This is a genomic window from Kocuria sp. CPCC 205263, from assembly GCF_040981075.1.
Lineage (GTDB): Bacteria > Actinomycetota > Actinomycetes > Actinomycetales > Micrococcaceae > Kocuria > Kocuria rosea.
Genome location: NZ_JAVKPV010000006.1, coordinates 1 through 224254 on the forward strand (window position 1 = coordinate 1; position 224254 = coordinate 224254).

Sequence of the window (224254 nt, forward strand, 5' to 3'; positions counted from 1 at the left end):
GAAGCGGTTCCTAGACAGCTCCACTTCACAACCGGAGGTCCTCACCTGTCAGCCCGACTCACCGCCGCGAGACGGCACAACCTCCCTGGACATCACAGCTAGCGGACGTGCTCCCGCAGGAAGGCGACCGCGCGCTCCCAGGCCGCGGCCGCGGCGTCGGGGCGGTGGTTCGCCCGGTTCCGGTCGTTGTGGAAGGCGTGCGGGGCGTCGTAGTAGTGGAACTCGACCACGGGCGCGGAGGACTCGCGGCGGAGCTGCTCCTCGAGCGCCTGCGCCTTCTCGACCGGGTAGGACGAGTCCTCCCGGCCGTAGTGGCCCTGCACCGCCGCGCGCACCCCGTGGCAGGTGTCCGGCACGCCCTGGCCGACGCCGTAGAACGGCACCGCGGCGCCGATCCTCTCGCCCTGGTCGGCGGTGAGGGCCAGGACGAACCCGCCGCCCATGCAGAAGCCGATCGCCCCCGCCGTGGAGCTGGTGACGGCCTCGTGGCCGAGCAGGAAGTCGACGGAGCCGGCGAGCAGCCGCACGCTCTCATCCTCGGGCAGCCGGGACATCATCTCGGCGGCCTCCGCGCCGTCGTGGGTGATGGACCCGCCGTAGAGGTCGGGGGCCAGGGCCACGAAGCCCTCGGCGGCGAGCCGGTCCGCCACGTCCCGGATGTGGTCGGTGAGCCCCCACCACTCCTGGATCACGAGCACGCCGGGACCGCGGCCGGCGGCCGGCAGCGCCAGGTAGCCGTGGGCCCGGCCCCCGGCCGAGGGGAAGGTGACGTTCTGGTGCGGGGTGGTCTCCACTGCGGTGCTCCTTCGGGTCGGGGCTGCGTCGGGCCAGTGTAGGCAGGAGTGTGGACAGGCGATTCCTCAGCACAGGGCAGGTGCGGGATCCCCCGAGGCGTTTGCTTTCGTACACTTCAGTGTGGGCCGCGTGACGGCCTGATCCAGCACAGAAGCCAGGAACCATGCACCAGCCCGGTGGCACCACGCCGCAGCGGGGAGCGTCGCCCCGGACCCGCGACGAGCACGCCGCCGCCGCGCGCCTCCCGCGGTCCCCGAGCGGACGGACGCCGCAGTGGGTGCTCGAGGAGGCGCTGGAGCAGCAGCGCGAGGCCCTGCTGGGCCCGGGCGCGCGCCGGCGCCGGGACCGGCGCGCCGCCCGGGCGGCCAGGGCATCCGCCCGCCGTTGGGCGAGGGCGCCGCGGAGGCGCAGCCCAGCGTGGCGGGCGACCCCGGCCGTGGGCGTCGTGGTGCTGCTGATGCTCTGGTTCACGCCCGGGCTCTTCCAGGACTACGCGCTGCCGGTCATCCGCCCCTACCTGCCGAACGCGTCGGCACCCCCGCCCGGGGTCGGGGCCGCACCGGCGCCGCTGGGGGCGCCCCCGGCGGTCGAGGACGTCGGCGGCCACCGCTTCATGGACTCCCCGGACCCCGCCCAGCCGATGGTCGCCTACGACCCGTGCCGTCCGGTGCACTACGTCGTGCGCCCGGACGGCGCCCCGCCGGGCGGCCGGCAGCTCGTCGAGGAGGCGGTCGCCGAGATCTCCGCGGCCACCGGTCTGCGGTTCGTCCCGGCGGGGACGACGACGGAGGCGCCCGCCGAGCAGCGCGCGCCCTATCAGCCGGACCGGTACGGCCGGCAGTGGGCGCCCGTGCTCATCGCGTGGTCCGACGAGACCGAGGTGCCGGGGCTGGTCGGCAACGTGGTGGGCCTCGGCGGCAGCACGGCCCGGCAGGCGCCCGGGGGGCCGTTCGCCTACGTCACCGGTCAGGTCGCCCTCGACGCCCCCGGTCTGGCGCCGGTGCTGGAGCACCCGGACGGAGCGGCCCACGTCCGCGCGACCATCATCCACGAGCTGGCGCACGTGGTGGGGCTCGCCCACGTCGACGACCCCACCCAGATGATGCACCCGGCGGGCGGGGCCACGGTGCTCTCGGCCGGGGACCGGGCCGGCCTGGCGAAGCTGGGCGCCGGGCCGTGCGTGCCGCGGCTCTGACCCGGACCGCGCCGGCGTGCCGTCCGCCGCGCCCGGATCCGGGCCGGCGCCGCAGGTCGGAGCGCGGTGGGCGGACGCCCGGTGGGTGAACGAGCGGCGCGGCGTCGTTCGCCGACATGTTCCCCGGACGCCACCGGCCGGCCACGCCCCGGTCCTACGCTCGGCGCATGCGCAGAGTCCCAGCAGCAGCCGCCGCACTGGCCGCGGCCGTCCTCCTCACCTCCACGCCGGGGGCGCTCGCCCACGACGGCGATCCGGGCCGCGGGCCCGCCGGCGCGCCCGTGCTCGAGCAGCGCGCCACCCTCTCCGCCGACCACCTCGCCGAGGGCCCGCCCTCCGGGGCGGCAGCCACGCCGGCGAACGGCCGCACCGGCCCCTTCGACGGCCAGGTCATCCCCGGCTTCTCCGCCATGGTCGACAACGGCGACGGCACGTTCTGGGCCATGCCGGACAACGGCTTCGGCAACCAGGAGAACTCCGCCGACTTCCTGCTGCGGCTCTACCGCATCGCCCCGCAGTGGGAGACCGCCGAGGGCGGGAGCGGCGAGATCGAGGTCCAGGGCCACGTGTCGCTGCGGGACCCGCACCACCGCATCCCCTTCCCCGTGGTGCACGAGGACACCGAGGAGCGGCTGCTGACCGGCAACGACTTCGACGTCGAGTCCGTGGTCCGCCAGCCGGACGGCACCTTCTGGATCGGCGAGGAGTTCGGGCCCTTCCTGCTGCACGTGGACGCCGAGGGCGTGGTGCTCGAGGAGCCCGTCCCGCTGGCCGACGTCCGCGACGGCGGGACGGGCACGCTCAAGTCGCCGCAGAGCCCCTACCTCGAGGACGGGGAGCAGCCCACCGTCGGCGCCAGCAAGGGCTTCGAGGCCATGGCGGGCTCGCGGAACGGCCGCTACCTCTACCCGATCCTGGAGGGCGCCCTCGCCGACGACGACGATCCGCGCCGCCGGCTGGTCCTGGAGTTCGACACCAGGACGCGGGAGTACACCGGCCGCACGTGGGACTACGAGACGGACACCGACGCCAACCTCGTGGGCGACGCGTTCCTGACCGGTCAGAACCGGCTCCTGGTCCTCGAGCGCGACGACCTCGACGGCCCCGCGGCGGTCACCAAGCGCGTCTACGCCGTCGACCTCCGCCGCACGGACGACTCCGGCCACCTCGAGAAGGAGCTGGTCGCCGACCTGCTCGCCATCGACAACCCGGCCGGCATCGGCACCGGGACCTCCCCCGGCGCCTACGGCGTGGGCGAGCAGTTCTCCTTCCCCCAGCAGTCGGTCGAGGTGGTCCTGCAGCTGCGGGACGGCCGCCTGCTGGTCGGCAACGACAACAACTACCCGGGCAACGACGCCCGCGTCCCGGGCACCCCGGACGACACCGAGCTCATCGTGCTGGACCGCGAGCGCCTCGAGCCCGCGGCCGGGACGGGCCCCGAGGTGATCGGTCACCGCGGCGCCTCCGGCTACCGCCCCGAGCACACGCTGGCCTCCTACCAGCTGGCCATCACCCAGTGCGCCGACGTCATCGAACCCGACCTCGTCCCCACCAAGGACGGCGAGCTCGTGGCACGGCACGAGAACGAGATCGGCGGCACCACGGACGTCGAGGACCGCCCGGAGTTCGCCGAGCGGCGCACCACCAAGGTGGTCGACGGCGCCGAGGTCACCGGCTGGTTCACCGAGGACTTCACGCTGGCCGAGCTGCGCACCCTGCGCGCGGAGGAGCGCATCCCGGAGCTGCGCCCGGGCGGCACCGCCTTCGACGGCCTGTACCCGATCCCGACCTTCGAGGAGGTCGTGGACCTCGCCCGCCGCTCGCGCACCTGCGACGGCGAGCCGGTGGGGATCGCGCCCGAGCTCAAGCACCCCACGTACTTCGACTCGATCGGCCTGTCCCTGGAGGAGAGGACGGTCGAGGTGCTCGAGGCCAACGGCTACGGCGACGAGGCGGACCCGGTCGTCCTCCAGAGCTTCGAGACGGCCAACCTGCGCGAGCTCGACGGGATGACCGACGTGCGCCTCGCCCAGCTGGTCGACTGCTCGGGCGCGCCGTTCGACCTCGCCGCCGCCGGCGACCCGCGCGGCTACGCGGACCTCACGACGGCGGAGGGCCTGGCGGAGATCGCGTCCTACGCCGACATCCTCGGTGCCTGCAAGGACGTCATGATCCCGCGGGAGGCCGACGACACCCTCGGCGAGCCGACGGCCGTGATCGCCGAGGCCCACGCCGCGGGTCTCGAGGTCCACGGCTGGACCTTCCGGGCGGAGAACTCCTTCCTCCCCGCCGAGCACCGCGCCGGCGCCGATCCTCGGGCGCACGGCGACCTGGCGGGGGAGATCAGGGCCTTCGTGGAGGCCGGCATGGACGGACTCTTCTCCGACCACCCGGACCTCGCGGTGGCGGCCCTCGAGGACCTGTCCTGACGACCCGTTCCGGCGCCCTGTCCTGACGACGGCGTGCCAGGGGCCGCCCGGGCCGGACCGGGCGGCCCCTGCGCGGCCCGGTCGGTCACCGGCGGCGCTCGGCCCCGTCGTCGTCGGCGGGAGCCCTGGTGCGAAGCCGGGAGAACCCGACGAGGACCGAGGCCGTCGCCGTGATCGCCACCGCGAGCACCGCGATCCAGACCGCCACGGACCCGTAGCCGCCGGCCGCCTCGTGCGGGTCCAGGAACGGATAGGGGTACCACCACGGGTTGCCGGTGCCCTCGTCCAGCACGAACGGCGCCCGCACCAGCGTGTAGACGGCCCACAGCACCGGATAGACCACGATCCCGCCGACCGTCCGCCACCGGATCCGGCTCCGACCCGGGGCGAGCAGCCAGTCCAGCAGCGCGTAGACCGGGACGATCGTGTGCAGCAGTTCGTTGGCCCACGGCTGCTCCAGGGCCGCCTCCTGCGGCAGACCGCGCAGCAGCGCGTTGTAGACCACCCCGGTGGTGACGGTGTACGTCGTGGCCGCGGCGCGCAGGGCCCCGAACCACGGCGGGTCGGCGCCCCGCCGGGCGAGCAGCGACCACGCGCCGAACCCGAACACCACGGCGTGGAACAGCGACGTCTGGATGGTGAAGTAGCTGAAGAAGTTGGCGACGTCGACCGCGATGGCCCGGTCCCCGCGCTCGATCCAGAACCCCAGGTACGCCTGCAGCCGCCCGGCCACGGCCACGACCAGGGCCAGGCCCATCAGCACGCGGGTCGCGGCGAAGCACCGTCTCATGTCTGCCTTCCTCCGGTGCCGCAATCTACCCCGAACGGCTGACATGCGAGAATAGGGGTCCCGACACCACCGGCCGGATCGGAGGGAACATCGTGCGCAGGTTCGAGCCACCGCAGACCCGTGCCCGGCGCACGCGGCTGGTCCCGCTCGCGGTCGCCCTGGGCGTCCTGACCGGCTGCACGCCTCAGGCCGTGGAGGCCACCTCCCCCGCCGCACGGGCGCTCGCGGCCCTGCCCGTCGAGAACGCCGGCGGCGGGGAGGACTACGACCGGCTCGCCCAGTTCGGGGACTGGGCCGATCCCGACGGCAACGGCTGCGACGAGCGCAACGACATCCTGGCCCGGGACCTGACCGGTGACGTCCTCCACGACGACGGGTGCAGGGTCCTCTCCGGGACCCTCGAGGACCCCTACACCGGGCGGACGATCGAGTTCGTCCGCGGACCGCTGACCTCCGCCGACGTGCAGATCGACCACGTGGTGGCGCTGAAGAACGCGTGGATCTCCGGGGCCGACCGGCTCACCCGGGACGAGCGCACGGCCCTCGCCAACGACCCGCTCAACCTGCGGGCCGTTGACGGGCCGACCAACGGGGAGAAGTCCGCCTCCGACGCCGCCCAGTGGCTGCCGCCGAACGAGTCCTTCCGGTGCGAGTACGTGGCCACCCAGATCGCGGTCAAGACCCGCTACGAGCTGTTCGTGACGGCTCCCGAGCGGGACGCCATGGCGGACGTGCTGGCCGGGTGCCCGGACCAGGACGTGCCCACCGACGTCCTACCGGCCGGGAACACCGCCGCGGGACCGTCACCGGCGGAGGAGGTCCACTACGCCGACTGCGCCGCGGTCCGCGCCGCCGGCGCGGCGCCCCTGCGCTCGGACCAGCCCGGCTACCGGCCGGAGCTGGACCGGGGCGGGGCCGAGGGCCTGGCCTGCGAGTGACGGCGGACGCCGCAGCGCTGGGGGCACCACCGGACTCACCGGCCTGTCGCTGAGCAGCAGGCACGGCACGGGAGGGACACCCCGTGCTGCCGGCATCTCCTGGCAGCACCCCGCCCACCGCGTCCGGCCCGCCACTGGGCGCCGCAGTTCGGATCGACGCCGTCGTGGCCATCCCCTCGCACGGCAGGACGGAGAAGAATCTGGTGATGGACCTTCCCCGCATCTTCACCATCCGTGAGAGCACCCACCGGATCCACAACCCGCTGACCGCGGACAAGCTCGCGGCCCTGGGCGAGGCGCTCCACCTCGCCCCCGGGACACGGATGCTCGACCTGGCCAGCGGCTCGGGCGAGATGCTGTGCACCTGGGCGCGTGACCTGGGCTTCACGGGCACCGGGGTGGACATCAGCACGGTCTTCACCGAGCAGGCCCGGGCCCGCGCCGCCGAACTCGGCGTCGCGGACCGGGTCGAGTTCGTCCACGGTGACGCCGCCGGCCATGTCGCGGACCAGCCGGTCGACCTCGCCGCCTGTACCGGCGCCACGTGGATCGGCAACGGCGTCGCCGGAACCGCCGAGCTGCTCGACCGCAACCTCCGCCCCGGAGGACTGCTGCTGATCGGCGAACCCTACTGGCGGCGGCTTCCTCCGGACGAGGAGACCGCCCAGGCGTGCCACGCGACCGGCCTCGCCGACTTCCTGCCCCTGGCGGAACTGATCGAGCAGTTCCGGCAGCTCGGATACGACGTTGTGGAGATGATGCTGGCCGACCAGGACAGCTGGGACCGCTACGCCGCGGCCCAGTGGCTCAGCCTGCGCCGCTGGCTCGACCAGAACCCGGACGACGATCTGGCCACCGAGGTACGCGAAGAACTCACCACGGAGCCCGCCCGCTACGCGCGCTCCACGCGCGAGCACCTCGGCTGGGGAGTCTTCGCCCTCATGGCACGCTGATCTTCCGGAGCAGATTCCCGGGTCAACGGGCGTACGGCCCGGCGGGACCGAGGAGGTCGAGGGCGGGGCGCGGTACGAAACAACCGGTTCAGGAGTACCAGGAGCGCCTGGAGGAACGTGCGGGAGGCGGCTAGAGACCGATCTCGTCCAGGTCGGCCCCGACGATCAGCCGACCGCTGTACCCCTGCTGCGCCGCCTGCCACTTCTCGAGCGGCCAGCTGCCGGGCACGAAGTGGTTGAGCACGAGCGTCGGGACGCCGGCCTTCTCCGCGATGGCGCCCACCTCTTCGACAGGGGTGTGGGACTTGATGAGGTGCTGGAAAGCCGCCTCGTCCTCGGGGCTACGAGGTTCCGGATAGCGCTGGGCCGCCCATTCGGTGGCGATCACCTCGTGCACTAGCACATCGGCGCCCCGTGCCATCCGGACGAGGTTCTCGCTGGGTCCGGTGTCGCCGGAGAAGACGACGCTGCCGTCCTCGGTGTCGAAGCGGAAGGCGAAGGAGGGGAAGACCGGAGCATGCTGGACCAGGGTCGCGGAAACCTTCACCCGGTCGTCCTCGTAGAAGACCACCGGCTTCATCCGCGGGTGCGGATCGCCGTTCGGGTCGTCGACGAGACGCTCCGGCAGCGGGATGTCGTGACCGGCGAACATGTCCTGCGGGGCGGGCATGCCGCCGTCGATGGCGCGATCGTTGAAGTCCGTGGCGAAGGCACGCACGAGCAGCCCGACCATCTCCGCGGTGCCCGGGGTGGGGTTCTCGGGGGCGGTGATGGGCGGCATCAGATGGGTGCCGGTCTTCGGCGGCAGGATTCCGCGGTTGCCGGGGCCCCACACCGGGACAGGGCGGTCCGCCGCCACCAGACCGTTGTAGGCGCCCAGGCTGAGGATGTTCGACAGGTCGTTGATGTGGTCCGAGTGCAGGTGGGTCAGGAAGATCGCGCGCAGATCGCTCAGCGCGGCCCTGGCCTGCCAGTTCCCGAGCTCGGCGTCCATGAGCCGGAATCCGACGCCCTCGCCGGTGTCCACGAGGTAGTAGCGGTCACCGACGACCAGCGCGCTGGCGATGCCCGTGCGCGGCGGCTCGGTGGCACCCCAGCCCGGACCACCGCTGGTGCCCAGGAGGACGATCTTGGTCCGTGCATCGGAACGCAACGGCGTGCCGGCCGCCGCCGCAGCCACGGGGGCCGGGGCGAGCAGAGGAACAGCACTGGCAGCGGCGAGACCGCCGAGCACCGTACGACGCGACACGGGAATTTCTCGAGAGGACATCAGGACTCCTGGGCAGGCTGCAACGAGACGCACTTCACACTAGTCCGCGGACCGTGTGCTCAACAGGCAGTCGAGCACCGACCCCTTCCCCGCACCACGAGCGCACTGACCGACTGGGGCCCCTACGCCGGCGGGCCGGCCCCAGGCCCGTCCTGCGCCGTAGCACGCAAGTGCTCCCGGCCCACCCGGCGGACGCACGCGGTGATGCGGTGCAGCCGTTCGGAGTCCAGGGCCCAGCTCTGCCAGTAGAGCGCGACGTCGTGGTGCGCGTGGTCCTCGAGCAGGTCTAGGGACCCGTCGGAGAGGTCCGTGCCCAGCTGCAGCTCCGGGAGCATGCCCCAGCCCAGACCAGCCCGGACGGCGGCGAGGAAGCCCTCGGCGGACGGGACGGTGTGGGTGGGCGGGGACCGGTCGACGCCGCGGGCGCGCAGGGCGCGCAGCTGCAGGTCGTCCTTGGCGTTGAACCGGAGCACCGGCATGTCCGCCCAGTCGACGCCGGCCTCGGTGGTGAACCGCCGGCGCAGGGCGGGGGTGGCGACCGGGACGTAGCGCATGAAGCCCAGCCGCTCGAGCCGGCACCCGCTCACGGGGGCGGGGTCGCCGGTGACGGCGCCGATGACGTCCCCCTGGCGCAGGAGCCGGCTGCTGTGGTCCTGGTCCTCCACGTGCAGGTCCAGGGTGGTGTCCGACCAGCCGGCGGCCTCCTGCAGGACGGGCACGAACCAGGTGGCCAGGGAGTCGGCGTTGACCGCCACCGGGGTCACCGTCCGGGAGGAGATCCCGTGGCCGAGGGAGTGCAGGGCCTCCGCCTCGAGGACCTGCACCTGGCGGGCTATGCGCAGCAGCACGGCCCCGGCCTCGGTGGGGGTGCAGGGCGCGCCGCGGCGCACCACGACCTGGCCCACGGACGCCTCCAGGGCCTTGATCCGCTGGCTGACGGCCGACGGGGTGATCCCCAGGGCGTCCGCGGCGGCCTCGAAGGTGCCCTCGTCGACGATCGCGGTCAGGGCGCGCAGATGCTCGAAGTTCATGAAGCAAAACTAACGCACCCGTCAATTCTTTCGTTTGTCTGTATCTCAGGAGCTGGCTACCGTCGAGGCCATGTGGAGCATCTGGGGTACCGGGCTGATGAGCGGACTGGCGCTGATCGTCGCCCTCGGCGCGCAGAACGCGTTCGTGCTGCGGCAGGGCATCCGCCGCGAGCACGTGGGCGTGGTGGTGGCGCTGTGCGCGGTCAGCGACGCGGTGCTGATCCTCGGCGGCACGGCAGGCATCGGGGCGCTGGTCTCCCGGTTCCCCGAGGCCCTGGACGTGCTGCGGTGGGGCGGGGCCGCCTACCTGACGTGGTGGGCCGTGCGGTCCTTCGCCTCGGCCCTGAAGCCGTCCTCCGTGACCGCCGAGGCCCCGCGCTCCCGCGGATCGGTCATCGCCACCACCCTGGCCCTGACCTACCTGAACCCCCACGTCTACCTCGACACAGTGGTGCTGCTGGGCAGCCTCGCCAACCAGCACGGACCCGACGCCCGGTGGATCTTCGCCGGAGGTGCCGTGGTGGGCAGCGTGGTGTGGTTCTCCGCCCTGGGCTACGGCGCCCGGGCGCTGTCCGGGGTGCTCAGCAGCCCGCGCACCTGGCGGGTGATGGACCTGGTGATTGGCGTGGTGATGCTCGCCCTGGCCGTCAACCTGGTGCGGGGCTGATCCCGCGGTCTCAGCCGGCGGCCGGCTCCTCTGTGACGGGCTCCCCGGCGGCCGGCTCCTCTGTGACGGGCTCCCCGGTGGCCGGCTCCTCGGTCACCGGCTCCGCCGACGTGGCCTCGGTCCAGGAGGCGCCGGGCTCCCGGGGCGTCCCGGCGGCGAAGGCCTGCCGGACGGCCTCGGCCTGCTCCTCGGGACCGGCGTGCTCGGCGGCGGCGATCACCGTGGCGAACGCCTTCGTGTCGTGGACGAGCTCGGTGATCGTCTCGGGCGAGTCGACGCACCAGGCGTAGGCCGTCGCGTAGTCCACGGGGCGCCCATTGGCGGTCACGGTCCCGCGCTCGTCGATCTCCACGCTCATGCGTCCTCCTCGGTCGGGGCTCCGGCCCCCGGGGCGGGCCGGCCGTACGGCGAGAGTACCCCCGGTCGGGAGGGCAGGACCGGAGGGGACCCCCTGCCGGCCGGATCCGCGCCACCCGGGCGGGCGCACCCCGTCGCGGAGTGACAACCTGTCGTCAGCGGTTGTCAGGCCCGCTCCCTAGACTGGACGGGTGCAGGCCTGGCTGGAGTCCCTCCCCCTCTGGGCCGCGATCCTGTTCTTCTGGGCCGGGGCCGTCGTGCGGACCACCACCATCTTCGCCCTGGGCCGCGCCGCCGCCACCCGCGGGAGCCGGCGCTCCGACCGCGTCCGCGAGCTCATGGACACCGCCGTCTACCGGCGGGCCCAGCGCCTCGTGCACCGCTGGGGCGTCCTGGCCGTCCCGGCCTGCTTCCTCACCGTGGGTCTGCAGACCGCCGTCATCCTCACCACGGCCGTCACGGGCATGCCGCTGCGCCGCTGGATGCCCGCGATGCTCGTGGGCACCCTCATCTGGGGCGTCATCTACGGCACCGTGGGCATGGCGGTCGTCTGGGCGTGGCTGGAGCAGCCGTGGGTGGTCGCGCCGGTCGTCGTCGTCGGGCTCCTCCTGCTGCTCGGCCACAGGATCCGCGCGCGACGCCGGGCCCGCCGCGAGCGCCGCGACGAGGACCTGCCGATCTCCCGGTGACCCCCCGGACCGCCGTCCGGTCTCAGAGAATTCTTATGAACCGGGGGTAGTGTTCCAGCAGTGATGTCACCGATGCAGTCCCCCGTTCCCCACATGTTCGCCGCGCCCGTCTACGCCGCCGAGCGGCTGCTCGTCGAGGCCATCCACGACGAGCACGTCAGCGTCGACGCCGTCGTCGTCCTCGACGCCGTGGCCGAGCACGTCACGGCCGCTGAGACCCCCGCCCTCGAGGTCGTCGCCGAGGACGCCCAGCTCACCTGCGCGGAGCTCACGGCCGCCCTGGGTGACCTGGACGACCTGGGCTACCTCCAGGAGCTGGCCGAGCACGCCCCGCCCCTGTCCGCTCTTCGCGCCTCGCTCTTCGGAACGGCCGCCTAACCGCAGCGGTCACCGCGCTCCACCGCCGCGGGACGACACGTCCCGTCACGAAACGTCGTTGCAATGCGTGTTTCATACCTTTGCCGTCATCGACGGGGTGCCATGCATCCCACGGACACGGCGCGGGGCACCGCCCCGCGCCACGGCAGACGTGCCGGCTCACCGGCGCGGGAGAGCGACGGCCATGACCGCCCAGCAGCACGATCTCGGGGACGCCGACCTGACCGTCCGCAACGCCGATCCGTCCCTGCACAACGAGGACCTCGCGCCCCTGCCGGCGTCACGACGCACGTGGGGATGGTTCGCCGTCTTCAACGTGTGGTCCAACGACATCCAGAGCCTCGCCGGCTACACCCTCGCGGCGAGCCTGTTCATCACGGCGGGCATCAACGGCTGGTTCGTGTTCGCCGCCATCCTGCTGGCCGGGTTCATCATCAAGGTGCTCGTGGACCTCAGCGGCCGGCCGAGCGTGAAGTACGGCTTCCCCTACCCGGTGCTGGCCCGGGCCTCCATGGGTGTGCGTGGGGCACAGTTCCCCGCGATCGTCCGCGCCGTCGTCGCCGTCTTCTGGTACGGGGCGCAGACCTACTTCGCCTCGACCGCCATCGCGCTCGCCCTCAACGCCCTGCTCGACTCCCCCGGCGGCCCGCTGCTCCTCGGGATGGACGGGGTCGCGTGGTTCTCCTACGTGCTGGCCTCCGTACTGCAGGTGGCACTGTTCCTCGGCGGCATCGAGCGGATCGCCACCTTCCTCAACGTGGTGGGCCCCGCGGTCTATCTCGTGATGATCGCGCTCCTGGTGGCAATCTGGGTGCAACTGGGCTCCGCGCTGCCACGGGCGGTCGGGACGGTGTTCTCCTCCTCGGAGGTCACGGGCTGGGCCGCGGTCTCTGCCTTCGCGGGGGTGACCGGCACGATGATCGCCTACTTCGCCGCCGTGGTGATCAACTTCGGGGACTTCGCCCGCAACGTCCGCACCGAGCGGGCCATGCGCCTCGGCAATCTCACCGGCCTGCCGCTGAGCCTCGCCCTGTTCACGTTCCTGTCGGTGTTCATCACGGCCGGGGCGTACCTGCTCTACCAGGACGGCGAGGGCGAGCCGCTGACCAACCCCGCGGAGATCGTCGGGCTCGTGGACAACACCGCGCTCACGGTCCTCGCCGCGGTGACGTTCCTGCTGGCGACGCTGGGCATCAACGTCGTCGCGAACTTCATCCCGCCGTCCTACTCGCTGTCCAACATCAGCCCGGCGAGAATCTCGTTCCGCACCGCGGGCACGATAACGGCGGCGGCGGGCTTCGTCATCGGGGCGCTGTGGGTCGCGGTGATCTCGACCATCGGGCTGCCGGCGTTCGTGGACACCCTGGGCGCGGTGCTGGCGCCGCTGTACGGGATCATCGTGGCCGACTACTACGTGGTGCGGAAGCAGCGGCTGAACCTGCACGACCTGTACTCGGCCGACCCGCAGGGCGCCTACTGGTTCACCCGCGGCTGGAACCGGCGCGCAGTGGTCGCGTTCGCCGCAGCCGCGGTGTTCTCGGTCCTGGCCGTGTGGTTGCCGCAGCTGGCGCAGCTCAGCGGCTTCGCCTGGGTGATCGGTGCCGCCCTCGGCGGGCTGTTTCACTGGCTGGCCATGCGGAGGATCGTGGTGCGGACCTCGGCCGACGACCGCTGAGCCCCGGAGGGTCGGGGGACGGACTCAGTCCTTCTGCTCGGACTCCTCGTTCTTGGCGTCCCCGTGCTCGTGCGGGATCGGGGTCATCTCGGTGGTCATGTCGGCGTCGTCGTTGGAGGCGGCGTCCTCGATGGGGTCCGGGCTGGAGGTGGGCTGCTCGCTCACGGGGTGCTCCTTCGTCGGGATGGCGTGCGCCGCATCGGCGCGGTGTCCCCAGACTACGACGGCGCCCTGCTCAGCCGGCGCCCTCCGCCGGGGCGCGCAGCGGCGCGAGGGCGGTGGACCAGGCCACGACCTGGTCCAGCATCGTGGCCAGCGAGCGCCGGTGGTGCTCGGCCGGGGCGAAGGTGCGGTAGTGCTCGAAGTCCGTGCGCAGGGACAGCGACACCTGCTGGCGCACGTCGGCCAGCTGCAGCTCCCCGGCCACCTGCCGCAGCTGCTCCACGGCGCGCACGCCACCGGCGGTGCCGTAGGAGACGAAGCCCACGGCCTTGTTGTTCCACTCGGCGTAGAGGTAGTCGAAGGCGTTCTTCAGCACCCCGGGCGCGCCGTGGTTGTACTCGGGGGTGACCACCACGAAGCCGTCGAAGCGATCGATCGTGGCCGCCCACCGCCTGGTGTGCTCGTTCTGGTACTTCCCGGCCGAGGGCGGCATCGGCTCGTCGAAGTGCGGCAGGGGGTGCTCGCGCAGGTCGAGGAGCTCGAACTGGGCGTCGCCGCGCCCGGAGGCGTGGGCGAGGACCCAGCGGGCCACGTCCCCGCCGTTGCGGTTCGGCCGGGTGCTACCGAGGATGATGCCGATGCGGACCATGGCGGTCCCTCCTGAGGGTCTCGGATCAGGTGCTGACAGTGCCAACACGTGCTGCGGGCCGCTGTTTCCCGGCCGGAACCGCGGACAGCAGCCGCACGGCCTCGCGGGCGGCCGCCCGCCCCGCGCGGGTGGCGCCGAGGGTCGAGGCCGAGGCGCCGTAGCCGACCAGCAGCACCCGCGGATCCCGGAGCACGCGCACCCCGTCCATCCGGATGCCGCCGCCAGGTTCGCGCAGTCCCAGGGGTGCCAGGTGGTCCAGGGCGGGCCGGAAGCCGGTGGCCCACAGGATCGCGTCCGCTCGCACCTCCCGGCCGTCGGCGAGCCGGACGCCCTCGGGCGTCACCGCCCCCAGCGGCCCGGCCGAGACGAGGATGCCGGCCTCGATCCCGGCCCGGTACTGCGCGGTCAGGGGCAGTCCGGTGGCCGAGACCACGCTGGCTGTCGGCAGCCCCGCGCGGGTCCGTCCGTCGACCCGGCGCTCGACGTCCCGCCCCCAGTCCGGGTCGAACTCCCGGTCCGTGAAGCGCGGGGGCCGGCGGGTGACCCACGTGGTGGTGGCGCCCGCCGCGGCGAGCTGGAGCAGGAACTGCACGGCCGAGGTGCCGCCGCCCACGACCACCACGTGCCGGCCGTGGAACTCCTCCGCGGAGCGGAAGTCGTGGGTGTGCAGCTGCCGCCCGCGGAAGGACTCCCGCCCGGGGTAGTACGGCCAGTGGGGACGGTCCCAGGTCCCGGTGCCGTTGATCACCAGCTCCGTCCGCCAGGTGCCGGTGTCCGTGACCACCTCGAGCGGCCCGTCGTCGGACGCCGCCTCGACCCGCCGCACCGCGACGGGACGGTGGACCGGCAGCGCGAAGCGGCGCTCGTACTCGCCGTAGTAGCGGGCGACGACGGCGGAGGCCGGCTCGGCCGGGTCCGGCGCCCCGAGGGGCAGCCCGGGCAGGTCGTGGATCCCGTGGGCGCCGCCGAAGGTGAGCGAGGGCCAGCGGTGCCGCCACGCTCCCCCGGGGCCGGGATTGGCGTCGAGGACCACGAAGTCCTCCTCGGGGACCAGTCCCCGGCGCCGCAGGTGGTGGGCCGCCGACAGCCCGGCCTGTCCCGCCCCGATGATCACGACCTTCATGCCCGCTCCCCTTTTTGGTTGATGTATCACCAATTAGGAAACGGCCGGGGGTGCCGGGCTATTCCTGGACCCGCCCCGCCGCCGGGGCGTGCTCCCCGAGCAGGGAGCGCACGTGCCGGACCGCCCGCCGGGCCTCCGGCGTCCACCAGGCGCCCACGTAGACGTGGAAGGCGCCGGGCTCGTAGATCAGCTTCCCCGGGTTGCCCGCCCGCGCCAGGTCCCGCGCGAAGGCCAGGACGTCGGCGGCCAGGATGTCCTTGCCGCCCTGGACCACGTGCACCGGCGGCAGCCCGGCCACGTCCCCGTAGAGCGGACTGACCAGCGGGTCGGTGAGCTCGCGGTCCCGCGCCCAGGCCGCGGCCATGGGCACCACCCGGTCGGTGCTCAGCATCGGGTCGTGCGGGTCGATCTCCCGCACGGCCGGGTGCGTGGCGGAGACGTCCACCGCCGGGGAGAAGCCCACCACGTGGTCGGGCATCCGTTGCCCGGCGTCCCGCAGGCGCATGGCCAGCCCGATCGCCAGGCACCCGCCGGCCGAGTCCCCGGCGACCACGATCCGGTCCGCGGCGGGCCGGGTCACGAGGTCCGCCCAGGCCGCGGCGAGGAAGTCGTAGCCCTCGTCCACGTGGCCCTCCGGGGCCAGCCGGTACAGCGGGACCGTGACCGTGGTCCCGGTGTCCTTCACGAGCTCGCGGACGATCCACCAGTGCGCCGGCAGCAGCGGATTCACGAACGCCCCGCCGTGCAGGTAGATCAAGTGGGACCCGTCCGCCCCGGCGCGCGGGGTCAGGCGCAGCAGCGGGCGCCCGGCCACCTCGGTGCGCTCCACGGCGTGCGAGCGTCGCAGGTCGGCGGGGACCCTGGCCGGCTCCGGGTACCGGCGCCCGTGCAGCTGCTCCACCGGGGTCCACGGCTGCAGGCGCGCCCGCAGCCGGACCGCCTGGGCCGTCAGGGCCATGCTGATGCTCATCCGGTCACCCTTCCTTCGCGCCGGGCTCAGGCCAGCTGGAGGGTGGTGAGGCAGGTCGGGCTGTCCGGGGAGGTCCCGAACTCCTGGACCGCCCGGCCCCGCTCCGAGCTGATCTCGAGCGTGCCGGTGATGTCCTTGGGCAGCCAGAAGCCCACGAACCCGTTCTCGTAGCTGGTCACGCTCTCGTCCACGAGCACGGACCCGGAGCCGTCGGTGATCCGCACGTCGAAGTCCTCGCCCACGAACTCGCCCTGGCACCCGGAGAGGCTGTGGAAGAAGCACTCGTGGGTCGTGGTGGCATACGGGGCGACCGCCAGGTAGAAGCGGTCCTCCGGCATGGGCAGGGTCGTCTCGGCGGTGCCGTCGTCGAGGACCACCTCGTCGTAGGTCACGGAGCCGGCGAGCCCGGCGTCGCGGTCCTCGTGCGTGCGGTCCAGCTGCTCGACGACCTCCTGCGTGCTCGCGCCCTCGAGGCCGTGCGCCCGGAGCAGGTCGTCCTGCTCGGGGCCCCCGCCGGCGCAGCCGGAGACGAGGAGGAGGACGGCGGCGGACACGGACAGCACGGCGGATCGCATGGGTCCAGGGTATCGGGGCGGCCCCTGCCACCGGCTCCCCCGCAACCACCCCGGGATGCCGGGAGTTTCCTGTGGGACCGGTCACAGATCCGGCGCCGGCGGCTAGAGTGGATGTCCAGTGGTGTGAGGGGTTCGGGAGGATCCGCCATGCAGAGCACCGAGAACAACGACGTCTCCGGGATCGTGCTTCTGATCGCCGGGGCGGTGGTCCTGTCGGTGGTCTCGTTCGTCCCCGTCAACCTGGGCACGATCCTTCTCCTCCTGCTGGCCGGAGCCGCCCTGTGCCTGCTCGGCGTGCTCCTGCGGACGCTCGTCCGCTCCCTGGTGGATCGCTCGCGGGAGCGGCTGCACGGCACGCCGCGGAGCAGCTCCGGGACCGGCGCAAGGTCCGGTGCACGGACGGACGGAAGGGCCACCGCGAGGAACCTGGGGAAGAGCCCCCGGAAGAACAGCGGGAAGTCGATCGCCAGGACCGCTGAGCAGGCCCGGCTGGCCGCCGCGGAGGACATGCGCACCGCGTGGATCCGGTGGCAGCTCGGCGTCCTGCCGCCGCAGCAGCGGCACGGGGACGCGAGCTTCATCGCCGTCCGGCTGGCCGAGGTCCCGCACGCGGACTGGGACGCCACCCAGCTCCGGCGGCATGGCCAGGCCCTGTGGTCCGTCCGGGACGCCGCCGCCAGGACGCCCCTGCACGGAGAGGTCGAGGCCCGCCTGGACCGGGTGGCCGCCATGCTCTCGGAGCTGATCGACGAGGAGTTCGACACCCACCGCGGCCAGACCGACGACCGCTACCTGTACCACCCGGACCGGGAGGTCCGGGCCGCCTACCTGGCGGGCGGCTCGCAGGGCGTCGAGGCCATCATGGGCACCATCACCGCCGTCCGCGCCCAGGTCCGCGAGGACGCCGCCGCCCGGGCCGCCGCGGACTCCCTGGCGCGCGAGCGCAACGCCGCTCTCCGCGCCCTCCGGGAGACCCGCCGGCCGGCCCGGCCCCGGGACGCCCACGCCGCGTGGGAGGCGCAGGCCGAGCAGATCGGCCGGTGAGCCGCCGGGACCGGGGCGGGCCCTACGCCAGGTGCTCCTCCGGCTCGCCCTGGAACTCGCGCACCTCCACCGGGAGCGTGGTCGCCTGCGCCAGCTTGCGGCCCCACTCGATGGCGGCGTCGTAGTCCGGGGCGGCCACGATGCAGATGCCCCCGGCGTGCTCGTCCTCGCGCTCGTACGGACCGTCGGTGGTCACCACGTCCTCGCCGTGGAAGCGCACGACGACGGACGCTTCCGCCCGGTCCAGGCCCCCGGCGAAGACCCACGCCCCGGCCGCCCTGAGCTCCTCGTTGAACGCGGCGACGTCCCGCATCACCGGCTCGAGGATCTCCGGGGCCGCCGGTCCGCCGTCGGGCTGTTCAATGCTGAGCAGGTAGTGCTTCATGGCGAGCCTCCTGGGCGTCGGATGGTCCTCGGAGTCTACGGTCGCGGCGGCCCGCCGAAATAGACCTGGGCGTCCACCACCTGCCCGTCGCGCACGGTGATCGCCTCCATGTTCCGGAAGGTCCCCCCGGTCCGGAGCTCGTACTCGTACCGGACGAGCACCAGGCCGGGCTCCGCCTCGACCACCTGGAGCAGGTCCTGCCGGGAGACCCGCTGCGCCGTGGGGAAGCACCGCTCGAAGTACGCGGCCCGGTCGATGTGGTCGTCCTGAGGGGACGTGAACCGGAATCCGTCCCCGACGAGCCCGCGGGCCGCCGCCTCGTCCTGCGCGAGGTAGGCGGCGAAGAGCCGCCGGACGACGTCCGTGCTGCTGCTGGTCATGCCCGCAAGCTACTCCCGGGCGGGGTGCGGGACAAGCGGCGGAGCCGGTCCGCCCGCCGGGGCTCAGCCGTTCTGCGGGACCTGGGCCACCAGCTCGTCGTCGCCGGGCTCCGCCACGGGCGGCAGGGCCCGGGCCTGCTCCGCGACGGGGCGCACCGCACGGTCCGCGGGCTCCAGGCGCACGGTCCGGCCCGTCTCGAGGGAGGCGAGCACCGCTTCGTGCACCCGGATGTCCATCAGCCCCTCCTCCCCGCCGGCCTCGGGATCGGTCCCGGCGAGGATGCAGTCCGAGAAGTACTCGGTCTGGCCCGCGAACTGCTCCACCGGGTCGTGGGCGCGGGTCTCGCTGCGCCCGTCGCGGGTCACCGTCCAGCTGATGCCCACCTCGGGGCCGAAGCCGAAGCACGGCTGCGCCGCGACCACGCCCCCGGTGCCCACCACCGTGAACTGCTCGGTGGCCTCGCCCGCGTAGCTGATGGTGAACTGTGCCACCCGCTGCCCGGGGAAGCGCAGCGTCACCGCCACGGTGTCGTCGAAGTCGAAGCCGCGCCCCGGGGTCCGCACCCCCATCGCGTGGACCTCGAGGGGCTCGGCCGCGAACAGGTGGCGCACCGCGTTGAGGGGGTAGCTGCCCATGTCCGGGATGGGCCCGCCCCAGTACCCGGAGTGCCCGCGGTGGTTGGCCTCGTCGATGTCCTGGGTGAAGACGGCGGTGAACAGCCGGGCGTCGCCCACCAGCCCCTCGTCCCGGACCCGGGTGATCAGCTCGAGCGTGCCGGGCTCGTGGTGCAACCGGTACGCGACCATCAGCCGGGCCCCGCCGCGCGCGGCGGCGTCGATCATCGCCCGGCAGTCCTCCACGGACGTCTCCATCGGCTTCTCCACCAGCACGTGGACGCCCGCCTCGAGCGCCGGCTCGGCGAACTCGCGGTGCCGGAACACGGGCGTGGCCACGTAGACCGCGTCCACGTCCCCGGAGGCCAGCAGCGCCGGATAGTCCTCGTAGGAGTACGCCGGCACGCCGTACTCGGCCGCGAGCTCCCGGGCCTTGTCCGGGGTGCCGGTGACCAGCGCCGCCAGCACGGAGCTGCCGGCCCGGGCCATGGCGGGCAGGAACGCCTGCTGGGAGATCTGGCCGAGCCCGACCACCGCGTAGCGCACGGGGCCGTTCGTCGAGGGGGCGGTCCGGGGAGAGGTCATGGGGCATCCTTCGCGGTCGGGACGGGCGGACGGTCCCGACCAGACTAGCCGCGCGGGGTCCCGGCCGGGCGGAGCGGGCCCGGCGTCCCCGGATCCCGCCGGATGCGCGATCATGGGAGGTCCGAGGGACCGCGCACGCGTCCGTCCCCGCCCGTCAGGAGGATCCGTGCCCAAGAGCAAGCCCCGCAAGAAGGCCGCCGCCAAGAAGAAGCAGCAGCGGCGGGAGTTCCACGCCGCGGCCGGCGCCCGCACCGTCGACATCGAGGGCGCCGCGCAGGGCACCTGGGACGACGACGCCCACGAGCTGCTCGTCGCCCGCGGCTGGGTGGCCTACCGGGACCTGGAGATGGACCAGCTCGGCGACGGCTGGGAGTGGCTGCCGTCCCAGCTGCCCCTCGACGCCGGCGTGGGCGGAGAGCCCGGGCCCACCACCGTGTTCGCCGCGGCCGAGGGCGGCTACGACGTCGAGCTGGCCAACCCGAACGGCTCCGTGGACCCGGACCGCGCGGGCCACTACGACACCCTCGAGGACCTCGCGGCGGACCTGGACAGCCTCGAGGCCTGGCGCGTGCCGGCCGACGAGTACGTCCTGCCGGACGTCCCCGCCTTCTCCGCGGACACCCCGTGGGCGATCTGCCAGCTCTGGGCCGGCGGGATGATCGACCACTGGGAGCTCGCGGCGGACCTCATCCACTTCCCGTACGAGGAGACCGAGGAGGGCTTCGCCGCGGTCGAGCGCGCCCACCGGACCGGGCTGATCCCCGCCCAGCTCTACGCCGCGATCCGCGCCGGCCGGGCCGCGTAGCGGGATCCTCTTGTCGGGGCTCCGGGCCCGGCGTAGCGTGAGCCGGGACCATCACCCTGTTGAGCGCACGAGGAGCGGCATGAGCGAGACGACCCCGGACCCGGCCCAGAACAAGCCCTCCCAGGCCGAGGGGGACGTGCCGGAGGACCAGAGCGTGCAGTCGGCCGTCGACCCGGACGACAACAAGCCCTCCCAGGCCGAGGGGGACGCCCCCGAGGACGCGCCGGGCGACGACTGAGCCCCGGCACGAACGGTCCCGGGCGCCCCGCCGAGGGCGGCACGCGCCCGGGATCAGTGGCGGGTCAGCCCCCGGTCGTCCCGGGCGGAGGCGTTCTTCGGCGCCCACGCGGACAGGTCGAGGAGGTCGGCCACCTCGCGGTAGTGGCTGGTGGAGAGGATCCCGAAGCCGGCCTCGACCGCGCGGCGGTAGTAGTGCACGTCCAGGGCGTCGGCGGACAGGTTCTCGTCGTAGCGGTGCAGCTCGAGGCGCATGGGCACGTTCCAGCTCCGCATCCGCAGGCTCTCCTCCATGTCCGGGACGTAGTGGCCGGCGAAGCCGATCACCCGGCGGAGGTCGGGCACCTCCCGCCGGACGTCGTCGACCGTGGGCAGGCCGTCCGGGTGGGCCGGGACGAAGTAGACGAGGTCGGGGGCGATCCTGCGGTAGACGGCCAGCTCCGTCAGCCCGTGCACGCTCACCACCACCTGGCCCTCGGCCCGGTGCGTGCGGACGAGCTCGACGACGGCCTCCGGGGTCACGTTCTTGACGTCGAGCCACAGCACCGCCCCGGCCAGCACCGCCCAGGTGAGGAACTCGCCGGCCTCCCGGATGGGGAACCGGGTGACCTCGCCGTAGTTGTCCACCAGGTGCTGGCTGAGCACGTAGTCGGCCGACTGCTCGCTCACCGGGCCGGCGCCGGTGCTCCCGTGCCCCATGACGGCCTCGTGCAGGACCACGCACCGACCGTCGACCGTGGTGCGCAGCTCGATCTCGATCATGGTGCGCGCCCGGGTGGCCAGGACGTTCTGGGCGGACTCGAGCGCCGAGCAGGGCCAGGACCCGTCGGGGTGGAACCCGGCGCGGCGGGCGAGCAGGAGGGGCCCGTCGGCGGACAGGCGGTCGTGGCGGGTGTAGGCGGCCAGTTCGGCCGGCGAGTCGAAGACGATCGAGTGCCCTGCTGCGCGCGCCGGCACGTCGGTTGCGACGTGGTCCGGCGAGTCCGGGCGGCGGTAGTTCTTCGGCATGGGAACTCCTGGGGGGATGGGAGCGCGGACAGCGGCCGCGGGGGGACGGCCGGCGGACGGGAAGCGGGGGAACTGCCCGTCCACGTGCTCAGGGGCCCTCGGCCACCCGTGCACGCTCCAACTCTTCCACGTCCGAGGCCGAATACGTGGCTGCGATCTGCATGTCGTTGCCTCCGCGCAGGACATTGCCGGTGCTGAGGCCCCGGAAGAGCGTCCTGGGGATGGGCCGGTAGGCGGTGCGGCCGTCTCCGACGGGCCGGACGCCGGTCCCGTGGCGCAGGGCGACGGCGTGCAGCCACACGTCGTCGGCCATCGGCGCGCACGCGGTGAACGCGGTGCCGAGCTCGCGCAGGGCGTCGAGCAGGTGCGGCGGGTAGAGCACGCCGGAGGTGCCCGTGGCGAAGGTGCGGACGGACGCTCCCGCCGGGGCGCCGGGGCTCCATGTCGCGTAGGGCAGGATCCGTCCTCCGCCGAGGCGGATCCGGTGGGTGCGGTGGGCGACCACGTCGTACGGGTGCTGCGCGTGGACCGCGAGCAGCTCCTCAAGCCACGTCGGGCCGTAGAGCACGTCGTCGTCCGCGATGACCAGCGGCAGTTCGTGCCGCGCCCGGGACCGGACGTAGGGGTAGTACTTCTGGTGGGGTCCCCAGTCCTCGGTGCACCTCAGCTCGAGGCCCCGGCGCACCAGCCGCGCCAGCGGCGCGGGCGGGTCCGCCACGACGTCGGCCTCGCGCAGCCACAGGATCAGCCGTTGCGGGCGCACGGTGCCGTGCGCCATCGACTCGACGGCCAGGTGCACCGCCCGGATCCGGCTCCCGTAGGACGTGAGGCTCACGACCACGGGCGCGTCCCCCCGCACGGGCGCGTCCGAGAAGCGGTTCCGGAGCCGGAAGTACAGGGCGCTGCGGCTGGTGCGGAACGAGCGCAGCCAGTCGAGGACCAGCTCCCGGGACAGCACCCACCGCAGGGGGTGCTGGCGCCTCCCGCCCGGCCGGGGTCTCACGACGGGCGGGCCAGGGCTGCCCGGGCCGCCTCCCCGCCGAGCTGGAGGACGCCGGTGTCGGTCGTGACGGCGATCCAGGAGAATTTCTGCGCCCGCAGCGCGGCGGCACGCTCGGGCGTGCCGGCGTAGGCGCCCGCCAGGACACCGGCCTCGCGGCACGCGCGCACGATCGTGGGCAGGGGCGCGTCCTGCGAGGTGTCCGCGAGCAGCTCGTCGACGTCCCGGCCCAGGGCGAGCGCGAGGTCGAAGGGCCCCACGAAAACCATGTCCAGGTCCGGGACCGCCGCGATCGCCCGGACCGCGGCGACCGCGGGCTCGGTCTCCACCATCACGGCGCACAGCGGTCGGGGCACGGACGCCACCCCGGCGGCGGGGTCCCGCGTGCCGGGCAGCGGTCCCCAGCTCCGGGCACCCCGCGGCGGGTAGTGGGCCGCGGCGACCGCGGCCTCGGCCTGTGCCTCGTCCTGGACGAGCGGCACGACGACGCCGTCGGCGCCGGCGTCCAGCGCCCGGCCGATGAGCGTGGGGTCGTTCGCGGCGACCCGGACCAGCACCCGGGCGGCCGGCTCGCGCCGCAGGGCGAAGAGACCACGGACGGCGGCGTCGTCGAAGTGGCCGTGCTGGGCGTCGACGCCCACCCAGGCGAAGCCCGCACGTTCGAGAGCGAGCACGGTCCGGGCGTCGCCGAGCGTGGCCCACACCCCCGCACGCACCCCGTCGTCGCCGCCGTTGCCGTTGCCGGAAGGTTCTGCCTCGGTCATGGCCTCATTCTGGCAGGAGCCGGGCTCAGATCTCCGCGGTGGCCAGCACCGGCAGGGTGGGCGTCTCGGAGCCGCCGGCGGGCTCCACGGTCATGGCCACCGCCCCGGCCCGGTCGATGTCGCCGTCCAGCCAGACCTGCACCTGTCCGCCGCCGAAGCGCACGTCCGGCACCGGGGTCTCGTCCTGCACGAGCCACAGCTGGTACTCCCGGTCCTCCCCCGGTCCGGCGAGGTCGGAGGCGACGAACAGCGCCGCGTCCGCCTGCGCCGAGACCACCAGGGTGGCCGGCCGGCCGTCCACGTCGAGCTGGCGGGTGGTGACGTCCGGGGCGCTCAGCAGCCGGTTCTGCCGGTCCTGCTCCTGGGCCACCAGCTGCTGCTCCCGCTGCTCGGCCTGCGTGCCGACGGCCCAGCCGCCCAGGGCCGCACCCGGCAGGAGCACGGCGGCCGCGGCGGCGGCCAGCCAGCGGCTCCGGAGACGGCGCCGCTGCGCCAGGGACACGAGCGCGTCCCCGGCCCGGTCCTCCGGCCGCCGCTCCTGGGGCGTCCCGCGCACGGCCGCCAGGACGTCCCCGCGCAGCGCCGCCGGCGGCGGCTCGGCCACGGCGGCGGCCAGGTGCGCCCCGACCTCCGCGAACGCGGCCACCTCCTCCCGGCAGGCGGCGCAGCCGCGCAGATGGAGCTCGAACGCGGCGCGCTCGCCGGGCTCGAGGGCGTCCACGGCGTAGAGCGCCGCGTCGGCGTGGACGTCGCCGGCCCGGTCGTCCCCCTGGATGTCCTTCACTGCCGCACCCCCAGTGCCGATCTCAGATTGGTGAGTCCGTCGCGGATCCTGGCCTTCGCCGTGCCCAGCGGGACGTCCAGGTGCTCCGCGACCTGCCGGTGACTGTACCCCCGGTAGTAGACCAGGCAGACGGCCTCCCGCTGGAGCGGGCTGAGCCCGCCGAGCTCGGCCCGCACCTGCTCGGAGTCCAGGGCCTGCTCCACCTCGCTCCAGGTGGAGTCGGAGGGGGTCTCGGCCCGCCGGACCTCGTACTGCTGGTCCCGGTCCCGCTCCCGCTGGCTCTGCCGGATCCGGTCCACTGCGCGGCGGTGAGCCATGGTGCACAACCACGCCAGGACCGTGCCGCGGCCGGCGTCGAAGCGCTCCGCCTGCTGCCATGCCATCAGGTAGACCTCCTGGACCACCTCGGCGGCGAGCTCCGGGGAGCGGAGCAGCCGCAGCACGAGTCCGTGGACCGTGGACGACGTCGCGTCGTACAGCTGGGCGAAGGCGTCCTCGTCACCACCCGCCACGCGGCGCAGCAGCTCGACCTGTTGTTCGGTCCGCCCGGGCGCGGGGACCGGGGCCCCGGCTCTCCCGCTCCGGCCGGTCGGTCCTGGGCTCACGCGGTCTCGCTGTTCACTCGGAGAGCGGCACTCCGCCCGGGGTCCGGGCGGGAGCAGTGTCGCACTGCACCTTGCCACACTGGGTCGATGTGATGCTACCGACACACTTGTCGTCTCCATGACCGCTGTTCGTCGCGGGGCCGGCACCGGACGGGTCGGCGGTCCGTTCCGGCGCGCCGAAAACTTTTCTGCCCCCGCACCCGTCCGGGCCCGTTCCGGCGCCGAACTCACCGTGCGCACACCGAAAGTGCGCACACGGCACGACCCCCCGGTACGACACAGGAGAGAATCTGATGCGCAAGTCCATGCTCCTCACAGTCCCCACCCTGGCCCTCGGCGCGCTCACCATGGCCGCCGCGCCCGCCGCCGCCCACGACTCCGACATGTGGTCCGCCCAGGCGGCGCTGAGCACCCTGAACAACTCCGGCACCACCGGCGAGGTCATGGTCGACGTCCACGGCACCGAGGCCACCGTCACGATGAACCTGAGCGGCGCGGCCGAGACGTTCATGGACGGCCCGTTCCCGCACGCCCAGCACATCCACATCCACGGCCAGGGCACCTGCCCGGGCCCGGAGGCGGACGCGGACGGCGACGGCGTGGTCAACACCACCGAGGGCCACCCCTTCTACGGAATGATCGGCACCTCGCTGACCACAGAGGGCGACACCAGCCCCGACTCCGGTCTGGCCGTGGAGCGCTTCCCGGGCGGGTCCGCGTACACCTACGAGCGGACCCTGCAGCTGGACGAGGCCACCGCCGAGTCCCTGCAGAACGGCACCGCGGTCGTCGTGGTCCACGGCGTGGACCCGGCGAAGATGCCCGCCGCGGCCGCCGAGAAGATGAGCGACCTCGACCCGGCGCTGCCCGCGGCCGCGACCCTCCCGGCCGCGTGCGGCACGCTGACCGCCTCGCAGATGGGCGCGATGCCGGAGGGCGGCGCCGACACCGGAGTGGCCCAGGAGACGGGGTCCACCACCCAGGCCACGGCCCTCGGCGGCGGCGTCCTGGCCGCCGCGGCCGGCGCCGCGTGGGCCCTGCGCCGTCGCGCCGCGCGCGCCTGATCCGACGGGACGGTTCCTGCTGTGACGGGATCGACCACCGGTCGTCGCGGAGGCCTGCTGGCCTCCGCGGCGACCGCCGTCCTGCTCGCCACCGGCTGCGCCGCGTCCGACGACGGCGCCGCGCCGGCGGCCGGCAGCACCCCGCCGGCGGCCTCGAGCACCGCCTCGCCGTCGAGCACCTCGGCGCCCTCGGGCGCGGGGTCGGCCCCGTCCGCGACGGGGAGGCCGACCGCCGGCGCAACTGACAGTCCAGCGGACGGCCCGGCGGTCCTCGGCGCGTCGGAGCCGGTCTCCCTGTCCGTCCCGGCCACCGGCACGGAGTCCGAGCTGCTGCACCTGGGCCTGCGCGAGGACGGCTCGCTCGAGGTCCCGCCCGAGGGTCCCGGCTCCCCGGCGAGCTGGTACACCGGGTCCCCCGCCCCCGGCGAGCGCGGCCCGGCCGTGCTGCTGGGCCACGTCAACGCCACCGGCGGCGGCCCCGGGGTCTTCGCCGGGCTGCGCACCCTGGAACCCGGCGACACGATCGAGGTGGCCCGGGAGGACGGGTCCACGGCGGTCTTCGCCGTCGACCGCGGGGAGCAGTACGGCAAGGACGACTTCCCCACCCTCGAGGTCTACGGCAACACGGAGGGGTCCGAGCTGCGGCTGATCACCTGCGACGGCTTCGACCCGGCCACCGGGGAGTTCGACGACAACTACGTGGTCTACGCGTCCCTGGTGCCCTGAGCGGCGCCGCCGGGCGGCATCGCGGCCTCGGCGAGGGCGGCGGCGCAGCCCTGGGAACGAGCGCTGGTGCGCACCGCCCCGGCCTCGCGCGGAGAACGACCGTTCCCTAGGCTTCTGCGCAGAGAACGACCGTTCTCTGCATCTGTCGCACCAGCGAGAGGAAAAGCCTCCATGGGTCACATCACCGTCGGCACCGAGAACAGCACCGACATCGAGCTGTACTACGAGGACCACGGCAGCGGTCAGCCCGTCGTCCTCATCCACGGGTACCCCCTGGACGGCTCGTCCTGGGAGAAGCAAACCGCCGCCCTGCTCGGGGCCGGCTATCGCGTGATCACCTACGACCGCCGCGGCTTCGGCCGCTCGAGCCGGCCGACGACCGGTTACGACTACGACACCTTCGCCACCGACCTCGACACCGTCCTGAGCACCCTCGACCTGAACGACGTGGTCCTGGTGGGCTTCTCCATGGGGACCGGGGAGGTGGGGCGCTACCTCGGGACCTACGGATCCTCGCGGGTGGCCAAGGCGGCCTTCCTGGGCTCGCTCGAGCCGTACCTGCTGCAGACCGAGGACAACCCCACGGGCGTGCCCCAGGACGTCTTCGACGGCCTGGCCGCGGCCGTGACCGCCGACCGCTACGCGTTCTTCACCGAGTTCTTCGGCAACTTCTTCAACACGGACACGTTCCTGGGCACGGACCGGCTGAGCCAGGAGGTCGTGGACGCGTGCCGGAACATCGCCGCCCGCTCCGGGGCCGTGGCGTCGGTGGCCGCCCAGCCCACCTGGCTGACCGACTTCCGGGCCGACATCCCCAAGATCGACGTGCCAGCCCTGATCGTGCACGGCACCGCGGACAACATCCTGCCCATCGACGCCACCGGCCGGCAGTTCCACCAGGCCCTCCCGCAGGCGGAGTACGTCGAGATCGAGGGCGCCCCGCACGGGCTGCTCTGGACCCACGGCGCGGAGGTCAACGAGGCGCTGCTGGACTTCCTCGCCCGGTAGCCGCACCCGTCCCCGGCGGGACGGCCATCCGCCGGACGACGACGGACCCCGCCTGCCGTGCGCTCGAGGCGCGGCGAGCGGGGTCCGCTCCGTTCCCGGGACCCGGGAACCGTCAGTGGCGGGGGCCCTCGTGTCCGGGCACGTCACCGGGGCGGTCGGTCGCGGCCGGTCCCCCCGGCTGCCCGTCCGGGCGCTCACCGGCGGCCGGGCCGCCCGTGGTCGGGCCGCCGGTCGCCGGGCCGCCCATGCTGGGGCCGCCGGAGGTCCGGTCGCCGGGGGCGCGGCCCCCGCCGAGGAACTGGCGGGCCTTCTGCTGGACCGTGTCCACGTGGCGCTCGTACTTGCGCCCGGTGCGCTTGTCCACGAAGCTGCCGGCCTGGTCGAGGACCTTGTCGACCTTGTCCGGGTTGCGCTGGGCGAGCTGCTTGGCCTTGGCCGTGAGCCCCTTGAAGTTCACCATCACGTCTCCTTCCGAGAGTGGTCACCGCGCGCGGGAGCGCCGCGGTGCTGCCGCCAGTCCATCACGCGGAGCTGTCCGCCGGCTGGCCGAGGCCGGGAGGCCGGCGCTCCTGGCCGACCACGTGCTGGAAGCGCAGCAGGTTGTCCGGGTCGTAGAGCGCCTTGGCCCGGACCAGACGGGCGTACACCTCCTCGGACCACGCCCGGGCGTGCTCGCTCTCCCCGCCCGGGACCCCGTGCATGTTCACGAACGCCCGCCCCGTGGACCACGGGGCCATGGCCTGCAGGATCTCGGCCAGCGCCCGGGGCGTCGCCGCGGCCACGTGGGGCGCGAGCCAGCCGATGAGCTCCAGGAAGAACGCCGCGTCCCGCCCCGAGACCGCGTCCTCGACGCCGTCGGTCCGGGCGAAGGCTCCGCCCATCAGCCGGATCCCCACCTCCGGCAGCGGGCACCGGCTGCCGGGCCCGGCACTCTGCAGCAGCGTCATGACCGCGGCGGCGTCGAACTCCCGCAGGAACTCCCCGGTGAGCACGTAGAGACCCGGCTCGGTGGCATCCATGTGCACCTGGTCGATGTCGCGGTAGTCCATGGGCCCCACCAGGTCCAGGACCGGCCGGGAGACCGCCCGCATCGGCGCGAGGACCCGGGCGCCCTCCTCCTCCGGGCCGACCCAGCAGAAGCGCAGGTGCACGAGCATCCGCTTGTGCAGCTGCTCGGGGACGGTCGGGTCGTGCGGCATCCAGCGCAGGGCCACGGACGTCGAGGCACGCTCCGGCAGGGTGGGCGCCCACCGGCTGAACGCGCTCAGCACCTCCTGGGCGTCGGTGCCGGGGTAGAAGATCCCGCCGCCGTAGAGCTCCTCCAGGGGGACGAGGCCCATGGTCATCGCGGTGACGAGGCCCAGGTTGCCCTTGCCCCCGCGCAGCAGGGCGAACAGCTCCGGCTCGTGCCGGGCGTCCACGTGGCGCAGCCGCCCGTCGGGGGTCACCACCTCGAGGCCCAGCAGGTGGTCGGCGGCGAAGCCGAAGATCCGCCCGAGCACCGGCAGCCCGCCCCCCAGGGTGTAGCCGACCGCCCCGGCGTCGCTGGCCGAACCGGTGAGGACCGCGAGGCCGTGGGGCGCGACCGCGTCGATCACGCGGCGCCACCGCACGCCGGCGCCGATCCGCGCGGTCCGGCGGCGGGGGTCGACCTCGATCTCCTGCATCCGGTGGGTCGTGACGAGCACTCCGCCCTCCATGGGCTGGTCCGCGCCGTGGCCCGTGGACTGGACCCCCACGGGCTCGTGGTGGGCGGCGGCCCACCGCATCACGGCCACCACGTCGGCGGCGTCGGTCACGCCCGCCACCGCGTCCGGGTGGTGGACGGCGGCCAGGTTGAAGCCGGCGACCTCCTGCGCGAAGCCGGCCTCGTCCGGCAGCAGGACCGGGCCGCGGACCTGCTGGTGGAGTTCTTCCACGTCCGTTCTCGAGATCATCGCGGGCCCCCTCGGCACCGGCGATCCGCGGTGCGGGGCCGCTCGGGCCCGCAGGCGCCGCAGAACAGCTCCATTCTCCCACGCGGGCCCGCCGATGCGCCCTCCGGGCCGTGCACGGAATCGTCACGGGGCGCCGGCGGGCACGGCCCGGTCAGCACGGCCCGGTCGGCACGGCCGGAGCGGGGCGGGAGGGTCAGTCGCGCTCGAGCGGCAGGGCGGGCGCCAGCCGGCGCAGGGACGTGAACGTGGGCACGAGGGCCTCGTAGAGCTGCTCGAACACCGGTTGCAGGGACGCGTGGACCGCGGCGTCGGCGGGGTCCGGGCGCACCACGGACTCGACCTCCACCAGGTCCGCGGCCACGTCGACGGACTCGATCAGCCCGAGCGCCTGCATCCCGAGCAGCGCGGCGCCGAACCCGGAGCCCTCGTGGCCAGAGGCGAAGGAGATGTCCGTGCCGAGGACGTCGGCGAGCAGCTGCCGCCACAGCGGGCTGCGGGCGAAGCCGCCGGTGGCGCGGATCTGCTCCACGGCCAGACCGGCCGAGCGCATCGACTGCAGGACCAGGCCGAGCTGCTGGCACACCCCCTCCAGGGCCGCGCGCACCAGGTGCGCGCGGCGGTGGGCGCGGGTCAGCCCCACGTAGGCGCCCTTGGGCAGGGAGCTCCAGTGCGGGGCGCGCTCGCTCAGCAGGTAGGGCAGCATGAGCAGCCCCCCGGACCCGGCCGGGACGCTCCCCGCGAGCGCGAGCAGCTCCTCCTCCGGCTCCTCCCCCAGGTCGGGGGCGAGGGCGTCCCCGGCCCAGCCCAGGACCACGCCGCCGTTGTTGATCGCCCCGCCGACCACCCAGCGCCCCGGGGTCAGGGCGTAGCAGAAGACCCGTCCCAGCGGGTCCACCACGGGACGGTCGACGACGACGCGCAGCGCGCCGCTCGTGCCGATCGAGCAGGCCGCCACCCCGGGCCGGACCGCGCCCAGGCCGAGGTTGGCCAGCGGGCCGTCGCTGGCCCCCACCACCACGGGCACGGTGGCGGGCAGCCCGGTGGCCCGGGCGCCCTCGTCCGTGAGCCCGGGCAGGACGTGGGTGGTGGGCACGAGCTCGGGCAGCTGCTCGGGCAGGATCCCGGCGAGGGCGAGGGCCTCGCCGTCCCAGGCCAGCTCGTGGATGTTCATCAGACCGGTGGCCGAGGCCACCGAGTGGTCCACCACGAGCGCGTCGCACAGCCGCAGCAGCACGAACTCCTTGATGCCGGCCCAGAAGGCGACGCGCTCGCACAGCTTGGGCTCCTGGTCGTGGAACCACACGAGCTTGGGCAGCGGCGACATGGGGTGCACCGGGGTGCCCGTGCGCCGGTGCAGGGCGAGGCCGCCCGCGCTCGCGCGCAGCCGTTCCGCCTGGACGCTGGCCCGGGTGTCCGCCCAGGTGACGAGCGGGGTGCGGGGCTCGCCCTCGGGCGAGAGCCCGAGCAGGCTGTGCATCGCGGCGCTGAAGGACAGCCCGGCCACGCGCTCCGCCCCGACCTCCCCGACCACCGCGCGGACGGTGTCCAGCACCGCCTGCAGGATCAGCTCGGGGTCCTGCACGGCGTGGCCGGGGTGCGGCTCCTCCAGGGGGTAGCCGGCCGAGGCGGCGGCGAGCTGCTCACCGCCCACCGCGAAGGCCACGGCCTTGGTGCTCGTGGTGCCGATGTCGACGCCCACCACCACGGGATCCGGGTGCCCGGTGCCGGCCGGCCCCGGCATCAGCGCGGCTCCCCGGCGGCCAGGGACACGAGGACCTTGCCGGAGACCGCGGAGTCGCGGGCCGTGGCGAAGGCCTCCACGGCCCGGTCGGCGGGGAACTCGTGCGTGACCACGTCCTCGATCCCGGGACGGTCGGCGAGCAGCCCGATCGCCTCGTCGATCTCGTCGTCGAACCGGAAGGACCCGCGCAGCTGGAGCTCCTTGGAGACCAGCGGGGCCAGGTTCACGGGCCGCGCCTCGTCCGGCACCATCCCCACCTGGACGACGACGCCGCCGCGGCGGGCGCCCACCAGCGCCGGGCTCACGGCCGCGGGCACGCCGGAGCACTCGAGCACCACGTCGAACGCCCCGGAGGGGATCTGCTCGGCCCCCACTCGGACGGTGCCGTGCACGCCGAGCGCACGGGCCCGCTCGAGCGGGCCCTCGAGGACGTCGGTGGCCACGACCTCGGCCGCGCCCCGGGCCAGGGCCGCCGCGGCGGTGAGCAGGCCGATCGGACCGGACCCGGAGACGAGCACGCGCCGGCCGGTCACGTCCCCGGCCACGGTGAGCCCGTGCAGGGCCACGGCCAGCGGCTCGGCGAGCGCGGCCCGGCGCAGCGGCAGGCCGGCCGGGAGCACCCGGACCATGTCCCGGCGGACCAGCAGGTACTCGCTCATCCCGCCCTGGGTGTGCGGCCGGGTGGAGGCGCTGCCCAGGTAGGCCCCGCCGGGCCACAGGTGGCGCCGGTCCTCGATCCCGGGCTGGGGCGTGCCGAACGTGGCCGGGTGGACCGTCACCGGGGTGCCGGGGGCGAGCTCGCCGGCCGGGTCCAGGTCCACCGTCCCGGAGACCTCGTGCCCGGGCACGAGGGGCTCCCGGACCACGTACTCGCCGTTGGCGCCCTCGGCCCAGTAGTGCAGGTCCGACCCGCACACCCCGCCGTAGGCGATCCGGAGCCGGATCTGCCCCTCGGCGGGCTCCGGGGTGGGCACCTCCTCGACGCGCAGGTCGTCCTTGCCGTGGATCACGATGGCCTTCATGAGTTCTCTTCCTGGTGCGTCCCCGGGGCGCCGCGGTGCGGCGCGTGCCGGGTGGGACGGCGGGTGGTGCGGCGGACCCGGGTCAGAGGACGGAGGTCATGCCGCCGTCGACCAGGACGTTGTGCCCCGAGACGAAGCTGGAGGCGTCCGAGCACAGGTAGACCAGCGTGCCCACGAGCTCCTCGACCTGCCCCCAGCGCCGGGCCGGGGTGCGCTCGACCACCCAGTGGTTGAACGCCTCGTCCTCGATCAGCGCCTGGTTCATCTCGGTGGCGAAGTACCCGGGCGAGATCGCGTTGACCTGGATGTTGTGCCGGGCGAGGTCCGCGGCCATGCCCTTGGTGAGCATGACCACCCCGCCCTTGGTGGCCGAGTACGGGGCGATGGTCTGCCGGGCGAGCACCGACTGCACGGAGCCGATGTTGACGATCTTGCCCGAGCCGCGCTCCTGCATGCCGGGGACCACGGCCCGGGACACGTGGAACACGCTCGAGAGGTTCGCCGCGACGATGTCCTCCCAGTCCTGGGCCGCGAACTCAGCGAAGGGGGCGCGCCGCTGGATCCCGGCGTTGTTCACCAGGATGTCCGGGACGCCGTGCTCGGCGAGGACCGCGTCGATCCCCGTCCGGACGGCCTCGGCGTCGGTGAGGTCGAAGGCCGCCGTGACCGGGGCGGTGCCCGTGCCGGCGGCGATCTCGTCGCGCACCCGGGCGAGGGCGTCGGCGTCGCGCCCGTGCAGGACCACGCGGGCGCCCGCCTCGGCGAGGCCCGTGGCCAGGGCCCGTCCCAGCCCCCGGGAGGAGCCGGTGACGAAGGCGAGCCGGCCGGTGATGTCGAAGACGTTGCGCATCCGGGGCCTCAGGCGATGTAGAAGATGACGAGGACGATGGCGAAGCCGAGGACGGACTCGAGGGCCTGCTGGACCGTCCAGGTCTTCAGCGTGGTCTTGACGTCCATGCCCATGAGCCGGCCCACGAGCCAGAAGCCGGAGTCGTTGACGTGCCCGGCGAAGACCGAACCGGCGGCGGTGGCCAGGACCACGGCCGCGACCTCCACGGAGTTGAAGTTGCCCGCGGCCACGGCCGGTGCCATGAGCCCGGCCGCGGTGACGAGGGCCACGGTGGCCGAGCCCTGAGCCAGGCGCAGGACCACGGCGATGATGTAGGCCGCGAAGATGACGGGCAGCCCGATGCCGTCCAGCGAGGACGCCAGCGCGTCGCCGATGCCGGAGGCGCGCAGGATGCCGCCGAACATGCCGCCGGCGCCGGTGATGAGGATGACGGAGGCGACCGGGCCCAGGGAGGAGTCGATGACCTTCTCCAGGGCGGTGCCGTGCTCGCCGCGGCGGGTGCCGAGGACGAACAGGGCCACGAGGACCGAGATCAGCAGGGCGACCGGGGACTCGCCGAGGGCGGAGAGCACCTGGAACCACTCGGCGTCCTCGGAGACGGCGCCGGCGGCGCGCAGGAAGTCCAGCCCGGTGTTCATGAAGATGAGCAGCAGGGGCAGCAGCAGCAGGGCGATGATGGTGCCGACCCGCGGCGGGTTGGCGGGCTGGTCGTCGTCGACGTCGCCGAAGAAGCCCGGGACGGGGAGGACGTACTTGGTGCCCACGCGCTTGCCCCAGAGGTACGCGGAGACGTACCAGAGCGGGAATGCCAGCAGCAGGCCGATGAGCAGGACCATGCCGAGGTCGGCGCCGTAGAGCTCCGTGGCGGCCACGGGACCGGGGTGCGGGGGCACGAAGACGTGCATGACCGAGAACGCGCCGGCGGCGGGGATGCCGTAGAGGAGCACGTTGTTGCCGCTCACCCGGCGGGCGACCGCGAAGATGATCGGCAGCATGACCACGAGGCCGGCGTCGAAGAAGATCGGGAAGCCCATGATCAGGGAGGCGATGCCGAGCCCGAAGGGCGCGCGCTTCTCGCCGAAGATGTCCACGAGCTTGTCCGCGAGCACCCGGGCGCCGCCGCTGTGCTCCACGAGCTTGCCGAGCATGGCGCCGAGGCCGATGAGCAGGGCCACCGAGCCGAGCGTGCCGCCGAAGGCGGTGACCGCGGTGTCCACGATCATCCCCGTGGGGATGCCGGTGGCGAACGCCGTCAGCAGCGCCACCAGGATCAGGGTGAGGAAGGCGTGCAGCTTGAACTTGATCACCAGGACCAGGATCAGTGCGATGGCGGCTGCTGCGATCGTCAGCAGCGGCGCGGTGCCGAGGGTCTGTGTCCAGTCTTCCACTGAGTTTCTCCGTTGATCTCGTGCCTGCGCGCAGGCCCTGGGGTCTCGTCGTGAGCCACGACACACGCTAGGCTGACAGAAAGATCATACTTTTGGCAACAGGGCGGGCGCGACCGCGCCGCACATGACGGACGGAGCGTCCATGCACGGGGTGGAGCAGCACAGCGGGGTGCTGGACCGGCTCGGCGAGAGCATCGCCTCCGGGGCGCGGGCGCCCGGAACGGTCCTGACGCTCGCGGCCCTCGAGGAGGAGTTCGGGGTCTCCCGCACGCTCGTGCGGGAGGTGGTGCGCGTGCTCGAGTCCATGGGGATGGTGGAGTCCCGGCGGCGGGTGGGCGTCACCGTCCGCCCGCCGCGGGACTGGAACCCGTTCGACCCCCGGCTGATCCGGTGGCGGCTCGGCGGCCCGGGACGCGACGAGCAGCTGCGGAGCCTGACCGAGCTGCGGACCGCCATCGAACCCGTGGCCGCCCGGCTGGCCGCGCTCCGGGCCGACGGGCCCACCCGGCGGCGCCTGGTGGAGCTCGCCGCCCGGCTGCGGGAGCTCGGCGAGGCACGCCGCGGCACCGACCCCGAGTACCTGGAGGCAGACACCGCCTACCACGCGCTGCTGCTGGAGGCGAGCGGCAACCCGATGCTCGCCGCCCTGCAAGACGTGGTGGCCGAGGTCCTCTCCGGCCGCACGGCGCTCGGGCTCATGCCCCGCTCCCCGGACCCCGGCGCGCTCGAGGACCACGAGGCCACGGCCGCCGCAGTCGCCTCCGGAAACGCGGCCGAGGCCGAGGCGCGGGCGCGCGCCGTGGTGGTGGAGGTGCTCGAGGGGGTCGTCGACGTGACGGAGAACACCGCCTGATCTGGCCGATGGTCTGCTGGGCCCGGGCCGCGCCGTTCCTAGGCTGAGCGCATGGCCACACCCGTCACCGGCTACCTGTCCCGGGTCTCGGGGCCCCGCCGGAGCCCCCGCTACGACCTCCACCTGGCCTGCCTGCTGATCCTCGTGGCCGGCATGCTCAACTCGGCGGGCTTCGTGGCCGTGGCGCTCTACACCTCCCACATGACCGGTCTGACCGCGACCATGGCCGACCACCTCGTGGACGGGGACGTGGAGCTGCTGTCCCTCGGCGTGGTGGGGCTGGGCGCGTTCGTGCTCGGCGGCATCTGGTGCTCGCTGCTCTTCACCTGGGGCCGGCGGCGCGGGCTCGGGTGCCGGTTCGCGAACGTGCTCGCCTTCGAGGGCGCGCTGATCCTGGTGTTCAGCCTGACCGCCGAGGCCGTCGAGGACGACCACCGCGGCCTCGTGCCCGTCGCCGTCCTGTGCTTCACCATGGGGATGCAGAACGCGCTCCTCAGCAAGGTCGCCGACATCCCCGTGCGCACCACCCACGTCACCGGGATGGTCACCGACATCGCGATCGAGCTCGGCAGGATGCTCTACCCCCACCGCACACCGGGCCCGGAACCGGTCCGGGCGGACCGCAGGAAGCTGCGGGTCCTGACCACCCTCGTGGGCCTGTTCTTCCTGGGCGGCGTGGCCGGGACGGTCGGCTACCTGGCCGCGGGGTTCTCCTTCCTGGTGCCGGTCGCCCTGCTGCTGCTGGTCCTGGCCTACCGTCCAGTGGCCCGGGACCTCTCCCGCAGGCGCCCGCCCGCCCGCGCGTTCCTGTGAGCCGGCGCCCCCGCCCGTAGGCTGGGCCCATGGGCATCTCGGAGACCGACCGCGGACACCTGCGACGCTGCGTGGAGCTGGCCCGCGAGGCCCTCGACGCCGGGGACGAGCCGTTCGGCTCGGTGCTGGTCTCGGCCCGGGGGGAGGTCCTGTTCGAGGACCGCAACCGGGTGGCCGGCGGTGACGCGACCCGCCACCCAGAGTTCGAGATCGCCCGCTGGGCGGCCGCCCACCTGACCCCGGAGCAGCGCTCCGCGGCCACGGTCTACACCTCGGGCGAGCACTGCCCCATGTGCTCGGCGGCCCACGCCTGGGTGGGGCTGGGCCGCATCGTCCACGCCTCCTCCTCGGCGCAGCTCGGCCGGTGGCTGGACGAGCTCGGCGCCCCGCCCGCCCCCGTCGCGGCGCTGCCGATCACCCAGGTGGCCCCGGGGGTGCCCGTGGACGGCCCCTGCCCCGAACTGGCGCCGGCGGTGCGTGACCTGCACCGCCGACTGCACCTGATCCGGACCGGGACCGAGCCGCGAGGCCGCAGCTGACGGCCACCGCGACCGGCTGCGTCGCCGTCAGCCGCAACCTCGGCGCGGGATGGCCAGGGGCCCGTCCGGGGACCAGGATGGAGGGGTACCTCCGGCGGGCGGCGCCCGCCGGAACCGTTCGACGAGAGGAACGATCATGGTGGACATGGGAGGATTCGCGGACAAGGCGAAGAACCTTGCGGACCAGCACCCGGACAAGGTGCAGCAGGGCATCGACCGGGGCGGCGACGCCGTCGACGAGCGCACCGGCAACAAGTACGAGGGCCAGGTGGACCAGGCCCAGGAGAAGGCCGGCGGCTTCCTCGGCGCCGATGAGAAGGACCAGCAGCAGAACTGATCCGCGGCCGCGGCCCGTCAGGCCAGCGCTGCGGCCAGGTAGGGCGCCGTGCGGCTGGCCGGGCACGCGGCGACCTCGGCCGGAGTGCCGGCGCACACGATCCGCCCGCCGGCCTCGCCGCCGGACGGGCCCATGTCGATCACCCAGTCCGACGACGCCACCACGTCCATGGCGTGCTCCACCACCACCACGGTGTTGCCGGCGTCCACCAGGCGGTTGAGCTGGCGCAGCAGCAGCTGCACGTCCTGCGGGTGCAGGCCGGTGGTGGGCTCGTCCAGGAGGTACAGGGTGTGGCCGCGGCGGGCCCGCTGCAGCTCGGTGGCCAGCTTGATCCGCTGCGCCTCGCCCCCGGAGAGCTCGGTGGCCGGCTGGCCGAGCCGCAGGTAGCCGAGCCCCACGTCGAGCAGGGTGCGCAGGCTGCGCGCGGCGGCCGGGACGTCCGCGAGGAACTCCGCGGCGGTCTCCACGCGCATGCCCAGGACGTCGGCGATGCTCTGACCCCGGTGGGTCACCTCCAGGGTCTCGGGGTTGTAGCGGGCGCCCTGGCAGTCGGGGCAGGGCCCGTAGGTGCCGGGCAGGAACAGCAGCTCGACGGCCAGGAAGCCCTCGCCCTGGCACGTCTCGCACCGGCCGCCGGTCACGTTGAAGGAGAACCGTCCGGCCCCGTAGCCGCGGGCCCGCGCCTCGTCGGTGGCGGCGTAGAGCTTGCGGACCGCGTCGAACAGTCCCGTGTAGGTCGCCAGGTTGGAGCGCGGGGTGCGGCCGATGGGCCGCTGGTCCACCCGGATCAGCCGGTCCAGGTGCTCCAGGCCCTCGACGGCACCCACCCGTGCCCCGGCGGCGGGCGCGGCGTCGTCCTCGGCGTCGGCGGGCGCCGCCCCGCCGTGCACGTGCCGGCCGACCGTCTCGGCCAGGACCTGGCTGACCAGCGTGGACTTGCCCGAGCCGGAGACCCCGGTGACGGCGGTCAGCACGCCCAGGGGGATCTCCGCGTCGAGGTCCACCAGGTTGTGGCGCGTGACCCCGCGCAGCCGCAGCCGCCGCTCGACCGGGCGCGGCGTGCGCTCCGCCGTCGTGCCGCCCGGAGGATCGTCAGGAGAGCCGTTCGGGAAACCTCCAGGGGAACCGTCCGGGAACAGGAAGGGGCGCGTGGCGGACTCCGTCACGTCGGCCAGGCCGGGCACGGGGCCGCTGTACAGCACCGCGCCGCCGCGGTCCCCGGCCTGGGGCCCCACGTCCACGACCCAGTCGGAGCGCCGCACCACGGCCATGTCGTGCTCCACCACGAACACCGAGTTCCCGGAGGCCTTCAGCTCCTCGAGCACGGCCAGCAGCGGTTCGGCGTCGGCCGGGTGCAGGCCCGCCGAGGGCTCGTCGAGCACGTAGACCACGCCGAAGAGCCCGGAGCGCAGCTGGGTGGCGATCCGCAGCCGCTGCATCTCTCCCGGGGAGAGCGTGGGCGTGGACCGGTCCAGGCTCAGGTAGCCCAGGCCCAGGTCCAGGAGCACCTGCAGCCGGGCGAGCAGGTCCTTGGCGATGGTCACCGCGGCCTCGCTGCGCTCCCCCGAGGACACCGCCCGGGAGGCGGTCCCGGCGTGCTCCAGGGCGGCGGTGGGCCGGACCACCTCGGCCAGCTCGCCGAGGGACGCCCCGTTGAGCTCGGCGATGCTCCGGCCCGCGAAGGTCACGGCGAGCGCCTCGGGGCGCAGGCCGCTGCCGGCGCACGCGGGGCAGGGTCCGGTGACCACGTACTGCAGGACGCGCTCGCGCATCTGCTGGCTCGCGGAGTCCGCCAGGGTGTGCAGGACGTAGCTCTTCGCGCTCCAGAACCGGCCCTTGTACGGCTTCGCCACCCGGTCCCGCTGCGGGGTGATCTCCACGACGGGCTGCTCCTCGGTGAACAGGATCCAGTCGCGCTCCTCCCGCGGCAGCTCGCGCCAGGGGACGTCGACGTCGTGGCCCAGGTGGCTCAGGATGTCGCGCAGGTTCTTGCCCTGCCACGCGCCGGGCCACGCCGCGACGGCCCCGTCCCGGATGCTGAGCCCCGGGTCCGGGACCAGGGAGGGCTCGGTGACGTCGTGCACGGTGCCCAGGCCCGAGCACCGGGGGCACGCGCCGGCGGCGGTGTTGGGCGAGAAGGCGTCCGAGTCCAGGCTGCCCGCGGCGGAGTCCGGGTAGGTGCCCGCCCGGGAGAAGAGCATGCGCATCGAGTTGGACAGCGTGGTGAGGGTGCCCACGGTGGAGCGCGAGCTGGGCGCGCCGCGCCGCTGCTGCAGGGCGACGGCGGGCGGCAGCCCGGTGATCCCCTCGACCGCGGGGTTGTGCCCCTGCTGGATCAGGCGCCGCGCGTAGGGGGCCACGGACTCGAGGTAGCGCCGCTGCGCCTCGGCGTAGATGGTGCCGAAGGCCAGGGAGGACTTCCCGGACCCGGAGACGCCGGTGAAGGCGACGATCGCGTCGCGGGGGACGTCCACGTCCACGTGGCGCAGGTTGTTCTCGGAGGCTCCCCGGACCCGGACCATGCCGGTGCGGGTGGTGTCGGAGGCGGCGGTCGGGGCGGTGTCGGGGTGGGTGCTCACCGCCTCCACCCTAGCCACCGGCGGGACCGCGCGGGACCTCAGCGGGTGAGGTGCCGCTCCCGGCCGACCGACCAGGCCGTGTCCGCGGGGGCGGGGTCCACGCCCCAGGCGGACCACTCGTCCAGGCCGGCGAACCAGCGGGCCCCGTCCCGGCCGGCGACCACGAGGGCCGTGGCCAGCACTCCGGCGAGCCGTGCGTCCGGGCCGACGACCGTCGCGGACCGGGCGCCCGAGGCGGGCCGTCCCGTGCGCGGGTCCACGACGTGCGCCGGGCGCTCGGCGGTGCTCGAGGTCGACACCGCGCCGTTGCCGGGCAGCACGGTCCAGGTCACGGCGCCGGCGTCGTCGGGGTGGCGGATGCCCACGGTCCAGGGCCTCCCGGGTCCGGCGGACCCGCGGGTCACGACGTCCCCACCCGCCTCGACGCAGACGTTCGCGCACCCGGAGCGGACGAGGTCGTCGGCGATCCGTTCCGCGGCCCACGCCGTGACGTAGCCGGAGGGGTCGAAGCCGCCGCGCACGGCCCACGGGTCGAAGCAGCCGTCGGTCAGCTCCCGGGCCTCCCGGCAGCGCTGGAGCACGTCCAGGAGGGCGCCCTGGGCGGCGTCCCACCGGCTGAGCCGGCGCTCGTCGAGCAGGCCGGAGCGGAGCGCCGTCACGAGCGAGTCGGGGCGGCAGGTGGAGAAGACGGCGTCGACCCAGCGCATGTTGGCCACGGCCGTGTCCAGGGCGTGCTGCACGGCGGGCTCGGGGGGCAGCCCCTCCTCGCCGGCGCGGACGTCGACGGTCACGGTGGTGCCCCAGACGGGCTCCCGGTGGCGGTGCCACCGGCCCTCGGGGCGGCGCAGCTCGACGGCGGGGGCGCTCACAGCCCGGCCCGCTCGAGGAGCTCCCGGCAGACCGTGCGGTAGCCCTTCACGGCAGGGGCGGCGCCGCTCACGACGTCGACGCGCGCCGGCCGCCTCGTGAGGATCTCCTCCTGGAGGACGGGTACGGCGGGGTCGTCGAGCCGTTGCGGGGGGCGTGGGGGGAGAGATGTGCGGTCGATGACTTCGACTATAGGACCGGGGGTGGTGCCGGTCACTGGACTTTCGGACAGAGTTCCGCAGCCGGGGACGCGGGACGGGCCCGTTCCTGCGCCGGCGCAGGAACGGGCCCGTCCACCGGTCCCGCTAGTCGGCGATCTCGATGACCTGCAGCGGCAGGTTCGTGCCGGTCCCGCAGAACTCCGCCTGGCACTCCTGGATGAACCCGGAGAGCACGGCCGGTCCCTCGTCGAAGGCCATGTTGAAGGCCACGGCCTGGTAGTCCAGCTCGACCTCGCCGCCCTCGCAGACCCACTGCTGGAAGTAGCTGCCGTTGGCGATCCGCCCCTCGGAGACCCGCTGGGTCACGCTGAGGGAGACGAAGATGTTGCTCCCCGCCGTGCACGAGACCTTGTAGGTGCCCTCGACGGCCGCCCCCTCGGCGATCCGCGTGGCGTCGCTGATCTCGTAGATCTCCATCGCCTGCGCCGGTGCGGCTGCGACGAGACCGATTCCTGCCGCGAAGGCGGCGGCCGTGACTGCCCTGGTGGTTCTTCTCATGGTTCTGTCCCATCCGGTGGAGAAGCGAGAAGCGCTTCGCGACTGGTGCCGGCCCGCGGCGCATTCCCCCGAACGCCCCCGGGCCCGTGTCTGGTACGACGTCACCAACGTAGGCGCAGGTCAGGGTGCATCGGCCACCGTGCGTGAAGATGACGGACACGATTCGGACACGGTGCCGGTGCCACCGCGGCCGCCGGGCACCGGCTCGGACCGGGAGGCGCCGGACGGGGCGCCGCTCAGAACGCGTCGTCGATGGGCACCGGCCGGCCGTGCCGGTCGTAGTAGTAGACCCCCTGCGTCTCCGGTGTCCCGTCGGCGGGGTCCTCCGGCGGCTCCGCCGGGAGGGCGCCGCCGCCCCGGGCGCCGAGCGCGAGCGCACCGACGGACACGAGCAGCAGGAGCACCACCGTGAGCAGCGGCCCCAGGGGCACGGCGCGGACGAGGACGGCCAGGACCACGGTCAGCGCGAGGAGCAGGAGCAGGGCGCCCGTGGCCGCGGACTCGAACGCGCGACCGGGGCGGGCGGCCCCCGGCTCGGGCGAGGACCGGCCGGAGAAGTCGGGCAGCTGGGGCAGCTCGGGAATGAGCGGAGTGGTCACGGCGGGCCTTTCGCGTGCGGCTCCCCCGGTGGAACGGTCCCGGCGGTGAGCGGCTCCGGGAGCGACCTCGACCGGAGTCCCCCCGGTCGCTCCTGCGGGAGTTGGTTCCATCCTGGACCTCCCGCGCGCTCCGGGCCTGCCCACTCTTGTGGGGCTGTCGGGCGCCGGGCGGGGCGATCCGGGGGACGGAGGGCCCGGACGGCCGCGGACGGTGCGCGGGCAGGCGCGGCCCGGCGGACGGTGCCGGGCCGGCGGATCAGGGGCCGCGCACCGTCCGGGGCCGCCCGATCCGGGTCCGGACGCCCGGTGAGAACAGCACGGACTCGGGCGGGCCGTCGACGTCGAGACCGGCCGCGGCCAGCAGGCCGTCCTCGAGGTGCGCGACCGCCGCGGGGTGCAGCGGCCACGGCTCGTGCGAGACGGGGACGTGCACCGTGCGGCCGGCGAACCGGCTGTGCAGACCGAACCGCGCCGTGAGCTCCAGCGACAGCTCGTCGTCGGCGCGGGTAGCACGGTCCGGGTGCACGGCGAAGAAGGACGTCGTCCGTCCGCGGCGCCGGACGACGTCGTACCCGTAAGCGGGATCCGCCCCGTCGGGGGCGACGGCCCGGCACTGCGACCACACGTAGGGCAGGCCAGCGGCGCGGGCGCCGAGGACCACCGCGAGCCGTGGGGCGTCGAGGGACAGGAAAACCACTGCGCGCGTGCCGTCCGGCTCGCGGGAGTAGAGGCGCACGTTGATCTCGGGGAAGCTTCCCCAGTAGGGCAGGGGCACCACGGCGCCGAGCCGGATCCGCTGCATCCGGAAGCCGACGAGGCCCGCCCAGGCGGAGCCGTCGACCACGTCCGCCCGGACGCCCGGCGGCATCCGCGCCGCCGCGGCGGACACGGGGATCCGCCAGTGCAGGAAGACGGCGTCCTCCCAGCGCTGGTCCATCAGGTGGGGGCGCGGCAGCCCCGGCGCCGCGGGCCAGGGAGCCGCCGGATCAGCCGTCGTCCTGCTCGTCATCCTGTTCCATGGGCCCCTCGCCCTCCGTGGGGCTGATGGGCCCGGTCGTGTTCTCCTCCTCGGTGGCGTCCGTGGCCTCGTCCTCGGCGGTCTCCTCGCCTCCGGCGGGGGCCTCCTGCTCCGTGCCCTCCTCGCCGCCGGACCCGGGGTCGTCGCACCCCGCGAGTCCCAGGGCGGCGAAGGACAGGAACCCGATCGCCAGCGTCCTGCGCCACCAACTCTCGCCCGCAACTGCTGTCATGACCCCTCCTCCGTGGTTCTGCATGAGGATCAAAGGTAAGCACGCTTCACAAACCGGTGCAACAGAGGGGACAGGATTGACGGAAGATGTTCAGCGGAAATCCAGGACGGCGCCGGTACGGTCGGGAACGGGACCGGCGCCTGCCGCCGGGGCGAACCGCCCGCGTCCCCGTCCGTCCGGGAACGAAAGGCGCACCGTGCGCACGAGCTGTCGAGGGGCCCGATCCGGCCGCGCCGCGGCGCTGGGCCTCGCCCTCACCCTCCTCCTCGGCGCCTGCGGCGGGGACGGCGCCGTGCCGGCCGCCGCCCCGACGGCCGGGGCCGCCGCCCCGGGCCTGGCGGCGGACCTGGAGGAGCTCGCCGCCGAGGTGCCCGGGGAGCTCGGGATCGTGCTGCTCGGCCCCGAGGGCGGGGAGGTCGTGGCCCGCAACGCGGACCGTCCGTTCACGAGCGCGAGCCTCTACAAGCTCTTCCTGGCCCATGCGGTCCTCGACCGGGCCGACCGGGGCGCCCTCGGTCTCTCGGACGTCGTGCCGGGACTGGGCCTCACGGTCGAGCAGGCCCTCGACGTGATGATCAGCTGGTCGGACAACGCCTCCGGTGCGGCACTGGGCCAGTGGCTCGGGTGGGAGCAGGTCGAGGCCTTCGCGCACGGGCAGGGCTTCACGGCCACGACCTTCGACCCCGACACCGGCTCGCAGGACGTCGTCGCGATGACCACCACTCCCGCGGACGTCGCCGCCCTCCTGGAGCGCCTGCGCCGCGGTGAGCTGCTCTCCGGCCCCTCCACCGCCCTGCTCCTCGGGTTCCTGGAGGAGCAGCACCTCGACTACGCCCTCTCCTCGGGCTTCTCCCCGGACGTCGGCTTCGCGCACAAGACCGGCCTGCTGGTGGACGTCTCGCACGACGCCGGGATCGTCGAGCTCGGCGGGCACGACTACGTCGTCGCCGTCCTGACCGACGGGTGGTCCGACTACGAGGAGTCGGCGCCCTGGTTCGGGGACGCCGGGCGGGAGATCGAGGCGTACGTGCGGGAGGACACCGGCACCTCCCCCCGCCCGGCCGCGGCACCGTAGGCGGGGGCTGCGGGCGGTCAGTCCGTCCCGGACCGCACCCGGAGCACCCGGCCCCGCCAGCGCCGCCGGACCCACCGGTCGTGCGTGGCCAGCACCACCGTGCCCGGGAAGTCCTCCAGGGCCCGCTCGAGCTCCTCGGCGAGGGCCAGCGAGAGGTGGTTGGTGGGCTCGTCCAGGAGCAGCAGCGGGGCGGGCTCCGCGACCAGGGCCGCGAGCGCCACCCTCCGGCGCTGCCCGGGGGAGAGCTCCCCGAGGGGGCGGCAGGCGTCGCCGGCGCGCAGGAGGCCGAGCTCCTCCAGCGTCGGGGCGCCGCTGCCGTCCCGCAGCCGGGAGCGGAAGGCCGCCTCGGCCGGGCACGTCAGGTCCGGCCAGGAGTCGTCCTGGGCCAGGCGGCCGACGACGACGGGGCCCTGCCGCTCCACGGTCCCGCCGTCGGCGCGCAGCTCCCCCGCCAGCACGGCGAGCAGCGTCGACTTCCCGGTGCCGTTGGGGCCCTCGACCAGCAGCCGGTCCCCGGCGCGCAGCTCGAGGTCGGTCGGGGCCAGTCGTCCGTCCACCCGTGCCCCGGTGAGCCGGACCAGCGGGACGTCGGCGTCGGCCCCGGTGTCCGCGCCCCGGTCGAAGCCCGCGAAGCGCAGGGGTGCCGGCGGGGCGCCGACCGCGGTGCGCTCGAGCTCGGCCAGCCGGTGGCGGGCCGAGCGCACCCGGCCGCCGATGGTCTTGGCGGCGCGGTCGCTGTAGAACTTCCGGGTGATCCGGCCCTCGGACTTCGGGGCCGTGGTGTGGAAGATCTCCCGGCCGGAGACCTCGGCAATCTCCCGCAGCCGCTCCCGCTCCTGCCCCTGGGCGGCGAAGCGCTCGGCCCAGCGGCGGCGGGCGAGCGCCCGCTGCCGGAGGTAGGAGCTGTAGCCGCCCGTGGACGCCGTGCCCTGCCGGGGCGGGCCGCCGGCGGACTCGTCGGGGCCCAGGGCGGGGTCGAGGTCGACCACCCCGGTGGCCACCTCGTCCAGGAACCACCGGTCGTGGCTGGCCAGGAGCACCGGGCCCCGCCAGCCGGCCAGCTCGGCCGCGAGGAAGTCGACGGCGTCGTCGTCGAGGTGGTTCGTCGGCTCGTCGAGCAGCAGCGCCGTGGGCCGGGCCAGCAGCAGCGCCGCGAGCGCGAGACGGCGCCGCTGCCCGCCGGACAGCTCCCCGACCGCCCGGCTCCTCGGCAACCGGGCCAGCCCGAGCCCGCTCAGGACCGTCTCGATGCGGGCGTCGAGGGCCCACAGCCCGTGGCGCTCGGCGTCCCGGAGCACGGTGTCGTAGGCATCCGCCGTCGCGGGGTCGTCGGGCGCCGCGGCGATGCCGGCGGCGAGCGCGGCCAGCCGGTGCTCCAGGGCGCGGACCTCTCCGACGGCCTGCTCGACGACCTGCTCCAGGGTGGTGGCGGCGGGGAGGTCGAGCTCCTGGTGGAGCAGGCCGGTGCGCTCGGGCCGGTGCACGGTGCCGGTGCCCGGCACCAGGAGCCCGGCCGCCACGTGCAGCAGGGTGGTCTTGCCGGCGCCGTTCTCCCCGATCAGGCCGGTGCGCTCACCGGCGGCGACGGTCAGGGACACGTCGGTGAGGACCCGGCGGCCGGGGTGGCTGACACCGATGCCGTCCAGGCGCAGGTGGGCGGGGCGGTGCGGGGCGGCGGTCGCCGCCGAGGGGGCGGTGGAGGTCACGGTGCGGTCCTGTCGATGCTGGGGGTCGGGCCCGCCGGGCGAGTGCGGCACCGGATGCGCGGAGCCCCCTGGGCTCGGATCGACGGTGCCGGCCGCGGACGCGGGCCGGGGCATCAGGACAGGAACATGGCCACCAAGGTACGCCCGCGCGGGCGTGGCGGGCAAGGGTCCCGGCGGACCGCCGGCCGGCCGGCGGTCCGCTGTCGACTCCCTCGGCGGTCGGGCGTAGCCTGCGGACCATGGACTCCCAGGTGCAGCGGGCCGTGTTCAGCACCCGCGACCCGGCCGAGGGCGTCGCGGTGCTCGACGAGGTCTTCGCCATCCGGGGCGTGCGCCGGTCCCCGGACGGCGGCTTCGACATGACCCTGGCCTCGACCGGGATCGACTTCGTCGCCTACGAGCGCGTCCGGCTGAAGGGCTCCTCGTGCACCGGCCGCACGGACGGCGCCGGCGTGCTGCGGGTGTGCCACGTGACGGCGGGCGTGCTGAGCGCCACCAGCGCCGGCGACCGCTTCCCCCGCACCGGGCCCTTCCTGTTCCCGCAGCGCACCTTCACCAGCTGGTGGGACGAGCTCGAGGCGACCACCGTGTCCCTGGACCCCGCCGCGGTGGAAGACCACGCCCGGCGGCTGCTGGGGAACGAGGGCTTCCGGCTGCAGTTCACGGGGACCCGCCCGGTGTCGCCGGCCATGACCCAGTACTGGCGCGGGACGGTCTCCCACTTCGCCCGCGACCTCCTGCCCGACTCCCGGGCGATGAGCAGCCCCCTGATCCGCTCCGAGGCCGCCCGTTCCCTCGCCACCGTCCTGCTGCACACCTTTCCCGGGAGCTTCCTGGACCGCGGCGGGACGGCCACCGGGCAGACCCGCCCGGCTCCGGCCGGAGTGCGGCGGGCGGTGGCCTTCATCGAGGAGCACGTGGCCGCGGACGTCGGATCGGCCGACATTGCCGCCGCCGCCAGGATGAGCGTGCGCGGTCTCCAGGTGGCCTTCCGCCGGGAGCTGGACACCACCCCGATGGCCTACCTGCGCGCCGCCCGGCTCGACGCCGTCCACCGGGAGCTGCTGGCCGCCGACCCCACGACCGGCTCGACCGTGGAGGCGGTGGCCGCGCGCTGGGGCTTCGGCCACCGCGGCCGCTTCGCCGCCGCCTACCGGGACCGGCACGGCCAGGCCCCCGCCACCACCCTGCGGAGCTGACCGGGATGCCCCAGGAGACGGAGCGGGCGCCGTGGACGCCGATCCGCCTGCACATGGCGACCACCGACCCGGAGGTGGCCAACGAGGCGCTGCAGCAGATCTACACCAGTGCGCGCATGGGCACGGTCGCCGACGAGTCGTCCTTCCTGTACCGCCAGGACGTGCTGGGCGACGCCGACCTCCAACTGGGCCGGCTCACCTTCCGCGGCAGCATCGCCGGCCGGATGGTGCTCGACGACATGTTCTCGGTCGTCGTGCCCCGCGCCGGGGGCGTCGACTGGAGCATCGACGGCCGGACGGGCAGCGGTCTCGGGGTGTTCCTGCTGCAGCCGGGCCAGGAGTACTGCGGCGAGGTGGACCAGCTGCTGGTCGACTCGGTCACCATCGACCGGTCCACGCTGCGGGAGACCGCCCGGACGGTCCACGGGGACGAGACCCGCGAGGTCGCCTTCCACGGCCCGCGCCCGCGCTCCCCCGCCCGGGAGAGGCACTGGAGGAGCACCTTCGCGTTCGTGCAGCAGGTCCTGGCCGACCCCGAGGTCGCCTCCCTCCCCCTGCTGCGCGCGGATCTGCGGCGGCGGATGTCGGTGGCGACCCTGGAGGCGTTCGCCGTCGCCGGGGAGCCCGTGGCCCGGCGCGCGTCGGCCGCCGGGCAGCAGGCGGCCTACCGGGACGCGGTCGAGTTCCTGCACGCCGCCGCGTCCTCGCCGATCACAGTCGAGGACGTCGCCCGCCACGCGGGGGTGAGCATCGTGGAGCTCGTCCGGGCCTTCCGCTCCCACGCCGGGACCACGCCGGGGGCCTATCTGCGCGAGCTGCGCCTGGTGGCCGCCCACGACGACCTGGTGCAGGGCGATCCGGCCCGCGGCGACACCGTGCGCGGCATCGCCCGGCGCTGGGGCATGACCCACCCCGGAGACTTCGCGCGCCGCCACCGGCAGGCCTACGGCGAGAACCCGGCCACCACCCTGCGCCGTTAGAGCAGCGGCCAGGGGATCCGGCGGCCGGTGACGTCGACCGGCAGGACCGCCTCGTCGAGGAGCCGGCGCACCCGCCGCCGCAGCGCCGCCACCTCCGTGGCGTCGAGGAGCTCGGCGAGCTCGGCGGGGACGTCGTCGGCCAGCGGGGCGATGTCCTGGAGCAGGTCCTCGGGCACGGGCTCGCCGGAGAAGTCCCAGACGACGGTCCGCAGCTTGAACGCCGCCGCGAAGCACAGACCGTGGTCGATCCCCCAGATCCGGCCGTCGGCGCCCCGCAGCACGTGTCCGCCCTTGCGGTCGGCGTTGTTGGCCACGAGGTCGAACAGCGCGATCCGGCGCAGGGCGTCGTGGGTGTCGGGGGCGGCGTCGTAGAGGGTGAAGTAGTGCTGCCGCGGGTCGTGCTCCACGAACCGCTGCAGGGACCCCGTGCCGAACGGCCCGTCCTGGCGCAGGACGGTGGGCGGGACGATGCCCCAGCCCAGGAACTCGCTCAGCACGTACGCGGCGCGCTCCCGCCGGTGCAGGCCGGGGCGGAAGTCGAGCAGCGGCCGCTCGCCCTCGAGGGGCTTGTAGATCCCCCAGACCGTCTCCTCCTCGAGCGTGACCTCGACGAGCAGCGCCGAGTTGCTGCTCTCCCGGATCAGTCCGAGGAGCTCCATCCGGCCCTCCGCCAGGAGCACGAGCTCGCCCATCAGCGTCCGCTCACGACACCCTCAGGCCGGCCAGCGGCTCGTCCGTGGAGTTCACCGTGAGCACGGCCGGCGCCTGCCCCGGCGGGTACGAGATCGCCGAGACGGAGCACGGGCTGACCACGATGCGCTGGAAGAGGTCCAGGTGCGTGCCCAGGGCGTGGGCGAGGGCCGCCTTGATGGGGTCGGCGTGCGAGAAGCAGACCACCACCCCGCCCTCGTGGGCGGCGCGCACCCGGTCCACGGCGCCCACGGTGCGCGCCTGCATCTCGGGGAAGCTCTCGCCGCCGGGGAAGCGGAAGGTCGAGGGCGCCCGCTGGACGGTCGACCACGCCTTGAGCCGGGAGAGGCGGGAGAGCTCCTCGCCCGTCCACTCCCCGAAGTCGCACTCGAGCAGCCCCGGCTCCACGACGGCCTCCCGGCCGGTCCGGGCCGCGGTCGGCGCCGCGGTCTCGCGCGTGCGCTCGAGCGGTGAGGTGTACACGGCGTCGACGCGCACGCCCGCGAGCCGCTCCGCCACCCGGTCCGCCTGGGCCCGGCCGCGCTCGGACAGGTGCAGGCCGGGGGCCCTCCCCGGCAGGACCTTGCCCGTGGTGGGGGTCTCCCCGTGCCGCACGAGCAGGACGAGGGTGCTCCGTGGTGCCTTGCGAGTGACCATGATGCACCAGCGTACTGGCGGGGGCCCCGGGTCCACAGGGGCCCCGCGCCCGTCGTCGTCGGGCGCCGCCTGCGACGACGCCGGACCCGGCCCGCGGGCCCCCCCTTGACGCCGGGGTTAGGTTGGCGCTGTGACTGATCGCACCGATCACCCTGACATCCGCACGCTCGGCGAGCTCCGCGCCGCCGGCGTGACCCACCGGACGCTGCGCGAGGAGATCCGCGAGAACCTCCTGCGCACGCTGGCCGAGGGCGGTGACCCCTGGCCGGGCCTGCACGGGCTCGGGCGCACGGTCCTGCCGCAGCTCGAGCGGGCCCTGCTCGCCGGCCACGACGTGGTGCTGCTGGGCGAGCGCGGCCAGGGCAAGACCCGCCTGCTGCGCACCCTCGCCGGCCTGCTCGACGAGTGGTCCCCCGCCATCGAGGGGTCGGAGCTCAACGAGCACCCCCTGGAGCCGCTGACCGAGGCGTCGCGGCGCCGGATCCTGCTCGAGGGCGACGAGCTGCCCGTGGTCTGGCGGCACCGGTCGGAGCGCTACGTCGAGAAGCTCGCCACCCCGGACACGTCCGTGGCGGACCTCATCGGGGACGTGGACCCGATGCGCGTGGCCGAGGGCCGGCGGCTCGGGGACCCGGAGACCATCCACTACGGGCTCGTGCCCCGCTCGCACCGCGGGATCGTGGCGATCAACGAGCTGCCCGACCTGGCCGAGCGCATCCAGGTGGCCATGCTCAACGTGATGGAGGAGCGGGACATCCAGATCCGCGGCTACGTCCTGCGGTTGCCGCTGGACGTGCTCGTGGTGGCCACGGCCAACCCCGAGGACTACACGAACCGCGGCCGGATCATCACGCCGCTCAAGGACCGGTTCGGCGCCGAGATCCGCACCCACTACCCGCTCGAGCTGGAGGACGAGATCGCCGTGATCCGCCAGGAGGCCGAGCTGATCGCCGAGGTCCCGGACACGATCCTGGAGACCCTGGCCCGGTTCACCCGCCTGCTGCGGGAGTCCTCCGCGGTGGACCAGCGCTCGGGGGTGTCGGCGCGCTTCGCCATCGCGGGCGCGGAGACGGTCGCGGCCGCCGCGCTGCGCCGCGCCACGATCCGCGGCGAGGCGGAGGCGGTCGCGCGGATGGTGGACATGGAGACGGCCACCGACGTCCTGGCCGGCAAGATCGAGTTCGAGTCCGGCGAGGAGGGCCGCGAGCGCGCGATCCTCGACCACCTGCTCCGCCGGGCCACCGCCGAGACCGTCCGCGGCCGCTTCCGCGGACTCGACCTCGGGCCGGTCGTGGAGGCCTTCGACGGCGGCACGACCGTGTCCACCGGCGACGACGTCTCCGCCCAGGACTTCCTCGCCGGGCTCCCCGAGCTGACGGCCTCCGACGACGACGGGGCCGCGACCGCCTACGACGAGATCGCCGCACGCCTCGGCGCGAGCACGCCGGGCCAGCGCGCCAGCGCGATCGAGCTGGCGCTGGAGGGGCTCTACCTCGCCCAGAAGATCTCCAAGGACGCCGACGAGGCCGGCACCGTCTACGGCTGACCGCACGGCCGGCACCAGGACCCGCACCGGGTTCCGCACCGGGACACAGAGAAGACACAGAGGGGGCGTCATGCCCGCACACCACCGGTCCTCGAGGTACGGCCGGTACACCGGAGGACCCGATCCGCTGGCCCCGCCGGTGGACCTCTCCGAGGCGCTCGAGGCCGTCTCCGAGGACGTCATGGCCGGGTACTCGCCGGAGCACGCGCTGCGCGAGTTCCTCCGGCGGGGCGGCCGCGGCCGCGACGGCCTGGACGACCTGTCCCGGCGCGTGCAGCAGCGCCGGCGCGAGCTGCTGAAGCGCCACGGCCTGGGCGGCACGCTCGAGGAGGCGAAGAAGCTCCTGGACAAGGCGCTGCGCCTGGAGCGCGAGCAGTTCCTGCGGGACGCCCGGATGGACCCGATGGACCGCTCCTTCCGGGAGATGCAGCTCGACGGCCTGCCGAGCTCCACGGCCGCCGCCGCCAGCGAGCTCGCGTCCTACGACTGGCAGTCCGAGTCCGCCCGGGAGGCCTACGAGCAGATCAAGGACCTCCTCGGCCGCGAGCTGCTCGACCAGCGCTTCGCCGGGATGAAGCAGGCCCTGGAGAACGCCACGGACGCCGACCGGGAGGCCGTGGCCGAGATGCTCCGGGACCTCAACGAGCTGCTCGAGAAGCACGGGCGGGGCGAGGACACCGAGGAGGACTTCCAGGACTTCATGGCGAAGCACGGGGACCACTTCCCCGAGAACCCGCAGTCGGTCGACGAGCTGATCGACGCCCTGGCCCAGCGCGCGGCGGCGGCCCAGCGGATGCTCAACTCCATGTCCCCCGAGCAGCGCCAGGAGCTGATGCAGCTCTCCGCCCAGGCGTTCGGCTCCCCCGAGCTGATGGACCAGCTCGGCCGGCTCGACGCGAACCTGCAGGGGCTGCGCCCCGGCGAGGACTGGGGCGGGTCGGAGGGCTTCGAGGGTCAGGACGGCCTGGGCCTCGGCGACGGGACGGGCGTGCTCCAGGACATCGCCGAGCTCGACTCCCTCGCCGAGCAGCTGGCGCAGCACCACCGGGGCGCCAACCTGGACGACATGGACCTCGACGCGCTCGCACGGCAGCTGGGCGAGGACGCCGCGGTCTCGGCCCGGACCCTCACCGAGCTGGAGCGGGCGATGCGGGACAGCGGCTACCTGCAGCGCGGCGCCGACGGGGACCTGCGGCTCTCGCCCCGCGCCGTGCGCCGGATCGGGAAGGCGCTGATGCGGGACGCCGCGCAGAACCTGTCCTCCCGGACCGGTCAGCGCGACACCCGCCTCGCCGGTGCGGCCGGCGAGCCCTCCGGCGCCACCCGGGAGTGGCAGTTCGGGGACGCCGAGCCGTGGGACACCACCCGCACCATCACCAACGCGATCCGGCGCACGGCCGCCGAGGGCGGCGACGTCCGGCGCGGGCTGCGCCTCGACGTCCGCGACATCGAGGTCGCCGAGACCGAGGCGCGCACGCAGGCCGCCGTCGTCCTCCTCGTGGACACCTCGTTCTCCATGGCCGCCGAGGGGCGCTGGGTGCCCATGAAGCGCACGGCGCTCGCGCTCCACCACCTCGTCTCCACCCGGTTCCGGGGGGACCAGCTGCAGATCGTCGCGTTCGGCCGCTACGCCCGCGCCCTGCCGGTCGACGAGCTCACGGGGCTGCCGCCCGTGCGGGAGCAGGGCACCAACCTGCACCACGCGCTGCTGCTCGCCACGCGCTTCTTCCGCAAGCACCCCTCGATGCAGCCCGTCCTGCTCGTGGTCACCGACGGGGAGCCCACGGCGCACCTGCTGCCCGACGGCGAGAGCTGGTTCTCCTGGCCCACGGAGCCGGAGACCCTGCGCGCCACGGTCGAGGAGCTCGACCGGCTGGGACGCATGGGGGCCCAGGCGACGTTCTTCCGGCTCGGCGACGACCCGGGGCTGGAGCGGTTCCTGCGGCGGATGGCCGAGCGGATCGACGGGCGCGTGGTGGCGCCGGACCCGGGGGACCTGGGCTCCGCCGTCCTGGACGAGTACCTCAACGCCCGCGCCGGGGACCCCGACGACCTCTGAGCGGACTCCCGGCGCGCCCGGTCAGCGGGCCGCGGTGGAGCCCCCGTCGGCCGGCGGGGTGGGGTCAGACGGGCCGGACGGTCCCGCGCCCTCCTCGCCCGAGGACGACGCCGCGGAGGACGCCGCCGAGGAGTGCTTCCCTTGGTGCTCGTCCTGCGCCTCGTGGGCGCCGTGAGCGGCGTGCTCGGCCTCGTGCTCGCCCTTTCCGAAGGGCAGCAGCTCCCAGACCAGCACCAGGACGGCGCCCCAGGCCAGGCCCAGGACGGCGGAGAAAAAGGTGTTCGTGAGCCAGGCGAGCGCCGCGCCGAGACCGCCGGGGACGGCGTCGTGCACGAGCACCTCCACGTGGTGGACGGCCGCGTACGGGGCGTGCCAGCCCAGGTCGTCGAGGCCGACGAGGACGATGTGCCCGCCCACCCAGATCATGGCGGCGGTGCCCACGACCGAGATGACCGTGAGCAGCCCGGGCATGCCCTTCACCAGGCCGTGGCCGATCTTCTGCGTGGTCGGGGAGGACCGTCCAGCCAGGTGCAGGCCGAAGTCGTCCATCCGGATGATCAGCGCCACCACCCCGTAGACCAGGACGGTGATGCCGATGGCCACGACCACCAGGATGGCGGCCCGCGAGAGCAGGGGCTCGCCGGCCACCTCGTTGAGGGAGATGACCATGATCTCGGCCGAGAGGATCAGGTCGGTGCGCACCGCGCCCCCGACCATCGTGTCCTCCGCGTCCTTGCCCTTCTCGACCACGGGGGTCCTGGTCTTGGCCCCGTGGCCCGAGATCTTCGACCAGATCTTCTCGGCCCCCTCGAAGCACAGGTAGCTGCCGCCGAGCATGAGGATCGGGGTGAGCAGCCACGGCGCGAACTGGCTCAGCAGCAGGATGACCGGGAGGATGAAGATCAGCTTGTTGCGCAGCGAGCCCTTGGTGATGCGCCAGATGATGGGCAGCTCGCGGGCCGGGGAGACGTCCTGGACGTACTGCGGGGTCACGGCGGTGTCGTCGACGACGACGCCGGCGGCCTTCATGCTCGCCCGGCCCGCCGCCGCGCCGATGTCGTCCACGGAGGCGGCGGTGACGCGGGCCAGGGCGGCGACGTCGTCCAGCAGGGCCATCAGACCGCCGCTCATCGGAGGACCTCCGGCGCGGTCTCAACAGGGGCGGGCGGAGCCGCGGTGGTGATCAGCATGATGACAGAGTAGGGCCTCCGACGCCCGGATGCTCCCGCCCGGGACGAACGGGCACCGATGTCCTGCCGTTCCGCGGAGTCGGTGCTGTTGCGCCCGGCGCCGGGGCCGCTCCGGCGCCGGACCGTCCACCACCGCTCAGGAAGCACCCGGCCAGGAAACACTGACCCGGAAGCACCGACCAGGAGGCACCCCGCATGGACCCCGTTCACCCTGCCGCCGGACCGGCGGGGGCGCGACCGCCCGCGCCGTCGCCCGCTCCGCACGTGGTCGTCCTCCCCGGCGGCGGGTATGCGCGGCACGCGGACCACGAGGGCGAGCCGGTGGCCGAGTGGCTTCGCGGCCTCGGCCTCTCCGCCGGCGTCCTCCGCTATCCCGTGCACGCCAGGCACCCCGTCCCCGTGGACGCGGTGCGCGCCGAGGTGCGCCGGGTCAGGGCGGCCGGGGCCGGGCGGGTCGTCCTGCTGGGCTTCTCCGCCGGCGGGCACCTGGCCGGGCACGCCGCGCTCACCGCACCGGCCTCGGGGCCCGAGCGGGTCGACGCCGTGATCCTCGGCTACCCGGTGGTGTCCATGCAGCTCGACACGCACCGGGGGTCGCAGGAGGAGCTCCTGGGCCCGGGGCCCTCCGCCGAGGTGCGGGCGGCCACATCCCTCGACCGGCTGGTGACCCGGGCCGCGCCGCCCTTCTTCGTGTGGCACACCGCCGACGACGCGTCCGTGCCGGTGCAGCACTCCTACCTGCTGGCCCAGGCGCTGGCGTGCCGGGGCGTGCCCCACGCCCTCCACGTCTTTCCCCGCGGACCGCACGGTCTCGGGCTGGCCGGCGGCACCGGTGCGCCCGCGGCCTGGCCGGCGCTGTGCGCCGCGTGGCTGGCCGGCCTGGCGGAGGACGTCACGCCGCCCGCCGTCCGGTGAGGACCGCCGGTCGACGACGCACCCTCGAGCAGGCCCACCCGCCCGGGGTCCGGCCGCCGCCCCTCCGGTCCGCGCCGCGGCGTGGTGCTCCGCGGCGCGGACCGGTGACGGACCGGCTCACGCGGCCAGCACTCGCGACCTGGGGATGCGGCGCCCGGACCCGGCCTGCTCCACGAACGCGGAGAACAGCCGCCCCCGGTCCGCGGCCGAGCCGTGGGAGTCCTCCGGGTGCCACTGCACCCCGACGGCCCAGGTGCGGTCCAGGTGCTCCGTCGCCTCGACCACGCCGTCCTCGGCCACGGCGGTGACGCGCAGCTCGGGGGCCACGACCCCCAGGGCCTGGTGGTGGTCCGACCGGACGGTGAGCCGCCGGGCGCCGAAGACGGCGGCCAGCCTGCTCCCGGGCTCCAGGACGACCTCCTCCTCCGGGCACACCGGGTCCCCCGGCGCACCGCGGTGTCCGTGGCCGATGCCGAGATCGGGGACGAGAGTTCCCCCGCAGGCCAGGTTGAGCAGCTGGGCCCCCCGTCCGATCGCCAGCAGCGGGGCGTCGCGGTCGAGGCTCTGCTCGAGGAGGTCCGCGGTGTAGAGGTCGGCGCGCCGGTCGACCCCGTACCCGTTGGGCACGGGTCCGCCCGCCCCGTAGAGGGCAGGGTCGACGTCCCCTCCTCCGAGCACCAGCACCGCGTCCGCGGAGGCGGTGACGGCGGGGTCGGGCAGCTCCCGGGCACTGGAGTCGACCAGGATCGGCCGGGCTCCGGTGTTGACCAGGCACTGCAGCGCGGTGCGGGTGCGGCGGCGCATCAGGTCCCGGGTCTGCGGGGTGCGGCCCGGGAAGTTCAGTGACACCACGGTCGCCACGGTGGGCGCTTTGGCACGGAGGCTCCACAGTCCTACGGGAGTCACCTCGTGCGCATTCAGATGAACGGCCTGTCGGTTCATGCTGTCATCTCCTGTTCGATCATGAGGTCCTCGCTCCGTGCCGGGTGGCGGGCGCACGCGGCGCCGGCGGGCCGGCCGGGGGAGGAGTTCAGGCCCGAAGCGTTTTCGGGGGCACCTGGTGAGTTGTTGCGGAGCTGGACGGTGGCGGTGGAGCCGACCGGGATGGGAGCGGCGGACACCGGGGTGAACGGCGGTCGCCCTTCACGCGATGCACCGGGGAAGTTCGCGTCCCCCGAGTGGTGCAGATCACTCTGCCCGAGGCGGAAGGGGGTGCGCCCCTCTTTTCCGGAAGAACATTGCCGATTCTTCACGATCGACGAAAATCGGCTGTCAGGATGCGGGGACGGGGCCCGGGCAGCGGCGGGTGGTCCCCGGCGCCGGGGTCGGTCCGCTCGCCGCCTCCGAGCGGGTCTACAGCGCGGGATCGATCATCGTCATGCCGGCGACCGTCGCGGTGTCGAACACCGGCAGCAGCTCCGCCGCCTCGTCGAGTCCGATGGTGCGCTCGATGAGCTTCTGCGGCTGCAGTGCGCCCTGTTCGATGAGCGCCATCATGGCCGGATAGTCGGCCGCGGCCATGCCGTGGCTGCCGAGCAGGTCCAGCTCCCAGCCGATGACCCGCGCCATCGGCACGCGCGGGTGGCCCTCGACCGGCGGCAGCAGGCCTATCTGGACGTGCCGCCCCCGCCGGCGCAGGCTGAGGACCGCATCGGCGCAGGTCTGCTCGCTGCCCACGGCGTCGACGGCGACGTGTCCGCCCCCGCCGGTGAGGGCGGCGACCGCCGCGGGGACGTCGCTCCCGTCCGCGCGCAGCGTGTGCTCCGCGCCGAGCTCGCGGGCGAGGGCGAGCGCCTCCGGGTTGCGGTCGACCGCGATCACGCGTCCGCCCAGTGCCCGGGCGATCATCACCGCGCTGAGCCCCACCCCGCCGGCTCCGACCACGGTGACCCACTCCCCCTCGGCGAGGCGCGCCCGGTCGGCTAGGGCCCGGTACGCCGTGGCGAACCGGCACCCCAGCGCGGCCGCGGTGGCGAGGTCGACGTGCTCGGGGACGGCCACGAGGTTCGTGTCGGCCCCGTGCAGGGCGACGTACTCGGCGAAGGACCCCCAGTGGGTGAACCCCGGTTGCTGCTGATCGGGGCAGACCTGCGCGTTGCCGGAGCGGCACCACTCGCAGCGGCCGCAGCCGCAGACGAAGGGGACGGTCACCCGGTCCCCGGTGCTCCACCGGCGCACGCCCGCACCCACCGCGACGACCACCCCGGCCAGCTCGTGCCCGGGGACGTGGGGCAGCGCGATCTCGTCGTGCCCGACCCAGGCGTGCCAGTCGCTGCGGCACAGGCCCGTGGCCTCGACCCGGACGACCACCCCGTCGGGCGGTGCCGTGGGCTCGGCGACGTCACGGACCTCCGGCCGGCCCCGGACAGCATCGATCACCACTGCGCGCATGCCCCCACTCTCCCACGCCCGTGCGGCACGGCAGGGGTGTGAGCAAGGAGACAGCGCTCCTCGATGCGTCACTCGGCGCCGTGGTGGTAGACCGGTCGTTGGAGACACCGTGTGCTGTCGGTGCGGCGCGGCCTGCTGGGGCATCCTGTCTCCTGCCGGGCCCGGGTGCCGTGCCCACGCGGCGCACGCGCGCCCGTGACAGCGATCCCGGCTCCGCCCGGGGAGCTCGCCGACGCTCTCCCCGCTGTTCGCCTTCCCCATCAGCCCGTGCCCGGAGGAGCCCCGTTGAGTGTGAAGCAGTTCTTGGACGAGTACGGCCGGAGCCGGGTCGTCTCCCCCTCGGTACGGGTCTTCGCCGACGTGGCGGGTACCCCGCGCACCCCGGCCCCGGCGTGGTGGAACCATCCGGTGACGATCATGTTCGTCGCGGTGATCGGCGCGGCCCTCTCCTTCACCACCCCCGGCCTGCCGGCGCTGTCGGGACTCCTGGTCGCGATCTCCGGCGTGGCCCTGGCGTCCCTGGCCGAGCTCGACCGTGGACGGTGGTCCGCCAGTCGCGCGCGCGCCGTCGAGGAGTTGGTGTGGATCGCCGATCAGTGCGGGTACCGCGTGGACACCGCCGATGGAGCCCTGCGGTGGAGGAACGACGACCGGAGCATGGTCGCCCGGCTCGGTCACCGCGGTGGCGGGTGGGACCTGCTCCTGCTCGACGTCGAGGCCCCGGCTCTCGGGAGCGACCGCTGACGAAGGTCTTCTCCCGCCCCGTCCTCTGATCGTCGCCTCGCGCCGGGCGGCATCGGTGCCCGTCCGCGGCCCGGCCGCCCGTTGCACGCAGCACGGGCACGATGTCGGTCACCGAGGCCCCCGGGGCGGAGCAGTGGGCGCTCCAGGCGCTACAGGGAGTTCCACAGCACGAGAGCCGCGCCCAGCGTGGAGACCGACAGCGCCACGCGGCGCACTCGTTGCCGGTCCAGGCGCTTGTTGACCAGCCCGGACAGGGCGAATCCCAGGATCATCGCCGGGGTGAGGATCGCGGCGAACTGCAGGATGTGCTGATCCAGGGCTCCGACCGCGGCGAGGCCGACCAGGGACATGAGGGCTCCCACGAGGAAGAAGGCGCTCATGGTGCCGCGCAGCTGTGCGGTGGAGGAGCCCTGCCACACCAGCGCCATGGGCGGGCCCCCGATGGCCGTGGCGGTCCCGAGCGCCCCGGAGGCCGCCCCGGCGACGGCGACGGTGACGGGACGGGGCGCGGGGCGCCAACCGCAGATGCTCAGCAGGACACCCAGCAGCACCGTGCCGGCCAGCGTCAACGCCAGCCCGCGGGCGGGTAGGAAGGCCACCAGGGCAGCACCGATCACCGTGCCGGGGACCCGTCCGAGCAGGGCCCACCCTGTCCCGGACAGGTCGATGGCCGTGCGGTCCCGGAGCACCCCGAGCACGGTGACGCCGGCTGCAAGCAGCACGATGGACCCCGGCAGCAGCGAGGGATCGACCAGAGCGATCGCCGGGGCCGCCAGCATCCCCAGTCCGAATCCGATCGCCCCCTGCAGGCAGGCCGCCAGGACGATCACCACGGCGATGATGACGAGCTCCACACCACTCATGTCTGCACCTTCCTACGGTTCGGGGCTGGTCGGTCGGATCTTCCCGGGTGGAACAAGGCCATCACGGCCAACCATGCATCCACCGGGGCCTTGCACGGCGATCATCCCCAGCCGGGTAGAACCGATGGCACAGGGCGGGAACCACTGGTGTGGTTCCCGCCCTGTGCGTTCCGTGTGGGCTGGAGGTGCGGCTCAGCCGATCAGCGTGGTGAGGAGCCGGTAGCAGGTGGCCAGGATCGCGGCCAGGCCGAGCAGGCCCAGGGCGGTCTGCCACCAGCGGTTGGCGTAGCGGCCCATCACGTCGCGGCGGGTGGCCATGATCAGCAGCAGGACGCCCAGCAGCGGGGCGACGATCACGGTCAGCGCCTGGGCGGTGATGATCAGCTGGATCGGGGAGCCCTGGGCGAGCAGGGTCACGGCCAGGCCGAAGGCCAGGACCACGCAGATCATGGCCTTCACCCGGTGGCGGTCCAGTTTGTTGCCCCAGCCCAGCGTGTCCGAGATGAGGGTGCCTCCGGCGGTGGCGTTGGCGATCATCGAGGAGAACGCCGCCCCGGTGAACCCGAGGCCGAAGACGGTCGTGCCGATCGGCCCGGCCAACGGCTCCAGGACCTTGGACAGGTCCCCCAGGGTGGCGGCGGTGCCGCCGGTGGCCTGCAGGGCGGTGGCCGCGACCACGATGACCAGGATGGTCATGATGCCCGGGGCGACGATGCCGGGGATGGTGTCGGCCAGAGTGGTGGCCTTGTACTGCTCGGGGCGCAGGCCCCGTTCCCTCGAGGCGTAGCCGGTGTAGAAGGCGGCGTTGATCGAGAAGTTGGTGCCGACCAGGGCCACCAGCAGCATCCCGGCTCCGGGGGGCAGGGACGGGATGAATCCGTCGGACACCTCGACCCAGTCGGGCTGGGTGAGCAGCGCCGAGGCGAGGAACCCGGCGGCCATCAGGGCGATGATCGCGAGCAGTCCCCGTTCGAAGAGCTTGTAGTAGTTCGGTGCCCAGGCCACCACGCCCACGAGCACGGTGCAGGCCAGGGTCCACAGGGTCGGGGAGCCGCCGAAGACCATGGACATCCCCAGCCCGGAGCCCACCGCGTTGCCCACGGAGAACATGAGGGTGATCAAGAAGACCCCGGTGCCGGCGGCCACCCCGGTGATCTTGCCGAGGTGCATCTTGATCATCTGGATCAGGGAGCGGTCGGAGGCCAGGGCGATCCGCACGCTCATGTCGGTGAAGCCGAGCATCAGGAGGGTGGAGACGGCGATGACCCAGATCAGGTCGTAGCCGTGGAGGCTGCCGGCCTGGACTGCCGAGGTCAGGTTGCCCGGGCCGAACTGCCAGGCCCCGACGATGAACCCCGGGCCCATCAGGGCCAGCGCGCCCAGCAGCCGGGATCGGCGGTTGGGTCGGGCGGGGGGTTCAGTGCCGAGTGCGGGGGTCTCGGAGTCGGTCACCTCGTGAGTGGCCGAGTGCGCGGACTTCTTGGATCGAGCAGTCATGCTGGTCATCGTCGTTCTCCACCGTCCTGGTTGGGAAGTCACACCACGCTGGTGGCCTGGAAACCGCGGGTCGTCGTGTACTGGGCTTTGTCACCGATGAGCCCGGCGGAGGTCAGGGCGGCGGAGATCTCCTCGCGCGCGCCCTCGGCCAGGGGCAGCAGCGGCGGGCGGACCACGGCGTTGGGCAGCACTCCGCGCTCGACCAGGCCCATCTTCAGCGCCACGGTGCCCTCCATGTGGGAACCGCGGTGGTAGACGGCCTTGGTGACCGGCAGCAGCTTGTCGTGCAGCGCCCGGGCGGCGGCGTAGTCCTTGGCCTTGCCCGCGGCGATCAGCTCGATCAGCGGCTCGGGGGCGAGTCCGCCGTAGCCGACCAGGGCGCCGTCGACGTCGAACATGGTGTGCAGCAGGTACTCGTCGTGGCAGGTGAGGATCTGCAGCTCCGGGTTCTCCTTGCGCAGCACGGGGATCTCGGTGTCCCAGCGGCGCATGTTGCGCACCCCGTTCTTGGTGGCGAAGACCCCGGGCTGTGCGGCGATCTCGAGCTGGGTCCTGAGGTTGTAGGTGGCCTTGGTGGCGTCGGGGTACTGGAAGAGGATCAGCGGCAGGTCGGACTCCTCGTGGACGATCCGGTAGCGCTGCTGCGGGGCGCCGTCCTGGTAGCCGAAGCGCAGCCAGCCGTGGGAGGGGTAGACCAGTCCGGCCTTGGCTCCGGCCTCGGCGGCCCGGGCGGCCTCGAGACCGGCGACCTTGTCGCCCTCGCCGGTGATGCCGGCGATGATCGGCACCTCGCCGGCGGCGTCGACCATGGTGCGGATGACGTCGACCTGCTCCTCGGCGGTGAGGTAGGTGCCCTCACCGGCGTGACCGAGGCAGACCAGGCCCTTCACGCCCGGCACGGAGGCGAGCCAGCGGGTCAGGTTCGCCACGGCGTCGTGGTCGACCTCCATGTCGGCGGTGAACGGGGTGACGGGGGCGGGAACGAGACCGCGGAGATCGAGAGACATTCGAAGTTCCTCCTGGGTTGAGAACGTTTGCGGGAACGTTTTCAACTATGATGTGACTCATGACACCTGTCAACACCTCCGCCGAAACTTTCTGTGACCCAGCTCATGGGACCCCACCGCTCGGACCCGCCTCAGGGCCTGTCCCGGCAAGGGCTTTGGTATCGTCCGAGCCATGGACCAGGACGGGCATGGCTGAGCAGGCGGGCTCACGCACCGTGACGATCCGTGACGTCGCCCGGGTCGCCGGGGTGAGCATCTCCACGGTCTCGAGAGTGCTCGACGACCGCCACCCGCCCTCGAAGTCCCCTTCGGCCGAACGCGTCCGGGCTGCCGCGGCCGAGCTGGGCTACCGCCCCGATGCCTACGCCTCCGGGTTGCGCCGCCAGCACACCGGCACCGTCGGGGTCCTGGTGCCGCGGCTGTCGGACACGGTGATGGCGGTGTTCTTCGAGGAGGTCGCCCGGGCGTGCGCGCGTCAGGCCGGTTTCGCCATGGTGGCCACCACCGAGGACCGGCCCGAGGCCGAGAAGGCCACCGTGGAGACCCTGCTGCGCCAGCGCGTGGACGGGCTGATCCTGACCACCGCCCGCCTGGAGGACCCCGTCGCCGCCCAGCTGCGGGCGCAGGGGGTGCCGCACGTCCTGGCGCTGCGCACCGATCACATCAGTCCCTCGGCCACCGGTGACGACGAGCTCGGCGGGTACCTGGCCACCCGTCATCTGCTGGATCTGGGCCACCGGGACATCGCCCTGGTCGCCGGGCCCTCCTACGCCTCCACCGCCGTGGCCCGGCAGGCCGGCTACCGCCGCGCCATGTCCGAGGCCGGCCTGACCGAGGTCGACCACCTCGTCCACGAGTCGACCTTCGGCATGGACTCCGGGGAGACCGTCGCCCGGGCCGTCCTGGCCGGCGCGCACCGGCCCACCGCGATCTTCGCCGTCAACGACAACACCGCCATCGGCGTGCTGGCAGCCGCCCAGGCCGCCGGACTGTCCGTGCCCGGCGATCTGTCGGTGGTCGGCTACAACGACATCCCCGTCTCGGCCCGCCTGCCCGTGGCCCTGACCACCGTGCGGGTGCCCTTCGACCAGATCGCCGCCAACGCCGTGGAGCTGCTCACCCAGCAGCGCACCGGCGCCCTCGGCGAGCCGCGCCGAGTGGTCACCCCCACTCTCATTCCGCGCCAGTCCACCGCTCGGCCCCCTGCCGCACGCACTGCCTGAGGCCGCACCGGCCGGCAGCACGACCTACCACCGCCGGCTCTCGGGAGCCTGCAGAACGGAGACAGCATGCCCATCGTCACCATCAACATGGTTGCGGGTCGAGACCGCGCCGTGGTCCAGGACTGCCTGCGCGAGGTCGCCAGGACGGTCTCGCGCACCCTCGACGCCCCGCTGTCCTCCGTCCGGGTGCTGGTCAACGAGGTCGACCCGGAACTGTGGACGGTCGGGACCACCCTCAAGAGCGACGAGCGCCCCTCCGCCCCTGCGTCCTGAGCCGCAGCTGACGTCCCTCGTGCAGTGCTCGCACTGGCGAATCATCTCGCCGATGGTGGCCGGGCATGATCCCACGGCACCGCCCGTGGACGTCAGCTTCGGTCACGAGCCCGCCCGCGTTCTCGTGACCTCGCGGCACGGCGCCTCTAAGCCGGGACGCCGGGCGCGGACCCATCGTTCCGACGGCGGCCCTCAGCGGTCCAGGGTGCGGCTCGGTGTCGTCCCGTAGACCTGCCGGTAGTACTGCGCGAAGCGTCCCGCATGGGTGAAGCCCCATCGGGCCGCGATCCCCTTCACGGTGTCCCCGCGAGCCGGGTCGCCGTCCTGCAGGTCCCGGTGGGCGGCGTCCATCCGCGTCCGGCGCAGGTACTGGGCCGGGGTCAGTCCCAGGGGATGGTTGGCCCGGAACGCTCGCACCAGGACCTTCGTGGTGGTCCGGGCGGCGCGGGCGGCGTCCTCCACGGTGATCGGGTCCGAGGCGTGGTCGTCGAAGAACTGCGCCGCGATCCGGTAGCGGCGGGACTGGGCCTCCATGGACAGGTACCGCTCCTCCCGGTCCCCGAGCAGCGGGAAGCACTCCAGCAGGCCCACGGCCAGGTGGCGGGTCAGGTCGGCGCGCACCATGGGCTCCTCGAAGACCGTCGACCCCAGCATGTCGGCACCACGGCGCACCAGGCCCGACCAGTACTCGCCGAGCCGGTCGCTGATCGGGGCGGACGAGCTGAATTCCACCGGGGTCTCGTGGCCGTAGACGGTGTCGGCCGTGGCCTGCACCAGGTCCACCGGCAGGTGCGCCATGGTCACGGCGACGTCCTGCGCCACCACCAGGGACGGGTGCTCGGGGCGGAACAGCACCGATGAGCCCGCAGCCGCAGCGCCGATCTCCGCACGGATCTGCCAGTCGTACCGGACCCCTCGCACGTGGGCCACCGTGAAGACCTCGGTGTCCCCCCACAGGGACATCGTTCCGCCCACGTGCACCGCCGACATGGCGACCTGGCCGTCCCCGGCCCTCGACAGCCGGTAGGAAAACCCCGGATCGGTGGAGCTGTAGCCGAATCGCATGCCGGTCCGCTCGCCGAGCGCGGGCAGCACCTCGGGATCCAGGATCGTGAGCTCGTGGCGGAACACCTCACCCATGAGTCAGCACCGCCTCCCGCCCAGGGCCCACCCCACGGGGACTCTGCTCCGAAGGACCATTCTCCAGATCTGCCGGAGGGCCCGCACCATTGTGACCCGACACTTCGACGACCCGCTTCGGAAGGGGTGCCCCGCGCAGGGCGCCCAGCGAGATCCGGACCTCGTCGGCGAGGCGTTCGTGCCGGAGGATCTGCGCTTTATGCAGAGCGCGCGGCAGCGGGTCCGGCGGTTCGTTGACCGTCAAGGACCGGACCATCCCGGGGCGCTGAGCCGCCGGGAAGCTCTCTTCCCAGCCTGCGTGCGGGTCAGAGTCCCTCGTGCGCCATGTTCGCGAACCGGGAGTAGTGGCCCTGGAACGCCACCACGATCGTCTTGGTGGGACCGTTGCGGTGCTTCGCCACGATCACATCGGCCTCACCGGCACGCGGCGACTCCTTGTCGTAGACGTCGTCGCGGTGCAGCAGGATCACCATGTCCGCGTCCTGCTCGATGGATCCACTTTCACGGAGGTCGGACACCATCGGCTTCTTGTCCTGGCGCTGCTCGGAGCCACGGTTCAGCTGCGACAGCGCGATGACCGGGACCTCGAGCTCCTTGGCCAGCAGCTTCAGGGCACGGGAGAACTCCGAGACCTCCTGCTGGCGGGACTCGACCTTCTTGCCGGAGCTCATGAGCTGGAGATAGTCGAGCACCACGAGCTTGAGGTCGTGCTTCTGCTTGAGCCGGCGGCACTTCGCCCGGATCTCCATGAGGGACATGTTCGGGGAGTCGTCGATGAACAGCGGAGCGGAGTCCATCTTGCCCATCGTGGTGGCGATCTTGGCCCACTGCTCATCCTGCAACCGGCCCTTGCGCAGGTCCTGCATGTTCAGCGTGGCCTCGGCGGAGAGCAGGCGCATGGCGATCTCGTTGCGGCTCATCTCGAGGGAGAAGATCACTGTGGTCTGGTTGTGCTTGATCGCCGCGGACCGCGCGACGTCGAGGGCCAGGGTGGATTTGCCCATGGCCGGCCTGGCCGCGATGACGATCATCTGGCCGCCCTGGAAGCCCTGGGTCAGCTCGTCGAGCTCGATGAAGCCGGTGGGCACGCCGCGCATGCCCTCGCCGCGGGAGCCGGCGGCCTCGATCTCGTCGACCGTGGACTCGATGACCTCCTTGAGCACCGTGTAGTCCTCGGAGGAGCGGCGCTCGGCCACCTGGTAGATCTCGGCCTGGGCGGCGTTGACGATGTCGTCGACCTCGCCGTCGGAGCTGTAGCCGAGCTGCACGATCTTGGTGCCGGCCTCCACGAGCCGGCGCAGCACGCCGCGCTCGCGCACGATCTCGGCGTAGAAGCCCGCGTTGGCCGCGGTGGGCACGGAGGAGATGAGGGTGTGCAGGTACGCGGGACCGCCGACGCGCTCGATCTCGCCGCGCTTGGTCAGCTCGTCCGCCACGGTGATGGCGTCCGCGGGCTCGCCGCGCCCGTACAGGGAGATCACGGCCTCGTAGATGGACTCGTGTGCGGGCTTGTAGAAGTCGACGCCGCGCAGGACCTCCACCACGTCCGCGATCGCGTCCTTGGACAGCATCATCCCGCCGAGCACGGACTGCTCCGCGACGTTGTCCTGCGGCGGGGTCCGGCCGTACTCCCGGTCGCTCCCGGACGAGCGCTCCGACACCATCGACACCTGGTCCACCTCTCCCCGCGCACCCCACGGACAGCGGGGCGCGCACACGACGACGCCGCCCCGATCTTCCGGGCAGCCCCTCCATTCTCGCACCGACCGCGGACACCGCTTGCCGCCCGGACCCCGGAGCGGCTGTCATCTTCGGCACCCCACAAGCACAGACATCGGCGCTCCGCAGCCGATATTTGGCGTGTCTGCCGCACATGAGATTACCTATTGCAAATACGTCTCGGGGGGCGAGTACTGGCATGAGCATCATGTATCGGACAATCTGGGAGAGCGACTGCGGAGACCCACAGGTCTTCCTCGAACTGAGCCGCGAATGCTTCAGTCGCTGGGCTGTGAACGATCCCGCGGGAGAAAGTCTCGTGGATGGACAGCACCAGGTGGGCAATCGTCGGATCACACTGAGATCCATTGCGGACGATGCTGTGTCCGGGGTCGAAGGATGCACGGTCGACGAGGTGGAAGGGGCGGGCTCAACACGCTGGTGCACGACCGTGCGAGTCGCAGCAGGAGGCGGAACCGCACACGTCTGGGTGGAGAACTCCATGGAGACGAACGACCCGACCCAGAGGATCAAGGTGGGACGTCCCCGTGTTGTTGCCGATCTCCTGTCTCTCAGCGAAAATCCTCGGCTCGAGCGTGACGCATTGTGCGGGACGCCCCGGGTGATCGACGCGGACGACGTCAACGACTTCGTGTCCATGCTGTCGCACGAAGAACGCAGGCTGCCGGTCATCGTCTTCACGGAACCGTTCCAGACCTCCAGTGGCCGCTGGAGGCAGCTCGCTCGTCAGACGGCTCGACGGTCCATGGGCGTGGCGACCGTCGCGGTCCTGGACCAGGCGGCAGTCTCCTGCTTCCGAGCCGAGTTCGATGATCTGGCCGTGTGGGGCGGAGGCATCCGCACCTATGCACCCCGGCTCGTGAACAGCCCGGCGGACGCTCGGCGGCATCGGTTCATCCCTGCGGCGGAAATGCGGGAGAACAACAACTGGGTCGTGGATCGGCTCGTCGACACGGTGGCGCAGTTGTCGACGCGTCGCCGTGTGCCCGGGGTCTTCTCCGTCTTCCTCTCCGACCAGCAGGCGATCAGCGAGAACGAGCTGGCGGAACTTCGCTATCAGTGGGAGTTCGACCTGGAGCTCGAGAAGGACGATCACTCCACCACGCAGTTCGAACTGGGCCGGGTGTCCGGGCATTTGGACCGCATTGTGCAGAAGTTGCGGGAGTCGAACCTCGAGCACCTGATCTGGGACGCCCAGACTGCGCCGGAGGACGGGCTTCCCGACCAGGTCCAGGGCGTCACTGAAGCGGTCCTCGCGGCGAAAGAGCACTTGGGCGACTGGTTGACCATCGCGGACTCCGCGTCTCGTGAGCTGCACGGCATCGACACGGCGCCCGAGGCGGTTTCATGGGGAAACAACGCCTATCGAGGTCTCCGTGCGCTGGCTGAGTACTCCCGGTCCTGCAAGGAAGAAGGATTCGCCGGTGGATTCTGGGTCTGGTGCCAACGAGGTGGAGCGATGTCGGTCAGCTGGCCCGCCACGGACAAAAAGCTGGCCATGAGCGAGTCCGAGTCGGTCATGAACCGTGACAAGTACCGAAAGAGCCGCATCTTCGATGTGCACCATGACGTCGCCCGGTCCGGGAGGCTCCTGATGCAGGCACATCTCAAGATCAGCGAAGGAGGCGGAGACCTGGCCCCGCGCATCTACTTCCACGACGACACCGCCGGGGCCACTGGGAAGGTTCACGTGGGCTTCGTGGGTCCCCACTATCTCGTTCCCAATACCAAGTCGTGAGTGCGAGAGCGAGGCACGGGCCCGGACACCGCTTGCCGCCCGGGCCCGTCCGTGGACACCATGGATCATGACGCTCACCACAGACCTCAGCGGCCCCTGTTCGTGGGACATCAGGACCACCCGGGCGGAGCTGGCCGCGGGCCGGATCAGCCACGTGGAGCACCTCGACGCCCTGCTGGAGCGCCTGCCCACGGCGCGGCGGCTGGGCGCGGTGATCAGCGCGGACCCGGAGCTGGCCCGGGCCTTCGCCCACGCGCTGGACCGCCGGGAGACGCGGGGCCCGCTGACGGGGATCCCGCTGGCGGTCAAGGACATCGTGGACGTCGCGGGGTTCCCCACCACCGGCGGGACCCAGTCGCTGGAGCACGACGTGGTGGCGCGGGACGCCCCCGCGGTGGCCCGCCTGCGCGAGGCCGGGGCCCTGTTCGCCCTGAAGACCAACCTGCACGAGCTGTCCTTCGGCATCACTTCCAACAACGGCTCGTACGGGTCGGTGCGCCACCCCGCCGACCCGGCGCTGAGCCCCGGCGGCAGCAGCGGGGGCTCGGCGGTGGCCGTGGCGGTGGGCCTGGTCCCGGCCGCGGTCGCCGCGGACACCGGGGGCTCGGCCCGCATCCCCGCCGCCCTGTGCGGGATCGTGGGCTTCCGGCCCACGCTGGGCCGCTACCCGTCGTCGGGCGTCCTCCCGATCGCCCACTCGCGGGACACGATCGGCCCCATGGCCCGGACCGTGGACGACATCGTGCTGCTGGACGCCCTGCTCGCGGGCGAGCACCCGTTGGGCGCGCCCGGCGCGCGGCACCTGGAGTTCGACGACGAGGGCCCCGGCCCGCTCCACGGCGTCCGGCTCGGCGTGCCCGAGCTGTTCCTCGAGGACCTGGAGCCGGGCGTGGACACGGTCTTCGGCGCGGGCCTGCGAGCGCTGGAGGCGGCCGGCGCGGAGCTCGTGCCGGTCGACCTCCGCCCCGCCCGGGAGCTGGCCGCCGCGGCCGGCATGACGATCGCCCTCCACGAGTTCTTGCCCGATCTCCAGGCCTATCTGGAGGCGCGCGGCACGGGGCGCTCCCTCGACGAGGTGCGGGACGGGATCGGCAGCCCGGACGTGCGGCGGATCTGGGAGCTGGCGCAGGTGTTTCGCGCCGCCGACGACGACTACCGCGCGGCCCAGGAGGAGCGCCGGCTCGCCCTGCGGCTGTACACCGGGGCGATGCAGGCCCAGGGGGTGACGGCCCTGGTGCAGCCGACGTGTCCGCTGACGGCCCGGCCGATCGGCGACGACGAGACCGTCGAGCTCAACGGCCGGCGCGTGCCCACCTTCGACACCTTCACCCGCCACTCCGACCTTGCCGGCATCATCGGCACCCCCGGGATTAGCCTCCCCGCCGGGCGCACCGCGGAGGGCCTGCCGGTGGGCCTGGAGCTCGCGGCGGGGCCGGGGGCGGACGCCGTGCTGCTGGACCTCGCCCGCACCGTGGAGGCGCTGCTGCGCGACCAGTGAGCCGCCGTGGTGCTTTTCGGGGGACAGCGCAACGATTCAGAGCTACAACCGTTGACGAAGCCAACGGTCGCCCTCTACGGTGAGGTCACCGATGTGCGTGATGCATCTCACAGCGGATTCGCCGGTGCCGGGCGCCGGCAGGACCGACCCGAGGAAGAGGACCCCCATGAAGCACCCGTTCGCCAGAGCAGCCGCCGTCGGAACCGTCCTGACGTTCGCCCTGACCGCCTGCGGCGGCGGGGGGACCACCGGGACCACCGGGGGCGGCGGGGGCGGCGAGGAGCTGCAGCCGCTCACCATCGGCGTCATCCCCATCGCACCCTCCGCGCCCGTGCAGCTCGCCCTCGACGAGGGCATCTTCGAGAAGCACGGCCTGGACGTCACGATCGAGACCGCTCAGGGCGGCGCCGCCATGCTCCCGGCAGTCTCGGGCGGCTCCATGGACATCGGCGTGGGCAACCCGCTCTCGGTCGTCCTCGCCAAGGACCAGGGCCTCGACATGAAGATCCTCAGCGGCTACAGCAGCTCCATGGCCGAGGGCGAGGACATCACCGGCGTGGCCGCCAACCAGGACGCCGGCATCGCGTCCTGGGCCGACCTGGCCGGCAAGCGGGTCGCGGTGAACACGATCAACGGCCAGGGCGACCTCACCATCAAGGAGGCCGTGAGCAAGGCCGGCGGCGATCCCGACGCCGTGAACTTCGTGGAGATGCCCTTCCAGGACATGCCGGCCCAGCTGGAGCGCGGGGAGATCGACGCCGCCTGGGTCCCGGAGCCGTTCCTGACCCAGCTGATCAACGGCGAGCAGACCGCACTGGTCGGCTACAACTACCAGGACACCGTCCCGGGCCTCGACACCATGGTCACCTTCAGCAGCACGGCATTCACCGAGGAGAACCCGGAGGTCCTCGAGAGCTACAACGCCGCGATCGACGAGGCGCTCCAGTTCGCCCAGGAGAACCCCGACCGGGTGCGCGAGACCATCGTGAGCTTCCTCAACATGCCGGAGGAGGTCGCCACCGACCTGCGGCTGGAGGAGTTCGACGCGGAGGTGGACCGCGACGAGCTCGAGACGCTCGCCGAGCTGATGCTCAAGTACGACGTGATCGACACCGAGGCGAACCTGGACGAGATCGTCCAGGCCGACTAGGACCGCGGCCGCGCCGGCGGGAACTCGTCGGCGCGGTCGATGGCCTCCTCGGTCATCCGCCGGCCGAGCTCGATGAGCTCCCCGGCGCGATGGAAGTCCAGCAGCCGCCCGGCGCTCTTCGGCACGGTGATGAGCAGGTCGGGCGGATAGCCGGCCAGCCGGTAGCGCAGCACCATGGACTGCAGCACCTCGAGGGAGAGCTGCATGACGTCGAGCGTGCGCAGCCCCGCCGGCAGGGCGCCGAAGCCGTCCTGGGCGAGCTCCTCCGCGGCCTCCGCGGCGGCGTCCACCAGCGCGTCCTGGCCGGCGTCCTGGCCGGCGTCCTGGACGAGGGCCTCGGCGGCGTCCACCGGGGCCGACCCTGCGGGGCGCAGGAACCGGGACGGGGTGCTGCGGCCGCGCGTCTCCGCGAAGCGCTCCAGGACGCTGCGCGTCAGCTCGCGGTCCAGGACGTGGGAGGCGCTGCGCCGGAACCGCTCCGCCCACTCCTCGGACGGCCGCACGGCGGACGTCTCGTGGGCCGGGACCCTGCCCTCCCCGGACTGCTGCCCCCCGGACAGGGAGACCGCCACCGTCACGTCCGCGCGGGTGGCGACGGTCGCGGCGATGGGCACGGGGTTCATGATCCCCCCGTCGGCGAGCAGCCGGCCGTTGAGCATGACGGGGGTGATGATGCTCGGCAGGGCGATCGACGCGCGGACGGCCACGTCCACCGGGCCCTCCTGGAACCAGACCTCCTTGCGGGCGAGCAGGTCCGTGGCCACCGCCGTGAAGGGGATGGGCAGGTCCTCGATGAGCCGGCCGGCGAGCAGCTCGCGCACCTTCGCCATGATCTTCTCCGCGCGGATCACCCCGGGCGCCGAGGGGGAAGGGTCCAGCAGCCGCAGCACGTCCCGCTGGCTGAGACCCCGCACCCACTGCGCGTACGCCTCCATCTGCCCGGCGGCGTGGAGGCCGCCCACGAGCGCCCCCATCGAGCTCCCCGCCACGGTCACGATGTCATAGCCGCGCTCCTCGAGCACCTCGATCACGCCGATGTGGGCGTAGCCGCGGGCGCCGCCGCTGCCCAGCGCCAGGGCCACGCGCGTGCGTGGGGACATCCGCCGCTCCTCTCCCGCAGGGAACCGGTCACTGGACCGGCCGGGTGCCCCGAGCCTAGCCCGCCGGCCGCGGAGGGCGGCTCCCGGACCGGGTGCCGGACCAGTGACCGGACCAGCTCGGGAAGGACGGAAAATCCTATCAGCAGGCGGGGTTTTCCACCCTGTGGACAACCGGTGGAAAACGCCGTGGACGGCTGTGCACAGGTTGGGGAGAACCTTGTGGAAAGTTATGCACAGGGTTCCACAAATCCCCGTCTAACCAGGAGCGATGGTGATGCACACCCTGTGCAGGGCGGAGCCGGACACCACCGGTGCCGTCCACAGCACGTGTTCTCCGACTGGTGTTCCGGCCCACGTCGGAGGCCGGTCCGTCAGGAGGACCGCACACCCCGGACCGCCCCGCGCACCACGTGTGCGCGACGGACCGGCACGCCCTGTTCGTGGAGCTGGAGGAGGTCTCCGCCCGCCCTCAGGACACCGAGGCGAGCAGCGCCAGCCACAGCAGCGGGTGGCAGAGCACCGACAGCCCCAGCAGCACCAGGAACCGGATCCGGTCGGACGCGAACCCGATGGCCCCCGCGAGGGCCACCACCGCCGTCACGGTGGCCCCCACCGCCGCCGCGACGAAGCCGATCACGAAGAACGCCATGGAGGTCTCGGGCCCTGCGGAGTTCCCGCCCAGGAACGCCACGACAAAAGCCAGTACGGTGAAGAGCAGGCACCCCACGCCGAACCAGTACAGGGCGGACGGCGAGACACGGGAGATCAGGGACGGCATGCACCCATTGTCCCCCGGGGAACCCGACGGCACCGCCGCACCGGCCCGCGGTGCCCGAGCGCCCGACCGACGAACCCGACCCCTCCAGGAGATCCCCGTGGACGACAACCAGCGCATGTGGGAGGACCGGTACGCCTCCGGGGGGTCCTCCCCCGACGGCGCCCAGCCGCACCCCGAGGTGGCCGCCCTCCTGGACCGGACGGCCCGGGAGCGCACGGGCGGCCCGCCGACCGCCCTCGACCTCGGCGCGGGCACCGGCCGCCACACCCTGGCCCTGGCGGCGGCCGGCTACGACCCCACCGCCGTGGACTTCTCCCCCAGCGCCGTGCGGACCATCACCGGGGCGCTGGCGGAGCGTGGCCTGCCGGGGCGCGCCCTGGTCGCCGACCTGCGGACCTGGACGCCCGAGCAGGAGCAGCGCTCCGGGCCCGACGCCGTGCCCCCGCAGTTCAACCTGATCGTCGCCGCGTACTTCCAGCACGACCTGGCGCTGCTGCGCCGCGCCGCCGAGTGGCTCGTCCCCGGCGGCCGGCTGCTGTGGATCACGCACGCCCCCGGCAGCGTCGAGGGCCCGCCCCCGACCGTGCCCCGGCCGACCCTCCAGGAGACCGTCGCCGTGCTCGAGGGCAAGGGACTGGACCTGCTGCGCGCCGAGCAGGTTCGCACCACCGACACCGCGCTCGACGTCGTCGTCGAGGCCCTCCGGCCCCACTGAGCGATCCCGCCGGCCGATCCCGCTGGAGACGTCGGACATGCGGAAAGGGCCCCCGCGGCGCACCGCGGGGGCCCTTTCCGTGCTTGCACGGACCGGAGGAACCGATCAGGCGGGGACGACCTCGAACTCGACGTTCGCGTTGACGTCCTCGTGCAGACGCACGGAGGCCTGGTACACACCGGTGGTCTTGATGTGCTGGTTGAGCTCGACCTTGCGCTTGTCCACGGAGCCGAGGCCGGCGGCCTCGACGGCCTTGGCCACGTCCTCGGCCTTGACGGTGCCGAAGAGGCGACCCTCGGAGCCGGCCTTGACCGGGATGGTCACGGTGGCCGAGGTCAGCTTCTGCGCCAGGACCTGGGCGTCCTCGAGCGAGGCGACCTCGCGCGCGGCGCGGGCGGCCTTGATGCTCTCGATCTGCTTCTGTCCGCCGCGCGACCACGGGGTCGCAAAGCCGCGCGGGAAGAGGTAGTTGCGGGCGTACCCGTTCTTGACCTCGACCACGTCACCGGCAGCGCCGAGACCCGTGACCTCGGTCGTCAGGATGATCTTTGCCATGAGTGTCTGTCCTCTCTGATCAGCGGCCGGCGCCGGAGTAGGGCAGCAGCGCGACCTCGCGGGCGTTCTTGATCGCCAGGGCGATCTTGCGCTGCTCCTGCACGGTCACACCGGTGACGCGGCGGGCGCGGATCTTGCCGCGATCGGAGATGAACTTGCGCAGCAGCGCAACGTCCTTGTAGTCGATCTCAGTGACTTTGGCAGCCTTGAGCGGGTTCTGCTTTGGTTTGGGCTTACGAAGTTCAGCCTTGGCCATCGTGGTGCTCCTTGTTCTTCGAGTGGAGCCCGCGGCTTGTCACCGCGGGATGGGGTGGATGGGAAAAGTGCGGAAGGTCTAGAACGGCGGTTCGTCGTCCTGGCCGCTGCCCCAGTCGTAGTTCCCGCCGGAGGACTGGCTCCAGGGGTCGCTCTGGGGTGCGGCCTGCGGAGCGGGCTGGCGTCCGCCGCCGGAGCGGCCGCCCTGGCCGAAGCCGGAACCGCCGCCCTGCTGGCCGCCGCCACCGCCGCCGAACCCGGAGTCGCCCCCGAATCCGCCGCCGGCCGGGGCGCCGGCGCCGAAGCCGCCGCCCTGCTGGCCGCCGCCCTGCTGGCCGCCGAAGCCGCCGCCCTGCCCGCCGGAGCGGGCGTTGCGGTTGACCTTCGCGGACGCGTAGCGCAGGGAAGGACCGACCTCGTCGACGTCGAGCTCGGTGACGGTGCGCCGCTCGCCTTCCTTGGTGTCGTAGGACCGCGACTTGAGCCGACCCTGGACGATGACGCGCATGCCCTTCTGCAGCGACTCCGCCACGTTCTCGGCCGCCTCGCGCCACACGGAGCAGCGGAGGAACAGGGTCTCCCCGTCCTTCCACTCGTTGGACTGGCGGTCGAAGGTGCGGGGCGTGGACGCAACGGTGAAGTTGGCCACCGCCGCACCCGACGGGGTGAAGCGCAGCTCGGGGTCAGCGGTCAGGTTGCCGATTACGGTGATGACGGTGTCACCAGCCATGTGGACCTCCCGGGTCGAGGATGTTCGCGGTCGTGCGGGACGTGCTGGGATCTCTCAAGCATCTCACCGGGGGCCCGGTCGGGGCGCCCTCGGTGATCAGTTGTGAAGTCCTTACTCGGCGGAGATCTTCTGCTCTTCCGGGCGGATGATCTTGGTGCGCATGATGGCCTCGTTGAGGTTCAGGACGCGGTCGAGCTCCTGGGTGGTCTGCGGGGTCGCGGTGAAGCGGACGACCGCGTAGATGCCCTCGGTCTTCTTCTGGATCTCGTAGGCGAGGCGACGACGGCCCCAGATGTCGACGTTGTCGACGGTCCCGTTGTCCTTGGTGACGACCTCGAGGAACTTCTTGAGAGTCGGCTCCACGGCACGATCCTCGACCTCGGGGTTGATGATCACCATCAGTTCGTACTCACGCATGTTCGAACCCACCTCCTTCGGGCTGAGCGGCTGCGGTCCTTCCGCAGCAGGAGGTTCTGTAGCGTCGTCCGCGCGCCGGCACCGCACGTCGGGCGGCGGGCACACAGACCTCACAACACTACTACACTCGCAACCCCGCCCCCAACGGGGCGGGCGCGGGCACCGCGGTGGTCAGGGAACGCGGGCTCAGTACCGGTAGGCACTGCGGGCGATCGAGGCGTTCACGAGGGCCGTGCGGAACGGCATGGTGAAGACGTCAACGAACATCAGCAGCATCCACGGGATCAGGAACAGGATCCCGACGCCGACCCCCGCGAGGGTCCAGCCCAGGCCACCGAGGAACAGGTAGATCAGGCCCCAGATCGGCTGGCGCAGATAAAACTTGTGGATGCCCAGCCAGCCCAGGAAGAGCCACAGGACGTAGGCGAGGACCACGGACTTCCCGCCCACCACGTTGGCCACGGGCGGCCCGGGGTACGGGGCGCCGCGCCCACCCCCGCCGAAGGGCTGCCCGCCGAACGGCTGCCCGTGGGGCGCCCGGGAGTAGCCGGCGCGGCCGGGGTCGTTGTTCAGCGGGACGGGGCGGTAGTACTCGGGCTCGGGAGCCACGCGGATCCTTTCGGGGCGGAGGGGTCTCGACGGGTGCCGTCCACGGTCAACGGCCTGACCAGTGCAACGGCCCGTTCGGGACGGCTATTCCGGTGCGGGCGGCCACGGGCGGGGAGTTGTACAGGGTGCCGCGGTGGCGGTGCCCCGCCCACCGGGAGCGACCCGAGGGGTCCGATTAGGATACGCTTTCGTTGCCAAATGATCGTCGCGCGGTCCCCGAGCGCCGCGCCCTCCGGAAGAGGCCCCGATGCGTCGTCGTTCCCTGTACGTCACCACCGGCATCCTGACCGCGCTGACGACCCTGGTCACGGGGTGCGGCACGCTCGGTCTGGGTGAGCAGCCCGCCGACCTGCAGATCTACTCGGCACGCCACTACGACCTCGAGGGCGCCTTCGGCGATTTCACCGACGAAACCGGCATCAGCGTCGAGTTCATCACCGGTGACGACGCCGAGCTCCTCGAACGACTCAAGGCCGAGGGGGACGACAGCCCCGCGGACGTGTTCATGACCGTGGACGCGGGCAACCTCTGGAACGCCGCCCGGCAGGACGAGCTGGCCGCACTGGACTCCGCGACCCTCGACGAGGCGGTCCCGGAGGACCTGCGCGATCCCCAGGGCAGGTGGTACGGCCTGGCGATGCGCGCGCGCACCGTGACCTACAACCCGGACAACGTCGACACCGCGGAGTTCGACCCCGAAGAGACCTACGCGGGACTGGCCGACCCGAAGTGGCAGGACCGGCTGTGCATGCGGGACGCCACCTCGGCCTACACCCAGTCCCTCGTGGCGAGTCTGATCGACCTGCACGGCCGGGAGCGGGCGCTCGAGATCGTCGAGGGCTGGGTCGACAACGACGTGCAGATCATGAGCAACGACATCCTCCTGCTCGAGGCGATCGACGCCGGGACCTGCGACGTGGGCATCAACAACCACTACTACCTGGCGCGCACCCTCGAGGAGAACCCGGACCTGAAGGTCGACCTCTTCTGGGCCAGCCAGGAGGGTGCCGGGACGCACGTGAACATCTCCGGGGCAGGCGTGGTCGAGGGCTCCGACAACGCCGAGGACGCTCAGCGGCTGATCGAGTGGCTCGCGACCGACGGCCAGAACGCGTTCGTGGACGCGAACCACGAGTTCCCGGTCAACCCCTCCGTGGAGCCCGCGCCCAGCATCGCGGCCTTCGGCGAGTTCGAGCGGATGCCCCTGAACGCCGAGGCCTACGGGGACCTCAACGCCGAGGCCGTCGACCTGCTGGCCGAAGCCGGGTATCAGTGACCGAACCCGCCGTCCTCGCACCGACGAGGACATCGGCCCGCCGACCACGCCGGGCGCCCGGTTCGGGGCGCCCGGCGTGGTCGGCGCTCGTGGTCCTCGTCGCCGTGGTGGTGGCCACCCCGGTCCTGGCGGTGGTCGTGGACGGCCTGGGAAGCCTGGGCTCCGCCGCCCCGCCCCGCGACCTGGGCCGGATGGTGCTCACCACGCTCCTGCTGATGCTGGGCGTGGGCGCGGGCACCCTCGTGGTGGGCGGCGGGCTCGCCTGGCTCGTGACGGCCTTCCGCTTCCCCCTGCGGGACGTCCTGGTCTGGCTGCTGGTCCTGCCCCTGGCCATGCCGGCCTACATCCTCGGCTTCGTGTTCCTCTCCGTCTTCGACGTGGCCGGACCGGTGCAGGGGGCCCTGCGCTCCGTCCTGGGGCCGGACGTGTGGGTGCCCGAGGTCCGCTCGCTGCCCGCAGCCGTGCTCGTGATGTCCCTGACCCTCTACCCGTACGTCTACCTCCTGGCGCGCTCCGCACTGGTCGAGCAGACGACCGGGACCTACGACGCCGCACGGACCCTGGGTGCGGGCCGGGGGCGCGCGCTCCGGCGGGTCCTGATCCCCCTGGCCCGGCCCTCGCTCGCGGCAGGACTGGCGCTCGTGATGATGGAGACGCTCACCGACTTCGCCACGGTGCAGTACTTCAACGTGCAGACGGTCTCCGTGGGGGTCTACCTGGTCTGGAAGGGCACCTTCGACTTCCACTCCGCCACCCAGCTCGCCGTGCTCGTGCTGCTGTTCGCCGTGGCCGTGCTGACCGGCGAACGGCTGCTCCGGGGAAGGGCCCGGTTCCACCAGCGGGGCGGCCGCGGCCAGGGCCTGCAGCCGCAGCGGCTCACCGGGTGGCGCGCGTGGGGCGCCACCCTGCTCGCCCTCGCAGCGCTCTCCGCCGGATTTCTCGTCCCCGTGCTGCAGCTGCTGGTGTGGGCCGTCGGGGAGGCCGTCGGCAACCCCGCCTCCCTCTCGGACCCGCGCTTCGCGCAGTACCTCGGCAACAGCCTCGTGGTCGCCGGGATCGCCGCCGTGGCCTGCGTGGCGCTCTCGCTCGCCGTCGCCCACGGGGTGCGGATGGGCGGCGGCCGGGCGGTGGCCTTCGCGGCGCAGCTCACGACCTTCGGCTACGCCGTTCCCGGGGCCGTGGTGGGCATCGGCGTCCTCATCGCCTTCGCCGGGCTGGACACGGCGCTGGAACGGGCGGGCGTGCCCGGGGGCACGGGTCTGCTGGTGACGGGTTCGGTGCTCGGCATCCTCTACGCCTACGTGATCCGCTTCCTCGCCCCGGCCTACCAGGCCGTGGACGCGAGCCTCGCCAAGATCTCCCCCACCGTCACCTTCTCCGCGCAGAGCCTCGGCGCGTCCCCGCTCCGCGTCCTCACCCGCGTGCACCTGCCCATCGCCCGCCCGGGGGTCGCCACTGCCCTCGTCCTCGTGATGATCGACGCCGTCAAGGAGCTGCCCATCGTACTGCTGCTGCGCCCGTTCGGCTTCACGACGGCCTCCGTGTGGGTCTACGAGCTGGCACGCGAGAACTTCTGGGAGAAGGCCGCCCTGCCGGCGCTCGTGATCGTGGCGGCGGCGGTGGTGCCCGTGTTCTTCCTCGTCCGGCAGGCCCACCGGGCGGACCGCCACGGAAAGGTGTCCTCATGACCGTGCAGACCACGAGCCCTCGGACCGCGTCCGGCAGCGACGGCGCCGTGCCCGCCCTGGTCCTGGAGGCGCTGAGCAAGCACTACGGGTCCTCCGTGGGCGTCAGCGGACTGGAGCTGACGGTCCCGCCCGGCGAGCTGGTGACGCTCATCGGCCCCTCCGGCTGCGGCAAGTCCACCACGCTGCGCCTCGTGGCGGGCCTGGAACGGCCGGACGAGGGCACGATCCGGATCGCCGGGGACGTGGTGGCGGGCCGGCACCGTTTCCAGGAGCCCGAGCGGCGGAGGGTGGGTCTCGTCTTCCAGGACCACGCCCTGTTCCCGCACCTGACGGTCGCCAAGAACGTGGCCTTCGGCCTGGACCGGCTCCCGCGCGCCGGGCGGCAGGCCCGTGTGGGTGAGGTCCTCGAGCTCGTACGGCTGGGACACCTCGCCCACCGCTATCCCCACGAGCTCTCCGGGGGCGAGCAGCAGCGCGTGGCCCTGGCACGGGCGCTGGCCCCCCGCCCCGCCGTCGTGCTCCTCGACGAGCCGTTCTCCAGCCTGGACGAGTCGCTGCGTGCGCAGGTGCGCCGGGACACCGTGGCCACGCTGCGCGAGACCGGGACCACCGCCGTGCTGGTCACCCACGACCAGACGGAGGCCCTGTCGATCGGTCACCGCGTGGTGGTCATGCACGACGGGGTGATCGAGCAGTCCGACACCCCGGAGCAGGTCTTCGAGCAGCCCGCCACCCGGTTCGTGGCGTCCTTCATGGGGGACGCCGACTTCCTGCCCGCCCGCGTCCACCGTGCGCTGCTCACGTGCGAGATCGGCATCGTCTCCACCGTGCCGGGATGGGCCAACAGTGACGTCGACGTCGACGTCGTGCTGCGGCCTCACGAGGTGGCGCTGGAGCCGGACCCCGGCTCCAGCGCCCGGGTCAGCGCGATCGAGTACCACGGCGCATTCGTGCTGCACCACGTCCGGCTGGCCTCCGGCCGCTCGCTGCGCTCCTGGCAGCCGCACAACGTCCGCCATTCCGTGGGGACCCCCGTCGCCGTGACGGTCACGCCCGGGACCACCCCCACGCTGCTCGTCGACGACCGGGCCGTCACCGCCCCGCCCCCGCGGTCCGCCGACGGGACGTCGAACCGGCGATCCCGCATGTCGGACGAATTAGGCAATACTTTCCTTCGCTAAAGATCTTCTCTACCGTAGTGCGGGTGAGCCTTCATCCTGACCTTGCCCGGGTCGCCTTCGCCGCCGATCTCGCCCGCCACGGGGACCGCCCCGCCGTCCTCACGGGCGAGCACGTCCTGAGCTACCGGGAACTGGCGGCCCGGGTCGAGGACCTGGCCGCGCGTCTCGGCACGGAGCGTCGGCTGGCCGTGCTCGCCGCGTCCAACGACGTCGATTCCCTCGTGGCCTACCTCGCGGCCCTCACGGCCGGTCACCCGCTCCTGCTGGTCCCGGCGGACAAGCCGGCCGCTGTCGAGTCGCTGATAGCGGCGTACGACCCCGACGTCCTGCTGCGGAGCGCCGGGAACGGGACCCCGGTCGTCGAGGAACGGCGCCCGGGCACCCGGCACGAGCTGCACCCCGACCTCGCCCTGCTGCTGAGCACCTCCGGCTCGACCGGTTCCCCGAAGCTCGTGCGGCTCTCGCACGAGAACCTGGCGGCCAACGCCGAGGCGATCGCCGAGTACCTCGGCATCGGCCCCGACGACCGCGCCGCGACCACGCTGCCGATGTCCTACTGCTACGGGCTGTCGGTGCTCAACAGCCACCTCTGCCGTGGCGCCGCGGTGCTGCTGACGGACCTCTCCGTGGTCGATCCCTGCTTCTGGGATCTCGTCCGCGCCCACCGGGCCACGTCCTTCGCGGCCGTGCCCTACACCTTCGAGCTGCTGGAGCGCGTCGGCTTCGCGGAGATGGACCTGCCGCACCTGCGCTACGTCACGCAGGCGGGTGGACGGCTCGCCCCGGAGAAGGTCCGTCACTGGGCCGGAGCCGGCGAGCGCGCCGGCTGGGACCTGGTCGTGATGTACGGGGCTACGGAGGCCACCGCCCGGATGGCCTACCTGCCCCCCGGGCTGGCGGCCGAGCGGGCCGGGACGATCGGGGTGCCGATCCCGGGCGGGGAGTTCCGCATCGAGCCCGTGGACGGACTGCCGGACGGCGAGCTCGTGTACAGCGGGCCCAACGTCATGCTCGGCTACGCGGAGCGCCCGGAGGATCTCGCCGCCGGGCGCACCGTCGAGGACCTGCGCACCGGGGACCTCGCCCGCCGCCACCCCGACGGGCTCTACGAGGTGGTGGGGCGGCGCAGCCGGTTCGTCAAGATCGTGGGCCTGCGCGTGGACCTCGGGCAGGTCGAACGGATCCTCGCCGAGCTCGGCGTGAGCGCGGCCGCCGCGGGCTCCGACGAGCGCGTGGTCGTGGCCGCCGAGGGCGAGCAGGACACGGCCCTGCTCGCCAAGGTCGTGGCCGAGAGCATCGGCCTGCCGCGCCCTGCCGTCGAGGTGCACCCCGTGGAGGAGCTGCCCCGGCTGGGCACGGGCAAGGTGGACTACCCGGCGGTCCTGGCGCTCGGCACACCACCCCCCGTCGCCGAGGCGGTGCCGCGCCGGGCGGAGGGACCCGAGGACGTCCGGCGGATCTTCGCCGACGTGCTCGACCGCCCCGACGTCGGCGACGACGACACGTTCGTCTCCCTCGACGGGGACTCGCTGTCCTACGTGGCGGCCTCCGTCCGTCTCGAGCAGGCCCTGGGGCACCTCCCCACGGACTGGCACCTCACCTCCGTCCGCGATCTGGCAGCCCGGGCCGCCCCCCGGCGGCGGCGGCTCGTGTCGTTCCTGGAGACCGGCATCGTGCTGCGGGCCGGGGCCATCGTGCTGATCGTGATGACGCACGTGGAGCTCTTCACGATCCAGACCGCCCATGTGCTCTTCGCCGTGGCCGGCTACAACTTCGCCCGGTTCCAGCTCCACGGCGAACGGCTCCCGCGCCTGCGGCGCCAGCTGCGCAGCCTCGGACGGATCGTGCTGCCCTCCGCGGCGTTCATCGCCCTGGCGCACCTGCTCACCGACGACTACACCTGGGCCAACGTCTTCCTGCTCAACGGCATCGTGGGGCCGCAGCACCTGACGACGCAGTGGCACTTCTGGTTCGTGGAGATGCTCGTCTACGTGCTCGTGGCCGTCACGGCGCTCATGGCGCTGCCGTGGGCGGACCGCGCCGAACGGCGCTTCCCGCTGGCGTTCCCGCTCGCGCTGCTCGCGATCGGGCTGATCAGCCGGTACGACATCGTGGACCCGGGGCTGCCGAAGCCCGCCCCGGTCTTCTGGCTCTTCGCGCTCGGCTGGGCCGCCGCCCGGACACGGACGGTCCTGGAACGGTCCCTCGTCACTCTCCTGACCCTCCTGACGGTGCCGGGGTACTTCGACAGCACCGTCCGGGAGGTCACGGTGATCACCGGTGTCCTCCTGCTGCTGTGGGTGACCGCGCTGCCCGTTCCGGCCGGCCTGCGGCGCGTCACGGGATGGCTGGCCGCGGCCTCCCTGTACGTCTACCTCACCCACTGGCTGGTCTATCCCGCCCTGCTGCCGGTCTCGCCCGTCCTGGCCGTGGTCGTCTCCCTCGTCGCAGGGGTGGCCTACTGGGTGCTGGCCGACCGGGTGCTGGGGGGTCTCCGGCGCGCGCCCGCGCGCACGGCGGCGCCCGTCGAGGCGGGGCCGCCCGCGACTACTCCAGGCCCACGCTGATCTCGGCGCTCTGGCCCGTGGAGCGCACGGCGGCGCGGACGGGGAACTCGATCCGCTCCGTGACGGTCTCCCCGTCCTCCTCGTAGCTCAGCCGCGCCTCCGCGGGCCGGTGCGCGTCCGCCGTCCAGCGCAGCGGGTCCGCCGGGTCCGGGACCAGGACCAGGGCGGGCCGGGAGACCAGCCGCCACCGGACGCCGGTGATCTCCGGGTCCGGCGCCCCGGTCGCCGCCGCGGACGGCTCGAGCGGCTCCTGCGGGGCCGCCCAGCGCCGGGACGAGGGGCAGTCCTCTGGGGACAGCTCGTCCGAGGCGGTGCAGCTCTCCAGCCACTCCTCGATCCGGTCGTCGACCTCCTGCCACATCCTCGGCGAGGGCTCGATCCGCAGCGCCACCGAGGCCGGTGCCGGATCCCGGAACGCCACGGTGTGCGGCTCCAGGGGCGGGTCCGCCGTGTAGTAGGAGTTCCCGGGCAGCCCGATCGCGTAGTCCCCGGGCAGGGCCTCGAAGCGCCAGGTGCCGCCGGGGCCCTCGGGGTCGGGCACCCGCTCGTCCGGGTCCGGGCGGACGGTCTCCCCGTTGACGGAGAGCTCGTCGAGGGGAGCGGGCAGGTGGATCGAGAAGGGGGCCGCGTCCGGGGAGTCGAGCTGCCACTGGTCGTTGAAGGGACCGCTGCGCCGCACCTGGTGCACCCCGTAGACGTGGACCTCCTCCCGGTCCCGGGCGCCGTCGGGCCCGTCCCACCACACGCGCGCCCGGATCTCGGCGCGGCTCCCGCGGCGGTCCACGCCCAGGATCTCGTAGCCGCCGATCCGCCCCGCGGCGTTGCGGTACACGCGGTTCGAGAAGATGTTCAGGGTGGGGTCCGCCACGACGGCCTCGGTGCGGGACAGCAGCTGCCGCGAGCGCCCGTTCTCGAGCCCGCCGAGCCACGTGGCCACCGGGTCCTGCGGCTCCCGGTCCACGAAGACCCAGTTGACCACGGAGCTGAACACGGTCACGAGGACCACCACGACCGTCAGCCAGTGCAGCAGGGTCCGCCGCAGGCCCCGGGCGTCGACCGCAGAGAGGGCCTCCCCGGCCTCCCGCTCCCGTGACACCGACACCGCAGCTCCCGTTCCCCAGGGGTCCGCCCGGCGCTGGCGCCGGGTAGCGCGGGCCGCGTCCCGGCCCACCAGCTCACATCGTAGGGCCGGCGCCGCGGCCGGGGCGGGAGGACCGCTAGAGCGCGCGTCTTTTGGTGACCAGGATCCCGGCCGCCACGAGCACCAGGCCCCAGGCGCCGTAGACGAGACCGGACTCCACGTGGTTCAGCGCGGCGTCCGAGGGCTGGTACATCGACGTCAGCTGCGCGCCCGCCGCCGCCGGGGAGTACGGCTTGACGTCGTCGAGCCACTCGAAGGACAGGGCGAAGAGCACGATCTCCAGGACCATCAGCAGCACCACGAGCACCACGATGCCCCAGGTCGTGGATTTCAGCAGGGAGCCCAGGCCGAAGCCCAGCCACGAGGTGATCATGTAGAAGACGCCCACCGCCAGGATGTTGAGCAGCACGGCCTCCTGCAGCAGGTCGTAGCCCAGGTCCCCGCCGGCCAGGATCGGCTGGACGAGCAGGTGGGACAGCAGGGCGCTCAGCACCCCGAACCCGAACGTGACCGCCGAGAGCACCACCACCTTGGCGAGCATCACCGGGGTGCGCCGGGGCACCGCGGTCATCGTGGTCTGGATGGAGCGGGTGGAGTACTCCGAGCCGATGGCCAGCACAGCAAGGGCGCCCAGGAGCAGCATGACCAGCTGCAGGCCGCCGTTGGCGCTGGACATGGCCATGTACTCGCCGAAGCCCATCCCCTCGGGCAGGGACAGCCCGGAGCCCTCCGTCATCTGTTGCTCGGACTGGGCGATGATCTCGTCCTTCTGCTGCTGGACGTCCTCCTCGGTGAGCCCGAGCTCCTCGGGGCTCCGGCCGTCCAGCATCGTGTCCACCTGCTCCTGGGCGGCCTGCTCGTTGAAGTCGATGAAGGTCAGCGCGCTCGAGGACGAGAGGGCGGCGAAGCCGAGGGAGAGCAGCAGGGCGACGCCGAGCAGGATCCAGTGCGAGCGCAGGGAGCGGAACTTGATCCACTCCGAGCGCAGGACCCGGCCGAAGCCCAGCCGCACCCGGGACGCGGGGTCGGACGGGCCGGTGCGCTCCGCTGCGCCGGTCTGCGGGCTGGGGGCGGTCGAGGTGCTGGTGCTGGTGCTCATGCTCGGTCTCCGGTTCGTGCGTCGGCGCCCGCCCAGGGCGCCGGGTCGGTCGGTGCGGGAGCGCCGCCGGAGCGGTACTCGACCTCGTTCTGGGTCATGGCCATGTACACGTCCTCGAGGGTCTCCGTGAGGGGGGTGAGCTCGTGGACCAGCACCCCGTGGGAGAGGGCGGCCTCGGCGATGCGCCGTGGCTCCGGCCCCGTGACCAGGAGCCCGTCGTCGTCGAACTCCGTGATGCCGGCGTCCGTGCCCTGCAGGGCGCGGCGCATCGACTCCCGGTCGGTGGCGCGCAGCCGGGTGCGCGTGCGGCCTCCGGCGAGGATCTGCTGGATCGGCGCGTCCGCGAGGATCCGGCCCCGGCCGATCACCACGAGGTGGTCGGCGGTCTGCGCCATCTCGGACATGAGGTGGGAGGACAGGAAGACCGTGCGACCCTCCGAGGCGAGGTACTTGGCGAGGTGGCGCACCCACACCACGCCCTCGGGGTCCAGTCCGTTGACGGGCTCGTCGAGGATCACGGTGTGCGGGTCGCCGATCAGCGCCGCGGCGATCCCGAGGCGCTGGCCCATGCCGAGGGAGAAGCCTCCCACCCGCTTGTCGACCGCGGCCCCGAGCCCCGTGAGGTCCACGACCTCCTGGACGCGGGACTTCGCGATGCCGTGGGTCGCGGCGAGCGCCGAGAGGTGCGCGCGCGCGGTGCGCCGGGGGTGGACGGCCTTCGCGTCCAGCAGCACCCCGACCTCCGCGAGCGGCGCCCGGTGCTGGGCGTACGGTCTGCCGTTGACGCGGGTGTGGCCCCGGGTCGCGGACTCCAGCCCGACGACGAGGCGCATCGTGGTCGACTTGCCGGCCCCGTTGGGCCCCAGGAACCCGGTCACCCTGCCGGGGCGGACGGTGAAGCTGACGTCGTCCACCGCCGTCTTGCCGCCGTAGGTCTTCGTCAGGTTCTCGATCTCGATCACCGGCGCTCCTCCCGAGCACTCGTCAGTTTTTCTCCGCCACCAACCTACGGGAGAGCCGGCGCGGGACGGCACCGCCGTCAGGATGAACCCGTGCCGGCGTGGCGGCCGCCGGCCTCCCCCTCCCGGCGGAGCCGGGACGCTCAGCCGGCCTCGGAAATCCCGATCCGCCGCGCCTGACCGCCCCGCAGGACGTCGACCGCGACCGCGACCACCAGGAGGACGAGGAGCAGCACGCGCACCGCCGCGAGCAGGTCCTGCGCGTCCCAGCCGATCAGGCCGAGGCCGGGCAGCACCGGCCAGGTCGGCTCGGGCAGGACCAGGGTGGTCCACCACAGGACCTCGACGAGCTGCCAGGCGGCGAACTCGATCCAGTTGCGCCGGCTGAGCACCACGAGGGGCGCCAGCCAGAGCACGTGGACGAGGGAGTAGGCGGGGCCGGAGAGCACGAGCACGGCCAGCAGGAGGAACGCGATCTGGACGACGCTGGGTTCCTGCCGGGTGAGCAGGGTCAGCACGAGCACCGCCACGAGGCCCAGCACGAGGGCCAGGAGGACCCACTGCCCCGCCCCCGCCGGGTCCGGGACCGCACCCGTGCGCGCCTGCTCCACCCGGGCCCAGACGCCCCAGGAGGAGGAGCCCTCCACGGGCCCGTCCCAGGGCAGGCGGAGCTGCCGGACCCACCGGTCCGGGGCGGAGAGCAGGAACGGTCCGTTGACCAGCGCCCAGGTGAGCAGCGTCCCGGCCAGGACCACCGCGAAGTCCCGGAACTGCCGGTACCGCACGGCCAGGAGCAGCACGGCCAGGAGGACCACCAGGGGGAACAGCGCCACGGACGCCGCGAGCCCCAGCAGGATCCCCGCCGGCACGGGACTGCCCCGGACGTGGAAGAGCAGCGCCAGCATCATGAGCAGGACGGCCCACAGGTCCCACGTGCCGAAGCCCACCAGGACCGCCACCGGAGCGAGCGCCAGCACGAACGCGTCCGCGCCGCGCCTGCCGGAGAGCGCGGAGACCGCGGCCACCGTGGCGATCCACACCAGGGCCAGCAGCAGCACGGAGAGGTCGGCGAACACGCCCCGGTCCACGTCCGTCCCGAACAGCGCGGAGAGGCGGGCCGCGAACCAGCCGACCACCGTGGTGATCATCCCGACCAGTGCGGGCTGGTCCCCCGCGGGCCCGCCCGTGAAGAACCCGCCCGCCCCGGACGCCTCGCCGGGCGCGATCTCTGTGGCGCACAGCGCGGGCAGGCTCTCCGCGGCGCCCCAGCCGGGCACCCGGCAGGGCAGCCGCAGCAGCCAGGCCGTCATGACCGCGTAGAGGCTCAGGCCGACGAGCAACGCCCAGTGGCCGCCCCGGGACCCGCCCAGGGGGCTCACGGCCCCTCCCGCCGTCCGCGCAGCACGCCCGCCCCGACCCTGACCAGGAGGACGGCGGTGAGGTCGGAAGATATGCCTCGACCGATATATGCACTCCAGGGGCAGCAGAGGGTGTTCCCGGCGGCGCCGGCGCCGGACCGGGGGCTCACAGGGTGTCCGCGGCCCAGGCCCGCAGCCGCCGCTCGGCCTCCTCCGGCCCCAGCTCCCCCTCGTCCAGGCGCAGGTCCAGCAGGAACTTGTAGGCCCGGCCCACCGCCGGGCCCGGCGGGATGCCGAGCACCGCCATGATCCGCTCGCCGTCCAGCTCCGGCCGCACGGCGTCGAGCTCCTCGCGCGCGGAGAGCTCCTCGATCCGCGCCTCGAGGTCGTCGTAGGCGGCGGCGAGCCGTGCCACCTTCCGCCGGTTCCGGGAGGTCACGTCCGCCCGCGTGAGCCGGTGCAGCCGCTCCAGGCACTCCCCGGCGTCCCGGACGTAGCGGCGCACGGCGGAGTCGGTCCACTCGTCGTCCCCGTAGCCGTAGAAGCGCATGTGCAGCTCGACCAGCCGGCCCACCGTCCTGATCGTGTCGTTGTCGAAGCGCAGGGCTCGCATCCGCTTGGCCGTGAGCTTCGCGCCCACCACCTCGTGGTGGCGGAAGCTCACGGCACCGGACTCCTCGAAGCGCCGGGTCGCGGGCTTGCCGACGTCGTGCATGAGCGCGGCGAAGCGCAGCGCGAAGTCGGGCCCGGGCACGGGGCCGTCTCGACCGGACTCCAGGGCCGCGGCCTGCTCCATGACGGTCAGGGAGTGCTGGTAGACGTCCTTGTGCCGGTGGTGCTCGTCCGTCTCGAGCTGGAGCGCGGGCACCTCGGGCAGCACGACCTCGGCGAGCCCCGTGCTCACCAGGAGGTCGATGCCGCGGCGGGGCCGGCGCCCGCAGACCAGCTTGACGAGCTCCTCCCGCACGCGCTCGGCCGAGACGATCGCGATGCGCTCCGCCATGCCGGTCATGGCCGCGCGCACCTCGGGCGCCACCTCGACGTCGAGCTGGGACGCGAAGCGGGCGGCGCGCATCATGCGCAGGGGGTCGTCCGAGAAGGAGTCCTCCGGGGCGCCCGGGGTGCGCAGCGCCCGGGCGTGCAGGTCCTTGATCCCGCCGTGCGGGTCCACGAGCTCCAGGCCGGGCAGCCGCAGCGCCATGGCGTTGATGGTGAAGTCGCGGCGGAACAGGTCGTCCTCGAGGGAGTCGCCGAAGGCCACCTGCGGCTTGCGGGAGTCCGCATCGTAGGCCTCGGCCCGGTAGGTGGTCACCTCCAGCTGGACGTCGCCCCGGCGCATCCCGATGGTCCCGAAGGCGCGGCCGATCTCCCACACCGCGTCCGCCCACCCCGTGACCACGGCGAGCGTCTCCTCGGGCGTCGCGTCGGTGGTGAAGTCCAGGTCCAGGGCGGGCCGGCCGAGGAAGAGGTCCCGCACGGGCCCGCCCACGAGGGAGAGCTCGTGGCCGGCGGCGGAGAACCGCCGCCCCAGGTCGAGGGCGGCGGGGTGGATCGCGTGGGCATCGGGGAGCTGCGTCATGGTGCCGCCCATTGTTCCAGACCCCGGGGCGCGGACCCGGCCGCCGCGGCCCCGCCGGAACCGGCCGCCGGAGCCCCTCCCCCGCTCCGGCGGGAGCCGGGGCGATTGTGGCAAGGTAGGAGACATGGCTTTCCCCGTACCCAGCGCACCGAAGAAGCGGCCGACCGCGCCGGCCGCTGCGCTGCCCACGGTCGAGGAAGTCTCCGCCGGGGGGATCGTCGTCGACCTCGGCGCGCCCTCCCACCCCGTGGCCATCATCGCCCGGATCAACCGCGGCGGGCGCCTCGAGTGGTGCCTGCCCAAGGGTCACCCGGAGGGCGAGGAGTCCAACGAGGAAGCCGCGATCCGCGAGATCGAGGAGGAGACCGGCATCGCCGGTGAGGTGCTGAGCCCGTTGGGCAGCATCGACTACTGGTTCACGGTCTCCGGGCACCGCGTGCACAAGACGGTGCACCACTTCCTGCTGCGCGCCACGGGCGGTCACCTCACCACGGACAACGACCCCGACCACGAGGCCGTGGACGTCGCCTGGGTGAACATCGACGACCTCGGCCGGAAGCTGTCCTTCCCCAACGAACGGCGCATCGCCGACATCGCCCGTGAATACATCATCCACCAGCTCTGAGACCGCGGAGCCCTCCGGGCCGGCCGGGAAGGGCACCCCGGCGGCCCCGGCCCGCCGCTCGGGCGCGGCCTCCAGCGCCATCATGGCCTCGGGCACGCTCGTCTCCCGCGCGCTGGGGTTCGTCAAGACGGTCCTCATCACGGTGGCGATCGGCTCCATCACGACCGTCTCCGACGTCTTCGAGCTCGCGAACACGCTGCCGAACCTGATCTACGTCCTCGTGGCGGGCGGCATCTTCAACGCCGTCCTGGTGCCGCAGATCATCAAGGCCTCCAGGACCGCCGACGACGGCGGGGCCGACTACATCGCCCGCCTGCTCACCCTCGCCGTGCTCGCCCTGCTGGGGGTGACGGCGGTCGTGGTGCTGCTGGCGGGACCCATCATCCGGACCATGGGCACCGACTGGACCGAGGAGCAGCTCTCGCTCGGACTGACGTTCGCGCTGTTCACGTTCCCACAGATCTTCTTCTACGGCCTCTACACCGTGGTAGGGCAGGTCCTGAACGCCCGCGGCGCCTTCGGCTGGTACATGTGGGCGCCGGTGGTCAACAACGTGGTGGCCATCGCCGCGCTGCTCGTGTTCGTCCAGCAGTTCGGGGCCTACGCCGAGACGGTGCACACCCTCGAGAACTGGTCCCCGGCCAAGACCTTCTGGCTGGCGGCCATGGCCACGGTGGGCGTCGCCGCCCAGGCCCTCGTGCTGTTCTGGCCGCTGCGCCGGCTCGGGCTGGGGCTGCGGCCGAAGTTCGGCTGGCGCGGCATCGGTCTCTCCACCGCGGCGCGGCTCGCGGGCTGGACCCTCGCCACCGGGGTCCTCGCCAACCTGGCGTTCCTGACCCTGACCAAGGTCGCGGCGATCCCCACCGGCTACCGCCCGGAGTACCTCGCGATGGACCCGCCGCAGCAGATCGCGGGCGTGGCGGCCCTCAACCAGGCCTCGATGCTGTACTCCCTGCCGCACGGGGTGATCGGGCTGTCCATCGCCACGGTGCTGTTCAACCGGATGGCCGCCGCCTCGACGGACGGGGACCGGGCCGGGATGGTCGCGTCCCTGTCCTCGAGCCTGCGCATCACCGGTGTGGCGACGGTCTTCGCCACCGTCGCCCTCGTGGTCTTCGCCGGCCCCCTCGGCATGCTCTTCAGCGGCGGCGTCCCCTCCGCGGGAGCCGTGGTCGGCCAGGTGATCACGGTGATCGCGATCGGCGCGCCCTTCATGTCGGTGTCCTTCATGCTCGGCCGGGCGTTCTACGCGCAGGAGGACGCCCGCACCCCGTTCCTCGTGCAGGTCGGCGTCGCCCTCTTCACCGTGGTCTCGGCGCTGCTGATCTGGTCGTTCGTCCCGCCAGACCTCATCGTCTTCGCGGTCGCCGCGTGCTACGCGGCCCAGAACGTCCTGAGCGCGCTGATCTACCACGTGGTCCTGGTCCGCCGGATCGGGGACTACGACGTGGCCCGGATCGTGGACTCCCACGCCCGGACCCTCGTGGCGTCCCTGCTCGCCGGCGCGGTGGGCGCCGTGGCCCTGTTCCTGCTCGGCGGATACGACCCCGCCGGCTTCCCCTGGACCGACCAGCTGACGGCGATCGCGACCGTCGCCGCGGGCGGGACCGTCATGGGGATCGCCTACCTGGGCGCCCTCAAGCTCTGCCGCGTCCGGGAGCTCGACAGCCTCGTGCGCCCGCTCCTCGCCCGCCTCGGCCGCTGACCGCCCCGACCGGGCGGACCGGGCGCTCGGACCGAGCTCGCGGACCGGCCGTGTGACGAGGCTCTCGGCCGCCGGAGGCCGGGACCGGTAAAGTGCTGAGTGGTCGGTGACGTGGGTCAGGAACACCCCTTCTGCCCCGCCGGCCACCCCCGCCCGCGAATTCCGGCCCCCCGCCGCGGATTCCCGACCCCCAGGGAGCCAACGTGCCCGCACCGATGAAGCTCGGTTCCGTCCTCGGCGGCCGCTACAAGGTCGTCACCGACGTGCTGGCCACTGCCGAGGGCGACCACGTGCTCGAGGGACAGGACCAGATCCTCGGCCGCCGCGTGTCGATCCTGCTGCCCGCGGAGCGGCACACGTCCCTGCTCGTGGAGAACGCCCGCTCGATGGCCAACGGCAGCATCGGCGCCCCCTTCCAGATCCTGGACCTGGGCCAGGCGGAGGCGCACACCTACCTCGTGACCTCGCACACCCCGGCCGCGGACATGCTGGACTCCCTGCTCGTGGAGCCGGACGACGTCGAGGACGAGTCCCTCAGCGACGACATCTTCGGCGCCCCGCGCGGCAGCGGCTCCGGGTCCTACGTGTACGACGAGCCGGACCCCACCAGCCCGACCCCCGTGGTCGCGACCGAGGCCTCCGACGACCTCGGCGGCGCGGCCCCCCAGCCCAAGGTCACCCGGTGGCGGGACGACGACTCGTACGACGACGCCGCGCCCGCCCCCTCGGTGCGAACCCGTCTCGGCCGGCCGGTGCGGGTCAGCGCCACCTCGACCCGCTCGACCCTCTTCGACCGCGCGGCGGCGAGTGGCACGGCGGCCTCGGCCGTCCGGACGGCCGGGACGGACATCGACCCAGGCTACGACGGCGACAACCGCTACGACAGCTACGACGACCACGACGACGGGCACCCGGGCACGCCCCACGGGCCGGAGGAGGCAGCCGCGGCCGCGCCGCCGCGCCGGGAGGCGACCGCGGACCGGCCGCAGAAGGGCGGCCGGGGCCTGCTGCTGCTCCTGCTCCTGCTGCTGGCCCTGCTGATCGGTGCCGTGGTGTTCAGCTTCGACCGGCTGGGCGGACTCTTCGCCGGGTCGGAGAGCCCGGAGCCCGCCGTGAGCGCGCCGGCCGAGGAGCAGGCCGGGGCGGAGCAGGTGCAGCCCAGCCCCGAGCCGGAGGCCCCGGCCGCCGAGCCGGAGCCCCGCGCCGTCACCCGGGTGGTGCCCACCGACCCGGGCTTCATGGCCGACCAGGACGCGCAGCTGGGCCAGATCGTCGACGGCAACCCGTCCACCTACTGGATCAGCTACGGGTTCTCCGACCCGAACTTCGGCAACCGGACGCCGAGCGTCGGCCTCGCCGTGCAGCTCGAGGAGCCCGCGCCCGTGGAGACGCTCAGGCTCAGCCAGTCGGCCGGCTCGGGCGGGATGTTCGACGTGTACGTCAACGACGCCCCGAGCCTGGACGGCGCCGACCAGGTGGCCTCCGGCTCCTTCACGGGCCCGGAGATCACCGTTCCGCTCTCCGCGGCCGCCCAGGACGAGGACCAGCAGTACGTAATCGTGAACTGGACGCAGCTGCCGCAGCTGACCAACCCCATCGCCGGGTTCAATCACGGCCTGCGGATCGGCGAGATCCAGCTCGACTGAGGCCCCCGCTCCCCCCGCCGGGCCCGCCGGGGCGGGTCCGGCACCGGAATATCCGCCGCGCGCGCCCCGTTGTGCCAGTGGTCCCTGCGGTCGGCGTGCCCGGCCGCTCCCTGTACGGAAGGTCTGCAGAACAGTGAGCCCCGACTTCGGTCCCGTGATCAACGCCCTCAACCTCGTCCCCTCGATCGGCGAGCCGAAGGCCGGCGCGGACGACGAGACCGTCCACGAGGTGATCATCGTGGGATCCGGCCCCGCCGGGTACACCGCGGCCGTCTACGCGGCGCGCGCCAACCTCCACCCCATCGTCTTCGCCGGGTCCGTGACCGCGGGCGGTGAGCTGATGAACACGACCGAGGTGGAGAACTACCCCGGGTTCATCGACGGGATCCAGGGCCCGGAGCTGATGTCCAACATGCAGCAGCAGGCGGAGCGCTTCGGCGCCGACATCCGCTACGAGGACGTCGTCGCCCTCGAGCTCGAGGGCGAGGTGAAGACCGTGACCCTCGAGGACGGCTCCGTGCACCGCGCCCACGCCGTGATCCTCGCGACCGGCTCCGCGTACCGGGAGCTCGGCCTGCCGGACGAGAAGCGGCTCTCCGGCCACGGGGTGAGCTGGTGCGCCACCTGCGACGGCTTCTTCTTCAAGGAACAGCACATCGCGGTGGTCGGCGGCGGCGACTCCGCCCTCGAGGAGGCCACGTTCCTCTCCCGCTTCGCCTCCAAGGTCACGATCATCCACCGGCGGGACAGCTTCCGCGCCTCCGAGATCATGCAGCAGCGCGCCTTCGACGACCCCAAGATCGAGGTCCTGTGGAACGCCGAGGTCGTGGGCATCAACGGCGAGGACAAGGTCCGCTCCGTCACCGTCCGTGACACCGAGTCCCACCAGACGTCGGAGCTGCCCGTGACGGGACTGTTCGTCGCCATCGGCTCCGATCCCCGCACCGCCCTGGTGAAGGACCAGCTCGAGCTCACCGTGGACGGCACCATCGCCGTGGACGGCCGCAGCTCCACCACGAGCCTCGCCGGGGTCTTCGCGGCGGGCGACGTCGTGGACGCCACCTACCGCCAGGCCATCACGGCGGCGGGCTCCGGATGCGTCGCCGCCGTCGACACCGAGCACTACCTCGCCGCCCTGCACGACCGCTCGGTCCTGCACAGCTGAGCCGTCCCGGTCCGGGCGCCGCCGGCGCCCGGACCGGGATGGTCCATAATCGAACCAGATCCGCCTTCCGCACCACGTCACCCAGAGCGATCCGGGCACGCCGACCGCGTGCCCGGCGCCCGGACAAGGAGAAACATGAGCGCCGCCAAGAACGTCACCGACGCCGACTTCCGCACGGAGGTTCTCGAATCGGACAAGCCCGTCATCGTGGACTTCTGGGCCGAGTGGTGCGGCCCCTGCCGCATGGTCGGCCCGGTCCTCGACGCGATCGCCGCCGAGCACGCCGACACCGTCGAGGTCGTGAAGCTGAACGTGGACGAGAACCCCGCCGTGGCGTCCCAGTACGGCATCACGTCCATCCCGGCCATCTACCTCTTCTCCGGCGGCGAGGTGGTCAAGAAGGCCATCGGTGCGAAGCCGAAGAGCGCTCTCGAGAAGGAGTTCGCCGACTACCTCGTCGCCGGGAACTGAGCGGTCCCCCCGACATCCGCGACACCCCGGGCTCGTCCGCCCCTCCCCGGCCGGGGAGGGGCGGACGAGCCGCTGTCCTGGCACCACGCCGACCTCTCCGACCCGTGGGACACCCGTGAACAACGACGACACCGAACCGATGCTGCGCCGGACCATGACGAGCCGGCGGGTGGTCAGCCTGCGGGAGCGGTTGCTCCGGGCCGGCGTCACCGTGGCCTACCTCGCGCCGCAGGACGTCAACAACCCCTCCTACTTCGACGACCACGTCGACGCCGCCGTGCGCGCCTTCCAGCAGGAGCGCGGGCTCATCGTGGACGGCCTGGTGGGCCCGGAGACGGACCGGTGCCTCAACGAGGCGCAGTACGCCCTCGGTGACCGCCCGCTCTACGCCGACGACGACCGCCCGCTCCGGGGCGACGACGTCAGCATGCTGCAGCACAACCTCTCCCGGTTGGGTTTCTACTACGGACACCTGAACGGGGTGTTCGGCAGCAGCACGCACCACGCCGTCATGGAGCTCCAGCAGAGTCTGGGCCTCGGGGCCACCGGACTGGTGGACCGCGAGACCATCGCCGCGCTCGCCCGGATCAACAAGAACATCACGTCCTCAAAGGCCTTCTCGCTGCGCGAGTACCACCGCCTGGAGCGGGCCACCTCCGCCCTGCGCGGTCGCTCCGTGGTGCTGGTCCCATCGGGGGCAGCGGGTCAGCAGCCGCCGGCCTCGGCGGCGCCGGACTTCCGCGACCGCGCCGACGAGCTGACCCGGGACGTCGCCGTCCGCGCCTTCGAGCTGCTGCACGAGATCGGCGCCGACCCCTCGGTGGTCTCGCCCGGACGGGAGCTCCACGACCGCCGCGGCGCGCCCCTGCGGACCGCCGACTCCACCCGGGAGGCCGTCACCGGGAGCCGGACGGACTCCGTGGTGGTCACCCTGCACTGCGACTGGAACGCCTCCCCCGCCGCCGGCGGGGTCGCCTCCTATTACTGGGGCGAGCAGGACCGCTCGGAGATCTACTCCCCCATCGGCGAGCGGGCCGCGGTGCTCGTGCTCAAGGAGATGGTCGCCCGGACCGGGGCGCTCGATCTCGGCACCCACGCCCGGCAGTGGGACCTGCTGCGCTCCCAGGACGCCCCGACCATCTGGCTCGACCTCGGCTATCTCTCCAGCCCGGCCGACCGGGCCGCCCTCGCCGATTCCGAGCACCGGAACCACCTGGCTGAGGCCGTCGTCTTCGGTCTGCAGCGCATGTTCCTGCTCGCGGAGGACGACGTGCCCACGGGCACCATGAGCGTCGACGACGTCGCCGAGTACAACGGACGCTGAACCGCCCCGCCGGGCAGACCCGGCGTACGGACGAGCCCCGGTGTTTCACGTGAAACACCGGGGCTCTTGCGTACGATAGCCGGCCTAGCTGCGGTTGATCCCCGGGTCCAGCACCTCGATGATGCGATTGAGGTCGTCCACCGAAGCGAACTCGATGGTCATCTTGCCCTTGCGGGCCCCCAGGGCGATCCGCACGCTGGTGTCCAGGCGGTCGGAGAACGCCTCCGCGATGTAGTCGAGCCGCTCCTTGTTGCGCCCGGCCGGGGCGGCCGCCCGCTGCGGCTTGCGCTCCCCCGTCTCTGTCAGCTGTACGGCCTCCTCCGTGGCCCGGACCGAGAGCCCCTCCGCCACGATCCGCTGCGCGAGTCGTTCCATCTGCGCGGGGTCGGCCAGGGACAGCAGGGCGCGGGCGTGTCCCGAGGACAGCACGCCGGCGGCCACGCGGCGCTGGACGAGCGGCGGCAGGCGGAGCAGACGAATCGTGTTGCTGATCTGCGGGCGGGATCGGCCGATGCGCCGGGACAGCTCCTCCTGGGTGGCGCCGAACTCCTCCAGTAGCTGCTGGTAGGCCGCGGCCTCCTCGAGCGGGTTCAGCTGGCTGCGGTGCAGGTTCTCGAGCAGGGCGTCCCGAAGCAGGTCGTCGTCCGCGGTCTCGCGGACGATCGCCGGGATGGTCGACAGCCCGGCGCGCTGGGTCGCGCGCCACCGCCGCTCGCCCATGACCAGTTCGTACGCCTGCTCGCCGTCCTCGCGGGTGGGTCGCACCACGATCGGCTGCAGCACACCGAGCTCGCCGATCGAGTACGCGAGCTCCACGAGCTCGTCCTCGTCGAACACCTGACGGGGCTGCTTTCGGTTGGGGTGGATGGCGGCAACCGGGATCTCTGCAAAGGTGGCGCCCGGCACCGCCGCCAGCTCCTCGACATCCGCGTCCGTTCCACGTGAAACTTTGTCCGCGGAAGCATCGGGCGCGGGGAGGTCCGTCACGGCGGGCGCCTCGGCCGCCTCCACCGCGCCGGAATTACCTGTCGCCTCGGGCGATCCGTCCACGGCGGCTGGACCGACCGGGGGAACTTCGAGACGCTGCTGCTCCGGTTCGGCCACCCCTTGCCTGCGCCCACCGGATGGGTCCTCGACGACCTCCGCTGCCGCGACGGTCTCTTCCGGGCTGAATGTTTCACGTGAAACGCTGGTCCGGTTCTCCGGACCGGGTTCCGTCGTCTTCGACGACGTCTCCCCGGAGTCAGCCGCCGGCTCGGCGTCGGGGGCACCGGCCGAGGGCAGGAAGAACATATCGGAGGGCCGGCTGACGAGTGTGGTGTTGCGCAGGGCCTCGCCCATGTCCATCCGCGCTTTCATGGCCTTCTGCCGTGCCGCGGGGCTGATGGTTCTGCCACGCCCCCCGGCAGCAGACCGCTTCGCCGGATCGGTGGACCTGGGCTGTTCGGGGACGTCGTCTGCGTCAGCGGTCTCGCCGACTGCACGCGAGGCGGCCTTTGACGTGGCCAGGGGCGGCGTGGTGCCCCGTCTGCCGGTCGAGGCGCGCTGCGTCGAGCTTCCGGCTGCCGCGTCCTGCTGGCCGGTGGAGCTTTCCCCACGTGCGGGTGCGGCCTCTGCGAACGTCGTTTCACGTGAAACATCCGTGCGGGCCACATCCTTCCGGGACGTGTCCTCTGCGCTCGTCGACGGCACCGGAGCCGGGCCGACGTCCGCGCCCTGTTCCTCCTCCACCGGAGCCTCGGGGGCGGGTGCACTCGGAATGAGTGCTCCCAGTCCACGGCCCAGTCCACGTCGTCGTTCGCTCACGGTGTTCCTCTCCCTCGCCCGGCAATCCGGACAATTCTAGCCGAGCCGCGCGTTCCGACGTGCCGTTTCACGTGGAACGGTGGGTCCCGTGCGCGCGGCGCGGGTCGGGGACAGCAGGACGCCCGCCTCCAAAAGGAGACGGGCGTCGGGCGGGGGAGTGGCCGGGGCCGCTCCGTCAGCGCTGGGCGCGCTGGGCGATCTCGGCCGCCGCCTCCAGATAGGACAAAGCCCCCGTGGAGCTGGGGTCGTAGCTGATGACGCTCTGCTGGTAGCTCGGCGCCTCCGAGATGCGCACCGAGCGGGGGATCATGGTCTCCAGGACCTCGGCGGGGAAGTGGTTGCGCACCTCTTCTGCCACTTGCGAAGCGAGGTTGGTGCGACCGTCGTACATGGTGAGCAGGATCGTCGACACCGAGAGCTCGGGGTTCAGGTGCTTCTGGATCATTTCGATGTTCTTGAGCAGCTGGCTGAGCCCCTCGAGCGCGTAGTACTCGCACTGGATGGGGATCAGCACCTCGGTGGCGGCGACGAACGCGTTGAGGGTCAGCAGCCCGAGACTCGGCGGGCAGTCGATGAAGACGTAGTCCAGCCGCTCCAGCCCGTCGGTCTCGCGCTGCTTCGCGTACGCCTCGAGCGCCCGGCGGAGCCGATGCTCCCGCGCCACCATGGACACGAGCTCGATCTCCGCGCCGGCCAGGTCGATGGTGGCCGGGACGACCCAGAGGTTGTCCGCCTCGGCGGACGGCTTCACCGCGTCGGCGATGGGCATCTCGTCGATGAGCACGTCATAGGTGCTGTCGACCTCGGAGTGGTGCTCCACGCCGAGGGCCGTCGACGCGTTGCCCTGGGGATCGTTGTCGATCACAAGGACATTCTGCCCCTGCCGGGCGAGGGCCACCGCGATGTTCACCGATGTGCTCGTCTTGCCCACGCCGCCTTTCTGGTTGCTGATCGTGAAGATCCGCGTTGCGGCGGGCTTCTCCAGCTGGACCTTCTTCAGCCTGGCGCGTCGCCTGGTCTCCTCCACGAGCTTCCTCCCCAGCGGCGTATCCTCCGCCATCGTTGTGGTCATCTTGGGCAGCTGTCCGTCCGTTTCACGTGAAACACGAGTACCCCGATCAGGAACAACCTTGATCGATTGATCAAGCGGGTCGGGGGGGAACTCGGCGTCGAAGCCTCGCGGACTTCCCGCGCCGTCGTCGATCGGCATCTGACTGCGCACCTTCCCGGTTCGTCTCGAACTCGTTCCGTCGGAGCACGCCTCCCGCGGGGGAGGAGTGCCTGGGACCGCGCCGCAGGTCAGGTCGCCGTCGGCCCGTGGCCGAGCTCGGCGCACCGACCGTGGCACACTCCTCCCAGCCTACCGCCGACACCGCGCGGAGCAGGCGGCGGTGCTCAGAGCCGGACCCGCACCACCGTGGTGGGCTCCTCGAGAAGGCTCGCCCCGGCCGGGACGATCTCGGTGGACCGGGCGCCGAGCCGGTCCAGCTTCTTCTGCGCCTTGCGCACCTCGTCCGCCGCGGAACGGCCCTTGAGGGCGATCAGCTCTCCGGTGCCGCGCAGCAGCGGCAGGGTGATGTCCACGAGGCCCACCAGGGCCGAGACCGCGCGGGCAGTGACCACGTCCACCTCTCCGACCTCGTCCCGGGCCTGCTCCGCCCGGGCCCGCAGCACGCGCACGTTCGTGAGCCCGAGGTCGGCCACGACCTCGTCCAGCCACTGCACGCGCCGCTCCAGCGGCTCGATGAGCGTGATCCGCAGGTCGGGGCGGGCCAGGGCGAGGCACAGCCCGGGCAGCCCTGCGCCCGATCCGACGTCGGCCACGCGGGCGCCGGTCGCGATGAGCTCCTCGACCACGGCGCAGTTGAGCACGTGCCGGCTCCACAGCCGGGGCACCTCCCGCGGACCGATGAGCCCCCGGACGATGCCGGATGACGCCAGGTGCGCCACGTAGCGCTCCGCCAGCGGCAGCCGCTCGCCGAACAGCCGCTCGGCGGCGCGCCGCTCCTGCTCGTCCGGGACCGGCGGGTCCTGCGGCGTGGGGGAGGGGCGCGGCTCCTCGGCCATCAGCCCTGCGGAACGGACACGACGATGTGCCGTGCCGCCCCTTCGCCCTCGGACTCGCTGACGAGACCCTGCTCGGCGACCACGTCGTGCACGATCTTGCGCTCGTAGGCGGACAGGGGGTCGAGGTGCACGCGCTTCCCGGTCTCCTGGGCCTCTCGCACGGCCGCCAGCGCCAGGTCCTTGAGCTCACCGGCCCGGCGGAGCCGGTAGCCCCCGATGTCGAGCACCAGGCGGGAGCGCCGGTCGGTGGCGGCCAGCACGGAGAGGCGCAGGAGCTCCTGGAGGGCCTCCAGGACCTCGCCGTCCTCGCCGACCAGCGCCGACAGCCCCTCGACGTCGTCCCCGTCGGCGACGACCGACAGGTAGGTGCGACCGTCGCGGACCTCGATGTCGATGTCGCCGTCGAGGTCCGCCGTGTCCAGCAGCTCCTCGAGGTAGTCGGCCGCGATCTCGCCCTCCTCCTCGAGCGGATCGACGGCGGCGCCGTCCTCGCCGGCGCGGTCCCCGGCAGGTACCTGCCCGGCCGCCTGCCGGTCGGCGTCCGGGGTCTCGTCCGCCGCCGGAGCGGCGGTGGCCGGGGCGGCGGTCTCCGACGCGATGCTCTCCGCGGCGGTGGTCTCCGGGGCCGGGGTCTCCGCGGCCAGGGTCTCCGCGGCGGGGACTCCCGCCCCGGCGCCGCGGTCGGCGTCGTCGCGCGGCGCGGGGGGCTGCACGTCGTCGGCGTCCTGGGTGGTCTGCCGGATGTCGGTCATGTCGTCTCCTGGGGCCGTGGAAGCACGGGGCCGGGCGCGCCGGCCCCGTGCGGGGAGGGGGTCGAGCCGGGTCGGCCGGCCGCGGTCATCGCGCCTGTTTCCGCTTCGCCTGCTGCCTCTGGCGCTTCTTGCCGACCGGCTGCTGGCGCTGCCCGGCGGCGGCGCGGGCACGCTGCTCCTCGATGTCGGCCTCGTGCTCCTCCACGGTCTTGCCGACCGGGGGGAGCCCCTTGGCGGCGCGGCGCTCGTTGAGCTCCTGCTCGGCCTGCGAGCCCGGGGTCGGGTTGTTGCGGATGACCCACCACTGCTGGCCCATGGACCAGACGTTGGAGACGGTCCAGTAGATGAGGACGCCGATGGGGAAGTTGATGCCGCCGATCGCGAAGACCAGGGGGAACAGGTACAGCATCATCTGCTGCTGGCGGTACATGGGGGAGGCCTTCGCGGCCTCGCTCATGTTCTTGGCCGTCAGCTGCTTCTGGGTGAAGAACTGCGAGGCGGACATCGCGACGATCATCACGATCGCCAGGAGGATCGTGGCCACGTGGTTGCCGTCGCCGGGGTTGAGCAGCGTGGAGAACAACGGGGCGCCGAAGAACGTGGCCTCGTTGAAGGACTGCACGGTGGCCGCGTTCAGGACGTGCACGCCCTCGCCGGCGGCCGCGGACCCGGGCACTCCGTTGAGGACCTGGAACAGCCCGAAGAAGATGGGCATCTGCACCAGGATGGGCAGGCAGGCGGAGAACGGGTTGGAGCCGTGGCTCTTGTACAGCTCCATCTGCTCCTGGGCCATGGCCTGCCGGGACAGCTGGTCCTTCTTGCCCTTGTACTTGGCCTGGAGCTTGGCCATCTCCGGCTGCAGCTCCTGCATGCCGCGCATGGACTTGATCTGCTTGAGGAACAGCGGGATGGTCAGCGTGCGCATGACCAGGGTCAGGCCCACGATGCACAGCACCCAGGTGATGCCCGCGGCGGGGTCCATCCCGAGGGCCGTCAGCATCTCGTGGAACACCCACAGCACGGCGGAGACGACCCACCTGAAGGGGAAGAGGATCATTTCGAACAGGTTCATGGGGAAGGCTCTCCTTGGGCCGCGGGACCGGTGGCCCTGGCGGGGTGGTGCTGGTGGCGCTCAGCAAGGGTGGGATGGTTCAGCAGGACGATCCGGGGAAGGGACGCGAAGTCGGGGAAGACCCGGCCCCCGTCCGGGACCCTGTCGATCCCACCCGCCGCCCAGGGGTGGCAGCGGAGGAGCCTGCGGACGCTGAGGCCCAGGCCGCGCACGGCGCCGTGCACCGTGACGGACTCGAGGGCGTAGGCCGAGCAGGAGGGGAAGTACCGGCAGACGTCCCCGTACAGGGGGGAGACGATGGTCCGGTAGAGCTTGAGACCCGCGATGAGCGCGTTCTGGGGCAGGAACCACAGGACCTGCCACGCGGACGCCGGGCGGACGAACTCGTGGGGAGCCGCCGCGTGGAGGTCCTCGGGCGCGTGAGCGTGCTCGCTCATGACTCCGGCTCCTCCCGTGCGGGTCGTCGGTCTGCTGCGGTGGTCGTCGTCCCGGCGGTCCCGGGGGCCCCGGCCCGCGCGGACGCCGTCCGCCACGCCTTCGCGTAGTCGGCGGCCAGCTCCGCCCAGTCCGCTCGGGAGGCGGGCGGCAGCGCGCGCACCACGACGTCGTAACCGTACGGGGCCTGCCTGACCGTGGTCTGGGCGAGCTCCCGGAGGCGTCGCTTCACCTTGTTGCGGCGCACGGCGTTGCCCACGGCCTTCGAGACGACGAAACCGAACCGGGCCGGGTGCTCCTCGCCGGTGGGACGCACATAGACGACGACGTTCCGGCGCCCGTTGCGGGCGCCGGAACGCGTGGTGGCCGAGAACTGGGCCGAGGTCCGGATCCGGTGCTGTTCAGGCAGCACGGTCCCGCTCCTGCACGGTCGGCAGCTCCGGCACGACGACGAGCGCCCGTCGCGGGGCGGTCGTCGGAAGCGCCGGCGCCGACACGGACCGGCTCAGGCGGAGAGCTCGGTGCGGCCCTTGCTGCGGCGGGCGGCGAGGATGGCGCGGCCGGCGCGGGTGCGCATCCGGGCACGGAAGCCGTGCTTCTTGGCGCGACGGCGGTTATTCGGCTGAAAAGTCCGCTTGCTCACTGGTTACTCCAAAGGCGTCAGGGTGTGCGCCCGTCCTCGGGCTCACCGCACCGGGTTCGGCGCGGAGGAGAGGGACGGTCACAGCGGTGCTGGTGGATGCGTCCGAGCATGCGGATGGGCATGACAGTGGACACAAAAGACTACTTCACCCTAGACAACGGGCAGGGGGCGGTCAAATCAGCGACGCGTGGCCGCGGGCCCCGGTGCCGCCGGCGCAGGAGCCGGGCGGCCGGGGCGGAACCGGGTCGAACGGTGGTCGAGTGCTGGACCGGGCACCGGGAGACCCGGTGCCGCTGTGCAGTTCACATCCTACCCACAGCTGTGCACGGATCTTCATCACATCCTGTGGAAAACCGGCCCGGCCCGAGCCGCGGAACCACGCGGATCGGGGGTCGAACTACACCTCTGTAGTTCCCGGAGCCCCCGGAAAACGGCTATGAACAGGTTCGGCGCATGTTCTAGGCTGGCACTCGCGGCTGGCCCCCGACAGCTTTTCCACCGTTGTGAACAACGCTGTGGACAAGATCCCCGGCGAGGGGCCGGGACGACCCGTCCACCGCCTCGTCATCCCGACGACAGCTCGATGACATCTCGACGACAGCAGGAGTACGCGTGGGCACGCAGGACAATCAGGCGCTCAGCGCTCAGTGGGCCGAATGCGTGCAGTACATGTACGAGGACCCCATGACCACGGGGCGCTACCGGGGGTTCATCTCCCTGGCCCAGCCCCAGGGCCTCATCGGCACCACGCTGCTCGTCGCGGTCCCGAACGAGCTCACCCGCGAGTTCTTCCAGAACCAGATGGCGTCCGTGCTCCGGTCCTCCGTGGGCCGGGCCTTCAGCCCCGAGACGCTCGTGGCGTTCGTGGTGGACGCCGACCTCGAGACCGCTCCCGCACCGGAGGCCGGGGCCTCGACGCCCACCGCGGCCCTGCCCCCGATCAGCGAACTCGAGGCGGAGCGCAACCGCACCGACCTGCCCGCGCGGGTCGACCACGCCGACACCGCCGATGCGGTGGAGGTCGACCGTCGGACGACCGGTCTGGACCGGCAGACCGCCGGGCTCATGGCGCCGCCCCCGGAGCCGGCACACCGCTCCGAGATGGGCGGGGCCGACCGGACGCTGCCGCCGCCGCGGGACCCGCAGGCCGCGCCGCCCCGCCGCCCCGTCCAGGACACCGGCACCGCTCCCGCCGTGGTGGGGGAGTGGGACAGCTCCGCGCGGCTGAACCCCAAGTACGTCTTCGACTCCTTCGTGATCGGCCAGTCCAACCGGTTCGCCCACGCCGCGGCCTTCGCAGTGGCCGAGACCCCGGCCAAGGCCTACAACCCCCTGTTCATCTACGGGGAGTCCGGGCTGGGCAAGACGCACCTGCTGCACGCGATCGGCCACTACGCCAAGCGTCTCTACCCCCAGGTGCGGGTGCGCTACGTGAACTCGGAGGAGTTCACCAACGACTTCATCAACTCGATCCGCGACGACGAGGGCTCCTCCTTCAAGGAGATCTACCGCAACGTGGACATGCTGCTGATCGACGACATCCAGTTCCTGGCGGGCAAGGAGCACACGCAGGAGGAGTTCTTCCACACCTTCAACGCGCTGCACAACCACGAGAAGCAGATCGTGATCACCTCCGACATGCCGCCCAAGCAGCTCACCGGTTTCGCCGAGCGGATGCGGTCCCGCTTCGAGTGGGGCCTGATCACCGACGTGCAGCCGCCGGAGCTGGAGACGCGCATCGCGATCCTGCGCAAGAAGGCCACGAGCGAGGGGATGGACGCCCCCGACGACGTGCTGGAGTACATCGCCTCCCACATCTCCACCAACATCCGCGAGCTCGAGGGCGCCCTGATCCGGGTCACCGCGTTCGCCTCCCTGAACAAGCAGTCGGTGGACCTGCCCCTGGCCGAGCTGGTGCTCAAGGACCTCATCACCGACGACGGCGCGCAGGAGATCACCGCGGCCTCGATCCTGGCCCAGACCGCGGTGTACTTCGACATCAGCCTCGAGGAGCTCAAGAGCAAGTCCCGCACCCGCACCCTGGTCACCGCCCGGCAGATCGCGATGTACCTGCTGCGCGAGCTCACCGACATGTCCCTGCCGAAGATCGGCCAGGAGCTCGGCGGCCGCGACCACACCACGGTGATGCACGCCGACCGCAAGATCCGGACGCTGATGGCCGAGCGCCGGCAGATCTTCAACCAGGTCACGGAGCTCACCAACCGGATCAAGCAGCAGCAGCGCGAGGGCTGAACCCGGCCCCACCCCTCCTCGAAGGCCCCGGCGGAGCACCGCCGGGGCCTTTTCGTGTAGTTCGTCCACAGGCTCCGCCCGCGGGATCCCGGGCCCGGAGGCACCCTCCTGCACAGGATGTCGGCGCTTGTGGAACGCCTGTGCACAGGACAGAACCCACACCTGTGGATAAAATTGTGGAATTCTCCGTCCGACCGGTGGAGAACCTCGGTACAACTCGGTGGAGGGCTGTGGAACCCGCGGAACCACGCGGATCTCATCCACCGGCAGCACGCGTTCCGGTGGACCCCGAACCACAGGAACTCAACAGGCCGCCACCGCCCGGGGCCTGGCCGAGGGGCAGTTATCCACAGATTCCACAGCGGTTATTAACACTCCCATCCTTAAAGAGACATCTGGCCAAACAACAAGAATCCTGGAGCGCCGACCCCGTCCGGGACCTTCCGGGCCCCGGATCACCCGGACGCCGCCACGGAGCGGCCGAATGGCCGTCCTGTGAAACGGACCGATACGATGCAGAGGGCGAAGACCCTGTTCGCACCGCTGCACCCCGCGGCGCGGCCCGCACCGGACCCTGTCCGGGACCGTGGCTCCGCCGTCCTTGCTCAGACTGAAAGGCAGCAACCTCTCGTGAAGTTCTCCGTCGAACGCGATGTTCTCGCCGAGGCCGTCACCTGGACCGCTCGGTCCCTCTCTCCTCGGCCCCCGGTCCCCGTGCTGTCCGGTCTGCTCATCCGTGCGGAGGGCGGTCAGCTGTCCATCGCGAGCTTCGACTACGAGATCTCCGCGCGGCTGTCGATCAGCGCCGAGGTCCAGGAGGAGGGAACGACCCTCGTCTCCGGCCGTCTGCTCGCGGACATCTGCCGCTCCCTGCCCTCCGCCCCGGTCGAGGTGCACACCGACGAGGGGAAGGTCACCCTGACCTGCCGCTCCTCGCGCTTCAACCTCGCGGCCATGCCGGTCGGCGACTACCCGGAGCTCCCGGCGCTGCCGGACGTCTCCGGCGTGGTGGCCGGCGACGAGTTCGCCCACGCCGTGGCGCAGGTGAACATCGCCGCGAGCAAGGACGACACCCTGCCCATCCTCACCGGCGTCCGCGTGGAGATCGAGGGCGAGAAGATGACGCTGCTCGCCACGGACCGCTACCGGCTCGCGATGCGCGAGCTCACCTGGCGGCCCAGCACCCAGGACATCTCCACGGCCGCGCTGATCAAGGCGCGCACCCTCAACGACATCGCCAAGACCCTCGGCCCGGCCGGTGACATCAACATCGCACTGTCCGACTCCGCGGAGCTCGTCGGCTTCGAGTCCGGCGGCCGCCGCACCACGAGCCTGCTCATCGACGGCGAGTACCCCAAGATCCGGTCGCTGTTCCCGGAGCACACGCCGATCACCGCGGCGGTGCGGACCACCGAGCTCGTCGAGGCCGTTCGGCGCGTCTCGCTCGTGGCCGAGCGCAACACTCCCGTGCGCCTGGCCTTCACCCAGGGGCAGGTGGCCCTGGACGCCGGGACCGGCGAGGACGCCCAGGCCTCCGAGGTCCTCGACGCGCACCTCACCGGCGACGACATCACGGTGGCCTTCAACCCGACGTACCTCTCCGAGGGCCTGCACGCCTTCGCCTCCGACTACGTCCGGTTCTCCTTCACCGCCCCGCCCAAGCCGGCCGTGCTCTCCGCCCAGGCCGAGCCCGAGGGCGAGGACAAGGACGACTACAAGTACCTGCTGATGCCGGTGCGGCTCCCCAGCCAGTGACCGGCCGGCCCGGAACCGGAAGCTGCTGATCCCGGCGTGTTCGTCGACCACCTCTCCCTGCTCGACTACCGGACGTATGCCCATCTGGACATACGTCTCGCTCCCGGGACCACCGTGTTCCTCGGGCCGAACGGCGTGGGCAAGACGAACATCGTCGAGGCCCTGGACTACACGGCGGGCCTGTCCTCGCACCGGGTGTCCTCCGACGGCCCGCTGATCCGCTTCGGCGCCGACCGCGCGATCGTCCGCGTCCGGGTGCGGCGGGGCGGGCAGCAGACCGTCCTGGAGCTCGAGCTCAACGACGGCCGCGCCAACCGGGTGCGCATCAACCGGGCCTCCCCGGTGCGGGCCCGGGACGCGCTCGGCATCGTGCGGACCGTCCTGTTCTCGCCGGAGGACCTGGCGCTGGTGAAGGGGGACCCCTCCCACCGCCGGCGCTTCCTCGACGACCTCGCGAAGTCCATGCGCCCCGTCCTCGCGGGCACCCTGGCCGACTACGAGAAGGTGCTCCGGCAGCGCAACGCGCTGCTGAAGTCGGCCCGCCGGAGCGGCCGGTTCACGGACACCCACCGGTCGACCCTGGCGGCGTGGAACGACCAGTTCGCCCGCGCCGGGGCCGGCATCCTGCACGCGCGCCTGCAGCTCATCGACGCCCTGGCGCCCCAGGTGGCGACCGCATACGGCCAGCTCACGGACGGGACCAAGGAGACGACCCTGCGCTACGTGTCCTCGGTGCTGCCCGAGAGCGCGGCCGGGGACGCCGAGCGGCTGCGCGGGTTCACGCCCGCGGACCTGCACCAGCTGATCCTCGACGCGTGCGAGGCCTCGGAGCAGCGGGAGCTCGAGCGGGGACTGACCCTCGTGGGCCCGCACCGCGACGAGCTCGAGCTGCTGCTCGGGACGGCGCCGGCCCGGGGCTACGCCTCCCACGGCGAGACCTGGTCCTACGCCCTCGCGCTCCGCCTCGGCTCCTGGTACGTCCACCTGGCGGACGACCCCACGGAGGGCGCCGCGCCGATCCTCGTCCTGGACGACGTGTTCGCGGAGCTCGACGCCCGCCGCCGCAGCCGTCTTGCCGCCATCGTGGCCTCCGCGGAGCAGGTGCTCGTGACCGCCGCGGTCGAGGAGGACCTCCCGGCCGAGCTCGTGGCCGGTCCGCACGACGTGGTGCGGGTGGGTCCCGGCACCGCCGTCCGGGACGACGAACAGGTGCCCGCCGGGACCGGTCCGGAGCCGGAGGAGGCGTCGTCGTCATGAGCGGGCCGCGGCGCGAGGACGGCCCGCTCCCCGCCGGGGAGCCCCAGGATCCCCCTGTCCCCGAGGCGAACATCGTGCGGATCGAGGACGAGATCGACGCGCCGTCGGCGCTGCTCACCCGGATGCGCCACGCGGCGGAGGCGCGCGGGGACGGGCGGCTCTACGGCGCGGCCGCCCGGCGCAACCTCAAGGGCTTCGGCGCCGCCATGGAGGCGGCCACCGCGTCGGCCGCCGAGCGCCTGGGCCGCCGGGGCAACGACGTGGACCCGCGGGCGCTCGGCGGGTACTCCGGGGCGGGCCGCTCCGCCCGCGACCCCCGGGGGGTGGGCACGGTGCTGGACGGGCTCGTGTCCGGGCGCGGCTGGAAGGCGCCGGTCGCCGTGGGCTCGGTGCTGGCCCGCTGGGACGACCTCGTGGGCCCGGGCATCGCTGGGCACTGCCGGCCGGAGAGCTTCGACGAGACCGTGGTGCGGGTCCGGTGCGACTCCACCGCCTACGCCGCGAACCTGCGCCTCATGGTCCCGCAGCTGCTGCGCATGTTCGACGAGCACCTGGGGGAGGGCATCGTCACCCGGATCGAGATCCTCGGTCCCACGGCCCCGAGCTGGAAGCGCGGCCGCCGCTCCGTGCAGGGCCGGGGGCCCCGCGACACCTACGGCTGAGGCCGGCGGTCCGGACCGCTGAGCGGCCTCGTGGCGCGCTGCGGCCCCCCTGTGGCGTCCCGGGGGTGGCGGAGCGGAGGAAAAGTGGTCCTGAGGCCCTTTCCCGGCCGCTCAGAGGGGCCTGTGAGGACCCCGAGCCGACGGTTTTCCGATAGAATCGGTTCCAGACAGCAATCGACGGACCGGGCCCCCACGGCCGATCGCGACCACCCCGCCCGCGGCGCGGGCACCCGGAGTCGTCGACCCGTTCCGACCCCGCACGAGCCGATGAGCCGCCCGAACGTCTCATCGGCGTTCTCTTGTGCCGTCCGGAGCGGGACCGGTGTGCCCAACAGGAGGAGCCAGGAACCCGTGGCAACAGAGGATCCGCAGAAGCGCGAGTACGGTGCCGGTGACATCACCGTCCTGGAAGGTCTCGAGGCCGTCCGGAAGCGACCCGGCATGTACATCGGCTCGACCGGCCCGCGGGGGCTGCACCACCTCGTGTACGAGGTGGTCGACAACTCGGTCGACGAGGCCCTGGCGGGCTACTGCGACCACATCGAGATCACCCTCCAGGCCGACGGCGGCGTCAAGGTCGTGGACAACGGCCGCGGCATCCCCGTGGACATCCACCCGACCGAGGGCCGGCCCACCGTCGAGGTCGTCATGACGATCCTGCACGCGGGCGGCAAGTTCGGCGGCGGCGGCTACGCCGTCTCGGGCGGGCTGCACGGCGTGGGCATCTCCGTGGTCAACGCGCTGTCCCGGCGCGTCGAGACCGAGGTGCGGCGCCAGGGCCACGTCTGGCGGATGGTCTTCGCCGACGGTGGCATGCCCCAGGGCGAGCTGGTCCGGGGGGAGGAGACCTCGGAGACCGGCACCACCCAGGTCTTCTACCCGGACCCCGGCATCTTCGAGACCGTCGACTTCGACTTCGAGACGCTGCGGGCCCGCTTCCAGCAGATGGCGTTCCTCAACAAGGGCCTGCGGATCACCCTCACGGACGAGCGGGCGCCGGAGGAGTCCGGCGAGGAGATCGCCGGCTCCGCCTCGGACCGCACCGCCGTCCACGCGGACGCCGAGCCGGTCGAGGGCCGCGACGGCGGCACCGACGTCGCCCGGCTCAACCACGAGGACGAGGACGGCGCCGGCCACCGCCGGGTCGTCTACAAGTACGACCACGGCCTGCTGGACTACGTGACGTTCCTGAACACGTCCAAGAAGGCCGACCTCGTCCACGACGACGTCATCGCGCTCGAGTCCGAGGACACGGAGCGCAAGATGTCCCTCGAGCTCGCCATGCAGTGGACCACGGCCTACACCGAGTCCGTGCACACGTACGCGAACACGATCAACACCCACGAGGGCGGCACCCACGAGGAGGGCTTCCGCTCGGCGATGACGTCCCTCGTGAACCGCTACGCCCGGGAGAACAGGCTGCTCCGGGACAAGGACGAGAACCTCACCGGAGACGACGTCCGCGAGGGCCTCACGGCTGTCATCTCGATCAAGCTCGCCGAGCCCCAGTTCGAGGGCCAGACCAAGACGAAGCTCGGCAACTCCGAGGCGAAGACCTTCGTCCAGCGCGAGGTGAACAACCGGTTCGGCGACTGGCTCGAGCGCAACCCGGCCGCCGCGCGGGAGATCATCCGCAAAGCGATCAACGCCTCGCAGGCGCGGCTCGCGGCCCGCAAGGCGCGCGAGACCACCCGACGCAAGGGCCTGCTCGAGTCGGGCGGGATGCCCGGCAAGCTCAAGGACTGCTCCTCCAAGGACCCCTCCCTGTCCGAGATCTACATCGTGGAGGGCGACTCCGCGGGCGGCTCGGCGGTGCAGGGCAGGGACCCCGCGCACCAGGCGATCCTGCCGCTGCGCGGCAAGATCCTCAACGTGGAGCGCGCGCGGCTGGACCGGGCGCTGTCCAACACCGAGGTCCAGTCGATGATCACCGCGTTCGGCGCCGGCATCGGCGACGACTTCGACATCGAGAAGGCGCGGTACCACAAGATCGTGCTGATGGCCGACGCCGACGTGGACGGCCAGCACATCACCACGCTGCTGCTGACGCTGCTGTTCCGGTTCATGCGCCCGCTGATCGAGCACGGCTTCGTCTACCTGGCCCAGCCGCCGCTGTACCGGATCAAGTGGTCCAACGCCCCGCACGACTACGTCTACACGGACGCCGAGCGGGACGAGGCCCTGGCGCGCGGGCTCGCCAACAACCAGCGCATCCCCAAGGACAACGGCATCCAGCGCTACAAGGGCCTCGGCGAGATGGACTACACCGAGCTGTGGGACACCACGATGGACCCCGACCACCGCACCCTGCTGCAGGTGACCATGGAGGACGCGGCCGCCGCCGACCAGATCTTCTCCGTGCTCATGGGCGAGGACGTCGAGTCCCGCCGCGAGTTCATCCAGCAGAACGCCAAGGACATCCGGTTCCTCGACATCTGATCCGCGACATATGTTCCGCTCGGCATGCAATGACCGGGGGCGGGACCTGCGCAGGACCACGAGGACGAGCAGACAGAACGGAAAGACCGCATGAGTGACGAGACCCAGGACGGACCGACCCCGGAGGACGCCGGCCTCGCCGGCGACCTCGAGCACACCCCCGTGCTGACCGACCGCGTGGAGCAGGTGGACCTGCAGACCGAGATGCAGCGGTCCTACCTCGACTACGCGATGGCCGTCATCGTGGGCCGCGCCCTGCCGGACGTCCGGGACGGGCTCAAGCCGGTGCACCGGCGCGTGCTGTACGCGATGTACGACGGCGGCTACCGCCCCGACCGCTCCTTCAACAAGTGCGCCCGCGTGGTGGGCGAGGTCATGGGCCAGTACCACCCGCACGGCGACTCCGCGATCTACGACGCCCTCGTGCGGCTGATCCAGGGCTGGGTGATGCGCTATCCGCTCGCCCTGGGGCAGGGCAACTTCGGCTCCCCGGGCAACGACGGCGCGGCCGCCCCGCGGTACACCGAGACCAAGATGGCGCCCATCGCCATGGAGATGGTCAGGGACATCCACGAGGAGACCGTCGACTTCCAGGACAACTACGACGGCAAGAACCAGGAGCCGTCGGTGCTGCCGTCCCGGTTCCCCAACCTGCTGGTCAACGGCTCGTCCGGCATCGCCGTGGGCATGGCCACCAACATCCCGCCGCACAACCTGCGCGAGGTCGCGGACGGCGTGCAGTGGTACCTCCAGCACCCGGACGTCTCCAACGAGACGCTGCTCGAGGAGCTGCTGCAGCGGATCAAGGGCCCGGACTTCCCGACCGGCGCGCAGATCCTCGGCCACAAGGGCATCGAGGACGCCTACCGCACCGGCCGCGGCTCCATCTCCATGCGCGCCGTGGTCAGCGTCGAGGAGATCCACAACCGCACCTGCCTGGTGGTCACCGAGCTGCCCTACCAGGCGAACCCGGACAACCTCGCGATGAAGATCGCGGACCTCGTCAAGGACGGCCGCATCACCGGCATCGCCGACATCCGGGACGAGACCTCCGGGCGCACCGGCCAGCGGCTGGTGATCGTGCTCAAGCGCGACGCCGTGGCCAAGGTGGTGCTCAACAACCTCTACAAGCACACGCAGCTGCAGGACAACTTCTCCGCCAACATGCTCGCGCTCGTGGACGGGGTGCCCCGCACGCTGAGCCTCGACGCGTTCATCCGGCACTGGGTCACCCACCAGATGGACGTCATCGTCCGCCGCACCGAGTACCGCCTGCGGCAGGCCGAGGCGGAGGCCCACATCCTGCGGGGCCTGCTCAAGGCACTCGACGCCCTCGACGAGGTCATCGCGCTCATCCGCCGCTCCCCGACGGCCGACGACGCCCGCAGCGGGCTCATGGAGCTGCTGCAGATCGACGAGGACCAGGCGCAGGCCATCCTCAACATGCAGCTGCGCCGGCTCGCGGCCCTCGAGCGGCAGAAGATCCAGGACCGGCACGCGGAGCTCGAGCGGCTCATCGCCGAGTACACCGAGATCATCGCCTCGGAGGAGCGCCAGCGCGGCATCATCTCCTCGGAGCTCGACGAGATCGTGGGCCGCTACGGCGACGACCGCCGCTCCGAGATCATGTACGGCTACGACGGCGACATGTCGATGGAGGACCTGATCCCCGAGGAGGAGATGGTCGTGACCATCACCCGCGGCGGATACGTCAAGCGCACGCGCTCCGACCAGTACCGCTCCCAGCGGCGCGGCGGCAAGGGCGTGAAGGGCGCGCAGCTGCGCGGGGACGACGTCGTGGAGCACTTCTTCGTCACCACCACCCACAACTGGATCCTGTTCTTCACGAACCTGGGCCGGGTCTACCGCACCAAGGCGTACGAGCTGCTGGAGGCGGGCCGAGACGCCAAGGGCCAGCACGTGGCGAACCTGATGGCCTTCCAGCCGGGGGAGCGGATCGCCCAGGTCATGGAGCTGCGCTCGTACAGCGACGCCCCGTACCTGGTGCTCGCCACCCGCAGGGGCCTGATCAAGAAGTCCCGGCTGATGGACTACGACACCAACCGCACGGCCGGGGTGATCGCGATCAACCTGCGCGACGACGACGAGCTCGTCTCGGCCCAGCTGGCGTCCGCGCAGGACGACCTGCTCCTGGTCTCCCGCAACGGGATGTCCCTGCGCTTCACCGCGAGCGACGAGGTGCTGCGTCCCATGGGGCGGGCGACCTCCGGGGTCACCGGCATGAAGTTCCGCGACGGCGACGAGCTGCTCTCCGCCAACGTGGTCACCGACGACGCCTACGTCTTCGTGGTCACCGAGGGCGGCTACGCCAAGCGCACCAAGGTGGAGGAGTACCGGGTGCAGGGCCGCGGCGGCATCGGCATCAAGGTGGCGAAGCTCGCGGAGCAGCGCGGCCGGCTGGTCGGCGGGATCATCGTGGGCGAGGAGGACGAGGTCCTCGTGGTCATGGAGTCCGGCAAGGTCGTGCGCACCGGCGCCTCCGAGGTCCCGGCCAAGGGCCGCGACACGATGGGCGTGATCTTCGCGAAGCCCGCCCAGGGCGACACGATCACCGGGGTGGCCCGCAACGCCGACCGGGAGATCGCCGAGGAGGTCGACGCCGAGGCCGTGGCCGAGGTCGACGTCCAGCTCGAGGAGACGATGGAGACGGCCGACGTCCTGGACGCAGGCGAGGCCGACGCAGAGGCCGACGAGCTCGGTCCGGTCCCCGGTTCCGGGGACACGACGGACGATGAAGTAGCGTTGGACCCGAACAACAACGGAGGTAACGCATGAGCTCGAGTTCCGGCTCCAACACCGCCGGCAGGTCCGGACGCTCCCCCCTGGCGTCCGCACCCCGCCCCGGGAACGGGTCGCCGTCCGGGACGGCGAGGCCCTCGACGAGCGCCCGGACCGCGCCGAAGCCGGCGAAGTCAGGCTCGGGTCCCGCGAAGTCGAGCACCGCCCGGTCCGGCTCCGGCCCGGCGAAGAGCGCCCGGCCCGCGAGCTCGACGAAGGGCCTGGTCCGCCCGGCCCCGCGGCCGCGGGTGCGCCGGGCGCGGCTCGTCGTCTCGAAGGTGGACACCTGGTCGGTGCTCAAGCTCGCGTTCCTGCTGTCGGTCGCGCTGGGGATCATCACCGTGGTCGCCGCGGTCGTGCTGTGGATCGTCCTGGACCTCACGGGCCTGTTCGACGGGATCAACGAGCTGCTCGGGATGCTGGGCGGCGCGGGCGGAGCCCTGAACATCAAGGACTTCCTGTCCCTGGGGCAGATCGCGATCTTCGCGACCATCGTCTCCGTGGTCAACGTCATCCTGCTGACCGCCCTGTCGGTGCTCGCCGCCCTGCTGTACAACATCGCGGCGGCCCTCGTGGGCGGGATCGGGCTCACCCTCACGGACGACTGATCCGGCGCGGTTCCGGGGACTCCGGCCCGGCCGGGGCGATTTGGCACGGGTCGGCAACTCCGGTATCGTTTCTTCTCGGTCCGCAAGGGCCGTGAGAGGGCGTATAGCTCAGACGGTTAGAGCGCTTCGCTGATAACGAAGAGGTCCCAGGTTCAATTCCTGGTACGCCCACGGTTTCCCTTTTCCGCAGGTCAGGAGGCAGGCGTGAACAGGAAAATGGCTGCGGCTCTCGCCCTGGTCGGCGCATCGGTCGCCGTGCTCACCAAGCTGCGGGAGGCCGACGCCGACAGGAACGCCTGGGCGGACGCCACCGACGAGGTGGAGTAGCCCGGACACCACGGGGGCGTGGCGCAACTGGTAGCGCATCTGCTTTGCAAGCAGAGGGTTAGGGGTTCGAGTCCCCTCGCCTCCACCACACCGGATCCCGATCGAGCAGATGCTCGGTCGGGATCTTCTCGTTGTCGGGCGCATCACCGCGCGCCGCCGCAACGGCAGAGGCCCCCGCTCCCGACAGGGAGCGGGGGCCTCTGCCCGAACGGGCGGGGATCAGGCCTCGTTCTCGTTCTTCTTGCCCTGGATCTGCTCCTTGACCTCGTGGATCGTGGTCTTGGCGTCCTCACCGACGGTCTTGGCGCTGTCCTTGACCTCGGCGGCGGCGTCCGAGACACCACCGGACTGACCGGCCGGGGTGGTCGCGTCCTTGACGTCGTCGACCTGCACACCGGTGCCGGCAGCCACGGTGGACTGCTGGGCCACCGGGGAGGCGGTCACGCGCGGGGACGTGGCCGCCGGGGTCTTCCAGGGGTCCTCGACCGGGCGCGACGCCTTCCAGGCGGCCACGCCGGCCGCACCGCCGGCCACGAGCAGGCCCAGCAGCAGGAGGCCCTTGTGGGACTTCTCGGCCTTCTTCTGCTGCTTGGCGTAGTCCTTGGCGACCTTCGAGGCGGCCTTCTTCGCGTTGGCCACGGCCTTCTTGTCACCGGTCAGCTTCGCGACGATCGCCTCGAGCTGCTCGGGGGTGTCCGCGTCGGCGAACTTGCCCGCGAGCAGGGCGGCGGCACCGGCGTACTTCGCCTGCATCGCGGCGCGGCTCTCGGAGGCCCGGTCCGCGGCCTTCGCGGCCACGGGGCCGGCGGTCTTCGCGGCCTTCGCCGCGACCGGGGCGGTCACCGCGGCAGCCTTCAGCTTGGCCGAGCCGGAGAGATCGTGGGCGCGGCCCAGACCCTCCTGGACCTTGGGGCCGGCGGTCGCGACGCCCCCGGCGAGGGCCGCGGCGCCCGCCTCGACGCTGTGCTGCAGCCGGGGCGCGAGGTCACCGATCTCCTTGGACGCCCACTTGCCGGCGTCCAGGACCCTGTTCTCCGCGTCCTTCTGCGCCGCGACGGCCTTCTTCTCGCTCTTGGACTTCTTGAAGCTCATGAATCCATCCCTCCTCGGGTCGTGACAATCCACTGTCAGCATACGGGCAGAGCCGTCGGGGCAGGAGGGTGCGCCGCGCAATCCCGGGCCTTTTCACTGTGCGCTGAACCCCGCGACCCCACCGGCAAGGGCCTCCGGGGGCCGTGCAAGAATGGGCGCATGACTTCTGCCATCCCCACTGCCAAGGCGACCATCCACACGAACCACGGCGACATCGTCGTGAACCTGTTCGGCAACCACGCCCCGAAGACCGTCAAGAACTTCATCGGCCTCTCGGACGGCACCCAGGAGTGGAGCGACCCGCGCACCGGTGAGAAGCAGACCGGTCCCCTCTACAAGGACGTGGTCTTCCACCGCATCATCAAGGACTTCATGATCCAGGGCGGGGACCCCCTGGGCCAGGGCATCGGCGGCCCGGGCTACGAGTTCGACGACGAGATCCACCCCGAGCTCGACTTCAACGCGCCCTACATCCTGGCGATGGCCAACGCCGGCAAGCGCAACGGCAAGGGCACCAACGGGTCCCAGTTCTTCATCACCACCGCTCCCACCACCTGGCTGCAGGGCAAGCACACCATCTTCGGCGAGGTGGCCGACGACGCGTCGCGGAAGGTCGTGGACGAGCTGAACAGCGTCCGCACCGGCGGCATGGACCGCCCGGTCGAGGACTGCGTGGTCACCTCGATCGACATCGAGCAGCTCTAGATCCGAGCAGTCTCCCCGTCCCGGCACCGCCGGGACGGGGACCAACGGCGCAGGCCCGTCCGGAGCGATCCGGACGGGCCTGCGCCGTTGCCGTTCCGTCCCACCCCGTCCATCCCGTCCAGCGAACCGGGCCCGCAGCGAACCGGCCCAGGAGGAGTCCCAGTGAGCGGCGAGCGACCGCAGTACGGCGCGTCCACCGGGGGAGACATCCCGGTGTGCCCGCGCCACCCCGACCGGCCGGCGTACGTGCGGTGCCAGCGGTGCGGCCGGCCGACGTGCCCGGAGTGCCAGCGCACGGCCGCGGTGGGCGTCCACTGCGTCGACTGCGTGCAGGAGGCGACGCGCTCGCGCCCCGCCGTCCGCACGAGCCTCGGCGGCCGCGCGGCCCAGGGCTCCCCGATGCTCGTCACCTGGTGGCTCGTCGGCGTCAACGCGGTGGTCTACGCGCTGCAGTGGCTCGTGCAGGCGGCGGGCGTGAGCCTGCTGCAGATGTTCGCCTACGCCCCCGTGACCACGACGTCCGAGCCGTGGCGGATGCTCACGAGCGGCTTCCTGCACTCGATGTCCAGTCCGCTGCACCTGATCCTGAACATGTACATGCTCTACCTGTTCGGGCGGATGCTCGAGCCTGCGCTGGGCCGCAGCCGGTTCCTGCTGCTGTTCCTGCTCTCCGTCCTGGGCGGATCCGTGGGCGTCCTGCTCCTGTCGCACCCGCTCAGCCTCGTGGTCGGCGCGTCCGGGGGCGTCTTCGGCCTGTTCGGCGCCCTGTTCGTGCTGCAGCGCCACCTGGGGCAGTCCATCACGCCCATCGCGGTGCTGATCGGCGTGAACGTCGTCTTCGGCTTCCTCTTCCCCGGCATCGCCTGGCAGGCGCACCTCGGCGGACTCGTCACGGGAGCCCTCGTCGCCTTCGGCTACACGGCCGTCACCCGTCGGCGCCGGGGTGCCGGCGGCCGCCGGTGACACCGGCCGGCACCCACCCCCGAGCACTCGCGCGCCGGCGGACGACCGTGTTCTCCACAGGGGTTGTCCCCACCTGTCAACAAGTTACACCGGTGGAATTCCACACCTGTGAGCAACGGTGTGGACAGGGCCAGGGCGGCTTCCACAGCTGTTAATAACGCTGTGGAGAGCGAGCTGTGCACACAGTTCTCCACACCTGTGGACAACGTTGTGCACCGGTTGGGGAGAAGGGGCACGACCGTGCGGGCCGGGACGCCGTCCTCATCGGATCCTCAGGCGGCGTGCGGAAGACTGGAGGGGTGCGGATCCCGCCGCGCCCACGGAGGAGAACGGGAGGACGCGTGCGCGTGCTGCTGGTGGAGGACGAGGTGGACCTCGCGGAGTCGCTGCGCCGCGGGCTCACGAACGAGGGCTTCGTCGTCGACGTCGCCCACGACGGCATCACCGGGGGGTGGCTGGCCGGCGAGAACCCCTACGACGTCGTGGTCCTGGACCTGATGCTGCCCGGCAGGAACGGCTACGCGGTGCTCGAGGAGCTGCGCGCCGCGGAGAACTGGGTCCCCGTCCTGATGCTCACCGCCAAGGACGGCGAGTACGACCAGACCGACGCCTTCGACCTCGGCGCCGACGACTACCTCACCAAGCCCTTCAGCTTCCTCGTGCTCGTGGCGCGGCTGCGCGCCCTCATCCGCCGGGGGGCGCCCGAGCGGCCCGTGGTGCTCACGGTCGGGTCCCTGCAGCTCGACCCCGTCCGCCGGACGGTGACCCGCCGGGGGACGGCGCTCGAGCTCACCGCGAAGGAGTACGTCATCCTCCAGTACCTGATGCAGAACGCGGAGAAGGTCGTCTCGAAGCTGGAGATCATGGACAACGCCTGGGACGCCGGCTTCGAGGGCTCCGAGAACATCGTCGAGGTCTACGTGGGCTATCTCCGGAAGAAGATCGACGCGCCCTTCGGCCTCTCCACCCTGCAGACGGTCCGCGGCATGGGCTACCGGCTGGCCCCGGACGAGCCCGGGACGCCGGCGTCGTGACCTCCGCCAGGAGGGGGCTCCTCGACCGGTGGGGGGTGCGGGAGCGCAGCACGGCCGCCGCGGCGCTGCTCATCCTCCTGGTGATGGCCGTGGCCGGCGCCGTGCTGCTCGAGGTCCTCAGCCGCGCGGCCGTGGGGGCCGCCCACGACCAGGCCGTGGCCCGGCAGACGGAGATCCTCCAGGACCTGGGGCTCCCATGGGGCCCGCGCAGCGCCGAGGGCTCGGCGGGGGAGACGGCCGTGTTCACGCAGGCCGGGCTCGGCGAGCTGATGCTGCGGCTCGGCCGCCCGGGGGTCATCGTGCAGCTCCAGGACGCCGACGGGCAGGTGGTGGCCGCGTCCCCCGCCAGCGCGCTGGGCACGGACCTGTCCGTGCCGGTCCTGGAGCCGGGGCGGTCCTTCGACTCCGCGGCGAACGGGGACGGGCCCGAGCTCAGGACCGACAACCACGTGTATGTCGCTCACGGCATGTACATCAACGGCGTGCCCCTGACCCTCACCGTGGCCGTGCCCATGGCGCTGCAGCAGGGCACCCTCCAGACCGTGTCCCTGTTCCTGCTGGTCGGCGGGCCGGTGCTGGCGCTGCTCGGGGCCGCGCTCATGTGGTTCCTGGTCGGCCGCTCCCTGGCCCCGGTGCGCCGCATCACCGGACAGGTCCGGCGCATCGGCACGGCCCGCCTGGGGGAGCGGGTCGACGTGCCCCCCACCCGGGACGAGATCGCGGCGCTCGCCGAGACCATGAACGGGATGCTGGACCGGCTGCAGGCCTCCGACCGGGCGCAGCGGCGGTTCGTGGCGGACGCCTCCCACGAGCTCCGCAGCCCGCTCGCCACCCTCACCACCACGATCGAGGTGGCCGCCTCCGATCCGTCCGGGGCGACGTGGTCCGAGCTTGCCCCCGTCCTCAGGTCCCAGTCCCGCCGCATGGGCCAGCTCGTGGAGGACCTCCTGACCCTCGCCAAGGTCGACGACGCCGGGCTGCGGCTGCGCACCGCGGACACCGACCTCGACGAGGTGGTCCGGGAGGAGATCGCCCGGATGCGGCCGGCCTCGCGGCACGAGGTGCGCGTGCACGTGGAGCCCGTGCGGGTCCGGGGGGACGCCAGCCGGCTCCAGCAGGTGGTCCGCAACCTGCTCTCCAACGCGGAGCGGCACGCGGATGCCTGGATCGCCGTCTCCCTGGTGGCCGAGGGGGACGAGGCGGTCGTGACCGTGGTCAACGACGGCGACCGCATCGCGCCGGAGGACCGGGAACGGGTCTTCGAGCGGTTCGTGCGGCTCGACGATTCCCGGACCCGGGACACGGGCGGATCCGGGCTGGGCCTGGCCATCAGCCGGGAGATCGTCGCGGCCCACGGGGGGACGATCGGCGCGGGCGAGGACCCGGAGGGCCGGTGCCGCTTCCAGGTGCGTCTCCCGCGGGAGGGCGGGGACGACGATGGCTGAGCACCTCGCGTTCACCTTCCGTTGGCGGCACCGTCACGCAGGCCGCCTAGCGTCTCCCTGGTCGGCGGGAGCCCCCCGACCCCGCTCCGACCAGTACGGATGCACCCCCGGGCAGCCGTGCGGAATGCCCCGGTCCGTCGGCGGACCGGGGCATTCGACTGCTCCGCGCCCGGGGGTCCCGGGCCGCCGGCCCGGGTCCCCCGGCCTCCGGCGGCTCACCCGCCGGGCTCTCAGTACCCGGCGGCGGCGGCGGCCCAGACCTGCGCGGTGAGCTCCTCGAGGCGCTCCTCGGGCGTGCGCTGGGCGCGCAGCGCCTGGGCGACGAGCCGCTGTGCGGTGGAGGAGAGGTGCTCGCGCATGGCGCGTGCCGCCACCGCCTCGTCCCGGGCGAGCACGGCCCGGACCAGCGCGTCGTGCTCGCGCGCGAGCTCCCCGACGGGCCGCCGCGACGTGGCGGCGACGACGCCCAGGAAGGACGTGGTGGTGCGCAGCCGCTCCACGAGCTGGACGGCCTGGGCGTTGCCGGCGACGAGCAGCAGCGCCCGGTGCAGTCCCTCGTCCGCCTCGGCGGTGGCCTCGACGTCCCCGCTCCGGGCCGCCTCGTGCAGCGCCTCCCACTGGGCCCGGATCCGGTCCAGCTCCTCGGGCGCCGCGAGACGGGCGGCCCGGCGGGCGGCCGGGACCTCCAGGGCGGTGCGCACCGCGAAGATCTCGGCGACGTCGTCGGGACTGACCTCGACGATCTCGAAGCCGCGGTTGCGGTGGAACCGGATCAGCCCGGCCTCGCCCAGCCGCAGCAGGCCCTCCCGCACGGGGCTGCGGGAGACGTCCATGGCGGAGGCCAGCTGCTGCACCGAGTAGAGGCGCCCGGGCTCCATCTCGCCCGCCGTGATCGCCCGGCGCACCGCGGCCATCACCTGCACGGCGAGCGAGCTCCCGGTCGTGGCGGTGACGGACGGCAGCGCGGGGGCCGCCGCCCCGGGACGGTCGCCGGCCGGGGACCCGGCGACGGAGCGGGGTGGGGTGGTCACGGGGTGATCGTCAGCTTGATGTCCCCGGGCCGGTGCTCCTCGGCCCGCTGCATGGCCTCCGCGATCCGCTCGAGGGGGAACTCGGGCCCGAGACAGTGCTCCACATCGATCTCGCCCTCGGAGATCCGCCGCAGGGCCTCGCGGAAGGACGTCAGTCCCGGCTCGGCCTGCGCCGCCACGGAGCACTGCAACCGCAGGTTCTTGCGGAATGCCGTCCACAGCGGGACCTCGGTGTGCCCGTGCCGCTCCGGCAGGCCGAAGAAGCCGACGATGCCCCGGTCGGCGGCGAGCTCGACGGCCTGGTCGCGCAGCACGTCGTGCCCCACGGCCTCGATGACGAGGTCGGCGCCGCGGCCCCCGGTGACCTCGGCCACGGCCGCGGCGAGGTCCTCCTCCGGCACCCGCACGGGGACGGCGCCCAGCCGGCGGGCGACGTCGAGCCTGCCTGCGTCCAGGTCGGAGGCGACGACGTGCGCGAAGCCCAGTCGGCGGGCCTCCTCCACGAAGAACAGCCCGGCGGACCCCGCGCCCATCACCACGCACGTGTGCGCCCGGCGGGCAGGCGTCTCCACGGGCCAGAACTGGCGCATGGCGTAGAGGCACGTGCCGTACTGCTGGGCCATCATGAGCCGCCGCAGCTGCAGGGAGTCGTCCGGGTCCGTGCCGGCGGGCAGCTCCACGACGTGCAGGTCGTCCAGCAGCTGGAGCTCCGCGAAGCACCCGCCCATCTCGCCCTGGGGGACCGTCAGCACCAGGGTGCCCTCCGGGACGCGCTCCGAGCGGGACTCGACCACCACGCCGACCCCTTCGTGGCCGGGGTAGCCGGGACGGCGCGGGCCCTCCGCGTGGAGCAGCCCGTGGAAGGCCGCGTGCAGGTCGGATCCGCAGATCGAGGCGTGCAGCATGCGCACCACCAGCTGACCGGGTTCCCGGGCGTGCGGATCGGGCCAGTCGGTGACCGTGACGGTGCCCGTGGTGGGGACGTGGGATGCTCGCATGCGCGCCTCCTGGGGTCGGGCGCGCCGGGCGCCGGTGGGTGACATGCTACCCACGGTTTGGTGCACGGGGCGGGCGTGACGCCGGATTAAACCCGCGGGACGCCCGGATCCGCGCCGACGGCCTCGGCGGGGACCGCGAAGACGGGGCGGGGAGACTGCAGCCGGGCGGGTGCGGGCAGGTCGCGGCGCAGCACCCGGTCCCCGCGCTCGAGCTCGAGGGAGAACCCGCCGACGGCGTGGTGCACGTTCTCGCCCAGCACCGTCCGCTCCACGACCTGCTCCGGGCCGGGCGGCCCGTGCAGCAGCAGCACCGGCTCACCCTCCCGCAGCTCCTCCTCGATGCGGGCCACCGCCTGCACCCAGTGGCTCTCCCGCACGCCGTCCGGGACGCGGAAGGGCACGACGACGGCGCCGCCCGCCGCCTCGTGCGCGCCCGGCGCCAGGACCCACGCCCGCCGGCCGGGCGGCGGCTCGGCGGGTGGCGTGCGGCCCTCCGCGGGCACGGGCCACACGTAGTCCAGGCCGGCGGGGTCGCCGGGGAAGACCGCGCGGTAGAGCTCCTCGTCCTTGCGCAGCAGGTTCGACCGGTGCGAGCGGTGGAACGCCTCGTCGCCCAGCCAGGGCGGCGGCGGCGCCACGTCGTCGTCGGGAGCGCGGTCCCAGGCCTCGGGGGCGAACTCGCGGATCTGCCACCCCGTGCTGTCGGCCCCGCCGCGGGCCGTCCACTCGTCGACCATCGCGCGGCCGTAGGCCACCAGGGCGGGCACGTGCCCGGCCCACATCGCCGTGGCCGGGTGGCGGTACCACCCGTAGCCCGGTACGGTGGCCGCGCGCAGCACCTGCAGGGTCTCCACCCGCTGCTTGCCGAGCCGCTTGCGGTCGAGGACGCGGGCCGAGCGGGCGAAGTCCGGGTACGGGAGGAAGGTCTGCACCGCTCCAGTGTCCTACGGATCCGCGGCCTCCACCACCGCACCGGCCCGTGCGCCGGGGCCCGCGCGGGGGGACACTGGGGGCATGCCCCTGCCCCGCGCGCTGGAGCCGTTCCGGCTCGGCCGGTACCGTGTGCTCGCCTTCGCGATGTTCAGCAGCGTCTTCGGCGCCGGGATGTGGGCGGTGGCCCTCGTGCACCAGGTCCTGCAGCTGGACGGCACGGCCGTGGACCTCTCGGCCGTGACGGCGGTGGGCGCGCTCGGCATGCTCGTCTTCGTGCTCGTGGGCGGGATCGCGGCCGACCGCTTCCCCCTGGCCCGGGTGCTGCGCCTCGTCGAGACCGCCAACCTCCTGACGGCGGGGGCGGTCGCCGTCCTCGCCCTCGCGGACGGGCTGCGCATGGGGCACCTCGCCGCGGCGGCGTTCGTGTTCGGCGCGGGTCTCGGCTTCTTCTATCCGGCCTACTCGGCCTCGCTGCCCCGGATCCTGCCCGCCCGGCAGCTGCTCGCGGCCAACGGGGTGGAGGGCACGGCGCGCCCGCTGCTGCAGCAGGCGGCGGGACCGGCCGTGGCGGGTCTGCTCATCGGGCTGGTCGCCCCCGGCGGCGCGCTCGCCCTGATCGCGCTCTGCCACGCCGCCGCGCTCGTGCTGCTGCTGCGCCTGCACGTGCCCGGCCACGACCCCGGCGCGGACACGGAACCGGTCGCGGGGCCGACCGGGGACCCCACCGCGATGCCGGTCCCGGCGGCGGCAGCCGTGGTGCCCGCCCCGGTGCCGGGCGCGGGGGATCCGTCCCCGCCGCGGGAGGCGGTGGGCGCCCTCCGGTCCGTGCGGCAGGACCTCATGGAGGGCGTGAGCTACACGGTGCGGACCCCGTGGCTGCTGTGGACCCTGCTGTGGGCGGTGCTCGCGGTCTTCCTGCTGCTGGGCCCCCTGGAGGTCCTCGTCCCGTTCCTGGTCCGGGACCGGCTGGGCGGGGACGCCTCCACGTTCGGCTACCTGCTGGCGTGCTACGGCGGGGCCAGCGCGGTGGCCTCCCTGGTGGTCGCGTCGCTGCCCCTGCCGCGGCGCTACCTGACCTGGATGATCGTGCTGTGGGGGTTCGGGACGCTGCCCTTCGGTCTCGTCGCGACCACCGACTCGTTCTGGGTCATGGCGCTGTGCCTGGCCTTCGTGGGCGCCGGGGACGGCGCGGGCATGGTGCTGTGGGGCACGCTCCTGCAGCGCCGGGTCCCGCGCCACATGCTGGGGCGGGTCTCGAGCCTCGACTTCTTCGTCTCGATCGCCCTCATGCCGGTGTCGATGGCGGTCGCGGGACCCGTGGCCCAGGTGGTGCCCCTGCCGGTGATCTTCTGGACCGTGGCCCTGCTGACCCCGGCGCTGGGGCTGGTGGCCCTGTGGGCCGGGCGGATGCGCGAGGACGAGCTGGCGCACCCGCTGGCCGGCTGAGCGCCGCCGCGGCACCTCTCAGGGCGCAGGGACGGGGCGCGGAGGACGGGGCTTCCGAGGACCGGGGCGCCGAGGACCCGGGCGCAGTGGACCGGGACGTGCAGGACGGGGTGCGGACCGGGGGCGGGGCCGCGTCCCGACCGGACGCGGCCCCGCCCCGCTCACCGCACGGGCGGTGGACGGCCCGCGGATCAGTAGGCCTTGACGCGCTGCTCGACGATCAGGTGGATCAGGGCGAACTGCCCTTCCTCGTCGATCGCCCTCAGGGCGGCCTCGAGCGCGCCGGGGATCTCGGCGTCGGTCTCCACGCGCACCCCGAACCCGCCGAAGGCCTGGGCCATGAGGGCGAAGTCGGGGTTCTTGAGCTGGGTGCCCGAGACGCGGTCCGGGTAGTCCCGCTCCTGGTGGGTGCGGATCGTGCCGTACTCCTGGTTGTCCATCACGATGACCAAAGGGGTGGCCCCGTACTGGGCGGCGGTGGCCAGCTCCTGGCCGTTCATCAGGAACTCGCCGTCACCGGCGATGGTCACCACCCGCCGGCCGGGGTAGCGCAAAGAGGCCGCGACGGCGGAGGGCACCGAGTAGCCCATGGAGCCGTTGCGGGCGGAGATCATCGCCGCGTATCCCTTGGCGGGGAAGTAGCGGTGGGCCCAGTTGGTGTGCTCGCCGGCGCCGAAGGTGCACATGGCGTCGTCGGGCAGACCCGCCACGAGGTGGGCCATCATGGTGTCCATCCGGGCCCGGCCCCCGGACGGATCCGTGGACACGGGGGTGGAGAACTCGACCTGCTGGGCGCGCAGCCGGGCGGTCCACTCCTTCCACGCCGGCTTGGCCGGCAGGTCGATGCGCACGAGGTCGCGCACGAACACGTCGGGCTTGGCCACGATCTGGTAGGACACCGGCCCGGAGCGCCCGCGCAGGGACGGGTCGATGGTGACCAGGAAGTTCTTCTTGTCCCAGTCCTGGCGGACCAGGAACCCGTTGGTGATCACGTCCCCGGGCACCGTGCCCACGAAGACCAGCAGGTCGGTCTCCTCGAGCATCTCGAAGGTCGCCTTCGGGCGGCCGTAGCCGATCGGGCCCACGTAGGAGTCCGAGTCGAACGGGACGGTGCCCTCGGTGCGCCACTCGGCCGCGGCCGGGAGGTGGTGCTCCTCGAGCCAGTCCGTGAGGCCGGCCGCACCCTCGACGGTCCAGTCGTTGCCGCCGGTGACGAACAGGGGCTTCTCCGCGGTCGAGAGCGCGTCGCGCAGCGCCTTCCAGTCGTTGACCGTCATCCCGCCGTGGGCCACGGGAATCGGCGGGTGCAGGGTCGCGTCGATCTCGGCCCTGATGATGTCCTCGGGCAGACCCACGACCACGGGGCCGGGGCGGCCGGAGTTGGCGGCGAACATCGCCTCGGCCACGATCTCGGAGGCCCGCTCTGCGTGGTCGAGGACCATCACGCGCTTGGCCCCGGAGTCGAACCACGCGTGCGGGTCGAACTCCTGGAACGCCTCCTTGTCGCGGTGCTCGAACGGGATCAGGCCCACGAACAGCACCATCGGGGTGGAGTCCTGCCACGAGGTGTGCAGGCCCACGTGGGCGTTGGCCGCGCCGGGCCCGCGGGTCACCATCGCCACCCCGGGCACGGGTCCCATCTTGCCGTCGGCCTCGGCCATGTAGGCCGCACCGCCCTCGTGGCGGCAGACGACCGTCTCGATCGGCGAGTGGTGCAGACCGTCGAGCACGTCCAGGTAGGACTCGCCGGGCACCACGTAGGTGCGCTCGACGCCGTGCGCCATGAGCGTGTCCACGATGACGTGGCCCGCCGACTTGCGGGCAGTGGTCTGTGCGGGGGATGCGGGGTCCGCAGTGGTCTGGGTCAACGTGGGTCCTTTTCGCCGTTGAAAATGGAGCGGTGGGGCTGGGCAGGCCGGAACCGGCTCGGGGGTCCGGGCCTGGCGCAGTTCATCCGAAAATACCCGATGCGGGCGGCGATCCGTGTCCTGGCGGTCACGGAGGAGTAAAGAAGGACGCACAGCGCCCGCGGTGCCCTGTGCGCTCCCGGGCCGGGACGGGGCCCCGGGCGCCCGGGCCCGGACACGACGGCGGCGGTGGTCTCCCCCGGAGGGGGCGACCACCGCCGCCGTCGTGGCTCCTGCGCGGTGCTCAGTCCTGCATGTCCTCGAGCTCGATGCCGGTGGTCTCGCGGACCATCTTGATCGTGAAGATCAGGGAGACGAGTCCGAAGAACGCGTAGAGCCCGTACGCGACGCCCAGGGAGAAGGCCGCCAGCGCCGGGAAGGTCACGGTGACGAGCCAGTTGGCGATCCACTGCACGAACCCGGCCACGGCCAGGGCGGCGCCGCGGATCTGGTTCGGGAACATCTCGCCGAGCAGGACCCACATCATGGGGCCCCACGAGACGCCGAAGAAGACCACGAACAGGTTGGCGGCCACGAGGGCCACGGGGCCCGCGGTGGGCCCGAGCACCGGGGCGCCGTCGACCACGTTGGCCGTGGCGAACAGGACGGCCAGCGTGCCCAGGGACAGGGTCATGCCCGCCGAGCCGATGAGCAGCAGCCGGCGGCGGCCGACCTTCTCGACGAGGGCGATCGCCACGATGGTGACCACCACGTTGGTGATGGAGGTGATCACCGTGATGGTGAACGAGTCGGCCTCGGTGAAGCCCACGGACTGCCAGAGCACGTTCGAGTAGTAGAAGATCACGTTGATGCCGACGAACTGCTGCAGCGCGGCCAGGCCGATGCCGACCCAGACGATGGGCTTGAGCCCGGCGGTCCGGCCCTTGAGGTCCGACATCCGCGGCTTGTGCTCGGTGATGAGGGATTCCTTGATCAGGCGCACGCGCTCCCGCGCGGAGGCGTCCCCCTGCAGGTTCGCCAGCACCGCGTGGGCCTCGTCCGAGCGGCCCTCCACCACGAGGTACCGGGGGGACTCGGGGATCGTGAAGGCGCCGATCAGGTAGGCGAGGGCCGGGATGGCCTCGGCCATGAACATCCAGCGCCAGGCCTCGAGGCCCCACCACAGCTCCTGGGTGGAGCCGCCGGCCATGGCGGCCAGCCAGGCGTCCACGGCCAGGGAGATGAAGATGCCGAGCACGATGCCCATCTGCTGCAGCGAGCCGAGCCGCCCGCGCACGGCGGCGGGGGCGATCTCGGCGATGTAGGCCGGTGCGATGATGGACGCCACGCCCACCCCGACGCCTCCGACGACGCGCCAGAAGATCAGCCAGCCGAAGCTGTCGACCACGCCACAGCCGATGGCGCTGACGAGGAACAGCACCGCGGCGATCTTCATGACGGGGACGCGGCCCAGCCGGTCGGCGATCCGTCCGCCGAAGAAGGCGCCGGCGGCGGCACCGAGCAGCGCGGAGGCCACGGCGAAGCCCAGGGGACCCGGGCTGACGCCGAACTCCTCCTGGATGGCGGAGACCGCGCCGTTGATGACGGCGGAGTCGTAGCCGAAGAGGAAGCCGCCGAAGGCGGCGATGATGCTGATCCGGAGGACCGCCGAGGTGTTCGGGTGCTCCGCGACCGTTGGGGTCGTGGCGTCTTGGCTCATCGGACAGCTCCCTTGCTGGTGGAGAGATCGGCTGCTGGTGGAGGAAGCGGCGTGGGCTCGGGACGTGCCGTCCGCCGCACCCCGGGGCGGACGCACCCGCCGACGCCGTGGGGTTCGTGTGACGCGGTCCACACTAAAACTCAGTGCGCTGAATGTCCATTAGTCGAAGACAGGTGTCGTCCGGCGCGTCATCCTGACGGAAGGGCCCCGACGGGCAGCTCCGCGTGCTGCAGGGCGAGGATCACCGCGCCCGCCACGTGCGCCTCGATCCCCAGCCGGGCGGTCTCGATCCGCAGCTCCCGGACGCTGCCGCGGACCCCCTGGCGGGAGACGACCTCCCGCAGCGGGCCGAGCAGCAGCTCGCCGGCCCGGGCGATCTCGCCGCCGACGACCACGAGCTCCGGGTTGATGGTGTTGCACAGGTTGGCCACCGCCGTGCCGAGCAGGCGGCCGGTGTCGCCGATGACCCGCCCGCAGCCGACGTCGCCGGCGATCGCCGCGGCCACGAGGTCGGGCACGGTCAGGTCGGGCCCGTGCGTGGCGCTCAGCAGGCCGGTGATGTCCCCGGAGGACACGTAGGTCTCGAGGCACCCGCGGTTGCCGCACCGGCACACCCGGCCGTGCTCGTCCACGGTCGTGTGGCCGAGCTCCCCGGCGGACCCGGTGGCGCCGCGGAAGAGGGACCCGTTGAGGATCAGACCGGCGCCCACGCCGTGGCCGATCTTGAGGTAGGCCATGTGCTGTGCTCCGCGCCCGGCGCCCCAGGCGTGCTCGCCCAGGGCGCCCGCGTTGGCGTCGTTCTCGACGACGACGGGCAGCCCGAGCCGGCGGCCGGCCTCCTCGCGCACGTCGATCCCGCTCCACGCCGAGAGGATCGCGCTCGCACTGACCAGCCGGCCCTCGAGGTCCACGGGGGCCGGGAGGGTGAGACCCGCGGCGAGCAGACCGGACCGTGCCGTGCCGTGCTCCCGGAGGAGGGCGTCGAGGGTCCGGCCGACCAGCTCGAGGTCCTCGGCGAAGCGGTGCTCGGCGGGCAGCTCGTGACGCCGCTGGGCGAGGATCCTCTGGTTCAGGTCCGCGACGGCCACCGTGACGTGGCGGTGTCCCACGTCGATGCCGACCACGTGGCCGGCGGAGCCCGGGAAGCCGATGCGCTGACCCCGGCGGCCGGCGCCGTCCGTCTCCATGACGAGCAGGCCCGCGCCGATCAGCTGGTGCACGATGCTGGACACCGTCGAGGGCGCCAGCGCGGTGCGCCGGGAGATCTGGGCCTGGGTGAGGTGCCCGTCACGGCGCACCGTGTCGAGCACCCGGCGCTGGTTGGCGTTGCGCAGGGACGTCTGCGAACCGGGTGGAACGGGGGACCCCGCGGACTCGGACATCATCGTCCTCTTTCACCGGTGAACGTGAACAGGACTGTCATCCTAATCAGCGTTCACTTGTCGAAGACAGGGGTGGAGCGGGCCGGCGGTTCCGCCCGCCTGCTCTCAGAGGACCTTGCCGGCCTCGGCGATCAGCCCTCTGGCGGCGGCGACCTGGGCGGGGGAGGCCGCGACGAAGTGCTCGTCGCGGGTCACCACCGTGGGCACCGTGGCGTTGCCGTCGTTGAGGGACTCCACGAAGGCCAGGGCGTCCCGGTCCTCCCAGATGTTGGTCCAGGCGGCGCGCTCGGCGTCCGCTCCGAGTCCGCGCTCGAGCATGCCGCAGAACGGGCACCCGGGCCGCCAGTAGATGGCGACCCCGCCCTCCGCCACGTGCTGCACGGCCTCGGCGTGGGAGGCGGCCGGGCGGCGGCTGCGGGACTTGTCCTTCTTGAACACGGGGGCTCCTCGCGGGTCGGGCGGCAGGGTGGGAGTGGCGGCCCAGTCTATCCGGGCCGTTCCACGTCAACAGCTGTCCCTCGATGAGGGGACAGGGGCTGAAAGTGGCAAGAGGGTGGCACGAGGGCGGCGGAGGCCCGTCGTGGCGGTGTCCGTCATTGAAAACACCCGATGTGGATTGATTATCCTGCAGACGTCCGGCGTTCCACGTGAAACTCCACGGCTCCGCTCCAAAATCAGCCTTTTTCGGTTGCTGGTGCTGCCGATGTCGCGCGGGGGACGCGGAGCGTCACACAGCGGCCCCGACGGCACCGTTCCCACTAGTAAGCTTCATGATTTGTCATTCTCTGTACCGATTCGGGGAATTTTTTCCGAACTCTCTTGCGGGCCGGGCGTTCGGGGACTCCCGGAACGTGGCGTGTGTCATGGTGGTGGGCATGGCAATTCCGGCGCAGCACTCTTCCCCCCGGCCGGCCCGCTCCACCTGGTCCCTCCCCCAGCTGCACCAGTGGGTGGTCGTCCCCTTCATCGTCGTGCTCGTCACGGCGACCGTGGGGCGGCTGCTGGTGTACTCCCCGGGAGTCGCGGCACAGGAGATCGAGGTCCTGCACCAGCTCGACGCGGCGCGCCTCGGCGTCCTGGACGCGCTGGCGCTCGTCCTGCACCACGCGTTCTCCACCCCGGGGGCGTTCGCGATCATCGCCGCTCTCACCGCCTGGCTCGCCCTGGCGCGCCGGCGGCCCTGGGACGCCGCCGGCTTCGCCGTCACGGCCCTCTCCGGCTGGGCCGCGGTCGGGATGGTGAAGGTCGCCGTCGGCCGCCCCCGGCCGGACAGCACGGCGTTCCCGGAACCCCTGGTCCTCGTGGACGGCCTCACGTCCTTCCCCTCCGGGCACGCGGGTGCCGCCCTGGCCATCGCGGCGGCGTTCTGCCTCGCGATGCGCCGGTCGAGGTCCGCCTCCACCGTCCTCGTCGCGGGACTGGGCGCGGCCGTGCTCGTCGGGCTGTCCCGTCTCTACCTAGGCGTGCACTACCCCCTCGACGTCCTCGCCTCGTTCCCCATCGCGTGGGCGGGCCTGGCCGTGGGGTGCGGTCTCGCCAACCACCTGGTGCCCGCGCTCGCCTACGGTTTCGGCTGGCAGCAGGAGGACGCGGCGTGGCACGACGTCGAGCAGGTGCCCGCCGCCGAGGAGAGCCCCGCGGAGGACGCTCGTCCGGACACGGCACGGGTGCCGGTCGTGGCCCGGCGGACGGACCACCACGCCGCCTGACGCGCCGCCTGACACACCGCCCGCACCGTTCGGGACCAGCGTGGGCCGTGCGGGCCCGGCGCCGGCGCGCCCGCGGTCCCGGGAGACCCGGATCCCGCGCGGCCGTCGAGAGCCCGGGTCCGGGGGGTCACCGGGACACCGCCGGACGCGGCCCGCCCGCGGCCGTGGCTCCGGGCGCCCCGCCGGGTCTCAGGGCTCGATCCGCCGGTGGAAGGGCCACCAGATGGCCCGGCCGATGTCGTAGGTCAGGGCCGGCACCAGCAGCGACCGGACGATCAGCGCGTCCAGGAGCACGCCGAATGCCACGATGAACGCCAGCTGCACCAGGAACATGATCGGGATGACGGCCAGCGCCGCGAACGTGGCCGCGAGCACGATGCCGGCCGAGGTGATCACCCCGCCGGTGAGGGTGAGCCCCCGGAGGATGCCCGCCCGGGTGCCGTGGACCAGCGACTCCTCCCGCACCCGGGACATCAGGAAGATGTTGTAGTCGATGCCCAGCGCCACGAGGAAGACGAAGCCGAAAAGCGGGACCGAGGGGTCCGCACCGGGCAGGTCCAGGATGTTGTTGAACACGAGGGCGGAGACGCCCAGGGCCGTGAAGAACGAGACCACGGTGGTGAGGATCAGCAGCACCGGGGCCAGGACGGAGCGCAGCAGCAGCATGAGGATCAGGGTGATGACCATGAGAATCACCGGGATGATCAGCGTGCGGTCGGCGATCGAGGTCTCGTTGGTGTCGATGTTCGTCGCCGTGGTGCCGCCCACGAGGATCTCCGCGTCCGCCGCGCGCAGGTTCTCGCGCAGCTCCCGGACGGTCTGCTCGGCCTCGGGGGAGTCGGCGGCGTCGGACAGCGTGGCCTGGATCTGGTAGAGGCCCTGGGCCTCCGTCGGCTCGGCCCCGGCGAAGGGCCCGGCCGGGGGCGGGGCGTCCTTCCCGAGGGGCAGGGTGCCGGTCGGGGAGTCGTTGGCGACGGCGACGACGCCGGCCACCCCCTCCGTGCCCTCGACCGCCTCGACCGCGGCGTCCAGGGAGCCGGTCGGGACCAGCAGGACCGCGGGGCTGCCGGAGCCGCCGGGGAAGTGCTGGGCCAGGGCCTCCTGGCCGTCCCGCGCCTGGGACTCGCCGAGCACGAGCTCGCTCTGCTCCACGCCCGAGGCCTCGAACTGAGTGCTGAACCCGGCGAGGGCGAGGAGCACCACAGTGGTCAGCACCCAGATCGCCCGCGGGGCGCGGGCCACGAACCGGGCCACCGAGGCCCACACGCCCCGGCCCTCGACGGTCGGGCGGGTGCCCGCCCCGTGCTCGACCACGCGCACCCGCTCTGCGCCCGAGGCGTCGTAGCGGGGCCGGAACGGCCAGAAGGCCCCCCGTCCCGTGGCGTAGAGGACCGCGGGCAGGAAGGTCAGGGCCGCCAGGACGGACATCACGATGCCGACGGAGGCCACCGGGCCCAGGGCCTTGTTCGAGGCGAGGTCCGAGAGCAGCAGGCACAGCAGGCCCGCGATGACGGTGGCGCCGGAGGCGACGATCGGCTCGACCGAGCCCTTGAGGGCCGCCCGGGTGGCCTCCGCCCGTCCCCGGTGGTGCAGGAGGGCGTCCCGGTACCGCGCCGTGTACAGCAACGAGTAGTCGGTGGCGGCGCCGACCACGAGGATGAACAGGATGCCCTGCACCTGGCCGCTGATGGTCACGAGCTCGTTGGCCGCCAGCCAGTACACGACCAGGATGGCGGCGCTGAGGGCGAAGACCGAGGTCAGCAGCACCAGGACGGGCAGCACGGGGGAGCGGTAGACCACGAGGAGGATCACGAACACCACGGCCAGCGCCACTCCCAGCAGGATCCCGTCGATGCCCTCGAAGCCGGCCACGAGATCGGCCGTGAACCCGGCGGGGCCCGTCACGTAGCTCTGCAGGCCCTCCGGCCGGTCCGCCTCGAACCGGTCCGCGAGCGCCTCGACGTCGTCGACGACCTCGCCGTCGGGCAGGGGGACGACGAGCTGGAAGGCCTCCCCGTCCTCGGACGGGATCAGCGGCGAGGTCTGTCCCTCGGCCAGACCGCTCTCCTGCACCGCCGCGGCGGCGTCCTCGGCCCACGCCCGGTCGGCGGCGCTCAGCCCGCCCTCCCGGGCGAGGAGGACGATCGCGGGGATCGCCTCGGAGTCCCGGAACTCGCCCAGCAGCCGGGTGACCTGCGTGGACTCGGTGGACTCGGGTAGGAAGCTGGACTGGTCGTTGGTGGAGACCTCGGAGATCTTCCCGAAGTACGGCCCGCCCACGCCGGCCACCGCGAGCCACCCGACGATCAGCAGCGCCGGCAGCAGGATCCGCAACAGCGTGGTCCAGCGGGAGCGTCGCGGGGGTGCGGGGGACCCGGGGGCCTCGGCCCACGGGGCGGGACGGGACGCGGTGGGGGCCGGGGTGGTCATGGCGTGCCTTTCACGAGCGGCAGGATCAGGTCGGAGCCGCGGCGACCGACGGACCCCACCGCGGGACCGGAGGCGCCGGGGTCTGGGACCAGACTAATATTTCGAAAACAGAAATAAAATCCCGGGCTCAGTCGTAGACGGCCTTGACGCACAGCACCGGGCAGGGGCTCTCGAGCAGGACGCGCTGGGCGGTGCTCGCCATGATGATCTTGCCCACGGGGGAGCGGCGCCGGATGCCCAGCACGATGAGCTCGGCCCCGTGGTCGCGGGCGGTGTCGAGGATGACGTCGGCGGGGTCGCTGTCGTGGTCGGGCTCCCGCAGCTCGTAGCGCACTCCGGCACGGGCGAGCTTCTCCCGCTCCACGTCGATGTCGGCCTCGACCTCCGGCGGCTGGTGGCGCCTCGGCCGCGGCTGCACCACCACCAGGTCGGTGCCGCGGCGCTCTGCCTCGAGGATGGCGGCGTCCAGCGCCGCGTGTCCGGGGGCGGTGGGCATGTATCCGACGACGACGGTCACGGGTTCTCCTGGGGTAGCGGCACGGTGGTTCGGAACGGGTCAGGGACCGCGGTGGGGGTCCTGGTCCGCGGGCTCGTCCTCCATGCGGGCGAGGGCCTCCGGGTGCTCGAACCGCACCTTGCGGCCGAGGAACAGGCGGTCGTAGACGAAGTTGACGATCCACAGGCCGAGCCCGATCAGCAGCAGGACCACGGCGATCTGGTACTCGATGAGGTCCTGTGCCCAGGGCCCCACGAGATAGGCGCAGGTAATCGCGCCCAGGTAGGGCAGGACCCGGGGGGCGTGGAAGTAGTCGTGGGTGGGGCTGTGGTCCTTGCGCAGGATGATCGCCGCGACGTTGACGATGGTGAACACGCCCAGGAGGAGGAGGGCCGTGGTGCCGCCGAGGGCGCTCGCCGTGCCGCTGCCGAGGATGTTGTTGATGACGACGATCAGCGCCATGGCGAGGAGGCTCGTGAACACGATGGCCGACCACGGGGTGCGCCGGCCCTGCAGGACGTGGCCCAGGAAGTCCGGCAGCACGCCCTGGCGGGCCATGCCGTAGAGCAGCCGGGAGGCCATGAGCATGTTGATCAGGGCGGTGTTGGCCACGGCGAAGATCGTCAGGAACGGGTAGATCGTGTCGATGGGGATGTTGGGGGCGCCGATCCGGACCATGTCCAGCAGCGGCGTGGTCGACTCCCCGAGCACGCCGATGGGGACGACCGCCACGGTGAAGATCGAGACCAGGATGTAGACCACGCCCGTCAGGCCGAGGCCGAAGAGCATCACGCGCGGGAAGTCGCGGCTGGGGTTCTTGGTCTCCTCGACCATGTTGACGGAGTCCTCGAAGCCCACGAAGGAGAAGAACGCGAGCGAGGTCACCGCGGTGAGGGCCAGGAAGATGCCCTTGTCCTCGGAGGTCTCGAAGATCATGGTCTGGCTGAAGTCGGCCCGGCCCTGGAAGGACGCCCAGAACCCCACGAGGATGACGATGAGCAGGCCGGTGAGCTCGATCGACGTCAGCACCACGTTGAAGACCAGGCCCTCGGTGACCCCGCGGATGTTGATGGCGGCGAGGATCGCGATGAAGCTGACCGCGATCACGGTGATCCCGGTGGTGCCCACCTCCAGCCCGAAGCCGCGGGCGAAGTTCGAGGCCACGGCCGAGGCCGCCGTCGAGGCGGAGGTCAGGCCCGAGCTGAGCACCGCGAACGTCACGAGGAAGGTGATGAAGTGGATGCCGAAGGCCTTGTGCGTGTACAGCGCGGCGCCCGAGGCGCCGGGGTACTTGGTCACGAGCTCGAGGTAGGAGAAGGCCGTGATGGTCGCCACGAGGAACGCCACGAGGATCGGGGCCCACGCGGCGCCGCCGATCTCTCCGGCGATGTTCCCGGTGAGGGCGTACACCCCGGTGCCGAGGATGTCGCCCACGATGAACAGCAGCAGCAGGCCGGGGCCCATGACGCGCTTGAGCTCCGGCTGAGGGCGGGACCGGGTCCCGGATTCGGCTGACTGGGCCATCGGATGCCTCGAATCGGTGGTGACGGGCTGGCGGGCCCCGGCAGGCGGTGACCGTGGCCACAGCCTATGCCACGCCCCGCGCCCGGCCCAGGTGGTGACGGGGAGCCGCCGTGTTCCTAACCTGGGACCATGACGAGCACAGCACCCCGCATCCGGCTGACCGATCTCCGCCTCCCCTTCCTGGGCGCCCCGATGGCCGGCGGGCCCTCGACCCCGGCGCTGGCCGCGGCCGTCACGGCCGCCGGCGGACTGGGCTTCCTGGCCGCCGGCAACCGTCCCGCGGCGGGTGTCCGCGCGGACGTCGAGGAGGTCCGGGCGCGCACGGACGGCCCGTTCGGGGTGAACCTGTTCGTCCCGCAGGCGGCGAACACCGCGGCCCCCGGGACGGCGGTCGACCCCGCCGTGCACCGGTCGGTCGCGGCCTACCGGGAGGCGCTGGGAGACACGGCCCGCCGGTACGGGGTGGAGCTGCCGGACACGGACCCCGCCGACGACGACGGGTGGGCCGCCAAGCTCGAGCTCGTCGAGGCGCTGCGGGTCCCGGTCGTCTCGTTCACCTTCGGGCTCCCCGCGGCCTCCGTGCTGGAGCGGCTCGCGGCGGTGGGCACCACGACGTCCGTCACGGTGACCTCGGTCCCGGAGGCCCAGGCCGCCGTGCGGGCCGGCGCCCACCTGCTGACGGTCCAGGGCCCGGCGGCCGGCGGGCACCGGGGCACCCACCGCGCGGAGGACGTCCCGGGCGAGGAGCCCCTGGTGGAGCTCGTCGCCGCGGTCCGCGCCGCCGTGGACGTCCCGCTCGTGGCCGCGGGCGGCATCGCCTCCGCGGCGGACGCGGACGCGGTCCTGGCCGCCGGGGCGGACGCCGTGCAGGTCGGCACGCTGCTGCTGCGCACGCACGAGGCGGGGACGTCCGCCGCGTACCGGGAGGCCCTCGGCTCGGGCCGCTACACGGAGACAGCCGTGACCCGCGCGTTCTCGGGACGGCTGGCGCGCGGGGTGCGCAACGGTTTCCTCGACCGCTTCACGAATATGGCCCCAGCGGCATATCCTCAGGTCAACCAGATGACCAAGCCCATCCGGGCGGCCGCGGCGCAGGCCGGGGACCCCGAGGCCATCGCCCTGTGGGCCGGTCCGCAGTTCGCGGCCGCACAGGAGGTCCCCGCCGCCGAGGTGGTGCGCGGCATCGTCCGCGCACCGACCGGTCCCTGACGGCGGGTGCCCGGCACGGCCGTCAGCGCACGCCGCGCATCATCCGCCGGATCCAGGGGGACAGCACGAGCAGGGCGCCGCCGACGACGATGGTCACGGCGCCCAGGGTCCCGAAGTAGGCTGCCTCGGCCTGCTCGCTGTAGTAGCCGGCCAGCGCGCCGGACAGGGCCGTGCCCAGGGCCACCGACAGGTAGAAGAGGGCGACCATCAGCACGGGATAGGCGCGCGGAGCCAGCCGGGTGGACAGGGACAGGCCCACCGGGGAGACCATCAGCTCGCCCAGGGTGGCGACCAGCAGGATCAGCGCGGCCCAGAGGACGGGCACCGAGCCCACCCCGACCATCGGCAGGAAGACCAGGAACGCCGACCCCATCAGCACGATGCCCAGGCCGAACTTGGTGGGCGTGGCGGGCTGGCGGTCGCCGAGCTTCGTCCACAGCACCGCGAACACCGGGGCGAGCAGGATGATGAAGAGCGGGTTGAAGGACTGGACCCACGAGATCGGCATGGTCCAGTCGCCCAGCGTCCGGTCCAGGCGGGTGTCCGAGTAGATCGTGATGACCGTGAACTGCTGCTGGAAGAGCGCCCAGAACGCGGCCGAGCCGATGAACAGCGGGATGAACGCCCGCACGCGGGAGCGCTCGTCGTCGTCGACCTTCTTGCTGGTGAGCAGGAGGACGAACAGCGCCACGGCGGCCACGACGATCACCCCCACCACGACGTCGGCGAGGTTGGCCGCGTTCAGCACCTCCGTGAGGGTGGCGGCCACGACGACGGCGATCGCCGCCGCGGCGATCCCGATCCACTTCCCGTACTGCTCGCGCGGCAGGGGGTTGGGCACGTGGTGGACCTCGGCGGGAAGCCTCCTGCGCCCGAGCGCGTACTGGGTCAGGCCGAAGGCCATGCCCACCGCGGCCAGGCCGAAGCCGAGGTGGAAGCCCCAGCTCTTCTGCGCGAAGCCGGTCAGGAGCGGCCCGAGGAGTCCGCCGATGTTCACGCCCATGTAGAAGATCGAGAAGCCGGCGTCACGGCGGGGGTCCTGGCGGTCGTAGAGGGCGCCGACCAGGTTGGTGATCGTGGCCTTGAGCCCCCCGGACCCGATCGCGATGAGGACGAGGCCGATCGTGAGGCCGGCGACCGCGGGGATCAGCGCCAGCGAGACGTGGCCGGCCATGATGAGGACGCCGCTGAGGAACATCGTCCGCTCGGAGCCGAGGAGCCGGTCGGCGACCCACCCGCCCAGGATGGCGAACAGGTAGACGGCGCCGCCGTAGGCGCCCACGATGCCCGCGGCCGTGGCGCGGTCGATGCCGAGCCCGCCCTCGGTGGTGGCGAAGTACATGTACAGCAGGACGATGCCCTGCATGCCGTAGAAGGAGAAGCGCTCCCACAGCTCGACGCTGAACAGGTTCGCCAGCATGCGCGGCTGGCCGAAGAAGGACCGGGCGTCGGGGCGAGGGAGCTCCGTGCCGGTGTGGTCGTCGTGGTGGTCGCGCGGGTCGGGGGCGCTGGTGGCGCCCTCCGCCGCGCGGGGGGTCCGGAAGGTCATGCGCACCATGATCGGCCTGCCGGGCGGTCGAGCACCAATCGGTGCGCGCCCGCGGCCGGCGGCCCCGTCGCGCTCACCCCCCGGTGGGCGGTGCCGGCGGCGGCACGGGCGACGCCCGGGACCGCGGTGCACCCACCGTGGTCCCGGGCGTCGCCGGGAAGGAGCCAGGACTCAGTTGAAGTCCTTCGGGTCGGAGCCGATCCGCCCGCCGTTGTCGAGGCCGCTGATCGCCCGGACGTCCTCGTCGTCGAGCCGGACGTCGAGGGCCGCGTAGTTCTCGCGGATCCGCTCCGGCGTGACGGTCTTGGGGAAGACCACGTTGCCGATCGCCAGGTGCCACGCGATGATGACCTGTCCCGGGGTGGCGCCGTGCTTGCGGGCGATCGAGTCGATCACCGGGTCCTTGAGCAGGTCGCCGCCCTGGCCCAGGGGGGACCAGGCCTCGGTCAGGATGCCGTGCGAGGCGTTGAAGTCCCGCAGCGCGGACTGGTTGAAGTAGGGGTGCAGCTCCACCTGGTTCACCACGGGGACCACGCCCGTCGCGTCGATGATCTCCTGGAGCTCCTCCTGCGGGAAGTTGGAGACGCCGATGGACCGGGCCTTGCCGCTCTCGCGGATCTCCTGGAATGCCTTCCAGGTCTCCAGGTACTTCCCGCGCTTCGGGGTGGGCCAGTGGATGAGGTACAGGTCGACGTACTCCAGGCCGAGACGCTCCAGGGAGGCGTCGATGGCCTTCAGCGCGGAGTCGTGGCCGTGGTCGTCGTTCCACAGCTTGGTGGTCACGAAGATCTCGTCGCGCGGGATGCCGCTGTTCGCGATCGCCCGGCCGACGCCCTCCTCGTTGCCGTAGATCATGGCGGTGTCGATGTGGCGGTAGCCGGCCTCGAGGGCCTGGCCCACCACGTCCTCCGCGATGTCGGCGTCGACCTGCCACACGCCGTAGCCGAGCTGGGGGATGGACCTGCCGTCGTGCAGGGTGAGGGTCGGGGACTGCGTCGTGGACTGCGTCATGGACCGTGCCTTTCGTGGGGAGACAGCCAGGGGCTGACAGGGAGGGCCGGGAGGAGCTCGTCCGGGCCCGGTGTCCGTCGAACAGTCTCCTGCTGTCGCCGCGCGCTGACAAGAAGGACAGCGTGCTTTCTGCTCTCAGCAATCGGCCTCCGGTGCCCGGCCGCAGAGGGAGGCCCCCGGAGGGCGGGGAACGGTGGCCGCAGCCGCAGCCGCAGCCGCGGTCGTGGCCGGCAGCGGGCGCTCAGCCGTCGGCGCGTGGCCGCCGGTCGGCCGGGCGCCGGTCGTCCCGCGGGGGCAGGAGGCGGGGCAGCGCCTCGGCGGCGTCGGCCCGGACGGTCCGGTCGACGTGCGGGGTGAGCGCGGTGTCCTCGGGGTTGATCTCGACCACGGGCGTCCCGCGGCCGGCCGCGATCAGCGGCAGGGAGGCAGCGGGCTGCACGAGCCCGGACGTGCCCACCACGAGCACGAGCTCCGCCTCGGCCACGGCCGCGGCGGCGCGCTCCACGGCGCCCTCGGGAAGCTGCTCCCCGAACCACACGACCGCGGGCCGCACCGCTCCGCCGCAGGAGGGGCACACCGGGGGGCGCTCGCGGCCCGGCTCCTCGCGGTCGGGCTCCTGGGGAGCGGGCGGCGCCTCCGGAAGGGCCTCCGCCGCCAGGCCCGGGAGGAGACGCTCCGGGAACGGGGCGCCGCAGCCCGAGCAACGGAACGCGAACAGGCTGCCGTGCAGGTGGGCGAGAACCGCGGAGCCCGCCCGCTCGTGGAGGTCGTCGACGTTCTGGGTGACCACGTGGACGCGGGCGCGGTCCGCCCACCGGGCGATCGCCCGGTGTCCGGCGTTGGGGCGGAGCCGGCGCACCTGGCGGGCCCGCCAGAGGTACCAGGACCAGACGAGCCCGGGGTCGGCGTCCCACGCCTCGGGGGTGGCCAGCTCCTCGGGGGACCAGCGGGCCCACAGTCCGGTGCCGGCGTCCCGGAAGGTGGGCACCCCGCTCTCGGCCGACATCCCGGCGCCGGAGAGCACGGTCACGGTGAGCGCGGAGCGCGCCAGCTCGAGCAGCTCGGGGTCGAGGTCGTCCATGCCGCCGACGGTATACGCACGGAGGCTCCCGGACCAGGGTGCCCGTGCCGGTGCGGGGAAACGCTCGGGCCCGTTGGTCGATCAGCACGCGCGCGTGGTGGAATGGAAACCATGAAGTTCAACGTCCAGCGCGTGCTGACCCCCGCCTACCTGACCTCCGTCGCCCTCGTCGTGGTCGGAGTGGTCCTCGGTCTGGCGTGGTACCCCGTCGCGGCGTGGCTGTTCGTGCTCGCCGGTCTCGCGCTCAACGCGATGGCCGTGTCCGTCACCGAGATCAACGACGCCCCGCGCCGTCGTCCGGCCCTCGCCCCCCACGACGGCGACCGCGGTGTCGACGGGGAGCTCGTCGAGGACCGGGACGAGGACCTCGGGGACGCGCTCCCGCCGGAGTCGGCGGCACGCCGCGCAGGCGTCGAGCCGGACGCCGAGACCGCCGCCACCCCGACCGTCCCGCACTCCGGTTCGAGTCCCCTGCGGGAGCGGCGCTGACCCCGTCACCGGCCGGAAGGGCGGCCGGACCACGCGCAGAGCCGTCACGGGCACCGCAGCACCTCGCCGGGGACCGTGGTGGCCGTCATGGTAAATTCGGGGCGATGACCAGCCGCAGGAACCACGCCCACGGCCGCGGCCCCGCCGTGCCGCCGGGCCGTGTGCTGTCCTCGGCGGTCCGGTGCGTGTCCAACGGGACGAACGGCTACCTGAACTCCTGGGGGCCGCTGCTCTCCGGATGCCCCCGGGACGCCTGATCACTCCGGCCGGGACACCGGCCGGAGCGGCCGGTGCGTCGACGGCCGAGTCCACCTCGTTCCCATCCCACCGACCGGACGGTTGCCAGGCGTGTCCCTCCTGATCATTCTTGCTCTCACCACCCTGCTGTGCCCTGTGGCGGCCGTCCTGGGCCGCCGGGCGGGCCGCGACGCCGGCTGGCCGCTCGCCGCGGGCCTCCTCGTGCTCGCCGGTGCGCTGGTCGCGGTGTGGAACGGCCGGGGGGACGCCGACGCGGTCTCCCAGCAGATCCCGTGGATGCCGACCCTGGGCGTGACCTTCCACCTGCGGCTCGACGGGCTCGGGCTGTTCTTCGGCCTCATCGTGCTGGTCATCGGCGCGGTGGTCATCGGCTACTCGGCCCGCTACCTCGCCAAGGGCTCGCACAGCGCCTTCTACACCCTCATGACGTTCTTCGCCGCGGCGATGCTCGGGCTGGTCCTGGCCGACGACGTGGTCCTGCTGTTCGTGATGTGGGAGTTCACCACGCTGTGCTCCTTCCTGCTCATCGCCCGCTCCGGCCCGCACGCCAAGGACCCGGCGATCCGGACCTTCCTGGTGACCATGGCGGGTGGGCTGTGCCTGCTCGCCGCGGTGGTCGCGATGTGGGTGGCCACCGGCACCACGCGCCTCAGCGACATCCTCGTCGACGACGTGTGGTCCACGTCCCCCGGGTTCGCCGCGTTCGTCGCGGTGCTGATCGCCCTCGCGGCCTTCACCAAGTCCGCGCAGTTCCCCTTCCACGCTTGGCTGCCCGACGCCATGGTCGCGATCACCCCCGTGAGCGCCTACCTGCACGCGGCGGCCATGGTGAAGGCCGGCATCTACCTCATGCTGCGCTTCTCCACGGCCCTCAGCGAGGTGCCGGTGTGGAACGTCCTGCTGATCTCCGTGGGCCTGTTCACCGCCCTGATGGGGGCGGTGTTCGCGCTGCAGCGCAACGACCTCAAGGAGCTGCTCGCCTACTCCACCGTGAGCCAGCTGGGCTTCCTGACGGCGACCATCGGCATCGGCACCTCCTACGCGGTGGTGGGGGCCGTGGTGCACGTGGCGGCCCACGCGCTGTTCAAGTCGGCGCTGTTCATGTCCCTGGGGGTCGTCGACCACCAGGCCGGCAGCCGTGACATCCGCAAGCTCTCCGGGCTGGCGCGGACGATGCCCGTCACGGCCGTCGTGATGACGCTCGCGGCGGTCTCCATGGCCGGCGTCGTCCCGCTGTTCGGGTTCGTCTCCAAGGAGGCCATGTTCAAGGCCATGGCGGAGAGTCCGGCGCCTCCGGCCGCGGTGTGGCTCGTGGGCGCCGTGGCGGTCCTGGCCGCGTCCTTCACCTTCGCCTACTCGGCCCGGATGATCATCACGATCTTCCCCGGCCGCCCCGCCCAGGACCCGCCGAAGGAGGCCTCCGCGGCCTTCCTGGCGCCCGTGGCCCTGGTCTCCGTGGCCGGTCTGGTGCTGGGACTGGGGGGCGTGCTGGCCGAGCCGCTGCTCGGTGCCGCCTCCGCCGCCGTGGCCGGGCCCGACGCCGAGCCCCATCTGGGGCTGTGGCACGGCCTCGCCCCCGAGCTGTACATGTCCGTGGCGGTCTTCACCCTGGGCACGATCCTGGTGCTCGCCCGGAGGAGCGTGGACCGGCTCCTGGACCGGGAGCTGTCGCCCATCACCGGGGTGGGCACGGTCGAGGCGCTGCGCAGCGGCTCCGTCGCCCTGGGCGCGTGGGTCGGCGGCCTCACCCGCGCCGACGCGCCCTACCGGCACCTGGTCCCGCCCGTGGTCGTGCTGGTGGTGCTGACGGCCGTGGGCCTGTTCACGGTCAATGTCCCGCCCCGGTTCGGGGACGTGACGAACCCGCTGGACTGGGTCCTGCTCGGCGTGGTCCTGATCGGCGTGCTCCTGGCGCTGGGGGTGCGCAGCCGGATCGCCCTCGTGACCATCATCGGCGTGGTGGGCTTCGCCGTCGCGCTGTGGTTCTACGAGCTCGGTGCGGCCGACGTGGCGCTGACCCAGCTGCTCGTCGAGATCCTCACCGTGGTGGTGATCGTCCTGCTGCTCAACCGGCTGCCCTCCACGTTCCACCGCACCGGCAAGCGGCGGACGACCACGGCGGCCGTCGTCGCCGTCCTCGCGGGCGCCTCCGCCGCCGCGGCCGCCTGGGCGCTGACCGGCCGCCGCGGACTCTCCGACGCGGGCCAGTACTTCCTCGCGGAGGCCAAGGCGGAGACCGGCGGGACGAACGTGGTGAACACGATCCTCGTCGACTTCCGTGCCCTGGACACCCTCGGCGAGCTCACCGTGCTGGGCGTGGCCGGCATCGCGATCGTCGTGGCCCTGGAGTCGCGGGGTCTGCTGCCCAAGCTGCACAGCCCCATCACGGAGCCGCCGGGGTCGCCGATCGTCGACGCCCGGGACAACACTATGGTGCTGCGCGTCACCGAGCGCCTGCTCGGGCCGGTCATCGTGGTCCTGTCCCTCTTCTTCCTGCTCCGCGGGCACTACCACCCCGGCGGCGGGTTCATCGCCGCCCTCATCGGTGCCGCCGGCATCTCCCTGGTCTATCTCTCGGCCCAGGACGACCGGGTCAGCCGGCTCGGCGTGCCCTACGTGAAGCTCATCGGCGCGGGGGTGGCCGTGGCGGTGGTCGTGGGCCTCCTCGGCCTGGCCGAGGGCTCGTTCCTGCGCGCGCTGCACTTCGACGTGTTCGGGGTCTCGCTCACCACGGCGCTGTTCTTCGACGTCGGCGTGTACCTCGCGGTGGTCGGCGTGATCCTGGCGGCGGTCAGCCGTCTCGGCGTGGAGGAGAAGGAGCCACCGCCCCTCCGGCGGGTGGGCTCCACCGCGGTGGAGGGTCCCGCCTTCCACCCGACCCCCACCACGGACGAGCCGCACCACCCCAGCACGGCGCCCATGGACCTCAGCAGCATCCGGGTCCTCGACCGGAGTTCCGGGCGTACTTCCGGGACGTCCGCCGAGCGCACCGACCGACCCCGAGGAGACGATTCCTGATGGCACTCGCACTGACCGTGGGCGTGCTCATCGGAGGCGGCGTGTTCATGATGCTGCGGCGCGGCATGGTCCGCCTGATCATCGGCTTCGCCCTCCTCAGCCACGGGGTGAACCTGCTGATCATGGCGACCGGCGGCATCGACCGCCGGGGCGAGCCCCTCGGCGCCTCCGCGGACCCCGCAACCACGGCGGACCCGCTGCCCCAGGCGTTCGTGCTGACGGCGATCGTCATCGCGTTCGCGATCACCATGTACATGCTCGTGCTCGCCGTGACCGGCGACGAGGACGACGACACCGATCTCGAGCTCACCGGCCGGGAGATGGAGACCCCTGACCTGATGGACGACCCCGCAGACAGCCCCGGCACGCACGGCGCCGCCCCCGAGGACCCGGATCCGGTGGGCACCCGCCCGGAGCGGGGCCCCGGGCGGGGTGGTCGCGCATGAGCGCGGACCTGATCCCGTTCTTCGTCATCGTCCCGCTGCTGGCCGCCGGTCTGCTGGTGCTCGCCGGGGGCGCCGGACGGATCGCCAAGGCGGGGCTGCTCGCCGTCCTCGGGGCGGACGTGGTGTGGGCCGTGTGGCTCGTGAGCACCCTCCTGGACGGCGACACCGTGCTGGCCCACCGCATCGGCGGCTGGCCCGCCGGCATCGCCATCCCGTTCGCGGCCGACCTCTTCACCGCGCTGATGCTCACGGTGACCGGCTTCGTGACGCTGATCAGCTCCTGGTTCGGGGTGGTGTCGGGGCAGGCGGAGAAGCGCTACTTCGGTCCCCTCGTGCTCGTGCTCACCGCGGGCTTCAACGGGGCCCTGCTCACGGCGGACCTGTTCAACCTGTTCGTGTTCATCGAGGTCATGCTCGTGCCGTCCTACGCGCTGATCATCTTGTCCCACCGCGGCCGGGGACGGCTGATGCAGGTCACGTCCTCGCGGATCTACGTGAGCGTCAACCTGCTGGCCTCCACGATCTTCCTGGCGGGGGTGGGGCTCGTCTACGGCACGGCCGGCACCGTGAACGTGGCCGAGCTGGCGGGCCGGGCGGCGGAGTCCACCGCCGTGGCCGTGTCGGTCGCCGTGGTCCTGACCGCCCTCGCCGTCAAGGCGGCCGTGGTCCCGGTGCACGGGTGGCTGGCGCGCACGTACCCGTTCATGTCCCCCACCGTCACCGCGCTGTTCTCGGGGCTGCACACGAAGGTGGCGGTCTACGCGATCTACCGGATCTACGCCGTGATCTTCGACGGCATGGAGGAGTACCTGTGGATCGGGCTCGTGGTGTTCTCCGCGTCCATGGTGATCGGTGTCCTCGGCGCCGTGGGGGAGCGGGACGCGCGCGCGATCCTCGCCTACTCCACGGTGAGCCAGATCGGCTACATCCTGCTGGGCGTCGCCCTGTTCGGGGTCGCCGGACTCACCGCGGGCATCTTCTTCCTGCTGCACCACACGGTGGTGAAGGTGTCCCTGTTCCTGTCCACCGGCGCGGTGGAGATCGCCTACGGACGGCACCCGCTGGGCGAGGTCACGGGCCTGCTCCGGCGGGAACCGCTCACCGCCGTGGTGTTCTTCGCCGCCGCCATGTCCCTGACCGGCATCCCGCCGTTCTCGGGGTTCGTGGCCAAGCTGGCGCTGATCCTGGCCGCGTTCGAGGAGCAGCAGATCGTGGTGGCCCTCGTGGCGGTCGGCGTCAGCCTGTTCACGCTCCTGTACCTGCTCAAGATCTGGGGGAAGATGTTCCTGGGGAAACCGGAGGACTCGTCGAGCGAGGTCGTCGCCGCGGTGGGCACGACGGAGCGCCGCATCGCGCCGGCCCTCATCGCGCCGGCCCTCGTCCTGGCGGTCGTCACCCTCGCCTTCGGTGTGGGCGGTGAGCTGCTGCTGGGCGTCTCGGCCACGGCCGCGGAGGGGCTCGTGGACACGAGCGCGTTCGTGGAGGCGGTGGTGAACTCGTGACGTGGTTGACCTGGCCGCTGCGCCTGATCGGCTTCCTGCTCTGGTACGCCTGGGAGCTGGTCCTCTCCAACGTCGCGGTGACCCGCGACGTGCTCACCCCGGGCCAGGGGTCCTCGCCCATCGTGATCCGCTACCGGACCCGGTGCCGCAGCGAGTTCGAGACGGTCCTGCTCAGCGTGCTCATCTCCCTGACCCCGGGGACGCTGACCCTGGCCACCGTGGCCCGGCCCCCGGAGGGCTCGCACAGCGCCGCGTCCGACGGGGGCGCTGGGGGCGACGGGGCCGCCGGCACGGAGGAGTACGACATCTTCGTGCACACCATGTACTCGGACGGACCGCAGGACGCCCGGTCGAGCCTGCAGGAGATGGAGACCCACATGCTGAACGGCATCCGACCGGGAGGGGCACCCCGATGATCGGCATCCTCTTCGGCGTGCTCGTGCTCGCCGCCTCCGTCCTCGTCGCCGGGGTGCGGATGTTCCGCGGCCCCAACGACGCCAACCGGGCCATCGCCGCGGACCTGCTGTTCTTCGCCGTGGTGGGGCTCATCGCCCTGTTCGGCGTGCTGGCGATGAGCCCCCCGGTCTTCGACCTGGTCCTCATCGCCACCCTCGTGGGCTTCCTGGCGACCCTGTCCCTGGCCCGCGCACTGACCAAGGGGAGGCGATGAGTGTGGACTTCAACCCGATCATGCACGACACCCTGTGGATGAGCGTGGTGGGGCAGGCGTTCATCGTCCTGGGCTCGCTGATCTTCCTCACCGCCACGGTGGGGATCATCCGGTTCCCCGACCTCTACACCCGGTCCTCAGCGATCGCCACGGCCGCGGGCCTCGGCGTCTCGTTCGTCCTCACCGGGGCGTTCTTCTTCCTGCCCGGCGTGGAGAACGCGGTGAAGCTGCTCGCCGCGGTGGTCCTGCAGCTCGTGACCTCGGCCGTGGGCAGCATGGCGCTGGCCCGGTCCGGGTACCTCATCGGCTCGGCGGTGTACTCACCGACCCACCACAACGAGCTGGAGGAGCGCGCCGGGGACGAGGCCGGACGCCCCGGCGAGGACGTCCGGCCGTGACCGGACGCGTGCACAGCGTCAACGTGGGACGGTCCGAGGTCAATCCCGCCCGGCCGAACCGCGCCACCGGCATCCGCAAGCACCCCGTGCACGGACCGGTGGAGGTCCGCGACCCGGGCCCCCGCAGGGGCGGTCTCGGCTCGGGCCTGACCGGGGACTTCATCGGGGACGGCAAGTACCACGGCGGCACGGACCAGGCCGTGTACGCTTTCGCGCGCGAGGAGCTGGACTTCTGGGCGCAGGAGCTGGGGCGGGAGATCCCCGACGGCTCCTTCGGGGAGAACCTCACGCTCTCGGGCGTCGACGTCGACGGCGCGCGGCTGGGCGACGTCTGGCGCATCGGCGGGGTGCTGCTGCAGGTCACGGACGCCCGCATCCCCTGCGGCACGTTCCGCGCGAGCATGGAGGTGCGCGGCTGGCTGCGCCGCTTCACGGAGCGGGGCCGCTCCGGGGCCTACCTCAAGGTCCTGGAGCCGGGCACGCTGCGGGCCGGTCTGCCGGTCGAGCTCACCCTCCGCGCCGGGCACGGGGTGGGCGTGGCGGACGCCTTTCGCGCCCAGACCACGGAGCGGCACCGGATGCCGGAGCTGCTCCGGGCGGGGGAGGACCTGTGCGAGCAGCTCCGGCTGCGGGTCGAGAAGGAGCAGCGGGCGGCCGACCGGCGCGACGGCCGAGCCGCCACCGCCCTCAGTTGAGGGCTGCGCCCCGGTAGACCTGCGCGACCTGCTCCTCGGAGAGCCGGGTGTCGATCACGGTGGTGCCCTCCGGGTCGTCGCGCAGGAAACGGACGGGCCCGTGCGAGCCGGTCTCCAGGAGGAGCGCGGCGTCGGCGTCGTAGAGGGCCTCCACGGAGGTGCTGAAGCGGTCCCCCCGCACCGGGGTCACGGACAGCTCGAGCCGGGCGCGGACGCGGCCGCCGCCCGTCCCCGCGTCCGCCGCCGTGCTCCCGTCCGCGCGCCCGGCGGCGGACGCGTCCTGGGCGACCGGCTCGAGGGCGATCTCCCGGACGACGCCCACGCCGTGCTCCACGACGTTCGCCAGGCGGGCGCCCAGCCGGCCCTGCGCGGTGCTGAAGGCGCGCTTGAGCCGGGCCGTCCACCACAGGGCCGTGGCCACCAGCACCACGGCGATGAGGGCGAGGTAGAGCGCCGAACCGGACCGGGACCACTGCTGCCACAGCAGGACCACGGCGAGCGCGGTCAGCACCGGGACCACCAGCAGCAGCGACGTGCCCAGGCGTTCGCCCAGGGAGGGGCGGTCGGGCGCCCCGTCGTCGCCGGGAGCGGTGCGCAGCCGCCGCATGACCTGGACGTCGAAGTCGCGGTCGTCCGCGGGTACGGGCCGGGGCCAGGTGCCGAGGGAGTCCATGGGTTCCATTATGGGGCGCGCTCGGCGGACGCGTTCCCATGAAGCGTCAAGGACCGGCTCGTAGAATCGGGCCATGATCGAGACCCGATGGCTGTCCCCCGAGGAGCGCGAGGCCTGGCTGGCGCTCGTCTCCATCATGTTCACGCTGCCCGGCAGCATCGAGTCCCAGCTGCAGGCGGAGGCGGACCTCAGCCTGGCCGAGTACCTGGTGCTCGCGATGCTCTCGGAGGCCCCCGACCGGCGCCGGCGCATGTCGGACCTCGCGGCGGCCACCAACACCTCCCAGTCCCGGTTGTCCCGGATCGTCGCGCGTCTCGAGCGGGACGGCCTGGTGGTGCGCGCCGGTGGGGAGCAGGACAAGCGGGTGGTGCTCGCGGAGATCACCGACCGCGGCCTGGAGCGGGTCCAGCAGGTGGCCCCGGGGCACGTGGAGCACGTCCGGCGGACGGTGATCGACCGGTTGACGCCGGTGCAGGTCCAGCAGCTCGCGCTGATCGGCCGCATGGTCGACGACGCCGCGGCCGGCCCCACGGCCCGGGGACTGGCCTCGGACCAGCCGTGACACCGGGCGCCCTCCGCTCGGAAGCTTGACACGGAAAGTATCTGCACCCTACTGTGGTGACATGTCCACAACACAGGCGCCGCAGCGCACGTCCTCCGCCCCCACCGTCCCCGCCGCCGACACCTCCACGACCCTCGGACTGACCGTCCTGCGCGTCGTCCTCGGCACCACGTTCCTCCTGCACGGCTGGCAGAAGGTCACCGAGTGGACCGTCGCCGGCACTCAGGCCTCCTTCGCCCAGATGGGCATCCCGGCGGCCGAGCTCGCCGCGCCCGTCGCCGCCGTCCTCGAGCTCGTGGGCGGGCTGATGCTCCTCCTGGGTCTCGGCACCCGCGTGGTCGCCGCCCTGCTCGCCCTGACCATGCTGAGCGCCCTCGTGCTCGTCCACCTTCCCGCGGGCTTCTTCGCCGCCGACGGCGGGGTCGAGCTCGTCCTGCTCCTCGCCGCCGCGTCCGTCCTCTTCGTCCTGGCCGGTGCCGGCCGCTGGTCGCTGGACCACCTGGTCGCGGCGAGGCGCCGCGCGTCCGCCCGGGCCTGACCCCTCCCGCGCCGGGCTCCTGCCGCGCCCGGCTTGTCCGGCGCCTGACCCCTTCCGCGCCTGCGTCCCGGCTGCTCCGCGGCGCCGGAGCGACCCGCCCCCGCCCGCAGCACCCTGCGGCGCGGGGGCCGTCGTCGTCCGTCGTGCGGGGCTCCGTCGGCGGGCCGCGACGGGCGGGCGCGGACGTGTCGGCGCGGCCGCGTAAAATCGGTTGCGGCGCGGCGCGCACGACCACCACGGTGCCGCGCCTGGTGCAGCGCGGGCGATCCCCGCAGATCGGGGTTGGCCGCATGAGCATGCAGAACTCGCCGTACATGGTGCTGTGGCGCACCGTCCAGGGTCAGGACGTCAAGGACCGGAAGATCGACCGGGGCACGCTCCGGCGCATCGTCGTCTTCGCGCGCCCGCACAAGACCAGGCTCACGGTGTTCCTGGTGATCTCGGTGCTCACGGCGCTGCTGGGCGTGGTCACCCCGATCCTGGCCGGCGACGTGGTCCGTGCGATCAACGCCGGGGACGCGGTCTCCGTGGTGGTCTGGCTCGCGGTGGCCATCGCCGCCGTGGCGGTCGTGGACGCGGGGCTGAGCATCCTCAACCGGTGGCTCTCCTCCCTGATCGGCGAGGGGCTCATCCTGGACCTGCGCACCGCCGTCTACGACCACGTGCAGCGGATGCCGATCGCCTTCTTCACCCGCACGCGCACCGGGGCCCTGGTCTCCCGGCTCAACAACGACGTCATCGGAGCCCAGCGGGCGTTCTCCAACACGCTCTCCGGCGTGGTGAGCAACATCGTCTCCCTGATCCTGACCGTCGTCGTCATGGTCTCGATCTCGTGGCAGGTCACCGCGCTGTCCGTGCTGCTGCTGCCGATCTTCCTGGTCCCGGCCCGGGCCATGGGCGGGCGCCTGGCGAGCCTCCAGCGGGAGGCGGCCCAGCACAACGCGTCCATGTCCACGCAGATGACCGAACGGTTCTCCGCGGGCGGCGCCACCCTGGTCAAGCTCTTCGGCCGGCCCGACGCCGAGGCCGCCGAGTTCGCTCGCCGTGCCGGCCGCGTCCGGGACATCGGTGTGCGGGTGGCGATGCTGCAGACCGTGTTCGTCACGGCCCTGACGCTGGTCTCGGCGCTCGCCCTGGCGCTCGTCTACGGGCTCGGCGGCGCGCAGGCCATCCTCGGCAACCTGGACGCCGGCGCGGTCGTGACCCTCGCCCTGCTCCTCACCCGGCTGTACACCCCGCTGACCATGCTCGCGAACGCCCGGATGGACGTCATGAGCGCCGTGGTGAGCTTCGAGCGGGTCTTCGAGATCCTCGACCTCGTCCCCCTGATCCAGGAGCGGCCCGGGGCCCGGTCGCTGCCCGCCGGGCCCGCGTCGGTGGAGTTCGACGACGTCCGGTTCGCCTACCCCTCCGCCGAGGAGGTCTCGCTCGCCTCGCTTGAGGACGTCGCGGTGCTCGACACCCGGGGCGGTGAGGAGGTGCTGCACGGCGTGGGCTTCACCGTCCTGCCGGGGCAGACGGTGGCCCTCGTGGGGTCCTCCGGCGCGGGCAAGTCGACGATCGCCCAGCTCGTGGCGCGGCTCTACGACGTCACCTCGGGGGCCGTCCGGATCGGGGGCACGGACGTGCGGGACGCCACCTTCGCCTCGCTGCGGGAGACCATCGGCATGGTGACCCAGGACGGGCACCTGTTCCACGAGTCGATCCGGGACAACCTCGCCCTGGTGAAGCCGGAGGCCACGGACGAGCAGCTGTGGGACGCCCTGGCCCGGGCCCGCATGGAGCACGTGATCCGCTCCCTCCCGGACGGGCTGGACACCGTGGTGGGCGAGCGCGGCTACCGGCTCTCCGGCGGCGAGCGGCAGCGGCTGACCATCGCCCGCCTGCTGCTCGCGGCCCCGCGCGTGGTGATCCTCGACGAGGCCACGTCGGCGCTGGACTCCACCAACGAGGCCTACGTCCAGGCGGCACTGGGCGAGGCGATGGAGGGGCGCACCGCCCTGGTCATCGCCCACCGGCTCTCCACCATCCGCTCCGCCGACCAGATCCTGGTGGTCGAGGACGGCCGGATCGTGGAGCGGGGCCGGCACGCCGAGCTCCTCGCCGTGAGCGGGCGCTACGCGGAGCTCTACGAGACGCAGTTCGCGGACCAGGAGGTCTGACCGGTGCTCGACGACGCCGTGGCGCGCCTCGGCGTGGACGCCCCGGGAGCACTGGCGGTGGTGGCCTCGGCCGTGGGGATCTACCTGGCGTTCCTGCTCATGGTGCGGGTCCTCGGGCAACGCGTGCTGTCCCGGCTGTCGACCTTCGACGCGGTCGTGGTGGTCATGCTCGGTGCCGTGGCCGGGCGCGCGGTCCTGGGGGACACCCCCACGCTCGCCGCGGGCGTGCTGGGGCTCGGCACGCTGTTCGCGCTCGAGGCGGGCTTCGGCCGGCTCCGCGCGGGGATCCGCGTGTCGGCGCTGATGAACAACCGGGCGGTGCTGCTGATGGCCGGCGAGCGGGTCCTGGAGGCCAACCTCCGCCGGGTCCACGTGGTGGAGTCCGAGCTCTTCGGCGCGCTGCGGGGCGCTGGTGTGCGCACCCCCGACGAGGTCGCGTGCGTGGTCTTCGAGGCCGCCGGCACGATCAGCGTCCTCCGGCGCGGCACGCCGGTCGACCCCCGGCTGCTCGAGGGCGTCCGGGACGCCCACCTGGTCCCGGCGGACCTCCTGCGGGAGCCGGGCCGGGGCTGAGGACCGCCCGCGTCCCGTCCCCTGCATCTCACCGCGGCGGGGCGGGGCGGCGCACGGCGTCACGGGGCGGCCGGACCGAGCTCGGTCACCACCTCGCCGGTCGCGGTCGAGTCGTCGCGCAGCATCCAGCCCATGCGCTTGTGGGTCCGCACCCCCACGTCGGACTCGACCACCTGCACCCCCGGCGCGGCGGCCTGCAGCTCCGCCTCCACGTCGAAGATGTCCCCGGGGGTGCGCAGCCAGAGCAGGAAGGTGAGGTTGGTGTCGCCCGTGGTCGAGGCGCACAGGCGCAACGTCCGGTGGGAGCGCAGGCAGCGCACGGCCGCCTCGAGCTGTGCCGGCGGCACCCGGACGTACCACTGGCAGGACACCGGGTAGCCGGAGTGCTGCTGGGCCAGTTCGCAGCGGAGAGCCACGAGGCCGGTCTCGAGCGCCTGGCGCAGGTGCCGGGCCGCCGTCGTCGGGTGGGTGCCGGTCGCGGCGGCGATCTGCGCGGCGGTGGCCCGCCCGTCGGCCTGGAGCACGGCCGTCATCTCCTCCAGGTGGGCGGGGGTGGCGCCGTGCGGGCGGTGCGCCTCCGACCGCAGGGCGCTCACGCGGCGCTGCTGCTCCGGGGACAGCACGTCCAGGCGCCAGTTGCTGCCGATGGCGTGGAGCCGGGTGGCCACCGTGAGCTGGGCCCGCAGGATCGCCGGATCGGCGCGCACCAGCGGCAGCACGTCCCGGGTCATCTGCTCCCAGCTGCGGGTGAGGACGGTGAGCCGGACGTCCCAGGCGCGCGCGGACTCCTCCACGGTGCCGATCTCCGGGACGGCGCACAGCCGCTCCAGCACCTCCGCCCGGCGGCCCGGGCGGCACTCGAGGCCGATGAAGGTGGCGCAGCCCTGCGTGCCGGAGGTGCCCAGGTGGGCGGTGACCCAGCTGCGGCCGTCGGCCCGGAGCCGGTCCCAGCGGGCGGCCAGCGTGGTGGGGTGGCGGCCGAGCGCGGCCCCCAGCTGGGTCCAGGACGCCCGCGGCGCGATCTGCAAGGCGTGCACGAGTTCGAGGTCCTCTGGGGGTAGCTCCATGCTCGTTCCTTCGGTCAAGAGTGCATTCGGTGCAGTTTATCGAAGATGTCCGGCGACAGTGATCGGCATCACGTCACGCTCGGAGCAGAGGTCCGCCGGCGACGGACTCCTCGTGGCCCCGCCTCTCCTTCCCCGCCGATCCGACCACCTCCGGGAGATCCCATGAACCTGCGCACCGCTGTCGACGGCGCCTCCACCGACATCCTGTCCGTGGCCAACCTGCCCGTGCTGTGGATCTGCGCCCTCGGCGTCTTCGCCGTCATCGTCGTGCAGACCCTCATCTACGTCCGGGCCGCCCGTGTGGCGGCTCCTGCCGCCGGGGTGAGCCCGGCGGAGCTGAGGACCTCCTTCCGCGCCGGGGCGGTCTCGGCGATCGGGCCGTCCCTGGCCGTGGCCCTGGTGGCCGTCGCGCTGCTGACCGTCTTCGGCGCTCCGGCCGTGCTGGTGCGGATCGGGCTGATCGGGTCGGTGTCCTTCGAGACCGGTGCGGCCAGCATCGCCGCGGGCACCATGGGGGCCGACCTGGGCGGTGCGACCTACACGCAGGGCGTCTTCGCCGTGGCGTTCATGGCGATGAGCCTGGGCGGGGCGATGTGGATGCTCGCCACGCTGGTCCTCACCCCGCTGCTCAAGCGCGGCGACGTCAGCCTGCGCAAGGTCAACCCCGCTGTGATGACCGTGGTCCCCGGTGCGGCCCTGCTCGGGGCGTTCTTCGCCCTCGGGCTCGGGGAGCTGCCGAAGTCGGGCAACCACGTGGTGGCCTTCCTCGCCTCCGCGGCCGTGATGGCGGTGTGCCTGGGCATCGCCAAGGCCCTCCGGGCGCAGTGGATCCGCGAGTGGGCGCTGGGCATCGCCATCCTGACCGCGCTGGTCGTCACCTACGCCACCGTCGGCGCCGGTGTCTTCCCGACCGCCTGAGACCGTCCCCGAGCCCGTGCCCGAAACCGTGCGTCAGACCCACCGAAGGACTTCTGCCATGACCACCGTGAACCCCGCTGCCGTCCCCGCCCTGGAGCAGTTCGACGCGACCACCGCCCGCTGGGGCCGGCTGACGATGATCGCCGGGCTGCTCTTCGCCCTGGCTGGCCCCGCCTACCTCGTGCTCTTCTCCGGCCTGGACGTGGACCAGGCCCGGATCTGGACCGCCCTGCTGGCCATCGCCGGCACCTTCGGGGTGCTCTGGATCGTGGAGCCGCTGACCTACTACCCGATCCTGGGCCAGGCCTCGATGTACCAGGCCTTCATGATCGGCAACATCTCCAACAAGCTGCTGCCCTCGGCGCTGATCGCCCAGTCCGCCATCGGCGCGAAGCCCGGCACCCGCCGCGGGGAGCTGGCGGCGGTGATGGCGATCAGCGGAGCGGCCATGGTGCACCTGGTCTCGCTGCTCGTCCTGGTCGGTCTCCTGGGCTCCTGGCTGGTGAGCGTCGTGCCCGCCGACGTCGTCGCCGTGGTCCAGACCTACATCCTTCCGTCGGTGCTGGGCGCGGTGCTCGTGCAGGCCGTCGTCTCGACCCGCAACCTGCGGATGACGGTGATCGCCGGCGTCGTCGCCGCGGCCGTCGTGTTCCTGCTGGTGCCGACCGTGCCCACCCTGGCGTTCTTCGGCACCGCCATCGCGGTGATCGCCACCGCTGTGCTGGCATGGTTCCTGCGCGACAGGTCGGCCGAGGCCGATCCCGTCGCGCCCCAGCCGGAGGCGTCCACCGACGACCTCCGCATCGGCTAGCACCGTTCTCCCGAAAGGACCCCGCACCATGAGCACCACCACGGATCTCCAGCTGACCGACGACCTGCGCCGGCGGATGCACCTGCTGTACCGCGAGCTGCACGCCCACCCGGAGCTGTCCATGCAGGAGCACGCCACCGCGGCCCTGCTCGAGCAGCGGCTCGCCGCCCTGGGCATCGAGAACTTCCGCTGCGGCGGCACCGGGGTGGTCGGGGTGCTGCGCAACGGCGACGGGCCCACCGTGGCCTTCCGCGCCGACACCGACGGCCTGCCCCTGGCCGAGGACACCGATCTGGACTACGCCAGCACCGCCACCGGGCGGCTGGAGGACGGCACCGAGGTCCCCGTGATGCACGGGTGCGGCCACGACACGCACATGGCCGCCCTGCTGACGGCCGTCGAACTGCTGGCCGGCGCGCGGGAGGCCTGGGCCGGGACCGTGGTGCTGATCTTCCAGCCCGGGGAGGAGACCGCCGCCGGAGCCCGGGCGATGCTCGAGGACGGGTTGTGGGAGCGGGCACCGCTGCCGGAGGTGGTCCTCGGCCAGCACGTGATGCCCTCCCGGGCCGGCACGGTCAGCTGGTCGGCGGGCGACGCCATGGCGATGGCCGACTCCTGGCGGGTCACCGTCCACGGCAAGGGGGCCCACGCGTCCCAGCCGCAGGACGCCACCGACCCGATCGTGCTCGGGGCGCACATGATCACCCGGATCCAGACCATCGTCTCCCGCGAGATCGACGCGCGCCGGGCCGCGGTGGTCACCGTGGCGACCTTCCACGGCGGGCTCAAGGAGAACATCATCCCGGCCTCGGCCGAGTTCACGCTCAACGTGCGCACCTTCGACCCCGCCGTCCGCGACCACGTCCTGAGGGCGCTGCGGCGCATCATCGCCGCGGAGGCGGCGGCCTCAGGGGCCCCGGAGCCCACCATCGAGGAGCTCTCCACCTTCCCCCGCAACTACAACGACCCCGAGGCCACCGCTGCACTCGTCGAGCGCTTCCGCGAGGTGCTCGGTGCGGACAGCGTGGTGGAGGTCGAACCGATGATGGGCTCGGAGGACTTCGGGGCCCTCGGCGCGGCGATCGGGGTGCCCTCGGTGTTCTGGATGTTCGGCGGCCACGACGCAGCCGTCCTCGAGGGGGAGGGGCCCGTGCCGGTGAACCACTCGCCGTTCTTCGCCCCGGCGATCGAGCCGACGCTCTCCACCGGGGTGCGGACCGCCCTCACCGCGATCCTCTCCCGCGTGGGCGGCTGACCCCCCGGGTCCCGCCGGGGGGTCAGGGGATGATGTGCTCGGCCCGGTAGCGGTCGAAGAGGCCGGTGAAGCAGTCCTGGGTGCGGCGGTAGCCGGTGAACCCGGCCAGCCGGCTCTTGCTCATGTCAGCGACCACCTCGATGGGCCTGCCGAGGTCCGCGTCGGTGTGCCACCAGGAGGCCACGCGGGCGAGGTCGGGCTCCACGAGCCCGTGCTCGGCGACGATCCGGGCCCAGACGTCCTCGGCGCCGCGCATCTGCTCCTGAAGCGGCCGCGGTGCGTCCTGGTAGCCCTCCCACTCGAGCCCGAACCAGGCGGCCAGCGCCGGCCACATCCGGCGCCACCGGAAGACGTCGCCGTTGACCACGTTGTAGGCCTCGTTCCCGGCGGCCTCCTCGGTGGCGGCCCAGACCATGTGCTCGGCCAGCAGGGACCCGTCGGTCATGTCGGTCAGGCTGTTCCACTGGACCTCGGAGCCGGGGAACACGAACGGGCGGCCCGTCTCCCGGCAGATCGCCGCCTGCGCGGCCAGGGTCAGCCCCATGTTCATGGCGTTGCCCACCGCGTGGCCGATGACCGTGTGCGCCCGGTGCACGGACCAGCGGAAGCCCTGGCGGCCGGCGGCCGCCCACAGCTCGTCCTCCTGGGCGTAGTAGAAGTTCTCCACCGGCAGGCGCGGCTCCTCCTCGAGGAAGGGGGTGTCGGGCATGTCCCCCTTGCCGTAGGCCTCGAAGGGCCCCAGGTAGTGCTTGAGCCCGGTCATCAGCGCCACGTGCTCCACCGGGGCGTGGGCCAGGGCGGCCAGGAGGTTTCGGACCATCCCGGCGTTGACCTCGATGTTCTCCTTCTCGGTGTCCTGGCGGGACCAGGCGGTGAAGAACACGTGCGTGGGCCGCTCCCCGGCCAGGGCCGCGGCCAGGCTCTGCGGGGACCGGAGGTCGGCGCCGAGGTGCCGGGCCGAGCTGCCGGGGACGGGGTTGCGGGAGAGGGCGAGCACGTCCCAGTCCTCGGTGCGGGTCAGCTGCTCGACGATCGCCGAACCGGCGATACCGCTGGCCCCCACCACCAGGGCGGTGGGGCGCTGCGGGGAACGGGTGTCCTGGGCGGGAGCTGTCACGGTGCGGTCTCGTCTCCTCGGTGGGTGCCAACGCTGCTCGCCGGTCCGCACGGACAGGACCGTCCGGGCCGACGGGCTCAGCGTCTCACAGTCAGCACTCCACGACGTTCACGGCGAGTCCGCCCAGGGCGGTCTCCTTGTACTTGTGACTCATGTCCCTGCCGGTCTCGCGCATGGTCACGATGACCTCGTCGAGGCTGACCCGGTGGGTGCCGTCGCCCCACATCGCCATCTTGGCGGCGTTGATCGCCTTGGCCGCGGCGATCGCGTTGCGCTCGATGCAGGGGATCTGCACCAGTCCGCCGATGGGGTCGCAGGTCAGCCCGAGGTTGTGCTCCATGGCGATCTCCGCGGCGTTCTCCACCTGGGCCGGTGTCCCGTCCAGGACCTCGGCGAGGCCGGCGGCGGCCATCGAGGACGCGGAGCCGACCTCGCCCTGGCACCCCACCTCGGCCCCGGAGATCGAGGCCTGCTCCTTGTAGAGCACCCCGACCGCCCCGGCCGTGAGCAGGAAGCGGACCACGATGTCCCGCCGGGCCGCCGCGAGCGCCTCGGGGCCTTCCGCGGCGGCGGCGCGGGCGGCGGGGGAGTAGTGGGTGGCGTAGAACAGCACCGCCGGGATGATGCCGGCCGCCCCGTTGGTGGGGGCGGTGACCACGCGTCCGCCGGAGGCGTTCTCCTCGTTGACCGCCAGGGCCACGAGGTTCACCCACTCCGGCCAGAAGCCCGGGTCCCGGTCCGGGTCCTCGGTGCGCAGGCGCCGGTGCCACTCGGGGGCGCGGCGGGCCACGTTCAGCCCGCCCGGCAGCGGGCCGGTGCGCCGGAGGCTGGAGTCCTTGCACTCCTCCATCACGGTCCAGATGTGCAGCAGCTGCTGCCGGATCTCGTCCTCGTCGCGCCAGGTCCGCTCGTTGGCCAGCATCAACCCGCTGATCGGCAGGCCGGTGCGCTCGCAGTGGGCCAGCAGCTGTGCGGCGGTGCGGAAGGGGTGGGGCACCTGGGCGCTGGCGGCGTCCAGCTCGGCCGCGGCGGCGTCCTCCTGGCCCTCGCGGACGATGAAGCCGCCGCCCACGGAGAACCAGGTCTCGTCGGACAGCACGGCGCCGGAGGCGTCCAGAGCCTGGAAGCGCATGCCGTTGGTGTGCCGCTCCAGGACGGTCAGCGGGTGCTGCACCATGTCCTCGACCCGGTACGGGAGGTCCTTGCGCTGCCCGAGGGCCGCGCACAGCCGCAGCGTCCCGGTCTCGGCGAGGTCGGCGAGCCGCTCGTCCACCTCGGCGGGCAGCACGGTCTCGGGGTCGTAGCCCTCCAGGCCGAGCAGGATCGCGGTGAAGGTGCCGTGGCCCCGGCCGGTCGCGGCCAGCGACCCGTAGACGTCCACGCGCAGGTCCGCGGTGCGCTCCAGCAGCCCGCCCCCGGTCAGGGTCTCGGCGAAACGCCGTGCGGCGCGCATGGGGCCGACGGTGTGGGAGCTCGAGGGGCCGATGCCCACGGTGAACAGTTCGAAGACGCTGATGGACATGACGGTGATGCTCCAAAGGAGGTGGTGCCCCGGTGCGGGGCGGCGGTGGGTGGAACGGTCGTGGTCGGGCCAGGGCCCGGCCCGCACCACGGTCCTCGACGGTACCCGGGCGCGGCCGGTGCTCAGGCCTGGTCCTCCTGGGCCTGCGCGTACTGCTCGGCGGTGAGCAGCTCGCCCTCGTCGGTGACCTCGACGGTGAACAGCCAGCCGTCCCCGTACGGGTCGGAGTTCACCAGGCCGGGCTCGTCGACGACGGCCGCGTTGACCTCCACCACGGTGCCGGAGACCGGGGCGAAGAGCTCGGAGACGGACTTGGTGGACTCCACCTCGCCGCAGACCTCGCCGGCGGTCACGGTGGAGCCGGCCTCGGGCAGGTCGAGGTAGACGACGTCGCCGAGGGCATCGACGGCGACCGCGGACAGGCCGACCTTCACGGGGGCGGACTCGTCCACCCACTCGTGCTCGGCGGAGTAGCGCAGGTGGGACGGGATGTTGCTCATGATCGAGAACCTTTCAGCAGGAGGGGACGACGACGGGTCGTGGAACGGGCTGCCGGAGCCGGACGGGTCACTGCCCGCGCTTGTAGAACGGCAGGGACACGACCTCGAACGGGACCGGCTTGCCGCGCAGGTCGACCTGCACCTCGGTGCCGGGCTCGGCGTGCGCGTTGTCGACGTAGGCCATGGCGATGGGGTAGCCCAGGGTCGGACTGAGCGCCCCCGAGGTGACCTCGCCGACGACCTCGCCGTCCACGCTGATCGGGTAGTGGCCGCGGGCCGCGCGCCGGCCCTCGCCCCGCAGGCCGACCAGCTTGCGGTCCGTCCCGGCGCCCTTGCGGGCCTCCAGGGCCGTGCGGCCCACGAAGTCCTCCTCCTTCTTGAAGGAGACGACCGGGCCGAGACCGGCCTCGTAGGGCGTGAGGGCCAGGGTGAGCTCCTGGCCGTAGAGCGGCATCCCGGCCTCCAGGCGCAGGGAGTCGCGGCAGGCGAGGCCGCAAGGGACGATCCCGTGGCCCTGCCCGGCCTCGAGGAGCTTCCGCCACAGGGACACCGCCTGGGCGTCGGGCACGTAGAGCTCGAACCCGTCCTCCCCGGTGTAGCCGGTGCGGGCGAGCAGCACGTCGGTCCCGGCGACGGTGACCGGCGCGGCCGAGTAGTACTTCAGCTCGGCGACCAGCTCCTGCTGCTCAGCGGGGACGAGCTCCTGCAGGATCGCCTGCGCGGAGGGGCCCTGGACGGCGACCAGCGAGGTGTCGGCGGACTCGTCGGCCACGGTGACGTCGAAGCCGGCGGCCCGCTCCTGGAGGGCGGCGAGCACGGTCGGCGCGTTGCCGGCGTTGGGCACCACCAGGTACTCCTGCTCGGCCAGCCGGTAGCTGATCAGGTCGTCGATGATCCCGCCCTCGGGGGTGCAGATGAGGGAGTACTTGGCCCGGCCCACGGCGATGGCGGCGAGGTTGCCCACCAGGGCCGTGTTCAGGAAGGCCGCCGCGTCCGGGCCGGTCACCCGGATCTCCCCCATGTGGGAGAGGTCGAACAGACCGGCGGCGGTGCGCACGGCGCGGTGCTCGGCCAGCTCGGAGCCGTACTTCAGGGGCATGTCCCAGCCGCCGAAGTCGGTGAAGGACGCCCCCAGCGCGGCGTGCTCGTCGTGCAGGGCCGTGTGGCGGGAGGTGGTGCTGACGCTCATGTCGTGCCTTTCGTGGCGGTGCGGTGCCAAATCAGTTCTCGAAGGCCTCGGGGGCCGGGCAGGAGCAGATCAGGTTGCGGTCCCCGGCGGCGCCGTCGATGCGGCCCACCGGCGGGAAGTACTTGTCCTGGCGCAGCTCCTGGACGGGGAAGGCGCCCTGCTCGCGCGGATAGCGGCGGTCCCAGTCGTTCGCGGCCACGACCTCGGCGGTGTGCGGGGCGTGGCGCAGGGGGCTGTCCTCGGCGCTGAGCTCACCGCGGGCGACCTGCTCGATCTCCTCGCGGATGGTCGTCATCGCGGTGATGAACCGGTCGATCTCGGCGAGGTCCTCGGACTCGGTCGGCTCGACCATCAGCGTCCCGGCCACCGGGAAGGAGAGGGTCGGGGCGTGGAACCCGAAGTCGATCAGCCGCTTGGCCACGTCCTCGGCGGTCACCTTGGTACGGGCCGTGAGCGGTCGCAGGTCCAGGATGCACTCGTGGGCGACCAGCCCGTTGTTGCCGGTGTAGAGCACCGGGTAGTGCTCGTCGAGCGCGGTGGCGACGTAGTTCGCCGTCAGGAGCGCGGTCTGCGTGGCCCGGGTGAGGCCGTCGCCGCCCATCATCGCGATGTAGGCCCAGGAGATCGGCAGCACGCCGGCCGAGCCGAACATCGTGGCGGAGATCGGCGCGCCGGCCGCTCCGTCCGCCTCGGCGCGGGTGGCGTCGCCGGGCAGGAAGGGGGCCAGGTGCGCGGCCACCGCCACGGGGCCCACGCCGGGCCCGCCGCCGCCGTGCGGGATGCAGAAGGTCTTGTGCAGGTTCAGGTGGGAGACGTCCCCGCCGAACTTCCCCGGCTGGGCCAGCCCGACCAGGGCGTTGAGGTTGGCCCCGTCGATGTACACCTGTCCGCCGGCGGCGTGGACGGCGTCGCAGACCAGGCGCACGTCGGCGTCGTAGACGCCGTGGGTGGAGGGGTACGTGATCATGATGGCGGCCAGCTGGTCGCGGTGGGACTCGATCTTCGCGTCGAGGTCGGCGTGGTCGATCGTGCCGTCGGTGGCCGTCTTCACCACGACGACCTTCATGCCGGCCAGGACCGCGGAGGCGGCGTTGGTGCCGTGGGCCGAGGCGGGGATGAGGCACACGGTGCGCTGCTCCTCGCCGCGGGACCGGTGGTAGCCGCGGATGGCCAGCAGGCCCGCCAGCTCGCCCTGGGAACCGGCGTTGGGCTGGAGGGACACGGCCGCGTAGCCGGTGATCTCCTCCAGGCGGCCCTCCAGGTCGGCGATCAGCTCGCGCCAGCCGGTGGTCTGGTGGGCCGGGGCCAGCGGGTGGATCGAGGCGAACTCGGGCCAGCTCATGGCCGCCATCTCGGCGGTGGCGTTGAGCTTCATGGTGCAGGAGCCCAGCGGGATCATCGTCCGGTCCAGGGCCAGGTCCCGGTTCTCCAGGCGCCGCAGGTAGCGCAGCATCTGCGTCTCGGAGCGGTGGGTGGAGAACACCGGGTGGGTGAGGAACTCCGTGGTGCGCCGCAGCCCGGCGTCCAGCTCCGGGCCGCGCGGCCCGGCGGCGACCGCCGCGGCGACGTCCGCCACGCCGAAGGCCTCGGCGACGAGCACGAGGTGCTGCTCCGTGGTCGCCTCGTCGCAGGAGATCCCCACGTGGTCGGCGTCGACGAGCCGCAGGTTCACGCCGCGGCCCTCGGCCGCGCGGACCACCTGCTCCGCCCGGCCGGGGACCCGCACGGTGAGGGTGTCGAAGAACTGCTCCGCGACGAGCTCGTGGCCGGCGCCCTGCAGCACGGTGGCCAGGGTGCGGGCGCGGTCGTGCACGCGCCGGGCGATGGCCCTCAGCCCCTCCGGGCCGTGGTAGACGGCGTACATGCCGGCCACGACGGCCAGCAGCGCCTGGGCGGTGCAGATGTTGGAGGTGGCCTTCTCCCGGCGGATGTGCTGCTCGCGCGTCTGCAGCGCCAGGCGGTAGGCGGCCCGTCCCGTGGCGTCCTTGGAGACCCCCACCAGGCGGCCGGGCAGGTTCCGCTCCAGGCCGGAGCGCACCGCCATGTAGGCGGCGTGCGGACCGCCGAAGAACAGGGGGACCCCGAAGCGCTGGGAGGAGCCCACCGCGATGTCCGCGCCCTGCTCGCCGGGCGGGGTGATCAGCGTCAGGGCCAGCAGGTCGGCCGCGACCGTGACCATCGCCCCGCGCTCCTTGGCCTCGGCGATCACCGCGGCGTGGTCGACGACCCGCCCGGAGACCCCGGGCTGCTGCAGGACCACGCCGGTGATCTCGCCCTCGGGCAGACCCGCCGTCAGATCGGCGACCTGCACGGCGAAGCCCAGCGCCTCGGCGCGGGCCAGCACCACGGCCAGGGTCTGCGGCAGGGTGTCGGCGTCGACCACGATCGCGCCGTTGCCGCGGGCCTTGTTCGCCCGGCGCATCAGGAGCACGGCCTCGACCACCGCCGTGGCCTCGTCCAGCAGCGAGGCGTTGGCCACCGGCAGCCCCGTGAGGTCGGAGACCATGGTCTGGAAGTTCAGCAGCGCCTCGAGGCGGCCCTGGGAGATCTCGGGCTGGTAGGGGGTGTAGGCGGTGTACCAGCCCGGGGACTCCAGCACGTTGCGCAGGATCACCGGGGGCGTGTGGGTGTCGTAGTAGCCCTGCCCGATCATCTGCACGGCCGTCGTGTTGCGGTCCGCGAAGGCGCGCAGCTGCTCGAGCACCTCCTGCTCGCTGAGCGCCGCGGGCAGGTCCAGAGGGGTGCTCTGCCGGATGTCGGCGGGCACGGCGGCGTCCGCCAGGTCATCGAGGCTGGTGCGGCCCACGCGGGCGAGCATGGTCCGGACGGCGTCGGAGCCGGCACCGATGTGCCGGTCGGCGAAGACGGTGGTCGGGGACGTGGTGGCGAGCTGGATCGTCATGAGGAACTCCCGGGTGCTGCACGCCAGGGCGGCGTGGATCGGTTCGAGTTCCTCCCCGCTCTGTCTGGGACCTGAGAGATTCCGCGGCCGTGGGGCCGCTTGCACCGTCGGTGAGTCCGGCGACGCGCGCCGGACTGCTTTCCAGAGTTGCCGATCCGTGGTGGTACGGGGGCCTGAGAGTTTCCTGGGGAGGAATTGCTCCTACGGCGCCCGCCGGTCGGAGTGCACCGGCGGGACTCTCCCACCACAGTTCATGGGCGTCTTCTGCTCCCAGGATAGCCGGAGCCGGAAAGAGGTGTCCACCGTCACGCGGGGACCCCGGCCGTGCCGGGGGAGCCGCCCGGCGGATCAGCCCGGCGGCTCAGCTCTTGAGGGACCAGAAGCGGCGGTCGCGGTCCCACTGCACCGTGCCGCCGTGGGCCTTGCGGAACTCCGCGAGGACCTCCTTGCTGATCCCGGTGTGCCCGTTCTCCAGGGTCCGGACCCACTCGGGGCCGAAGGTCCCGGGGATGTCCTGGACGGCCTGGTCCTGGGACAGCCGTCCCTCGGTCCGGATGCGGTCGATCATCCAGGTGGCGATGTCCTGTGCGCTCGTCATGATCCGAGCCTACGCGGCTCCGCGCCCGTCGCCGGCACGGGGCCGGCGCTCAGGCCAGCTGCACCACGGTGCGGGCGTCCGCGTCCCAGCGGCGCAGTGCCACGGCGCGCAGCGGCTCGGGGTGCGGGGCCAGGACGTCGAGCGCGGCGGCCACCTGCTCCGGGCGCATCCGGCGCGCCAGGGTGATGTGCGGCGTCCAGGCCCCGGGGAAGGAGGTGCGCGCCTGCCCGGGGACCGAGCCCACGGCGTCGCAGACCCGCCGGTGCAGCTCGAGCAGCTCGGGGGTGGTCACGACCTGGCGGACCACCACGTAGCCGCCCCGGCCCGGACCGAACAGCAGCACGCCCGCGCTGGTCAGCGGCAGGTCCACGAACCCGGCGGCCGCGGCGACCCGCTCGTCGACCCCCGGCACGGTCTCCGGGGCCAGGGACGGGGCGGCCACCAGGGTGATGTGGGGACGGTTGGACTCGGAGCGGTGCCGGCCGGAGCTGGGCAGTCCCGCCTCGGCCAGCCGGTCCCAGTCCGCGCGCACGGCCGCCTCGGCGTCCTCGCCGAGCAGCAGCTCCAGGCTGTGCACCGTCCACCTCCTCGCGCGTCGGCCGGCGGTCCCGCGGGATCCGCCTCCGGTGGACGCGAGTCTAGCGGGGCGTCCGCCGTGCTTGCCTATACTGGCCGGACGGCAACGGGAGGATCTCCATGACCGACATCGCGATCCGTTTCGAGGGCGCCGGCAAGACGTACCCGGACGGGACCACGGCCGTCGAGGCCCTCGACCTCGAGATCCCCCGCGGGTCCCTCACCGTGTTCGTGGGACCCTCCGGCTGCGGCAAGACCACCTCCCTGCGGATGATCAACCGCATGGTGGAGCCCACCTCCGGCACCGTCACGGTCGAGGGCCGCGACGTCACGTCCGTGCCCGCCCACGAGCTGCGCCGCTCCATGGGCTACGTCATGCAGCAGTCGGGTCTCCTGCCGCACCGGACCGTGGTGGACAACATCGCGACCGTCCCGCGGCTCAACGGCGTGCCGAGGAAGCAGGCGCGGGAGCGGGCCCGCGAGCTGCTGAGCACCGTGGGGCTCGCCGAGGCCCTGGGCTCCCGCTACCCCTCCCAGCTCTCGGGCGGCCAGCAGCAGCGCGTGGGCGTGGCCCGGGCGCTCGCCGCCGACCCGCCGGTCCTGCTCATGGACGAGCCGTTCTCCGCCGTGGACCCCGTGGTGCGCCAGGACCTGCAGCGCGAGCTGCTGGACCTCCAGCGCCGGCTGCACCGCACCATCGTGTTCGTCACCCACGACATCGACGAGGCGATCCTGCTCGGCAACCGGGTGGCCGTCTTCGCCACGGGCGGGCGGCTGGCGCAGTACGCCACCCCGGAGGAGCTGCTGCGCGCGCCCGCCGACGACTTCGTGGCGGACTTCGTGGGCCGGGACCGCGGCTTCCGCTCCCTGACCTTCGACTCGGCCCACGACATCCCCGTGCACCCGGTGGCCACCGTGCGCCCGGACGGCACCCAGGGCGTGGCCGGCACCGGGGACGGGCCCGTCCCCGACGGGTGGACGCTGCGGGTCGACGACGACGGCGCCCCCCGCGGCTGGGTGCGGCCCGGCGCGGAGGACGACCCCGTGGTCGGCGGCACCCTGCACCGGCCCGGCAGCTCCCTGCGCAGCGCCCTGGACGCGGCCCTGTCCTCGCCGTCGGGCCTCGCCGTGGTCGTCGACGACGACGGCCGGGCGGTCGGGATCATGCAGCCGGGGGAGATCATCGCGGCCATCGAGGACGCGCGGCTCGGCGGGCGGACGCCCCGATGAGCTGGACGAGCCGGAACTGGCCCTACGTCCTGGAGCTCACGGGCACGCACCTCGTCCAGTCGGTGCTGCCCCTGCTGATCGGCGCCCTCGTCACCGTCCCGGTGGCCCGGCTCGCCGCCCGCAACCGCACGCTGCGCCCGGTGCTCGTCACGGGCTCCTCCCTGCTCTACACCATCCCCTCCCTGACCCTGTTCGTGGTGCTGCCCCTGCTCCTCGGCACGCAGATCACCTCGGTGGTGAACGTGGTCGTGGCGCTGACCGTCTATGTCGTGGCCATCCTGGTGCGCTCCTCCGTGGACGCCTTCGAGTCCGTGGACCGCGACATCCTGCAGGCCTCCACCGCGATGGGCTACCGCCCGCTGCGGCGCTTCTTCGCGGTCGAGCTGCCGCTCGCGGTGCCCGTGCTGGTCGCCGGGTTGCGGGTCGCCTCCGTCAGCAACATCTCCATGGTCAGCGTGGGAGCCGTGATCGGCGTGCAGTCCCTCGGCACCCTGTTCACCGACGGGCTGCGCCGGTCCATCCTCGAGGAGATCGCGGTGGGCATCGTCCTGACCGTGGTCCTGGCGGTGCTCATGGACCTCGTGCTCCGGGGGGCCGGCCGCGCCCTGACGCGCTGGCAGCGGGCGGGCACGGCCCCGGTCCCGCGCGTGCGCAGAGGAGCGGTCGCGTGAGCCTCGCCGGCGGCGCCCTGGAGTGGCTGACCGATCCCGAGAACTGGTCCGGGGTCGGCGGCATCCCTGCCCGGCTGCTGGAGCACCTGACGTACAGCGGAATGACGATGGCCGTGGCCCTGGCCGTTGCGGTCCCCCTGGGCCTGTGGGTGGGGCACACGGGGCGCGGCTCCGGCGTCGTCGTCGGCCTGGCCGGGGCGCTGCGCGCCCTGCCCACGCTGGGCCTGCTCACCCTCTTCACCCTGCTGCTCGGGCTCGGACTGGTGCCGCCGATCATCGCGCTCGTTTTGCTCGCGATCCCCCCGATCCTGTCGGGGGCCTACGCCGGGGTCGCGAACGTGTCCCCGGCCCTCAAGGACGCCGGGGCGGCGATGGGGATGACCGGGAGTCAGGTGCTGACCCGCGTGGAGGTGCCCAATGCCCTGCCCGTGATCCTGGGCGGGGTCCGCAACGCCGCCCTGCAGGTCGTGGCGACCGTGACCGTGGTCGCCTACATCAACCTCGGGGGCCTCGGCCGCTACCTCATCGACGGCCTCGCGGTGCGCGACTACGACCGGATGCTCGGCTCCGTGGTGCTCGTGGCGGTCCTCGCGCTCGTCGTGGACGCCGTCCTGGCCCTGGCCCAGCGGCTGTCCACCTCGCCGGGGCTGCGCCTCGCCGCTCCCTGACCCACCGCTGCCCCTGACCCCCGTCCTCCCGAGCCCCCACCGTCCTCCGTGCCACCGACCGACAGGAGAACCACCATGACCACCGCTCCCGCGCTCCGCCGCCGCGCCGCCGCACCCGCCCTGGGGGCCGCCCTGCTGCTGGGCCTGACCGCCTGCGGCGGCGGCGACCCCCTCGCCGAGGAGGACGGGTCCGCGACCACGTCCTCGGAGACCGTGACCGTGGGCTCCGCCGACTTCCCGGAGAGCCAGATCGTGGCCGAGCTCTACGCCGGGGCGCTCGAATCCGCCGGGGTCGAGACGGAGACGTCCCTGGGCATCGGTGCCCGCGAGGCCTACGTGGGGGCCGTGCAGGACGGGTCCGTGGACGTGGTCCCCGACTACTCCGGCAACCTGCTGCTCTTCGCGGACCCCGAGGCCACGGCGAGCTCGGCCGACGAGATCATGGCGGCCCTGCCGGACGCGCTGCCCGAGGGCTTGACCGTGCTCGAGGCTTCCGAGGCGGAGAACAAGGACGCCATGGTGGTCACCTCAGGGACCGCGGAGCAGTACGGGCTCACGAGCATCGCGGACCTGGCGGAGGTGTGCGGGGAGCTGGTGATCGCGGGGCCGCCCGAGTTCGCCGAGCGCGCCTACGGCCTCGACGGCCTGGAGCAGAAGTACGGCTGCGTGCCGGAGTCCTTCGAGCCGATCAACGACGGCGGCGGCCCGCTCACCGTCCAGGCCCTCCTCGACGGGGACGTGGACGTCGCCGACATCTTCACGACCACCCCGGCGATCGCCGACAACGACCTCGTGGTGCTGGAGGACCCGGAGAACAACTTCATCGCCCAGCAGGTCCTGCCGCTGGCCGCGGCGGACCGGCTGCCCCAGGAGGCGGTGGACGCGCTGAACGAGCTCTCCGGCAAGCTCACCACCGAGGCCCTCATCGACCTGAACCGCCAGGTCAGCGGCGAGGACCAGGTCAGCCCGGCCGACGCCGCGCAGGAGTGGCTGTCCGCCAACGGGTACTGAGCCCGCGCACGGCACCGGCACGGGCGCCGCGTCCCGGGGTCCGAGATCCCGGGGCACGGCGCCCGCCCTGCACAGGGTTCTCCACACGCACGGCGTCGTCTCCGGGGGTGCTCCGGGCCCGCCGGGGCGCTCCTGGAGGGCGCCGGCGAGCCTTTCCCCACGGTGTCCCCAGGACTCGTCCACACCTGTGGACAACTCTGTGCACAGGCATGTGGAGGAAGCCCCGGGTCATCCGCTGAAAAGCTCGGAGCGCATCAGTATGCTGAGGGGCGGACCGCTCCCGCCGGCCGGTGGCAGCTGGTCCTCGACCATCCGAGGGCTCGTCGTCAAGGAGGATCTCGAGTTCGGAGACTGCCCGCCCCGGGGCGGACGACCGAAGGAGCAGTGTGCCGAACACCAGTACGCCCGGTATCCCGGGCCTGTCGCCGGAGAACCAGGCGCGCGTGATCACCGCGTGCGTCCGCCAGCGGGTGCAGGAGGGCCGCCCGGTGGACCTGCCGGGCACGGGGTGGACGGACTTCGACCGCAGGTTCGACGAGCACTTCCCCCGGCTGACGCTGCTCTTCGCCGAGATCTACGGCCACCGCGAGGACTTCCTCGAACAGCTCAGCGAGCTCGGGCTGCAGCTGGCGCGCTCCTGGGCCGAGCGACCCGACGACCTCAAGGACCTGGACGCCCGGCGCGAGCAGGACCCCGCGTGGTTCGGCGCGCGGCAGATGCTCGGCGGGGTCTGCTACGTGGACCGGTACGCGGGGAACCTGCGGGGCATCCGGGAGCAGATCCCCTACTTCCGGGAACTGGGCCTGACCTACCTCCACCTCATGCCCCTGTTCGAGGCGCCGGAGGGCAACTCGGACGGCGGCTACGCGGTGTCCTCGTACCGCCGCGTGGAGCCCAGGCTGGGGACCATGGAGGAGCTCGCCGAGCTGAGCCGCGAGCTGCGCCGGAACGGGATCAGCCTGGTCCTCGACTTCGTCTTCAACCACACCTCCAACGAGCACGAGTGGGCGCGCCGGGCCGCCGCGGGGGAGCGGGAGTACGAGGACTACTACTGGATCTTCCCGGACCGCACGGTCCCGGAGCAGTTCGAGCGCACCACGCGGGAGATCTTCCCGGACGACCACCCCGGCTCCTTCACGCGGATCGGCGCCGGCGAGGAGGACCCCCGGTGGGTGTGGAGCACCTTCTACTCCTTCCAGTGGGACCTCAACTACATCAATCCCGCCGTCTTCCGAGCGATGGCCGCGGAGCTGCTGTTCCTCGCCGCCCAGGGCGTCGAGGTGCTGCGCATGGACGCCGTCGCGTTCATCTGGAAACAGCTGGGCACCGCGTGCGAGTCGCTGCCCCAGGCCCACGTGCTGCTGCGCGCGTACAACGCGCTGTGCCGGATCGCCGCGCCGGCCGTGCTGTTCAAGTCCGAGGCGATCGTCCACCCGGACGAGGTCGCCCGGTACATCGAGCCCGGACAGTGCCAGCTGTCCTACAACCCGCTCCAGATGGCCCTGACCTGGGAGGCGATGGCCACCCGTGAGCCGAAGCTGCTCGCCCAGGCCCTTGAGGAGCGCCACGCCCTCCCGCCCGGCACCGCGTGGGTGGACTACGTGCGCGGCCACGACGACATCGGCTGGACGTTCTCGGACGAGGACGCCGCCCGGCTGGGCGTGCACGGCCACGACCACCGCCGCTTCCTCAACGCCTTCTACACCGGGCGCCACCCCGGCAGCTTCGCGGACGGCGTCCCGTTCCAGGAGAACCCCCGTACGGGGGACTGCCGCGTGTGCGGGACCACGGCGTCCCTGCTGGGCCTCGCCGAGGACCCGGCGTCCGCAGTGGACCGGGTCCTGCTCGCGCACTCCGTGGCGATGAGCACCGGCGGCATCCCCCTGCTGTACCTGGGCGACGAGGTCGGCCAGCTCAACGACCCCGCCTGGAACGAGGACCCGGCCCATGCCGGTGACGCCCGGTGGGTGCACCGGCCGCCACGGCCCGTCCAGGACTACGAGCGCCGCCACGAGCTGTTCTCCGTGCAGGGCCGGATCTTCGGGGGCATCCGCCGGATGGTCGAGCTGCGCCGGAACTCCCCGGAGTTCGACGGCAACACGCTCCTCCCGTTCGACGCGCGCAACCCCCACGTGCTGGGCTACCAGCGCCCCGGCGGCAACACGGTGGTGCTGTGCCTGGCGAACTTCTCCGACTGGTCCCAGTTCGTCACGGGGGAGACCCTCTCGGGGTTCCTGCCCCAGGCCGTCGAGCTGCACGGCAACACCGAGCTCGACCTGCGCCACGGTCTGCTGCTCGACGCCCACGGGTTCCTCTGGATCCGCGCGCTCCCGAAGCGCTGACCCGTGGGTGCGTGGACGGTGCTGGTGCTCTCGGGCGTCCTCGAGGCGGTGTGGGCGTCCGCGCTCGCGGCCTCGGACGGGCTCCGCCGTCCCGTGCCGGCCGTGGTGTTCGCGGTGACGGCCGCCGTGAGCCTGGCCGGCCTGGCCTACGCCATGGCCACCCTCCCCACGGGCACGGCCTACGCCGTCTGGGTGGGCATCGGCGCGGCCCTGACCGTGGCCTGGTCCATGCTGACGGGCCGCGAGTCCGCCACGCCCCTCAGGATCCTGCTGGTGCTCGGCCTCGTCGGCTGCGTGATCGGGCTCAAGGTTGTCGGCTGAGGCCGGAGCGGCGCGGGCCGAGCGGGACCGGCGCGCCCGTGCCTGGGCGCTGCTGGTGCTCAGCGGGATCCTGGAGGCGGTCTGGGCCACCGCCCTGGGCGCGTCCGAGGGCTTCTCGCGGCCGGGCCCCGGCCTGCTCTTCGCCGTGACCCTGGTGCTGAGCATGCTCACCCTGGCACGCGCCGCCCGGGTGGTGCCGATGGGCACCGCCTACGCCGTGTGGACGGGCATCGGCGCCGTGCTCACGGTCGCGTGGGCGGCCGGCACGGGGCAGGAGCAGATCTCGTGGGCGAAGGCCCTCTTCCTGGCGGGGATCGTGGCGTGCGTCGTGGGCCTGCACGCCGCCGACCGGCCAACCCCGGGGAAGGACCGGTGACCCGGGACCGCAGGTCGGGCGCGCACCTCATGCTCGTGCTCACCGCCACGATGGCCGTGGGCCCGCTGCTGACCCACAGCCTCTCGGCGATGAGCCCCCTGGTGATCGCGGATCTGGAGCTCACGGAGGCGCAGTTCGGGCTGCTCGCCACGACCACCTTCTTCGTCGCGGCCGTCACCGCGGTGCGCACGGGCCGCTGGGCGGACCGGCTGGCCGCCCGCACCCTGCTGGTCGTGATGTTCGGCGGGGCCGCGCTCGCGATGCTCCTAACCGCCGCCGCGCCGGGCTACGCGGTCCTGCTCGCGGCCATGGTGCTCTCGGGGCTCGGGCAGGTCATGGCGAACCCCGCGACCAACCGGCTCATCCGGCTGCACGTGCCCGCCGGGCGGCGCGCGAGCTGGCTCGGGATCAAGCAGGCCGGCGTGCAGGCCTCCCAGCTCGTGGCGGGCCTGACCTTCCCCGCGCTCGGCCTGCTGCTCGGCTGGCGCACCGCGGTCCTGGTGGCCGTGGGCGCGGTGCTGCTCCTGCTCGTGCACGGCTGGTGGACGGTCCCGGACAACCACCCCGGCACCCCGGCGGCACGCCCGTCCCGGACGACGACGCCGTTCCGGTCCCGGACGGCGGGCGCCGCCGCACGGCCGCCGATGCCCGGTGCCGTCAGGGCGTACGCCGCGGCCGCGGCACTGACCGGGCTGGGGGCGCAGGCCGCCAACGTCTACCTGCCGCTCTACGCCCACCGGGAGCTGGGCCTCGACGTCGTCGCCGCCGGGGCCACCGTGTCCGTCTCCGCGCTCGTGGGCATCGCCTCCCGGGTGCTGTGGGCGCGCGTGATGGACCGGCCGGGCGCGGACGGCTTCGTGCTGCTGGCCGGCATGGCCCTGGGGGCGGCCGCGAGTGCCGTGCTGCTGGTCCTGGCGCCCCTGCACCCCGGCCTCGCGTGGGCGGTGTGGCCGGCGGCCGTCCTGCACGGGGGCGCGGCACTCGCGGTGAGCGTGGTGGTGATGTCCGCGGCGATGCGCGCCGTGCCCGCCGACCGGGTGGGGGCGTCCACCGGCGTGGTGACCATGGGCCTGTACGCGGGGTTCTGCGCCGGTCCGCTCGTCCTCGGCGGCCTGCTCCAGCTCACGGGGTCCTTCGCGGTGGGCTGGGGCGTGGTGCTCGTCTGCTATCTGGCCTGCGCGGCGCTCGCCGTCCTCGTGCGCTCCCGTGCACGTCGCTAGGACGCCACCGTCCGGAGTGCTCCCGGCCGTTGCTGCCCCCCGTTCGCCGGGGCCCCGGCCGCCCGCGACCGGTGCTGTCCCCCGTTCAGGGGGACCGGCCGGCCTCTGTGCGACGCTCCGTGACGTCCTGGCACGCTCTTCTCAACAGCTTCTCCACAGGCGTTGTCCACAGCGTGGATAACTTCCACCGGTGGAATTACGGGACTCCCTGTCCTATCGACTCCGCGCTGACCTGCAACGGCGTCGCCGGCCGGGGATCGGGTGCGCCGGTTCTCGCTCTGTGCACGCGTTCCTCCACACCTGTGGACAACTTTCTCCACCCCCTGTGCACCTGGACGGGCGGGCGCCGCGGCGGCCGGTCACTAGAGTAGTTGTGTGCACATGCGAATTGCTCCTGTCCGTGCGCTGCGCGTGCCTGCCCGGGGCGCGGATCCGACCGGGGAGCGGAGGACACGATGCTGAAGGGCGCCACGACGTTCCGGCTGGTGGACACGGCCGTGGTCGCGGCCGACCCGGCCCTGGTGGAGCGCTTCCTGCTCGACCCCGGCTGCCTGCGCCGCTGGAACCCCATCCCGGAGCGGAACTACCAGGTCAGCACGGCCGTGCTGCAGCTCGGCACGTCGATCGAGTCCACGGTCCGCGTGGGCCCCCTCCGCTTCTCTTTCGTGAACATCGTCTCGGACCACGTCCCGGGCCGGCGCCTGGGGATGCGCACCACCAAGGGCGTGGTGGATCTGCTGGTGACCATCACCTGGGAACAGGTGGAGGGGGGCACCCGGATCGAGAAGGTCGTGGACGGGCGGTTCACGGAGTCCAAGGCCTGGCTGTGGCGCCTGCTCGAACCGGCCGCCCGCCGGAGCGCCCGGAACGCCCTCGAGACGCTCGGGCGGATGGTCGAGACGGGAGACTACGAGTTCACGGTCCCGTCCCAGCTGACCCCCCACCCGCCCCGCTGCCCGCTCGAGAGCCCGCCCGACTTCTTCTGAGTCCCCGGCGGGGCCTGCCCGGGGGTGCGCCGTACGCTGGTGGCGGAACCTCCTTGACCCCTGCTCGCGCGCGGGACGAGGGTGGAACCACACGACAGCACTCGAAAGGATTCTCCTATGGCCGAGAAGTACACCCTTCCCGATCTCCCCTACGACTACGCGGCGCTCGAGCCCCACATCTCCGCGAAGATCATGGAGCTGCACCACGACAAGCACCACGCCACCTACGTGGCCGGTGCCAACACCGCCCTGGAGAAGATGGCGGAGGCCCGCGCGAACGGTGACGGCGCCGCCGCGGCCAAGCTGTCCAAGGACCTGCAGTTCAACCTCGGTGGCCACGTGAACCACTCGGTGTTCTGGCAGAACCTCTCCCCCGAGGGCGGCGACAAGCCGACCGGTGAGCTCGCCGCGGCGATCGACGACCACTTCGGGTCCTTCGACGCCTTCCGCGACCACTTCACCGCCGCGGCCACCACGATCCAGGGCTCCGGCTGGGCGATCCTCGCCCTCGAGCCCGTCGGCGGCAACCTGGTCATCGAGCAGATGTACGACCAGCAGAACGGCGTGCCCGTCGCCACGATCCCGCTGCTCCAGCTGGACATGTGGGAGCACGCGTTCTACCTCGACTACCAGAACGTCAAGGCGGACTACGTCAAGGCCTTCTGGAACATCGTGAACTGGGCGGACGTCCAGGAGCGCTTCGAGAAGGCGCGCACCGGGGGCCGGTCCATCATCTGATCCCCGGTCCGCACCGTCGGGCGCCGCGCGCGCCCGACCCCGCGAGCAGAGCCCCCGGACCACGCGGTCCGGGGGCTCTGTGCCGCCCGGACTGGGAGCACCGCGGAGGTCCCGGAGCGTTACCCGGGCGGGGGAGGGGTTCCGGCGGTGGGGCACAATGGCGGGGACCCTGTTCGCACTCGACGACGAGAGCACGAGGACCCCGCATGAGCGACGAGAACCAGCAGTCCGGCCCCATCACGCACGAGGAGATCTTCCGCTCCCACGAGGGCGGGAAGCTTTCCGTGGTCTCGAGGTCCCCGCTGACCACCCGCCGGGACCTGTCCATCGCCTACACCCCCGGGGTCGCCGAGGTCTCCCGGGCGGTGGCCGCGGACCCCGCGATGGCGGCCACCCACACCTGGGCCGGCCGGCTGGTGGCGGTGGTCTCCGACGGCTCGGCGGTGCTGGGCCTGGGCGACATCGGCCCGGCCGCGTCCCTGCCGGTGATGGAGGGCAAGGCCGCCCTGTTCAAGACCTTCGCGGACCTCGACGCGATCCCGATCGTGCTCGACACCCAGGACGTCGAGGAGATCGTGCGCACGGTCAAGCTCCTGCGCCCGTCCTTCGGCGCGGTGAACCTCGAGGACATCTCCGCCCCGCGCTGCTTCGAGATCGAGGCGAGGCTGGTCGAGGAGCTCGACGTCCCGGTGATGCACGACGACCAGCACGGCACCGCCGTGGTCGTCCTGGCCGCCCTGCTCAACGCCGCGACGGTGGTGGGCAAGGACCTGGCCGGGCTCAAGGTGGTGATCGCCGGGGCCGGGGCGGCCGGGATCGCGATCACCGAAATCCTGCTGGCCCAGGGCATCGCCGACGTGGTGCTGATGGACTCCCGCGGCATCGTCTCCCGCGAGCGGGACGACCTCAACGCGATCAAGGCCGGTTACGCGGCGCGCACCAACCCGCGCGGGCTGATCGGCGGGCCCAAGGACGCCCTCGAGGGCGCCGACGTGTTCGTCGGCGTCTCGGGCGGCACGGTCCCCGAGGAGCACCTCACCGAGCTGGCGCCCGAGGCGATCGTGTTCGCCCTGGCCAACCCGGACCCGGAAATCATGCCCGACGTCGCCGCGAAGTACGCCTCCGTGGTGGCCACGGGCCGGTCGGACTTCCCGAACCAGATCAACAACGTCCTGGCCTTCCCGGGCATCTTCCGCGGCGCCCTGGACGCCGGGGCGCGGCGGATCACCCCGGTCATGAAGCTGGAGGCCGCCCGGGCGATCGCGGCGATCGCCGCCGCGGACGGTCTGACCGCGGACCACATCGTGCCCTCCGCCCTGGATCCCCGGGTCGCCCCGGCCGTGGCCGAGGCCGTGGCGGCCTGCGCGCGGGCCGAGGCGACCGTCTGACCCGCTCCGCACCCGCTGACCCGCTCCGCACCCGCTGACCCGCGACGGCCCGGGTGACCACGGCATGCCGTGGTCACCCGGGCCGTCGCGGGTCAGGAGGTGGCGCGCTCAGGCGTAGAAGCGGTTGAGGAAGGTGGCGACCACGGCGGGCCGCTCCTCGCCCTCGATCTCGATCGTGCCGTCGGCCACCAGGTGCAGGCCGTTGCCCTTGACCTCCTGCACGTCGGTGATGGTCACGGTCATGCGGATCCGCGAGCCCACCTTGACGGGAGAGGTGAAGCGGACCTTGTCGAGGCCGTAGTTGACCTTGGTCCGCACGCCGGTGACGTCGAAGAGCTCGGACCACATCGGGATGAGCAGGGACAGCGTCAGGAAGCCGTGGGCGATCGGGGCGCCGAAGGGTCCCTCCTGGGCGCGCTCGGGGTCCACGTGGATCCACTGGTGGTCGTCGGTGGCGTCGGCGAACGTGTTCACCTGTTCCTGGGTGATCTCCCGCCAGGCGGAGTGCCCGAGGCTCTTGCCGACGAGGTTCTTCACCTCGTCGAAGGCGACGACGGTCTGGGGCTGGGTCTGTGCTTCGGTCATGGCGTGTCCTCCGTGGTGGCGTCTGTGGTGTCGGTGGTGGATCGGGTGGTGTCGGGCGGGCGGCTCAGACGAACGCGCTCCGGCCGGTGATCGACCGGCCGACCACGAGCGCGTTGATCTCGTGGGTGCCCTCGTAGGAGTAGACGGCCTCGGCGTCGGCGTGGAAGCGGGCGACGTCGTGGGCCAGGGTGATGCCGTTGCCGCCGACCAGTTCGCGGGCCAGCGCCACGGTCTCGCGCATGTGCAGGCTGATCCACATCTTCGCCAGGGCGGAGTCCTCGTCCCGGTAGACGCCGCCCTCCTGCCGCTCGGCGAGGCCGGCGACCATGGTCAGGGACGCGGTGACGTTGCCGAGCATTCGCGCCAGCTTCTCCTGGACGAGCTGGAAGCCGCCGATCGGGCGGCCGAACTGCTCGCGCTCCCGCACGTAGCGCAGCGCGGCCTCGTAGGCGCCGGCCTGGATGCCGGTGGCGATCCAGGCGACGTCGGAGCGCATGGCGCGCAGCATCGCGGCGACGTCCTTGAACGAGTTCACGTTCCCCAGCCGTTGTGCCTCCGGCACCCGGGCCCCGTCGAGGTGGATGTCGGCGTTCTGCATCATCCGCAGGGACGTCTTGCCGTGGATCTTCTCCAGCCGCACGCCCGGGGCCTGCCGGTCCACGAGGAAGCCCTTGACCTGCCCGTCGGCCTCGTCGCGGGCGAAGACGGCGAGGAGGTCGGCGGTGAAGGCGCCGCCGATCCAGCGCTTGGTGCCCGTCAGCACCCATTCGTCGCCCTCGCGCCGGGCCGAGGTGGCCAGCCCGCCGGCGATGTCGGAACCGTGCTCGGGCTCGGTCAGGCAGAACACCCCGGTCATCTCGAAGGACGTGATCTTCGGGTCCCACGCGGCGAACTGCTCCGGCGTGCCGCCCACGCGGCAGGCCGTGCGGAACAGTCCGGCCTGGGCGGTGTAGAACGTCGCGATCGAGGCGTCGGTGCGGGCCAGCTCGAAGATCCGGAACCCGTGGTACAGGGACCGGGGCTGCCCGCCGTCGGCCGTGAGCTCGGGCGGGGTCATGAGGTCGAGGGCGTGCAGGGAGGGGGCGACCTGATAGGGGAACTCCCCGGCCTCCCAGTACTCGGCCAGCAGCGGTCGCACCTCGTCCTCGAGCACCCGGCGCAGCCGGCGCAGGGGCGCCTTCTCGGCCTCGGTCAGTCTCTCCGCGATCCCGTACGGGTCGCAGTCGGGGTAGAGGCGCCCGGCGTCCGTGCTCATGCCCGTGCCCCGTCGAGGCCGAGCAGGCGCACGGCGTTGTCCTTGAGGATCTTGGGGCGGACCTCCTCGGTGAAGGACTGCTGCTCGAAGGCCCCGAGCCACTTCTGCGGAGTGATCAGGGGGTAGTCGGTGCCGAAGAGCACCTTGTCCTGGAGCATCCGGTTGGAGGCCTTCACCAGGGACTCCGGGAAGTACTTGGGCGACCAGCCGGAGAGGTCGATCCACACGTTGGCCTTGTGGGTGGCGATGGAGTTGGCCTCCTCCTGCCAGGGCACCGAGGGGTGGGCCATGATGACCTGGAGCTCGGGGAAGTCCGCGGCCACCGCGTCCAGCAGCAGCGGGTTGGAGTAGGCCAGTTTGATCCCGCCCCCGCCGGGCAGCCCGGCGCCCATGCCGTTCTGCCCGGTGTGGAACAGGGCGGGGACGCGCAGGTCCTGGATCGCCGCGTAGAGCGGGTAGAACCGCTCGTGGGAGGGGTCGAAGCCCTGCAGGGAGGGGTGGAACTTGAAGCCCTTGACGCCGTGCTCCTCGACGAGCATGCGCGCCCGCTCCACCGCGGCGGGACCCTGGAGCGGGTCCACGGAGCCGAAGGGGATCAGCACGTCGTTGTTGCGGGCCGCGCCGGCGGCGATCTCCTCGATGGAGTTCGGCTCGTGGCCCAGGGCCGTGGTCGCGTCGACGGTGAAGACGACGGCGGCCATCCGCCACTGGCGGTAGCGCTCGGCGATGGTGTCCAGGGACGGGGACCGGTCCTCGGCCTTGAAGTACTTGGCGGACGCCTCGGTGAGCGCGGCGGGCAGGGACGGGTGTCCGTGGTCGGAGCACTCGATGTGCACGTGCATGTCGATCGCGTCGAGGGACGCGAGGTCGAGACCGTACTCGTAGCGCATGGTGGTCCCCCTAGGACTGCTGGGTCGCGGACTCGGGCGCAAGCTCCTCCGGCAGCGGGGGCAGGGTCTCGCCGACCGGCTGCAGGCTGCCCTCGAGGATCGCGGGGAGCTGCTCGCGCAGCGCCTCGAAGGTCCAGCCGCCGTCGCGGTACTCGGTGGCCACGGGGCGGGGGTGGCTGAAGACCTGCAGGCGGTCCCCGCCGGCGCCGATGGCCTGGCCGGTGACGCCCGCGGCGTCGTCGGAGGCGAGCCAGGCGATCAGCCCGGCGACGTCGGCGGCGTTGCCGAAGCCGAGGTCCTTGCGGAAGAAGTCCGGCATCGGCTCGCCGGCCCGGTCGGCCTCGACGGCGGAGCGGAAGAAGGGGATGGTCTCGGTCATGGCGGTGGCGGCCACGGGTATGACGGCGTTGGCGGTGACGCCGGCCTTCTTCATCTCCAGGGCCCAGGTGCGGACCATGCCCACGATTCCGGCCTTCGCCGCCGCGTAGTTGGTCTGGCCGAAGTTGCCGTACTGGCCGGTGGGGGAGCCGATGGTGATGATCCGCCCGGGGACCCCGTTCTCCTTGAAGTACCGGTAGGCCTCGCGGGCGCAGGTGAAGGTGCCGCGCAGGTGCACCTGGATGACGAGGTCGAAGTCCTCGTCGGTCATCTTCAGCAGGGACTTGTCGCGCAGCACCCCGGCGTTGGTGACGAGGACGTCGAGGCGGCCGAAGGCCTCCACCGCACCGTTCACGAGGGCGGTGGCGGTCTCGGTGGAACCCACCGGCGCGACGACGGCGACGGCCCGCCCGCCGGTCTCGGTGATGGAGGCGACGGCGTTCTCGGCGATGGCCTGGTCGACGTCGTTGATCACCACGGCCGCGCCCTGGCGGGCGAGCTCCTGGGCGTAGGCCAGGCCCAGGCCCTGACCGGAGCCGGTGACGACGGCGACCTTGCCGGCGAGGGGGGTGGTGCTCGGGGATGCGGTGCTGTCCTGTGCCATGGGGTGGCTCCTTCGCTGACGGATCGGCGCTCGTGGATCGGCGGACGGGGTGACGCCCGTCACTGCTGCGGGTTCGTCCCCATTCCACCGCTATTCGTTGAAAATGTCAATGGTTAAGAACCTCCATCTATGCTGGGGGCACGGATTCCGTAGACTGGGGTCCCCGGCCCCAGGAGAGACGCTATGACCACGCCCACCGACCCGTCCGCCGGTCTCGAGCGCCTCCTCGAGGCGGAGCTGACGGCGGAGCCGGTCTTCCTGATGGCCCGCGCCGCCTCGACGGGCTCCTCGGCGGCCAACCGGAAGCTGGCGGAGCTGGAGCTGAAGGTGCGCCACTACTCGGTCTTGGCGCTGGCCTGCGGCGAGGAGCAGCTGACGCAGCGCGAGCTCAGCCAGTTCCTGGTGCTGGACCCCAGTCAGATCGTGGCCATCCTCGACGACCTCGAGCGGCGCGGCGCGGTGGAGCGCCGGACCGACCCCCGGGACCGCCGCTCGAAGATCATCGCCCCCACCGCCGCCGGCCGGGAGCTGTACGCCCGGGCCAGGGTCCTGGTGGAGAACTCCACCGCGGAGTCGCTCTCCCCGCTCTCCTCGGCGGAGCGGGAGGAGCTGTCCCGGCTGCTGAAGAAGGTGGCCTTCTGACGGACGGGTCCCCCGGCCCTCGACGACGCCGAGCCCCCGCCCCGCCCCCTCTCCCCGGTCGATCGGGGAGGGCGGTGACGAGGCGGGGGCTCGGTGCCGCAGATGCTCCGCAGCGGGCGGTGCGGGCGGCGTCAGTGCTCGTGGGTCTCCAGGTCGAAGTCCTTGGACTCACGGGTGAGCAGGATGAACACCGCGCTGACCACCGCCATCCCGGCCAGGTACCAGACCACGGGGGCGATGGCCTGCCCGGAGGACGCGTAGATCGAGGCGAGGATCGTGGGGGTGAAGCCCGCCCCGATCAGGGTGGCGAACTGGTAGCCCAGTGACGCGCCGGTGTAGCGCGACGACGTGCCGAACTGCTCCGAGATGAAGGCCGCCAGCGGTCCGTAGATCGCGGCGTGGCAGGCCAGCCCGATGGTGAAGGTCGCGAAGATCAGCAGCACGTTGCCGGTGGCCAGCCACGAGAACATGGGGAGGATGAGGGCGATGAACAGCACCAGCCCCACGACCATGACGGGGCGCCGGCCCAGCTGGTCGGACAGGCGGCCCATGCCGACCACGAAGAACACGCTGAGCACGGAGGCGAGGGCGAAGGCGTAGAGGACCGGCTGCCGGTCGGCGCCGCGCTCGACCGCGTAGGCGACCGCGAAGGTGGCCAGGAAGACCTGGAGGGCGAACCCGGAGGCCCCCGCCAGCATCGTGTAGACCAGGGCGCGGGGGCGGCGCAGCACCTCGACGATGGGCACCTTGCGCTTGGCGGTGGGGCCCTCCGCGGCCTCCTTGGCCAGCGCTGCCTGGAAGATCGGGCTCTCGGACACCTGGGAGCGCACGAAGACGCCCACGGCCAGCAGCAGGACGGACAGCAGGAACGGGACGCGCCAGCCCCACGAGAGGAACTGTTCCTCGGGCATGGCGGCGAACAGGCCCAGGACGAAGGTGCCCAGCGCGGCGCCGGTCGGGGCGCCAGCGTTGGTGAAGGACGCTGCGAACCCCCGCCTGCCCTTCGCGGAGTGCTCCAGGGCCATCAGTGCGGCCCCGCCCCACTCGCCGCCCACGGCGATGCCCTGGCACACCCGCAGGAGGATCAGGATGACCGCCCCCCAGGAACCGATGACGGCGGCGCTGGGGATGAGGCCGATGAGCATCGAGGCGATGCCCATGATCAGCATCGAGATGATGAGCATCTTCTTGCGGCCCAGGCGGTCGCCGAAGTGGCCGAAGACCGCCCCGCCCAGTGGACGGGCCAGGTAGCCGGCGGCGAAGGTGCCGTACGCGGCGATCGTGCCGGCCAGCGGGTCGAGGTCGGTGAAGAACACGTAGGGGAAGACCAGGGCGGAGGCCGAGGCGTAGAGCAGGAAGTCGTAGAACTCGATGGTGGAGCCGAGGTAGCTGGAGAAGATGACCTTGCGCGCCTCTTTGTTCCTGGCGCGGGCGTCCAGGGACGCCAGGGTGTCGGGTGCTGCTGACATGGCGGTTCCTTGCTCTGGGGCGGAGAGAGTGGGTGTGCCGCCGGGACGGGGCTCCGGTGCGGCGGACGGGCCGGCCCCGGTCCTCGGGTGCGTCCGGGTGGTGGTGTGGGCCGACTCACAGTGCGACCATTGGAACAGCAATCAATTGAAGATGTCAACCATTGAGAAGATGACCTAACTGAGGAGGTCTCGCCGGGCCGGGTTCGTCCGGGGGTCTGGACAATGTGATCCAGCTCTCTCTACGCTGGGGGAGTAATAGTGGACTTTTTCAACTATTGGGTTTGACGACTGTTTGAGGAGACGATCGCATGCGCAATCAGGGACTGGGATCCTGGCTCGTCCGGAGGCTCGAGAAGTCCGGGCCCAGGACGGCCGTGATCCACGGCGAGCGCACGCTGACGTACCGGGAGCTGCACGACCGGTCCCGGCGCCTCGCGACGGCCCTGTCCGGCCGGGGCGTGGGCCCCGGGGACCGGGTGGCGTTCCTCGGGGAGAACAGCCCGGCCTTCCTGGAGGCGATGTTCGCCGCGGGAGCGCTCGGCGCGGTGCTCGTCCCCCTCAACACGCGCCTGGCCGTCCCCGAGATCCGCTACCAGCTCGAGGATGCGGACGTCTCGGCGCTGATCCACGACGCCGCCCTGACGGGCCTGGCCGCACCGGCCGCCCGGGAGCTGACGGACGTGGTCCGCTGGGTCGTGGCCGAGGAGGACGTGGACGGGGTCCCCGCTCTCGAGACGGTGATCGCGGCGGCCGAGCCCTGGACGGAGGACGTCCCGGTGGGCCTGGACGACCTCGCCGTGATCCTCTACACCTCCGGGACCACCGGGCGGCCCAAGGGCGCCTGCCTGACCCACGGCAACTTCACCTGGAACTGCTTCAACGTCCTGGTCGACTACGACGTGGCGGCCGACGACGTCGCGCTCATGATCTCCCCGATGTTCCACGTGGCCTCGCTCGGGATGGGGGTGCTGCCGACGCTGCTCAAGGGCGCCACGCTGGTGCTCGAGTCCAAGTTCGTGCCCGGCCGGGTGCTGGAGCTCATCGAGCGCCACCGCGTCACCTGGCTCTCCGGGGTGCCGACCACCTACCAGATGCTGTGCGAGCACCCGGACTGGGACACCACGGACCTCTCCTCCCTGCGCAAGCTCACCTGCGGCGGCTCCGCGGTGCCCATGCGGGTCCTGGACGCCTACGAGAGCCGGGGACTGGCCTTCACCGCCAGCTACGGCATGACGGAGACCTCCCCGGGCGCCACCAACCTCCCCGCCGCGAAGTCCCGCGAGAAGGCGGGCTCCTCCGGGCTGCCACACTTCTTCTCCGACGTGCGGATCGTGGACGCGGCGGGGGAGCCCGCGGCTCCCGGCGAGGCGGGGGAGATCCTGCTCTCGGGGCCCAACGTCATCCGGGAGTACTGGAACCGCCCCGACGCGGCGGGGTCCTTCGAGGGGGAGTGGTTCCACTCCGGGGACCTGGGCTACCTGGACGAGGACGGCTACCTGTTCGTCGCGGACCGGATCAAGGACATGATCATCTCCGGCGGGGAGAACATCTATCCGGCGGAGGTCGAGGCGGCCATCCTCGAGCTGCCGGAGGTGGCCGCCGTGGCGGTCATCGGCGTGCCCGACGAGAAGTGGGGCGAGGTGCCGCACGCCGTCGTCGTGCCCCAGGAGGGGCGGGAGCTCACCGCGGGGACGATCCAGGAGCACCTGGCCGGTCGGCTGGCCCGCTACAAGGTGCCCAAGACGCTGAGCCTCGTGGACGAGATGCCCCGCACCGCGTCCGGCAAGATCCGCAAGAACGTCCTGCGCGAGCAGGCCGCCGGCTGAGGCGCGGGACCGGTCGCGCGCCGTCCGGGCTGGACGCGTCCACGACTTTTCATTAGCCTCCCCAGCACGGCCCGATGGCCGGACTCCTGTCGGGGGACAGGGGGGACTGGGGGGAGATCGAGTGGGAAAGAGACTGCTGACCTGCGTGGTGACGGCCGTGACGGCGGCGTCCGTCGCGCTGACCGTGCCGGCCGCGGCGGCCGTGACGCTGCGCCCGGACGGCACGGGCTCCGTCGGCCGGGAGGACGTCCTGCGGGCCGTGGGCTGGACCAACGACCGGCTGCAGACCTCCGCCGCGGAGCTGGACCTCGTCGCGGAGACGGTCACCGTGGCCACCGCGTCGTGGGAGTGCGTGCAGGAGCTCACCGGCGCCGTGGCCGTGCAGGAGCGGCGGACGACGATGACCGCCCGGGCGGACCTGGTCGCCACTGTGCAGCGGAGCTCCGTGACGGGTGCCGTCACGGGTTTCGAGCTGCAGGGCTTCGCCGAGGACGCCGTGTCCGTCTCCGTGGTCGAGGGCCCCGACCTCGACGCCTGCCCGGGGAACGGGAACGGGAACGGGGGCGGGGCCTGGTCCCGGGTGCCCCGGTCCACCGAACGGGCGCAGGCGCACGAGGGGCCTGCCCTCGAGGTCGTCCACGACGGGGTGGGGCACCCGGTGCCCACCGAGCGGGAAGAAGTGGCCTGAGGGGCGCGCTGCGCGGCACCGCATGTGTCGTCGCAGGTCGGACGGGGGGTCACAGATGGGTCACGCCGCTGGATCGGCCCCCGTGCCTGCATTAGCGTTCGGAAAAACGATCCGGGAGCGCGTCCCCGGTGTCGGGGGACAGGGGATTGGGGAAGCACATGCACAAGGTCATCGTGGTACTGGCGGCTCTCGCGGCGGCGGGGGTGTCGATCGGGCTGGCGGCGCCGGCCTGGGCGGCCACGCAGCTCCACGAGGACGGCACCGGCTTCGTGACCGGCGCCGACGCCCGGGCCGCGCTCGGCTGGGACGACGAGACGCTGCAGGCCAATGCGGCCTCGCTCGAGTTCGTGGCGGAGACCGAGTCGGTGACCGAGATCTCGTGGGAGTGCGTGCAGCCGGGGACCGCCGAGGTCCTGACGCGGCGGACGGACCTGGTGATCACCGAGACCCGGGGGATCGCGAGCACGCCGAGCACGCTGTGGTGGCGGACGGTCGTCGGGTTCCGGCTGGAGGGCTTCGACGGCCGGGGCGCCTCGAGCGCGGTCCCCGAGGGCCCCGCGCCCCACTCCTGCCCGGACCCTTCCTGGGTCCTGGTGCCGGAGAGCTCGCGGACCGCGGAGCAGAAGGGTGAACCGGTCCTGGCGGTCGTGCACGCCGGGGTGCAGCACCCGGTGCCGGTCGCGCTCCCGGTCCCGGTCGGCTGAGCGCGTTCAGCCGTGCGCCGCGACCAGCCGCTCGACGACGTCCCGGGCCGCCGCCACGATCCCGTCCAGCTGTTCCGGGGTGACCTCGGCGGACAGCGTGAACCGGACCGCGGTGGTGGCGACCTCGGCGGGGAAGCCCATGGCGGTCAGCACGTGGGAGGCCTCGGTGTCCCCGGCCGCGCAGGCCGAGCCCGAGGAGACGAGCAGCCCGCGGGCCTCCAGGTCCACCAGGACCGTCTCGCCGTTGACGCCGGGGAAGCAGAACGAGGCGTTGCCGGGCAGCCGCGCCGCCGGCCGCTCCCGGGGGTCCGGACCGGTCAGCACGGCCGACGGGACCGCGGACAGGATCCCGGTGATCAGCCGGTCCCGGAGGGCGGCGAGCCGGGCCGCCCGGTCCGGGCGCTCCTCGGCGGCGAGCCGCAGGGCGGTGGCGAGACCCACGGCGCCCGCCACGTTCGAGGTCCCGGAGCGCCGGCCGCGCTCGTGCCCGCCGCCGCTCAGCAGCGGGCGCAGGGGGGTCCCGCGGCGCAGGAACAGCACCCCCACGCCCTTGGGCCCCCCGATCTTGTGCCCGGCGAGGCTCAGCGCCGCCACGTCGAGCGCTTGTACGTCCAGTTCCAGCGACCCGGCCGTCTGGACCGCATCCGTATGGAACGGGACGTCCCGCGCCCGAGCCACCGCAGCCAGGTCGGCGATCGCCTGGACCGTACCCGTCTCGTTGTTCGCATGCATCACGGATACCACTGCGGTGCCCGGACGAACAGCCCTCTCCAGGGCGGCGGGGTCCACTAACCCCTCGGCGGACACGCCCAGCTCGGTGACGTCGAAGCCGTTCCAGCGGGCCAGGTCCCGGGCGGAGTCGAGCACGGCGTGGTGCTCGACGGCGCTCGTCACCACGTGCGTGCACGCGGGGTCCCGGTCCCGGCGGCCCAGGGCGATGCCCTTGACGGCCAGGTTGTCGGCCTCGGTCCCGCCGGACGTGAACACGACCTCGGCGGGCCGGCAGTTCAGCACCTGCGCGACCGTCCCGCGGGCCCGGTCCAGCCCGGCCAGCGCCCGCCGGCCCGCGTCGTGGTGGCTCGAGGCGTTGCCGAACTCCTGCGTGAGATAGGGCCACATGGCCTCCAGGACCTCCCGCCGGACGGGGGTGGTGGCGGCCGAGTCGAGGTACAGCACCGTCATCCCGTCCCGGTGCCGTGGCCGAGCCCGATGTCGAGGCCCAGGTCCAGGTTGCGGGCGGAGTGGGTGAGCGCGCCCACCGAGATGACGTCCACCCCGGTGGCCGCGATGTCCCCGACGGCCTCCAGGCTCACGCCGCCGGAGGCCTCGACGGTCGCCCGGCCGTCGATGATCGCCACGCCGCTCACGAGGTCGTCCAGCGAGAAGTTGTCGAGCAGGATCGTGTCCGCGCCGCCGGCCAGGACCGCCTCGATCTGGTCGAGCCGGTCCACCTCCACCTCGAGGTGCACCGTGTGAGGGAGACGACGGCGCAGCTGCCGCAGGGCGCCGGTCAGGTCGGTGCCGTCGGCCGTGAGCAGGGCCAGGTGGTTGTCCTTGGCCATCACGGCGTCCGAGAGGGAGTGCCGGTGGTTGTGCCCGCCCCCGCTGAGCACGGCGTGCTTCTCGATCGCCCGCAGCCCCGGGGTGGTCTTGCGGGTGTCGGCCACCCGGGTGCGGGTGATCGTGCCGGACGGGAGGTTCGCGGCCTGCTCCACGCGGGCGACCGTCTCCTCGACGGCGGCGACGTAGCGGGCGGTCAGGGTGGCGATCCCGCACATCCGCTGGGTCAGGTTCAGGGCCACGCGCTCGCCGGTCAGCACGGCTCGGGCGGGACCGGTCACCACGGCCAGGGTGTCCCCGGTCTCGAAGCGGTCGCCCTCGGCGGAGACCAGCTCGACGGCCACCGCGGGGTCCGCGGCGGCGAACGTCGCGGCGAAGACCTGTCCGCCGGAGAAGACGCCGGCCTCGCGCGCCACGAGCGCGGCCCGGGCGGTGGTGCCGGCGGGGATGAGGTGCTCGGAGGTGATGTCGCCCCAGGGCGCGTCCTCGGCGAGCCCCCGCTCCACGACCTCGGTGATGGCGGCTCGGGTCAGCATGCGGGGATCCTCTCCGGTAGGTCGAACATGTCGATGGAAGTATGCGCGCTGATCAGCGCCGGGACAGTGGCCTCGTCCGGGGCAGAGTCCAGGCGCCAGAACGTGCGCCGCGCGCGGGCGGGATCGGGCGCCGGGTAGTCCTCCCGGAAGTGGGCGCCCCGGGACTCGGTGCGGTGCAGGGCCGCGGCGGTCACGGCGCGTCCCACGGTCAGCAGGTTCCGGTCCTCCACTGCACGGCGGGAGAGACCGGCGGGTGTGCGGAAGCCGGCCAGCCGCCGGGCCAGCGCCTCGAGCCGCGAACGGTCGCGCAGGACGCCGGCGCCCGCCCACATGGCGTCCTGGAACTGCCCGCGGTCGAACGGCACGGTGTTCCCCTCGGCCGGCACAGCACTCCCGTCGAGCCGCTCGGTGTCCCCGTCGACCGCTCGGCCGGTCCCCGGCGCGTCCGTGCGCAGCGCGTCCGCCTGCAGTGCGTCGGCCACGCGGGCCCCGAAGACGGCGCCCTCCAGCAGCGAGTTGGAGGCCAGCCGGTTGGCGCCGTGCACGCCCGTGGCCGCGCACTCGCCCACGGCGTAGAGCCCCGGGACGGTGGTGCGGCCGAGGCCGTCGGTGGCCACGCCGCCCATCAGGTAGTGGGCCGCCGGGGTGACCGGGACCGGTTCGCGGGACCAGTCGAGGCCGTGGGCCCGCAGCGCGGCGTCGATCGTGGGGAAGCGCCGGGCGAGGAACTCGGCGGTCGTGCCGCCCCCGTGCGCGCCGGGGCCGGACGGGCTCAGCGCGGTGCAGTCGAGCAGGACCGGCAGGCCGTCCTGGGCCAGGGATCGGCGGGCGTTCTCCCGGGCCACCACGTCGCGGGGGGCGAGCTCCGCGCGCGGGTGCACGTCCTCGAGGTAGCGCCGGCCCGTGCTGTCCCGCAGCACCGCGCCCTCGCCGCGGACGGCCTCGGAGACCAGGAAGCAGCCCGGGGCGGCGAGGGCGGTCGGGTGGAACTGCACGAACTCCAGGTCCGCCACGGCGGCGCCCGCCCGCAGGGCCGCGGCGATGCCGTCACCGGTGGCCACGGCCGGATTGGTGGTGTGGGGGTAGAGCTGTCCGGCCCCGCCGGTCGCGAGCACCACGGCGTCCGCGGCCAGTTCGTGGAGCCGGTCCCCGGGACCCGCCAGGACGAGGGCTCCGGCCGCGCGGCCGCCGGGGCCGAGCACGAGGTCGACCAGCATGGTGTGCCGCAGGACCGTCAGTCGCCCCGCGGCCTCGGCCGCCAGCGCGGCGGCGAGGAGGGCGCGCTGGATCTCGCGGCCCGTCGCATCGCCGCCGGCGTGCAGGATCCGGGGCACGGAGTGGGCGCCCTCGAGACCCTCGAGCCAGGGGGAGTCCGGGCCGGCCGCGCGGTCGAGGGCCACACCGCGGGCCACGAGCTCATCGATCGCGGCCGCCGAGTCGCGCACGAGCACGCGCACGGCGTCGTCGTCGCACGTCCCCGCCCCCGCGGCGAGGGTGTCCTGGACGTGCAACTCCTCGGAGTCGCGGGGCTGGCCGGCCGGGAGCGCGGCCGTCATGGCCGCGATCCCTCCCTGCGCGCGGGCCGTGCCGGTCTCGTCCAGGGCGTCCTTGCTCAGCAGCGTCACGTCGAGTCCGTGGCCCACGGCGCCCAGGGCCGCGGTGAGGCCGGCGATGCCGCTGCCCACCACGAGCACGCGCGGTGCCGGGTTCGTGCTCACCGCGGCAGCGCCGCCAGCATCCGCTCGAGCGCCACCTCGGCGTCCCGGGCGGTCGCGGCGTCCACGGAGATCCGGTTGATCACGCGCCCGGCCACGAGCTCCTCGAGCACCCACGCGAGGTAGCCGGGGTGGATCCGGTACATCGTGGAGCACGGGCAGATCACCGGGTCCAGGCAGAAGATCGTGTGCTCGGGGTGCTGGTCGGCGAGCCGGTTGACCATGTTGATCTCGGTGCCGATCGCGAAGGTGCTGCCGGGCTCGGCGGCCTGAATGGCCTTGCGGATGTGGTCGGTGGAGCCGTTCTCGTCGGCGGCGTCGACCACGGGCATGGGGCACTCAGGGTGCACGATCACCCGCACGCCGGGGTGCTCGGCGCGGGCCTTCTCGATCTGGGCCACGGTGAAGCGGCGGTGCACGGAGCAGAAGCCGTGCCAGAGGATCACCTCGGCGTCCTGCAGGTCCTGCGCGGTGTTCCCGCCGAGGTCCTTGTTGGGGTTCCACATCGGCATCCGCTCGAGCGGGATCCCCATGGCCTTGGCGGTGTTGCGGCCCAGGTGCTGGTCCGGGAAGAACAGCACCCGCCGGCCGCGCTCGAAGGCCCACTCCAGGACGGTCGCGGCGTTGGAGGAGGTGCACACGATGCCGCCGTGGCGGCCGCAGAACGCCTTGAGCGCCGCGGAGGAGTTCATGTACGTCACGGGGACCACGGTCTGCCGGCCGTCGTCGTCGGTCTCCCCGAGGACGTCCATGAGCTGCTCCCAGGCCTCCTCGACGGAGTCCTCGTCGGCCATGTCCGCCATGGAGCAGCCGGCGGCGAGGTTGGGCAGGATCACGGACTGGTGCTCGTCGGAGAGGATGTCGGCGGTCTCGGCCATGAAGTGCACGCCGCAGAACACGATCGCCTCGGCCTCCGGCTTGCTCCTGGCGGCGCGGGCCAGCTGGAACGAATCGCCGAGGAAGTCGGCGTGCTTGACGATCTCGTCCCGCTGGTAGAAGTGTCCGAGCACCACCACGCGCTCGCCAAGGGTCTGCTTGGCGGCGGTGATCCGCCCTTCGAGCTCCTCGGCGGAGGCGCGCTGGTACTCCTCGGGGATCACGGGCTGGGCGGGGGCGCCGGCGGGCACTACGTCGTCCTCGGAGGCCCCGGGGCCATAGCCGGCGGAGACGGCGGGTGCGAAGTCCCAGGGGTTCGCGGAGAGGTCGGTGCTGCAGGTGCTCGAGGCCGGGGCGGTTCCCGGCAGGCCGGCCGGCTTCTCGGTCAGCAGGTCGATGCGGGTGGCGACGGAGGTCATGTCTGCTCCTGGGTGCTGCGGCCGGCCGGGGTGCGGTCGGCGAGGTCGAGGTCGTGGTTGTAGCGGTAGAGCCGGGGTGGGCGATGACGAGTGCCCTCCAGGCGGGTGCCGGTGTCGAGGACGGCGCCGGACGCGAGCACCTGGCGCCGGAAGTTGGCCGGGTCCAGGGGGGTGCCGAGGATCGCCTCGTGCACCTCCCGCAGGGCGGCGAGGGTGAAGGTCTCGCCGAGGAAGGAGTGGGCCACGCGGCTGTAGGTGATCTTGTTGCGCAGCCGGTAGAGGGCGTAGTCCACGATGTCGCTGTGGTCGAACGCCAGCGGCGGCAGCTCGGTGGTGCGCATCCACGTGACGTTGAGGTCGGCGTGGAGGTCGGAGGTCTGGTCGGTGCGGATCGAGGCCCAGTAGACGATCGAGACGACGCGCTCCTCGGCGTTCGCCGAGCGGGTCAGGCCGCCGAAGGCGTAGAGCTGCTCGAGGTAGCCGGGCTGCAGACCGGTGGTGAGTTGCAGGGACCGGGCGGCGGAGGCCTCGAGGTCCTCGTGCGGCTGGAGCGGTCCGCCGGGCAGGGCCCACATCCCCCGGAAGGGGTCGCGGATGCGGCGGACGAGGGGCAGCCAGAGTTCCTTGCCGCCGTCGGGGCCGGTGTCGCGGGCGGCGAAGATGACGGTCGACACCGCCAGTTCCACGTTCTGTGCGGTCATCGTCACCTCCCTCACGTCCAATGCCTTCTGGTTCCAGCGACTATAACACTGTTCGAGTCGGAGTGACATTAACGAAGTCGTGACCATGGGGCCGCTGACCAAACCCCATGAAAACGCGGGTTTCAGCATGTCCACAGGGGTTGCTCCCGCACAGTGGGGGGCGCTTACCATCTGACCCATCCAGCCGGCCCGTCCGGCCGTGGCAGAGCGAAGCGGGGAACTTCATGGTGCGGTCCAGCCCAGTCGGCACGGTGGTTGGGGGCGTCGTCCTGGCGGCACTGCTCCTCACGGGATGCGGTCCCGACGACGACGGCGCCGCGGCGTCCCCTTCCAGCACTGCCTCATCGGCTGCGACGAGCTCATCGGAGCCTGGTCCGGACGCCACTCCCGCCGACTACGTGCCGGCCTCGCTCGACGGGCCCGCGCAGAACGTGCCGAAGCCCGTCATGCCGGATCTGGCGAAGGAGGAGTCCCGGGACGGGGCGCAGGCCTTCCTCGACTACTGGTCCGACGCCATGTGGTACGCGAATCAAACGGGTGACACTTCTTACATTCGAGAAGTTGTTAGTGAAGCATGTGAATTGTGCGACGATCAATTTGCTGTAATTGAAAATGTATATGATGAAGGTGCCTGGTTTATGGGGGGGCAGGGAGAATATTCTTCTGCAAGAATCGACCCTCTCACCAGCTGCCGACGGAATTTACAAGCCAATTGCACTGTCGAATTCAGAAGGAATTAAGCTTATCGAGGATGGGGAGGTCACGTATGAGGCCCATCCGCGCACAGGTGAGGGGGACCCATTCCCAGTATATTTAGATTACGAGAATGGCAAATGGGTCTACATAACAGCGGCCAATATGCCAGGTACTGGTGTGGAGAATGGCTAACAGGGCACGCATGGGCGCGCTTTTATGCGCACTAATCTGCATTCAGGCACTTCCGGCTTACGGCACGTCTGACGATTCATCTCGGCTTGCCGATCGAGTAGCTGGCGTGGGAAGTGGGCATTCCATTCCCGGCCAGCGCAATGCCGATATCTCGAAGTCGACGACTGCTGTCGCAGACGGGGACAAGATGAAACTGGAGGTCCGGCTCGATGAGGGACCGCCGATTGTGGTCGGCAATGACCACCAACAAGGTTCAGTTGTCGTGGGTGCTGCCCCGGTCGACTACGACCCTGACGAGGACCCCGCTTTTCAGAAGGCGCTCCGCCAGTACCTGAGCGACCAGGGCGTCGACCGGCCGTTCAACCCGGACACGATCGCGCAGTCGAAGCAGCAGACGTTCGGTCTGCAGAACCCGTGCACCAACCGGACCGGCGACATCCTCGAGGACTGCCTGGCCGAGCGGGACTGCACCACGGCCGACGGTGGGGAAGGCGTCTACATGAACGTCGTCGTCCGGCAGGGAGAGGGGCCCAGCACGCCGTGGGGCGAGCCCATGTGCGTGGCGGTCGCCGAGGCGGAGGGCGGCGAGGAGGTCGTGGAGCTGCCGACCTTCACCCTGCAGGACTTCAGGACGCTCGCCGTCGCGCCCGCGGCCAGTGCCGTCCAGCCCGCGCCCGACACGCTGCGGGGCATACACACCAACGTCTGGGCGGAGGCCCGCCCCCAGCAGTTCAGCACCGAGCTGGGTGGCTTCCCGGTCGAGGTGCGCGCCGTGCCGGTCCAGTACGCATGGGACTACGGCGACGGGACCGCGCTCGGGCCGACCGAGCTCAGCGGCGCCCCGCTCGCGGAGGGGGCGTGGGACGTGGAGACCGACACCAGCCACGTCTACACGGAGACGGGTGACTACGCCGTCTCGCTCACCACCTGGTTCTCCGGCGAGTACTCCGTGGCCGGTGGACCATGGCTGCCCGTGGCGGGGCTCAACGACGTCGCGAGCGCGCCCGTGCCGATCAGCGTCTGGCGCTCCACGGTGCGCAACTACGCGGACGACTGCCTCGAGAACCCGCAGGGCACCGGCTGCTGATTTCCGCGCCGGCCGGTGCGCCGTCGGATCCTGGTGGGATGATCGTTGCACATGGTTCTCCGGTTCCCGGAGCACCCGGTCAGCGGTCCCGCCGGTGCTCGTGCGCCGGGCGAGGAAAGGGGCGGAACAGTGACGATCTCCGGTCCGTGGGTGCTCCACTTCAGCTGGGGCTGCACCGACGACTACGGCAGGGTGGGCCTCGTGTTCGACCCGGACGGCACCTTCTCGGGCGGCGGGTTCTCCGGCGCCTGGCGGCAGCAGGACGGCACCCTGCTGCTCCGCTTCGCCGACGGCCCCGCGCAGTACGGCGGCACGGTCACCGGCACGGCGGGAGCAGGGGCGATGTCCTCCTTCGACGGCTCGCCGGGCGGCTGCTGGTACCTGGCCAGGCAGGGATCCGCCGGTGGGCCGGCATCCGCGGACAGCAGCGCCGGGCAGCCGGCGGACGTCGCCGGGCGGAGGCTGGACTCCACGGGGACGGCGCCCGGTGCGCCGGACGGCCCGGGGACGGCGCCCGGTGAGCTGGACGCCGCGGGCAACAGGATCTGATGCGGAGAGGTGGGGAAGCGATGACCACGGACCACGGACACGGACACCGGCACGGAGCGTTCTGCGGGGTCATCCCGCCGTACGTGCACGAGCAGATGGCGGTGCACGGGGACGAGCAGACCCGCAGGAACGCCCTGGCCGCGCTGGCCGTGGACACCACGGTCCGGGCGGAACGGCTGATCGCCGACCTCACTGCGCGGGCCGTCGCGGCGCAGGCGACCGCCCACAGGGAGCGGAAGGTCCACTCGGCCGGCAACACCGCGGAGCTCCCGGGAACGCTCGTGCGCTCGGAGGGAGCCCCCGCCAGCGGGGACCCCGCCGTGGACGAGGCGTACGACGGGCTGGGTTCCACGTTCGACCTCCTGCAGGAGGTCTTCGGGCGCAACTCCCTCGACGACGCCGGCATGCCCCTGCTCGGCACGGTGCACTACCAGGAGAAGTACAACAACGCGGCGTGGGACGGCCGGCAGATGATCTTCGGGGACGGCGACGGCCAGTACTTCAACCGCTTCACCGCCGCCGTGGACGTCATCGGGCACGAGCTCGCGCACGGCATCACCACGCACGAGTCCGACCTGCTGTACATGTACCAGTCCGGGGCGCTCAACGAGCACTTCTCCGACGTCATCGGGGCCATGGTCAAGCAGTACGTGGCCGTTCCCCGCCAGACGGCGGCGGACGCCGACTGGATCATCGGTGCAGGCCTGTTCACGAGCGCCGTCAACGGGGTGGGCCTCCGCTCGATGAAGGCACCCGGCACCGCGTTCGACGACGACGTGCTCGGCAAGGACCCGCAGCCGGACCACATGTCCCGCTTCGTGCACACCCTGGACGACAACGGCGGGGTGCACATCAACTCCGGCATCCCGAACCGGGCGTTCTGCCTCGCGGCGACCGGACTGGGCGGCCACAGCTGGGACAGGGCCGGCCGGATCTGGTACGCCGCGATGCGTGATCCCGAGCTGCGGCGCCTGCGGTGGGTCGCGCAGTTCAAGGACTTCGCGGGCCTCACGATCGAGCACGCCGCCGCCCTGTTCGGACCCGCGGAGCAGGCCGTGGTGGCGGACGCCTGGCAGCAGGTGGGGGTCGCGCCCGAGGCGGCCCGGTCCGTGGGCGCCCTCGCGGACGAGTGGGTGCTCCAGTACAGCTGGGGCTGCACGGACTCCTCCGCGCGGGTGCATCTGAGCTTCCACGACAACGGCTCGTTCACCGGAGAGCTGTCCGGCCAGTGGCACCAGCAGGACGGCACCCTGCTCCTGTCCTTCGACGCCGGTGCGGCCCGGTACACCGGCACGCTGGTGGGCGACGTCGCCACGGGTGCCATGACCACGTTCGACGGAGCGGACGGGTGCTGGCGCCTGACCCGGAAGGGCGCCACGGGTATAGTCGGGAACTGATTCCTCACCGGCCCCGCCGGTCCCCGCGCGGGCCCGGTCCGGGCCATCCGCGTCCGACGGAGGGACGGTGCCGTCCATGGCGAGAGTCAGCTACCGCCTCGAGGGAGGCCTCGCGTACTTCCCCGGGCTGGCCGTGGAGCGGAGCTTCGAGACCGAGTCCCTGCCCCGGGCGCAGCAGGACGCGCTCCTCGACCTCTTCGAGACCGTCCTGGCGCACCGGCTGGGATCGACCGCCCCGACGACCCGTCAGGGGGCGGCCGACCAGCAGTCCTACGTGATCGAGATCCAGGAGAGCTCCGGCGTCCAGCGCCTCGTGGTGAGCGAGTTCGACCAAGACCCGGCGGCGCAGGAGCTCGTGGCGCGGCTGCGCGACTGCGCCGACCGGTGCGAGCCTGGCGGGGGTCAGTGAGGCGGACCCGGAGCGTCACCCGCAGGACGGCACGGCACGGATCGCCGGACCACCCGGAGGTCATCCGGGGTCATTCCCGTCGCTGAAGATGCTCCTGGGGTGTGGCGTCAGCCCCCGCAAAGACATCGCCCCTTATCAGAGGGTTCTTGCGTGGCTACAATCGGCCGGACGTCACCGCCGCGCCCACCGCCAGGAGTCCCAGATGTCCCACCGATCGCGCGCTCGTTCCGTCACCCTGCTCACGGCGGCCGCTCTGGTCGTCTCGGGGAGCCCGGCCCTCGCGGTCGGGCCTCCGCGGGTGCTGCAGCAGCCCGGTGCTCCTCCCGTGGTGCCTGCCGCCGAGCAGGTGGCGGCCACGGCCGAGACCTACCCGGAGGCGGACACGAACGTCTACACCGTCTCGGTCACCCGCAACGGAGCTCCCGAGGAGCGCGACAGCTTCGCCCCGGACGTGCAGGAGGTGGTCGACGCCGCGCTGGACGACCTGAAGTCCCTGGGCTCCTCTCCCGGGGCCCCTCTGCTGGTCCTCAACCCCTTCGGCACCAACACCACCGGCGTGCACGCCCAGTTCGAGACCGAGGGCAGCGGCACCCTGACGTACACCGTCGGCTCTCCCGGCACCGAGGACTTCACGCGCGTCGCCAAGGACCACGACCCGAGCGCCGCGTCGTTCGAGGGGCAGCTCATCGGGGTGGTCCCGGGCGCCGAGAACACCGTGACCACCACCTGGCAGCCCGACGACGGCGGACCCACGGAGTTCTCGTTCACCATGACCGCTCCGCCGAGCGCCTCGGGCGACCGCACGACCCTCGACCGCACCGTGGAGGGCAACGCCGAGGAGCTCACCGAGGGCCTGTTCGCCGTCATGGGCCTGAAGCGCCACCTCGACTACACCCTGCTCTACGACAACGCGGGGGTGCTGCGCGCCGAGTTCGACCTCGACGGCTACCGCACGGACCGGCTGGAGTTCTACGGCGACACCATGGTGACCACCGTCGGCAGGAACGAGGTCGCCCGGATCGACGGCCTCGGCCGGGTCGTGGCCACCCACGTCCTGGCGGGCTTCGAGATGCACCACGACTTCGACGTCACCGACGACGGCAAGGTCGTGACCCTCGCGACGGAGACCGCCAAGGGCAGCGTGGAGGACGTCCTGGTGTCCCTGGACCTCGAGACCGGGACCTACGAGAAGACGGTCGACTTCACGGAACTGCTCGCCGGCTACAAGTCCCGCACCCGGCCCTACGGCCCGAACACGGTGGACGACTGGCTGCACCTGAACTCGGTCGACTGGTCCCCGGACGGCGACTCCGTGATCGTCAGCGCGCGCGAGAACTCCGCGATCCTGAAGGTCGACGACGTCCACGGGAACCCCGCGGTCGACTACATCATCGGTCAGCGGGAGGTCTGGGCCGGCACCGAGGCCGAGGACCTGCTCCTCGAGAAGGCGGGGGACTTCCCCGACACCGGCGGACAGCACTCGGTGGTGCGCCACGACGACGCGGCGCTGGCGGACGGCCAGTACTACCTCACGATGTTCGACAACTCGTTCTGGAGCATGAGCAGCCGTCCGGACTACACCGGTCCCGTGCCTGCTGGGACCTCCCCCGTGGCCACGGCGGACCCCTCTCTCCGCTCGGAGTACCGGAAGTACCTCGTCGACGAGAACGCGGGGACCTACACCGAGGTCGAGGCCGTCCCCGTGCCCTACTCCGCGATCGTCAGCAACGTGCAGGACCTCGGCGGTCCGCTCGTGGTCAACAGCGGCCAGGCCCTGACGTTCGCCGAGCACGACGCCCAGCGCGAGGTCATCGCCCGCTTCGACTACGCCCTCGAGGGGCCGACCGAGGACGACTTCGCCTACCGGGTGCTGAAGTACGGGTTCGACGACTTCTGGTTCGCCGCGCCCTGAGCCGGCGCGCTCATGCCGGCGGACACGGGCGGCACCACCTGGGCCACCGCCCAGGAAACCTGCTTCAGCTCGGGTTCAGCAGGAGGTGGTTGGCTGAGTGGTGCGAGGGGGAATCCCCGGGACACAGGGAGAAGCTGACGGTCCCGGTCGAGGGTTGGAGAGCCGCGACCGGGACCCGTCCCGGAGGCCGGACCCCGTGCGCGTCCGAGGAGTTCGCGCGCGGGGCTCCGGACCCTCGCCCGCAGGGTCGACGCCCCGTAGAGTGCGACTCCTGGCACCGGAAGCAGGCCCTGCCTCCCGGTGCGCAGTGCAGGACGTCCCGCTCGAAGCCCCACCCGACGACACCGGAGAACACCGTGCCCATCAGCGCCACCGACTACGCCCACGTCCGGCTCACGGTCACCGACATCGACCGCTCCCGCGCCTTCTACGACGCGGTCTTCGGCTTCCCGGTCGCCTTCGAGGCTCCGCCGGCGGACGCCGACCAGGAGACGAAGGACCAGTTGTCCTTCCTCTTCGGAGGCGTGATCTACCGGTTCGGCGGTGGCCTCCTGGGCCTCCGGCCGGTGGCACCGGACGGGGACCGGCACGACGAGGACCGGGTGGGCCTGGACCACCTGTGCTTCACCGTGGCGTCGCTGGCCGACCTCCGGGACGCCGTCGTCGTCCTGGACGACCTGGGGATCGCCCACGAGGGGATCAAGGACATCGGCGTGGGCCACATCCTGGAGTTCCGCGACCCGGACGACATCGCCCTGGAGCTCCTCGCCCCGGCCGCCGGCGCCCAAGACGCCTGATCCGCGGGCTCCTCACCCCTGCCCCATGGACTCCGCCCACTCGGCGACCCGTGCGCTGCTCTGCTCCTCGGAGAGGTCCTCGACCCGGGTCATGATCGACCAGCGGACGCCGAACGGGTCGCGGATGCTGCCGTAGCGGTCGCCCGAGACGAACGTGCTGACGGGTTCGCGCACGGTGGCGCCGGCGGCGACGGCACGCGCCACCACGTCGTCGACGTCCGGGACGTAGAGGCCCAGCGAATAGCAGTCGTCGCCGCCCGCGGGCGGGGCCACGAGGTGGAAGTCGGGGTTCACCTCGCCCAGCTGGAGCCGTCCGTCGCCGAGATCGATGGTCGCGTGCACGACGACGGGAGTCCCGTCCGGCCCGGGCATGTCGGTGCGGTCGAGGAGGGCGGCCCCGAAGGTGCGGGTGTAGAAGTCGAGCGCCGCGGCCGCGTCGACCACCGCGATGAACGGGGTCAGGGAGGTGAACCCCCGGGGGGTCCCGTCGGTGGTGTGTGCTCCGGTGACCCCACGGAGGTTCTGTTCTGTGCTCATACTCCGAACCTAGGCAGCCGGTGCCGGCCGGTCTTGAAGATTCCCGCCACCCTCGGGTGATTACGCTCGTGCCATGAGCGAGCCGCCCACCACGCGGGGCCACCTCACCCCGGGACCGCACGCCACGGTCGTGCGCCTGCCCGCGCCCGACGACGTCGCCCACCTCGTCCGCCAGGTGTGGATCCCCGAGTGGGACCTGCCGGCGGGGGAACGGGCCGAGCAGCTGGTGCTGGGCTATCCGGCGAGCAACGTGGTGGTCGAACCGGACGGGGTGGCGCTGCACGGGCCCACGAGCCGTGCGTCCACCCGGGTGCTCACGGGCCGGGGCTGGGCGGTCGGCGCGCTGCTGCGCCCGGCGGGGGTCCTGCTGTTCACGGAGCACCCGGCGGACCTGCTCGACGGGTCCGCGCCCGTCAGTGCGCCCGGGCTGCGCTCCGCCGTCGCGGAGGCCATGGCGGGGGCCGATGCGGCCGGGCGGTGGGTACGTCCGGCGGATCCGCCCGGCGGAACGGAGTCCGTCAGCGCGCCCGGGCTGCGCTCTGCCGCCGCGGGGGCTGTGGCGGGTGCCGACCCGGCCGGCCGGCATCTGCGGGCGGCGTCCCTGCTCGTGGACCACGTCCGGGCGCTGGCGGCGGGGGTGCCCCCGTCCGCGGCGCGGGACGGTGCCCTGGCCAACCGCATGGTCGACCTCCTCGATGCGGGGACCGTCGCGCGGAGCCCGGCCGGCCTGGCCCGGCAGCTGCACGTGTCCGAGCGCTCGCTGCAACGGCTCGCGGCCCGGTTCGTGGGGATGCCGCCCCAGCTGCTGCTCCGTCGTCGTCGGCTCCAGGAGGCGGCCGAGCGGATGCGCGCGGACCCTGCCGCGGACCTCGGGGCGCTCGCCGCGGAGCTGGGCTTCGCGGACCAGTCCCACCTCACCCGGGAGTTCCGGTCGGTGCTGGGCGCCACTCCGCGCGGCTACGGCCGCGCCCGGTCCGGCCGGGAGGGCGGATGAGGAGTCCGGGGACCCGGGGCGTGGGTCAGGCGACCGTGCCGGGGCGGCCGTTCTTCGCCACCACGCGCTCGCAGGCGCGCTGCCAGGCCGTCATGCCACCGCGGAGGCCGGCCACCTCATAGCCGGCCGTGGCCAGCCGGCGGGCGGCGTTCGCCGAGCGGGCGCCGGCTCGGCAGACCGTCACGACCGGCCGGTCCTTGGACAGCTCGCGCTGCCGGGTGCCGAGGGCGTCCAGGGGGTATCACCGTCGCCAGCTGTGAGGAACGAGACAGCCGGAGCGCAAATAACTGCGGGGGATCTCCCGTTGACACGGAAAGAACCAGTTCCCTGATGAAAGGCCTCCCCGTGCCGCACTCCACCCTGTCCACCCCCGTCACGCTCGGCTCCCTCGAGCTGCCCAACCGCCTGGTCATGGCGCCGCTCACCCGGATGCGCTCCGGTCGGGACGGCGTCCCCGGCGAACTCAACGTGGAGCACTACACCCAGCGCGCCTCGATGGGCCTCATCGTCACCGAGGGCACGTACCCCGACGTGGTGGGGCAGGGCTTCGCCTACCAGCCCGGCATCGAGACGCCCGAGCAGGTCGAGGGCTGGCGCAGGGTGGCCGAGAGCGTGCACGCCGCCGACGGCCGCCTGTTCATGCAGGTCATGCACGCCGGGCGCGTCACGCACCCGGACATCAACGGCGGCTCCCAGCCGGTGGCGCCGAGTGCTCTCGCGATCGAGGGGACGACGCACACCTACCAGGGCAAGGCCGACTACCCCGTGCCGCACGCGCTGACCGCCGAGGAGCTGCCGGGCGTGGTGGAGTCCTTCGTCCGGGCCTCGCGCAACGCGATCGAGGCGGGCCTGGACGGTGTGGAGATCCACGGCGCGAACGGCTACCTGCTGCACGAGTTCCTCGCGCCGGGCGCCAACCAGCGCACCGACGAGTACGGCGGCTCCCCCGAGAACCGCGCCCGCTTCGTGGTCGAGCTGGTCCGGGCCGTGGCCGAGGCCGTCGGTGCGGAGCGGGTCGGTCTGCGGATCTCGCCCGAGCACAACATCCAGGACGCCTGGGAGACGGGCCACGAGGACGTCCGGGCCACGTACGCCGCCCTCGTCGACGGCATCGGGGACCTCGGCCTCGCCTACCTCTCCGTGCTGCACAAGGAGCCGGCGGGGGAGTTCGTCCAGGGGCTGCGCACCCGCTTCGGCGGCGCCTTCCTGGCCAACAGCGGCTTCAGCGACGTCCCGACCACCCGGGAGGAGAGCGTGCAGCTGATCGAGGAGGGTGTGGCGGACGGCGTCGTCGTCGGGCGCCCGGCGATCGCGAACCCGGACCTGGCGCGGCGCTGGGCGGAGGGTCTGCCGGAGAACGTGCCGGACCCGCGGACCTTCTACACGCAGAGCGCCGAGGGCTACACGGACTACCCGTTCGCGCAGGCCTGAGCCACTCCTCGCGTCCCGCCCGGTCCTGCCGGGCGGGACGCGAGGACCCTCGAAGGTGGTCCGGGTCACGTCTTAGGGTGTCGGAACCGGTTGGGACCATGAACCATGGCCGCCACCGCCGTTCCGCCGCGAAGCCTGGAGGACGCCCTCCGGGAGGAGAAGGACCTGGCCGAGATCGGCGAGGAGTTCTCCGCCGGCGTGCGGGCGCTGGTCGAGGAGTCCCGCGCGGAGGCCCGGGCCGCGGGGCGCCAGTACCGGCTGCTCCACCGGCTCTGGCAGCTGCAGGAGGAGGCGCGGGAGCAGCGCTGGATGGTGGAAGCGCTCTGGATGCGCCCCGAGGCGGACCGGCTGGGCCCGCACTCCCTCGAGCCCGCTGAGCAGACGGTGCGGGACGTGGCCGATGAGATCGGTCCGGCCCTCCGGCTCCCCGCGGGCACCGCGCTGCGCCGTGTCGAGGACGCCGTGCTGCTCGCGGAGTCCCTGCCCGAGGTCCTCGAGGCGCTCGAGCAGGGCCAGGTGGGCTTCCGGCAGGCGGGAGTGCTCGTCGAGCTGTGGCGCGAGCTGGTGTGGGACGCCGCCGGTCTCCCGCCGGAGCGGCGGGCGCCGGTCCAGGCCGTCCAGCGGCTCGTCGACGAGCTGCTCCTCCGGGCCCCCGGCAGCACCGTGGCCCAGCTGCGCGCCCTCGTCCGCCGACGCCGCGCAGGTCTGCTGCGGGACCGGCGCGTGTGGGTCGAACCCCGGGAGGACGGCATGGCACAGCTGTGCGCTCTCCTGGACGCGGCCACCGCGCACGCCATCCAGGACCGCCTCGACACGCTGGTCGACCGGGCGGTCCCCGCGGTCCCGCCCGAGGTCCTCCCCGCGCAGGTCGTGGCCACGGCATCGCCCGCGTCGTCCGCCGCGGGCGCCCCGGACAGCGGACCGTCGGATCCCGCCGCCGGGGCTCCGGAGCGTCGCACGGTGCCCCAGCTGCGCGCCGACGTGCTGGCGGATCTCCTGCTCGACGGCGAGCCCGCCGGCATGCCCGACCGTCTTCGCGGCATCCGTGGGCACGTCACGGTCACCGTGCCCGTTCTCGCGCTCCTCGAGAAGGCCGGGACGTTGCCCACCGGCTCCATCGAGGGCCTGCCGCCCACTTCCCGCTGTGCGGAGTTGGAGGGCTACGGGCCCATCCCGGTCCGTCTGGCGGAGCGGATCGCTGCGCGCGCGCCCTCCTGGTCACGGATCCTCACCCATCCCGTCACGGGGACCGTCCTGGACCGGGACCGCAGCACCTATGCCGTGCCCGCCGATCTCAAGCACCGGCTGCGAGCCAGGGACGGCACGTGCCGCTTCCCGGGCTGTCGACGCCGGGCGTCGCGGTGCGACCTCGACCACACCGTCGCCTGGGCGGACGGCGGCCGGACCTCGGCGGACAAACTCGCACACCTGTGCCGGCACCACCACCTGCTCAAGCACCGGGACGGTCCGCTGGGCCGGTGGCGGGTGGAGCACGTGGCCCCCGAGCGTCTGGCCCCTGAACTGCACGACCACGGGGTGCTGGAGTGGACCTCGCCTGCAGGGCAGATCCACCGGACCTATCCGCAGGAGCACCACCATCCGGTCCCGGAGCGCGCACCGTACTTCCTCGCCGTCCCCACTCCACCCTGTGCCCCGCGCTCCGCTTCTCGGCCTGGCCCGGCCCACGACCCGCCGCCGTTCTGACATCCTGGAGGCGGACCCCGGACCATAGACCCCGGTGAGACGGAGGACCTGCCCGTGACCACACCGTCGCCCACCGAGGTGCGCTCGGTGCTGCTCGACCTGGTCCGCCGCCGCGGGGCCGGGAAGACCGTGTGTCCTTCCGAGGTCGCCCGCGCTCTGGCCGCCGAGGGCTGGCGGGACCTGATGGAAAATGTGCGTCAGGAGGCGTACCGGATGGCCGACGCCGGGCTCGTGGACATCACCCAGCAGGGCCGCGTGGTCGACGGCCGGACAGCCCGCGGGCCGATCCGCGTCCGACTCCGCTGAACAGGGCGCGCGCCCCCGGGTAGCGTGGGGGTCATGACGTTCCCACCCATCAGCGCCCTCCTCGGGTCCGCCGCCCGCGCGCCGTTCATCCTGCTCAAGCAGTTCCGGCCCCAGCGGCCCATCCACTCGGAGGGCGTCGGGCTCGAAGGCGTCCTGACCCGGACGGGGGGCAGCACCAGCGGCATCCACTGGATCGATGACGCCGGTGAGGACCCCGTGCGGGCTCGCTTCTCCCGCTCCTTCGGCTTCCCGCAGGGGTGGCCCGACATCCTGGGGCTCGCCCTGCGCTGCCCCGTCCCGCCCTCCGGGCAGATGGAGGGCCGCAGCGACGGCCGGGCCGACATCCTCCTGGCGACCGCCGGCAGCGGGCGGTTCTCCCGCTTCGTCCCGACCTTCCACCGGCACGTGCCGGACAGCGCATTCGCCTCCTTCATGCCCTACCGGGGTCTCGGCGGCCCGGTGCTGGTCGCCGCCCACCCCGAGCCGCGCACGGAGCGCCTGCCGGCTCGCCCCGACCTCTTCCGGGCGTCGGTCGCCGCCGAGCCCTGGGTTCTCGGTCTGCACTGGGCCACACCGCTCGGGCCGTGGCAGCGCTTCGGGACGGTCGAGCTCGGTCCCGGCGCGCCGTTCGGGGACGACGAACGGTTCGACCCCCTGCTCAACGTCCCCACGGGCGCCGAGAACTACGGGTGGACCTACCGGCTGCGGGAACCGTCCTACACCCTGGCCCGCGCCCCGCGAGGGCCGCTGGGCCGGGCGTAGAATCGGCCCATGGCACTGAGACTGAGCCCGGCGCCCACCACCGCGACCGTCCGGCGTCACACCGTGGTGGAGTCGCCCATCGGCCCGCTGGCTCTCGTGGAGGAGGCGGGGGCGCTCGTGGCGCTCTCCGTCGAGGGTGCACGCCAGGGGCCGGTCCCCACCTCCTTCGGGGCGCGCGACGACAGCCTCTTCCCGCACGTCCGTGAGCAGCTCGGCGAGTACTTCGCGGGACGGCTGCAGGAGTTCGACGCCGACGTCGTCCTCCACGGGACGCCGTTCCAGGTGCGCGTGTGGAACGCCCTCGCGCAGATCCCGTACGGCACGACCGGCACCTACGGGCAGGTGGCCCGGGCCGTCGGGGCACCCCGGGCCGCCCAGGCGGTCGGGGCGGCCAACGGCCGCAACCCCGTCAGCCTGCTGGTCCCGTGCCACCGGATCATCGGCGCCGGCGGGCGGCTGACCGGCTACGCCGGCGGCATGGAACGCAAGGAGTACCTGCTGCGCCTCGAAGGCGCGCTGCTCTGAGACCCCCCGCTGACGCGCCACCAGGAGGACCCATGACCCGCCTCGACGACCTCGCCACCGCCAACCTCGTGAAGGCGCGTGCCTCCGGCGCCGGGCGCAGCGCGGAGCTGGTGGTGCACGACGGCGTGCTGCGGCAGACGATGATGGCGCTGTGCGCCGGCAAGGAGCTCGCCGAGCACGTCTCCCCGCCCGCCGCCACGCTGCAGCTGCTGCTCGGCCGGGTCCGGGTGCTCAAGCGCGGTCAGCTGGCCGAGGAGCTCACGGCCGGGGAGCTGCTGTCCCTCACCGACTCCCGCCACTCGGTGGAGGCGCTGGAGGACTCGGTGTTCCTGCTGACCACCGTCTCCCGGCCGTCGGACGGCTACGATCCCCGGGTGGCGTGAGCCGGGGGCTCCGGTCCTGAACGCGAGCTCGGGACGGGGCGGCAGGACCCGGGCTCAGAACGCGTAGCGGACGTCGCAGTACGGCAGCTTTTCGTGGAGCAGGTCCAGGAACTGCTCCAGGTACCGCTGCTTGTCCCGGAACCGGTACCGCACGTTGAGGGCCCCGTTCTGGGAGCGCTTGGTCTCCTGGAGATCCGGGCGCCACAGCACCTCCTCGGCCTTGGGGTGCCACTGCGTGTTGACCTCGTGGAGCTGGGCGTTGTGGGTCAGGAAGATGACCTCCGAGGCCAGCTGGTCCTTGGCCGCCGCGCTCAGGCCGTCGTCGAGCTGCTCGAAGAGCTCGGCCCAGTCCTCCAGCCACGTGTCCGTGACGATCACCGGCGAGAAGTTCACGTGCACCTCGTACCCGGCCGCCACGAAGTCGTCGATGGCGGCGATCCGCTCGGGCACCGGCGTGGTCCGGATGTCCGTCAGCTTGGCCAGGTGCGCCGGCATCAGCGAGAACCGCACCCGGGTCCGTCCCTGCGGGTCCCAGTCCAGCAGCTCCCGGTTGACGTACTTCGTGGCGAAGGACGCCTTGGCCGTGGGGTGGCGGCGGAACAGGTCCACGAGGTCCTGTACGTTGTCGCTGAGCAGCGCGTCCACCGAGCAGTCGCTGTTCTCCCCGAGGTCGTAGACCCACGCGTCCGGGTCGCACTGGTTGGGCTCGGGCTTGGTGCCCTGCCGGCCGATGTGCCGGTCCAGGTAGCCGGTGATCTGCTCGATGTTGGCGAAGATCGTCACCGGATTGCTGTAGCCCTTCCGGCGGGGCACATAGCAGTAGGCGCACGCCATGGCGCACCCGTTGGCCGTGGACGGCGCGATGAAGTCCGCCGACCGGCCGTTGGGCCGCGCCGCCAGCGACTTCTTGACCCCCAGCACCAGGGCCTCGCGCTTGATCCGCACCCACCGCCGCGCGTTGGTCTCGTCCCCGTGCAGCTCCGGGATCTGCCAGTGGCTCGGGACCTCCACCAGGGTGGCGTCCGGCCAGCGTTCGAGGACCTGCCGTCCCCGGGGCAGCTCGGCGGCGGCCGGCTCGTAGTAGATGCGGGTGATGTCGACCATGGACGGTTCCGGGGGCATGAGGACGAGTCTAGGAACCGCCTCCGACAGCCGGTTCGCCGCATCCTCCCCGGGATCGGACAGTGGACTTCACACCTGGTGGCCGACAGGATGGCACCAGGGTGCGACCGCAACGACCACTCCGGCAGCAGCGACCACGAGGGAGTTCCTCCATGAGATCCGTTTGGCTCGACACGTACGAGGTGCCGTCCACCGCGACGGACCGGTTCGTCCCCGGCGCGCACTACGACACGGTGATCGCAGGTGCCGGGCTGACCGGGCTGACCACCGCGGTGCTGCTGGCGCGTGCGGGTCAGCGGGTCGCCGTGCTCGAGGCGCGTTCCGTCGGGGCCGTCACCACGGGCAACACGACGGCGAAGCTGTCCCTGCTGCAGGGCACCACGCTCTCCCAGATCCACCGGCACCAGTCGGACGAGGTGCTGCGTGCCTACGCGGACGGGAACCGCGAGGGGATGGACTGGCTGGTCCGGTTCCTCGAGGAGCGCGGGGTCCCGTTCCAGCGCCGCGACGCGTACACCTACGCCACGACGTCGAAGGGCGCCTCCGCGCTGCGCAAGGAGCTCGAGGCCGCCCGCGTCGCCGGACTGCACATGAACTGGACCCGGGACACCGGCCTCCCCTTTAAGGTCTCCGGGGCCATCACGATGCCGGACCAGGTCCAGTTCCACCCGATGGAGGTGCTCGGCGCCCTCGTCGCCGAGCTGAAGGAGCACGGCGGCACGCTCGTGGAGGGGGTCCGGATCACCGGGGCCGGTGTCCGCTCACCCCTCTCGGTGCAGACCTCGCACGGACCGGTGCGGGCCGACCGGCTCGTGCTCGCCACGGGCACCCCGGTCCTGGACCGCGGCGGGTACTTCGCGAAGCTCTCCCCGAACCGCTCCTACGCCCTGACCTACCGTGTCCCCGGGGCGCCGGGGTCTGTCCCGGAGGGCATGTACATCACCGCGGACAGCCCCGCACGGACCCTGCGCACCGTGCCGGTCGACGGGGAGGAGCTGCTGCTGGTGGGCGGCAACGACCACGTGGTGGGGCGTTCCGCCTCCCCGCAGGCCGCCGTGGACGACCTCGAGTCCTGGACGCAGCGCTGGTTCCCCGGGGCCGAGCGCACCCACGCGTGGGCGGCGCAGGACTACCAGTCGGTCAACCTGATCCCCTTCATCGGCGCCCTGCCCCGCGGCGGTGGCAACATCTACCTCGCCACCGGATACAACAAGTGGGGGATGAGCAACGCCGTCGCCGCCGCGATCGCACTGAACGCCGAGATCACCGGCGGCAGCGTGCCGTGGGCCGAGACGCTGGGGCGGCGCGTGACCTCGCCGTCGGACATCCTCACCGCTCTGCGTGTCAACGCGGGTGTGGGTCTCAATGCGCCCAAGGACTGGCTCAAGGCCGAGCTCAAGGAGCTGCCGGCCGGGGCGCCCGCGGAGGGGCAGGGCGTCGTCGGCCGCGAGCACGGCCGTCCGGTGGCCGTGTCCACCGTCGACGGCACCACATGCAGGATCTCCGGCGTCTGCACGCACCTCGGCGGCGTGCTGCGCTGGAACGACGCCGAGCGCTCGTGGGACTGTCCCCTGCACGGTTCCCGGTTCGCCGCCGACGGCTCCCTGCTCGAGGGCCCTGCCGTGAAGGACCTGCCCCGCGCCGGGCGCTGACCCGGTCCCGGACGCGACGGCGGCCCCCACCCTCACGGGTGGGGGCCGCCGTCGCGTCCGGGACGCGCTGTCCGGAGGACCTACTTCTTGGAGGAGGTCTCCTCGAGCTTGAGCGCCACGCCGATCGCGAAGAAGGTCGGGGTCCACTCGCCCACGAACAGGCCCCAGCGGTCGGCCTGGGGCTTGGACTTGCTCTTGCCGAGGCTGACGGCCCAGGAGAGAACCGACAGGCCGATGGAGGCGAATCCCGCCGCGTAGGCGTGCTCGCTGCGGACACCAAGGTTCTGGATCGTGCTGATCATGGAAGTACCTCTTTCATGTGGTGGTCACCGGGAACGGTGAACTCCTCGAGCGGTGTCCGCCCAGTCTCACACGAAACGGGACGATACGAAAGCAGGCTGACTATAAAGTTCGCCAGGTGCGTCGCCGGCCGGCCGCGATGCTCCGGCGCCCGGCCGTCCCTGTCGATGTGGGCGGATGTGGGGTCGTCCGAACAGCCATTAACAGATGCAAAAAACTGTTTCCTCATGCAAACTGATCCATACCCGACCCGGTGGTGACCACCGCGGCGGGGTGGACGTCGAACCGGTCGGGGGGCCGGTGGCGTCATCGATCCGGAGCGAAGGAGCTTCCGGGCCGGGCCGATCATTCCTGGGGGGAAAAATGTTGCCATCCGTCGTGGGTGCTCTGCTGAGCACCGTCGTCCTCGTCTACGTCCTGTCGAACGCCGCCTACACGCGGCACAAGCGGTTCATCGCGGGGGCCAGGTCGCTGCGCCAGGCCATCGTCGCCGTGTACGCGGTGCTGCTGGTGCTCAACCTGTGGTGCGCCACGGTCATGCCCGTGACCCTGGTCTGCGACGCGATCGCGGTGGCCACCCTGGTCGCCACCGGGGTCTTCGGCTTCGCCATCGCCGAGCGGCGGATCCCCGCCACCACCGTGGTCGAGCGTCGGAAGGTGCTGGCCGTGGGGGCGCACCCGGACGACCTCGAGCTCGCCTGCGGGGCGACCCTGGCCAAGCTGGTGGACACCGGTCACGAGGTCCGCGGCCTGGTGATGAGCTCCGGGGAGGTCGGCGGCAATGCCGGTCTGCGCCCGGCCGAGGCCCAGCGCGGCGCCTCGTTCCTGGGGCTGACGGGGCTGCGGGTGCACGACTTCCCGGACACGAAGCTGGAGACGGTCACCAACGACATGGTCCGGGCCATCGAGGCCGCGATCCGGGAGTTCGAGCCGGACGTGATCTTCACCCACTCGGCCCACGACCAGCACCAGGACCACTACGCGGTGCACCAGGCCACCCTGCGCGCCGCCCGGGCCCACCACTCGATCCTGTGCTTCGAGTCCCCGTCGGTGACCCGCGACTTCGACCCGTCCGTGTTCGTGGACATCGACGGCTACGTCGACGTCAAGGTCGAGGCCGTGCTCTCCCACCGGGACCAGGCCGGCAAGCCCTACATGACCCCCGGGCGGGTGCGCGGGATGGCCGCCTTCCGCGGGGCGCAGGCCAAGAACATCAACGCGGAGGCCTTCGAGCCGGTCCGCCTGCTCGGCTCCGCGATCGGCGACCTCTAGTCCCCGGGGTGCCAGGGGGCCGGGCGGCCGGGGCGTCCCCGCGGACGCCCCGGCGCCCGGCCACGGTCGGGCCGGCGCCGCCGCTCAGACGGGGCCGGAGCTGCCGGCCGGGTACTCGAGCAGCGGGACCCGGCCGTCCATGAAGGCGGCGAGCACCTCGTCGACGATGCGCCATCCCTGCTCCGACGCGTCCCCGCGGACGCCGAAGGTGTGGTCGCCCTCGAGGATGCCCCGTAGCACGCTGCCGTAGGCGGTCAGGCCCGGCTGGGCCATCCCGGACGAGAGCGTCACCCGGGTCATCCCGCGGGAGTCGAAGGGCCCGCCCACGTTCAGCTCCAGGCTCAGCTGCTCCTCCTCGAGGCCCATGCGCAGGACGTTCGGGGCCACGTCCCCCGAGCGGGGCAGCTGCTCGTAGTCGTGCGGCGGGCGGCGGAACGTGATGGCGATCTCCTGGCGGGGGTTGCCGATCGCCTTGCCCGAGCGCAGGGTGACGGGCACGCCGTTCCAGCGCCACGTGTCGACCTCGAGGACCACCTGCGCGAACGTCTCCGTCCCGCGCTCCGGGTCCACCCCGTCCTCGGCCGTGTAGTCGGGCAGGTCACGGCCGTCCACGCTGCCGGCGGTGTAGCGGCCCCGGGTGGCGGCCCCCGCCACGTCGCCCTGCCAGAGCTTCGTGGCCCGCAGCACGTGGCTGGCCAGCGTGGGGATCTCCACCTGGTCGAAGGAGGAGGGCGGTTCCATCAAGACGAGGGCCATGACCTGGAGCAGATGGGACTGGATCATGTCCCGCAGCGCCCCCGTGGCCTCGTAGAACCCCGCGCGGCCCTCCAGGCCCAGGGTCTCGTCGAAGACGATCTCCACGGACTCCACGTGGTCCCGGCTCATGAGCGGTTCCAGCAGCCGGTTGGCGAAGCGCAGCCCCACGAAGTTGAGCACCGCCGGCATGCCCAGGAAGTGGTCCACCCGGAAGGTCCGCTCCTCGGGGACGAGCCGGCCCACGAGCCGGTTCAGCTCCCGCGCGGTCTCCGTGTCGGAGCCGATCGGCTTCTCGAGGGCCAGCACCAGGTCCTCCGGCAGGTCCAGCCCGGCCATGACCTCGCACGCCTGCGCGGTGACCGCGGGAGGAAGGGCGAAGTACAGGCAGACGGGGCCCTCGACGTCGTCGAGCAGCCGCGCGAGGTCCCCGGCGTCGGTGACGTCGCCCGCCACGTAGCGGGCGGTCTCCCGGGTGTGTGCGGCGGCGGGCCCGCTCGCGCCGACGGAGTCAAAGGCCTCGGCCACGACCTGCTCCCACCCGTCCGCGGGCTCGCGGGAGGATCCGACGACGTCGATCCGCAGCTCCGGCTGCGAGCTGAGCAGCGTGCCCAGCCCCGGCAGGAGCAGACGGGACGTGAGGTCGCCGGTGGCGCCGAGAACGATCAAGGTCCTGATGGTGGTCATGCCAGCACGGTACCCCGGCCTCCGAGGAGCACGCCTCCGATCCTGCCGGCCCAGGCGGTCCGCGGCCACGGCGACGGCGCTGTGCCGACCGCACACCCGGTCGAGGCTGGTTGAATGGGCGGATGAGCGACGACGCGACCCGGCCCCCGTCCACCCCCCTCGAGGACTACGCGCTGCTGTCCGATCTGCACACCGGGCCGCTCGTGTCCCGGGACGGCAGTGTCGACTGGCTGTGCTTCCCCCGCTTCGACTCGCCGTCGGTCTTCGGGGCCCTGCTGGGCACGCCCGAGGACGGGCGCTGGAAGCTCTCCGCCGTCGACGGCGAGGTCACGTCCCGCCGCTACCTGCCCCGCACATTCGTGCTCGAGACGACGTGGCGCACCCCCACCGGGACCGTCGTGGTGACCGACTTCCTGCCCCCGGTGGCCGCCGGGGACGACCACCCGGACCACGCCGATCTCGTGCGGCGGGTCGAGTGCGTCTCGGGGACGGTCGAGGTGGAGCACGACCTGCGGATCCGCTTCGACTACGGGCGCGCCCTGCCCTGGACGCGACGGGTCGACATCGACGGCAACGGCACGTGCGGGCAGCTCTCGATCGCCGGCCCGGACGCCCTGCTCCTGACCGGACCGATGCTGCACCCCGAGGACTTCCCGCGCGTCGACCCGCTCGAGGACGCCGTCCGGAACGAGACGGGGCATCCCGACGAGGACGAGGGCGTTGTCGCCGACCGGCTCGGCGGGCGCTTCGGGCTCTCGGCGGGGGAGTCCTTCGACTGGGTGCTGACCTGGCACGAGTCCCACCACGTGCTGCCCACCCCCGTGGACCCCGCCGGCGCCCTCGACCGCGCGGTGTCCTTCTGGACCGAGTGGTCCTCCCACGTGGGCACCCACAAGCGCCACGAGCAGGCGGTCCTGCGCTCGCTGCTCGTGCTGCGGGCCCTCACCCACCGCGGGACCGGCGGGATCGTCGCGGCCCCCACCACCTCGCTGCCCGAGGAGTTCGGGGGCAGCCGCAACTGGGACTACCGCTACACGTGGCTCCGGGACGCCGCACTGACCATCGAGGTGCTCGTCGCCCACGACTTCACCGACGGCGCGCTGCACTGGCGCAACTGGCTGCTGCGGGCCGTGGCCGGGGATCCCGACCAGGTCCAGATCATGTACGGCCTGGCGGGGGAGCGCCGGCTGCCCGAGAGCGAGCTGGACCACCTCGACGGGTACGAGGGCTCGGCTCCCGTGCGGATCGGCAACGGCGCCGTGGGCCAGTACCAGTCGGACGTCGTCGGGGAGGTCATGCTCGCGCTCGCCGCCCTCCGGGACGCCGGCGTGGAGGAGGACCGGTGGTCCTGGGGGCTGCAGAAGAACCTGCTGCGCTTCTGCGAGCGCAACTTCGACCGGGCCGGCCACGGGATCTGGGAGATGCGCGGGCGCGCCGCGTTCTTCGTGCACGGGCGCGCCATGATGTGGGCGGCCTTCGACCAGGGCGTGCGCGCCGTCGAGGAGCACGGGTTCTCCGGGCCGGTGGAGCGGTGGCGTGAACTGCGGGACCGGCTGTGCGCCGAGATCCTGGAGCACGGCTTCGACACGGAGCTGAACACGTTCACGCAGACCTACGACAACACCGAGGTGGACGCCTCGCTGCTGCAGCTGCCCCACACGGGCTTCGTGGCCTACGACGACCCGCGGATGCTCGGCACCGTGGCCCGGATCGAGCGGGACCTGCGGGGGGCGCACGGGCTGGTGCACCGCTACCGGACCGCCTCCGGCCTGGACGGTCTGGAGGGGGACGAGTACCCGTTCCTCATCTGCTCGTTCTGGCTCGTGGAGCAGTACGCGCGCAGCGGCCGGGTGGACGACGCCGGTGAGCTCCTGGAGCAGCTCGCGGGCTACGCCAACGACCTCGGCCTGTACGCGGAGGAGTTCGACCCCGTCAGCGGGCGGCTCGCCGGGAACTTCCCCCAGGCGTTCAGCCACCTCGGGTTCATCCGCGCCGTCGACGCCGTGGTGCGGGCACGGGCCGGCCTGGACCTCACGGATCGGCTCCAGGCGTAGGCGGGACGCGACGAGGCACCGGCAGGACGCCGGCCGGGCCCCTCCGCGGAACACGGGCACGGAGCAGGACGCATCGACCAGGACGGACGGACATGAGCACCTTCGACCGGGCGGCCGATCTGCCGCACGACCTCACCGACGACCTCCTCGACGGCCTCGGGGTGGAACGGGCCACCCCGCTGGGCGGCGGCGACACCGCGGCGGCCTTCCGCCTGGAGACGGCGCGGGGACCCCTGTTCGCGAAGACCATGGCGGACCCGCCCGCCGGGATGATGGCGGCGGAGGTCGCGGGACTGCACGCCCTGCGGGAGCACGTGCCGGAGTTCCTCGGGGTGCCGGAGGTCGTGCGGTGGACGGACGACGGCATCGTCCTCGTGTGGATCGACGAGGCCCCGGGCCGGCGCCCGTCCGGGACCGAGGCGGAGTGCGGGCGCGGGCTCGCGGCGCTGCACCGGGTGCGGGGGAAGGCCTTCGGAGGGCTCGACCCGGAGCTGCCCGGGCGGATCGGGTCCTTCGCGGTGGACCTGTCCCCGACCCAGGACTGGGCCGCGTTCCTGCTCGACCGGCGGATCCGCCCGCTCCTGCGGGACGCGCTCGGGGCCGGCCGGATCGCCCCGCACGCCGCGGACCTGCTCGAGGAGCTCGCCCCGCGGGCCGAGGAGCTCGCGGGACCGCCGGAGCCCCCCACCCTGGTGCACGGTGACCTGTGGGCCGGGAACCGGCTCGTGGACGTCCGGGGCCGGAACTGGCTGATCGACCCGTCGGCGTACTGGGGCCACCGCGAGGTCGACATCGCGATGATGCTGCTGTTCGGCGGCTTCGGCGAGGAGTGCCTGGCCGCCTACGACGCCGAGCACCCGTTCGCGCCCGGCTGGCAGGAGCGGGTGCCGTGGTACCAGCTGCCGCCGCTGCTGGTGCACGCCGTCCGGTTCGGCGGCGGCTACGGGGACGCGGCCGTGCGGGCGCTCCGGCAACTGCGCGGCTGACCGGCCGCGCCGGGACGCGGCGGCGGGAGCAGGGGCCTCAGCGCCGCTCGTCCACGGCCCGACCGGCCCTGCGCTGCTCTGCCCTGCGCTGCTCCGCCTTGCGCTGCTCGGCATGCTCCTCACCGGCACCGGCACCGGCACCGGCACCGGCACCGGCACCGGCACGGCGGCGGACGTACGCCGTGGCCGGCACCACCAGTACCGCCGCCGCGGCCGCGCCCCAGGCCAGGAGCACGGACCGCGGCTCGTCCGTGGCCCGGCCGACCGCGATCCAGGACAGCCCCCACGCGGAGGCGGCGGCCACGGCCCAGCGCCCGCCGACCCGCCGCTGGATGGCGGCGACGACCGCCGCGAGCACGAGCACGACGACGACGCCGATCCACTCGGCGCCCCGGCCCTCCTGCGACACGCCCGAGGACACGAGGGCGGCCGCCACGTTGGCCGCCGTCGCGACGGACACCCAGCCCAGGTACAGCCCGAAGGTGCCGTCGACCACGATCAGGTCGAGCGGGCCGCGCCGGCCGGGGACCTCGGTCAGGCGCACCACCAGCAGGCCCAGGACGAGGACCAGGGCGACGATCACCCCGACGCTGGCCCAGATCCAGCCCTGCTGGGTGACCAGCAGCCAGCCGGCGTTGAGGAGCATGGACGCCGCCGCGAGCCGGCCGGTGGCGCGGGCCCGGGGGTCCGTCGTCCGCGAGGGCAGCCACTGCCAGACGGTGTAGGCGAACAGCCCCAGGTAGATCACCGACCAGATCGAGAACGCCGTGCCGGCCGGGGCGAGCAGGGTGGCGTCCGCGGAGAGGCTGCCGCCGGACGACTCCTCGACCCGGGTGCCGAAGACGCCGATGCCGACGAGCGTGCCCAGCAGGCACGCGATCTCGCTGACGGTGACCAGCACCTGGCGGACGCGGTCCGCGCGGGTCGGCCGGAGGTCGGTGCGGCCGGTGCTGACGGGGGAGGCGGTCACGGCGGGGCCTTTCTCGGGTGGCACGGACCGGGAGTCACGGGTCGGGGCTCCCGGGTCGGGGTGCACGGGATGGAATGCACGGGTCGGAAGGTGCGGGTCCTCGACCGCCACGGTAGGTCCTGGACCTGACTGCCACCAGGGACGGGGCGCCGGCCGGGGCACCCGTTCCCGGCCGGCGCCCGGGCCGTTCCCCTAGAGTGGCCGGATGGAACCCGAGCAGACGTCCCGGCCCGTCGTGGGCCTTCTCGGCGCCACCGGCATCACCGGGCGCGTGGCACTGGCCCATCTCCTGGCGCGGGCGCCCGAGGCGGGGGTGGACGTCGTCGTCGGCGCCCGGAACCCCGAGCGCGTGCGAGCGCTGTGCGCCGAACGGGAGCTCCCCGTCCCCGAGGTCCTGCACGCCGACGTCGCGGAGCCCGACTCGCTGCGCGCGTTCGTCCGGCGGGTCGACGTGCTGGTCAACCTCGCCGGGCCCTACACGCGGCTGGCGCCCCCGGTGCTCGCCGCGTGCGTCGCGGAGGGCACCCACTACCTGGACCTGACGGGCGAGTCGCAGCTCGCCCACCGCACCGACCGGGACCTGCACGAGGCCGCGCGGGCCGCCGGGGTCGCGATCGTGCACACGGCGGGCTTCGAGGCCCTGCCCGCCGACGTCCTCGTCGACGCCGCCCGCCGGCACGCCGCCGCGCGCGGCGGGACGCTGCGCTCCGCGGACCTCGTCACCTCCGTGCGCACGCCGCCGGGGACCGGGTTCTCGGAGTCGGTCTCGGGCGGGACCGTGCAGAGCCTCGTCGAGGTGCTGCGGGACCCGGACCCCGCCCGCACCGCGGACGTCGCCGCCCGTCTCCCCGACCCCGCGCCGGGCAGCGGGACCGCCGCGGACCCCGACGCCGTCCGCGCCGCCAGCCCGCTCCGTCTGCGCGCCCGGACCGCCCGCGGCCGGGTGCTCGCGGCCATGAGCCCGCTCGCGGCGATCAATCCCCCGGTGGTGCACCGCACCCAGGCCCTCAGCCCCGTCCCGGGGGCCGCCGCGCACCCCCTGGCCTTCCGCGAGGCCATGGACGTCGGCCGGGCGGGAGGGCTCCGTGGGGCCGGGCGCTGCGCCGCGGCCGTGGCGGTGGCCGTCTTCCAGGCGCTCGCCGGCCTCGCCGCCGCCCTGCCGCACCCGGTGCGGGCGAGGCTCGCCGACGTCCTGGCAGGGGTCCTGCCCCAGGTCGGGACGGGTCCGGCGGGCGACGTGCTCACCGGCTGGTCCTGGACCACCCGCGGCGTGTTCACCACCCACGAGGGCAGCAGCTTCCCCGCCGTGCTGGAGGCGCAGGGCAATCCCGGCTACGGCACCACCCCGTGGCTGACCACGGAGCTCGCCCTGCGCATGGCGGTGCGCGGCGTCCCGGCCGCCGCCCTCGGCTCGAGCACGCCCGCCCTGGCCCTGGACGGGGACCTCGACGCCCTGCTCCCGGCCCGGGTGCGCATCACGGTCGGCTGAGCACCGCGGACCGGACACCGTGGACGGCGCGCGCCGGCCCCCGTCCCTCGCGAGGGACGGGGGCCGGCGGCACGACCGCTGCGGGCGGGACTACGGCTTGAGCACCACCTTGATGCAGCCGTCCTCCTTCTTCTGGAACTTCTCGTACATCTCCGGCGCCTGCGACAGCGGCACCTGGTGGGTCGCCAGGTCGAGGACGCCCAGCGGGTCCGAGGGGTCGTCCACGAGCGGCAGGAGCTCGTCGATCCAGAACTTCACGTTGCACTGGCCCATGCGCAGCTGGACCTGCTTGTCGAACAGCGTGAGCATCGGCATGGGGTCCTTCATGCCGCCGTACACGCCGCTGAGCGAGATCGTGCCGCCGCGCCGGACGGCGTCGATGGCGGTGTACAGCGCGTCGAGCTTGTCCACCCCGACGGTCTCCATCGCCTTGCGGCCCAGCGGGGACGGCAGCAGTCCCACCGCCGCGTGGGCCACCCCGGCCACGTGGGAGCCGTGCGCCTCCATCCCGACCGCGTCCACCACGGAGTCCGGGCCGCGGCCGTCCGTGAGGTCCTTGAGCCGCTCCGCCACGTCGCCCGCGGAGTCCAGCGTCTCGATGCCGTGGCGCTCGGCCATGGCCCGGCGCTCGGCGACCGGGTCCACCGCGAGCACCCGGTAGCCCAGGTGCCGCCCGATCCGGGCGGACATCTGGCCGATCGGGCCCAGCCCCAGCACGGCCAGGGAGCCGCCCTCCGGGGGAGCGGCGTACTTCACGGCCTGCCACGCGGTGGGCACCACGTCGGACAGGTAGAGGTAGCGCTCGTCCTCACCGGTCTCGGGGACCTTGATGGGCCCGTAGTCGGCGTGCGGCACCCGCAGGTACTCGGCCTGCCCGCCCGGCACGGAGCCGTAGAGCCGCGAGTAGCCGAGGAACGCCGCGCCGCTGTTGTACTCCCGGACCTGGGTGGTCTCGCACTGCGACTGCAGCCCCTGGTTGCACATGAAGCAGTGCCCGCAGGAGACGTTGAACGGGATGACCACGCGGTCCCCGGCCTTGATGTGGGTGACGGCCGGGCCGACCTCCTCGACGATGCCCATCGGCTCGTGGCCGATGATGTCGCCCTTGTCCATGAACGGGCCCAGCACCTCGTACAGGTGCAGGTCGGACCCGCAGATCCCGCTCGACGTGATCCGCACGATCGCGTCCGTGGGCTCCTGGATCCGCGGATCCGGGACCTCCTCGACGCTCACCGAGCGCTTTCCCTGCCATGTCAGAGCCTTCATCGATCCTCCTTCTCAGAACGGCCCCTCCGGTGCGGAAGGACAGCATGCTGATCTGTTCGGTCCGGCCCAGCCTACTCGGCGGTGTCCGGACCCGCATAGTGCGGGGCCTCGGCCGCGGTCTCGCCCCGGAGGAAGTACGCCCCCACCGAGCCGGCCAGGGTCGCGAAGACGGCCACCGAGTAGAGCGCGAGCACCACCTCCAGCACGCGGGGGAAGCCTCCCTGCGCCCCGAGCTCCCGGCCCGTGACGGTGGACATCGCCGCGTCGGACAGCGCCGGGCCGTATCCCGCGTAGTGGCCGAGGACGTACAGCAGCTGGCTCGAGACCAGCACGACGACGCCGGTGACCGCCGCGAGCCAGCCGATCCTGCTGGACAGCAGCTTCCCCGCCGAGCGGGAGCCGCGCACCCCGGCCGAGAGCACGCTCCCCGCCCGCGTCAGCCGGGTGAGCCGGAGCAGCCGGGCGGCCTGCAGCGCGCGGACGAAGCGCAGGAAGGGCAGCAGCAGGAACAGCACCTGCCACCAGTTGCGCTTCCAGAACCGGGCGGAGAACCCAGCGACGTAGGCCCGGAGCAGGAACTCGCCGACGAACACGGCCCAGAAGAGCCAGCCGACCACGTTGAGGAGGGCCACGAGCCCGGGGTCCTCGGCGAGCAGCTGCCCGAGCACCACGAACAGGAACAGGACGCCCAGCACGCCCATCGGCCGGTCGAGCCGGCGCGCGAGCCCCTCCGCGAGGCCCAGCTGCTCGGCCTCGTCGACCGGCCGCCGGTGCTCGCGCCGGGTGCCGTCGTTCCTCGCCACTGCTGTCCTCTCGGTCGCGCCGGTCTGCTCCTGGGCCCACGGTAGGGCACGGGCGCCGCGGACCCCGCCCGGGGCGCGGGCGCTCGCCCGTCCGGGCGGGGGGTGCGGAGGGTCAGTCCGTTCGCGTCACGGTCGCGTCGACGAGGATGAGCTCCTCGCCGCGGTCGACGTAGAGCTGCGCCGTCTCCTCGTCGGCGACCGCCTGCAGGGCCTCGTAGTCGTCGACCGTGAAGACGTCCCGCTCCTCCACCGTGCCGGTGGCCTCGACCTCGTCGCCCACGGACAGCCCCTCCGGCAGCCGGTCGGCGAGCACGAGCGTGTCCTCCGCGCCGATGGCGATCACCTGGTGGGCCAGGACCTCCTGCACCTCGCCGGTGAGCGTCATGGTCTCGCCCACGAGCTCCTCGGTGGGCACGCCCGACTGGTCGGCGCGGGTCAGCTCGGTCTCCTCGGCGCAGCCGGCGGCGGTGCCGGCCAGGAGGAGCGCGGCCGCCGCGGAGGCTGCGGTCCGGGGGAAGCGGTGCATGGTGGTCTCCTCGTCGTCGTGCTGTGCTCGGTGCCGTTCTGGCAGGACGGGGACGACCGTACGCGGGAGGATCACCGTGCGGCCACCCCCGAGGGCCCTCCCGCAGGGTTCTCGCCGCGGATCGTGACCCGGCCGTGACCCGTCACTCCCCTCCGCTCCCCGCGGTCGGCGTGCCGGCGGGCCGCGTCCGGTATGGCAGATTGCACATAGTGCAATGTTGCACGGAGTGCATGGTTGCACCTAGTGTCAGCACTCGTGACGAACCTGCCCGCCGAGCCTGCCCGGCACCACCCACCGGAGGACCGGCGGGAGGCCGTGAAGTACCACAACCGCCGCGCCATCATCGACGCCGCCGCGGCCCTGGCCGCGGAGCGCGGACTGGGACGCTTCACCGTCAACGACCTCGCCGAGCGGGCCGGGGTCTCGCGGCGCACCATCTTCAACCACTTCGCCTCCGCGGACGACGCCGTCTACGCGCGCTTCAGCGAGCTGCTCGGCGTGTTCGTCGACAACTTCGCGCGCGTCGTGGAGGCCACCCCGCCGCCAGCGAACCCCAGCCCCGGCGCCGTCCTCGAGCAGCTGGCCGACGTCATCGAGCGGACCGAGCTCGTCCCCGCCATGTGCCACATCGCCCACCTGATGGGCGCGAGCGGGGACAGCCCCATCACCGCGATGTGGGCGCACGAGGTGTTCCAGACCCTCACCGCCCGGCTGGCCGCGGAGATCACCGACCGGGTCCCCGGCGCGCCCTCCTTCACCGTGGACCTGCTCGCGAGCCTGCTGCTCCACGCCCTGGCCGTGTCCTTCGAGCGGTGGGCCGAGGAGACCGGCGCGGTGGACACCCCGGACAGCCGCGAGACCTGGCGCCGGCTGCTGCGCACCGCCGTGGACCGTCTGCGCCACGGCTTCGCGGACTGACCCAACCGACAGTGCACGACCCCCAGAGCACGACCCGCAGAGCACGACCGACAGAACACGACCGACAGAGAAGAGACATGGCACATCTGCTGTACCGACTCGGGCGCTTCGCCGCCCGCCGCGCCTGGGCCGTGGTCGCGGCCTGGGCGGTGGTCCTGCTCCTCGCCGGCGGCGCCTTCGCCGCCTTGGGCGGGCAGCTGACCAACGCGATCACCGTTCCCGGCACCGAGACCCAGCGTCTCGCCGACCGCCTGCAGAGTGAGCTGCCCGACGCCGGCCACGGCACCGGCCGGATCGTGTTCCAGACCGAGGACGGCGACCCGTTCACCGCGGACCAGCGCGAGCAGGTCGGCGCGGCGCTGGCCGCCGCGGAGACGTCCCCGGGCGTCGACGGCGTCCTGGACCCGTTCGCCGCCCAGGACGAGCGCGAGGCGCAGGAGCAGCAGCTCGCGGACGGGCGCGAACAGGCCGCCGACGGCCGCGCGCAGCTCGACGCCGCCGAGGACACGCTCGACGAGAACCAGGAGAAGCTCGACGCCGCCCGGGAGCAGGCCGAGCGGGCCGACGCCCCCGACCAGGTCCTCGACGAGCTCGACGACCGCCAGGAGGCCCTCGACGACGGCCGCGCGGAGCTCGAGCGCAACCGGGAGCAGCTCGCGGACGGTCTGCCCGAGCTCGACCGCGGCGAGCGGATGATGGCCCTGGCCGAGGAGACCCGCACGGTCTCCGCGGACGGGACCACCGCGATGGCCGTGGTGACCTTCACCGCCGAGCAGCAGGCGGTCACCGCCGAGGAGAAGGAGTCCCTCCAGGCCGCCGTGGACGGCACGGAGATCGAGGACGTGCAGGTCGACTACTCCCTGGAGATCGCCCAGGACATCTCCCAGCTCGTCGGCCCCGCCGAGGTGATCGGCGTGGTCATCGCCGGGATCGTGCTGCTCGTCATGCTCGGCACCCTCGTGGCCGCCGGCCTGCCCATCCTGATGGCGCTCACCGGCGTGTCCGTCGGCGCCCTCGGCGTGCTGTCCTTCTCCGGGGTGCTGGACATGATGTCGGTGACCCCGATGCTGGGCGTCATGCTCGGACTGGCCGTGGGCATCGACTACTCGCTGTTCATCCTCAACCGGCACCGCCAGCAGCTGCTGGCCGGCACGGAGCTGCACGAGTCCATCGGCCTGGCCACCGGGACCTCCGGCAACGCGGTGGTCTTCGCCGGGCTGACCGTGATCATCGCCCTGGCCGCGCTCAACGTCACCGGCATCCCGTTCCTGGGCGTCATGGGCACCGCGGCGGCGGTCTGCGTGGCCGTGGCCGTGCTGGTCGCCGTGACCCTCACCCCGGCGCTGCTGTCCCTGGTGGGGCAGCGGCTGCTCTCCGCCCGCGCCCGGACCCGCGCGGCCCGCCGGCCCGCCCACCTCGGGGAGCCCCGCCCCGGGGTGGCCACCCGCCACCCGGTGCTGACCCTCGTGGCCGGCGTGCTCGCGCTCGCCGTCGTCGCGCTCCCCGCGGCCTCGATGCGCCTGGGCCTGCCGGACGCCTCCTCCGAGCCCGAGGACTCCACCCAGTACCGCACCTACCAGGTCCTCGACGAGAAGTTCGGCGCCGGCGCCAACGGCCCGCTGCTCGTGGTCGCCGACCTGCCGGAGGGCACGGACGGGTCCGGGGCCGCCGATCTGCAGCTCGCCGTGGGCGAGGAGCTCATGGCGGAGGACGACGTCGTCTCGGTGGTCCCGGCGGGGCTGTCGGAGGACCACCGGACCGCCGCGTTCCAGGTCGTGCCCGTGGACGGCCCGGCCGCCGAGTCCACCGAGCAGCTCGTCAACGACCTGCGCGCCCTGTCCCCCGCCCTGGAGGACGAGCTCGGGGTGACCATCGGCGTCACTGGCCAGACCGGCGGCAACATCGACGTCTCCCAGCTGCTGGCCGACGCGCTGCCGCTGTACCTCACCGTGGTGATCGGGCTGTCCCTGGTGCTGCTGGTGCTCGTCTTCCGCTCGATCCTCGTGCCGGTCGTGGCGACCGCCGGGTTCATGCTCTCCCTCTTCGCCGCGTTCGGCGCGGTGGTGGCGATCTACCAGTGGGGCTGGCTGGGCGGTCTGCTCGGCGTGCACGCGCCGGGTCCGGTGCTCAGCTTCCTGCCCACCATCCTCGTGGGCGTGCTGTTCGGCCTGGCCATGGACTACCAGCTGTTCCTCGTCTCCGGGATGCGGGAGGCGTTCGTGCACGGCCGCTCGGCGCGGGCCGCCGTGCAGGAGGGGCTCCAGGCCGGGCGGGCCGTGGTCACCGCCGCCGCGATCATCATGATCTCGGTGTTCGCCAGCTTCATGTTCTCCCACATGGCGATGATCCGGCCCCTGGGCTTCGGCCTCGCCTTCGGCGTGCTCGTCGACGCCTTCGTGGTGCGCATGACGCTGATCCCCGCGGTCATGCACCTGCTCGGCGACCGGGCCTGGTGGCTGCCCCGCTGGCTCGACCGGATCCTGCCGAACGTGGACGTGGAGGGCGACTCCCTGCGCCGCGACCGCACCCCCGCCCCCGAGGACCCGGCCGCCGCGGCCGGCCCGAGCGGCTGGGGCGACGCGGCGCCGGGCCCGGACGCCGAGCGCGAGCTGGTCGGCGCCGGCCGGCGCGACTGACGCGGAGGCGGAGGTCTCCGGCGACGACGGCGCGCCCCGTCACCCGCTGCGGGTGACGGGGCGCGCCGTCGTCGGTCCGGTCCCGTGCCGTCAGGAGATGCCGTTCTCCTGCAGCCACATCTCCAGCAGGCCCAACTGCCACAGCACGTTCGAGCGCAGCGGCGTGTGGTGCTGGTTCGGGTCGGCCAGCAGGGTCTCCACGACCTCCGAGTTGTAGAGCCCGCGCCGCACCGCCGCCGGGTCGGTCAGGGCGGCCTCGACGCGGTCCAGGGTCCCGCCCTCCAGGGTGCGGATCGCCGGGACCGGGAAGTAGCCCTTCTTCCGGTCGATCACCTCGTCCGGGACGATGCCGCGCGCCGCGCGCTTGAGCACGCCCTTGCCGCCGTCGGCGAGCTTGAGCTCCGGCGGGATGCGCCCGGCGAACTCCACGAGCTCGTGGTCGAGGAACGGCACCCGCGCCTCGAGGCCCCAGGACATGGTCATGTTGTCCACGCGCTTCACGGGGTCGTCCACGAGCATCACCGTGGAGTCGGTGCGCAGGGCGGCGTCCACGGCCGTCTCCGCGCCGGGGCGGCCGAAGTGGCGCTCGATGAACGCGGTCGGCGCGTCGTGGGTCGCCATCCACTCGGGGGAGAGGACCTTCGCGAGCCGGGACCACGGCCGGTCGAAGAACGACTGGGAGTAGGTCTTCCGGGCGTCGTCGCGCGCGACGTCGGCCAGCGGCGGGTACCAGTGGTAGCCGCCGAGCACCTCGTCGGCGCCCTGCCCCGACTGCACCACCTTGACGTGCTTCGAGACCTCCTCGCTGAGCAGGTAGAAGGCCACGCAGTCGTGGCTGATCATGGGCTCGCTCATCGCGGCGACGGTCCGGTCGATCGCCGGGACCAGGCGGGCGTCGTCGATCGCGATCTGGTGGTGGTTGGTGCCGAAGCGGCGGGCCACGAGGGACGAGAACTCGAACTCGTCCCCGGACTCCTCGCCCCGGGACTCGAAGCCGATGCTGAACGTCTGCAGGTCCTCCTGCCCGCTCTCCGCGAGCAGGGCGACGACGAGGCTCGAGTCGATGCCGCCGGAGAGCAGTACGCCCACGGGGACGTCCGCCACCATGCGCCGCTTCACCGCGGTTCGCAGCCTCTCGACGAGCCCGTCCTGCCAGTCCTGCTCGGACCAGCCCGAGCGGTCCTCGTCGCGGGTGAACTGGGGATTCCAGTACTCGTGGTCCGAGGCCGAGCCGTCGGGCTCGACCGTGCGCACGGTCGCCGGCGGCATCTTCCGCACGCCCTTGAGGACCGTGCGCGGGGCCGGGACCACCGAGTGGAAGGTGAGGTAGTAGGACAGGGCCGTGCGGTCGATCGAGGTGTTGACGTCCCCGGCCGCCAGCAGCGCCTGCACCGTGGACGCGAACCGCAGCCGCGCCCCCGTGTGGTCGACGTAGAGCGGCTTGATGCCCAGCCGGTCGCGGGCCAGGACGGTGCGCCCGCTCGTGTGCTCGGTGATCGCGAAGGCGAACATGCCGTGGAAGTGGTAGACGCACTCCCGGCCCCAGCGGTGGTAGGCCTTCAGGGCCACCTCGGTGTCCGAGGTGGAGAAGAACTCGTAGCCCATTCCCCGCAGCTCCTCGCGCAGCTGCCGGTAGTTGTAGATCATCCCGTTGAACACGATCGACAGCCCCAGCCGGGAGTCGACCATCGGCTGCCCGCCCGAGGGGCTCAGGTCGACGATCTTCAGCCGGCAGTGGCCCATGGCCACCGGCCCCTGGGCCCAGGCGCCCTGCCCGTCCGGGCCGCGGCCGGCCTGGGCGCACGTCATGCGGTGGATCGTGCCCGGGTCCGCGCCGGCGCCGTCGAACCGGACCTCACCGGCGATGCCGCACATCAGCGCTCACCTCCGCTCCGGGGCGCAGGGCTGGTCGGGACCGGAGATCCGTGACGCGAGAGCATCCCCCCATGCTACGGGGTCCGGCCGCCCCGGCGGCCCTGCGAAGGCGGGCGGCCTTCCGCCGGCAAGGGGGTCAGTCCGCCCGGTCGAGGCGCTCCAGCAGGTCCAGGGCCCGGCTCCGGGTCTCCTCCGTGACCCGGCCGGGCGCCTCCGCCAGCCGCAGCGCCGCGTCCGCGATCCGGGCGGCCGCGTCCCCGGGCAGCCGCGGGTCCGTCCGCTGCCGCTGGAGGATGACGTTCTCCACGAGCCCCATGACCACGGCGGCGTCGAAGGCCGTGGCGGGGTGCCCGCTGGTCCGTTCCAGCAGCGTCCCGTAGATCCGCTCCAGTGCGTCCCGGTTCTCGTGGAACTCCTCGAAGCCCTCCGTGCGCAGCTCCGGGGCGAAGTAGAGGGCCCCGAGGTTCTGGGGGTCCTCCAGGAGCAGCCGGGTGTCCGCGAAGCACAGGGCCCAGAGCGTCACGTGCCCGGGGGCGTCCGCCGCGAGCAGCCGCTCGGCCAGCCGGCGCGAGGGCAGCACGGTGCCGAGCACGAGGCGCAGCAGGACGTCCTCCTTGGAGCGGAACCAGTGGTAGACGCTCGCCTGCTGGAGACCGGCCGCCTCGGCGACGGCCCGGGTGCTCGTGCGGCCGAAGCCGTGGCGCACGAAGAGCTCTCCGGCGGCATGGAGGATGTCCTGCTCGGCGCCGCGCCCGGTGGGGGAGGTGGTGCTCTTGCGCGGGCGTCCTCGGCTCTTCGTCACGCCACCGAACCTACCAATCCCCGCCGGGCCCGGTGCCGGGACGGCGGTTACACGGCCGAAACAGGCGCCGAACCCGGGGGAAACCCGGCCCTGGTTCTATATCTGTCAAGCGACAGAAAAGCCTCTCGGCAGAAGGAGCCGGCCATGACCGACACCCAGACCACGTCCTCCACGGGGACCACCGCCGGGGCCCGGGCCCACGCCCGCGCCCAGGAGGGCACCGCGGTCGAGTGCCGCCCCACCGTCCCGTCCACCACCTCCACCGGGGCCCCGGCCCGGGTGGCCCCGCAGGACCTCGTGTGGGCCGAGCGCGTGGCCGGCGGCAACTACACGCACAAGGTCCTGGACCGCGGGACCGCCGTGCGGCTCA

Annotated in this window: 215 protein-coding genes, 2 tRNA genes and 1 riboswitch (1 of these 218 cut by a window edge); of the genes, 111 read left to right on the forward strand and 106 right to left on the reverse strand. The window is 72.8% G+C overall.

What is annotated here, in order from left to right; all coding sequences use genetic code 11:
- Positions 1-98: 98 nt before the first annotated feature.
- On the reverse strand, positions 99-794 hold the full coding sequence (locus tag RF647_RS10650) for a dienelactone hydrolase family protein (protein WP_368811667.1): 696 nt from the start codon (positions 792-794) through the stop codon (positions 99-101).
- A 164-nt stretch (positions 795-958) separates the two neighbouring features.
- Between RF647_RS10650 and RF647_RS10655 the strand changes: the two genes are divergently transcribed.
- Together RF647_RS10655 and RF647_RS10660 are read left to right on the forward strand one after the other, a co-directional pair.
- Positions 959-1990 carry a peptidase gene (locus RF647_RS10655; RefSeq protein WP_368811668.1) on the forward strand — a complete coding sequence of 344 codons (1032 nt, stop codon included), beginning with the start codon at positions 959-961 and terminating at the stop codon, positions 1988-1990.
- A 167-nt stretch (positions 1991-2157) separates the two neighbouring features.
- Positions 2158-4419, forward strand: coding sequence for an esterase-like activity of phytase family protein (locus tag RF647_RS10660; protein WP_368811669.1), 2262 nt, complete (start codon positions 2158-2160; stop codon positions 4417-4419).
- A gap of 85 nt (positions 4420-4504) precedes the next feature.
- Here the strand turns inward: RF647_RS10660 and RF647_RS10665 are convergent, their stop codons facing one another.
- Positions 4505-5209: a Pr6Pr family membrane protein gene (locus RF647_RS10665; RefSeq protein WP_368811670.1), complete on the reverse strand. Its 705-nt coding sequence runs from the start codon at positions 5207-5209 to the stop codon at positions 4505-4507.
- Positions 5210-5301: 92 nt separating this feature from the next.
- On the opposite strand from RF647_RS10665, the gene RF647_RS10670 reads away from it, so the two are divergent.
- Positions 5302-6147, forward strand: a complete 846-nt coding sequence (locus RF647_RS10670) for a DUF1524 domain-containing protein (protein WP_368811671.1) — start codon at positions 5302-5304, stop codon at positions 6145-6147.
- 206 nt (positions 6148-6353) lie between these two features.
- A complete protein-coding gene (locus RF647_RS10675) occupies positions 6354-7100 on the forward strand; it encodes a cyclopropane-fatty-acyl-phospholipid synthase family protein (RefSeq protein WP_368811672.1) in 747 nt (248 codons plus the stop codon).
- Positions 7101-7230: 130 nt separating this feature from the next.
- On the opposite strand, the gene RF647_RS10680 is transcribed toward RF647_RS10675, so the two are convergent.
- Both RF647_RS10680 and RF647_RS10685 read right to left on the reverse strand, forming a co-directional pair.
- On the reverse strand, positions 7231-8370 hold the full coding sequence (locus tag RF647_RS10680) for an MBL fold metallo-hydrolase (RefSeq protein WP_368811673.1): 1140 nt from the start codon (positions 8368-8370) through the stop codon (positions 7231-7233).
- A gap of 122 nt (positions 8371-8492) precedes the next feature.
- Positions 8493-9401 (reverse strand): LysR family transcriptional regulator ArgP, encoded by a 909-nt coding sequence (locus tag RF647_RS10685; RefSeq protein ID WP_368811674.1) that lies wholly within the window; start codon positions 9399-9401, stop codon positions 8493-8495.
- 70 nt (positions 9402-9471) lie between these two features.
- On the opposite strand from RF647_RS10685, the gene RF647_RS10690 reads away from it, so the two are divergent.
- Positions 9472-10068: a LysE/ArgO family amino acid transporter gene (locus RF647_RS10690; RefSeq protein WP_368811675.1), complete on the forward strand. Its 597-nt coding sequence runs from the start codon at positions 9472-9474 to the stop codon at positions 10066-10068.
- 10 nt (positions 10069-10078) lie between these two features.
- On the opposite strand, the gene RF647_RS10695 is transcribed toward RF647_RS10690, so the two are convergent.
- Positions 10079-10426 carry a hypothetical protein gene (locus RF647_RS10695; protein ID WP_368811676.1) on the reverse strand — a complete coding sequence of 116 codons (348 nt, stop codon included), beginning with the start codon at positions 10424-10426 and terminating at the stop codon, positions 10079-10081.
- 190 nt (positions 10427-10616) lie between these two features.
- On the opposite strand from RF647_RS10695, the gene RF647_RS10700 reads away from it, so the two are divergent.
- From RF647_RS10700 to RF647_RS10710, 3 genes are all read left to right on the forward strand, one after another.
- The gene (locus RF647_RS10700) at positions 10617-11114 is read left to right on the forward strand and encodes a DedA family protein (protein ID WP_368811677.1); all 498 of its coding nucleotides are present in this window, start codon (positions 10617-10619) and stop codon (positions 11112-11114) included.
- Positions 11115-11186: 72 nt separating this feature from the next.
- Positions 11187-11492: a hypothetical protein gene (locus RF647_RS10705; RefSeq protein WP_368811678.1), complete on the forward strand. Its 306-nt coding sequence runs from the start codon at positions 11187-11189 to the stop codon at positions 11490-11492.
- Between the two features lie 184 nt (positions 11493-11676).
- Positions 11677-13167 carry an NCS1 family nucleobase:cation symporter-1 gene (locus RF647_RS10710; RefSeq protein WP_368811679.1) on the forward strand — a complete coding sequence of 497 codons (1491 nt, stop codon included), beginning with the start codon at positions 11677-11679 and terminating at the stop codon, positions 13165-13167.
- A 24-nt stretch (positions 13168-13191) separates the two neighbouring features.
- Here the strand turns inward: RF647_RS10710 and RF647_RS10715 are convergent, their stop codons facing one another.
- From RF647_RS10715 to RF647_RS10735, 5 genes are all read right to left on the reverse strand, one after another.
- Positions 13192-13332, reverse strand: a complete 141-nt coding sequence (locus RF647_RS10715; RefSeq protein WP_368811680.1) for a hypothetical protein — start codon at positions 13330-13332, stop codon at positions 13192-13194.
- 70 nt (positions 13333-13402) lie between these two features.
- Positions 13403-13978 carry an NADPH-dependent FMN reductase gene (locus tag RF647_RS10720; RefSeq protein WP_368811681.1) on the reverse strand — a complete coding sequence of 192 codons (576 nt, stop codon included), beginning with the start codon at positions 13976-13978 and terminating at the stop codon, positions 13403-13405.
- A 25-nt stretch (positions 13979-14003) separates the two neighbouring features.
- A complete protein-coding gene (locus RF647_RS10725) occupies positions 14004-15101 on the reverse strand; it encodes an FAD-dependent oxidoreductase (RefSeq protein WP_368811682.1) in 1098 nt (365 codons plus the stop codon).
- A 58-nt stretch (positions 15102-15159) separates the two neighbouring features.
- Positions 15160-16071, reverse strand: a complete 912-nt coding sequence (locus RF647_RS10730; RefSeq protein ID WP_368811683.1) for an alpha/beta hydrolase — start codon at positions 16069-16071, stop codon at positions 15160-15162.
- Positions 16072-16097: 26 nt separating this feature from the next.
- Entirely contained in the window at positions 16098-16646 is a 549-nt protein-coding gene (locus tag RF647_RS10735; protein ID WP_368811684.1) for a CueP family metal-binding protein, read from the reverse strand.
- Positions 16647-16793: 147 nt separating this feature from the next.
- Between RF647_RS10735 and RF647_RS10740 the strand changes: the two genes are divergently transcribed.
- Complete coding sequence (locus tag RF647_RS10740; protein WP_368811685.1) at positions 16794-17690, forward strand: hypothetical protein; 897 nt, start codon at positions 16794-16796, stop codon at positions 17688-17690.
- A gap of 22 nt (positions 17691-17712) precedes the next feature.
- Here the strand turns inward: RF647_RS10740 and RF647_RS10745 are convergent, their stop codons facing one another.
- The 3 genes from RF647_RS10745 to RF647_RS10755 form a co-directional block, all read right to left on the reverse strand.
- Positions 17713-18075, reverse strand: coding sequence for a YciI family protein (locus RF647_RS10745; RefSeq protein WP_017834993.1), 363 nt, complete (start codon positions 18073-18075; stop codon positions 17713-17715).
- A gap of 35 nt (positions 18076-18110) precedes the next feature.
- Positions 18111-18455 (reverse strand): nuclear transport factor 2 family protein, encoded by a 345-nt coding sequence (locus RF647_RS10750; RefSeq protein WP_017834994.1) that lies wholly within the window; start codon positions 18453-18455, stop codon positions 18111-18113.
- Positions 18456-18518: 63 nt separating this feature from the next.
- Positions 18519-19655: a Gfo/Idh/MocA family protein gene (locus tag RF647_RS10755; RefSeq protein WP_368811686.1), complete on the reverse strand. Its 1137-nt coding sequence runs from the start codon at positions 19653-19655 to the stop codon at positions 18519-18521.
- A gap of 166 nt (positions 19656-19821) precedes the next feature.
- Between RF647_RS10755 and RF647_RS10760 the strand changes: the two genes are divergently transcribed.
- Together RF647_RS10760 and RF647_RS10765 are read left to right on the forward strand one after the other, a co-directional pair.
- Positions 19822-20460 carry a hypothetical protein gene (locus RF647_RS10760; protein WP_017834996.1) on the forward strand — a complete coding sequence of 213 codons (639 nt, stop codon included), beginning with the start codon at positions 19822-19824 and terminating at the stop codon, positions 20458-20460.
- 79 nt (positions 20461-20539) lie between these two features.
- The gene (locus tag RF647_RS10765) at positions 20540-20698 is read left to right on the forward strand and encodes a hypothetical protein (RefSeq protein WP_368795534.1); all 159 of its coding nucleotides are present in this window, start codon (positions 20540-20542) and stop codon (positions 20696-20698) included.
- 53 nt (positions 20699-20751) lie between these two features.
- Here RF647_RS10765 and RF647_RS10770 read toward each other — a convergent pair whose 3' ends face one another.
- From RF647_RS10770 to sigK, 5 genes are all read right to left on the reverse strand, one after another.
- Positions 20752-21705: a hypothetical protein gene (locus RF647_RS10770; RefSeq protein ID WP_368811687.1), complete on the reverse strand. Its 954-nt coding sequence runs from the start codon at positions 21703-21705 to the stop codon at positions 20752-20754.
- Between the two features lie 88 nt (positions 21706-21793).
- Positions 21794-22708 carry a hypothetical protein gene (locus tag RF647_RS10775; RefSeq protein WP_368811688.1) on the reverse strand — a complete coding sequence of 305 codons (915 nt, stop codon included), beginning with the start codon at positions 22706-22708 and terminating at the stop codon, positions 21794-21796.
- A complete protein-coding gene (locus tag RF647_RS10780; protein WP_368811689.1) occupies positions 22705-23469 on the reverse strand; it encodes an aldolase/citrate lyase family protein in 765 nt (254 codons plus the stop codon). Before RF647_RS10780 ends, RF647_RS10775 begins: the two co-directional genes overlap by 4 nt.
- A 25-nt stretch (positions 23470-23494) precedes the next feature.
- Positions 23495-24253, reverse strand: coding sequence for an anti-sigma factor (locus RF647_RS10785; RefSeq protein ID WP_368811690.1), 759 nt, complete (start codon positions 24251-24253; stop codon positions 23495-23497).
- Positions 24250-24858, reverse strand: coding sequence for an ECF RNA polymerase sigma factor SigK (gene sigK, locus RF647_RS10790; protein WP_368811691.1), 609 nt, complete (start codon positions 24856-24858; stop codon positions 24250-24252). Before sigK ends, RF647_RS10785 begins: the two co-directional genes overlap by 4 nt.
- 293 nt (positions 24859-25151) lie before the next feature.
- On the opposite strand from sigK, the gene RF647_RS10795 reads away from it, so the two are divergent.
- The 3 genes from RF647_RS10795 to RF647_RS10805 all read left to right on the forward strand — a co-directional run bounded on the left by RF647_RS10795 (position 25152) and on the right by RF647_RS10805 (position 27656).
- Entirely contained in the window at positions 25152-25922 is a 771-nt protein-coding gene (locus tag RF647_RS10795; protein WP_368811692.1) for a hypothetical protein, read from the forward strand.
- Between the two features lie 21 nt (positions 25923-25943).
- Positions 25944-26648 carry a class F sortase gene (locus tag RF647_RS10800; protein WP_368811693.1) on the forward strand — a complete coding sequence of 235 codons (705 nt, stop codon included), beginning with the start codon at positions 25944-25946 and terminating at the stop codon, positions 26646-26648.
- 171 nt (positions 26649-26819) lie between these two features.
- Positions 26820-27656: an alpha/beta fold hydrolase gene (locus RF647_RS10805; protein ID WP_368811694.1), complete on the forward strand. Its 837-nt coding sequence runs from the start codon at positions 26820-26822 to the stop codon at positions 27654-27656.
- 112 nt (positions 27657-27768) lie between these two features.
- On the opposite strand, the gene RF647_RS10810 is transcribed toward RF647_RS10805, so the two are convergent.
- The 6 genes from RF647_RS10810 to RF647_RS10835 form a co-directional block, all read right to left on the reverse strand.
- On the reverse strand, positions 27769-28116 hold the full coding sequence (locus RF647_RS10810; protein WP_368811695.1) for an Rv0909 family putative TA system antitoxin: 348 nt from the start codon (positions 28114-28116) through the stop codon (positions 27769-27771).
- A gap of 61 nt (positions 28117-28177) precedes the next feature.
- Positions 28178-29593, reverse strand: a complete 1416-nt coding sequence (locus RF647_RS10815) for an FAD-binding oxidoreductase (RefSeq protein ID WP_368811696.1) — start codon at positions 29591-29593, stop codon at positions 28178-28180.
- 193 nt (positions 29594-29786) lie between these two features.
- Positions 29787-31334, reverse strand: coding sequence for a gluconokinase (locus RF647_RS10820; protein ID WP_368811697.1), 1548 nt, complete (start codon positions 31332-31334; stop codon positions 29787-29789).
- Positions 31334-32356, reverse strand: a complete 1023-nt coding sequence (locus RF647_RS10825) for a zinc-binding dehydrogenase (protein WP_368811698.1) — start codon at positions 32354-32356, stop codon at positions 31334-31336. Before RF647_RS10825 ends, RF647_RS10820 begins: the two co-directional genes overlap by 1 nt.
- Positions 32357-32438: 82 nt before the next feature.
- On the reverse strand, positions 32439-33206 hold the full coding sequence (locus RF647_RS10830; protein WP_368811699.1) for an SDR family oxidoreductase: 768 nt from the start codon (positions 33204-33206) through the stop codon (positions 32439-32441).
- Between the two features lie 8 nt (positions 33207-33214).
- The gene (locus RF647_RS10835; RefSeq protein WP_368811700.1) at positions 33215-34594 is read right to left on the reverse strand and encodes a GntP family permease; all 1380 of its coding nucleotides are present in this window, start codon (positions 34592-34594) and stop codon (positions 33215-33217) included.
- Between the two features lie 124 nt (positions 34595-34718).
- On the opposite strand from RF647_RS10835, the gene RF647_RS10840 reads away from it, so the two are divergent.
- The 4 genes from RF647_RS10840 to RF647_RS10855 all read left to right on the forward strand — a co-directional run bounded on the left by RF647_RS10840 (position 34719) and on the right by RF647_RS10855 (position 37136).
- Positions 34719-35447, forward strand: coding sequence for a FadR/GntR family transcriptional regulator (locus RF647_RS10840; protein ID WP_368811701.1), 729 nt, complete (start codon positions 34719-34721; stop codon positions 35445-35447).
- Between the two features lie 51 nt (positions 35448-35498).
- Complete coding sequence (locus tag RF647_RS10845) at positions 35499-36260, forward strand: YoaK family protein (RefSeq protein WP_368811702.1); 762 nt, start codon at positions 35499-35501, stop codon at positions 36258-36260.
- A gap of 29 nt (positions 36261-36289) precedes the next feature.
- Positions 36290-36799 carry a nucleoside deaminase gene (locus RF647_RS10850; RefSeq protein ID WP_368811703.1) on the forward strand — a complete coding sequence of 170 codons (510 nt, stop codon included), beginning with the start codon at positions 36290-36292 and terminating at the stop codon, positions 36797-36799.
- 136 nt (positions 36800-36935) lie between these two features.
- Entirely contained in the window at positions 36936-37136 is a 201-nt protein-coding gene (locus RF647_RS10855) for an antitoxin (protein ID WP_133409670.1), read from the forward strand.
- A 17-nt stretch (positions 37137-37153) separates the two neighbouring features.
- Here RF647_RS10855 and RF647_RS10860 read toward each other — a convergent pair whose 3' ends face one another.
- The 7 genes from RF647_RS10860 to RF647_RS10890 all read right to left on the reverse strand — a co-directional run bounded on the left by RF647_RS10860 (position 37154) and on the right by RF647_RS10890 (position 43150).
- On the reverse strand, positions 37154-39658 hold the full coding sequence (locus tag RF647_RS10860; protein WP_368811955.1) for an ABC transporter: 2505 nt from the start codon (positions 39656-39658) through the stop codon (positions 37154-37156).
- Positions 39659-39753: 95 nt separating this feature from the next.
- The gene (locus RF647_RS10865; RefSeq protein WP_368811704.1) at positions 39754-40584 is read right to left on the reverse strand and encodes an FAD:protein FMN transferase; all 831 of its coding nucleotides are present in this window, start codon (positions 40582-40584) and stop codon (positions 39754-39756) included.
- On the reverse strand, positions 40581-40799 hold the full coding sequence (locus RF647_RS10870; RefSeq protein ID WP_368811705.1) for a hypothetical protein: 219 nt from the start codon (positions 40797-40799) through the stop codon (positions 40581-40583). Before RF647_RS10870 ends, RF647_RS10865 begins: the two co-directional genes overlap by 4 nt.
- 88 nt (positions 40800-40887) lie before the next feature.
- Positions 40888-41301, reverse strand: coding sequence for a hypothetical protein (locus RF647_RS10875; RefSeq protein ID WP_126349613.1), 414 nt, complete (start codon positions 41299-41301; stop codon positions 40888-40890).
- 236 nt (positions 41302-41537) lie between these two features.
- A complete protein-coding gene (locus tag RF647_RS10880) occupies positions 41538-41900 on the reverse strand; it encodes a hypothetical protein (RefSeq protein ID WP_368811706.1) in 363 nt (120 codons plus the stop codon).
- 256 nt (positions 41901-42156) lie between these two features.
- Complete coding sequence (locus tag RF647_RS10885) at positions 42157-42837, reverse strand: YqjF family protein (protein WP_368811956.1); 681 nt, start codon at positions 42835-42837, stop codon at positions 42157-42159.
- 49 nt (positions 42838-42886) lie between these two features.
- Positions 42887-43150, reverse strand: coding sequence for a hypothetical protein (locus RF647_RS10890; RefSeq protein WP_368811707.1), 264 nt, complete (start codon positions 43148-43150; stop codon positions 42887-42889).
- Positions 43151-43346: 196 nt separating this feature from the next.
- On the opposite strand from RF647_RS10890, the gene RF647_RS10895 reads away from it, so the two are divergent.
- Positions 43347-44225 (forward strand): serine hydrolase, encoded by an 879-nt coding sequence (locus RF647_RS10895; protein WP_368811708.1) that lies wholly within the window; start codon positions 43347-43349, stop codon positions 44223-44225.
- Positions 44226-44242: 17 nt separating this feature from the next.
- Here RF647_RS10895 and RF647_RS10900 read toward each other — a convergent pair whose 3' ends face one another.
- Positions 44243-45931: an ATP-binding cassette domain-containing protein gene (locus RF647_RS10900; RefSeq protein ID WP_368811709.1), complete on the reverse strand. Its 1689-nt coding sequence runs from the start codon at positions 45929-45931 to the stop codon at positions 44243-44245.
- A gap of 239 nt (positions 45932-46170) precedes the next feature.
- Between RF647_RS10900 and RF647_RS10905 the strand changes: the two genes are divergently transcribed.
- Positions 46171-47130 carry a helix-turn-helix domain-containing protein gene (locus RF647_RS10905; protein ID WP_368811710.1) on the forward strand — a complete coding sequence of 320 codons (960 nt, stop codon included), beginning with the start codon at positions 46171-46173 and terminating at the stop codon, positions 47128-47130.
- Between the two features lie 5 nt (positions 47131-47135).
- On the forward strand, positions 47136-48110 hold the full coding sequence (locus RF647_RS10910; RefSeq protein WP_368811712.1) for a helix-turn-helix transcriptional regulator: 975 nt from the start codon (positions 47136-47138) through the stop codon (positions 48108-48110).
- On the opposite strand, the gene RF647_RS10915 is transcribed toward RF647_RS10910, so the two are convergent.
- Positions 48107-48802, reverse strand: coding sequence for an SCO1664 family protein (locus tag RF647_RS10915; RefSeq protein WP_368811713.1), 696 nt, complete (start codon positions 48800-48802; stop codon positions 48107-48109). The two genes, RF647_RS10910 and RF647_RS10915, sit on opposite strands and share 4 nt — an antisense overlap.
- A gap of 10 nt (positions 48803-48812) precedes the next feature.
- Positions 48813-49457, reverse strand: coding sequence for an MSMEG_4193 family putative phosphomutase (locus RF647_RS10920; RefSeq protein ID WP_368811714.1), 645 nt, complete (start codon positions 49455-49457; stop codon positions 48813-48815).
- Positions 49458-49587: 130 nt separating this feature from the next.
- On the opposite strand from RF647_RS10920, the gene RF647_RS10925 reads away from it, so the two are divergent.
- Both RF647_RS10925 and RF647_RS10930 read left to right on the forward strand, forming a co-directional pair.
- On the forward strand, positions 49588-51003 hold the full coding sequence (locus RF647_RS10925) for a sigma 54-interacting transcriptional regulator (protein ID WP_368811715.1): 1416 nt from the start codon (positions 49588-49590) through the stop codon (positions 51001-51003).
- A gap of 70 nt (positions 51004-51073) precedes the next feature.
- The gene (locus tag RF647_RS10930) at positions 51074-53062 is read left to right on the forward strand and encodes a VWA domain-containing protein (protein ID WP_368811716.1); all 1989 of its coding nucleotides are present in this window, start codon (positions 51074-51076) and stop codon (positions 53060-53062) included.
- Positions 53063-53083: 21 nt separating this feature from the next.
- Here the strand turns inward: RF647_RS10930 and RF647_RS10935 are convergent, their stop codons facing one another.
- Complete coding sequence (locus RF647_RS10935; RefSeq protein ID WP_368811717.1) at positions 53084-54193, reverse strand: DUF808 domain-containing protein; 1110 nt, start codon at positions 54191-54193, stop codon at positions 53084-53086.
- Positions 54194-54447: 254 nt separating this feature from the next.
- Here RF647_RS10935 and RF647_RS10940 point away from each other — a divergent pair, with 254 nt between their 5' ends.
- Positions 54448-55167, forward strand: coding sequence for an alpha/beta hydrolase (locus RF647_RS10940; protein WP_368811718.1), 720 nt, complete (start codon positions 54448-54450; stop codon positions 55165-55167).
- 117 nt (positions 55168-55284) lie between these two features.
- Here RF647_RS10940 and RF647_RS10945 read toward each other — a convergent pair whose 3' ends face one another.
- Both RF647_RS10945 and RF647_RS10950 read right to left on the reverse strand, forming a co-directional pair.
- A complete protein-coding gene (locus RF647_RS10945; protein WP_368811719.1) occupies positions 55285-56019 on the reverse strand; it encodes a gamma-glutamyl-gamma-aminobutyrate hydrolase family protein in 735 nt (244 codons plus the stop codon).
- Between the two features lie 501 nt (positions 56020-56520).
- Entirely contained in the window at positions 56521-57558 is a 1038-nt protein-coding gene (locus tag RF647_RS10950) for an alcohol dehydrogenase catalytic domain-containing protein (protein WP_368811720.1), read from the reverse strand.
- 285 nt (positions 57559-57843) lie between these two features.
- On the opposite strand from RF647_RS10950, the gene RF647_RS10955 reads away from it, so the two are divergent.
- Positions 57844-58302 carry a hypothetical protein gene (locus RF647_RS10955; protein ID WP_368811721.1) on the forward strand — a complete coding sequence of 153 codons (459 nt, stop codon included), beginning with the start codon at positions 57844-57846 and terminating at the stop codon, positions 58300-58302.
- Positions 58303-58451: 149 nt separating this feature from the next.
- Here the strand turns inward: RF647_RS10955 and RF647_RS10960 are convergent, their stop codons facing one another.
- The 3 genes from RF647_RS10960 to RF647_RS10970 form a co-directional block, all read right to left on the reverse strand.
- Entirely contained in the window at positions 58452-59165 is a 714-nt protein-coding gene (locus tag RF647_RS10960; protein WP_368811722.1) for a sulfite exporter TauE/SafE family protein, read from the reverse strand.
- 192 nt (positions 59166-59357) lie between these two features.
- Positions 59358-60662, reverse strand: a complete 1305-nt coding sequence (locus RF647_RS10965; RefSeq protein ID WP_368811723.1) for an Nramp family divalent metal transporter — start codon at positions 60660-60662, stop codon at positions 59358-59360.
- Positions 60663-60700: 38 nt separating this feature from the next.
- Positions 60701-61669, reverse strand: a complete 969-nt coding sequence (locus RF647_RS10970; RefSeq protein WP_368811724.1) for a dihydrodipicolinate synthase family protein — start codon at positions 61667-61669, stop codon at positions 60701-60703.
- 188 nt (positions 61670-61857) lie between these two features.
- On the opposite strand from RF647_RS10970, the gene RF647_RS10975 reads away from it, so the two are divergent.
- Together RF647_RS10975 and RF647_RS10980 are read left to right on the forward strand one after the other, a co-directional pair.
- On the forward strand, positions 61858-62892 hold the full coding sequence (locus RF647_RS10975) for a LacI family DNA-binding transcriptional regulator (RefSeq protein ID WP_368811725.1): 1035 nt from the start codon (positions 61858-61860) through the stop codon (positions 62890-62892).
- Positions 62893-62958: 66 nt separating this feature from the next.
- Positions 62959-63165: a tautomerase family protein gene (locus tag RF647_RS10980; RefSeq protein ID WP_017835038.1), complete on the forward strand. Its 207-nt coding sequence runs from the start codon at positions 62959-62961 to the stop codon at positions 63163-63165.
- A 192-nt stretch (positions 63166-63357) separates the two neighbouring features.
- Here the strand turns inward: RF647_RS10980 and RF647_RS10985 are convergent, their stop codons facing one another.
- On the reverse strand, positions 63358-64305 hold the full coding sequence (locus tag RF647_RS10985) for a helix-turn-helix transcriptional regulator (protein ID WP_368811726.1): 948 nt from the start codon (positions 64303-64305) through the stop codon (positions 63358-63360).
- 305 nt (positions 64306-64610) lie between these two features.
- A complete protein-coding gene (gene dnaB / locus RF647_RS10990; protein ID WP_133409938.1) occupies positions 64611-65969 on the reverse strand; it encodes a replicative DNA helicase in 1359 nt (452 codons plus the stop codon).
- Between the two features lie 557 nt (positions 65970-66526).
- Between dnaB and RF647_RS10995 the strand changes: the two genes are divergently transcribed.
- The 3 genes from RF647_RS10995 to RF647_RS11005 all read left to right on the forward strand — a co-directional run bounded on the left by RF647_RS10995 (position 66527) and on the right by RF647_RS11005 (position 70431).
- Entirely contained in the window at positions 66527-67783 is a 1257-nt protein-coding gene (locus RF647_RS10995; RefSeq protein ID WP_368811727.1) for a hypothetical protein, read from the forward strand.
- Between the two features lie 67 nt (positions 67784-67850).
- Positions 67851-69281 carry an amidase family protein gene (locus tag RF647_RS11000; RefSeq protein ID WP_368811728.1) on the forward strand — a complete coding sequence of 477 codons (1431 nt, stop codon included), beginning with the start codon at positions 67851-67853 and terminating at the stop codon, positions 69279-69281.
- Between the two features lie 166 nt (positions 69282-69447).
- Positions 69448-70431, forward strand: a complete 984-nt coding sequence (locus tag RF647_RS11005) for an ABC transporter substrate-binding protein (RefSeq protein WP_368811729.1) — start codon at positions 69448-69450, stop codon at positions 70429-70431.
- Here RF647_RS11005 and RF647_RS11010 read toward each other — a convergent pair.
- Positions 70428-71531 (reverse strand): patatin-like phospholipase family protein, encoded by a 1104-nt coding sequence (locus RF647_RS11010; RefSeq protein WP_368811730.1) that lies wholly within the window; start codon positions 71529-71531, stop codon positions 70428-70430. The two genes, RF647_RS11005 and RF647_RS11010, sit on opposite strands and share 4 nt — an antisense overlap.
- A 469-nt stretch (positions 71532-72000) precedes the next feature.
- Entirely contained in the window at positions 72001-72309 is a 309-nt protein-coding gene (locus RF647_RS11015; RefSeq protein ID WP_368811731.1) for a hypothetical protein, read from the reverse strand.
- Positions 72310-72406: 97 nt separating this feature from the next.
- On the opposite strand from RF647_RS11015, the gene RF647_RS11020 reads away from it, so the two are divergent.
- On the forward strand, positions 72407-73024 hold the full coding sequence (locus tag RF647_RS11020) for a trans-aconitate 2-methyltransferase (protein WP_368811732.1): 618 nt from the start codon (positions 72407-72409) through the stop codon (positions 73022-73024).
- Between the two features lie 105 nt (positions 73025-73129).
- Here the strand turns inward: RF647_RS11020 and rplI are convergent, their stop codons facing one another.
- From rplI to RF647_RS11045, 5 genes are all read right to left on the reverse strand, one after another.
- Positions 73130-73579, reverse strand: a complete 450-nt coding sequence (gene rplI / locus RF647_RS11025) for a 50S ribosomal protein L9 (RefSeq protein ID WP_095650056.1) — start codon at positions 73577-73579, stop codon at positions 73130-73132.
- Between the two features lie 19 nt (positions 73580-73598).
- Positions 73599-73835, reverse strand: a complete 237-nt coding sequence (rpsR, locus tag RF647_RS11030; protein ID WP_017835048.1) for a 30S ribosomal protein S18 — start codon at positions 73833-73835, stop codon at positions 73599-73601.
- Positions 73836-73913: 78 nt separating this feature from the next.
- On the reverse strand, positions 73914-74564 hold the full coding sequence (locus tag RF647_RS11035) for a single-stranded DNA-binding protein (protein ID WP_017835049.1): 651 nt from the start codon (positions 74562-74564) through the stop codon (positions 73914-73916).
- A 111-nt stretch (positions 74565-74675) separates the two neighbouring features.
- Positions 74676-74981, reverse strand: a complete 306-nt coding sequence (gene rpsF / locus RF647_RS11040) for a 30S ribosomal protein S6 (RefSeq protein WP_035924389.1) — start codon at positions 74979-74981, stop codon at positions 74676-74678.
- Positions 74982-75167: 186 nt separating this feature from the next.
- The gene (locus RF647_RS11045; RefSeq protein WP_368811733.1) at positions 75168-75590 is read right to left on the reverse strand and encodes a TM2 domain-containing protein; all 423 of its coding nucleotides are present in this window, start codon (positions 75588-75590) and stop codon (positions 75168-75170) included.
- A 247-nt stretch (positions 75591-75837) separates the two neighbouring features.
- Between RF647_RS11045 and RF647_RS11050 the strand changes: the two genes are divergently transcribed.
- Genes RF647_RS11050 through RF647_RS11065 form a run of 4 tightly spaced genes read left to right on the forward strand, consistent with a single transcriptional unit; the run spans position 75838 to position 82302 of the window.
- On the forward strand, positions 75838-76866 hold the full coding sequence (locus RF647_RS11050; protein ID WP_368811734.1) for an extracellular solute-binding protein: 1029 nt from the start codon (positions 75838-75840) through the stop codon (positions 76864-76866).
- Positions 76863-78554 (forward strand): ABC transporter permease, encoded by a 1692-nt coding sequence (locus RF647_RS11055; protein ID WP_368811735.1) that lies wholly within the window; start codon positions 76863-76865, stop codon positions 78552-78554. Before RF647_RS11050 ends, RF647_RS11055 begins: the two co-directional genes overlap by 4 nt.
- Positions 78551-79735 carry an ABC transporter ATP-binding protein gene (locus RF647_RS11060; RefSeq protein WP_368811736.1) on the forward strand — a complete coding sequence of 395 codons (1185 nt, stop codon included), beginning with the start codon at positions 78551-78553 and terminating at the stop codon, positions 79733-79735. Before RF647_RS11055 ends, RF647_RS11060 begins: the two co-directional genes overlap by 4 nt.
- 23 nt (positions 79736-79758) lie before the next feature.
- Positions 79759-82302 (forward strand): AMP-binding protein, encoded by a 2544-nt coding sequence (locus RF647_RS11065; RefSeq protein ID WP_368811737.1) that lies wholly within the window; start codon positions 79759-79761, stop codon positions 82300-82302.
- Here the strand turns inward: RF647_RS11065 and RF647_RS11070 are convergent.
- From RF647_RS11070 to RF647_RS11090, 5 genes are all read right to left on the reverse strand, one after another.
- Positions 82283-83404 carry a hypothetical protein gene (locus tag RF647_RS11070; protein WP_368811738.1) on the reverse strand — a complete coding sequence of 374 codons (1122 nt, stop codon included), beginning with the start codon at positions 83402-83404 and terminating at the stop codon, positions 82283-82285. The two genes, RF647_RS11065 and RF647_RS11070, sit on opposite strands and share 20 nt — an antisense overlap.
- 115 nt (positions 83405-83519) lie before the next feature.
- A complete protein-coding gene (locus tag RF647_RS11075; RefSeq protein WP_368811739.1) occupies positions 83520-84542 on the reverse strand; it encodes an ABC transporter permease subunit in 1023 nt (340 codons plus the stop codon).
- The gene (locus tag RF647_RS11080; RefSeq protein WP_368811740.1) at positions 84539-85504 is read right to left on the reverse strand and encodes an ATP-binding cassette domain-containing protein; all 966 of its coding nucleotides are present in this window, start codon (positions 85502-85504) and stop codon (positions 84539-84541) included. Before RF647_RS11080 ends, RF647_RS11075 begins: the two co-directional genes overlap by 4 nt.
- Positions 85505-85644: 140 nt before the next feature.
- Positions 85645-86880, reverse strand: a complete 1236-nt coding sequence (locus RF647_RS11085; protein ID WP_368811741.1) for a glycosyltransferase 87 family protein — start codon at positions 86878-86880, stop codon at positions 85645-85647.
- Positions 86881-87025: 145 nt separating this feature from the next.
- A complete protein-coding gene (locus RF647_RS11090) occupies positions 87026-88438 on the reverse strand; it encodes a CCA tRNA nucleotidyltransferase (RefSeq protein ID WP_368811742.1) in 1413 nt (470 codons plus the stop codon).
- A 124-nt stretch (positions 88439-88562) separates the two neighbouring features.
- Between RF647_RS11090 and RF647_RS11095 the strand changes: the two genes are divergently transcribed.
- From RF647_RS11095 to RF647_RS11120, 6 genes are all read left to right on the forward strand, one after another.
- The gene (locus RF647_RS11095) at positions 88563-89063 is read left to right on the forward strand and encodes an NUDIX domain-containing protein (RefSeq protein ID WP_017835060.1); all 501 of its coding nucleotides are present in this window, start codon (positions 88563-88565) and stop codon (positions 89061-89063) included.
- 82 nt (positions 89064-89145) lie between these two features.
- Entirely contained in the window at positions 89146-90768 is a 1623-nt protein-coding gene (gene murJ / locus RF647_RS11100; protein ID WP_368811957.1) for a murein biosynthesis integral membrane protein MurJ, read from the forward strand.
- Between the two features lie 203 nt (positions 90769-90971).
- Positions 90972-92414 carry a hypothetical protein gene (locus RF647_RS11105; RefSeq protein ID WP_368811743.1) on the forward strand — a complete coding sequence of 481 codons (1443 nt, stop codon included), beginning with the start codon at positions 90972-90974 and terminating at the stop codon, positions 92412-92414.
- A 184-nt stretch (positions 92415-92598) separates the two neighbouring features.
- Positions 92599-93579, forward strand: a complete 981-nt coding sequence (trxB, locus tag RF647_RS11110; protein WP_368811958.1) for a thioredoxin-disulfide reductase — start codon at positions 92599-92601, stop codon at positions 93577-93579.
- Positions 93580-93714: 135 nt separating this feature from the next.
- A complete protein-coding gene (trxA, locus tag RF647_RS11115) occupies positions 93715-94050 on the forward strand; it encodes a thioredoxin (protein WP_368811744.1) in 336 nt (111 codons plus the stop codon).
- Positions 94051-94165: 115 nt separating this feature from the next.
- Entirely contained in the window at positions 94166-95374 is a 1209-nt protein-coding gene (locus tag RF647_RS11120; protein ID WP_368811745.1) for a peptidoglycan-binding protein, read from the forward strand.
- 84 nt (positions 95375-95458) lie between these two features.
- On the opposite strand, the gene RF647_RS11125 is transcribed toward RF647_RS11120, so the two are convergent.
- The 8 genes from RF647_RS11125 to rpmH all read right to left on the reverse strand — a co-directional run bounded on the left by RF647_RS11125 (position 95459) and on the right by rpmH (position 102149).
- Positions 95459-96733, reverse strand: coding sequence for a ParB/RepB/Spo0J family partition protein (locus RF647_RS11125; protein ID WP_368811746.1), 1275 nt, complete (start codon positions 96731-96733; stop codon positions 95459-95461).
- Between the two features lie 622 nt (positions 96734-97355).
- Complete coding sequence (locus tag RF647_RS11130; protein WP_368811747.1) at positions 97356-98252, reverse strand: ParA family protein; 897 nt, start codon at positions 98250-98252, stop codon at positions 97356-97358.
- A gap of 323 nt (positions 98253-98575) precedes the next feature.
- Complete coding sequence (gene rsmG / locus RF647_RS11135) at positions 98576-99247, reverse strand: 16S rRNA (guanine(527)-N(7))-methyltransferase RsmG (RefSeq protein WP_368811748.1); 672 nt, start codon at positions 99245-99247, stop codon at positions 98576-98578.
- The gene (locus RF647_RS11140; RefSeq protein WP_368811959.1) at positions 99247-99846 is read right to left on the reverse strand and encodes a protein jag; all 600 of its coding nucleotides are present in this window, start codon (positions 99844-99846) and stop codon (positions 99247-99249) included. Before RF647_RS11140 ends, rsmG begins: the two co-directional genes overlap by 1 nt.
- A gap of 238 nt (positions 99847-100084) precedes the next feature.
- Complete coding sequence (yidC, locus tag RF647_RS11145; protein WP_035924361.1) at positions 100085-101071, reverse strand: membrane protein insertase YidC; 987 nt, start codon at positions 101069-101071, stop codon at positions 100085-100087.
- Positions 101068-101508 carry a membrane protein insertion efficiency factor YidD gene (yidD, locus tag RF647_RS11150; protein WP_368811749.1) on the reverse strand — a complete coding sequence of 147 codons (441 nt, stop codon included), beginning with the start codon at positions 101506-101508 and terminating at the stop codon, positions 101068-101070. The genes yidC and yidD overlap by 4 nt, the downstream gene beginning before the upstream one ends.
- On the reverse strand, positions 101505-101918 hold the full coding sequence (rnpA, locus tag RF647_RS11155; protein ID WP_017835071.1) for a ribonuclease P protein component: 414 nt from the start codon (positions 101916-101918) through the stop codon (positions 101505-101507). The genes yidD and rnpA overlap by 4 nt, the downstream gene beginning before the upstream one ends.
- A 93-nt stretch (positions 101919-102011) precedes the next feature.
- Entirely contained in the window at positions 102012-102149 is a 138-nt protein-coding gene (gene rpmH / locus RF647_RS11160; RefSeq protein ID WP_019181680.1) for a 50S ribosomal protein L34, read from the reverse strand.
- Between the two features lie 660 nt (positions 102150-102809).
- On the opposite strand from rpmH, the gene dnaA reads away from it, so the two are divergent.
- From dnaA to RF647_RS11210, 10 genes are all read left to right on the forward strand, one after another.
- On the forward strand, positions 102810-104402 hold the full coding sequence (gene dnaA / locus RF647_RS11165; protein ID WP_368811960.1) for a chromosomal replication initiator protein DnaA: 1593 nt from the start codon (positions 102810-102812) through the stop codon (positions 104400-104402).
- 630 nt (positions 104403-105032) lie between these two features.
- Complete coding sequence (gene dnaN, locus RF647_RS11170) at positions 105033-106157, forward strand: DNA polymerase III subunit beta (protein ID WP_368811750.1); 1125 nt, start codon at positions 105033-105035, stop codon at positions 106155-106157.
- 36 nt (positions 106158-106193) lie between these two features.
- On the forward strand, positions 106194-107414 hold the full coding sequence (recF, locus tag RF647_RS11175) for a DNA replication/repair protein RecF (RefSeq protein WP_368811751.1): 1221 nt from the start codon (positions 106194-106196) through the stop codon (positions 107412-107414).
- Positions 107411-108076: a DUF721 domain-containing protein gene (locus RF647_RS11180; RefSeq protein ID WP_368811752.1), complete on the forward strand. Its 666-nt coding sequence runs from the start codon at positions 107411-107413 to the stop codon at positions 108074-108076. The genes recF and RF647_RS11180 overlap by 4 nt, the downstream gene beginning before the upstream one ends.
- Before the next feature lie 351 nt (positions 108077-108427).
- Positions 108428-110515 (forward strand): DNA topoisomerase (ATP-hydrolyzing) subunit B, encoded by a 2088-nt coding sequence (gyrB, locus tag RF647_RS11185; protein WP_368811753.1) that lies wholly within the window; start codon positions 108428-108430, stop codon positions 110513-110515.
- 90 nt (positions 110516-110605) lie between these two features.
- Complete coding sequence (gene gyrA / locus RF647_RS11190) at positions 110606-113311, forward strand: DNA gyrase subunit A (protein ID WP_368811754.1); 2706 nt, start codon at positions 110606-110608, stop codon at positions 113309-113311.
- The gene (locus tag RF647_RS11195; RefSeq protein ID WP_368811755.1) at positions 113308-113922 is read left to right on the forward strand and encodes a DUF3566 domain-containing protein; all 615 of its coding nucleotides are present in this window, start codon (positions 113308-113310) and stop codon (positions 113920-113922) included. Before gyrA ends, RF647_RS11195 begins: the two co-directional genes overlap by 4 nt.
- Positions 113923-114019: 97 nt before the next feature.
- Positions 114020-114093, forward strand: a tRNA-Ile gene (locus tag RF647_RS11200).
- Between the two features lie 33 nt (positions 114094-114126).
- Positions 114127-114249 carry a hypothetical protein gene (locus RF647_RS11205; protein WP_255219369.1) on the forward strand — a complete coding sequence of 41 codons (123 nt, stop codon included), beginning with the start codon at positions 114127-114129 and terminating at the stop codon, positions 114247-114249.
- A 12-nt stretch (positions 114250-114261) separates the two neighbouring features.
- Positions 114262-114337, forward strand: a tRNA-Ala gene (locus RF647_RS11210).
- A gap of 131 nt (positions 114338-114468) precedes the next feature.
- Here the strand turns inward: RF647_RS11210 and RF647_RS11215 are convergent.
- Positions 114469-115341: a hypothetical protein gene (locus RF647_RS11215; protein WP_368811756.1), complete on the reverse strand. Its 873-nt coding sequence runs from the start codon at positions 115339-115341 to the stop codon at positions 114469-114471.
- A gap of 159 nt (positions 115342-115500) precedes the next feature.
- On the opposite strand from RF647_RS11215, the gene RF647_RS11220 reads away from it, so the two are divergent.
- The 4 genes from RF647_RS11220 (at position 115501) to RF647_RS11235 (ending at position 119488) form a co-directional block, all read left to right on the forward strand.
- Complete coding sequence (locus tag RF647_RS11220; protein WP_368811757.1) at positions 115501-116046, forward strand: peptidylprolyl isomerase; 546 nt, start codon at positions 115501-115503, stop codon at positions 116044-116046.
- A gap of 162 nt (positions 116047-116208) precedes the next feature.
- Positions 116209-117009, forward strand: coding sequence for a rhomboid family intramembrane serine protease (locus tag RF647_RS11225; protein WP_368811758.1), 801 nt, complete (start codon positions 116209-116211; stop codon positions 117007-117009).
- A gap of 341 nt (positions 117010-117350) precedes the next feature.
- On the forward strand, positions 117351-118043 hold the full coding sequence (locus tag RF647_RS11230) for a response regulator transcription factor (RefSeq protein WP_368811759.1): 693 nt from the start codon (positions 117351-117353) through the stop codon (positions 118041-118043).
- Complete coding sequence (locus RF647_RS11235; protein ID WP_368811760.1) at positions 118040-119488, forward strand: ATP-binding protein; 1449 nt, start codon at positions 118040-118042, stop codon at positions 119486-119488. The genes RF647_RS11230 and RF647_RS11235 overlap by 4 nt, the downstream gene beginning before the upstream one ends.
- A 230-nt stretch (positions 119489-119718) precedes the next feature.
- Here the strand turns inward: RF647_RS11235 and RF647_RS11240 are convergent, their stop codons facing one another.
- From RF647_RS11240 to RF647_RS11250, 3 genes are all read right to left on the reverse strand, one after another.
- On the reverse strand, positions 119719-120519 hold the full coding sequence (locus tag RF647_RS11240) for a GntR family transcriptional regulator (RefSeq protein WP_368811761.1): 801 nt from the start codon (positions 120517-120519) through the stop codon (positions 119719-119721).
- A complete protein-coding gene (locus RF647_RS11245) occupies positions 120516-121517 on the reverse strand; it encodes a zinc-binding dehydrogenase (protein ID WP_368811762.1) in 1002 nt (333 codons plus the stop codon). Before RF647_RS11245 ends, RF647_RS11240 begins: the two co-directional genes overlap by 4 nt.
- Positions 121518-121603: 86 nt before the next feature.
- A complete protein-coding gene (locus RF647_RS11250) occupies positions 121604-122449 on the reverse strand; it encodes an MSMEG_6728 family protein (RefSeq protein ID WP_368811763.1) in 846 nt (281 codons plus the stop codon).
- Between the two features lie 82 nt (positions 122450-122531).
- On the opposite strand from RF647_RS11250, the gene RF647_RS11255 reads away from it, so the two are divergent.
- On the forward strand, positions 122532-123896 hold the full coding sequence (locus RF647_RS11255) for an MFS transporter (protein ID WP_368811764.1): 1365 nt from the start codon (positions 122532-122534) through the stop codon (positions 123894-123896).
- 191 nt (positions 123897-124087) lie between these two features.
- On the opposite strand, the gene RF647_RS11260 is transcribed toward RF647_RS11255, so the two are convergent.
- The 4 genes from RF647_RS11260 to RF647_RS11275 form a co-directional block, all read right to left on the reverse strand.
- Entirely contained in the window at positions 124088-125764 is a 1677-nt protein-coding gene (locus RF647_RS11260; protein WP_368811765.1) for a thiamine pyrophosphate-dependent enzyme, read from the reverse strand.
- A gap of 283 nt (positions 125765-126047) precedes the next feature.
- Complete coding sequence (locus RF647_RS11265) at positions 126048-127463, reverse strand: sugar porter family MFS transporter (protein ID WP_368811766.1); 1416 nt, start codon at positions 127461-127463, stop codon at positions 126048-126050.
- A 188-nt stretch (positions 127464-127651) separates the two neighbouring features.
- Complete coding sequence (locus RF647_RS11270; protein ID WP_368811767.1) at positions 127652-128845, reverse strand: ROK family transcriptional regulator; 1194 nt, start codon at positions 128843-128845, stop codon at positions 127652-127654.
- 105 nt (positions 128846-128950) lie between these two features.
- Positions 128951-129283, reverse strand: a complete 333-nt coding sequence (locus tag RF647_RS11275) for a glutaredoxin domain-containing protein (protein ID WP_206064005.1) — start codon at positions 129281-129283, stop codon at positions 128951-128953.
- A 437-nt stretch (positions 129284-129720) separates the two neighbouring features.
- Here RF647_RS11275 and RF647_RS11280 point away from each other — a divergent pair, with 437 nt between their 5' ends.
- The gene (locus RF647_RS11280) at positions 129721-130554 is read left to right on the forward strand and encodes a phosphatase PAP2 family protein (protein ID WP_368811768.1); all 834 of its coding nucleotides are present in this window, start codon (positions 129721-129723) and stop codon (positions 130552-130554) included.
- A 189-nt stretch (positions 130555-130743) separates the two neighbouring features.
- Here RF647_RS11280 and RF647_RS11285 read toward each other — a convergent pair whose 3' ends face one another.
- The 3 genes from RF647_RS11285 to RF647_RS11295 all read right to left on the reverse strand — a co-directional run bounded on the left by RF647_RS11285 (position 130744) and on the right by RF647_RS11295 (position 135004).
- Entirely contained in the window at positions 130744-132984 is a 2241-nt protein-coding gene (locus RF647_RS11285) for an efflux RND transporter permease subunit (RefSeq protein WP_368811769.1), read from the reverse strand.
- A 127-nt stretch (positions 132985-133111) separates the two neighbouring features.
- Entirely contained in the window at positions 133112-133501 is a 390-nt protein-coding gene (locus RF647_RS11290) for a universal stress protein (RefSeq protein ID WP_133409610.1), read from the reverse strand.
- Between the two features lie 39 nt (positions 133502-133540).
- Positions 133541-135004 carry an APC family permease gene (locus tag RF647_RS11295; protein WP_368811770.1) on the reverse strand — a complete coding sequence of 488 codons (1464 nt, stop codon included), beginning with the start codon at positions 135002-135004 and terminating at the stop codon, positions 133541-133543.
- A 129-nt stretch (positions 135005-135133) separates the two neighbouring features.
- Between RF647_RS11295 and RF647_RS11300 the strand changes: the two genes are divergently transcribed.
- Entirely contained in the window at positions 135134-136213 is a 1080-nt protein-coding gene (locus RF647_RS11300; RefSeq protein WP_368811771.1) for a nitronate monooxygenase, read from the forward strand.
- Positions 136214-136235: 22 nt separating this feature from the next.
- On the opposite strand, the gene RF647_RS11305 is transcribed toward RF647_RS11300, so the two are convergent.
- The 3 genes from RF647_RS11305 to RF647_RS11315 form a co-directional block, all read right to left on the reverse strand.
- Positions 136236-137762 carry a peptide MFS transporter gene (locus tag RF647_RS11305; RefSeq protein WP_368811772.1) on the reverse strand — a complete coding sequence of 509 codons (1527 nt, stop codon included), beginning with the start codon at positions 137760-137762 and terminating at the stop codon, positions 136236-136238.
- Between the two features lie 171 nt (positions 137763-137933).
- Positions 137934-138773: an aldo/keto reductase gene (locus RF647_RS11310; protein ID WP_368811773.1), complete on the reverse strand. Its 840-nt coding sequence runs from the start codon at positions 138771-138773 to the stop codon at positions 137934-137936.
- Positions 138774-139014: 241 nt separating this feature from the next.
- Positions 139015-139854, reverse strand: coding sequence for an NAD-dependent deacylase (locus tag RF647_RS11315; protein ID WP_368811774.1), 840 nt, complete (start codon positions 139852-139854; stop codon positions 139015-139017).
- Positions 139855-139965: 111 nt separating this feature from the next.
- On the opposite strand from RF647_RS11315, the gene RF647_RS11320 reads away from it, so the two are divergent.
- The 9 genes from RF647_RS11320 to RF647_RS11360 all read left to right on the forward strand — a co-directional run bounded on the left by RF647_RS11320 (position 139966) and on the right by RF647_RS11360 (position 147330).
- Entirely contained in the window at positions 139966-140343 is a 378-nt protein-coding gene (locus RF647_RS11320; protein ID WP_368811775.1) for a hypothetical protein, read from the forward strand.
- Between the two features lie 104 nt (positions 140344-140447).
- Positions 140448-140600: a hypothetical protein gene (locus RF647_RS11325; RefSeq protein WP_368811776.1), complete on the forward strand. Its 153-nt coding sequence runs from the start codon at positions 140448-140450 to the stop codon at positions 140598-140600.
- A 91-nt stretch (positions 140601-140691) separates the two neighbouring features.
- The gene (locus RF647_RS11330; RefSeq protein WP_368811777.1) at positions 140692-143619 is read left to right on the forward strand and encodes a DUF4040 family protein; all 2928 of its coding nucleotides are present in this window, start codon (positions 140692-140694) and stop codon (positions 143617-143619) included.
- A complete protein-coding gene (locus tag RF647_RS11335; protein WP_368811778.1) occupies positions 143619-144065 on the forward strand; it encodes a sodium:proton antiporter in 447 nt (148 codons plus the stop codon). The genes RF647_RS11330 and RF647_RS11335 overlap by 1 nt, the downstream gene beginning before the upstream one ends.
- On the forward strand, positions 144062-145567 hold the full coding sequence (locus RF647_RS11340; protein ID WP_368811779.1) for a monovalent cation/H+ antiporter subunit D family protein: 1506 nt from the start codon (positions 144062-144064) through the stop codon (positions 145565-145567). The genes RF647_RS11335 and RF647_RS11340 overlap by 4 nt, the downstream gene beginning before the upstream one ends.
- The gene (locus tag RF647_RS11345) at positions 145564-145983 is read left to right on the forward strand and encodes a Na+/H+ antiporter subunit E (RefSeq protein ID WP_368811780.1); all 420 of its coding nucleotides are present in this window, start codon (positions 145564-145566) and stop codon (positions 145981-145983) included. The genes RF647_RS11340 and RF647_RS11345 overlap by 4 nt, the downstream gene beginning before the upstream one ends.
- Positions 145980-146237, forward strand: a complete 258-nt coding sequence (locus RF647_RS11350; RefSeq protein ID WP_133409601.1) for a monovalent cation/H+ antiporter complex subunit F — start codon at positions 145980-145982, stop codon at positions 146235-146237. The genes RF647_RS11345 and RF647_RS11350 overlap by 4 nt, the downstream gene beginning before the upstream one ends.
- Complete coding sequence (locus RF647_RS11355; RefSeq protein WP_368811781.1) at positions 146234-146635, forward strand: cation:proton antiporter; 402 nt, start codon at positions 146234-146236, stop codon at positions 146633-146635. Before RF647_RS11350 ends, RF647_RS11355 begins: the two co-directional genes overlap by 4 nt.
- Positions 146632-147330 (forward strand): MOSC domain-containing protein, encoded by a 699-nt coding sequence (locus tag RF647_RS11360; RefSeq protein ID WP_368811782.1) that lies wholly within the window; start codon positions 146632-146634, stop codon positions 147328-147330. Before RF647_RS11355 ends, RF647_RS11360 begins: the two co-directional genes overlap by 4 nt.
- On the opposite strand, the gene RF647_RS11365 is transcribed toward RF647_RS11360, so the two are convergent.
- On the reverse strand, positions 147323-148003 hold the full coding sequence (locus tag RF647_RS11365; protein WP_368811783.1) for a hypothetical protein: 681 nt from the start codon (positions 148001-148003) through the stop codon (positions 147323-147325). The genes RF647_RS11360 and RF647_RS11365 overlap by 8 nt on opposite strands.
- A gap of 73 nt (positions 148004-148076) precedes the next feature.
- Here RF647_RS11365 and RF647_RS11370 point away from each other — a divergent pair, with 73 nt between their 5' ends.
- The 4 genes from RF647_RS11370 to RF647_RS11385 all read left to right on the forward strand — a co-directional run bounded on the left by RF647_RS11370 (position 148077) and on the right by RF647_RS11385 (position 151838).
- Complete coding sequence (locus RF647_RS11370) at positions 148077-148565, forward strand: MarR family winged helix-turn-helix transcriptional regulator (protein WP_368811784.1); 489 nt, start codon at positions 148077-148079, stop codon at positions 148563-148565.
- Between the two features lie 61 nt (positions 148566-148626).
- Complete coding sequence (locus RF647_RS11375; protein WP_368811785.1) at positions 148627-149103, forward strand: DoxX family protein; 477 nt, start codon at positions 148627-148629, stop codon at positions 149101-149103.
- A 290-nt stretch (positions 149104-149393) separates the two neighbouring features.
- The gene (locus RF647_RS11380; RefSeq protein ID WP_368811786.1) at positions 149394-151265 is read left to right on the forward strand and encodes an ABC transporter ATP-binding protein; all 1872 of its coding nucleotides are present in this window, start codon (positions 149394-149396) and stop codon (positions 151263-151265) included.
- Positions 151266-151268: 3 nt separating this feature from the next.
- Entirely contained in the window at positions 151269-151838 is a 570-nt protein-coding gene (locus tag RF647_RS11385) for a DUF421 domain-containing protein (protein ID WP_133409597.1), read from the forward strand.
- A 59-nt stretch (positions 151839-151897) separates the two neighbouring features.
- On the opposite strand, the gene RF647_RS11390 is transcribed toward RF647_RS11385, so the two are convergent.
- Positions 151898-152905 carry an AsnC family protein gene (locus RF647_RS11390; protein ID WP_133409596.1) on the reverse strand — a complete coding sequence of 336 codons (1008 nt, stop codon included), beginning with the start codon at positions 152903-152905 and terminating at the stop codon, positions 151898-151900.
- A 162-nt stretch (positions 152906-153067) separates the two neighbouring features.
- Between RF647_RS11390 and RF647_RS11395 the strand changes: the two genes are divergently transcribed.
- Genes RF647_RS11395 through RF647_RS11405 form a run of 3 tightly spaced genes read left to right on the forward strand, consistent with a single transcriptional unit; the run spans position 153068 to position 155889 of the window.
- Entirely contained in the window at positions 153068-153823 is a 756-nt protein-coding gene (locus RF647_RS11395) for a DUF5058 family protein (RefSeq protein WP_368811787.1), read from the forward strand.
- A gap of 58 nt (positions 153824-153881) precedes the next feature.
- Entirely contained in the window at positions 153882-154634 is a 753-nt protein-coding gene (locus RF647_RS11400) for a hypothetical protein (protein WP_368811788.1), read from the forward strand.
- A 28-nt stretch (positions 154635-154662) separates the two neighbouring features.
- Positions 154663-155889, forward strand: a complete 1227-nt coding sequence (locus tag RF647_RS11405) for an amidohydrolase (protein ID WP_368811789.1) — start codon at positions 154663-154665, stop codon at positions 155887-155889.
- A gap of 22 nt (positions 155890-155911) precedes the next feature.
- Here the strand turns inward: RF647_RS11405 and RF647_RS11410 are convergent, their stop codons facing one another.
- From RF647_RS11410 to RF647_RS11440, 7 genes are all read right to left on the reverse strand, one after another.
- Positions 155912-157006 carry an SDR family oxidoreductase gene (locus tag RF647_RS11410; protein ID WP_368811790.1) on the reverse strand — a complete coding sequence of 365 codons (1095 nt, stop codon included), beginning with the start codon at positions 157004-157006 and terminating at the stop codon, positions 155912-155914.
- Positions 157007-157097: 91 nt separating this feature from the next.
- Positions 157098-158528, reverse strand: a complete 1431-nt coding sequence (locus tag RF647_RS11415) for an L-serine ammonia-lyase (protein ID WP_368811791.1) — start codon at positions 158526-158528, stop codon at positions 157098-157100.
- Positions 158529-158650: 122 nt separating this feature from the next.
- Positions 158651-159028 (reverse strand): glycine cleavage system protein GcvH, encoded by a 378-nt coding sequence (gene gcvH / locus RF647_RS11420; protein ID WP_368811792.1) that lies wholly within the window; start codon positions 159026-159028, stop codon positions 158651-158653.
- A 67-nt stretch (positions 159029-159095) separates the two neighbouring features.
- On the reverse strand, positions 159096-160217 hold the full coding sequence (gene gcvT / locus RF647_RS11425; RefSeq protein WP_368811793.1) for a glycine cleavage system aminomethyltransferase GcvT: 1122 nt from the start codon (positions 160215-160217) through the stop codon (positions 159096-159098).
- 31 nt (positions 160218-160248) lie between these two features.
- On the reverse strand, positions 160249-163119 hold the full coding sequence (gene gcvP, locus RF647_RS11430; RefSeq protein ID WP_368811794.1) for an aminomethyl-transferring glycine dehydrogenase: 2871 nt from the start codon (positions 163117-163119) through the stop codon (positions 160249-160251).
- Positions 163120-163270: 151 nt separating this feature from the next.
- A riboswitch (glycine riboswitch) is annotated at positions 163271-163373 on the reverse strand.
- A 107-nt stretch (positions 163374-163480) separates the two neighbouring features.
- Positions 163481-163717 (reverse strand): hypothetical protein, encoded by a 237-nt coding sequence (locus RF647_RS11435; RefSeq protein ID WP_017831734.1) that lies wholly within the window; start codon positions 163715-163717, stop codon positions 163481-163483.
- 49 nt (positions 163718-163766) lie between these two features.
- Positions 163767-164294 carry a 2'-5' RNA ligase family protein gene (locus RF647_RS11440; RefSeq protein ID WP_017831735.1) on the reverse strand — a complete coding sequence of 176 codons (528 nt, stop codon included), beginning with the start codon at positions 164292-164294 and terminating at the stop codon, positions 163767-163769.
- A gap of 119 nt (positions 164295-164413) precedes the next feature.
- On the opposite strand from RF647_RS11440, the gene RF647_RS11445 reads away from it, so the two are divergent.
- From RF647_RS11445 to RF647_RS11495, 11 genes are all read left to right on the forward strand, one after another.
- Positions 164414-165523 (forward strand): ABC transporter ATP-binding protein, encoded by a 1110-nt coding sequence (locus RF647_RS11445; protein ID WP_368795623.1) that lies wholly within the window; start codon positions 164414-164416, stop codon positions 165521-165523.
- Positions 165520-166194, forward strand: a complete 675-nt coding sequence (locus RF647_RS11450; RefSeq protein WP_368811795.1) for an ABC transporter permease — start codon at positions 165520-165522, stop codon at positions 166192-166194. The genes RF647_RS11445 and RF647_RS11450 overlap by 4 nt, the downstream gene beginning before the upstream one ends.
- The gene (locus RF647_RS11455; protein WP_368811796.1) at positions 166191-166862 is read left to right on the forward strand and encodes an ABC transporter permease; all 672 of its coding nucleotides are present in this window, start codon (positions 166191-166193) and stop codon (positions 166860-166862) included. Before RF647_RS11450 ends, RF647_RS11455 begins: the two co-directional genes overlap by 4 nt.
- Before the next feature lie 75 nt (positions 166863-166937).
- Positions 166938-167873 carry an ABC transporter substrate-binding protein gene (locus tag RF647_RS11460; protein WP_133409583.1) on the forward strand — a complete coding sequence of 312 codons (936 nt, stop codon included), beginning with the start codon at positions 166938-166940 and terminating at the stop codon, positions 167871-167873.
- A 470-nt stretch (positions 167874-168343) separates the two neighbouring features.
- Entirely contained in the window at positions 168344-170215 is a 1872-nt protein-coding gene (locus RF647_RS11465) for an amylosucrase (RefSeq protein WP_368811961.1), read from the forward strand.
- Positions 170216-170218: 3 nt separating this feature from the next.
- Positions 170219-170536, forward strand: a complete 318-nt coding sequence (locus RF647_RS11470; protein ID WP_133409582.1) for a multidrug efflux SMR transporter — start codon at positions 170219-170221, stop codon at positions 170534-170536.
- Positions 170526-170912, forward strand: coding sequence for a multidrug efflux SMR transporter (locus RF647_RS11475; RefSeq protein WP_126349584.1), 387 nt, complete (start codon positions 170526-170528; stop codon positions 170910-170912). Before RF647_RS11470 ends, RF647_RS11475 begins: the two co-directional genes overlap by 11 nt.
- Positions 170909-172132, forward strand: coding sequence for an MFS transporter (locus RF647_RS11480; RefSeq protein WP_368811797.1), 1224 nt, complete (start codon positions 170909-170911; stop codon positions 172130-172132). Before RF647_RS11475 ends, RF647_RS11480 begins: the two co-directional genes overlap by 4 nt.
- 455 nt (positions 172133-172587) lie before the next feature.
- Positions 172588-173118 (forward strand): SRPBCC family protein, encoded by a 531-nt coding sequence (locus tag RF647_RS11485; protein ID WP_368811798.1) that lies wholly within the window; start codon positions 172588-172590, stop codon positions 173116-173118.
- Positions 173119-173235: 117 nt separating this feature from the next.
- The gene (locus RF647_RS11490; RefSeq protein WP_272026394.1) at positions 173236-173856 is read left to right on the forward strand and encodes a superoxide dismutase; all 621 of its coding nucleotides are present in this window, start codon (positions 173236-173238) and stop codon (positions 173854-173856) included.
- Positions 173857-174062: 206 nt separating this feature from the next.
- Positions 174063-175244, forward strand: coding sequence for an NADP-dependent malic enzyme (locus RF647_RS11495; protein WP_368811799.1), 1182 nt, complete (start codon positions 174063-174065; stop codon positions 175242-175244).
- A 108-nt stretch (positions 175245-175352) separates the two neighbouring features.
- Here the strand turns inward: RF647_RS11495 and RF647_RS11500 are convergent, their stop codons facing one another.
- The 4 genes from RF647_RS11500 to RF647_RS11515 all read right to left on the reverse strand — a co-directional run bounded on the left by RF647_RS11500 (position 175353) and on the right by RF647_RS11515 (position 178956).
- The gene (locus RF647_RS11500) at positions 175353-175829 is read right to left on the reverse strand and encodes a MaoC family dehydratase (protein ID WP_368795629.1); all 477 of its coding nucleotides are present in this window, start codon (positions 175827-175829) and stop codon (positions 175353-175355) included.
- A 64-nt stretch (positions 175830-175893) separates the two neighbouring features.
- Complete coding sequence (locus RF647_RS11505; protein ID WP_368811800.1) at positions 175894-177084, reverse strand: acyl-CoA dehydrogenase family protein; 1191 nt, start codon at positions 177082-177084, stop codon at positions 175894-175896.
- Positions 177081-177974, reverse strand: a complete 894-nt coding sequence (locus RF647_RS11510) for an amidohydrolase family protein (RefSeq protein ID WP_368811801.1) — start codon at positions 177972-177974, stop codon at positions 177081-177083. The genes RF647_RS11505 and RF647_RS11510 overlap by 4 nt, the downstream gene beginning before the upstream one ends.
- A gap of 10 nt (positions 177975-177984) precedes the next feature.
- Complete coding sequence (locus tag RF647_RS11515) at positions 177985-178956, reverse strand: SDR family NAD(P)-dependent oxidoreductase (protein ID WP_368811802.1); 972 nt, start codon at positions 178954-178956, stop codon at positions 177985-177987.
- 183 nt (positions 178957-179139) lie between these two features.
- Between RF647_RS11515 and RF647_RS11520 the strand changes: the two genes are divergently transcribed.
- Complete coding sequence (locus tag RF647_RS11520) at positions 179140-179598, forward strand: MarR family winged helix-turn-helix transcriptional regulator (RefSeq protein WP_133409572.1); 459 nt, start codon at positions 179140-179142, stop codon at positions 179596-179598.
- A gap of 131 nt (positions 179599-179729) precedes the next feature.
- Here the strand turns inward: RF647_RS11520 and RF647_RS11525 are convergent, their stop codons facing one another.
- Positions 179730-181067, reverse strand: coding sequence for an MFS transporter (locus tag RF647_RS11525; protein ID WP_368811803.1), 1338 nt, complete (start codon positions 181065-181067; stop codon positions 179730-179732).
- 308 nt (positions 181068-181375) lie between these two features.
- Between RF647_RS11525 and menE the strand changes: the two genes are divergently transcribed.
- The 3 genes from menE to RF647_RS11540 all read left to right on the forward strand — a co-directional run bounded on the left by menE (position 181376) and on the right by RF647_RS11540 (position 184285).
- Positions 181376-182893, forward strand: a complete 1518-nt coding sequence (menE, locus tag RF647_RS11530) for an o-succinylbenzoate--CoA ligase (protein WP_368811804.1) — start codon at positions 181376-181378, stop codon at positions 182891-182893.
- A 121-nt stretch (positions 182894-183014) separates the two neighbouring features.
- A complete protein-coding gene (locus tag RF647_RS11535; RefSeq protein WP_368811805.1) occupies positions 183015-183581 on the forward strand; it encodes a hypothetical protein in 567 nt (188 codons plus the stop codon).
- Between the two features lie 158 nt (positions 183582-183739).
- Positions 183740-184285: a hypothetical protein gene (locus RF647_RS11540; protein WP_368811806.1), complete on the forward strand. Its 546-nt coding sequence runs from the start codon at positions 183740-183742 to the stop codon at positions 184283-184285.
- A gap of 6 nt (positions 184286-184291) precedes the next feature.
- Here the strand turns inward: RF647_RS11540 and RF647_RS11545 are convergent, their stop codons facing one another.
- From RF647_RS11545 to RF647_RS11565, 5 genes are read right to left on the reverse strand one after another with little or no spacing between them, the layout of a single operon-like run.
- A complete protein-coding gene (locus RF647_RS11545) occupies positions 184292-185461 on the reverse strand; it encodes a cysteine desulfurase family protein (RefSeq protein ID WP_368811962.1) in 1170 nt (389 codons plus the stop codon).
- A 2-nt stretch (positions 185462-185463) separates the two neighbouring features.
- Entirely contained in the window at positions 185464-186381 is a 918-nt protein-coding gene (nadC, locus tag RF647_RS11550) for a carboxylating nicotinate-nucleotide diphosphorylase (protein WP_368811807.1), read from the reverse strand.
- On the reverse strand, positions 186375-188099 hold the full coding sequence (nadB, locus tag RF647_RS11555; RefSeq protein ID WP_368811808.1) for an L-aspartate oxidase: 1725 nt from the start codon (positions 188097-188099) through the stop codon (positions 186375-186377). The genes nadC and nadB overlap by 7 nt, the downstream gene beginning before the upstream one ends.
- A complete protein-coding gene (gene nadA / locus RF647_RS11560) occupies positions 188096-189391 on the reverse strand; it encodes a quinolinate synthase NadA (RefSeq protein WP_368811809.1) in 1296 nt (431 codons plus the stop codon). Before nadA ends, nadB begins: the two co-directional genes overlap by 4 nt.
- Complete coding sequence (locus tag RF647_RS11565) at positions 189388-190092, reverse strand: NUDIX domain-containing protein (protein ID WP_368811810.1); 705 nt, start codon at positions 190090-190092, stop codon at positions 189388-189390. Before RF647_RS11565 ends, nadA begins: the two co-directional genes overlap by 4 nt.
- Positions 190093-190316: 224 nt before the next feature.
- On the opposite strand from RF647_RS11565, the gene RF647_RS11570 reads away from it, so the two are divergent.
- From RF647_RS11570 to RF647_RS11600, 7 genes are all read left to right on the forward strand, one after another.
- Positions 190317-190832 (forward strand): DUF6318 family protein, encoded by a 516-nt coding sequence (locus tag RF647_RS11570; protein ID WP_368811811.1) that lies wholly within the window; start codon positions 190317-190319, stop codon positions 190830-190832.
- Between the two features lie 410 nt (positions 190833-191242).
- Positions 191243-192067: a hypothetical protein gene (locus RF647_RS11575; RefSeq protein ID WP_368811812.1), complete on the forward strand. Its 825-nt coding sequence runs from the start codon at positions 191243-191245 to the stop codon at positions 192065-192067.
- A 129-nt stretch (positions 192068-192196) separates the two neighbouring features.
- Positions 192197-192616 (forward strand): hypothetical protein, encoded by a 420-nt coding sequence (locus RF647_RS11580; RefSeq protein WP_368811813.1) that lies wholly within the window; start codon positions 192197-192199, stop codon positions 192614-192616.
- A 20-nt stretch (positions 192617-192636) separates the two neighbouring features.
- A complete protein-coding gene (locus tag RF647_RS11585; protein ID WP_368811814.1) occupies positions 192637-194013 on the forward strand; it encodes a M4 family metallopeptidase in 1377 nt (458 codons plus the stop codon).
- A gap of 76 nt (positions 194014-194089) precedes the next feature.
- On the forward strand, positions 194090-194422 hold the full coding sequence (locus tag RF647_RS11590; RefSeq protein WP_368811815.1) for a protealysin inhibitor emfourin: 333 nt from the start codon (positions 194090-194092) through the stop codon (positions 194420-194422).
- A gap of 202 nt (positions 194423-194624) precedes the next feature.
- On the forward strand, positions 194625-196334 hold the full coding sequence (locus RF647_RS11595; protein WP_368811816.1) for an aryl-sulfate sulfotransferase: 1710 nt from the start codon (positions 194625-194627) through the stop codon (positions 196332-196334).
- A gap of 356 nt (positions 196335-196690) precedes the next feature.
- Positions 196691-197131 carry a VOC family protein gene (locus tag RF647_RS11600; RefSeq protein WP_368811817.1) on the forward strand — a complete coding sequence of 147 codons (441 nt, stop codon included), beginning with the start codon at positions 196691-196693 and terminating at the stop codon, positions 197129-197131.
- A gap of 12 nt (positions 197132-197143) precedes the next feature.
- Here RF647_RS11600 and RF647_RS11605 read toward each other — a convergent pair whose 3' ends face one another.
- The gene (locus RF647_RS11605; RefSeq protein WP_368811818.1) at positions 197144-197668 is read right to left on the reverse strand and encodes a VOC family protein; all 525 of its coding nucleotides are present in this window, start codon (positions 197666-197668) and stop codon (positions 197144-197146) included.
- 73 nt (positions 197669-197741) lie between these two features.
- Here RF647_RS11605 and RF647_RS11610 point away from each other — a divergent pair, with 73 nt between their 5' ends.
- On the forward strand, positions 197742-198662 hold the full coding sequence (locus RF647_RS11610; RefSeq protein WP_368811819.1) for a helix-turn-helix domain-containing protein: 921 nt from the start codon (positions 197742-197744) through the stop codon (positions 198660-198662).
- Between the two features lie 25 nt (positions 198663-198687).
- On the opposite strand, the gene RF647_RS11615 is transcribed toward RF647_RS11610, so the two are convergent.
- On the reverse strand, positions 198688-198897 hold the full coding sequence (locus RF647_RS11615; RefSeq protein ID WP_368811963.1) for a rhodanese-like domain-containing protein: 210 nt from the start codon (positions 198895-198897) through the stop codon (positions 198688-198690).
- A 95-nt stretch (positions 198898-198992) separates the two neighbouring features.
- On the opposite strand from RF647_RS11615, the gene RF647_RS11620 reads away from it, so the two are divergent.
- From RF647_RS11620 to RF647_RS11645, 6 genes are all read left to right on the forward strand, one after another.
- The gene (locus tag RF647_RS11620; RefSeq protein WP_368811820.1) at positions 198993-200093 is read left to right on the forward strand and encodes an alkene reductase; all 1101 of its coding nucleotides are present in this window, start codon (positions 198993-198995) and stop codon (positions 200091-200093) included.
- 105 nt (positions 200094-200198) lie between these two features.
- Positions 200199-201797, forward strand: coding sequence for a DUF222 domain-containing protein (locus RF647_RS11625; protein ID WP_368811821.1), 1599 nt, complete (start codon positions 200199-200201; stop codon positions 201795-201797).
- A 54-nt stretch (positions 201798-201851) separates the two neighbouring features.
- Entirely contained in the window at positions 201852-202103 is a 252-nt protein-coding gene (locus RF647_RS11630) for a DUF3253 domain-containing protein (RefSeq protein ID WP_368811822.1), read from the forward strand.
- Positions 202104-202136: 33 nt separating this feature from the next.
- Positions 202137-202865, forward strand: a complete 729-nt coding sequence (locus RF647_RS11635) for a hypothetical protein (protein ID WP_368811823.1) — start codon at positions 202137-202139, stop codon at positions 202863-202865.
- Between the two features lie 9 nt (positions 202866-202874).
- Positions 202875-203390 (forward strand): methylated-DNA--[protein]-cysteine S-methyltransferase, encoded by a 516-nt coding sequence (locus RF647_RS11640; RefSeq protein WP_368811824.1) that lies wholly within the window; start codon positions 202875-202877, stop codon positions 203388-203390.
- A gap of 32 nt (positions 203391-203422) precedes the next feature.
- Complete coding sequence (locus RF647_RS11645) at positions 203423-203773, forward strand: cupin (RefSeq protein ID WP_368811825.1); 351 nt, start codon at positions 203423-203425, stop codon at positions 203771-203773.
- Between the two features lie 54 nt (positions 203774-203827).
- Here the strand turns inward: RF647_RS11645 and RF647_RS11650 are convergent, their stop codons facing one another.
- Positions 203828-204895 (reverse strand): spore photoproduct lyase family protein, encoded by a 1068-nt coding sequence (locus RF647_RS11650; protein ID WP_368811826.1) that lies wholly within the window; start codon positions 204893-204895, stop codon positions 203828-203830.
- 152 nt (positions 204896-205047) lie between these two features.
- On the opposite strand from RF647_RS11650, the gene RF647_RS11655 reads away from it, so the two are divergent.
- Complete coding sequence (locus tag RF647_RS11655; RefSeq protein WP_368811827.1) at positions 205048-206547, forward strand: FAD-dependent oxidoreductase; 1500 nt, start codon at positions 205048-205050, stop codon at positions 206545-206547.
- Between the two features lie 80 nt (positions 206548-206627).
- Here RF647_RS11655 and RF647_RS11660 read toward each other — a convergent pair whose 3' ends face one another.
- Positions 206628-206849 (reverse strand): hypothetical protein, encoded by a 222-nt coding sequence (locus tag RF647_RS11660; RefSeq protein ID WP_284563031.1) that lies wholly within the window; start codon positions 206847-206849, stop codon positions 206628-206630.
- A 376-nt stretch (positions 206850-207225) separates the two neighbouring features.
- Here RF647_RS11660 and RF647_RS11665 point away from each other — a divergent pair, with 376 nt between their 5' ends.
- Positions 207226-208119, forward strand: a complete 894-nt coding sequence (locus RF647_RS11665; RefSeq protein ID WP_368811828.1) for a PIG-L deacetylase family protein — start codon at positions 207226-207228, stop codon at positions 208117-208119.
- Between the two features lie 84 nt (positions 208120-208203).
- On the opposite strand, the gene RF647_RS11670 is transcribed toward RF647_RS11665, so the two are convergent.
- Positions 208204-209559, reverse strand: a complete 1356-nt coding sequence (locus RF647_RS11670; RefSeq protein WP_368811829.1) for a glucose-6-phosphate dehydrogenase — start codon at positions 209557-209559, stop codon at positions 208204-208206.
- Between the two features lie 122 nt (positions 209560-209681).
- On the opposite strand from RF647_RS11670, the gene RF647_RS11675 reads away from it, so the two are divergent.
- Together RF647_RS11675 and RF647_RS11680 are read left to right on the forward strand one after the other, a co-directional pair.
- Positions 209682-211613, forward strand: a complete 1932-nt coding sequence (locus RF647_RS11675; protein ID WP_368811830.1) for a glycoside hydrolase family 15 protein — start codon at positions 209682-209684, stop codon at positions 211611-211613.
- Between the two features lie 92 nt (positions 211614-211705).
- Positions 211706-212599 (forward strand): fructosamine kinase family protein, encoded by an 894-nt coding sequence (locus tag RF647_RS11680; RefSeq protein WP_368811831.1) that lies wholly within the window; start codon positions 211706-211708, stop codon positions 212597-212599.
- A gap of 37 nt (positions 212600-212636) precedes the next feature.
- On the opposite strand, the gene RF647_RS11685 is transcribed toward RF647_RS11680, so the two are convergent.
- Positions 212637-213569 carry a tryptophan-rich sensory protein gene (locus tag RF647_RS11685; protein ID WP_368811832.1) on the reverse strand — a complete coding sequence of 311 codons (933 nt, stop codon included), beginning with the start codon at positions 213567-213569 and terminating at the stop codon, positions 212637-212639.
- A gap of 205 nt (positions 213570-213774) precedes the next feature.
- Here RF647_RS11685 and RF647_RS11690 point away from each other — a divergent pair, with 205 nt between their 5' ends.
- Positions 213775-215058 carry a saccharopine dehydrogenase NADP-binding domain-containing protein gene (locus RF647_RS11690; RefSeq protein WP_368811833.1) on the forward strand — a complete coding sequence of 428 codons (1284 nt, stop codon included), beginning with the start codon at positions 213775-213777 and terminating at the stop codon, positions 215056-215058.
- A gap of 90 nt (positions 215059-215148) precedes the next feature.
- On the opposite strand, the gene RF647_RS11695 is transcribed toward RF647_RS11690, so the two are convergent.
- The 3 genes from RF647_RS11695 to RF647_RS11705 form a co-directional block, all read right to left on the reverse strand.
- On the reverse strand, positions 215149-216324 hold the full coding sequence (locus RF647_RS11695) for a zinc-dependent alcohol dehydrogenase (RefSeq protein WP_368811834.1): 1176 nt from the start codon (positions 216322-216324) through the stop codon (positions 215149-215151).
- A gap of 71 nt (positions 216325-216395) precedes the next feature.
- On the reverse strand, positions 216396-217127 hold the full coding sequence (locus RF647_RS11700; RefSeq protein WP_368811835.1) for a hypothetical protein: 732 nt from the start codon (positions 217125-217127) through the stop codon (positions 216396-216398).
- Positions 217128-217239: 112 nt separating this feature from the next.
- Positions 217240-217653 (reverse strand): hypothetical protein, encoded by a 414-nt coding sequence (locus tag RF647_RS11705; RefSeq protein ID WP_368811836.1) that lies wholly within the window; start codon positions 217651-217653, stop codon positions 217240-217242.
- Between the two features lie 255 nt (positions 217654-217908).
- Here RF647_RS11705 and RF647_RS11710 point away from each other — a divergent pair, with 255 nt between their 5' ends.
- On the forward strand, positions 217909-218571 hold the full coding sequence (locus RF647_RS11710; RefSeq protein WP_368811837.1) for a TetR/AcrR family transcriptional regulator: 663 nt from the start codon (positions 217909-217911) through the stop codon (positions 218569-218571).
- A gap of 77 nt (positions 218572-218648) precedes the next feature.
- Positions 218649-221207 carry an MMPL family transporter gene (locus RF647_RS11715; protein WP_368811838.1) on the forward strand — a complete coding sequence of 853 codons (2559 nt, stop codon included), beginning with the start codon at positions 218649-218651 and terminating at the stop codon, positions 221205-221207.
- 90 nt (positions 221208-221297) lie between these two features.
- Here RF647_RS11715 and RF647_RS11720 read toward each other — a convergent pair whose 3' ends face one another.
- A complete protein-coding gene (locus tag RF647_RS11720) occupies positions 221298-223082 on the reverse strand; it encodes an N-acetylglutaminylglutamine amidotransferase (protein ID WP_368811839.1) in 1785 nt (594 codons plus the stop codon).
- Between the two features lie 136 nt (positions 223083-223218).
- Positions 223219-223884 (reverse strand): TetR/AcrR family transcriptional regulator, encoded by a 666-nt coding sequence (locus tag RF647_RS11725; RefSeq protein WP_368811840.1) that lies wholly within the window; start codon positions 223882-223884, stop codon positions 223219-223221.
- Positions 223885-224028: 144 nt separating this feature from the next.
- On the opposite strand from RF647_RS11725, the gene RF647_RS11730 reads away from it, so the two are divergent.
- Positions 224029-224254, forward strand: the 5' portion of a protein-coding gene (locus tag RF647_RS11730) for an urea amidolyase associated protein UAAP1 (RefSeq protein ID WP_368811841.1). 626 nt of this gene lie beyond the right edge of the window; only the first 226 of its 852 coding nucleotides appear in the window; the start codon lies at positions 224029-224031; its stop codon lies beyond the right edge, outside the window.

What these genes read in the sequence shown, in the direction of transcription:
- RF647_RS11590 (WP_368811815.1), top strand. Translation starts at nt 194,090, where the DNA reads ATGGCGAGAGTCAGCTACCGCCTCGAGGGAGGCCTCGCGTACTTCCCC.
- RF647_RS10755 (WP_368811686.1), bottom strand. Translation starts at nt 19,655, where the DNA reads ATGACCTCTCCCCGGACCGCCCCCTCGACGAACGGCCCCGTGCGCTAC.
- RF647_RS11125 (WP_368811746.1), bottom strand. Translation starts at nt 96,733, where the DNA reads ATGAAAGCGCGGATGGACATGGGCGAGGCCCTGCGCAACACCACACTC.
- RF647_RS11415 (WP_368811791.1), bottom strand. Translation starts at nt 158,528, where the DNA reads ATGTCCATCAGCGTCTTCGAACTGTTCACCGTGGGCATCGGCCCCTCG.
- RF647_RS10965 (WP_368811723.1), bottom strand. Translation starts at nt 60,662, where the DNA reads ATGACTGCTCGATCCAAGAAGTCCGCGCACTCGGCCACTCACGAGGTG.
- RF647_RS10830 (WP_368811699.1), bottom strand. Translation starts at nt 33,206, where the DNA reads ATGCGCAACGTCTTCGACATCACCGGCCGGCTCGCCTTCGTCACCGGC.
- rpsF (WP_035924389.1), bottom strand. Translation starts at nt 74,981, where the DNA reads ATGCGTGAGTACGAACTGATGGTGATCATCAACCCCGAGGTCGAGGAT.
- RF647_RS10845 (WP_368811702.1), top strand. Translation starts at nt 35,499, where the DNA reads ATGGCCACACCCGTCACCGGCTACCTGTCCCGGGTCTCGGGGCCCCGC.
- RF647_RS11520 (WP_133409572.1), top strand. Translation starts at nt 179,140, where the DNA reads ATGACCACGCCCACCGACCCGTCCGCCGGTCTCGAGCGCCTCCTCGAG.
- RF647_RS11300 (WP_368811771.1), top strand. Translation starts at nt 135,134, where the DNA reads ATGACGAGCACAGCACCCCGCATCCGGCTGACCGATCTCCGCCTCCCC.
- RF647_RS11445 (WP_368795623.1), top strand. Translation starts at nt 164,414, where the DNA reads ATGACCGACATCGCGATCCGTTTCGAGGGCGCCGGCAAGACGTACCCG.
- RF647_RS10710 (WP_368811679.1), top strand. Translation starts at nt 11,677, where the DNA reads ATGACCGCCCAGCAGCACGATCTCGGGGACGCCGACCTGACCGTCCGC.
- rplI (WP_095650056.1), bottom strand. Translation starts at nt 73,579, where the DNA reads ATGGCAAAGATCATCCTGACGACCGAGGTCACGGGTCTCGGCGCTGCC.
- RF647_RS11305 (WP_368811772.1), bottom strand. Translation starts at nt 137,762, where the DNA reads ATGACCTTCCGGACCCCCCGCGCGGCGGAGGGCGCCACCAGCGCCCCC.
- RF647_RS10740 (WP_368811685.1), top strand. Translation starts at nt 16,794, where the DNA reads ATGCAGAGCACCGAGAACAACGACGTCTCCGGGATCGTGCTTCTGATC.
- gyrA (WP_368811754.1), top strand. Translation starts at nt 110,606, where the DNA reads ATGAGTGACGAGACCCAGGACGGACCGACCCCGGAGGACGCCGGCCTC.
- RF647_RS11510 (WP_368811801.1), bottom strand. Translation starts at nt 177,974, where the DNA reads ATGCGCTACGAGTACGGTCTCGACCTCGCGTCCCTCGACGCGATCGAC.
- RF647_RS10905 (WP_368811710.1), top strand. Translation starts at nt 46,171, where the DNA reads ATGGACTCCCAGGTGCAGCGGGCCGTGTTCAGCACCCGCGACCCGGCC.
- RF647_RS11310 (WP_368811773.1), bottom strand. Translation starts at nt 138,773, where the DNA reads ATGACGCAGTCCACGACGCAGTCCCCGACCCTCACCCTGCACGACGGC.
- RF647_RS10770 (WP_368811687.1), bottom strand. Translation starts at nt 21,705, where the DNA reads ATGCCGAAGAACTACCGCCGCCCGGACTCGCCGGACCACGTCGCAACC.
- RF647_RS11340 (WP_368811779.1), top strand. Translation starts at nt 144,062, where the DNA reads ATGAGCGCGGACCTGATCCCGTTCTTCGTCATCGTCCCGCTGCTGGCC.
- RF647_RS11220 (WP_368811757.1), top strand. Translation starts at nt 115,501, where the DNA reads ATGACTTCTGCCATCCCCACTGCCAAGGCGACCATCCACACGAACCAC.
- RF647_RS10860 (WP_368811955.1), bottom strand. Translation starts at nt 39,658, where the DNA reads ATGGTCCGGGTCCGGGGAGCCTCCGAGAACAACCTGCGCCACGTGGAC.
- RF647_RS10815 (WP_368811696.1), bottom strand. Translation starts at nt 29,593, where the DNA reads ATGATCTCGAGAACGGACGTGGAAGAACTCCACCAGCAGGTCCGCGGC.
- RF647_RS10765 (WP_368795534.1), top strand. Translation starts at nt 20,540, where the DNA reads ATGAGCGAGACGACCCCGGACCCGGCCCAGAACAAGCCCTCCCAGGCC.
- RF647_RS11715 (WP_368811838.1), top strand. Translation starts at nt 218,649, where the DNA reads ATGGCACATCTGCTGTACCGACTCGGGCGCTTCGCCGCCCGCCGCGCC.
- yidC (WP_035924361.1), bottom strand. Translation starts at nt 101,071, where the DNA reads ATGAACCTGTTCGAAATGATCCTCTTCCCCTTCAGGTGGGTCGTCTCC.
- RF647_RS10675 (WP_368811672.1), top strand. Translation starts at nt 6,354, where the DNA reads ATGGACCTTCCCCGCATCTTCACCATCCGTGAGAGCACCCACCGGATC.
- RF647_RS11285 (WP_368811769.1), bottom strand. Translation starts at nt 132,984, where the DNA reads ATGACCACCCCGGCCCCCACCGCGTCCCGTCCCGCCCCGTGGGCCGAG.
- RF647_RS11645 (WP_368811825.1), top strand. Translation starts at nt 203,423, where the DNA reads ATGACCCGCCTCGACGACCTCGCCACCGCCAACCTCGTGAAGGCGCGT.
- rsmG (WP_368811748.1), bottom strand. Translation starts at nt 99,247, where the DNA reads ATGGCCGAGGAGCCGCGCCCCTCCCCCACGCCGCAGGACCCGCCGGTC.
- RF647_RS10685 (WP_368811674.1), bottom strand. Translation starts at nt 9,401, where the DNA reads ATGAACTTCGAGCATCTGCGCGCCCTGACCGCGATCGTCGACGAGGGC.
- RF647_RS10950 (WP_368811720.1), bottom strand. Translation starts at nt 57,558, where the DNA reads ATGCGCGCAGTGGTGATCGATGCTGTCCGGGGCCGGCCGGAGGTCCGT.
- RF647_RS10855 (WP_133409670.1), top strand. Translation starts at nt 36,936, where the DNA reads ATGGTGGACATGGGAGGATTCGCGGACAAGGCGAAGAACCTTGCGGAC.
- RF647_RS11245 (WP_368811762.1), bottom strand. Translation starts at nt 121,517, where the DNA reads ATGCGAGCATCCCACGTCCCCACCACGGGCACCGTCACGGTCACCGAC.
- RF647_RS11450 (WP_368811795.1), top strand. Translation starts at nt 165,520, where the DNA reads ATGAGCTGGACGAGCCGGAACTGGCCCTACGTCCTGGAGCTCACGGGC.
- RF647_RS11075 (WP_368811739.1), bottom strand. Translation starts at nt 84,542, where the DNA reads ATGAGCACCAGCACCAGCACCTCGACCGCCCCCAGCCCGCAGACCGGC.
- RF647_RS10975 (WP_368811725.1), top strand. Translation starts at nt 61,858, where the DNA reads ATGGCTGAGCAGGCGGGCTCACGCACCGTGACGATCCGTGACGTCGCC.
- RF647_RS10980 (WP_017835038.1), top strand. Translation starts at nt 62,959, where the DNA reads ATGCCCATCGTCACCATCAACATGGTTGCGGGTCGAGACCGCGCCGTG.
- RF647_RS10665 (WP_368811670.1), bottom strand. Translation starts at nt 5,209, where the DNA reads ATGAGACGGTGCTTCGCCGCGACCCGCGTGCTGATGGGCCTGGCCCTG.
- RF647_RS11670 (WP_368811829.1), bottom strand. Translation starts at nt 209,559, where the DNA reads ATGACCACCATCAGGACCTTGATCGTTCTCGGCGCCACCGGCGACCTC.
- RF647_RS11400 (WP_368811788.1), top strand. Translation starts at nt 153,882, where the DNA reads ATGACCACCGTGAACCCCGCTGCCGTCCCCGCCCTGGAGCAGTTCGAC.
- RF647_RS10915 (WP_368811713.1), bottom strand. Translation starts at nt 48,802, where the DNA reads ATGGGCGAGCTCGTGCTCCTGGCGGAGGGCCGGATGGAGCTCCTCGGA.
- RF647_RS11515 (WP_368811802.1), bottom strand. Translation starts at nt 178,956, where the DNA reads ATGGCACAGGACAGCACCGCATCCCCGAGCACCACCCCCCTCGCCGGC.
- nadC (WP_368811807.1), bottom strand. Translation starts at nt 186,381, where the DNA reads ATGCTGACCCGAGCCGCCATCACCGAGGTCGTGGAGCGGGGGCTCGCC.
- RF647_RS10730 (WP_368811683.1), bottom strand. Translation starts at nt 16,071, where the DNA reads ATGAGCATCAGCATGGCCCTGACGGCCCAGGCGGTCCGGCTGCGGGCG.
- RF647_RS11265 (WP_368811766.1), bottom strand. Translation starts at nt 127,463, where the DNA reads ATGAGCCAAGACGCCACGACCCCAACGGTCGCGGAGCACCCGAACACC.
- RF647_RS11635 (WP_368811823.1), top strand. Translation starts at nt 202,137, where the DNA reads ATGACGTTCCCACCCATCAGCGCCCTCCTCGGGTCCGCCGCCCGCGCG.
- RF647_RS10940 (WP_368811718.1), top strand. Translation starts at nt 54,448, where the DNA reads ATGGACCCCGTTCACCCTGCCGCCGGACCGGCGGGGGCGCGACCGCCC.
- RF647_RS10840 (WP_368811701.1), top strand. Translation starts at nt 34,719, where the DNA reads ATGACGGACGGAGCGTCCATGCACGGGGTGGAGCAGCACAGCGGGGTG.
- menE (WP_368811804.1), top strand. Translation starts at nt 181,376, where the DNA reads ATGCGCAATCAGGGACTGGGATCCTGGCTCGTCCGGAGGCTCGAGAAG.
- gcvT (WP_368811793.1), bottom strand. Translation starts at nt 160,217, where the DNA reads ATGAGCGTCAGCACCACCTCCCGCCACACGGCCCTGCACGACGAGCAC.
- RF647_RS11640 (WP_368811824.1), top strand. Translation starts at nt 202,875, where the DNA reads ATGGCACTGAGACTGAGCCCGGCGCCCACCACCGCGACCGTCCGGCGT.
- RF647_RS10725 (WP_368811682.1), bottom strand. Translation starts at nt 15,101, where the DNA reads ATGAAGGTCGTGATCATCGGGGCGGGACAGGCCGGGCTGTCGGCGGCC.
- gcvP (WP_368811794.1), bottom strand. Translation starts at nt 163,119, where the DNA reads ATGACGATCCAGCTCGCCACCACGTCCCCGACCACCGTCTTCGCCGAC.
- RF647_RS11215 (WP_368811756.1), bottom strand. Translation starts at nt 115,341, where the DNA reads ATGAGCTTCAAGAAGTCCAAGAGCGAGAAGAAGGCCGTCGCGGCGCAG.
- RF647_RS11595 (WP_368811816.1), top strand. Translation starts at nt 194,625, where the DNA reads ATGTCCCACCGATCGCGCGCTCGTTCCGTCACCCTGCTCACGGCGGCC.
- RF647_RS11540 (WP_368811806.1), top strand. Translation starts at nt 183,740, where the DNA reads ATGCACAAGGTCATCGTGGTACTGGCGGCTCTCGCGGCGGCGGGGGTG.
- RF647_RS11660 (WP_284563031.1), bottom strand. Translation starts at nt 206,849, where the DNA reads ATGATCAGCACGATCCAGAACCTTGGTGTCCGCAGCGAGCACGCCTAC.
- RF647_RS11690 (WP_368811833.1), top strand. Translation starts at nt 213,775, where the DNA reads ATGGAACCCGAGCAGACGTCCCGGCCCGTCGTGGGCCTTCTCGGCGCC.
- RF647_RS11695 (WP_368811834.1), bottom strand. Translation starts at nt 216,324, where the DNA reads ATGAAGGCTCTGACATGGCAGGGAAAGCGCTCGGTGAGCGTCGAGGAG.
- RF647_RS11605 (WP_368811818.1), bottom strand. Translation starts at nt 197,668, where the DNA reads ATGAGCACAGAACAGAACCTCCGTGGGGTCACCGGAGCACACACCACC.
- RF647_RS11485 (WP_368811798.1), top strand. Translation starts at nt 172,588, where the DNA reads ATGCTGAAGGGCGCCACGACGTTCCGGCTGGTGGACACGGCCGTGGTC.
- RF647_RS11625 (WP_368811821.1), top strand. Translation starts at nt 200,199, where the DNA reads ATGGCCGCCACCGCCGTTCCGCCGCGAAGCCTGGAGGACGCCCTCCGG.
- RF647_RS10920 (WP_368811714.1), bottom strand. Translation starts at nt 49,457, where the DNA reads ATGGTCACTCGCAAGGCACCACGGAGCACCCTCGTCCTGCTCGTGCGG.
- RF647_RS11255 (WP_368811764.1), top strand. Translation starts at nt 122,532, where the DNA reads ATGCCCCTGCCCCGCGCGCTGGAGCCGTTCCGGCTCGGCCGGTACCGT.
- RF647_RS10695 (WP_368811676.1), bottom strand. Translation starts at nt 10,426, where the DNA reads ATGAGCGTGGAGATCGACGAGCGCGGGACCGTGACCGCCAATGGGCGC.
- RF647_RS11000 (WP_368811728.1), top strand. Translation starts at nt 67,851, where the DNA reads ATGACGCTCACCACAGACCTCAGCGGCCCCTGTTCGTGGGACATCAGG.
- RF647_RS10660 (WP_368811669.1), top strand. Translation starts at nt 2,158, where the DNA reads ATGCGCAGAGTCCCAGCAGCAGCCGCCGCACTGGCCGCGGCCGTCCTC.
- RF647_RS11490 (WP_272026394.1), top strand. Translation starts at nt 173,236, where the DNA reads ATGGCCGAGAAGTACACCCTTCCCGATCTCCCCTACGACTACGCGGCG.
- rpsR (WP_017835048.1), bottom strand. Translation starts at nt 73,835, where the DNA reads ATGGCCAAGGCTGAACTTCGTAAGCCCAAACCAAAGCAGAACCCGCTC.
- RF647_RS10875 (WP_126349613.1), bottom strand. Translation starts at nt 41,301, where the DNA reads ATGAGAAGAACCACCAGGGCAGTCACGGCCGCCGCCTTCGCGGCAGGA.
- RF647_RS11350 (WP_133409601.1), top strand. Translation starts at nt 145,980, where the DNA reads ATGATCGGCATCCTCTTCGGCGTGCTCGTGCTCGCCGCCTCCGTCCTC.
- dnaB (WP_133409938.1), bottom strand. Translation starts at nt 65,969, where the DNA reads ATGGTGTCGGAGCGCTCGTCCGGGAGCGACCGGGAGTACGGCCGGACC.
- trxA (WP_368811744.1), top strand. Translation starts at nt 93,715, where the DNA reads ATGAGCGCCGCCAAGAACGTCACCGACGCCGACTTCCGCACGGAGGTT.
- RF647_RS10910 (WP_368811712.1), top strand. Translation starts at nt 47,136, where the DNA reads ATGCCCCAGGAGACGGAGCGGGCGCCGTGGACGCCGATCCGCCTGCAC.
- RF647_RS10705 (WP_368811678.1), top strand. Translation starts at nt 11,187, where the DNA reads ATGCAGTCCCCCGTTCCCCACATGTTCGCCGCGCCCGTCTACGCCGCC.
- RF647_RS10890 (WP_368811707.1), bottom strand. Translation starts at nt 43,150, where the DNA reads ATGACAGCAGTTGCGGGCGAGAGTTGGTGGCGCAGGACGCTGGCGATC.
- RF647_RS11015 (WP_368811731.1), bottom strand. Translation starts at nt 72,309, where the DNA reads ATGCCGTCCCTGATCTCCCGTGTCTCGCCGTCCGCCCTGTACTGGTTC.
- RF647_RS10745 (WP_017834993.1), bottom strand. Translation starts at nt 18,075, where the DNA reads ATGAAGCACTACCTGCTCAGCATTGAACAGCCCGACGGCGGACCGGCG.
- RF647_RS11620 (WP_368811820.1), top strand. Translation starts at nt 198,993, where the DNA reads ATGAAAGGCCTCCCCGTGCCGCACTCCACCCTGTCCACCCCCGTCACG.
- RF647_RS10985 (WP_368811726.1), bottom strand. Translation starts at nt 64,305, where the DNA reads ATGGGTGAGGTGTTCCGCCACGAGCTCACGATCCTGGATCCCGAGGTG.
- RF647_RS10810 (WP_368811695.1), bottom strand. Translation starts at nt 28,116, where the DNA reads ATGGTGAACTTCAAGGGGCTCACGGCCAAGGCCAAGCAGCTCGCCCAG.
- RF647_RS11180 (WP_368811752.1), top strand. Translation starts at nt 107,411, where the DNA reads ATGAGCGGGCCGCGGCGCGAGGACGGCCCGCTCCCCGCCGGGGAGCCC.
- RF647_RS11355 (WP_368811781.1), top strand. Translation starts at nt 146,234, where the DNA reads ATGAGTGTGGACTTCAACCCGATCATGCACGACACCCTGTGGATGAGC.
- RF647_RS10885 (WP_368811956.1), bottom strand. Translation starts at nt 42,837, where the DNA reads ATGGACCAGCGCTGGGAGGACGCCGTCTTCCTGCACTGGCGGATCCCC.
- RF647_RS11320 (WP_368811775.1), top strand. Translation starts at nt 139,966, where the DNA reads ATGAAGTTCAACGTCCAGCGCGTGCTGACCCCCGCCTACCTGACCTCC.
- RF647_RS10970 (WP_368811724.1), bottom strand. Translation starts at nt 61,669, where the DNA reads ATGTCTCTCGATCTCCGCGGTCTCGTTCCCGCCCCCGTCACCCCGTTC.
- RF647_RS11525 (WP_368811803.1), bottom strand. Translation starts at nt 181,067, where the DNA reads ATGTCAGCAGCACCCGACACCCTGGCGTCCCTGGACGCCCGCGCCAGG.
- RF647_RS11650 (WP_368811826.1), bottom strand. Translation starts at nt 204,895, where the DNA reads ATGCCCCCGGAACCGTCCATGGTCGACATCACCCGCATCTACTACGAG.
- RF647_RS10780 (WP_368811689.1), bottom strand. Translation starts at nt 23,469, where the DNA reads ATGACCGAGGCAGAACCTTCCGGCAACGGCAACGGCGGCGACGACGGG.
- nadA (WP_368811809.1), bottom strand. Translation starts at nt 189,391, where the DNA reads ATGACCTCCGTCGCCACCCGCATCGACCTGCTGACCGAGAAGCCGGCC.
- RF647_RS10935 (WP_368811717.1), bottom strand. Translation starts at nt 54,193, where the DNA reads ATGAGCGGCGGTCTGATGGCCCTGCTGGACGACGTCGCCGCCCTGGCC.
- RF647_RS10720 (WP_368811681.1), bottom strand. Translation starts at nt 13,978, where the DNA reads ATGGTCCGCATCGGCATCATCCTCGGTAGCACCCGGCCGAACCGCAAC.
- RF647_RS11570 (WP_368811811.1), top strand. Translation starts at nt 190,317, where the DNA reads ATGGTGCGGTCCAGCCCAGTCGGCACGGTGGTTGGGGGCGTCGTCCTG.
- RF647_RS11315 (WP_368811774.1), bottom strand. Translation starts at nt 139,854, where the DNA reads ATGGACGACCTCGACCCCGAGCTGCTCGAGCTGGCGCGCTCCGCGCTC.
- RF647_RS11720 (WP_368811839.1), bottom strand. Translation starts at nt 223,082, where the DNA reads ATGTGCGGCATCGCCGGTGAGGTCCGGTTCGACGGCGCCGGCGCGGAC.
- RF647_RS11280 (WP_368811768.1), top strand. Translation starts at nt 129,721, where the DNA reads ATGGCAATTCCGGCGCAGCACTCTTCCCCCCGGCCGGCCCGCTCCACC.
- RF647_RS11675 (WP_368811830.1), top strand. Translation starts at nt 209,682, where the DNA reads ATGAGCGACGACGCGACCCGGCCCCCGTCCACCCCCCTCGAGGACTAC.
- RF647_RS11585 (WP_368811814.1), top strand. Translation starts at nt 192,637, where the DNA reads ATGACCACGGACCACGGACACGGACACCGGCACGGAGCGTTCTGCGGG.
- RF647_RS11005 (WP_368811729.1), top strand. Translation starts at nt 69,448, where the DNA reads ATGAAGCACCCGTTCGCCAGAGCAGCCGCCGTCGGAACCGTCCTGACG.
- RF647_RS11195 (WP_368811755.1), top strand. Translation starts at nt 113,308, where the DNA reads ATGAGCTCGAGTTCCGGCTCCAACACCGCCGGCAGGTCCGGACGCTCC.
- RF647_RS10805 (WP_368811694.1), top strand. Translation starts at nt 26,820, where the DNA reads ATGGGTCACATCACCGTCGGCACCGAGAACAGCACCGACATCGAGCTG.
- RF647_RS10750 (WP_017834994.1), bottom strand. Translation starts at nt 18,455, where the DNA reads ATGACCAGCAGCAGCACGGACGTCGTCCGGCGGCTCTTCGCCGCCTAC.
- RF647_RS11565 (WP_368811810.1), bottom strand. Translation starts at nt 190,092, where the DNA reads ATGACCGCACAGAACGTGGAACTGGCGGTGTCGACCGTCATCTTCGCC.
- RF647_RS11050 (WP_368811734.1), top strand. Translation starts at nt 75,838, where the DNA reads ATGCGTCGTCGTTCCCTGTACGTCACCACCGGCATCCTGACCGCGCTG.
- RF647_RS11435 (WP_017831734.1), bottom strand. Translation starts at nt 163,717, where the DNA reads ATGACGAGCGCACAGGACATCGCCACCTGGATGATCGACCGCATCCGG.
- RF647_RS10820 (WP_368811697.1), bottom strand. Translation starts at nt 31,334, where the DNA reads ATGCCGGGGCCGGCCGGCACCGGGCACCCGGATCCCGTGGTGGTGGGC.
- RF647_RS10960 (WP_368811722.1), bottom strand. Translation starts at nt 59,165, where the DNA reads ATGAGTGGTGTGGAGCTCGTCATCATCGCCGTGGTGATCGTCCTGGCG.
- RF647_RS11395 (WP_368811787.1), top strand. Translation starts at nt 153,068, where the DNA reads ATGAACCTGCGCACCGCTGTCGACGGCGCCTCCACCGACATCCTGTCC.
- RF647_RS11505 (WP_368811800.1), bottom strand. Translation starts at nt 177,084, where the DNA reads ATGAGCACGGACGCCGGGCGCCTCTACCCCGACTGCGACCCGTACGGG.
- RF647_RS11060 (WP_368811736.1), top strand. Translation starts at nt 78,551, where the DNA reads ATGACCGTGCAGACCACGAGCCCTCGGACCGCGTCCGGCAGCGACGGC.
- RF647_RS11610 (WP_368811819.1), top strand. Translation starts at nt 197,742, where the DNA reads ATGAGCGAGCCGCCCACCACGCGGGGCCACCTCACCCCGGGACCGCAC.
- gcvH (WP_368811792.1), bottom strand. Translation starts at nt 159,028, where the DNA reads ATGAGCAACATCCCGTCCCACCTGCGCTACTCCGCCGAGCACGAGTGG.
- RF647_RS10825 (WP_368811698.1), bottom strand. Translation starts at nt 32,356, where the DNA reads ATGAAGGCCATCGTGATCCACGGCAAGGACGACCTGCGCGTCGAGGAG.
- RF647_RS11655 (WP_368811827.1), top strand. Translation starts at nt 205,048, where the DNA reads ATGAGATCCGTTTGGCTCGACACGTACGAGGTGCCGTCCACCGCGACG.
- RF647_RS10655 (WP_368811668.1), top strand. Translation starts at nt 959, where the DNA reads ATGCACCAGCCCGGTGGCACCACGCCGCAGCGGGGAGCGTCGCCCCGG.
- RF647_RS10850 (WP_368811703.1), top strand. Translation starts at nt 36,290, where the DNA reads ATGGGCATCTCGGAGACCGACCGCGGACACCTGCGACGCTGCGTGGAG.
- RF647_RS11375 (WP_368811785.1), top strand. Translation starts at nt 148,627, where the DNA reads ATGTCCACAACACAGGCGCCGCAGCGCACGTCCTCCGCCCCCACCGTC.
- RF647_RS10735 (WP_368811684.1), bottom strand. Translation starts at nt 16,646, where the DNA reads ATGCGATCCGCCGTGCTGTCCGTGTCCGCCGCCGTCCTCCTCCTCGTC.
- RF647_RS11500 (WP_368795629.1), bottom strand. Translation starts at nt 175,829, where the DNA reads ATGACCGAAGCACAGACCCAGCCCCAGACCGTCGTCGCCTTCGACGAG.
- RF647_RS11035 (WP_017835049.1), bottom strand. Translation starts at nt 74,564, where the DNA reads ATGGCTGGTGACACCGTCATCACCGTAATCGGCAACCTGACCGCTGAC.
- RF647_RS10995 (WP_368811727.1), top strand. Translation starts at nt 66,527, where the DNA reads ATGGAGACGAACGACCCGACCCAGAGGATCAAGGTGGGACGTCCCCGT.
- RF647_RS11270 (WP_368811767.1), bottom strand. Translation starts at nt 128,845, where the DNA reads ATGTCCGAGTCCGCGGGGTCCCCCGTTCCACCCGGTTCGCAGACGTCC.
- RF647_RS10690 (WP_368811675.1), top strand. Translation starts at nt 9,472, where the DNA reads ATGTGGAGCATCTGGGGTACCGGGCTGATGAGCGGACTGGCGCTGATC.
- RF647_RS11335 (WP_368811778.1), top strand. Translation starts at nt 143,619, where the DNA reads ATGGCACTCGCACTGACCGTGGGCGTGCTCATCGGAGGCGGCGTGTTC.
- RF647_RS10795 (WP_368811692.1), top strand. Translation starts at nt 25,152, where the DNA reads ATGCGCAAGTCCATGCTCCTCACAGTCCCCACCCTGGCCCTCGGCGCG.
- RF647_RS10930 (WP_368811716.1), top strand. Translation starts at nt 51,074, where the DNA reads ATGCCCGCACACCACCGGTCCTCGAGGTACGGCCGGTACACCGGAGGA.
- RF647_RS11090 (WP_368811742.1), bottom strand. Translation starts at nt 88,438, where the DNA reads ATGACGCAGCTCCCCGATGCCCACGCGATCCACCCCGCCGCCCTCGAC.
- RF647_RS11095 (WP_017835060.1), top strand. Translation starts at nt 88,563, where the DNA reads ATGGCTTTCCCCGTACCCAGCGCACCGAAGAAGCGGCCGACCGCGCCG.
- RF647_RS11130 (WP_368811747.1), bottom strand. Translation starts at nt 98,252, where the DNA reads ATGACCACAACGATGGCGGAGGATACGCCGCTGGGGAGGAAGCTCGTG.
- RF647_RS11405 (WP_368811789.1), top strand. Translation starts at nt 154,663, where the DNA reads ATGAGCACCACCACGGATCTCCAGCTGACCGACGACCTGCGCCGGCGG.
- RF647_RS11705 (WP_368811836.1), bottom strand. Translation starts at nt 217,653, where the DNA reads ATGCACCGCTTCCCCCGGACCGCAGCCTCCGCGGCGGCCGCGCTCCTC.
- RF647_RS11295 (WP_368811770.1), bottom strand. Translation starts at nt 135,004, where the DNA reads ATGGCCCAGTCAGCCGAATCCGGGACCCGGTCCCGCCCTCAGCCGGAG.
- RF647_RS11495 (WP_368811799.1), top strand. Translation starts at nt 174,063, where the DNA reads ATGAGCGACGAGAACCAGCAGTCCGGCCCCATCACGCACGAGGAGATC.
- RF647_RS11010 (WP_368811730.1), bottom strand. Translation starts at nt 71,531, where the DNA reads ATGTCCCCACGCACGCGCGTGGCCCTGGCGCTGGGCAGCGGCGGCGCC.
- RF647_RS11460 (WP_133409583.1), top strand. Translation starts at nt 166,938, where the DNA reads ATGACCACCGCTCCCGCGCTCCGCCGCCGCGCCGCCGCACCCGCCCTG.
- RF647_RS11325 (WP_368811776.1), top strand. Translation starts at nt 140,448, where the DNA reads ATGACCAGCCGCAGGAACCACGCCCACGGCCGCGGCCCCGCCGTGCCG.
- RF647_RS11680 (WP_368811831.1), top strand. Translation starts at nt 211,706, where the DNA reads ATGAGCACCTTCGACCGGGCGGCCGATCTGCCGCACGACCTCACCGAC.
- RF647_RS11380 (WP_368811786.1), top strand. Translation starts at nt 149,394, where the DNA reads ATGAGCATGCAGAACTCGCCGTACATGGTGCTGTGGCGCACCGTCCAG.
- RF647_RS11390 (WP_133409596.1), bottom strand. Translation starts at nt 152,905, where the DNA reads ATGGAGCTACCCCCAGAGGACCTCGAACTCGTGCACGCCTTGCAGATC.
- murJ (WP_368811957.1), top strand. Translation starts at nt 89,146, where the DNA reads ATGGCCTCGGGCACGCTCGTCTCCCGCGCGCTGGGGTTCGTCAAGACG.
- yidD (WP_368811749.1), bottom strand. Translation starts at nt 101,508, where the DNA reads ATGAGCGAGCACGCTCACGCGCCCGAGGACCTCCACGCGGCGGCTCCC.
- RF647_RS11365 (WP_368811783.1), bottom strand. Translation starts at nt 148,003, where the DNA reads ATGGACTCCCTCGGCACCTGGCCCCGGCCCGTACCCGCGGACGACCGC.
- RF647_RS10680 (WP_368811673.1), bottom strand. Translation starts at nt 8,370, where the DNA reads ATGTCCTCTCGAGAAATTCCCGTGTCGCGTCGTACGGTGCTCGGCGGT.
- RF647_RS11370 (WP_368811784.1), top strand. Translation starts at nt 148,077, where the DNA reads ATGATCGAGACCCGATGGCTGTCCCCCGAGGAGCGCGAGGCCTGGCTG.